General features: G+C 70.1%; 160 protein-coding genes and 1 pseudogene. 79 read left to right on the forward strand and 82 right to left on the reverse strand.

Annotation, left to right across the window (positions count from 1 at the left end; genetic code table 11):
- Positions 1–790 (reverse strand): hypothetical protein (locus tag ABGB18_RS33090; RefSeq protein WP_347699581.1); only part of this gene is annotated, 790 nt, incomplete at its 3' end.
- A 140-nt stretch (positions 791–930) separates the two neighbouring features.
- On the reverse strand, positions 931–1,866 hold the full coding sequence (locus ABGB18_RS33095; protein WP_347699582.1) for a hypothetical protein: 936 nt from the start codon (positions 1,864–1,866) through the stop codon (positions 931–933).
- Positions 1,867–1,938: 72 nt separating this feature from the next.
- Here ABGB18_RS33095 and ABGB18_RS33100 point away from each other — a divergent pair, with 72 nt between their 5' ends.
- Complete coding sequence (locus tag ABGB18_RS33100; protein ID WP_347699583.1) at positions 1,939–2,247, forward strand: helix-turn-helix transcriptional regulator; 309 nt, start codon at positions 1,939–1,941, stop codon at positions 2,245–2,247.
- 265 nt (positions 2,248–2,512) lie between these two features.
- Here the strand turns inward: ABGB18_RS33100 and ABGB18_RS33105 are convergent, their stop codons facing one another.
- On the reverse strand, positions 2,513–3,037 hold the full coding sequence (locus ABGB18_RS33105) for a hypothetical protein (RefSeq protein ID WP_347699584.1): 525 nt from the start codon (positions 3,035–3,037) through the stop codon (positions 2,513–2,515).
- Between the two features lie 222 nt (positions 3,038–3,259).
- Here ABGB18_RS33105 and ABGB18_RS33110 point away from each other — a divergent pair, with 222 nt between their 5' ends.
- Complete coding sequence (locus ABGB18_RS33110) at positions 3,260–3,937, forward strand: DUF6461 domain-containing protein (protein ID WP_347699585.1); 678 nt, start codon at positions 3,260–3,262, stop codon at positions 3,935–3,937.
- A 251-nt stretch (positions 3,938–4,188) separates the two neighbouring features.
- Here the strand turns inward: ABGB18_RS33110 and ABGB18_RS33115 are convergent, their stop codons facing one another.
- Positions 4,189–7,023, reverse strand: a complete 2,835-nt coding sequence (locus tag ABGB18_RS33115) for a BTAD domain-containing putative transcriptional regulator (RefSeq protein WP_347699586.1) — start codon at positions 7,021–7,023, stop codon at positions 4,189–4,191.
- A gap of 280 nt (positions 7,024–7,303) precedes the next feature.
- Positions 7,304–8,353: a LysR family transcriptional regulator gene (locus ABGB18_RS33120; RefSeq protein WP_347699587.1), complete on the reverse strand. Its 1,050-nt coding sequence runs from the start codon at positions 8,351–8,353 to the stop codon at positions 7,304–7,306.
- A gap of 110 nt (positions 8,354–8,463) precedes the next feature.
- Here ABGB18_RS33120 and ABGB18_RS33125 point away from each other — a divergent pair, with 110 nt between their 5' ends.
- Entirely contained in the window at positions 8,464–9,087 is a 624-nt protein-coding gene (locus tag ABGB18_RS33125) for a LysE family translocator (protein ID WP_347699588.1), read from the forward strand.
- A 275-nt stretch (positions 9,088–9,362) separates the two neighbouring features.
- Here the strand turns inward: ABGB18_RS33125 and ABGB18_RS33130 are convergent, their stop codons facing one another.
- The gene (locus ABGB18_RS33130; RefSeq protein ID WP_347699589.1) at positions 9,363–9,947 is read right to left on the reverse strand and encodes a hemerythrin domain-containing protein; all 585 of its coding nucleotides are present in this window, start codon (positions 9,945–9,947) and stop codon (positions 9,363–9,365) included.
- A 256-nt stretch (positions 9,948–10,203) separates the two neighbouring features.
- On the opposite strand from ABGB18_RS33130, the gene ABGB18_RS33135 reads away from it, so the two are divergent.
- From ABGB18_RS33135 to hemE, 7 genes are all read left to right on the forward strand, one after another.
- The gene (locus tag ABGB18_RS33135) at positions 10,204–11,061 is read left to right on the forward strand and encodes a hypothetical protein (protein WP_347699590.1); all 858 of its coding nucleotides are present in this window, start codon (positions 10,204–10,206) and stop codon (positions 11,059–11,061) included.
- A gap of 19 nt (positions 11,062–11,080) precedes the next feature.
- Positions 11,081–11,314 carry a LuxR C-terminal-related transcriptional regulator gene (locus tag ABGB18_RS33140; protein ID WP_347699591.1) on the forward strand — a complete coding sequence of 78 codons (234 nt, stop codon included), beginning with the start codon at positions 11,081–11,083 and terminating at the stop codon, positions 11,312–11,314.
- Between the two features lie 206 nt (positions 11,315–11,520).
- Positions 11,521–11,670 (forward strand): hypothetical protein, encoded by a 150-nt coding sequence (locus tag ABGB18_RS33145; protein ID WP_347699592.1) that lies wholly within the window; start codon positions 11,521–11,523, stop codon positions 11,668–11,670.
- 69 nt (positions 11,671–11,739) lie between these two features.
- Positions 11,740–14,286, forward strand: coding sequence for a class IV lanthionine synthetase LanL (gene lanL / locus ABGB18_RS33150; RefSeq protein ID WP_347699735.1), 2,547 nt, complete (start codon positions 11,740–11,742; stop codon positions 14,284–14,286).
- Positions 14,287–14,777: 491 nt separating this feature from the next.
- Positions 14,778–16,124 (forward strand): molybdopterin-dependent oxidoreductase, encoded by a 1,347-nt coding sequence (locus tag ABGB18_RS33155; RefSeq protein WP_347699593.1) that lies wholly within the window; start codon positions 14,778–14,780, stop codon positions 16,122–16,124.
- Positions 16,121–16,633, forward strand: coding sequence for a hypothetical protein (locus tag ABGB18_RS33160; protein ID WP_347699594.1), 513 nt, complete (start codon positions 16,121–16,123; stop codon positions 16,631–16,633). The genes ABGB18_RS33155 and ABGB18_RS33160 overlap by 4 nt, the downstream gene beginning before the upstream one ends.
- Before the next feature lie 384 nt (positions 16,634–17,017).
- Positions 17,018–18,121 carry a uroporphyrinogen decarboxylase gene (gene hemE, locus ABGB18_RS33165; RefSeq protein WP_347699736.1) on the forward strand — a complete coding sequence of 368 codons (1,104 nt, stop codon included), beginning with the start codon at positions 17,018–17,020 and terminating at the stop codon, positions 18,119–18,121.
- An 87-nt stretch (positions 18,122–18,208) separates the two neighbouring features.
- On the opposite strand, the gene ABGB18_RS33170 is transcribed toward hemE, so the two are convergent.
- The 3 genes from ABGB18_RS33170 to ABGB18_RS33180 form a co-directional block, all read right to left on the reverse strand.
- Positions 18,209–19,315, reverse strand: coding sequence for an acyltransferase (locus tag ABGB18_RS33170; RefSeq protein WP_347699595.1), 1,107 nt, complete (start codon positions 19,313–19,315; stop codon positions 18,209–18,211).
- A 65-nt stretch (positions 19,316–19,380) separates the two neighbouring features.
- Complete coding sequence (locus ABGB18_RS33175) at positions 19,381–19,617, reverse strand: hypothetical protein (RefSeq protein WP_347699596.1); 237 nt, start codon at positions 19,615–19,617, stop codon at positions 19,381–19,383.
- A gap of 544 nt (positions 19,618–20,161) precedes the next feature.
- Positions 20,162–21,031 carry an alpha/beta hydrolase gene (locus tag ABGB18_RS33180; RefSeq protein WP_347699597.1) on the reverse strand — a complete coding sequence of 290 codons (870 nt, stop codon included), beginning with the start codon at positions 21,029–21,031 and terminating at the stop codon, positions 20,162–20,164.
- Between the two features lie 40 nt (positions 21,032–21,071).
- Between ABGB18_RS33180 and ABGB18_RS33185 the strand changes: the two genes are divergently transcribed.
- The 9 genes from ABGB18_RS33185 to ABGB18_RS33225 all read left to right on the forward strand — a co-directional run bounded on the left by ABGB18_RS33185 (position 21,072) and on the right by ABGB18_RS33225 (position 29,869).
- Complete coding sequence (locus tag ABGB18_RS33185; protein WP_347699598.1) at positions 21,072–21,713, forward strand: TetR/AcrR family transcriptional regulator; 642 nt, start codon at positions 21,072–21,074, stop codon at positions 21,711–21,713.
- A 254-nt stretch (positions 21,714–21,967) separates the two neighbouring features.
- Complete coding sequence (mdcA, locus tag ABGB18_RS33190; protein ID WP_347699599.1) at positions 21,968–23,620, forward strand: malonate decarboxylase subunit alpha; 1,653 nt, start codon at positions 21,968–21,970, stop codon at positions 23,618–23,620.
- Positions 23,589–24,485: a triphosphoribosyl-dephospho-CoA synthase gene (locus ABGB18_RS33195; protein WP_347699600.1), complete on the forward strand. Its 897-nt coding sequence runs from the start codon at positions 23,589–23,591 to the stop codon at positions 24,483–24,485. Before mdcA ends, ABGB18_RS33195 begins: the two co-directional genes overlap by 32 nt.
- The gene (locus ABGB18_RS33200) at positions 24,473–24,763 is read left to right on the forward strand and encodes a malonate decarboxylase subunit delta (protein ID WP_347699601.1); all 291 of its coding nucleotides are present in this window, start codon (positions 24,473–24,475) and stop codon (positions 24,761–24,763) included. Before ABGB18_RS33195 ends, ABGB18_RS33200 begins: the two co-directional genes overlap by 13 nt.
- The gene (locus tag ABGB18_RS33205; protein WP_347699602.1) at positions 24,760–26,409 is read left to right on the forward strand and encodes a biotin-independent malonate decarboxylase subunit beta; all 1,650 of its coding nucleotides are present in this window, start codon (positions 24,760–24,762) and stop codon (positions 26,407–26,409) included. Before ABGB18_RS33200 ends, ABGB18_RS33205 begins: the two co-directional genes overlap by 4 nt.
- Positions 26,406–26,999: a malonate decarboxylase holo-ACP synthase gene (locus ABGB18_RS33210; protein WP_347699603.1), complete on the forward strand. Its 594-nt coding sequence runs from the start codon at positions 26,406–26,408 to the stop codon at positions 26,997–26,999. The genes ABGB18_RS33205 and ABGB18_RS33210 overlap by 4 nt, the downstream gene beginning before the upstream one ends.
- Positions 26,996–27,958: a malonate decarboxylase subunit epsilon gene (locus tag ABGB18_RS33215; protein WP_347699604.1), complete on the forward strand. Its 963-nt coding sequence runs from the start codon at positions 26,996–26,998 to the stop codon at positions 27,956–27,958. The genes ABGB18_RS33210 and ABGB18_RS33215 overlap by 4 nt, the downstream gene beginning before the upstream one ends.
- Positions 27,955–28,797, forward strand: a complete 843-nt coding sequence (locus ABGB18_RS33220; RefSeq protein ID WP_347699605.1) for an alpha/beta hydrolase — start codon at positions 27,955–27,957, stop codon at positions 28,795–28,797. Before ABGB18_RS33215 ends, ABGB18_RS33220 begins: the two co-directional genes overlap by 4 nt.
- Positions 28,798–28,960: 163 nt before the next feature.
- Positions 28,961–29,869, forward strand: coding sequence for a hypothetical protein (locus ABGB18_RS33225; RefSeq protein ID WP_347699606.1), 909 nt, complete (start codon positions 28,961–28,963; stop codon positions 29,867–29,869).
- A gap of 139 nt (positions 29,870–30,008) precedes the next feature.
- On the opposite strand, the gene ABGB18_RS33230 is transcribed toward ABGB18_RS33225, so the two are convergent.
- The 7 genes from ABGB18_RS33230 to rph form a co-directional block, all read right to left on the reverse strand.
- Entirely contained in the window at positions 30,009–33,215 is a 3,207-nt protein-coding gene (locus tag ABGB18_RS33230; protein ID WP_347699607.1) for a hypothetical protein, read from the reverse strand.
- 171 nt (positions 33,216–33,386) lie between these two features.
- Entirely contained in the window at positions 33,387–35,141 is a 1,755-nt protein-coding gene (locus tag ABGB18_RS33235; RefSeq protein ID WP_347699608.1) for a CocE/NonD family hydrolase, read from the reverse strand.
- A 159-nt stretch (positions 35,142–35,300) separates the two neighbouring features.
- Positions 35,301–36,263: a chlorophyllase gene (locus ABGB18_RS33240; protein WP_347699737.1), complete on the reverse strand. Its 963-nt coding sequence runs from the start codon at positions 36,261–36,263 to the stop codon at positions 35,301–35,303.
- A gap of 295 nt (positions 36,264–36,558) precedes the next feature.
- A complete protein-coding gene (locus tag ABGB18_RS33245; protein ID WP_347699609.1) occupies positions 36,559–37,251 on the reverse strand; it encodes an aspartate/glutamate racemase family protein in 693 nt (230 codons plus the stop codon).
- A 156-nt stretch (positions 37,252–37,407) separates the two neighbouring features.
- Positions 37,408–38,787, reverse strand: a complete 1,380-nt coding sequence (gene murF / locus ABGB18_RS33250) for a UDP-N-acetylmuramoyl-tripeptide--D-alanyl-D-alanine ligase (protein ID WP_347699610.1) — start codon at positions 38,785–38,787, stop codon at positions 37,408–37,410.
- Positions 38,784–39,740, reverse strand: a complete 957-nt coding sequence (locus ABGB18_RS33255) for a D-alanine--D-alanine ligase family protein (RefSeq protein WP_347699738.1) — start codon at positions 39,738–39,740, stop codon at positions 38,784–38,786. The genes murF and ABGB18_RS33255 overlap by 4 nt, the downstream gene beginning before the upstream one ends.
- Before the next feature lie 170 nt (positions 39,741–39,910).
- Positions 39,911–42,556, reverse strand: a complete 2,646-nt coding sequence (gene rph / locus ABGB18_RS33260) for a rifamycin-inactivating phosphotransferase (RefSeq protein ID WP_347699611.1) — start codon at positions 42,554–42,556, stop codon at positions 39,911–39,913.
- A gap of 89 nt (positions 42,557–42,645) precedes the next feature.
- Between rph and ABGB18_RS33265 the strand changes: the two genes are divergently transcribed.
- From ABGB18_RS33265 to ABGB18_RS33285, 5 genes are all read left to right on the forward strand, one after another.
- Positions 42,646–42,942 (forward strand): hypothetical protein, encoded by a 297-nt coding sequence (locus ABGB18_RS33265; protein WP_347699612.1) that lies wholly within the window; start codon positions 42,646–42,648, stop codon positions 42,940–42,942.
- Between the two features lie 119 nt (positions 42,943–43,061).
- Positions 43,062–43,214 (forward strand): hypothetical protein, encoded by a 153-nt coding sequence (locus ABGB18_RS33270; protein ID WP_347699613.1) that lies wholly within the window; start codon positions 43,062–43,064, stop codon positions 43,212–43,214.
- Between the two features lie 389 nt (positions 43,215–43,603).
- Entirely contained in the window at positions 43,604–44,329 is a 726-nt protein-coding gene (locus ABGB18_RS33275) for a peptidoglycan-binding protein (RefSeq protein WP_347699614.1), read from the forward strand.
- 65 nt (positions 44,330–44,394) lie between these two features.
- Complete coding sequence (locus ABGB18_RS33280; protein ID WP_347699615.1) at positions 44,395–45,288, forward strand: peptidoglycan DD-metalloendopeptidase family protein; 894 nt, start codon at positions 44,395–44,397, stop codon at positions 45,286–45,288.
- Between the two features lie 35 nt (positions 45,289–45,323).
- Positions 45,324–46,271, forward strand: a complete 948-nt coding sequence (locus tag ABGB18_RS33285; protein ID WP_347699616.1) for a SpoIID/LytB domain-containing protein — start codon at positions 45,324–45,326, stop codon at positions 46,269–46,271.
- Positions 46,272–46,322: 51 nt separating this feature from the next.
- On the opposite strand, the gene ABGB18_RS33290 is transcribed toward ABGB18_RS33285, so the two are convergent.
- The 7 genes from ABGB18_RS33290 to ABGB18_RS33320 form a co-directional block, all read right to left on the reverse strand.
- A complete protein-coding gene (locus tag ABGB18_RS33290) occupies positions 46,323–47,348 on the reverse strand; it encodes an NBR1-Ig-like domain-containing protein (RefSeq protein ID WP_347699617.1) in 1,026 nt (341 codons plus the stop codon).
- A 389-nt stretch (positions 47,349–47,737) separates the two neighbouring features.
- Complete coding sequence (locus ABGB18_RS33295) at positions 47,738–48,277, reverse strand: hypothetical protein (protein WP_347699618.1); 540 nt, start codon at positions 48,275–48,277, stop codon at positions 47,738–47,740.
- Between the two features lie 469 nt (positions 48,278–48,746).
- Complete coding sequence (locus tag ABGB18_RS33300) at positions 48,747–49,187, reverse strand: STAS domain-containing protein (RefSeq protein WP_347699619.1); 441 nt, start codon at positions 49,185–49,187, stop codon at positions 48,747–48,749.
- A 432-nt stretch (positions 49,188–49,619) separates the two neighbouring features.
- Positions 49,620–50,000: an STAS domain-containing protein gene (locus tag ABGB18_RS33305; protein WP_347699620.1), complete on the reverse strand. Its 381-nt coding sequence runs from the start codon at positions 49,998–50,000 to the stop codon at positions 49,620–49,622.
- A 149-nt stretch (positions 50,001–50,149) separates the two neighbouring features.
- Positions 50,150–50,551 (reverse strand): ATP-binding protein, encoded by a 402-nt coding sequence (locus tag ABGB18_RS33310; protein WP_347699621.1) that lies wholly within the window; start codon positions 50,549–50,551, stop codon positions 50,150–50,152.
- Positions 50,552–50,941: 390 nt separating this feature from the next.
- Positions 50,942–51,223, reverse strand: coding sequence for a hypothetical protein (locus ABGB18_RS33315; protein ID WP_347699622.1), 282 nt, complete (start codon positions 51,221–51,223; stop codon positions 50,942–50,944).
- Between the two features lie 343 nt (positions 51,224–51,566).
- Positions 51,567–52,583, reverse strand: coding sequence for an aldo/keto reductase (locus ABGB18_RS33320; protein WP_347699623.1), 1,017 nt, complete (start codon positions 52,581–52,583; stop codon positions 51,567–51,569).
- Between the two features lie 140 nt (positions 52,584–52,723).
- Between ABGB18_RS33320 and ABGB18_RS33325 the strand changes: the two genes are divergently transcribed.
- Positions 52,724–53,605 (forward strand): helix-turn-helix transcriptional regulator, encoded by an 882-nt coding sequence (locus ABGB18_RS33325; RefSeq protein ID WP_347699624.1) that lies wholly within the window; start codon positions 52,724–52,726, stop codon positions 53,603–53,605.
- Positions 53,606–53,720: 115 nt separating this feature from the next.
- Here the strand turns inward: ABGB18_RS33325 and ABGB18_RS33330 are convergent, their stop codons facing one another.
- Positions 53,721–56,285, reverse strand: coding sequence for a caspase family protein (locus tag ABGB18_RS33330; RefSeq protein ID WP_347699625.1), 2,565 nt, complete (start codon positions 56,283–56,285; stop codon positions 53,721–53,723).
- 409 nt (positions 56,286–56,694) lie between these two features.
- Between ABGB18_RS33330 and ABGB18_RS33335 the strand changes: the two genes are divergently transcribed.
- Together ABGB18_RS33335 and ABGB18_RS33340 are read left to right on the forward strand one after the other, a co-directional pair.
- A complete protein-coding gene (locus ABGB18_RS33335; protein ID WP_347699626.1) occupies positions 56,695–58,158 on the forward strand; it encodes an alpha/beta hydrolase in 1,464 nt (487 codons plus the stop codon).
- Between the two features lie 90 nt (positions 58,159–58,248).
- On the forward strand, positions 58,249–58,410 hold the full coding sequence (locus tag ABGB18_RS33340) for a hypothetical protein (RefSeq protein WP_347699627.1): 162 nt from the start codon (positions 58,249–58,251) through the stop codon (positions 58,408–58,410).
- A gap of 65 nt (positions 58,411–58,475) precedes the next feature.
- On the opposite strand, the gene ABGB18_RS33345 is transcribed toward ABGB18_RS33340, so the two are convergent.
- Positions 58,476–59,447: an endo alpha-1,4 polygalactosaminidase gene (locus ABGB18_RS33345; RefSeq protein ID WP_347699628.1), complete on the reverse strand. Its 972-nt coding sequence runs from the start codon at positions 59,445–59,447 to the stop codon at positions 58,476–58,478.
- Positions 59,448–59,578: 131 nt separating this feature from the next.
- Between ABGB18_RS33345 and ABGB18_RS33350 the strand changes: the two genes are divergently transcribed.
- Positions 59,579–59,722: a hypothetical protein gene (locus ABGB18_RS33350; protein ID WP_347699629.1), complete on the forward strand. Its 144-nt coding sequence runs from the start codon at positions 59,579–59,581 to the stop codon at positions 59,720–59,722.
- Between the two features lie 241 nt (positions 59,723–59,963).
- The gene (locus ABGB18_RS33355; RefSeq protein ID WP_347699630.1) at positions 59,964–60,326 is read left to right on the forward strand and encodes a hypothetical protein; all 363 of its coding nucleotides are present in this window, start codon (positions 59,964–59,966) and stop codon (positions 60,324–60,326) included.
- 335 nt (positions 60,327–60,661) lie between these two features.
- Here ABGB18_RS33355 and ABGB18_RS33360 read toward each other — a convergent pair whose 3' ends face one another.
- From ABGB18_RS33360 to ABGB18_RS33370, 3 genes are read right to left on the reverse strand one after another with little or no spacing between them, the layout of a single operon-like run.
- Positions 60,662–60,973 carry an SMR family transporter gene (locus tag ABGB18_RS33360; protein WP_347699631.1) on the reverse strand — a complete coding sequence of 104 codons (312 nt, stop codon included), beginning with the start codon at positions 60,971–60,973 and terminating at the stop codon, positions 60,662–60,664.
- A 12-nt stretch (positions 60,974–60,985) separates the two neighbouring features.
- Positions 60,986–61,930, reverse strand: coding sequence for an alpha/beta hydrolase (locus ABGB18_RS33365; RefSeq protein ID WP_347699632.1), 945 nt, complete (start codon positions 61,928–61,930; stop codon positions 60,986–60,988).
- 45 nt (positions 61,931–61,975) lie between these two features.
- Positions 61,976–62,581, reverse strand: a complete 606-nt coding sequence (locus ABGB18_RS33370; protein ID WP_347699633.1) for a GNAT family N-acetyltransferase — start codon at positions 62,579–62,581, stop codon at positions 61,976–61,978.
- A gap of 117 nt (positions 62,582–62,698) precedes the next feature.
- Between ABGB18_RS33370 and ABGB18_RS33375 the strand changes: the two genes are divergently transcribed.
- Complete coding sequence (locus ABGB18_RS33375) at positions 62,699–63,646, forward strand: GntR family transcriptional regulator (RefSeq protein ID WP_347699634.1); 948 nt, start codon at positions 62,699–62,701, stop codon at positions 63,644–63,646.
- A gap of 74 nt (positions 63,647–63,720) precedes the next feature.
- Here the strand turns inward: ABGB18_RS33375 and ABGB18_RS33380 are convergent, their stop codons facing one another.
- Both ABGB18_RS33380 and ABGB18_RS33385 read right to left on the reverse strand, forming a co-directional pair.
- Positions 63,721–64,095 (reverse strand): cupin domain-containing protein, encoded by a 375-nt coding sequence (locus ABGB18_RS33380; protein WP_347699635.1) that lies wholly within the window; start codon positions 64,093–64,095, stop codon positions 63,721–63,723.
- Positions 64,096–64,699: 604 nt separating this feature from the next.
- Positions 64,700–65,203, reverse strand: coding sequence for a hypothetical protein (locus ABGB18_RS33385; RefSeq protein WP_347699636.1), 504 nt, complete (start codon positions 65,201–65,203; stop codon positions 64,700–64,702).
- 260 nt (positions 65,204–65,463) lie between these two features.
- On the opposite strand from ABGB18_RS33385, the gene ABGB18_RS33390 reads away from it, so the two are divergent.
- The 3 genes from ABGB18_RS33390 to ABGB18_RS33400 all read left to right on the forward strand — a co-directional run bounded on the left by ABGB18_RS33390 (position 65,464) and on the right by ABGB18_RS33400 (position 68,585).
- Positions 65,464–65,946: a hypothetical protein gene (locus ABGB18_RS33390; protein ID WP_347699637.1), complete on the forward strand. Its 483-nt coding sequence runs from the start codon at positions 65,464–65,466 to the stop codon at positions 65,944–65,946.
- A 386-nt stretch (positions 65,947–66,332) separates the two neighbouring features.
- The gene (locus ABGB18_RS33395; protein ID WP_347699638.1) at positions 66,333–67,466 is read left to right on the forward strand and encodes a hypothetical protein; all 1,134 of its coding nucleotides are present in this window, start codon (positions 66,333–66,335) and stop codon (positions 67,464–67,466) included.
- Between the two features lie 396 nt (positions 67,467–67,862).
- Positions 67,863–68,585 carry a hypothetical protein gene (locus ABGB18_RS33400; RefSeq protein WP_347699639.1) on the forward strand — a complete coding sequence of 241 codons (723 nt, stop codon included), beginning with the start codon at positions 67,863–67,865 and terminating at the stop codon, positions 68,583–68,585.
- 3 nt (positions 68,586–68,588) lie between these two features.
- Here ABGB18_RS33400 and ABGB18_RS33405 read toward each other — a convergent pair whose 3' ends face one another.
- Complete coding sequence (locus ABGB18_RS33405) at positions 68,589–69,752, reverse strand: serine hydrolase domain-containing protein (protein ID WP_347699640.1); 1,164 nt, start codon at positions 69,750–69,752, stop codon at positions 68,589–68,591.
- A 264-nt stretch (positions 69,753–70,016) separates the two neighbouring features.
- Between ABGB18_RS33405 and ABGB18_RS33410 the strand changes: the two genes are divergently transcribed.
- The 5 genes from ABGB18_RS33410 to ABGB18_RS33430 all read left to right on the forward strand — a co-directional run bounded on the left by ABGB18_RS33410 (position 70,017) and on the right by ABGB18_RS33430 (position 74,420).
- Complete coding sequence (locus tag ABGB18_RS33410; RefSeq protein WP_347699641.1) at positions 70,017–70,529, forward strand: SigE family RNA polymerase sigma factor; 513 nt, start codon at positions 70,017–70,019, stop codon at positions 70,527–70,529.
- Positions 70,526–71,476: an endolytic transglycosylase MltG gene (mltG, locus tag ABGB18_RS33415; RefSeq protein ID WP_347699642.1), complete on the forward strand. Its 951-nt coding sequence runs from the start codon at positions 70,526–70,528 to the stop codon at positions 71,474–71,476. The genes ABGB18_RS33410 and mltG overlap by 4 nt, the downstream gene beginning before the upstream one ends.
- A 510-nt stretch (positions 71,477–71,986) precedes the next feature.
- Positions 71,987–73,150, forward strand: a complete 1,164-nt coding sequence (locus ABGB18_RS33420; RefSeq protein WP_347699643.1) for an NAD-dependent epimerase/dehydratase family protein — start codon at positions 71,987–71,989, stop codon at positions 73,148–73,150.
- Positions 73,147–73,893: a class I SAM-dependent methyltransferase gene (locus ABGB18_RS33425; RefSeq protein ID WP_347699644.1), complete on the forward strand. Its 747-nt coding sequence runs from the start codon at positions 73,147–73,149 to the stop codon at positions 73,891–73,893. Before ABGB18_RS33420 ends, ABGB18_RS33425 begins: the two co-directional genes overlap by 4 nt.
- Positions 73,890–74,420: a GtrA family protein gene (locus tag ABGB18_RS33430; RefSeq protein ID WP_347699645.1), complete on the forward strand. Its 531-nt coding sequence runs from the start codon at positions 73,890–73,892 to the stop codon at positions 74,418–74,420. Before ABGB18_RS33425 ends, ABGB18_RS33430 begins: the two co-directional genes overlap by 4 nt.
- On the opposite strand, the gene ABGB18_RS33435 is transcribed toward ABGB18_RS33430, so the two are convergent.
- Together ABGB18_RS33435 and ABGB18_RS33440 are read right to left on the reverse strand one after the other, a co-directional pair.
- Entirely contained in the window at positions 74,306–75,142 is an 837-nt protein-coding gene (locus tag ABGB18_RS33435) for a glycosyltransferase family 2 protein (protein ID WP_347699646.1), read from the reverse strand. The genes ABGB18_RS33430 and ABGB18_RS33435 overlap by 115 nt on opposite strands.
- The gene (locus tag ABGB18_RS33440; protein ID WP_347699647.1) at positions 75,139–76,095 is read right to left on the reverse strand and encodes an NAD-dependent epimerase/dehydratase family protein; all 957 of its coding nucleotides are present in this window, start codon (positions 76,093–76,095) and stop codon (positions 75,139–75,141) included. The genes ABGB18_RS33435 and ABGB18_RS33440 overlap by 4 nt, the downstream gene beginning before the upstream one ends.
- A 185-nt stretch (positions 76,096–76,280) precedes the next feature.
- Here ABGB18_RS33440 and ABGB18_RS33445 point away from each other — a divergent pair, with 185 nt between their 5' ends.
- Positions 76,281–77,528, forward strand: a complete 1,248-nt coding sequence (locus ABGB18_RS33445; protein ID WP_347699648.1) for a hypothetical protein — start codon at positions 76,281–76,283, stop codon at positions 77,526–77,528.
- Here ABGB18_RS33445 and ABGB18_RS33450 read toward each other — a convergent pair.
- From ABGB18_RS33450 to ABGB18_RS33475, 6 genes are all read right to left on the reverse strand, one after another.
- The gene (locus ABGB18_RS33450; protein WP_347699649.1) at positions 77,525–80,710 is read right to left on the reverse strand and encodes an amidohydrolase family protein; all 3,186 of its coding nucleotides are present in this window, start codon (positions 80,708–80,710) and stop codon (positions 77,525–77,527) included. The two genes, ABGB18_RS33445 and ABGB18_RS33450, sit on opposite strands and share 4 nt — an antisense overlap.
- Positions 80,711–80,888: 178 nt before the next feature.
- Complete coding sequence (locus ABGB18_RS33455; RefSeq protein WP_347699650.1) at positions 80,889–82,163, reverse strand: cytochrome P450; 1,275 nt, start codon at positions 82,161–82,163, stop codon at positions 80,889–80,891.
- Positions 82,160–82,771: an ATP/GTP-binding protein gene (locus ABGB18_RS33460; RefSeq protein WP_347699651.1), complete on the reverse strand. Its 612-nt coding sequence runs from the start codon at positions 82,769–82,771 to the stop codon at positions 82,160–82,162. Before ABGB18_RS33460 ends, ABGB18_RS33455 begins: the two co-directional genes overlap by 4 nt.
- On the reverse strand, positions 82,752–83,108 hold the full coding sequence (locus tag ABGB18_RS33465; protein WP_347699652.1) for a DUF742 domain-containing protein: 357 nt from the start codon (positions 83,106–83,108) through the stop codon (positions 82,752–82,754). The genes ABGB18_RS33460 and ABGB18_RS33465 overlap by 20 nt, the downstream gene beginning before the upstream one ends.
- The gene (locus ABGB18_RS33470; RefSeq protein WP_347699653.1) at positions 83,108–83,524 is read right to left on the reverse strand and encodes a roadblock/LC7 domain-containing protein; all 417 of its coding nucleotides are present in this window, start codon (positions 83,522–83,524) and stop codon (positions 83,108–83,110) included. Before ABGB18_RS33470 ends, ABGB18_RS33465 begins: the two co-directional genes overlap by 1 nt.
- Positions 83,521–84,888 carry an ATP-binding protein gene (locus ABGB18_RS33475; protein WP_347699654.1) on the reverse strand — a complete coding sequence of 456 codons (1,368 nt, stop codon included), beginning with the start codon at positions 84,886–84,888 and terminating at the stop codon, positions 83,521–83,523. The genes ABGB18_RS33470 and ABGB18_RS33475 overlap by 4 nt, the downstream gene beginning before the upstream one ends.
- A gap of 277 nt (positions 84,889–85,165) precedes the next feature.
- Between ABGB18_RS33475 and ABGB18_RS33480 the strand changes: the two genes are divergently transcribed.
- Positions 85,166–85,939 (forward strand): glucose 1-dehydrogenase, encoded by a 774-nt coding sequence (locus tag ABGB18_RS33480; protein WP_347699655.1) that lies wholly within the window; start codon positions 85,166–85,168, stop codon positions 85,937–85,939.
- Positions 85,940–85,967: 28 nt separating this feature from the next.
- On the opposite strand, the gene ABGB18_RS33485 is transcribed toward ABGB18_RS33480, so the two are convergent.
- The 3 genes from ABGB18_RS33485 to ABGB18_RS33495 all read right to left on the reverse strand — a co-directional run bounded on the left by ABGB18_RS33485 (position 85,968) and on the right by ABGB18_RS33495 (position 87,190).
- On the reverse strand, positions 85,968–86,441 hold the full coding sequence (locus ABGB18_RS33485; RefSeq protein ID WP_347699656.1) for a hemerythrin domain-containing protein: 474 nt from the start codon (positions 86,439–86,441) through the stop codon (positions 85,968–85,970).
- A gap of 104 nt (positions 86,442–86,545) precedes the next feature.
- Complete coding sequence (locus tag ABGB18_RS33490; RefSeq protein ID WP_347699657.1) at positions 86,546–86,695, reverse strand: hypothetical protein; 150 nt, start codon at positions 86,693–86,695, stop codon at positions 86,546–86,548.
- A 285-nt stretch (positions 86,696–86,980) separates the two neighbouring features.
- On the reverse strand, positions 86,981–87,190 hold the full coding sequence (locus tag ABGB18_RS33495) for an exonuclease domain-containing protein (RefSeq protein ID WP_347699658.1): 210 nt from the start codon (positions 87,188–87,190) through the stop codon (positions 86,981–86,983).
- A gap of 448 nt (positions 87,191–87,638) precedes the next feature.
- Between ABGB18_RS33495 and ABGB18_RS33500 the strand changes: the two genes are divergently transcribed.
- Entirely contained in the window at positions 87,639–89,195 is a 1,557-nt protein-coding gene (locus ABGB18_RS33500; protein WP_347699659.1) for a PQQ-dependent sugar dehydrogenase, read from the forward strand.
- 77 nt (positions 89,196–89,272) lie between these two features.
- On the opposite strand, the gene ABGB18_RS33505 is transcribed toward ABGB18_RS33500, so the two are convergent.
- Positions 89,273–90,526: a serine hydrolase domain-containing protein gene (locus ABGB18_RS33505; protein ID WP_347699660.1), complete on the reverse strand. Its 1,254-nt coding sequence runs from the start codon at positions 90,524–90,526 to the stop codon at positions 89,273–89,275.
- 184 nt (positions 90,527–90,710) lie between these two features.
- On the opposite strand from ABGB18_RS33505, the gene ABGB18_RS33510 reads away from it, so the two are divergent.
- A complete protein-coding gene (locus tag ABGB18_RS33510) occupies positions 90,711–91,043 on the forward strand; it encodes a class I SAM-dependent methyltransferase (RefSeq protein WP_347699661.1) in 333 nt (110 codons plus the stop codon).
- 163 nt (positions 91,044–91,206) lie between these two features.
- On the opposite strand, the gene ABGB18_RS33515 is transcribed toward ABGB18_RS33510, so the two are convergent.
- Complete coding sequence (locus ABGB18_RS33515; RefSeq protein WP_347699662.1) at positions 91,207–92,682, reverse strand: sulfatase; 1,476 nt, start codon at positions 92,680–92,682, stop codon at positions 91,207–91,209.
- A gap of 217 nt (positions 92,683–92,899) precedes the next feature.
- Here ABGB18_RS33515 and ABGB18_RS33520 point away from each other — a divergent pair, with 217 nt between their 5' ends.
- The 4 genes and pseudogenes from ABGB18_RS33520 to ABGB18_RS33535 all read left to right on the forward strand — a co-directional run bounded on the left by ABGB18_RS33520 (position 92,900) and on the right by ABGB18_RS33535 (position 96,159).
- Entirely contained in the window at positions 92,900–94,111 is a 1,212-nt protein-coding gene (locus ABGB18_RS33520) for a histidine kinase (RefSeq protein ID WP_347699663.1), read from the forward strand.
- A 26-nt stretch (positions 94,112–94,137) separates the two neighbouring features.
- Positions 94,138–94,521 (forward strand): annotated as a pseudogene (locus ABGB18_RS33525) (response regulator transcription factor); the annotation flags it as partial.
- Between the two features lie 115 nt (positions 94,522–94,636).
- Positions 94,637–95,914, forward strand: a complete 1,278-nt coding sequence (locus ABGB18_RS33530; protein WP_347699664.1) for an acyltransferase — start codon at positions 94,637–94,639, stop codon at positions 95,912–95,914.
- A gap of 26 nt (positions 95,915–95,940) precedes the next feature.
- Positions 95,941–96,159 carry a hypothetical protein gene (locus ABGB18_RS33535; protein ID WP_347699665.1) on the forward strand — a complete coding sequence of 73 codons (219 nt, stop codon included), beginning with the start codon at positions 95,941–95,943 and terminating at the stop codon, positions 96,157–96,159.
- Between the two features lie 195 nt (positions 96,160–96,354).
- Here ABGB18_RS33535 and ABGB18_RS33540 read toward each other — a convergent pair whose 3' ends face one another.
- From ABGB18_RS33540 to ABGB18_RS33550, 3 genes are read right to left on the reverse strand one after another with little or no spacing between them, the layout of a single operon-like run.
- A complete protein-coding gene (locus ABGB18_RS33540) occupies positions 96,355–97,008 on the reverse strand; it encodes a DivIVA domain-containing protein (RefSeq protein ID WP_347699666.1) in 654 nt (217 codons plus the stop codon).
- The gene (locus ABGB18_RS33545) at positions 97,005–98,126 is read right to left on the reverse strand and encodes a globin domain-containing protein (protein WP_347699667.1); all 1,122 of its coding nucleotides are present in this window, start codon (positions 98,124–98,126) and stop codon (positions 97,005–97,007) included. The genes ABGB18_RS33540 and ABGB18_RS33545 overlap by 4 nt, the downstream gene beginning before the upstream one ends.
- Positions 98,127–98,498, reverse strand: a complete 372-nt coding sequence (locus ABGB18_RS33550) for a group 1 truncated hemoglobin (protein WP_347699668.1) — start codon at positions 98,496–98,498, stop codon at positions 98,127–98,129.
- An 841-nt stretch (positions 98,499–99,339) separates the two neighbouring features.
- Here ABGB18_RS33550 and ABGB18_RS33555 point away from each other — a divergent pair.
- From ABGB18_RS33555 to ABGB18_RS33575, 5 genes are all read left to right on the forward strand, one after another.
- Positions 99,340–100,734 (forward strand): histidine kinase, encoded by a 1,395-nt coding sequence (locus ABGB18_RS33555; protein ID WP_347699669.1) that lies wholly within the window; start codon positions 99,340–99,342, stop codon positions 100,732–100,734.
- Positions 100,731–101,402, forward strand: coding sequence for a response regulator transcription factor (locus ABGB18_RS33560; protein ID WP_347699670.1), 672 nt, complete (start codon positions 100,731–100,733; stop codon positions 101,400–101,402). Before ABGB18_RS33555 ends, ABGB18_RS33560 begins: the two co-directional genes overlap by 4 nt.
- A gap of 136 nt (positions 101,403–101,538) precedes the next feature.
- Positions 101,539–101,727 (forward strand): hypothetical protein, encoded by a 189-nt coding sequence (locus ABGB18_RS33565; RefSeq protein ID WP_347699671.1) that lies wholly within the window; start codon positions 101,539–101,541, stop codon positions 101,725–101,727.
- Between the two features lie 596 nt (positions 101,728–102,323).
- A complete protein-coding gene (locus ABGB18_RS33570) occupies positions 102,324–102,800 on the forward strand; it encodes a hypothetical protein (RefSeq protein WP_347699672.1) in 477 nt (158 codons plus the stop codon).
- 257 nt (positions 102,801–103,057) lie between these two features.
- Positions 103,058–104,092, forward strand: coding sequence for an alpha/beta hydrolase (locus ABGB18_RS33575; protein WP_347699673.1), 1,035 nt, complete (start codon positions 103,058–103,060; stop codon positions 104,090–104,092).
- 41 nt (positions 104,093–104,133) lie between these two features.
- On the opposite strand, the gene ABGB18_RS33580 is transcribed toward ABGB18_RS33575, so the two are convergent.
- Genes ABGB18_RS33580 through ABGB18_RS33590 form a run of 3 tightly spaced genes read right to left on the reverse strand, consistent with a single transcriptional unit; the run spans position 104,134 to position 106,411 of the window.
- Complete coding sequence (locus tag ABGB18_RS33580) at positions 104,134–105,165, reverse strand: ABC transporter ATP-binding protein (protein ID WP_347699674.1); 1,032 nt, start codon at positions 105,163–105,165, stop codon at positions 104,134–104,136.
- A complete protein-coding gene (gene modB / locus ABGB18_RS33585; RefSeq protein ID WP_347699675.1) occupies positions 105,162–105,965 on the reverse strand; it encodes a molybdate ABC transporter permease subunit in 804 nt (267 codons plus the stop codon). Before modB ends, ABGB18_RS33580 begins: the two co-directional genes overlap by 4 nt.
- A 32-nt stretch (positions 105,966–105,997) precedes the next feature.
- Positions 105,998–106,411: a TOBE domain-containing protein gene (locus ABGB18_RS33590; protein WP_347699676.1), complete on the reverse strand. Its 414-nt coding sequence runs from the start codon at positions 106,409–106,411 to the stop codon at positions 105,998–106,000.
- Between the two features lie 451 nt (positions 106,412–106,862).
- On the opposite strand from ABGB18_RS33590, the gene ABGB18_RS33595 reads away from it, so the two are divergent.
- Positions 106,863–108,044, forward strand: coding sequence for a helix-turn-helix domain-containing protein (locus ABGB18_RS33595; RefSeq protein WP_347699677.1), 1,182 nt, complete (start codon positions 106,863–106,865; stop codon positions 108,042–108,044).
- Between the two features lie 46 nt (positions 108,045–108,090).
- On the opposite strand, the gene ABGB18_RS33600 is transcribed toward ABGB18_RS33595, so the two are convergent.
- Both ABGB18_RS33600 and ABGB18_RS33605 read right to left on the reverse strand, forming a co-directional pair.
- Positions 108,091–109,893: a S8 family serine peptidase gene (locus tag ABGB18_RS33600; protein ID WP_347699678.1), complete on the reverse strand. Its 1,803-nt coding sequence runs from the start codon at positions 109,891–109,893 to the stop codon at positions 108,091–108,093.
- A 345-nt stretch (positions 109,894–110,238) separates the two neighbouring features.
- A complete protein-coding gene (locus tag ABGB18_RS33605; protein ID WP_347699679.1) occupies positions 110,239–110,589 on the reverse strand; it encodes a helix-turn-helix domain-containing protein in 351 nt (116 codons plus the stop codon).
- A gap of 50 nt (positions 110,590–110,639) precedes the next feature.
- Here ABGB18_RS33605 and ABGB18_RS33610 point away from each other — a divergent pair, with 50 nt between their 5' ends.
- A complete protein-coding gene (locus ABGB18_RS33610; RefSeq protein WP_347699680.1) occupies positions 110,640–111,530 on the forward strand; it encodes an NAD(P)-binding domain-containing protein in 891 nt (296 codons plus the stop codon).
- Positions 111,531–111,664: 134 nt separating this feature from the next.
- Positions 111,665–112,888 carry a cytochrome P450 gene (locus tag ABGB18_RS33615; protein WP_347699681.1) on the forward strand — a complete coding sequence of 408 codons (1,224 nt, stop codon included), beginning with the start codon at positions 111,665–111,667 and terminating at the stop codon, positions 112,886–112,888.
- A 149-nt stretch (positions 112,889–113,037) separates the two neighbouring features.
- Here ABGB18_RS33615 and ABGB18_RS33620 read toward each other — a convergent pair whose 3' ends face one another.
- The gene (locus ABGB18_RS33620; protein ID WP_347699682.1) at positions 113,038–113,772 is read right to left on the reverse strand and encodes a haloacid dehalogenase type II; all 735 of its coding nucleotides are present in this window, start codon (positions 113,770–113,772) and stop codon (positions 113,038–113,040) included.
- Positions 113,773–114,162: 390 nt separating this feature from the next.
- On the opposite strand from ABGB18_RS33620, the gene ABGB18_RS33625 reads away from it, so the two are divergent.
- A complete protein-coding gene (locus ABGB18_RS33625) occupies positions 114,163–115,170 on the forward strand; it encodes a LacI family DNA-binding transcriptional regulator (protein ID WP_347699683.1) in 1,008 nt (335 codons plus the stop codon).
- Between the two features lie 34 nt (positions 115,171–115,204).
- Here the strand turns inward: ABGB18_RS33625 and ABGB18_RS33630 are convergent, their stop codons facing one another.
- Positions 115,205–115,837: a LysE family translocator gene (locus tag ABGB18_RS33630; protein ID WP_347699684.1), complete on the reverse strand. Its 633-nt coding sequence runs from the start codon at positions 115,835–115,837 to the stop codon at positions 115,205–115,207.
- Positions 115,838–116,139: 302 nt separating this feature from the next.
- On the opposite strand from ABGB18_RS33630, the gene ABGB18_RS33635 reads away from it, so the two are divergent.
- Positions 116,140–116,679, forward strand: coding sequence for a hypothetical protein (locus ABGB18_RS33635; protein ID WP_347699685.1), 540 nt, complete (start codon positions 116,140–116,142; stop codon positions 116,677–116,679).
- 339 nt (positions 116,680–117,018) lie between these two features.
- On the forward strand, positions 117,019–117,159 hold the full coding sequence (locus tag ABGB18_RS33640; RefSeq protein ID WP_347699686.1) for a hypothetical protein: 141 nt from the start codon (positions 117,019–117,021) through the stop codon (positions 117,157–117,159).
- Here the strand turns inward: ABGB18_RS33640 and ABGB18_RS33645 are convergent.
- A complete protein-coding gene (locus tag ABGB18_RS33645) occupies positions 117,128–119,218 on the reverse strand; it encodes a SpoIIE family protein phosphatase (RefSeq protein WP_347699687.1) in 2,091 nt (696 codons plus the stop codon). The genes ABGB18_RS33640 and ABGB18_RS33645 overlap by 32 nt on opposite strands.
- Positions 119,219–119,548: 330 nt before the next feature.
- Between ABGB18_RS33645 and ABGB18_RS33650 the strand changes: the two genes are divergently transcribed.
- Positions 119,549–120,364 carry a nucleotidyltransferase domain-containing protein gene (locus tag ABGB18_RS33650; RefSeq protein WP_347699688.1) on the forward strand — a complete coding sequence of 272 codons (816 nt, stop codon included), beginning with the start codon at positions 119,549–119,551 and terminating at the stop codon, positions 120,362–120,364.
- Here ABGB18_RS33650 and ABGB18_RS33655 read toward each other — a convergent pair.
- On the reverse strand, positions 120,361–120,891 hold the full coding sequence (locus tag ABGB18_RS33655) for a hypothetical protein (protein WP_347699689.1): 531 nt from the start codon (positions 120,889–120,891) through the stop codon (positions 120,361–120,363). The two genes, ABGB18_RS33650 and ABGB18_RS33655, sit on opposite strands and share 4 nt — an antisense overlap.
- Before the next feature lie 166 nt (positions 120,892–121,057).
- Here ABGB18_RS33655 and ABGB18_RS33660 point away from each other — a divergent pair, with 166 nt between their 5' ends.
- Positions 121,058–121,522, forward strand: a complete 465-nt coding sequence (locus tag ABGB18_RS33660) for an anthrone oxygenase family protein (RefSeq protein ID WP_347699690.1) — start codon at positions 121,058–121,060, stop codon at positions 121,520–121,522.
- A 44-nt stretch (positions 121,523–121,566) separates the two neighbouring features.
- Positions 121,567–121,728 carry a hypothetical protein gene (locus tag ABGB18_RS33665; protein ID WP_347699691.1) on the forward strand — a complete coding sequence of 54 codons (162 nt, stop codon included), beginning with the start codon at positions 121,567–121,569 and terminating at the stop codon, positions 121,726–121,728.
- A gap of 111 nt (positions 121,729–121,839) precedes the next feature.
- Here ABGB18_RS33665 and lpdA read toward each other — a convergent pair whose 3' ends face one another.
- Positions 121,840–123,219, reverse strand: coding sequence for a dihydrolipoyl dehydrogenase (lpdA, locus tag ABGB18_RS33670; RefSeq protein ID WP_347699692.1), 1,380 nt, complete (start codon positions 123,217–123,219; stop codon positions 121,840–121,842).
- A 64-nt stretch (positions 123,220–123,283) separates the two neighbouring features.
- Here lpdA and ABGB18_RS33675 point away from each other — a divergent pair, with 64 nt between their 5' ends.
- The 3 genes from ABGB18_RS33675 to ABGB18_RS33685 are packed head-to-tail and all read left to right on the forward strand — an operon-like array spanning position 123,284 to position 125,566.
- Positions 123,284–123,934 carry a response regulator transcription factor gene (locus ABGB18_RS33675; protein WP_347699693.1) on the forward strand — a complete coding sequence of 217 codons (651 nt, stop codon included), beginning with the start codon at positions 123,284–123,286 and terminating at the stop codon, positions 123,932–123,934.
- Positions 123,935–123,940: 6 nt separating this feature from the next.
- The gene (locus ABGB18_RS33680; protein WP_347699694.1) at positions 123,941–124,993 is read left to right on the forward strand and encodes a quinone-dependent dihydroorotate dehydrogenase; all 1,053 of its coding nucleotides are present in this window, start codon (positions 123,941–123,943) and stop codon (positions 124,991–124,993) included.
- Between the two features lie 18 nt (positions 124,994–125,011).
- On the forward strand, positions 125,012–125,566 hold the full coding sequence (locus ABGB18_RS33685) for a GNAT family N-acetyltransferase (RefSeq protein WP_347699695.1): 555 nt from the start codon (positions 125,012–125,014) through the stop codon (positions 125,564–125,566).
- Positions 125,567–125,611: 45 nt separating this feature from the next.
- Here the strand turns inward: ABGB18_RS33685 and ABGB18_RS33690 are convergent, their stop codons facing one another.
- The 4 genes from ABGB18_RS33690 to ABGB18_RS33705 form a co-directional block, all read right to left on the reverse strand.
- Complete coding sequence (locus tag ABGB18_RS33690) at positions 125,612–127,204, reverse strand: beta-N-acetylhexosaminidase (protein WP_347699696.1); 1,593 nt, start codon at positions 127,202–127,204, stop codon at positions 125,612–125,614.
- A complete protein-coding gene (locus tag ABGB18_RS33695; RefSeq protein WP_347699697.1) occupies positions 127,201–128,040 on the reverse strand; it encodes an N-acetylmuramoyl-L-alanine amidase in 840 nt (279 codons plus the stop codon). Before ABGB18_RS33695 ends, ABGB18_RS33690 begins: the two co-directional genes overlap by 4 nt.
- 109 nt (positions 128,041–128,149) lie before the next feature.
- Positions 128,150–128,398, reverse strand: a complete 249-nt coding sequence (locus ABGB18_RS33700) for a hypothetical protein (protein WP_347699698.1) — start codon at positions 128,396–128,398, stop codon at positions 128,150–128,152.
- A gap of 142 nt (positions 128,399–128,540) precedes the next feature.
- Positions 128,541–129,596 carry a LacI family DNA-binding transcriptional regulator gene (locus tag ABGB18_RS33705; RefSeq protein WP_347699699.1) on the reverse strand — a complete coding sequence of 352 codons (1,056 nt, stop codon included), beginning with the start codon at positions 129,594–129,596 and terminating at the stop codon, positions 128,541–128,543.
- Between the two features lie 155 nt (positions 129,597–129,751).
- Here ABGB18_RS33705 and ABGB18_RS33710 point away from each other — a divergent pair, with 155 nt between their 5' ends.
- A complete protein-coding gene (locus ABGB18_RS33710; protein ID WP_347699700.1) occupies positions 129,752–130,402 on the forward strand; it encodes a TetR/AcrR family transcriptional regulator in 651 nt (216 codons plus the stop codon).
- 151 nt (positions 130,403–130,553) lie between these two features.
- On the opposite strand, the gene bldC is transcribed toward ABGB18_RS33710, so the two are convergent.
- Both bldC and ABGB18_RS33720 read right to left on the reverse strand, forming a co-directional pair.
- Positions 130,554–130,757 carry a developmental transcriptional regulator BldC gene (gene bldC / locus ABGB18_RS33715; protein ID WP_013133571.1) on the reverse strand — a complete coding sequence of 68 codons (204 nt, stop codon included), beginning with the start codon at positions 130,755–130,757 and terminating at the stop codon, positions 130,554–130,556.
- Between the two features lie 322 nt (positions 130,758–131,079).
- Positions 131,080–131,943, reverse strand: a complete 864-nt coding sequence (locus tag ABGB18_RS33720) for a hypothetical protein (RefSeq protein WP_347699701.1) — start codon at positions 131,941–131,943, stop codon at positions 131,080–131,082.
- A 107-nt stretch (positions 131,944–132,050) separates the two neighbouring features.
- Between ABGB18_RS33720 and ABGB18_RS33725 the strand changes: the two genes are divergently transcribed.
- Together ABGB18_RS33725 and ABGB18_RS33730 are read left to right on the forward strand one after the other, a co-directional pair.
- The gene (locus ABGB18_RS33725) at positions 132,051–133,130 is read left to right on the forward strand and encodes a Glu/Leu/Phe/Val dehydrogenase dimerization domain-containing protein (RefSeq protein ID WP_347699702.1); all 1,080 of its coding nucleotides are present in this window, start codon (positions 132,051–132,053) and stop codon (positions 133,128–133,130) included.
- Positions 133,131–133,281: 151 nt separating this feature from the next.
- Entirely contained in the window at positions 133,282–133,512 is a 231-nt protein-coding gene (locus tag ABGB18_RS33730) for a DUF3073 domain-containing protein (RefSeq protein ID WP_347699703.1), read from the forward strand.
- Positions 133,513–133,666: 154 nt separating this feature from the next.
- Here the strand turns inward: ABGB18_RS33730 and purM are convergent, their stop codons facing one another.
- The 3 genes from purM to ABGB18_RS33745 form a co-directional block, all read right to left on the reverse strand.
- A complete protein-coding gene (purM, locus tag ABGB18_RS33735; RefSeq protein WP_347699704.1) occupies positions 133,667–134,692 on the reverse strand; it encodes a phosphoribosylformylglycinamidine cyclo-ligase in 1,026 nt (341 codons plus the stop codon).
- Positions 134,693–134,726: 34 nt separating this feature from the next.
- Positions 134,727–136,163, reverse strand: coding sequence for an amidophosphoribosyltransferase (gene purF, locus ABGB18_RS33740; protein ID WP_347699705.1), 1,437 nt, complete (start codon positions 136,161–136,163; stop codon positions 134,727–134,729).
- Positions 136,164–136,351: 188 nt separating this feature from the next.
- Positions 136,352–136,759: a MarR family transcriptional regulator gene (locus ABGB18_RS33745; RefSeq protein WP_347699706.1), complete on the reverse strand. Its 408-nt coding sequence runs from the start codon at positions 136,757–136,759 to the stop codon at positions 136,352–136,354.
- Between the two features lie 142 nt (positions 136,760–136,901).
- On the opposite strand from ABGB18_RS33745, the gene ABGB18_RS33750 reads away from it, so the two are divergent.
- A complete protein-coding gene (locus tag ABGB18_RS33750) occupies positions 136,902–138,044 on the forward strand; it encodes a hypothetical protein (protein WP_347699707.1) in 1,143 nt (380 codons plus the stop codon).
- Here the strand turns inward: ABGB18_RS33750 and ABGB18_RS33755 are convergent.
- Entirely contained in the window at positions 138,041–138,478 is a 438-nt protein-coding gene (locus ABGB18_RS33755; RefSeq protein WP_347699708.1) for a sterol carrier family protein, read from the reverse strand. The two genes, ABGB18_RS33750 and ABGB18_RS33755, sit on opposite strands and share 4 nt — an antisense overlap.
- A gap of 114 nt (positions 138,479–138,592) precedes the next feature.
- On the opposite strand from ABGB18_RS33755, the gene ABGB18_RS33760 reads away from it, so the two are divergent.
- Together ABGB18_RS33760 and ABGB18_RS33765 are read left to right on the forward strand one after the other, a co-directional pair.
- Positions 138,593–140,641, forward strand: a complete 2,049-nt coding sequence (locus ABGB18_RS33760; RefSeq protein WP_347699709.1) for a PhoX family phosphatase — start codon at positions 138,593–138,595, stop codon at positions 140,639–140,641.
- Positions 140,642–140,675: 34 nt separating this feature from the next.
- Positions 140,676–142,604, forward strand: a complete 1,929-nt coding sequence (locus tag ABGB18_RS33765; protein WP_347699710.1) for an ABC transporter ATP-binding protein — start codon at positions 140,676–140,678, stop codon at positions 142,602–142,604.
- Here the strand turns inward: ABGB18_RS33765 and ABGB18_RS33770 are convergent.
- Positions 142,517–143,974 carry a DHA2 family efflux MFS transporter permease subunit gene (locus ABGB18_RS33770; protein WP_347699711.1) on the reverse strand — a complete coding sequence of 486 codons (1,458 nt, stop codon included), beginning with the start codon at positions 143,972–143,974 and terminating at the stop codon, positions 142,517–142,519. The genes ABGB18_RS33765 and ABGB18_RS33770 overlap by 88 nt on opposite strands.
- Positions 143,975–144,047: 73 nt before the next feature.
- Between ABGB18_RS33770 and ABGB18_RS33775 the strand changes: the two genes are divergently transcribed.
- Positions 144,048–144,686, forward strand: coding sequence for a TetR family transcriptional regulator (locus ABGB18_RS33775; RefSeq protein ID WP_347699739.1), 639 nt, complete (start codon positions 144,048–144,050; stop codon positions 144,684–144,686).
- A 10-nt stretch (positions 144,687–144,696) separates the two neighbouring features.
- Positions 144,697–145,446, forward strand: a complete 750-nt coding sequence (locus ABGB18_RS33780; protein WP_347699712.1) for a methylenetetrahydrofolate reductase — start codon at positions 144,697–144,699, stop codon at positions 145,444–145,446.
- Here ABGB18_RS33780 and ABGB18_RS33785 read toward each other — a convergent pair.
- The 7 genes from ABGB18_RS33785 to purS all read right to left on the reverse strand — a co-directional run bounded on the left by ABGB18_RS33785 (position 145,439) and on the right by purS (position 153,899).
- The gene (locus ABGB18_RS33785; protein WP_347699713.1) at positions 145,439–146,887 is read right to left on the reverse strand and encodes an MFS transporter; all 1,449 of its coding nucleotides are present in this window, start codon (positions 146,885–146,887) and stop codon (positions 145,439–145,441) included. The genes ABGB18_RS33780 and ABGB18_RS33785 overlap by 8 nt on opposite strands.
- A gap of 55 nt (positions 146,888–146,942) precedes the next feature.
- On the reverse strand, positions 146,943–147,605 hold the full coding sequence (locus ABGB18_RS33790) for a Crp/Fnr family transcriptional regulator (protein ID WP_347699714.1): 663 nt from the start codon (positions 147,603–147,605) through the stop codon (positions 146,943–146,945).
- A 33-nt stretch (positions 147,606–147,638) separates the two neighbouring features.
- Complete coding sequence (locus tag ABGB18_RS33795; protein ID WP_347699715.1) at positions 147,639–149,615, reverse strand: adenylate/guanylate cyclase domain-containing protein; 1,977 nt, start codon at positions 149,613–149,615, stop codon at positions 147,639–147,641.
- Between the two features lie 227 nt (positions 149,616–149,842).
- Positions 149,843–152,197, reverse strand: a complete 2,355-nt coding sequence (gene purL / locus ABGB18_RS33800; RefSeq protein ID WP_347699716.1) for a phosphoribosylformylglycinamidine synthase subunit PurL — start codon at positions 152,195–152,197, stop codon at positions 149,843–149,845.
- Positions 152,194–152,874: a phosphoribosylformylglycinamidine synthase subunit PurQ gene (gene purQ, locus ABGB18_RS33805; protein WP_347699717.1), complete on the reverse strand. Its 681-nt coding sequence runs from the start codon at positions 152,872–152,874 to the stop codon at positions 152,194–152,196. Before purQ ends, purL begins: the two co-directional genes overlap by 4 nt.
- A 168-nt stretch (positions 152,875–153,042) precedes the next feature.
- Complete coding sequence (locus ABGB18_RS33810; protein ID WP_347699718.1) at positions 153,043–153,483, reverse strand: ATP-binding protein; 441 nt, start codon at positions 153,481–153,483, stop codon at positions 153,043–153,045.
- A 170-nt stretch (positions 153,484–153,653) separates the two neighbouring features.
- A complete protein-coding gene (gene purS / locus ABGB18_RS33815) occupies positions 153,654–153,899 on the reverse strand; it encodes a phosphoribosylformylglycinamidine synthase subunit PurS (protein WP_347699719.1) in 246 nt (81 codons plus the stop codon).
- Between the two features lie 298 nt (positions 153,900–154,197).
- Here purS and pdhA point away from each other — a divergent pair, with 298 nt between their 5' ends.
- From pdhA to ABGB18_RS33835, 4 genes are all read left to right on the forward strand, one after another.
- Positions 154,198–155,289 carry a pyruvate dehydrogenase (acetyl-transferring) E1 component subunit alpha gene (pdhA, locus tag ABGB18_RS33820; protein ID WP_347699720.1) on the forward strand — a complete coding sequence of 364 codons (1,092 nt, stop codon included), beginning with the start codon at positions 154,198–154,200 and terminating at the stop codon, positions 155,287–155,289.
- On the forward strand, positions 155,286–156,266 hold the full coding sequence (locus tag ABGB18_RS33825; protein ID WP_347699721.1) for an alpha-ketoacid dehydrogenase subunit beta: 981 nt from the start codon (positions 155,286–155,288) through the stop codon (positions 156,264–156,266). The genes pdhA and ABGB18_RS33825 overlap by 4 nt, the downstream gene beginning before the upstream one ends.
- A 9-nt stretch (positions 156,267–156,275) precedes the next feature.
- Positions 156,276–157,706, forward strand: a complete 1,431-nt coding sequence (locus ABGB18_RS33830; RefSeq protein WP_347699722.1) for a dihydrolipoamide acetyltransferase family protein — start codon at positions 156,276–156,278, stop codon at positions 157,704–157,706.
- 139 nt (positions 157,707–157,845) lie between these two features.
- Positions 157,846–158,139 (forward strand): Dabb family protein, encoded by a 294-nt coding sequence (locus tag ABGB18_RS33835; RefSeq protein ID WP_347699723.1) that lies wholly within the window; start codon positions 157,846–157,848, stop codon positions 158,137–158,139.
- Here ABGB18_RS33835 and ABGB18_RS33840 read toward each other — a convergent pair.
- The 3 genes from ABGB18_RS33840 to ABGB18_RS33850 all read right to left on the reverse strand — a co-directional run bounded on the left by ABGB18_RS33840 (position 158,136) and on the right by ABGB18_RS33850 (position 161,296).
- Complete coding sequence (locus ABGB18_RS33840; RefSeq protein WP_347699724.1) at positions 158,136–158,360, reverse strand: hypothetical protein; 225 nt, start codon at positions 158,358–158,360, stop codon at positions 158,136–158,138. The genes ABGB18_RS33835 and ABGB18_RS33840 overlap by 4 nt on opposite strands.
- Positions 158,361–158,433: 73 nt before the next feature.
- On the reverse strand, positions 158,434–159,372 hold the full coding sequence (locus ABGB18_RS33845) for an MBL fold metallo-hydrolase (RefSeq protein ID WP_347699725.1): 939 nt from the start codon (positions 159,370–159,372) through the stop codon (positions 158,434–158,436).
- Positions 159,373–159,490: 118 nt separating this feature from the next.
- Positions 159,491–161,296, reverse strand: a complete 1,806-nt coding sequence (locus tag ABGB18_RS33850; protein ID WP_347699726.1) for an acyl-CoA dehydrogenase — start codon at positions 161,294–161,296, stop codon at positions 159,491–159,493.
- A 102-nt stretch (positions 161,297–161,398) separates the two neighbouring features.
- Here ABGB18_RS33850 and ABGB18_RS33855 point away from each other — a divergent pair, with 102 nt between their 5' ends.
- Both ABGB18_RS33855 and ABGB18_RS33860 read left to right on the forward strand, forming a co-directional pair.
- Complete coding sequence (locus tag ABGB18_RS33855; protein WP_347699727.1) at positions 161,399–162,196, forward strand: class I SAM-dependent methyltransferase; 798 nt, start codon at positions 161,399–161,401, stop codon at positions 162,194–162,196.
- 56 nt (positions 162,197–162,252) lie between these two features.
- Positions 162,253–162,630, forward strand: coding sequence for a VOC family protein (locus ABGB18_RS33860; protein ID WP_347699728.1), 378 nt, complete (start codon positions 162,253–162,255; stop codon positions 162,628–162,630).
- Between the two features lie 8 nt (positions 162,631–162,638).
- On the opposite strand, the gene ABGB18_RS33865 is transcribed toward ABGB18_RS33860, so the two are convergent.
- Positions 162,639–163,088: a hypothetical protein gene (locus ABGB18_RS33865; RefSeq protein WP_347699729.1), complete on the reverse strand. Its 450-nt coding sequence runs from the start codon at positions 163,086–163,088 to the stop codon at positions 162,639–162,641.
- A 76-nt stretch (positions 163,089–163,164) separates the two neighbouring features.
- Here ABGB18_RS33865 and ABGB18_RS33870 point away from each other — a divergent pair, with 76 nt between their 5' ends.
- On the forward strand, positions 163,165–164,085 hold the full coding sequence (locus ABGB18_RS33870; RefSeq protein WP_347699730.1) for a GNAT family N-acetyltransferase: 921 nt from the start codon (positions 163,165–163,167) through the stop codon (positions 164,083–164,085).
- Here ABGB18_RS33870 and ABGB18_RS33875 read toward each other — a convergent pair.
- Complete coding sequence (locus tag ABGB18_RS33875; protein WP_347699731.1) at positions 164,080–166,089, reverse strand: molybdopterin oxidoreductase family protein; 2,010 nt, start codon at positions 166,087–166,089, stop codon at positions 164,080–164,082. The two genes, ABGB18_RS33870 and ABGB18_RS33875, sit on opposite strands and share 6 nt — an antisense overlap.
- 161 nt (positions 166,090–166,250) lie before the next feature.
- Here ABGB18_RS33875 and ABGB18_RS33880 point away from each other — a divergent pair, with 161 nt between their 5' ends.
- Positions 166,251–168,683, forward strand: a complete 2,433-nt coding sequence (locus tag ABGB18_RS33880; RefSeq protein WP_347699732.1) for a lysylphosphatidylglycerol synthase transmembrane domain-containing protein — start codon at positions 166,251–166,253, stop codon at positions 168,681–168,683.
- 12 nt (positions 168,684–168,695) lie between these two features.
- Here the strand turns inward: ABGB18_RS33880 and mgrA are convergent, their stop codons facing one another.
- On the reverse strand, positions 168,696–169,691 hold the full coding sequence (gene mgrA, locus ABGB18_RS33885; protein WP_347699733.1) for an L-glyceraldehyde 3-phosphate reductase: 996 nt from the start codon (positions 169,689–169,691) through the stop codon (positions 168,696–168,698).
- Positions 169,688–171,778 carry a S9 family peptidase gene (locus tag ABGB18_RS33890; RefSeq protein WP_347699734.1) on the reverse strand — a complete coding sequence of 697 codons (2,091 nt, stop codon included), beginning with the start codon at positions 171,776–171,778 and terminating at the stop codon, positions 169,688–169,690. Before ABGB18_RS33890 ends, mgrA begins: the two co-directional genes overlap by 4 nt.
- Between the last annotated feature and the right edge of the window lie 527 nt (positions 171,779–172,305).

Genomic DNA, 172,305 nt, shown 5'->3' on the forward strand with positions numbered 1-172,305 from the left:
TGAACAGTCTGTACAAGAAAGAGCTCATCGACTTTCGCGGCGGCTGGCAGGGTGTCACCGACGTGATGCTTGAAACCATGGAATGGGTTGCCTGGTACAACGAGACGAGGCTCCACTCGTTCTGTGGCAATATTCCGCCGAAGGAGTACGAAGGCGCCTTCTTTAAGGCGCAGGAATCTGCTATGTCATTCGCAAGTTCGCAGGAATCGTAGCCTCCAAGATTCCCGGGGCGGTCCATGATCTCGGTGGAGGCGAACAGTTCTCCGGTGGAGCGGCGCGCTCGGGGTGGGCGGGCGAAGACCGGGGCGGCGGTGGTGTCGATGCCGACGTCACCGCGGAATTCTGCCAGGTAGCCGCGGCCTTTGCCCCAGCGGACCGGGGTGAGCACGAGGGCGGTGACGACCTCTTGCAGCAGGTTGCGCTTGCGGGTGTGGTCGGGATCGTCGTCTTCCCAGGCGGTGGCGAGCAGGTCGGCCTCGTGCTGGGGCAGGCGGGTGCGGCGGTCGTGCCGGGCTGGATCGAGCAGGGTGGTGAGCCGGTCGAAGGCGCGGTAGAAACGCCGGTTGTCGGCCAGGCAGGCGTGCGGATCGCCCGCAGGTGGCCGGTCGGCGTCCAGGCCCAGCTGCTCACGAGCGGTCGGGGACAGGCAGAAGGCGGCCAGCCGCCAGGCTTCGGCCAGGGTGGCTTTGCCGTTGTGGTGGATCGAGATCATCAGGCAGACGAGTACCGCCCGGATGGGCACTCCCGCCGGTCCGGGGCGTGGGCCGAGCTCGTCGTCGATCAGGGCCATGATGCCGGAGTCGTCCAGCAGCCGAGCGTAGTGGCTGGTGACGGCGTCGGGGATCTGTGCGGTCTGCTTGGCAGGTGGCCGGGGTCGGGTGGCTCGGGCTCGAGGGGTGCGTGGCGGCCAGGCGCGTGGCTTCGCCGTACTCAACGGGCCTGTTCGTCGGTCCGGCCGCGCAGCAGCGCGACCGCGGTGGACTCGTCCAGGGCGGGGACGAAGTGTTGGTAGCGGGCCAGCGCGGAGGTGCTCATCCCGGCCGCGGCGGCCACCACGCCCAGGTCGATGCGGGCGCTCAGCAGTTCGACGATCCAGGTGGAGCGCAGCCGGCGCACCGACAGGGCGGGCAGGCCGCCGGTGGGCTGGTGGCGGGCCGTCCAGGAGCTGAACAGGTTCTTGGCGTGCCGGGCGGCGCGCCTGGGCCGGAACACGAACCGGTCGCCCGGCTGGTCGGCGGCGCGGGCCAGGACGTCCTCCCAGGCGGCGCGGCAGACGATCAACCGCTCGGCGTCGGGGACGGCGACCACGACCGCGCCGCAGTCCAAGCGGCGCAGATGCCCGGTCCGGACGGCGGCCACCTCCCCAGAGGTCAGACCGCAGCCGAAGGCGAGCGCCATCAACGCCAGCGCGTCGCCTCTTGCCTGGCCGGGCAGGCGTTCGGCCCAGCCGCGCAGGCGGCCGAGCTGGGCCGGCGCGTAGGGCGGGCTGACCGTCTTGGGGGCCTTCATCGGCGGCGGCGCCTGCTCTCCGCGTTCCAGCCAGGCCAGCGTGGCGCGCATGTGCCGCAGCCAGCTGCGGTAGGTCTGCGCCGAACTCGGGGCCAGGTCGGTGCAGCCGGTCAGGACGAACGCGTCGATCGTCTCGTGCCGCAGCCACACTTCCGGGTCATCCGGCAGGCCGGAGCGGTGACACCACAGGGCCAGGCGGGTGGTCGCGGTGAGCAGCCGCTCGACGCGGTAGGGGGAGCGGTCGGCGCTGGCGGCGACCATCATGCGGACATGCCCGCAGATGTGGTCCCACTCCGGCGGTGCGTCCTGCGGTCGGTAGCTGGTGATCTTCGCCGAGGTCGCGGGGTCGAGGGTCACACCCCATCCATAGCGGCAGGACAAGCAGCCGTTACGCAGGGCGACGACATCCACCGAAAGGAGCGATTTGTCATGGTCGGAGGACGCGCGCGCTCGGCCGCCCCCCGGGAGTTGGCCGAGGACCCGCAGGCCTGGCCCCACGCGGACCTCGCCGCTTATCCCGCCGCGGCCGTCGTCCAGCAGATCGCCGCCGCCCTGGCCGGCGTCCTGGACGAACGTCGCCTGAGCCTGCGCGGCCTGGCCGCCGCCTCCGGCGTCAACCGCCAATCCATCGCCGACCTGCTGGCCGGGAGATCGTGGCCGGACGTGGCCACCATCGCGCTGCTGGAGACCGCGCTCGGCCTCCGGCTGTGGCCGCAGGGCGCCCCGGCGCCCCGATGACGACGCCGAGCCCGGAGCAGGACGTCGTGATGACTTCGACGGCATGGTCGAGCCTTCTCTCCGCCGCCCCGACAATCCGGACATCCGGGCAGGAGCAGCCGTCATTTGGCTCGACAGCCTCCAAGCGATCACCTATCGCGTTACGCTCAGAAGGCGCGAGCCTTCAAAGAGTTAGGTCTGTTGGGCGCTCAAGCAACCCGGTGCCGTCGAGCTGGAACTCGGCGGCACCACTTTTTCGATCCGGCCGGCAGGCCGGTCATCGTGCTCAGCTCGTGGCGGAGCTCCCCTCGCCGGCGAACCCGTTCACCCCGGCCGCGATCGTGAACAGGCCCTGCTCCCGCTCGGCCAGCCAGCCATCGTCCACCAGCCGCTTGAGCCGCGCGCGCATCCCCTCCACCTGGCCGCGGACATCCTGCTGACCCAGCGCCCGCACCACATCCCGCGCCCGCAACGGCTGGTCGGAGCCGGCCAGCAACACCACCGCGTCCTTGCGCAACCCCCGCAGCACCGGACGCTCCGGGGGAACCTCCCCATGTCCGGCAACCCCCGGATCGCTGTGGCCCGCGCCAGGACGATCGTCATGGGCGGCTTCGCCGCGCCCCGCCTCCGCCGGCTCGTCGTCCGCCTCCAGCGCGGTCAGTTCCTCACGCGCGATCGACAGCCGCTCCAGGCGACGCTCCGCCACGGCCAGCCGCTCCTGCAGCTCTTCCATCTGCCCGGACAGCTCAGCCCATTGCTGCCGTGCGGACTCCTCGGCCCGCTCCAGCTTCGTCAGCAGCGACGTCACCATCGCCTCCCTCGCGGCAGTCCCAGGCCATCGCCATCACTCAGCGCATGGCTGCAACTCCACACTGTAGGCGGCAATGGCATTGCTGACCCCCAAGATTGCAAGATCCCCTTGCTGAACCCGCCGAGTCAGCAGAAAGCTCCAGGCGCAGAGCGTCTGGCCGTTTCCGTCGCACTTCTGGGATGATCTCCACCATCCGTTCCCGCCGAGCAAAGGGGCCCCCGCTTGAACACCGGACGCCCGCCGGCCGCCGACCTGCGCGAGCACTATCGGAAACTGATGAACAGCACGCGGTGGCTCGGCATAGGCATGTGCTGGACGGCGGTGGTGCCCGACGATGGGCGAGCCCTCACGTTGGACCAGGTCGCCGCCCGGCTCGCCGGGAACACGCCCTATCGGCTGCACGAGCCGGCGACACTCGACGCCATCGGGCCGCCCGAACACGACGCCTACCCCCTGTTCGTCGGCGGGTTCGGCTCGACCACCGTTCTGTTCGAGTGGGACTACATCGGGGCAAGCCCCAACGTACTCCGGCGGCTCAGCGAGGGCGCGCGCGTCTACAGCACCTGGTGGAACGTCAACTCCAACAATCTGCTGAGCTTCGCAGCCGGAGGCGAGCCCGTCCTGGCGATCGACGCGCTCTTCCCCGGCCGACAGGAACACCACGCCGGCCTGGCTCAATGGCCCGAACTGCAGGCGATAACGGACTTCTTCGCCGCGCCCGCATCCGATGACCCCGACGAGGAAGAGGACGAGGACGACCTCGATGACCGCGCCGACTACGACTGGAGGGCCACCTGCCTGGCAGTCATCGACCGCACCACTGGAGCGCGGCTGACCAGAGAGTGGCTGGAGCAGTCACATCCTTACGTGACAGTCCGCATACCTGACGTGACCCGCTGACCCCTGCACGGTCAACGCCCGGCGTCCGTACGCGGGAAGCGATCATCCTCTTCTCGGGAAGCGATCTTCTCAACCCCTCTTGCGCCCCAGGCTAGCCCTATTCGTGAACACCCCACCGCGACGATCACTCCGCGAAACGGGCACTCAGCCCGCTATCGACCTCGCCGAGGGTCCTGCCGAGCCAGGGCTGTCATGAGCCAGGGACTCCCGGTAGAACCCTGGATGGCGGCGTGCACGAACGGGCGCCTCGGTTAGAGCTGTCGTTGGATCACTTTCGGTGTGTCGGGTTCCGCGGAGGTTTCCATGGCGTGCTTTTCCTCGCCGGTGACCAGTCCGAGGCGGTGCAGGATGGCGGCCGATCGTCGCCGGAATCGCCGTGCCTCGTCCAACTCGCCGAGGTCGTGGAGCGCGAGGCCGAGCCCCCAGGAGATCTCCGCCTCCCGATAGTCGGCCAGATGGCCGTCGGCCTGGTAGAGACCCAGCGCCTGCCGGTAGTGCGACACGGCCTCCTCCGGCTTCCCCGCCAGCCGGTACGCCTCGCCGAGGTGTATCCGAACGCACACGCCGTCGATGGTCACCCCGAATTCCTGGAAGATCGTCATCGCCCGCGTGTGCAGATCGATGGCCTCGTCGAAGCGCCCCGCGCGCTGGTATGCCAGACCGAGGTGCGTGAGAATCACCGCTTCACGCCAGGGGCCGTCGTCTCCCGCCCCGCGTTCGGTGCGCAGAGCCCGCAGGTGATATTCGATGGCCTTGTCGAAGTGGCCCGAGGCGCGATAGGCGATGCCTATCTGATCCAGCAGGGCCGCCTCGCGGAGCGGGTGGCCGCACTCTTGATACGCGGTGAGCGATCGGTGGAGATGGACGATTCCCTCGGCCGTCCAACCTGTGCAGATCTGTGTCCATCCGAGGTCACCGTACATGTGGGCCTGGAGAAGGATGTCCCCGCTGTGCTCGGCGGCCCGCAAAGCGAGCTCGCAGAGCGCGAGTTGCTTGAGCCAGTGGCCCCGCTCGTACAGGGAGACGGCGAAGCTCATGGCGAGCGCGACCGCGAGGTCGGCGGCGGGGGTGTGCGCGGCCTGGCCGACGACGGCCAGCACATTGTCCTCTTCGGCGTCGATCCACGCATGCAGGTCCTCGCTCGTCTCCAGCGTCACCCCCGGGTGAGTGAGCGTGCGCGGGCCGACGGCGGTGCGCCAGGAGCCGCTGCCCTTCACCATGCCGACTGCCAAACGCGCGGTCGCGAGATAGCAGTGCAGGACCCGCTCCACGGCTTGCTGCTGCGCCGTTGTGGTCTCCTCCTCGTGCGCCTGCTCGCGGGCGAACAGCCGGAGCAGGTCGTGCAGGCGGTACCTGTCCGGCGAGTGGTTGTCCACCAGTTGCGCGTCGACCAGGTGGTCGAGCAGATCCCGGGCCTGTACGTCGGGGAGGTCTGCCAGCGCGGCGGCCACGGGAAGGCCGAGGTCCTGGCCGTCGATCAGGCCCAGTAACCGGAACATCCGTGCCGCCGCCACACCCTGTGGGCGGGTCAGCAGATCGTGGTAGCTGCCCCGGAAGCTCGCGCGTACCGCGCGGTCGTCGGTTCGCAACTCGTCGAGGCGTCGCCGCGCGGTGGTCAGCCGGCGCGCCAACGTCGACACCGGCCAGCTCGGCCGGGCGCTCAGCCGGGCCCCGGCCAGGCACAGCGCCAGTGGCAGGCTCCCGCAAAGCCGGACCACCTCGGCGGCCGCGGCGGGTTCGGCGGCGATCCGGCCGGCGCCGGCCACGCCACTCAGCAGCGCCAGTCCTTCCTCGTCGGTGAGCACATCGAGCGGGACCCGGACCGCGTCCTCGAACGAGGTGAGCATCCTGCGGCTGGTAACCAGCACCGCGCAGGTGGGGCTGCCCGGCAGCAGCGGCCGCACCTGCGCCGCGTCCCGGGCGTTGTCCAGCACGATGAGCAGCCTTTTGCCGTCGGTCAGGGAACGGAAGCGGCCCGCGGCCTCCTCCACGTTCGCGGGCACGGCCGAGTCAGCCATGCCGAGCGAGCGCAGGAACCGGCCGAGCGCCGCCAGCGGCGTGACCGGGTCGACCTCGGGCGTGGCGCCCTGCAGGTTCACGTACAGGTGCCCGTCGGGGAAACGATCGGCGACGGCGTGGGCCACGTGGATGGCCAGGGCGGACTTGCCGATCCCGCCGGTCCCGCTGATTTGGCAGATCCCCACCCGGGCCCGCCCATCCGCGCCGAGCAGGCCGGTCAGGCGGGCCACCTCGGCCGAACGTCCGGTGAAGGTCGCCACGTCGGCCGGCAACTCGGCGGGAACCGCCGGACTCCCGTACGCCCACTGCGCCCCGGCGGAGTCCGCGTCGAGGATCTGCAGGTGAAGATTCTGCAGCTCGACATCCGGTTCGATGCCGAGCTCCTCGACCAGCCTGGCCCGGGCGTCGCGGAAGACCTCAAGTGCGGCGGCGCGCCTGCCGTTCTGGTAGAGCGCCGTCATCGTCAGATACACCAGCCGTTCCCGCAGCGGATGCTCGTTCAGCAACTGCGGCAGCTCAGCCAACGGTTCGCGGTGACGGCCGCAGCGCAGGTCGGCCGCGATGCGCTGCTCCAGCGCGGTAAGCCGCTCGTCCCGCAACCCCGCTTCGAACATGCCCTGCAGCCAATCGCCCGCCACATCCGCCAGCGGCGTCCCGCGCCACAGACCCAGTGCCTGCCGGAGCAGCCCACGGGCCTCTTCCGGACCGCTCGATCCGGCTCGACGGACCAGGTCACGGAACCGGTATAGATCCACCCGCATCGGATCGAGGTCCAGGCGGTAGCCCGGGGATGACGTGGCCAGCTCAGTGTCCGGTATGACGGCGAGGACGCGCCGCACCCTCGACACGTAGCCTTGAACGGCGTTGCGCGCCGACGCCGGCGGCTGCTGCTGCCCCCACACCGCCTCGGCCAGCCGGTCCAGCGAGACCACACCGCCGAGATTCAACAGCAACGTCGCCAGCACCGAACGCTGCTGAGCCGTGGACGGTCCGATCAGTTCGTCTCCCGCCCACACCCCGACAGACCCAAGCAGTCGGAACTCCGCTCTGCCCAGTGCCTCGGTCACGATCGTCCCTTAACGCTCGCGATGGTGCGGAGGCAGCGGTGGGCGAGGAGAACGCTGACGACGACGCGTGGTGTCGCGTCACCCGAATCGAGGCGTCGGCTTCCCAAAGCGGCTGTGCTCCCCGAGAAAACAATGATGGCACGGACCGGCCGCCACTCCCTCAAACCCGCCAATGAGAAACGCACGAGGTCGGCAGTCGACGCGGCCGGTCGCGTGACAGCCTGCCTCCGACCTCTGGGCGACGTCAATGACGGGGAGACCACACCTCTTGACTCAGAGTCTATGCCTGGGGAAGGTCGGCCGGAGCCGGGGCCGGCCGCTCTGGACCAGGCGGTGTCGATTCAGAACCGGGGGCTTCAGGCTCCGTGCGGTGAGTCGATGAGCGTTGGTTTTCATGCGGGGGAGCCTCCCAGGTGGCGGTGATGTCGCGGGCGACATCACGTAGGAGGTCGATGAGCATGTCTGCGAGTGGTGTGAGGCCGGCGTCGGCTTTGGTCACTGCGTAGAGCCGGCGGTAGGGCCTGGGGTGGGCCAGTTCGCGATGGGTGGTGCCAGGCGCATGGGTCAGGGCCAGGCGCGAGACCAGGGCCACAGCGATGCCTGTGCCGACGAGGGCCTGGGCGACGTCGTAGGACTCGGTCTCGAACCGCGCGGTGGGAGTGAAGCCGGCCTCGCGGGCGGCGTCGTTGAACTGTTCGCGGGCGGCATGGCCGGCCAGGATGGAAACCCACGATTCGTCGCGCAGTTGTTCCAGGTGGAGTTCGGTGTCCGCGGGCTGCCCGGTGGCCAGTGGATGGTCATCGGGGAGAACCACGACCATCGGGTCCAACAGGAGCGAGTGGGCCCGTAGGTGTGGGGGCAGCGCGAGCGGTGTGCCCCAGGACGCGACGATGGCGAGGTCCAGGCGCCCCGCGCTGATCTCGTCCGCTCCGCGTCCGGACACCACGTCTATGACGGAGACGTCGGCGTCCGGATGGCGGTGGCGCAGCGCCGTCAGGGCCGGTGGCAGCAGGTGCAGGGCGGCCGCCTGGAACGTCCCGATCCGCAGACGGAGCGAGAGGTGGCCGAGCAGTGCGGCCAGTTCCGCCTCGGCCCTGTCCGATGCCTCCTCCACAGTTCGACCGTGGGAGGCGAGCAGCGCACCGGCCGCGGTGAGCGTTGCTCCGCGAGGACCACGGATGACCAGGGGCACCTGCCAGTCGCGCTCGGCCTTGGCCACCTGCTGGGTGACCGCCGCGGGCGTGAGTTGGAGTGCGTGAGCCGCCGCCGTCAGGGAGCCGTGCCGCTCGATCAACGCGAGAAGCCGTAGCTGCCCCGGATCCACCAGCATTCACTAATCCTAACGCTGCACCCTGCTTTTTTAACTTTTTTTAGGGGCGCGAGACAGGAAGCCTGGTGGGACACCCATCGGCCGCGATCCCCGGAAGGGGTTCTTTTCTCATGCCCACGCATGTGCCCGTTTTCATCGCCACCACCTTGCTGCTGGCGATGCTGCCAGGCGCGAGTCAAGCCCTGATGATCCGGCAGGTTCTGGAAGGCGGCCAACGTACGCTCCGGGGCACGCTCGCGGGCAACGCCACCGGCTTCCTCCTGTGGTCCACGGCCGCCGCGGCCGGGTTGTCCGCCGCCCTGCTGGCCAGCCCCACCGCGTACACGGTGCTCCGGGTCGCGGGCGGCATCGTGCTGATGATCCTCGGGGTGAACACGCTGCGGACCGCGCTCACCACCGTCTCCACCCGCCCGACCCACGAGGGCGGGCGCCGCACCGGCTTCGCGGGCGGATATCTCACCGGCCTGATCACCAACCTCGGCAACCCCAAGGCAGGCGTGTTCGCCGTCTCGGTGCTGCCCCAGTTCGTGACCGCGGAAGGCCCGGTGTTCCTGTCGACCGTCGCCCTGGGAGCCCTGTGGGCGCTCGTCAGCGCCTCCTGGTACATGTTGCTCACCTGGGCCGTCGGCCGAGGGCGCGTCCTGGTGTCGCGGCCGACCGTCCTGCGGGGACTCCGCGTGACCACCGGCGTCGTCCTGCTGGGGCTGGGCGCCGCGGTGGCAGCAGGTGTCTGAGGGCCGGCTTGCCGCTCGGCGGGGTGGCGTGCTGATCAGCGCCATTCAGGGCCTCCTGGGGCAACCCTTACTGACACGTCATGAACGGCAAGCCGGCAACGAGCCGCGGACCGAAGCGCTCGCCGCAAAACCCGTGCCTGTTCCACCCCAGTGACAGCAGACGTACTGCGGGTGACCGTGACGGGAAACAGCACGGGGCATCGGCACCTTGTCCCACCTCTGACGCATCCGTCACCTGAACGCCGTTGGGTGACGAGGCCGCGGAGCGCGAACTGTCAGGGCTTCTTGCCCATCACCTGGCGGATGACGTCACGAACCCGCTCCATCATCGCGACCGGCGTGCCCACCAGGACGTTCTTCATGGCCGACTCCGTGCCCGGGTGTGGATGCGTGGGGGCCAGAGCCTCGGCGGCCTTGATGCCCACGGCCAGGGTCCGGCGTTCCGCCTCGCTGGTGTGAGCGCGCAATTGGGCGAACTCGTACCGCTCCTCGTTGCGAGCGTGGGCCTCCACCGCGGCACGCAGGACGGCGAGTTTCTCGAAGAAGTCGGCCGCGTTCGGGCCCGCCTGGTCCATCTCCGACAGTAGCCGCTTGGCCTGATTCTCCTCCGCCAGCCGGTCATCGATGACGGCGTCCCCACCGTCGATCTTCCGGCGCGCGTAGGGGTGCACGATCTCTTCCTCGGCGGTCTCGTGCACCGCCAGTAGCCGCACCAACCGAGTGAATGCCTCTCCGCATCGGTCGGCCGGCGCTTGCTCGACCTCGTCGAACAGATCCCGGATCATCCCGTGCTGGGCTATCAGCAGGTCGATGACGTCCGTCTCCTCCATCGTCTCCGGCCTCGTGCCCTTGTCAGCCATGGCGGTCCTCCTTCTCGTTCGGCCCGCCGCTACCCGGCGGAAGAGGTGGCACGCCCGGCAGCCCGAAGGCTGCCACGGTCATTACCGAATGCTGGTTATCGAGTGGGGGGCCGCAGGGATCTGCCCGGGGAAGCCCCTGAGAGGACAGGCCGAGCGGCACGTACGAGATCAGCGCGAAGGAGCGCCGGCACATGACCTTCAACCCACTGCGGGAACGCGGCATCCCGCTGGACAGGCAACTGCGTAACTGGCGCGCATGGAGCCGGACCCCTACCTGCAGCAGGCCTACCAGTTCGGGGTGCTGGAGGACTTCGACCACCTCTACCGGTACGCCAACCTGTACGAGATGATCGAGCGTCGTAAGGCCGAGAAGATCGTCGACGCGCTGACCGAGGTGATGCCGGGGCGGGCGACGTACCTGCATCACCGCAACCCGATCGACAACGTGCGCGAGCCCTATGACAGGAGCTCCGCCGCCCCGATCTCGAAGCTGCACGCGTTGACCATCATGGCCGCCGAGCAGCAGACCATGAACTTCTATATGAACGTCGGCCCCATGTACATGGAGCCGATCGCGCGTCAGCTCTACCAGGAGATCGGCCTGGTGGAGGAAGAGCACGTCACCCACTACGAGTCCCTGGTGGATCCCGGTGAGAGCTGGTGGGAGATGCTGCTCAACCACGAGTACAACGAGTGCTACCTGTACCACTCGTTCATGGAGACCGAGTCCGACCCCAAGGTGAAGAGCGTCTGGGAGCTGCACCTGAACATGGAGCTGGAGCACCTGCGGCTGGCCGCGGAGCTGTTCAAGCGGCACGACGGCCGTGACCCCGAGCAGGTGTGCGCCCCGGAGCTGCCCGCCCCGGTGACCTTCGAGCCGAACAAGGCCTACGTGCGCGAACTGATCGCCACCCAGATCGACTACACCACCCTGGGCACGGGCTACGTGCAGGAGGCCCACGAGCGGTTCGAGAAGATGCAAGAGGCGATCATGGGTGGCGAGAAGGCCCCGTCCGAGCGGGTCATCGCCGACAACCGGGCCAAGTCCGGGCAGGAGTACCGGCTGCAGACCGAGGGTGAGCACCCTGTCCGCAGCCTGGCCTACAACCGCTGACCCTCCACCGAGGCAGCCAATGGAACGTTCAGGCAAGTCCAGCCCCGAGATCGGCGCCGAGCTGTTCATCTCGGTCGGCACCGCCGAGATCCACGTGGCCAACGTCCAGCGCAAGCTCGGTGTGCGCGCAACCGCGTGGGCATCGCCGCCTGGGGTCGCAGCCGCCGCCCCGATCGCGCAGCGAAATACCAGCTCACAGGACGAAACCGGTTTTCGAGCGGGACAGGTCGTACTCGTACACACGGCGAGATGAATCACGCTGCGCGACCGTTGGAATCGAAATGTGTCGGAAATGAGTGTTTACGCTTAGGCATCAAGGCTGTCCGAGCCTTGCCGCCGGGAGCTTCGGCCCTGACCGCCGCACCACTTGGCGGGGATCGGACAACATTCTTGACAATTCTTCAAGGGGGATTGTATTTCTTTAATATCGGTCATCCGATATTAAAGAAGGGATGCGACATGTCCGCACTTCTGGAGATGGAACCGAGAGTGGCCGGGACCGGCGTGGTGGAGCCGGTCGTCGAGTTCGAGCAGCGGTGGGAGAGCCAGGTCGATCGGGCCGAGTGCCCGTATTCGAACCCCGGAGTTTCAGGCGGCTGCCCCTCCTGATGATCGCTGAGGTCGGCGCGGCGTAGACGTACTCGAACTCACCCGGACGGGGGGCACGACATGGATGAGATGGGTTCCCCGGACTGGGTGGAACAAGCCGTCAGGCAATGCGTCAGAGCCGACCACACGGTAGCGGGCGGCTCCGTCTGGCTGCTCGTCAGGCCAGACGGAGCCGTGCTGCCGGACCACGGATGGAAGCTGCACATATCCTCTCGCACATCGAGCTTTCCCGAGCTGGTGGAAAGACTGCTGCCACTCCTGGTAGCCGAAGGCTGCATGTTCAAACTCGCCCGCTCACAGCAGGTTCTCCGCGAGCTGAACGACGGCCATACCGCCCCGACCAGCGTCGGCAAGGCGTTCACCGTCTATCCGGACCAGCAACGTGTCCGTGAGATCGGACTGCGGCTCGCCGAGACGCTCCGCGGCCACGAAGGCCCGCGAGTCCTCAGCGACCGCAGAGTGCTGGAGACGGCTCCGGTGTACTACCGGTACGGACCGCTCGCGATCAGGCGGAGTGATGACGCACGGGGACGCATGCTGACACGGTTGGACGGGCCCGCCGGCGAGGAGTTCGACACTCTCGCCGGGCTCAGCTACCGGCAACCGTCATGGGTCGAGGACCCCTTCGTCGATGTACGGCCGCAACCCGATGCCGGCCCGGAACCTGATCACGGCCATGGCGACATCGTGCTCGGCGGACGCTACCGAGTCGTGGTCGGCCTCCGCGAGGCCGCCCAGGGCAACGTCTACCGCGCGATCGACGAGCGGACCGGCCGCCACGTGGTCGTCAAGCAGGCGCGCGCCTTCGTCGCCGAGTATGGCGAGGGGAACGACAGCCGGCTGCGGCTGCGCAACGAGCGTCGCGTCCTGCAGGCCCTGGACGGAGTGGCCGGTGTGCCACGGTTCATCGACCACTTCAGGTACGGCGACGACGAGTTTCTGGTCACCAGCGACTGCGGCCCCCTGACCCTGGCCAACGACGTGCGGCAGAACGGTCCCTACTGCACCGGCCCCGGCACCGGGGCTCGCGACCTCGACCGGTTGGCGGCCGAGCTGGCACGCATCCTCCTCGCGGTACACGAACGCGGTGTCGTCATGCGGGATCTGACCCCCGCGAACGTCGTGATCAGTGACGGCGTCAGTGTCATCGACTTCGGTCTCGCCGCCCACGACGGGTTACACCTGCCTGGGATGACTCCTGGCTACGCACCCGCGCGGCAGGTACGCGACGAGCCGCCGCAGGACACCGACGACATGCACACGCTCGGCATGACTTTGCTGTTCGCGGCCACCGGCCTGCACCCGGTCGCCCTGGGCGACGATCCGGAGCTGCCGCTGACGCGCGCACTGCAGATGGTTTCCCGGTACTTCGGTGGGTCACCATCGGGAACCATGGCCGCCATCGTGGACCTGCTCGGTGACGACCAGCAGGCCCGCACCGCCTTACAGGGGCTCGCCGCGGGGAACGACCGCCGGCCGGCGCGCCTTTCATCGACGCCGCTACCCGCGGTCACCGCGGAGCTGGCCGCCGAGGTGACGGACAACCTGCTGGGCGATCTGCTCGAGTCGGTCGGCCGCGTACTGGAGACCGCGGGTGACACGCAGGCCGGCCACGACGCCAGCATCTACAGCGGCAGCGCGGGCATCGGCCTGGAACTGCTGCGTCATCCGCACCGGACCGGCGCCGAGCAGAGGGTACGCGAGCTGGCGGCCTTCACAATGCGCACCACGGCAAAGGTCAGGCCTCAACCTGGCCTGTTCACCGGTGTGACAGGGACCGACATGTTCCTCCAAGAAGCGGTCGCACGCGGCATCAGCCTGACGAACTGGTCAGGCCGGAGCCTGCCACCGCCGCAGGGCGAGCTTGAGAAGCCTGACCTGCTCGACGGCAACGCCGGCATCGGCCTGGGCCACCTGTACTTCTATCGCCTCAGCGGTGACCCCGCCGACCTCGAGGTGGCGCGACGCTGCGCACGGGCGGTCTCAGCGGAACAACCACTCGGTTCCCACACCACACCGGGTCAAGCCGATCAGAGCGCGGGCCGCGCGCACGGCCTGGCCGGCGTGGCCGAACTACTGCTCGGCCTCGCCGAGGAAACCGGCGAGGAATGGGCGCGCCAAGCCGCGGCGGACCACGTACACCGCCTCGCGGAACGCTTCCGAACCCTCATATTCGAAGCGCAGGACCCTGCGGCGGAACCGATGACCGTGTCATGGTGCCGCGGCCTGCCCGGGATCGGGAAGACACTGCTCCACGCCGGCACAGTGCTGGGCGACCCGTCCCTGACCGACCTCGCCCGCCAGGCAGCCGACGTCTGCGTCGCCCGGATCCCGCGACTGAGCAAGCTCGGCCGATGCTGCGGCGCGGCCGGCCTCGGCGACTATCTGCTGGACCTGGCGGCGCTGGAAGGGTCCGAGCGTTTTCTGCAGTCGGCATCAGACCTGGCCGCCCACCTTCTGCTGCGCAGCGCCGGCCCACCCTCGCACCCCCGCTTCTTCGACCCCGGCGATCCTCTCCACCGCTCGCTGTCATGGGCACAGGGACTGACCGGCATATTGGCGTTCTTCCGCCGGCTGGCCTACGGCGGTGCCTCCTGCCTTCCGGCCGTCGGCTGAGGACGGCGTCGGCATCCGCGCCCAGCGAGGGCCTGTGCGGAGTTGAGATCAGCGGATTCGCCTGCGCCTGATCCGGCCCGCGTCGAAGGCTGCGGACTCATGCCGTACAGGCGCGCCACGTCTCCGGTGGTCGCCTTGACCTCGGGCCCCCATCCTCGCCGCCGGATCCCGCATCGTCCGGCGTCCGGTCAGCCGCACCACGAGCCGCCTTTTGCCTGCATTGCCTTTTTACCCGCCCCGGCCCGGTCGAGGTTGCCGGGGAAAGCAAGGTCGCGTGACCGGCTCCAGGCACTTGTTGCGCGTCAAACTCGCGCGTGAGATCTGGGTTTCACCGGCGGACCGCTCCCAAACGGACCTGCGGAAAGCCGTCTCTCCAAAGTTCGCGCAGGGCGAGCAGCCGGACATTGCCGAATAGGTGCCCGGGCGTTGCTTTGGAAAGAGCGTTTCCGGTAAGGACACCGAATAGCCGACATTGGATTACGGGGGGATCGGTGCCGGATGCGTCGCGTGGGCGCGATCGTGCGGTCGAGCCCGGCAAGAAGGGTCGCCTGGCCGCGAGCCTCAGGGGGTGGAGCGGGCCGCCCGGGCCGTTCCGGCCGGAGTTCTGGCGCAGCCCGCTCCGCGGCCCCTGGCTGACCTCGGTGCTCGGGCTGATCCTGCTGGTCGGGATCACCGTTGTCGCGATCACCGGGCTGGTGTCGTACGCGGCCTACGAGCCTCGGCTGCCGGGCAACGACACGACCCCCGGCAGGGGCCTGCTGGGCTTCTACCTGTTCGACTGGCCCACGGATCCGGTCTGGTTGTACCGGGTCACCCAGGGCGCGCACGTCATCGGCGGGCTGACACTGGTGCCGATACTGCTGGCCAAGCTGTGGTCGGTCATCCCCAAGCTGTTCTCGTGGCCGCCCGTCCGCTCCGTGGCAATGGCCGTCGAGCGGGCCAGCCTGCTGCTCCTGGTCGGCGGCGCGGTATTCCAGTTCGTGACCGGGATCCTCAACGTCCAGCTCTTCTACGTCTTCCCGTTCTCCTTCTACCCGGCGCACTTTTATGGCGCATGGATCTTCCTGGCCGCCTTCGTCGTACATGTCGTCATCAAGCTCCCCCGCGTCATCGACACCCTGCGGACGTACGGCCTGCGCGACTACCTGCGTATCTCCGTGGCGGACACCCGCCCGGAGCCGCCGGACCGCGATGGCCTGGTCGCCATCGACCCGGCGCCCCCCACGATGTCCAGGCGCGGCCTGCTGGCCTTCGCCGGTGGCGGTTCGCTGATCATGTTCGGCCTGTCCGTCGGCCAGTGCATCGACGGGCCGTTGCGGCGTACCGCACTACTCGCTCCCCATGGGCGCCACTACGGCTCGGGGCCGAACGATTTCCAGGTCAACAAGACGGCGGCGAGCCTCGGCGTCACACCGGCCATGACCGGCGAGTCCTGGCGGCTGGCACTCACCGGACCGCACCGGATCGAACTCTCCCGCGAGGACCTGCTGGCGATGCCGCTGCACACCTACGCCCTGCCGATCGCGTGCGTGGAAGGCTGGTCGACCGTCCAGACCTGGACCGGCGTACGGCTGGCCGACCTCGCCCGCCTCGCCGGAATCCGGGTCGGCTCGACAGGCGTCACCGCCAGGTCTCTGCAACGCGGGGGCTATTTCGGGCAGGCCTCGCTCAGCGCCGCGCAGGTCGCCGACCCGCGCTCGCTGCTGGCGCTACAGGTCAACGGCGCCGACCTGTCCCTCGACCACGGATACCCGGCGCGGGTCATCGTCCCCAACGCTCCCGGGGTGCACAACACGAAGTGGGTGCGCGAGCTCGACTTCACCCAGGAGCGGTCTTGAACGGCAGCAGCCGGTGGGTAAGGATCTACGGCGCCCCCGTGTGGCACCTGCTCGCCCTCGCTCTCTGTTTTCTGGTCGCCGGTTACGCCGCCACCCGGGTGGTCGAAGTGGGGATCTGGCCGGGCTTCCTGGTGTGGTTCGTGGGGGCCGTCATCCTCCACGATTTGGTGCTGTTCCCTCTTTACTCCGCCGCCGACTTCGCCGCCCGGTCTTCCACCGCCCGTGCCCGTCGCCGTGGTCGTACGGCGGCTCGGCGTCGACCCCGGCCGCCGAGGCGGCGGCCGGCTCCGATCAACTACCTGCGCGTGCCGACCGCGTTCTCCGGCCTGCTGCTGCTGGTGTGGTCTCCACTCATCCTGCGCGGCGCCGAGCCCAACTACAGGGCGGCGGTCGGCTTGAGCACCATTCCCTATTTCACTCGATGGATTCTGGTCACCCTGGTGCTCTTCGCCGCCTCGGCATTGCTCTACGTGCTGCGTAGCCTGGCTGCGGGGCGGGTGGGCCGTTGAGCGCCGCGCCATCAGGGACACCAGCGCCGGCATGAAAGCCCGGCGACCTCAAAGGGCCTTGACTGCAGCCGTGGTGGAGGGCCGGCCGGGACGGCGACGGTTGTCCGCCAGGCCCAGCCGGACCCGAACGACCTCGCCCGTCTTCGGTTTTCACTGCCTTTCGGCGAATCGTTCGATCTCCGATACAGACAGGTCACGGTGGGCCGGCCTCGGCGCGTCCGGACGGCGCGAGCGAGGCCGTCGAAGTTGTCGATCGTCTCGCTGACCGTTCTGGGTGCGGGCGTAGGTAGACTGCGAACGCACCTTAACTTGTCGGGTGCGTGTGCTGATCGGGCTGGCTGGGGCTCGCGTATCTGGGCAGGACGGAAGAGCGTGGGCGTGAATATGCGGGACGAGTCGGACGTCGATCGCGTGGCGGGTGAGCCGCGACCGAAGAAGCTGCTGTTGCGTGCGCTTGCGGGCGAGCGCACCGAGCGACCACCGATCTGGCTCATGCGGCAGGCCGGACGCTATCTGCCGGAATACCACGACGTCCGCGAGGCTGCGGGCGGGATGGTGGGGCTGTGCAATTCGCCCGAGCATGCGGTCGAGGTCACCTTGCAACCGCTCCGCCGCTTCACGCTCGACGCCGCGATCCTGTTCGCGGATCTTCCCCAGATCGCGGCGGCGTTGGGGCAGACCCTGGAGTACCGAGTCGGTGACGGCCCCGTCCTCACGCCCCCGATCCGTTCGACTTCGGACATCACCGAGTTCGTGAGCGCGTCCCGCTTGCACGAGGCACTGGCCCCGATCTATGAGACCGTCAGACAACTCACTCGCGCATTGCCTGACGACGTCACGTTGATCGGCTATGCCGGTGCGCCGTGGACGGTCGCGACTTACATGGTCGAAGGGCGCGGCGGCGGCTCAGAGCACTCCATCGTCAAGCAGTGGGCGCTGAGCGATCCGGAGGGGTTCCAACCCCTGATCGACCTGCTCACAGCGGCCATCATCGAGTTCCTGGACCGTCAGATTCAGGCGGGTGCCGAAGCGATCCAACTCTTCGAGAGCTGGGCCGGAATACTCCCCGACCCGCTGTTCCAGCGTTGGTGCGTCACGCCGGTCGCCGCCATCGTCGCGGCGCTGAAGGCGAAGCATCCGAGTGTTCCCATCATCGCCTTTCCGCGCGGCGCGGGGCTTGCCTACAACGGCTTCGCCGAGGCGACCGGCGTGGACTGCGTCGGGCTCGACTCGACAGTGCCTCTGGAGTGGGCCGCGCAGAAGGTGCAGCACGAGCTCGGCCGGTGCGTGCAGGGCAACCTCGACCCCCAGCTCCTGGTCGCGGGCGGGCCCGCACTTCACGCGGAAACAGACCGCATCCTGAACGCGCTTGGTGGCGGCCCGTTCGTGTTCAATCTCGGACACGGAATCGTCAAGACCACACCCCCCGAGCATGTGGCCGCTCTCGCTCAGCAGGTACGGTCCTGGCCCGCGGCTTTGACGCAGTAGAGAGCCTGAACGCGCTACGGTGCGCGTCGAAGGGCACGAGGGCCGGTGATCTCTGTCCGGCTCGCGGTCTTTTGTTGGGTGCCGAGCTCAGCGACCTGCCCGGGGTCGGCGGGCGGCCAGCTCGACTCGGGCGAACGGGACGGCCAGCACGGCCAGCACGGCCGATGGGGCCAGGAGCCATAGCCAGCGCTGGGACCACCAGCCGGCGGTCGGCTCCGCCGGCAGGGTGCCCCCCAGCCCTTCGTAGGCCCACAGCACCACCAGGTACGCGGTCATGTGCCAGAGAAAGACGGTCAACGCGCCCACGTTGAGGGCCACCACCGGCTTCCAGGCAGTCGGCCGGCGCAGCAGGCGCTCGGCGGCCGGCGTGACCAGGACCAGCAGGCCGAGTTGAAAGACGGCCAGGGCGGCGATGGCGGCGTTGGTCGGGAAGATGTTGGATTCGGCGCCGATGGTGCCCACCATCGAGAGGGGGTAGCCCGCTCCCACCGTCAGCCCGGCCAGCCCGGCCAGTCCGGCCCCGGCAATCGCCAGCCGCTGCGCCAGTGGCCGCCGCCCCAGCTCCCAGCCGCGCCAGGCGTAGCCGAGCTGGTGGCAGAACAGCCACACCAGGCCGGCGGTCGCCCAGCCCGCCCAGGCCAGGCCGGCGCCGCGGTGCGCCACGCTGCCGAGGGTGATCAGCAGCACGAGCGCCACCAGGACCCTGGCTCCGTAGCGGGCGTTCAGGCTCGCGGTGATCGGCACTGCGATGATCAGCAGGCCGTACACGCCGAGGAACCACAGCGGCGTCAGGTAGCCGGGGAACCACTCCCACATCCATCGGTGCGGGCCGGGTAGGGCGGCCGCGATCAGCTCGCCGGCGAGCCAGACCAGGGCCCAGACGGCAGACGGCCAGAGCAGCCGGCGCAGCCGATCCTGGACGAACTGGCCGGCGGTCGTCCCGCGCGCCTGAGCCCGCTGCCAGCCGACCAGGTTGGCGTACCCACCGACCAGAAAGAACACCGGCATGATCTGCAGCACCCAGGTGGCCAGCCATCCACCGGGCACGACATGGATCGGGTTGGGCATGCTCAGGCTGCCGTCGGCGGTGCGGTGGGTGACCGACAATGTCCAGTGCCAGAGGGTGACGACCACGATGCACAGCGCTCGGGCGGCGTCGACCACCCGGTCGCGGGACGCCGGCGTGGCCGCCACCAGCCGGTCCAGCGTCGATCGCTCGCCCGCGACGCGGCGGGCCTGCCGGTCTTGGCGTCTGGTGCTCAGCGGTACAGCTCCTCGATGTCGGCAGCGAAGTCCTTGTGGACCAAGGCACGCCTCACCTTCCGGGTCGGGGTCAGATATCCGTTCTGGTCGGTCAGGTCGACCGGAAGGATCCGGAACCTGCGGATCGACTCAGCCCGGCTCACCGCCGTGTTGGCCTCGTCCACGGCCGTCCGCAGCGTGGCCGGCAGATCCGGATCGTCGCGAAGCTCGGCCGGGCCGGCGTCCTCCAGCACTGGATCCCGGCGGCGAGGAAACCGGCCGCCAGGCTGCGAACGTCGGCCGCGAACCGCCCGGCCGTCACCGGACGCCGGCCGCCCGCCGACCGGCGCTGGAACAGGATCATGTCGCCCTTCACCCGGTCGTCGGCGAACACCACGTCGGCGAGCTGGGCGTCGGGGGCAACAGTTATCGGAGGCCGGGACCGCATAGGCACGCATCGTCCACCTCCCTGTCAGGAAAAGGCCAACCAGGCGGGCGTCGGCGAGCTGCGGCACCGGGCGCCGCATGTTCCGTGGCGGCGAAAGGCAGCCAACCAGTCTGCTTCCCCAGGCCACCAGGCGCACACTTCGACAGGTGAAGGCCGTACGGCGGCGCAGCCCGGCGTGCGGGTTTGCGGGTCCGGCGACGAGGGCCCCGCGTAGGAACGTCAGGCGCGCGGGAACGCCCCCTGGAGCGCGTCCTCGGCCTCGTGGACCGAGCCCACGAACAGCGCCTGGGAGATTCCGGTGTTGGACATGCCGTGGGCGATCAGCACGAGGATGTCGCGTTCGCGGTCGGTCAGCCCGGGGGCGCCGGTCGGGTGCGGGCCGGCTCGGCCCCGGTCTGGATCAGGAAGTCGGTGAGTGCTTCGGCGAGTCGTTCGGGCTGGTCCTCAGGGACGAGGGTGGAGGAGTCGGCGATCTCGACCAGCCGGCCCTGTGGGTACAGTTCGGCCAGTCGGGGGCCGTGCTCACGCGGCATCAATCTGTCCTTGGCCGCCCAGACGACCAGTACCGGGCGGTCGAAGTCTCGCAGTCGCTCGCTCCAGGCCAGCAAGGTCTCACGTTTGGGCGTCGAAGTGGCGAACTTGGCGAAGTCCCTGCGAATGGCTCTGCTCCGGGTTGCGGGAGCGAACCAGTCGTCCATGATCTCGTCCGGGATCCCACGCAGGCTCATCCCGCCGTACCCGTTGCGGCTTTTGCGGAACGAGGGGATGCGCATGAGCCGCGTCAGGAGCCAGACGCCCCCGGGGATTCCGCACACTGCGGCCAGGGCCTTGGCCGGTCCTGGGGGAAAGTTGTCGAACGCCTCGCAGGCCACCAGCACCATGCGCGCGATCCGCTGGGCTCGTCCTTCCGACACCAGGAACTGGCCACCGCCCCAGTCGTTGAGGACGAGGGTCACTTCGTCCATGGCGAGCCGTTCGATGAACTCGCCCAAGAGCAGTGCGACACCACGCTGCGACAGGTCCGCGCCGGGGTCCATCGGCTGGCGATGACCGCCGAGGGGCAGCGTGGGCAGCACGCAGCGATATCCCTTCAGCAGCGGCACCACCTTGCGCCACTGTGTCTCGTTCATCGGCAGGCCATGGCCGAACACCAGCACCGGCCCTTCACCGCCGGTGTCCTGGTAGTCGATCGGTCCGCACGACAGTTCGATCCTCGGCATGACACCCCATTTGATAGATCGTTCTAATGTAATCTAGCTAATGCGGACGGATTACCCCAAATCCCTCTCGGCGCGGAAGGGGCGAAAAGCTATGGGACAGTCGGACACGCGGGCCAGGATTCAGGATGCGGCCACGGTGTTGTTCCGTCGCAACGGCTACTCGGGCACCGGCCTGAAGCGGATCGCGACGGAGGCGGACGCGCCCTTCGGCTCGATCTACCATTTCTTCCCCGGTGGCAAGCAGCAACTGGCCGAAGAGGCGATCCGCACGTCAGGAGCCGAGTACGGCCGGATGGTGCTGGCCTTGCTGGACAGCGTCCCGGACCCGCTGGAGTCGGTCCTGCACGCTTTCGACGCAGCCGCCGACGACCTTGCTGCCACCGACTACGCGGACGCGTGCCCGATCGCGACCGTGGCGTTGGATGTGGCCGGCAGCAACGAGGTGCTACGGGTTGCGACGGCACAGGTATTCGACGAGTGGGTCGGCGCCGCCGCACGGTGGTTCGGCCGTTGGGTGGCCGACGAGAAGACGGCGCGGTCACTCGCCTACTCGATGATCATGCTTCTGGAGGGGGCGTTCGTTCTCTGCCGGGCTGCCCGCGACCCGGAGCCGCTGCGGGTCGCCGGCGGATCGATGGCCGTGTTGCTCCGCGCGGCCCTTGAGCGGGCAGGTGAGGGCTGATTCGTTCGGGCGCCGGAATCAGTGCCAGCACTCGAGTGCACCGAACCCGGCCAGACGGATGCCCCGGCACTGGCCACTCTCCGTGTGAACGAGCCTGTCGGCATGCTCCTTGATTCGCCGATCTTGCGGCGGTGCCGGTCGGCCCATCCCAAGGGCATCGGACGCGCCGGCGGTAGAAGGTGCGACGGGCTCCGAGTTAGGAGAGTGCGTCTGAGGTAAGAGAATACCTGGTCAGCGCGCGACGGGGGTGAGCGATGGCATCCATGGCGAGGGGCGCCCGGGACTGGACCCGGCGCAGGACCGCGAAGCTGGAGCGGCTGGAGGCGGTCCGGCCGTACGTTTCGGGACGGGTGCTGGATGCCGGGCGCACCGGCGACGCGCTCCAGGCGCTGCTGCGTCCCGGCGACCGGGTGGCCATGGAGGGCGACAACCAGAAACAGGCCGACTTTCTGGCCGAGATGCTGGCCGGCTGCGATCCGGGCGTGGTGCACGACCTGCACCTGCTGATCTCCTCGATCAGCCTGCGGGAGCACCTGGACGTGTTCGAGCGCGGCGTGGCTCGCCGTCTCGACTTCGCCTACGCCGGCCCGCAGAGCGTGCGCATGGCGCAGTTGCTGGCCGACGGCAAGATCGAGGTCGGTGCGATTCACACCTACGTCGAGCTGTACGCGCGCATGTTCGTGGACCTCACGCCGAACGTCGCGCTGCTCTGCGCCGAGCAGGCCGACCACGACGGGAACCTGTTCACCGGGCCCAGCACCGAGGACACACCGACGATCGCCGAGGCGGTGGCGTTCTCCGGCGGAGTGAGCGTAGTCCAGGTGAACGAGCTGGTGGACAGGGTCCCCAGGGTGGACATCCCAGGCGACTGGGTGGATCTGATCGTCGAGAGCCCACGGCCGTTCGCGCTTGAGCCCCTGTTCACCCGCGATCCCCGCCATATCGGTCAGGTGGAGATCCTGATGGCCATGATGGCCCTGCGCGGGATCTACGAGCGGTACGGCGTGGTCACGCTGAACCACGGGATCGGCTATGACACCGCGGCGATCGAGCTTCTCCTGCCCACCTACGGCGAGGAGCTGGGACTGCGCGGGAAGATCTGCCGGCATTGGACGCTCAACCCGCATCCGACGCTCATCCCCGCCATCGAGAGCGGCTGGGTGGAATCGGTGCACTGCTTCGGCGGGGAGCCCGGCATGGAGCGGTACGTCGCCGCCCGGCCGGACGTGTTCTTCACCGGCCACGACGGGTCACTCCGGTCGAACCGGGTCTTGTGCCAGCTCGCGGGGCAGTACGCGGTGGACATGTTCATCGGGTCGTCACTGCAGGTCGATGCGTACGCGAACTCCTCGACGGTCACCGAGGGCCGGCTGACCGGGTTCGGTGGAGCGCCCAACATGGGGCACGACCCGGGAGGACGCAGGCACCCCTCCGCCACGTGGCTGAAACTACTGACCGGCGAGGCCCCCGCGGTGCGCGGGCGCAAGCTCGTCGTGCAGATCACGCAGACCTTCCGCTCGGGCGGCACTCCGGCGTTCGTGGAGTCGCTGGACGCGGTCCAGGTGGGCAAGGACGCCGGCATGCCCATCCCGCCGATCATGATCTACGGAGACGACGTCACCCACGTGGTGACCGAGGAGGGGGTGGCCTACCTCTACAAGGCCGAAGGGCCGGCCGAACGGCGTGAGATGGTGGCCGCGATCGCGGGCGCCACCCCGATCGGCCGCCGCGCCGAGGAGCGGCGCGTGGCGGCACTGCGCCGTGAGGGCCTGGTGGCGCTGCCCGAGGACCTCAAGGTGGACGTGTGCAAGGCGCGGCGTTCCCTGCTGGCCGCCCGCAGCATCGAGGATCTCGTGGCCTGGTCCGGAGGACTCTATGACCCGCCCGCCCGGTTCCGGACCTGGTGACCCGGCGATGCGGGCGGACGTGCTGGCCGGCACGGCGGTACGGGCTCTGTGCGCGGAGGCCCTGCTGAGCCCGAAACCCGGCCTGGTGGACGCGCGGGGCAGCGGCGCGCACGACGACATGGACCTGCCGCTCCTGCTGGCCTCCGCCGAGGCGCTGCGGCCCACGTTCCGCGCCGTCGCGTACACGGCGAGACGCCTGGTCTCCGGCACCGGGCTGCGGGAGGAGCTGGGCCGGCTCGGCCGTGCGGGAGACCGGGCGATGTCGCGGGCCACCGGCGAGGTCAACACCCATCGCGGGGCATTGTGGGCGCTCGGCCTGCTGGTCGCCGCCGTCGCGGGCGGCGCCGGCGACGAACGCGGGGCGGCCGCCGGCGCGGCCCGGCTGGCCGCCCTTCCCGACCGATGGATACCGGCGGGACCGGCCTCTCATGGCGAGCTGGTCCGGCGGCGGTATGGGACGGGCGGTGCGCGCGGCGAGGCCGAGGCCGCCTTCCCCCACGTCATCGAGGTCGCGCTGCCGCGGCTGCGCCGGGCGAGGGCGGACGGCCGTACCGAAAAGGTAGCCAGGCTGGACGCGTTGCTGGCGGTGATGAGCCTCCTGGACGACACCTGCGTCCTGCACCGGGGCGGTCGTGAGGGTCTGCGCGTCGTACAGCTCGGGGCCTCGCGTGTCCTGGCCGGGGGAGGCGCGGGCACGGATCGCGGCCGAGCCGCGCTCCTTGAGCTGGACGACCGGCTCCGCGGACTCCGGCTGTCGCCCGGCGGCAGCGGCGACCTGCTGGCCGCCGCACTTTTCCTCGACATGCTGCCATGGCCGGGGCAACGTTCCCGCGCCGCACGAGAGGTGATGACATGCAGACGCTGACCTACGAGTTCCCGGCGGACCGGCCGCCCGCCCGGCGTACGCATGTGGGGGTGGTCGGCTCGGGCGATCTGGAGGTCCTGATGACCCCGGCGAACGGTGCCGCGCACGTGCGGGTGCGTACGAGCGTGGACGGTTTCGACACGGTGTGGCGGACGGTGCTGGAGCGGTTCTTCGCCCGGCATCCCGTCGCCGCGAGCTTCGAGCTCAACGACTTCGGGGCCACACCGGGCGTGGTCACCCTGCGCCTGCGGCAGGCCATCGAGGAGGGCAGGGCATGACATCCGCCACGGACTGGGCCGCGCGATTGGACCGTACCAGCTTCATCGAACTGGACGCCCGGGCGCGGGCCGCGGCGCTGCTCGACGACGGCGCGGCCGACGAGCTGTGCGGTCCGTTCGACCGCATCGAGTCTCCTTGGCTGGAGCCACAGGGCGTGGTCCCGCAGTCCGACGACGGGGTCGTGGTGGTCAGGGGACGGCTCGGCGGACGCCCCGCGGTCGTGATCGCCATAGAGCAGGCGTTCCAGGGTGGGGGCATCGGCGAGGTGTCCGGCGTGAAGATCGCGACCGCCCTGTCCCTGGCCGCCCGCGACAGCCGCGGTGGCACCACGACCGCCGCCGTGCTGCTGCTGGAGACCGGGGGCGTGCGCCTTCAGGAGGCCAACCTGGGCCTGGCCACGGTCGCCGAGGTGTGCTCCGCACTGTTGGAGCTACGCGCCCTCGCGCCGGTCGTCGGCGTCATCGCCGGAGCGCTGGGCTGTTTCGGCGGTATGGGCATCGCCGCCGGGCTGTGCACCGAGCTGATCATGACCGAGGAGGGCAGGCTCGGGCTCGATGGCCCGGCGGTGATCGAGTCGGAGGCGGGGGTGGCCGAGTTGGATGCCTCCGACCATCCGCTCATCTGGTCGATCACCGGCGGCAGGAAGCGTACCCGGACCGGCCTGGCGGACGAACTGATCGTCGACGACGTCGCCGCTCTGCGATCCGCGGTGATCGGCGCGGTGGCGCGGGGGGTGCCCGCCGAGCACCGCTCCCAGCGCATCGGCGAGTTGCGGGCGCGCATCGAGGCCGCCCACCCGTCCGAGCCACACGACCTCGCGGCCGCGGCAGGCCCCCCGATGAGCCGCGGGCGGGCCTGGACTCAAGCGCTTGCCGACGGAGTCGTGAACGGCAGCGTCCCGTCCGTGATCCGCGCTGACGTCACGCTGGGCGAGGACATCGCCCGCATCCTCACCGTGGTGCCCGACCCGCACAGCCCGTACCATCGTGCCCGCCGAGGCGAGGTCGGCCTCCGCGAGGGGCTCGCCCTCGCCCTCGAGGTGACCGGGACGATCGCGGAGAACGCGCACCTGCCTGACGAGCGCCGCCGCCCGATCATCGCGCTCGTCGACCTGCCCAGCCAGGCGTACGGGCGCGTCGAGGAGACGCTCGGCATCCACCAGGCGCTGGCCGCCGCCGTGGACGCCTACGCCACCGCCCGCACGGCCGGGCATCCGGTGATCGTCCTCATCGTCGGCACGGCGCTGTCCGGCGGACTGCTCGCGCACGGCTTCCAGGCGAACCAGGTTCTGGCGCTCGACGACCCCGGCGTACTGATCCACGCCATGCACAAGAGGGCGGCGGCGGAGGTGACCTTGCGTACCGTGGCCGAGCTCGACGAGCTGGCCAGGCGTATCCCGCCCCTGTCCTACGACGTCACCGACTGGGCGAAGCTCGGCCTGTGCGACGAGCTCCTGACGGTGGAGGACGCCGACGTCCCGACCGAGAGGGATGTGCGGAAGGCGAAGGACGCGCTCACCGCGGCGGTCGCGCGGGCGCGGCGGGGCCCGCGGGACCTGAGCAACCGGCTCGACTCGCCCGGAGCGCGCCGAACCCGCGCGGCCTCCCGCCACATCCGAGAGGCGTTGACGGCCCAATGGGGTTGATCGCCCGTCCTCACGACCTGCTGCTCCTGGCCGGCGGCGGGCCGTGGGAGGCCACGCTCCCCGACTGGGCCCGCGCGTCACTCGCCGCCTGCCCCTGGGCTGTCGTACGCCGGGGGCCACGCCCGCCCGGCCTGATCCCGATCGGCGTACGCGGTCCGAGCCGAGCGCAGCGCCACGCCGCCCTCGTCCCCTCCCTCGCGGTGATCCGCCGCGTACCGCCGGAGGCCCTGCGTCCCCATCCGCGCCTGACTCATCGGGCGGCCACCCTGTCCGCCGTCGCCCGGGTGCTCGACGGCGTCGCCGTCTGGGGCCCGACCGGCGGCGTCGGCTTCGAACTCGCCACCGGCCACCCGGCCACGCACGCCGGAAGCGACCTCGACGTGCTCATAAGGACGCCGTACAGGTGGGATCAGGCCGAGGCCACCCGCCTCGCGGAGGCTTTCGCCACGTTGCCCGGCCGGGTCGACTGCCAGCTGGAAACCCCGCGAGGCGGCGTCAACCTCGTCGAATGGTCCCGTACCAGCGGTCTCGTCATGGTTCGCACCCCCCACGGTCCGCAACTCGTGACCGACCCGTGGGACCCGGCATGAAGGTCGCCTTCCTCTACCCCGGCCAGGGCACCCAGCGTCCCGGGATGCTGCACGACCTGCCGAGCCACCCGGCCGTCGCCGAGACCCTCGCCGAAGCCGAGCAGATCATGCCCGGCTCGTCCCGCCAGGACGGCGCGGAGGCGCTGAGATCGCCCGTCACCGCGCAGGTCGCGCTCTGCATCGCCGGGGTGGCCGCGACCCGCGCCCTCGACCGCGAAGGCGCCACCCCAGACGCCGTGGCCGGCCACTCCGCAGGGGCGTTCCCCGCCGCCGTCGCCTCTGGGACCCTGACCTTCGCCGAAGCCCTCACGGCCGTGCGCAGACGCGGTGAGCTGATGCGTGACGCGTATCCCTCCGGATACGGCATGGCCGCCGTCCTCGGCCTGAGCGTGGCCCAGGTGCGCCGTGTGGTGGAAAAGGTGGCGACCGAGGCCGACCCGGCGTACGTCGCCGTCATCGACTCCGACGAGCAGGTCGTGGTCGCGGGCGGTGCGCACGCGCTGGAACGCCTCGACGTGACGGCCGCCGAGGCCGGCGCGCGGCACGTACACCGCCTGGACATCGCCGTCCCGTCGCACTGCCCGCTCCTCATCAGCGTCGCCGACGCCATGACGGACCACCTCGCCGCGGTACCGCGGCGGTGCCTCACCGTTCCGTACCTCAGCGACTCCACGGGCAGGCTGCTCCACGACGCCGGCGCCGTCCTGGACGACCTCGCCCACGGCGTCGCGACCACGGTGCGATGGCGCGACGTCACCGCCCTGCTCGGCGAACTCGGCACCACCCTGTTCGTCCAGACACCGCCAGGACACGTCCTGGCCCGGCTCGCCCGCGCGGCTCACCCCGACGCGCGCGTCGTGGCCCTGACCGGCACCAGCATCGCCGACGTGGTGTTCCTCGCTCGCCGCGCTCGGCGACCAACTCAGCAGCACGATCTGGTCAAGGGGGGAAAACGATGAGCCGTACAGGTATCCGAACGACGATCATGTTGCTGACGGCGCTGACCGCGGCTGTCGCCGCGCAGCCGGCCACGGCCCAGGCGAGCGGTCCGCCGCACTGCCCGTCATCGGGCACGACCAAACCGACGGTCGTCCTGGTCCACGGGGCATGGGCCGACACCTCCAGCTGGAACGGAGAGGTGGACGCGCTGCGCCGGGCGGGCTACACCGCGCGCGCCATCGGCAACCCGCTGCGCAACCTCGACGACGACGCCGCGACCGTCGCGGACTTCCTGAAAACAGTCTCGGGCCCGGTCGTCCTGGTGGGGCACTCCTACGGCGGCTCGGTCATCACGAACGCCGCCGCCAACGCCCCGAACGTCAAAGCGCTGGTGTACGTCGACGCGGCGGTACCGGACCTAGGGGAGACCACCTCCCAGCTCAGCGGATCCGGCTCCGCCCTCAACGGCGCCCCGGACTCCCTGTACGACAAGGTGTCCTACTCCAAAGCGCCCCAGGGAGCGAGTGACCTGTACCTCAAACGGGACGTCTTCATCGGCTCGTTCGCCTCGGACCTGCCGCGCGACACTGCCGTACGCCTGTGGGCCTCGCAGCGAGCCGCCTCGACCAGCGCGTTCGAGACCCCGTCACGGGCCGCGGCGTGGAAAAGGATCCCGTCGTGGTACTTCGTCAGCACCGGCGATCGGATCATCACGCCGACGTCACAGTTGTCCATGGCGCAGCGAGCCCACTCGAAGGTCACCAAGTTCGAGGGCGGGTCTCACCTGACCCTGGTCTCGCACCCGGACGCGGTCACGTCCGTGATCGCATCGGCAGTCTGCTCCGTGAAGAGAGATTAAGCGATCCCGGGCACCTGGCCCGGACCTGCTGACCAGCGATGACGACCATCGGGCAGGGCGGCCGCCGTCGTGGTTCCAGCGTGGCCGGCTGAGGTGGATCGCTTTCAGTGTGTATACCGTCTCTTAACGGTATGTAGGTATAGGAGTGCTAGTCTCCTCCGTCATGTCCAGTCAGACACTGTCGGCGGAACGAGCCGATCTTGATATGCCCTCGCAGGACGTCACCGCGGAAGATGACGGCGGAGGCGGCATCCTCGCGCTGCTCGAGCGCATAGGTTCGGTCATCGTCCCGGTCGGCGTGGCCCTCTACGCGGTCCTCTACATCGGCGTCGAGCAGATGTACGCGGTGTTCGGCATCAGTCCGCAGCAGGCGGGCATCGACCAGTCGGTGCTGTTGGGCCGGCTGATGGGCACGCTGGTGCTTCTCCTGATCACCGGCATCCCGCTCCTTGGCGTGCTGGTCGGGCTCGCCTGGGTCGTCGACAAGGTGACCTTCGGCGCGGTGGGCAAGCTGGTCGGGGGCATCCGGCGGCGGCCGTGGATCGCCGCCGCGATCGCGGCGTTGTGGTGCGGCGCCACGTACTGGGGGATCTTCGTGCTCTTCGGCGATCTCGACATCGCCGTCATGGTGATCGTCGCCGTGGGACTGGGCGTGCTGGCGTTCCTGATCCCGTTCCGGCTGCTGCGTCGCAAGCCGGTCGGGAGGGCCGGGACGAAGCTCCTCGTGGGTGGCATGACCGGGGTCGGCCTGGGGTTCCTGCTGATCCTGGCGATGATCCAGGGCGCGGAGGAGGTCCAGGAGACCGGCGAGGCCAACGACCTGCTGAGCCTGGTCGGATTCCAGGACCAGTGGACGATTTTGAAGGACGCGGGGAGCGACAAGCCGCTCTACGACGGCCGCTGGATGATGTTGCTCGGTGAGAGCGACGGCACGTATCTCCTCTACGACTGCGACAAGTACGAGACGTTCCGCCGGCCCATGGAGACCACCAACCTCGGCGACATCCAGCTCGATCCGGAGCGGGAGAAGGGCTTCACCTGCGGCGGCCTCGCCGAAGGCGTGAACCAGTGATCGCACCTGTGAAGGTCGAGAACGCGAATTGCTTGCGGCGCGGAGGCATTCGCCTCGGGCGGCAGGGCTGAGCGTGGCGGTCGGCCTGTACTGGTTCGACCGCATTCCGCTCCGGCCCTGACGCGACAGTTGGCCTGGTCTAGGCGGAAGGCTGGGTCTGATCGCGTTCGGCGTCGTCCCCGGAGCCGTCGTGGCCGGCCAGGGCGGGATGCAGGTGCCACAGCAGGACGCCACCGTCGAGTGAGGCGGTCGCCATGAGGCGGCCGTCGGGGCTGAACACGAGGTCCGTCACGGCCTTGCCGTGGGCGGACGGGGCCTGCGCGAACCGCTGGGGCTGCGCGGGATCGCCGAGATTCCAGAAGGACACGCTCCCCGTCAGGTCGCCGACGGCCAGGACGTGTGGCTGTCCGGGATGGAAGGCGAGGGCACGCCGCCTGCCGGGGGCGACGGCGAGCGAGGAAACAGGCTGGGTGCCGTCCTCGGTTTCCGAACGCAGGTCCCACACGGCGACGCCGCCGGCGCCCATGGCGGCGAGGAGCCGTCCGTCGAAGCTGAAGCAGATCGCCCGGATGTGGCCCGTTCGACCGGACAGCACGGTCGTCGTCACGGGCGCGGTGGGATCGCGCACGTCCCAGAGGGAAACGCTCCCGTCCGGTGAGCCGGTGGCGAGCAGCGGGGCTGCCCGGCTCGCGGCGATGGTGTCCACCACCAGCTGGGCAAGCGTGGTGGTGGACAGCAGGACGGGGTCGCGGCGGTCGGAGACATCCCACAGGCGCAGGATCCCACCCGCCTGGCCGGTGGCGAGAACGTCGGTGCCCGGCAGGAAGCACAGCGCGAACGCGGACTTCTCGGTCGGTTCGTCGCCTTTCTCACCGTTCTGGCTGTCGGTCAGCTTGTCGTCGCGAGATCGGGTCCCGTCCCAGGCGAGGTCTGGCACCGGGCTGAACCCGTCGGGGCCGGTCAGGTCCCACAGGTGCGCGAGCCTGTCCCGGCCGCCGTCGGTCGCCAGCAGCTCTCCCCCCGGATGGTGGTCCGCCGTGGTCACCGACCACGGTCCCCGGCCCGGCTGGATCTTTCCCTGACGGGAGGCCGGCCTCCCGTCCTCGATCCGCCACCGGGTGGTCGCGCGGTCCGCGCAGACGGTCAAGCTGCCCCCGTCCGGGTGGAACAGCACGCGGCTCACCCTGCCGTGGTTCTCCGGGATTGCGTGGGCCGGCCGTGCCCAGGTGACCTGGCCGTACGTGCCGGCCAGCCAGCGCCGCAGATCGCCGTGGCGGAACTCGTACGCGGCCCCCGACGTACGCATGATGCCCACCTCCACCGCCCAGTCCAGGAACCGAGCGGGTCTCGGGGCGAAGCGGCCGGTCAGCCAGCCCGAGACGGCACCGATGAACTGGCGTACGGCGACGTTCATGAAGACGACGGCGACCAGCGCCGTCGCCGCCGCCGTGCTCCAGATGCCGGCCCACGGGCCGTACTGGAGGGCGGTGGCGAGGCCCAGTAGCGGGCCGGTCACGAAGCCGAACCAGAGTCCTCTGAAGGCGTCGGCGCGTACCGGCTGGTGGGGGTCCGACACCTCGGCGACGTCGATGTTGACGCTCACGATGTAGAGCGGCGCGGCGACCAGGCTCATGGTGGCCCCGACGGACACGCACGCGAGGAAGTAGACCGAGGTCGGGAAGCCACCCGTCCCCTCCCCGAGCGGGCCGTTGAAGATCGCGACGACGAGCCCCACGACCGCTCCGACGCCGAGCATGACGGCGACCATGGCGAGCGTCTCGAACGGCGAGATCGCGCTGATCCGCCGGAACCCGCTGGGCGTGACCGGCGCGCCGCCCAGCCAGGCCGCGCGGATGGCCCCGGCGATCCACAGGCTCAGCACGGGCAACGAGACGTGCAGCGCCGCCTGGAGGAACGCCGGCGCGGTGGTCGCGAAGCTGCCCGGGACCGGCGGTGGGAGAGAGGAGCTGATGAAGGCCGCCCACAGGACGCACAGAGTCCAGATCGGGTGCACGACGAGCCCGTAGAGCAGCCTGCCCAGCCAGCCGCCGCTCACCAGGGCGACCTCATGCAGCAGGATCTCCGAACGCGGCCCCGAGCTCTCCATCCAGGAGGCCAGTCGGCTCAGCCACTTCCTGACCCGTTCGGCCTCTGCGGAGGAGTCGGCCTCCGGCCCCAGCTTCGCCTCTTTCGCCCGCGTCACGCTGATGCCCACGAACTGCTCAAGCAGGTGGGCCTTCGCCCGCTGCGTGTCGCCGAACTCCAGCAGCCCGGACGGGTCGCTCTGGCGGTAGGCGGTGGCCGCCAGGGTGAGCAGCCATGGAGTGGACAGCACCTCCTCCAGCACTGGAGCACTTCCGCCGTGGATCGCGGAGACCACCGCGTGCCAGCCGTCACGCACCATCGGGGCGCGATCGGCGGCCACGTCAGTGAGGAACGCGCAGATCTTCGTGCGGGTCAGCGGCTGGATCTCGACGTCGGTCGCGCCGACCAGCACCACGTGGTCGTGGTCGCGCAGCCGTTCGTAGGTCTCCGTACGGGCGGCGACCACGAGCGGGTTCCGCGGCTCGCCGTAACGGCCGAGCTGCGCGACCGCCGCCCGCGCCCTGGTGGTATCGCCGCCGAGGTCCATCTCGTCGAGCCCGTCGAGCAGCGGGACGATGAGGTGTTCGTCGACGAGTTCCTGCGCGACCCGCTGCGTGATGCGGAAGTCGCGGGCGATCCTGGTGGCCAGCCATTCGGTGAACGACTGTGCGGCCGGATCCCAGCCCGCGAGCTGGAAGTGGAGCGGGACGGGGCGCCGGTGACCGCCGTCGCCCTCCTTCCGCCGGTCGAGCAGGCTCAGGGTGAGCTGGGTGAGGAGCACGGACTTGCCCACGCCGGCCGGACCCGTGACCATGACGCGCGGGCTGCTCAGCCGCGGCAGGTAGTCGAGCACGTCGCCGAGGCTGAGGTCACGCGGGGTCTGCGCGGGCGAAAGGAGCCGGACCCGCGTCGGGTGGAGGGTGAGGGCCGCGACGGCTCCGCCGTCCAGGCCCAGCATCTGGTCGCGGCGCCGCCGTTCCGCCCGCTCGACCGCTCTGGCCAGGTCGTCGGCGATCTGCGCGAGCCGGTCGCCGGGGGCGGCGCCCGCGCCCGCCTGCAGGGCCACCAGCACCGCGACCACCGCGAGAACCAGCGCGCCGAGGCCGACGACGAGCGCCCAAAGCGCCGACTGGTCCGAAGCTCGTTCGAGCTGGTTTCCGGTCAGGGTGGAAGCCCGCCACGCCCAGACGAACGCGCCGGCCATGACGACCGTCAGCAGAACGACGACACCCCAGAGGGCGGCTTTCCAGCGTTTCCTCACGAGCTCATGGTCATACCCGGGCCGGGCGGTGGCGAGGCGGATCGTGGCTTCGTTTGCGTAACAACTGATTACGGACGGTCAGCGGCCCGGCACGGTCATCGCGTGGCTTCATCTGGCCCCTCGCGGCCGGCAGGCGCGAGGGGCTTCAGGCTGGTGGTCGTCCGTGGAGGGCTACGGCTTGACGAGGGGCAGGGTCAGGCTGCTGTGGGTCAGGTCCACTGTGACCGATCCGGCGGCCGGGTCGGTGGTGATGTAGTCCCGGTCGTTGGCGACGATCACGAGCCCGATGCGGTGGCCTGCCGGGAAGACGTGGTCGGTGGGGTGCAGGCGCCAGTCCACCGTGTACGAGCGGCCGGGGGTGACGGGGCTCGGGCGGGTGAGGGAATGACGGTTCTTGACGTCGATGGCGCCGCGGGTGACCACCGGCAGCTTGCTCGGAAGCTTGCCCGTGAGGGCGGCGGGAGCCAGGTCGGCGGTTTCCGCATGAGGGGCGGCGGAGGGCTGTGACGACGCGGGTCCGTAGTCGACCAGGAGAGCCGTGAGCGGGGTGCTGGTCGTCGTGCTCGTCATGCGCACCCGGACGCGCGTCGTCCCCGACAGCCGTGTGGCCTCGGTCAGGGGCGGGCCGAGGTAGGCGAGCCGGTGCGCGGCGCTGGTCTGCGGATCGGCGACCATGGTCGTCTCAGCCTGGGCCGGGTCGTCGGTGAAGGAATGGGTGCCGCCGTGAGCGGACGGCGACGGCCTCAGCGTGCCCGCGGCGGTGGGGGTGGCCGGGCCGAACCACATCCGTACGTCCCGCGTTCCGGGCTGTGGCCAGTCGGCGAACGTCTGCCAGGAGCCGTCGGGGCGCTGTACGGTGACGCGGGGCTCGTTCATGATGCCGTTGTCCAGGCCGTACAGCCAGTGGTCCATCCACCGGTGCAGGGTCTCGCGCCAGGCGTCCCCGCCCGTCAGCACGGGATCTTCGTGTCCGCCGTCGTGCAGCCACAGCTTGCGCGGCACGTCGTGCTCGGCCAGCGCCTGCCACCAGGTGGCGAACTGGCGGCCGCGTACCTTCTGGTCGTTCAGCCCCTGGGCGAGCAGCACGGAGGCCCGGACGCGGGAGGCGTGCCGCCGGTAGTCCCGCTCGGCCCAGAAGGCGGTGTAGTCGGCCGCGTCGTCGGCCGCGTCGTCTCCCAGCGCCTTGAGCGCCTCGCCGCACCTGGCCCTGGCGGCGTCGCTGATGACCCGGTCCGCCTGGTACTCGGGATAGCGGTCGCCGAGTGCTCCGGTGTAGGCCACGCCCTGGTCGCGCGCGTAGTCGTACCAGCTGGAGATCGCTCCTTCGGGCACGATCGTCTTCAGGCCCGGCACGCCTTCGGCGGCAGCGGCCTCGGCGAGCGTGCCGTCATAGGAAAGGCCCACCATGCCGACCGCGCCCGCGCTCCAGTCCGCCACGGCGGCGCGGCCGTCAGGGTAGGTGGCGCGGGCGCGGCGGGTGAGCCAGTTGACGACGGCCGTGGTGGCGAGCACGTCAGGGCGTCCGCCGGTGGCCGGGCATCCCTCGGACTCGCCCGTCCCCTGAACGGCCGCCTCCACCACCGCGTAGCCCCTCGGGACGAAGTATTCGTCGTACCAGTCGGAGAACACGCCGTTCTTGCCGATGTACGGGGTGGCCTTGAGCACGGAGGCGACCTTCAGCCCCGGCTCGGCCGGCCGCACGATGTCCACGGCGACGCGGTCGCGGCGACCGTCGTGGTCGCTGTCCATCGGCGCCTCCACGAACACCCTCTCGCGTACCGCGCCGGCGTAGGAGAACACCGGTTGCGTGTGCCCGTTCCGCACGGTCAGAGCCGGCGCGGCCGAGGCTTGAGCCGCGGGGAGTGGGCCGAGCAGGACAGCCGCCACTCCGGTGGCGAGGGCCTTGATCCAACAACGATCTGTCATGGAGCGAGAAGCTAGGCCGATTACCTTGGCGTCACCTGGGTGTTGCCTCAATGCGCACTTGAGCTTCGCTTGCGGTGCGCCACGAGTCCCGCTCTGCCGATCGACCTCGTCGCCGGCCGGCGCGATGTCACCAGCAGGCCCGGTCCAGGTCGACCTGTTTCACTTCGATTCGACCTTGCCCAACGGGTTGGACGTGCTGTTCAGCGCGGTGATCGCATCGGCCCAGGCGGAGTCGCCGGGGTAGAGCGCGGTGCGGAGATAGGCCCAGGTGAGAGCCCGCAGCGCGGCGACCCGCTCGGGGTTCTCGTCGGTGGTCTCCGCCGCGTCGTACGTGGACACCCCGCCAAGGCCGTGCTCCGCCCCGAACAACGTCAGCAGGCTCTTGGGGCCGGGGCTCTCGAAGTACGCGTCGGCGCGCCAGTCCTCGCGATCGGAAAAGGCGGGGTTCTGGTCCTTGTCACCGACGATGACCAGGGCCGGCGTGGTCATCTTGGCAAAGTCGGTGGACCCCAGGATCGGGTAGTGCTCGGCGGCGAACGCGGCGAGGCCCTCACCGTTGCCGGGCGGGGCCATGAGCACACCCGCCTTGACCCGGGCGTCGGACAGATCCACTTCCGTCCCGTCGGCCGGATCGGTGACGCTCTGGCCGCACAGCATGCCGACCGTATGTCCGCCCAGGGAATGCCCGACTGCCGCGATCCGGCTCCGGTCCAGGCGTCCGCCGAGCCCCGGCACGGCAGCCTCGATCTGGTCGAGGTGATCGATGATGTAGCGCATGTCCTCGGCTCGGGACCGCCAGTACAGCGGCGCGTCCGGGTCGTCCGATTCACGCAGGCCCAGCATCTTCGCATCCAGGTGGGTGGGCTGGATCACGACGAACCCGTGGGCTGCCCAGAAATTCGCGACGGGCCCGTAGCCGTGCAGGGATGACACGAAGTTCGAAGGCCCGTGGCCGTGTGACAGGAGAATGATCGGCAGTTCGCTCCCCGTCGCGGGCGCGGAGACCTTGACCTGCAGATCCACGAGCCGGCCCGGGACCGGCAGCACCACGGGGCTGAAGGTCATGACCGGGGCGGAATCGCTGACGGGAACACCGGCGGCTTCAGTGAACGGCGTGTTCATACTGCTTCTCCTCGCATAAGGATCGACCTGGCTCCTGGCGCCCACGCGTCCGCCTCCTGACGGTGGGGCGGGCGTGAACCAGAAGCGGAACGCTATTCCGGAACTATACGGAATGACGTTCCGTTTTGGCAAGCGGGGGAGCGACATGACACCCGAGAACCACACCCGCCCGGAACAAGGCCGCGCCGGAGCCCCGTTCCGGATCTGACCCAACTGTCCTTCCGCGCGGCCGGGTCATCCTCGATCGACAACACTCGCGACCCGCCGCCACCCTCGTGCCGCGACCGAGGGTGTGTCAGCCGGCCAGCGTGAAGCCGGCCGCTGCCTCCGCGTGCAGCCGGGCGCTCGGCAGCACCGGGATGGCGGTGTCCTTCTCGCTGATCAGGAGCTCGATCTCCGTGCAGCCGAGGATGACGCCTTCGGCGCCGTCGTCCGCGAGCTCGGCGACGATCCGGGCGTACGCGTCCCTGGACGATTCCCGGATCACCCCGCGCACCAGCTCGTCGAAGATCACGCTATGGACCAGTTCCCGCTGCTCGCGCCGCGGGACGACCACGTCGAAGCCGTGGGCGGCCAGCCGATCCCGGTAGAACGGCTGCTCCATGGTGAAGCGGGTGCCCAGCAGGCCGACCTTGCGCATCCCCCTGGCGCGGACCTCCGCGCCCACGGCGTCGGCGATGTGCAGCACGGGCACGCTCGTGGCCCGCGCCACGTCGTCGCTCACCCGGCTGAAGGTGTTGCTGCAGATGAGCAGGACCTCGGCGCCCAGATTCTCCAGTTTCCTGCCCGCACCGGTCAGCAACGTACTCACCTCGTCCCAGCGGTCGGCGAAGATGAGGTCCTCGACGGTCGTGTAGTCGACCGACCAGATGAGACTGTTGGCGGAATGGCTGCCGCCGAGTCGCTCGCGTACCCGCTGGTTGATGATCTGGTAGTAGATCACCGTCGATTCCCAGCTCAACCCGCCGATAAGACCGATAGTGCGCATGGAACTCCGTTCCGCCGGCTCGCGCCGGCAGGCTAGACAAAGTGCTTGCTCATGCAGAAGCGCAAAAGCTGCTCAACCGTCCGTGCTCTGGACCGGCTCGATGCGGTACTCAGACACGCCGCGCCCGCACGGCGCGAGTCGGCGACGCGCCGACGGTCAGGCGTCGGCCAGCGCACGGGCGCAGGCACCGAGCCCGATCTCGCTGGAGGCCTTGACGAACACCACGTCTCCCGGTTCGAGCAGCGCGGTGGCCAGCCTGAGCGCCCCGGCCACGTCCTCGGCGGTGTGGACGGCCACGCCCTGGTTCGAGGACTCCGCCGCCTCCGCCATCGCGAGCGGATCCCCTGCTCCGACCGTGATCAGCACGTCGAAGCGGAGGTGGGCGACGAGCCGGCCCAGGTCCGCGTGCCGGGCCCGCGAGGCGTCCGCCTGCTGCCCCATCGCGCCGAGCACGGCGACGGTACGACGGCTGCCGGCCAGCGCCTTCACCGCCCGCAGCCCGGCCCGCATGGATTCGGGGCTGGCGTTGTAGGCGTCGTTGACGACGGTGATGCCGTCAGGTCGTTCGACGATCTCCAGCCGGCCCGCGGAGCGCCGCCGTGCGGCGTTCAGGCCATCGGCGATCTCGGTTACGCCCAGGCCGAGTGCGGTGGCGACGGCGGCGGCGGCCAGGGCGTTGCTCACCTGGTGCTCGCCTATGAGGTCCAGCTCGACCGGAGCGCGGCCGGAGGGTGTCACCAGCTCGAACGCGGCTCGCGCGCGGTCGGCCAGCCGTACGTCCTCGGCTCGCACCTGCGCCTCCGCCGACTCGCCGTACAACAGGATCCGGGCCCTGGTGCGGCCGGCCATGCCCACGACGTACGGGTCGTCGGCGTTGAGCAGTGCGAACCCGTCCACCGGGAGCGCCTCGACCAGCTCGCCCTTGGCCGCGGCCACGTCGGCTGGCCCGACCCCCATCCGCTCCACATGTGCGGTGCCGACGTTGAGCACCAGCCCGACCTGGGGCGGTGCGAGCCCGGCCAGGTATGTCAGGTCCCCCTTCCGCCCCGCGCCCATTTCCAGCACCAGGTATCGGGTGGTGGCGTCGGCACGCAGCACGGTGAGCGGCAGCCCGAGCTCGTTGTTGAACGACCTGTCGGTGGCGACCGTCTCGGCGTGCCGTTCGAGCACCTGGGCCAGCAGGTCCTTAGTCGTGGTCTTGCCCACGGAGCCGGTCAGGCCGATCACGGTCGGGCTGATGTGTTCGAGCAGGTGCCTGGCCAGCAGGCCGATCGCGAGCTGGACGTCCTCGACCACGAGGGCGGGCATGCCGACGGGCCTTGAGGCCAGCACGGCGACGGCGCCGCCCGCGATGGCACCGGCCGCGTATTCGTGACCGTCGACCCGGGCGCCGACCGTCGCGACGAACAGGCCACCAGGCACCACCTCGCGGGAGTCGACCGCCGAGGCCGCCGTCACCAGCGCCTGCGGGTCGCGCACGTCATGCAGGCTTGCGCCGACGACCCGCGCGATCCTGTCCAGCCTCATGGGGATCATGAGCCGCTCCTGGCGAACGCGAGGTCGATGAGGCGGCGCAGCAGGTCCGGGTACGGGACACCGCTCGCCGCCCAGGCCCTGGCGTAGACGGAACGGGAGGTGAAGCCGGGCATGGTGTTGATCTCCAGCACGTAGAGGCGGCCCGTGCCCTCCTCATAGAGGAAGTCGACGCGGGACAGGCCGTAGCCGCCGATCGCCCGGAAGGCGCGCAGGGACAGCTCACGCATGTCCTCGGCCACCCGTTCCGGTAGCACTGCGGGGATGGTGGCGATCTCGGCCTGGCTGAGGTACTTGGCCTCATAGTCGAGCCAGTCGCCGGGCACGATGAGCTCGCCGGGCACCGAAGCCTCCGGCGTGTCGTAGCCGCCGAGCACGCCGCAGATGAACTCGCGCGCGGTCACGCCCTGCTCGACGACGACCAGCCGGTCGTGGGTGAGCGCCAGATCCACGCCCGCGCGCAGTTCCTCCATGGAGGTGACACGTGAGATGCCGATGGAGGAGCCCATGTTGGCCGGTTTGACGTACATCGGCCAGTCGAGCGACTTCACCGGCTCCGAGGGGTCGGAGGTGGTACGCCATTCGTGCTCGGTGAACCACACCTGTGGGATGACCGGAATGTTCTCCGCCACGAGCATGCGCCGTATCGCGATCTTGTTCATGGCCACGGCCGAGGCCAAGACGCCGCAGCCCACGTACGGCATGCCCAGCGTCTCCAGGTGACCCTGCACGACGCCGTCCTCGCCGAACGGCCCGTGCAGCACGGGGAAGACCACGTCCGCCAGATCGCGGCGCAGCTCCACCGGCCACCTGCCCTGCCGGTCGATGATGATGGGGACGGGCTCGTACAGATCCTTCGGCAGGGCGTCGAGCACGGCCTGCGCCGACTGCAGCGACACCTCATGCTCGGCGGACGGCCCACCCGCCAGCACGGCCACGCGTACGCGTTCAGACACGATCAATCAGCCTTCCTCAGTGGCATGGAGACGGCCGGACCCCCGCCGGTCAACCCCACCCACTGTCGGCCGACCGTGTCCCCGCCTCGTCAGCGCCGTGTCATGGTTGTGTCACGGTCGCCTCGACCGCCGCCATCCCAACTCGCCGCGGTGCGCGCCGGGCCTCTGCGTCAGGGGTGCGGCAGTATCTCCACGTATCCCTCGCTGCCGTTCACCCGGATGAGCCGGCCGTCCGTGATGCGCTCAGTGGCTCTCTCCACTCCGACGACGGCGGGAAGGCCGTATTCGCGGGCCACCACGGCGCCGTGCGTCATCACGCCTCCGACCTCCATGACGACGCCCTTGACCGAGACGAACAGCGGGGACCAACTCGGGTCGGTGAAGACCGTCACGAGGATGTCTCCCTCTTCCACTTCGGCCTCGGCCATGCTGCGGATGACCCGGGCGCGGCCCTCCACGATGCCCGCCGACACCGCGATGCCGGGTATGGCTCCCTCCGGCAGAGTTCCGGCGTCGTATTCGCCGGAAATGACCTCGCCCTCGGAGGTGATCACCCGTGGCGGGGTGAGTTTCCGGTACGTCTCATGCGCCTCCCTGCGCATGGTGATGATCGAGTAGTCGAGCTCGCCGGTGTTGACCACCTTCCTGAACTCCTCGATGGACAGGAAGTACACGTCCTCGGGCTCCTTGATGACTCCACGCCGGACCAGTTCGGCGGCCTCCTTCATGAGCGCCTGCTTGTAGAGCTCGTACCGTAGGAGCAGGGAGTGCTTGGAGTATTCGCGGTAGCCGATGAAGTGACGGATCAGGCTCATCTTCTTGGCCGCCTTCTTGGCCTTGCCCGCACCGCCGGGAAGTTTTCTGAGGCGGTCGAGGAGGTCGTTCATCGTGCGTTCGGCCTCGGCGCGACCCTGCTCCGCCCTGCGGTGGCGCTCTCCGGGCGGGAAGTTCCTGATGTTGCCGAGGATGAGCGGGACGAGCAGCGTCGGGTCCTCGCTCCACCGGGTCCGGGTGATGTCGATGTCGCCGGCGCAGTGCATGCCGTACTCGCGCAGGTAGTCCTGGATGACCTCCCGTACGGCACCGCCGCCGGCGAACCTGGCGAGGCCGGTGAAGAAGGTGGCGCGGTCGGCGGTCTCCAGGTAGCGCATGACATCCGGGTGCTCGCGGATGACATCGGCGACGTCCAGCAGGTCGAGCCCCATGGCGGCGACGACGTTGTGGTCGGCGGACTGGGCGATGGCGTCGGCGGCGTTCTTCTCGCCCAGCCATGCCTCCATGTGCTTGTTGACCCAGTTCACCGCCTGGATGCCGAGGAAGGCCGCTGCCACGCTGCGGGGATCGAAGGTGAGCTCGGCCAGCACGGCGTGGTCGTCGATGATGTACTGGAACAGCTCGTCGCCGGACCTGCCCGCGAGGCCCCGCCCGCACCGCTCCACCGTCTCCTCGGTGTGCGCGATGAGGTCGGGCACGACGCGGGGATCGTCCTCGCGGGAGAGCTTGAGGTACTGGCGGACGATCGGCAGGGGGCCGCCCTCGCCGAAGTCCAGCATCGAGGTCCTGCCGCGTGCCAGCGAGGCCACGAAGTCCTCGCGCTTCAGCACGGTACGCAGGGCGTTGGCCATCAGGACGTCGACCTGGCCGAGGCTCTTGAGCGTGGCCGGTCTGGCCCAGGACGAGGTGAGCTCGGCCGAGACGTCCTTGTAGAAGCGGTTGCCCGCCACGACGCCCGCCGTGCGACCCAGCTTGTCGTGCAGCAGGGCGAAGAACGACAGGCCCAGGGGAGCGAAGGCGTCGGTCATCATCTGCCGGTGCCCGTAGGAGACGTACACGTGGTTCTTGCCGTCGTGCGAGGGCGGCACGGGGTAGAGCGTGGTGATGGGGCGGCTCTGCAGCACGTGGAAGGTGCCGTCGTACAGGGCCCACTCGATGTCCTGGGGTTTGCCGAAATGCGCCTCGATTCGCCGTCCCAGGCTTTCGAGCCGCAGGATCTGGCTGTCGCTGAGCGTCTGGGCGTTCTGCCGGGCGGGCTCGATCGGCAGCTCCTGGATGCCGCCGGAGGGGGAGGCGCGCAGTTCCTTCGTCTGTGTGGCGATCTTCTTGTCGATGATCTGTCCCGACCGGACCCGGTAGTTGTCGGCGTTGACGAGCCCGGAGACGAACGCCTCTCCCAGGCCGAACCCGGCGTCGATCGAGACCACCGTGCGGTTGGCGGAGACCGGGTCGGCGGTGAACATGATGCCGGCCGCTTCCGGGAAGACCATCTGCTGGACGACCACCGACAGCCGTACGGCGCGGTGGTCGAAGCCGTTCTGGATGCGGTAGGCCACCGCGCGGTCGGTGAACAGCGACGCCCAGCACCGCCGCACGCTGTCGATCACCGCCGTGGCGCCCCGGACGTTGAGGTAGGTGTCCTGCTGCCCGGCGAAGGAGCTGGACGGCAGGTCCTCGGCGGTGGCGCTGGAGCGCACCGCGCAGGGCACGCTCTCGCCGCCCGCCTCCTGGAGGTGCCGGACGATGTCGCGCCGGATCTCCTCGGGCACGGTCAGGTCCTCGATGGTGGCCCGCAGGCGGGCGCAGGCGGCGGCGATCCCCGCCCGGTCATCCGCCCGCAGCCCGGTCAGCCCGTCGATCAGGGCGCTGACCTCCGCATCCTGTTCCACGACCTCCCGGTAGGCGTCGGTGGTGACGCAGAATCCGCACGGCACGCGGACGTCCCCAATCGCGGACAGTTCGCCGAGGTTGGCACCTTTTCCCCCGACCAGGGCAAGCCGCGTCTTGTCGATGTCATGGAACCCGAGCACGTAGGCACTCATGGCTGATTCCCGTCTCTCATGGGTGGACTGATAGTTAGAATACGATTCAGCCCTGTATTGTAATAGGCAAGCCGTTCGGCATCGACGTGGTGCTCATTCAGCCAGGGATCATCAGGACCGAGTTCGAGGAGGACACGTCGCGGGAACTTCGCGCCGTTTCTGGCAGAGGACCGTACGGAAGGCTCGCCGAGGCGATGGCGAAGCGGGCCGAGAACGCGACCAGGGCCTCCGAACCCGCCGTGGTCGCCAAGACGATCACGAGACTGCTCGAATCCCCGAGGCCGAAACCGCGCTACCCCGTCGGCTACCTGGCCAGAACGATCCTGGCAATGAACAGGCTCCTGCCCGACCGGAGGTTCGACGCCATGGTCACCAAGATCGACTGACGCTCGCCCGATGAGAGGATCATCCATGGACGATGCCGATGACCTGCGCCGGCACGGCACATCGCCGTCATCGGGCCGGCGGACGGCGAGCGTGGAGCACGCGTCGTGAGTCACAGGGCATGACCGGCACCGCGCATACTCCCCGCCTGCCGGGACGGCCCCGCAGCCAGGAGGTCGACGCGGCCATTCTCGGCGCCGCGCTCGACGTCGACGACCGCACCGCCGCCGTGACCGTGGCGGCCACGCGGGGGATCATCCGCCTTGGCGGCTAGGGCAGGTTGCGCGTCGCCCTGAGCTGACCGGCCGACGCTCGTGTGAAGCCCGGTCGTCGGACACCGGCCCCGGCGATGAACATGCGGATCTCCGTGGCGTGCGCCCGGCGGCCGGCATCCGGTTACGCCTGTCAAACGCGCGTAAGCCCGTACGGGGGAGCGTGTCGAACAGGCTGACAACACCGATCTCCTTGCGGACATGTGAGCGACCCGAAACCTTGGATCCCGCCGCCCAGGAATCGCCCCCACCCCCTGAACCAGGAGCAAGAATGAAGCTGCCCTCATGCGCCGCCGCCCTCATACCGACTGTTCTGTTCGCTTCGCTGGCTGGGGTGTTCGCGGCGCCGGCGGCACGGGCAGCCGAGGCCGGGGCCCTTCCGAGCGTGAACATGGAAGCCGCTGTCAAGGCGGCCCAGATCGATCCGCGGCGGCCCGACAACACGCTGACCCCAGGTGCCAAGGCCGGTGTGCTCCTCATTGAGCAGGCGCTGCGTGACCGACGCCTCCTCGACGCGAAGTGGGTGGACGGTTACTTCGGCACCACAACGGTCGCCGCCTACGCGAACTACCAGAAGTCGCTCGGCCTCACCGGTCTCGACGCCAACGGCCTGCCAGGCAGGACGTCGCTCACCAAGCTCGGTGCCGGCCGCTTCAAGGTCACCGGCGCCATCAGCCCGGGCACCCGGGTGTCCACCGGCGGGTTCGTCATCAACACCCGTACGCGAAGCATGCTGACGGAGGCCAAGCGGCTGCTCGGCCGCGACCTCAAGCTGGATCAGGGTTCGTACAACCCTGGCGGCGACCCCACGTCCGCGGGCACCCACGACGGCGGTGGCGTCATCGACATCTCGGTCAAGGGGATGAACTCCGCCACCCGCACCGCGGTCGTCCGCGCGTTGCGCCAGGTCGGCTTCGCCGCATGGCTGCGTAACCCCCAGCAGGACGACTGGCCGTGGCACATCCACGCCACTGCCATCAGCGACACGGACCTCTCCAGCCAGGCCCAGCACCAGATCGGTGACTACTACCTCGGCCTGAACGGGCTCGCCGGCCGTGGCCCGGACGACGGCCCGAAGGTGACCATCCGCACCTGGGAGGAGTACCAGCGCCGCTGACTCATCCGAACCCAGGCTCCGCAGACCACCCCGAATCCAGGCTACGCAGACAGAAGGAGAACAGCATGAGAACACTCACCAGGGTCCTCACCGCGACGACCGCCGCGCTGGCGCTCGGTGGGGCGGTCCTCGCCACCGCCTCGCCCGCCACGGCCGCGAGCCGCGACGGTATCTGCCAGGCCGGCGAGTTCTGCTACTACTTCAACAGTAACAACCAGGGGTCGGTCTCGGACTTCACGGGATCGGTCGCCGACTATGCCACCACGCAGCCCTCCTGCTACGACTTCAAGGGACCCGGTGCCGGCAAGGGCAAGTGCATCAAGAACGCCGCAGCCTCCGTCTGGAACCGGAGCAGCAAGACCGTCCGCGTCTACTTCAACACCGGTTATGCCGGCAGCTACCAGGACTTCGCCGCGGGCGCCAAGGGCAACCTGAACGCCACCCTCAAGAACCAGAACGCCTCACACCAGTTCAGCCCGTCATCATCGGCGCGCAGCAACATGTCGTACGCGCTGTACCAGGCCAGCGGCGGCAGGATCACCTGCGGCTTCGACGGTTACACCTCCACCTCCGGCCGGCACGAAGGCATCGACATCGCCCGCAGCGTGGGCTCGAATGTTCGCTCCCTGGTGGCGGGCCAGGTCATCAACGTCGCACGCGGAGCCACCGGCAGGGCGGGACTCTCCACGATCGCCATCTACCTCGCCTCATCGAACAAGACGGTGATCTATTTGCACTCCGCTCCGGTGTCCTCCTTGCGCGTGGGTCAGCAGGTCAGCCGCGGTCAGGTCATCGCCACCGAATCGTGGCGTGGAGTGTCGAGCAGTTCGTCCGCGCACACCCACATCGAGGTGCGCTCGGGACGGCAGACGCGCGCGTCCAAGAGCGTCGGCGACTCGCACCTGGACAATCCGAACCCGGCCTCGTTCTGGACCTCCCAGGGCTACAACATCCGATAACGCTTCGCGGCCCCTGACAAGAACGGGAGACGACTGTGCCTTTACGAACTGCCCGGCTGATCCCGCGGCTCGCCGCGACGACCGCCGCGCTGGCGCTCGGTGGGGCGGTCCTCGCCACCGCCTCGCCCGCCACGGCCGCGAGCCGCGACGGTATCTGCCAGGCCGGCGAGTTCTGCTACTACTTCAACAGTAACAACCAGGGGTCGGTCTCGGACTTCACGGGATCGGTCGCCGACTATGCCACCACGCAGCCCTCCTGCTACGACTTCAAGGGACCCGGTGCCGGCAAGGGCAAGTGCATCAAGAACGCCGCAGCCTCCGTCTGGAACCGGAGCAGCAAGACCGTCCGCGTCTACTTCAACACCGGTTATGCCGGCAGCTACCAGGACTTCGCCGCGGGCGCCAAGGGCAACCTGAACGCCACCCTCAAGAACCAGAACGCCTCACACCAGTTCCTGAGCTCCGCGGGGCCGGCCGGGTGCAAGACGGACGGCACGGACACCAGGCTGCCCACGACGATCCTCGTGTACCGGAAGTCCCTCGATCGCGTGGAGCGGGTGGACTTCAAGACCTACGTCAAGAACGTCCTGCCCAACGAGTGGGTCTCGAGCTGGCCGAGCGAGTCCCTCAAGGCCGGGGCGCTGGCCGTGAAGAACTTCGGCTGGTACTGGGCGCTGCACTCCAACCGCAAGACCCCGAGCGGCCAGTGCTTCGACGTCTACGACCACACGTCGAGCCAGGTGTACAACCCCGGCTCCGCGAGGGCTGTGACGAGCGCCGCGGTGGACGCGACCTGGGGCACCCGGCTGACCCGCAGCGGGAAGATCTTCCGAGCCCAGTACTGTGCCACGACGACGGCGTGCGGCAATTGGGTCGACGGCGACTGGATGTCGCAGAACGGCTCTCGCGACAAGGCCAGAGAGGGCTGGAGCCACTCCAGGATCCTCCAGTACTACTACACGGGGATCGTCCTCGGCTCCTGATCGCCTGAGACCGTCCGACTCCGGTCCCCGCCGTGTCCCGCACGGTGGGGACTAGAGTCCGTCGACGATGATCTGGAAGTTGATCGGCCGGCTTCCTGGGAACACGACCGCTCCCGAAGCGTCCACCATCTTGAATCGTACGTAGCACAGGCCCGGTTTCCTGGGCGTGGTGACGGCGGTCTGGATGTCGACCATCTCGCCGGGTTTCGTGTCCTTGATCGGCACATCGGCGATGGTCTGGCATTGATCGGCTTGCTGCGTGACGTCGAGGCGGCGCAGCGAATATCCCTCCCACGGCACGGCCCCGGCGTTCTTGAGCCGCCATATCTTGGTCATGGTCTTGCCGGCGCCGACGTGCGTGCAGTCGGAGAGCGTGACATCGTCGATGAACTTGGCCGCATCACCCTTGTACAACGGCGGGGCCCAAGGCGGGTTGGTCGGACGTACCGGGCAGTCGGCCGGGGACAGCGCGGCGATCGACGGGCTGACGGCCGGGTTGGGGACGTGTTCGTCGGGCTTGGAGCCGCGATTGACGGCGACCACGACGATGACCGCCGCCCCCACGATGACCGCCGCTGTCGCTAACGCGGCCGGGCGGGTCAGCCGGGCTCGCCCTCTGCTCCGCGGCATGGGGACCGGAGGCTGGACGTCGCCCGCGAGCTCGTCGGCCGATGTCTGCGTGGGCAAGGATGCCTCGCCGGCCGGACGGGGCGCTTCTGAGCCGATGGCGACGGTATGAACTCCCGTGGTGCCTGTGGTGGAGGCCGCGAGTCCACCAGACGTGTCCGCGCGGATCGAGGGATCCTTGGCGCTCGCCGATCTGACCGTCCGATTCGCGTTCTCCCAGCGTTCACGGTATGCGGCAGGGTCCGCGTCACACGCCTTGACGAACTCGACGGTGGTCTCCCAGCTCGGGAGCCGGTTACCCTTCGTGGCCTCGTGCAACGTCGTGTGGGAAATCGCCCCCGACCGGCCGGACATCTCCCGAAAAGGCGGGTTGCCGACCGCGTTGCGCAGTTCTCGCAGGGTCGCCGCGAAGTCCTCGATCGCCTTCGCCCGTGCACGCCTGTCGTCCACCGTGCGAAGGTAACAGCACCCACGGTCCTCCCTCAACCCGAACCGTTATCGGCGCGAAGCCAGGCGAGATGCGGCCCTATCCTGGATTCACCCGCTTCTTAACGATCAACACAGATCCATTGGGACCGCATCAAATCGCTCACGGAGCGAACCATTCGGGACGTCGGCTTGCCAACTCGTCGGTATCTGACACGGCACAACACCGAGCGACATTCTTGGGCATTTCAAGTGCGGGCAACGTATGACACCGCGACGCCATTCGATAGCGGGCGGCATTACTTTCGGGTTCAAGCCCCGGGTGCCCAGCCGTCAACGGCCTGGGTCGCACACGTACTTCCGGCCGGGGAGGATCGGATCCGTCCGAGGACGGATCCGATCACAGCCTTGGATCAGCCCAGGTAGCCGACCGGGCCGTCGAGGCTCCAGCCCGGCTCACCCGCAAGGATCTTGTCCTTGTGCGAGGTGATGGCGATGCGCCACCTCGGCTGGCCGTCGAGGTGCAGACGGAAGATCTGCTTGTCGGCGACGCCGCTCTTGCCGACGTAGCCGACGACGCCCTCGTTGATGAAGCCGGTCGAGGTGAGCTTGTCCCGCTCGCCCGGGCTGGTGGTGAGGATGTACGACGAGATCTTCCCGTCGCGGAGGCGGTACATCGGGGTGCCGCCCGCGAACGGCTTGGTGGCGACCTGGCCGAGCGGAGTGGTCGTCCTCTTGAACTTGTTGTTGGTCACCGCCCACCTCTGCTCCGCCGGCTTCGCGGAGTAGAACATGCCACCCTGCGGGGTGGTGAACTCGACGAGTTGCTGCGTGGGAATACCAGCGGAGTGCAGCAGCGCGATCGGGTCGGGGATGGCGTTCGCCGGACCTGCGGTCAGCACGACCCCCGTGGTGGCGACGGCTGCTGCAAGGGCGAGTGCGCGCTTCTTCACGTTATTCCTTTCGAGATTTCACGATGACATAGCGCCTTACTTGGTGCGGAACAGTAACATTCTGTCAAATGGGTAGGTGCACGTTTCCAATTTTTTCGAACCATGGAGCTCCGCCGAGTCCGCGCTCGCTTCAAAATCAACCGAATAATGCTCCGGTTACGGAGCGACAGCTTGCCGGCCCCGGCGCTTGCGGACCCATCACATATCCTTGACGCCGGCCGCGAGACGCCCAGGACCAGACCGGGGGAGTGCCCAGCGCGACTCCCGCCGGACCAGGAGGCCACGGCCGGCATGCGAGACCGGTCACCGTGCGTTCACCGCGCCGCACCTGTTGGATCCCCGCCTGGCCGTACTCCGGCAATCCTGGCGCAGGGTCTGCTTCGGGAATCGGTCATAGGCGCGGCGGCGGGCAACGGCAAACCGGCCGGGCCGGGCATCTGTGCGTGCTGCTGCGCAGGTGAGGTGGTTCTCAGCCATAGCCAGTTCGCCGGTCCGGCTCGCATGTGCCACGCCCTGACGGCTGGTGATCCTGCGATGCGGAAACGGCGGCGATGGCCTGTTCCACGTCCGGGTGGATGTCGAAGGCCCAGTGAAGGCCGGTGAGTTCCAGCAACCGTAACGGCATGCTGTGGACAGCGGCCAGGTGCACCTGGGCACCGTGGCGGCGAGTGAAGGTGTGCGTGTGCAGCAGCACGAGCAGGCCATGGCTGTCCATGAAGGTCGTCGCGCTGAGATCGAGCACCACGTGCTCACCCGGTCGACATTTGTCGCTGATGTAGCTTTCCAACTGCTCGGCGTTGGTCGCGTCCACCTCGCCGTTCACGACGATCAGCACGCCACCCGGCACAGACCGGTTGCCCAGAATCAGCCCCGTCATGCAGACCTCCACCAACGTTCGGCGGCCGATCACGCTGACAGCCTAGGCCGAACTCCGGTCATCAGCGCTCGGCTGCCTTGAATAGTGAGGCTCGCCATCGCTGTTGTCAGCAGCCGGAACGGTTACAGCGTCGATACCCTTCGCTATCTTGTGTCGGCAGACCGGTACAGGCGCAGCCGGACCGAGCCCCGCCCGGGGCCGACCGTCGATACTGAGGTCGAGACCCCTGGTGCTGGGCACGTGAGCTGGGCTTTCACCACGCCTCGGCGCCAGAGCAGCACATCCTGCCGCGAGCGGCCCGCGGACGCGTGTTCCGCCGGAAGCCGAAGCGCGGCCTGGTGCCGGGCGGACCAGGCCGATGAAGGCCCCGAACGACAACCGCGGCAGACCGGCAGTGCCACCTGGATCCGCGACCATGGCCGGCCAACCGGTGATTCAGCCGGCGCGGAGATTGGCGATCCGGGCTCACACCTGCCCACGCCCCGACGGCCAGTGGTCCTGTACTGCCGAAACGGCGTCGATGGCCTGTTCGACGTTCGGGTGGATGTTCAGGGCACAGTGCACGCTGGTCAACTCCATCACCCGCAACGGAACCTCCTGAACCGCGGCCAGGTGCAGTTGGGCACCGTGGCGCCGGGTGAAGGCATCCATGCGGAGCAGCACGGCCAGGCCGCGGCAGTCCATGAAGGTCATCGCGCCGAGATCGAGCACCACATGCACACCCGGCCGGCACCTGGCCTGGAGAAAGGCCTCCAACTGCTCGGCATTGGTCGCATCCACCTCCCCCTCCACGGCGACGAGCACCCCACCCAGCAGGTACCAGGCATCCAGGACCAGCCTCACCATGTGCAGACCTCCACCAACATTCGGCGGGCCGACGAGCCGATGGCCTATGCCCGGACTCACGGGCCTGGAGGGCTCGGGCTGCCTTGAATGGTGAGCCGCGCCGCCGCTGTTGTCAGCAGCCTGAACGGTTACTGTACAGATACAGCTCGCTACCTTGTGTCGGTGGAAAGGTACATGCGCAGCCGAACCACGCCGCGCCCCGGCCGGCTGTCGATGATCAATTCATCGCAGGTCTCTCGCATCAACCACAGGCCATTACCTGGAGAGCCAGACCAGGTCGGCTGGTCAGGGAGGTGCTCGGCCGACAATTGACCGCCGATGTCGATGACGTGGACGGTGATCGAGTCCCGATCGTGCCGGAAGCACACATAGCCTTCGCCGCCACCGTGCTCCAGGACGTTGAGGACCGCCTCATGGACCGCGATCACGAGGTCGTTGGCCCGGCGCTGCGGCAGCCCCACCCTGTGAGCAGCAAGCCGCACCCGGGCGCGTAGAGCACTCAGTTCCCAGTCGATCGGCCAGCACCGCTCTTGCAGCAGATCCTCGTTCACTTCACCGTGCCCGTTCGCCCAACGCCACGGAAAGCACCTCGCCTGTATCCGTGGCTCGGCTTCGCCAAGGTCCACCTTTTCCCATCCGACGCACTGCCGCAAACATGCCGAAGAAATCGTGAGCCTCAACGCGAGCGCCCGTCGCGCACAGGCATGTCCCCGGCATGAGCCCGGGCGAGCCGCTCACCATCGCGCAAGACGTGCGACACCACATCGCGCACCACACGAAGAGGCGCACCGCGAATGACTCGGAGCCACTCGGCGAGGTGGCAGAACCGCAGCGTGTGGGACTGGGATCGGTGCACCCGCAGCTACCGGACCCACGTGTGACGCTGCCACCTGGCAGACAGTGAACAGCTGCCACCTGGCAGATAGTGAACAACGGTCAGGCTATGCCAGTGTGGCTGCGACGGCCGCCGCCAAGGCGCAGGCCGCCAGGAGCGGCGCAGCCGCCGGGTGAAGCTCTCCGAACTTCCGCATGAACGCGAAACACAAGAAGGCCGACACAACTGCCAGGGCGACGATGAGCCACGCCGGCCAATCGCCTGTCACGGCGGCCATGGACGGCTGCCGCCATGCGACCATCGCGGCCGCCCACATCGCGCAGGCCACGAAGAGCAGGCGCATCCGACGTATCCGAGAGAGCTCGCGTTCAAACTCGGCGTCTGCCACACATCCACCTCGTACCGCCTCGATGATCGGACAGGGCGTGTCTGTTGTGCCAGGCGGCCCCGCCCGCCTCCAGGTGGACGGGACCCCATCTGACAGAACCATGGGTGAGGGCTGCCGGATAGTACCCGTTCCGACTGATGACGCAGGCGACGGTAGATCATGAAGGCCAGATAGAAGATCGACTTCTGGATCAGGGCCACCGGGCACTGCGCCTGACGGAAGGTCCATCCATGCAGCTCAAGCGGCATGGAGGGATTCGTGGCGAGCCGGCCTGGCCAGGCCGGCCGAATCGGTGATCGGATCCTGGAGCGCGCGTGGTGGAGCCGCCTGAGCCGGAGCGCTGTCAGCGGCGGCGCAGCCGCTTGTCGGTGATGGGAGGGGTGGGGTCGATGTAGAGGTCCTCCGAGTTGACGTCGACGCCAGGGGGCACGATGTCGTCGATCCGGTCGAGGAGGTCGTCACCGAGTTCCACGTCGGCGCCGGCGAGGAGATCGTCGAGGTGTTCGGGGCGGCGGGGGCCGATCAGCACCGCGGTGACCGCGGGGTGGGCGCGGACGAAGGCGGTCGCCAGGTGGGCGAGCGGCAGACCGGCCTCGGCAGCCAGGGCGTCGAGTTTCCGCACGGCGTCGGCCTTGGCTCGCACACCGGGCCGCGAGAGGTCGAACATCTTCGCGCCCCGCCCGGCGTTGCGGTGCCCCGTGGTGGGGTCGGCGCGGCCGGACAGCCAGCCCGCGTTGAGCGGGCTGAAGGTCAGCACGCCCATGCCGTACCGCTGGGCGGTGGGCAGCACGCGGTTCTCCACCCCGCGGGTGAGGAGTGAGTACGGCGGCTGCTCGCTGCGGAAGCGGTGGTGTCCGCGGCGCTCGGCCGTCCACTGGGCCTCCACGATCTCCTCGGGCGCGAAGAAGGAGCCGCCGATGGCGCGAACCTTCCCGGCGCGGACCAGGTCGGACAGGGCGCCGAGCGTCTCGTCGACGTCGGCGCGCGGGTCCGGCCGGTGCATCTGGTACAGGTCGATGTGGTCGGTGTCCAGGCGGCGGAGGCTGTCCTCGATCGCCCGGCGGATCCAGCGCGCCGAGCCGCCGCGGCGGTTGGGATCCTCGCCCATCGGCAGCCCGAACTTGGTGGCCAGTACGACCTCGTCCCGGCGGCCCTTGAGGGCCTTGCCCACGATCACCTCTGACTCGCCGCCGGAGTACACGTCGGCGGTGTCGATGAGGTTGACACCGGCGTCCAGTGCCGCGTGGATCACGCGGATCGACTCATCATGATCGGTGTTGCCCATCGCGCCGAACATCATCGCGCCGAGCCCGTATTCGCTCACCGACAGGCCGGTTCCACCGAGAATTCTGTGCTTCATCCGTTGCCTCCTGATACGTGGTGGTTCTCCAAACAGTCGAGCACGGCTCGTGGCCGGGGTGAGAGGCCCAGCGGGACCGGGGGTCCAGCAGGCCCCCTCTGGCGGTCCGTGCCACTGACGTGCCGGTCTACCGTGGTGGCATGGGCCAGGAATCGAACACGGAGCTGCGGGACTTCCTACGCTCCCGCCGCGCGAAGATCACCCCGGAGGAGGCGGGTCTGACGCCGCAGCCGGGGGCCCGGCGCGTTCCGGGCCTGCGGCGTGAGGAGGTCGCCCAGCTCGCCGGCGTCAGCGTCGACTACTACGTCCGGCTGGAGCGCGGCCGCCACGTGAACGTCTCCGAATCGGTCCTGTACGCGATCGCGCGTGCCCTGCGGCTCAATGAGCTGGAGCGGGCGCACCTGTTCCGGGTCGCCCGGCCGACCCGTAGCCGGCCGCGTGCGCTGCCGCCACAACGCGTCCGCCCGGGCCTGCGACTCCTGCTGGACAGCCTGACCGAGGTCCCGGCCATCGTGCTGGGCCGGCGCATGGACGTACTGGCCACCAACCGGCTGGGTCAGGCCCTCTACACGGACTTCGAGGCCCTGCCCGCCCGCGACCGCAACATCGCCCGCCTGATCTTCCTCGATGACCGCTTCCGGTCGCTCTACGCCGACTGGGAGGACGCTGCCCGCGGCATCGTCTCCTCTCTGCGCCTGTACGCCGGACGCCACCCACACGACCCCGCCCTGGCCGAACTGGTCGGCGAACTTTCCATCCGCGACGCCGACTTCCGTAGCTGGTGGGCCGACCACGACGTCTTCCAGCGCACGCACGGCACCAAGCGCTACCACCACCCCCTCGTCGGGGAGCTGGTCCTGGGTTACGAGGCGTTCACCCCGGCCGACGACCCGGAGCAGACCCTGGGTGTCTCCACGGTCGAACCCGGCTCACCCTCCGCGGAACGCCTGAAACTGCTCGCCAGCTGGACCGGACCCGCGGAGCGGGAGCCGGCACCCGAAACCGGCGCACCACGAGCCTGAACTCCTGGCTCGGGTTGCGGACGCGGGTGCGGGCGGCCGTCCACGCCCACCGGTACGGCCTCGTCACCTGGGCCGACCCGCCCGTGACGGTGCCCTCCGGCTTCCACCGGAAGCGTCACATCGATGACGGTCGTGCGGGCTCCCGTTCGGTCAAGCCGGTCAGGTACGCGGCGGCGCCCGCGCAACCCGCCGCGACGAACAGCACGCCGAGGAACACCGGCCCGGTGGAGACCATGGCGAAGTTGCGCACCAGTCCGACGATCAGCGCCAGCTGCAGCGCGGTCAGCAGCCAGGTCCTGTCCGGGGTCGCCTGGGCCGCCACGAGCAGCAGGATCAGCAGGGCGGGCAGATAGGCGGGGGCCTCCTCCCGTGGGTATCCGCCGTCGATGTAGATGGCGAGGATGTCACCGACGACGAGGATCGTGGCCGCCGTACTCAACGCGATGGCCGGCCGCGGCCCGCCTGCCCGCCAGCCCTGGACCGCGCGGAGCAGGAGTGCGGCGGTGGGGATCAGCGCCGAGGTGAAGAGCACCGCCTGCCCCGTGTCCTGGGCCACCATGAGCGGGTCGGCCAGGTCGATGATCATCAGAGTGGCCGCGAGCAGGCCGGCGACGCCCGCCACGATCCTGCGCACGCCCGCCTGGGCCAGAGCCGTCTCCAGGAGTGCCACCAGCGCGAACAGGAGGGCGCCCGTCATGGTCATCAGGGTCTCGGGCCTGGTGTCGACGCCGCCCAGTAGGCCGAGCCGCGCGAACAGGCCCAGGTGCAGCGCCGCCAGACCGGCCGCGGCGCCCAGCGTGGCCGCGCGCCCGCGGCCGTCCGGCAGGAACGCGGCCGCGATCGCGGCCGTCACCAGCAGTGGGAACCACGCCGGGATGGCATCCGGGTAAAGCCCACCGAAGCGGGGCAGGCCGGGGGACGCCTCCATGGGCCCGGCCACGAGCAACAGCGCCGAAACCAGGGCGAGCCCGCGCAGGGCGATCGATGGCCGGCGCGGGCGGCCGGGGACCGGCTCGCGGGAATCCGATCCCCGATCGATGCCGGTCGCCGGCGCGCCCGCCGTCCGGCCCTCATCCGCGGTCGGCTGTCTCACCTCCGTGGTCGCGCCTCGCACTTCGGCGCCCTCCTGGAGAGTGCGCGCGGTGGCCGGCGGCCCGGTGGTCGCGGCCTCCGCCTCAGCGCTCGGGCCCGTCGCCGGGGTCGCCTCGGATGTGGGAGCGGCGGTTGTGCCGGTCGGAGTGGCGACCGCGCCCACACCGGAAGAGGCGGACGGTGGGATCACCGGCAGCGAGGCGGCCGGCAACGCCACAGGCGGCTGCGGATCGGAGCCGAGCGCGCGAGCGGCGGCGGCCGAGACCGAGCGGCTGTCGTCGTGGGCGAGTGCCTCCAGCGCGAGGCGGGCGGCCAGGGCCAGGCCCGCGTGCCTGCTGCGCCGCAGCCGTGCCAGCTCGTCGACCGTGCCGGCCCTGATCGTGGCGATCGGATGGTCGATCGCCTCCTGCAACTCGGTCGGCAGTGGCGCGGGGCGGTCGACCGGCCGGCTGCGGCGCGCGATTACCAGGTCTCCCTGTACGTCATACGTCCATTTGCCCGGCGTCTGGTTGGGCGTGATGGTGCGCACCCGGTCGTAGACGTAGTCGTACAGCTCGTGAATGCCCACGTAGCCGTCCTGGTCGCGGTCGGCCTCGCCGGTCTCCAGCCCTTCCACCAGGGCGCTGGTGAACACCGAAGGCGACGGCGTCTCCTGGCTGTCGGCCAGCTCGGTCCCCTCGAAGGCGTACTCCAGGGCGTTGGAGGCGGTGATGACCACCCGCCCGCGCCCGCCGAACTGGTCCTCGACGTGGAGGTCCCCGCCCGCCCGCGGCAGCGCGCCACGCGCGAACGCGCCGGCGTAACAGCAGTCGAGCAACAGCACGATGCGCCGGCAGCGGCTACGGCTCATCCGCCGGTTGACGAACTCGGCCGCCACGGCGGTGGCTCCGAGACGGTTGAGCTTGGTGCTGGGCGTGGCGAAGTACAGCTCGCCGCTGTCGTCCTTGACCCCGTGGCCGGAGAAGTGCAGCAGGAGCAGATCGTCCGGGTGCCGGTCGGCGAAGAAGTCCTCCACGGCCTCGTTGACGACGGAGGTGGGCTCGTTGAGCATCATACGGACGTCGAAGCCGCCGATGGCCTCGTGGCCGAGCACCCTGGCCAGCGCCTCGGCGTCGAGCGCCGGCGCGCGCAGCCGGCGCAGCCCGGGGTCCTGGTATTCGTCGCCGGCCACGATCAGCGCCATGCGGCGGCCGCCCGGCTGGACGACGGTCTCGGGCTGCCGCCGGCGGCGTAACCAGACCTCGACCAGCTCGCGCTGCTCCTTGGCGCGGATGCCGGTCAGCTCCAGCACGTCACCCTCGATGTCCAGCTTGACCGACCGGTGCTGGTTGCGGCTGAGCCAGGAGGTGACGGCGTTCACGATCGCGGCGAGCAGCTCGGTCCCGGCCAGCGCGATCACCAGGCCGCCGATCGTGAACGACAGGACCGCCCTGGCGCCTTCGGGAGCCTCGCCGGCCTCCGCCGTTTCCACCACCACGTCCAGGTCGAGGAGCTCGTCGCGGAGCCTGGCGGTGGCCGTGTCCAGCTCATGAGCGTCCGCTCCGTCGGTGCGGACCGACAGCAGCAGCCGGATCGTCTCACCAGCCATGTGCCACCCCCAGGGGAGAGCAGAGCCACCTCAAGGACGGCGTCGCCCGCATTCTAAGCACTGGACCGGGCGCTAGCCAGCGGGATATCGCGCCGATGCGCCGCCAGCGGCGGCGGTGGACCTGGCGAATTCGCCGAAGGTCCGTGGCGGGCGGCCACGGGCACGCTGCACGCCGTCGGAGACGTACGCGTCCGTGCCCTCCCTGAGCGGCTCGATGACGTCCGCGAAGGCTTCGGCGTCCGCGGGCGGCAGTCGGCCGGGGTCGGCCGGGCGGGCCGGCTGAAACCCGCCACGCTGGTCGTGCCGCTACTTCCGGCGCGTTGAGGTGTGTCCGTTTCGTGAGGAGGTCATGGTCGGATGATGATCGCGTCCCTGGGCGGCCGTACCCCTGAACAGCAGACTTACCTGCATGAATCCTCTTGTGACCGCCCTTACCGCGATGTCCCTCGCCGCCCTTCCTGTCGTGCTTCCCGCCGGGACGGCGCAAGCCTCGGCCGCGCCGCGGTGGCAGGCGTGCGGGGGAGGCGCCGACCCACGCCAGGAGTGCTCGGCCCTGAAGTTGCCGATCGACTACGGCGCGCCCGCCAAGGGCACGTTCTCCCTGGCGGTGTCCCGTATCCGCACGGCGAAGCCCGGCACGCGCAGGGGAGTGCTGGTGCTGGTGCCAGGAGGCCCGGGCAGTCCGGGGCTCGACCGGCCGAGCGCACTGGTGGGCAAGCTGCCGAAGAGCGTGCTCGACCGGTATGACCTGATCGGCTTCGACCCGCGGGGCGTCGGCAGGAGCAGCCCGGTGAGCTGTGGGCTGGCCCACGAGGATCTGGCGATGGTACGTCTGAAGCCGTACCCCGCGGCCGACGGTGGCGTCGCGGAGAACGCGAGTTGGTCACGCCGGATCGCCGAGGCCTGCGCCCGCAACGGCGGTCCCCTGTTTCAGGCGATCACCACCCGCAACGAGGCCAGGGACATGGACGCCATCCGCCTCGCGCTCGGCGAGGACCGCCTGTCCTACTGGGGCGTCTCGTACGGCACCTATGCCGGGGCGGTCTATGCCACGATGTTCCCCGGGCACACCGACCGGGTGGTGCTGGACAGCAACGACGATCCCGACCCCACGAAGGTGGAGCGCGGCTGGCTGGCCAACTACGCGATCGGCGCCGAGGACCGTTTCCCCGACTTCGGTGCCTGGGCCGCCGCCCGCGACGGCGAGTACGGCCTGGGCGAGAACGCCGCGGCCGTCCGCGCGACCTTCCTGAAACTGACCGCCGCCCTCGACCGCGATCCGATCCCGTGGCCCGGTGCGAACCCCGGGGAGCTGAACGGCAACGTGCTGAGGGAGACCATGCTCAACGCGCTCTACTCCGACGCGGGCTTTCCCACGCTGGCCGGGCTGATGAGGGCCGCGTCGGCCCGGGGCCCGCTGCCCGCGCCGAACACCCCGCCGGACGAGGCGCTGCAGAACACCGCGGCCACCGCCGCCGCCACCCTGTGCAACGACGTGACCTGGCCGGGGTCGGAAGCGCGGATCGAGCGGCAGGTGAAGCGGAACCGCGCCCGCTATCCCCTCACAGGGGGGATGCCGGTCAACATGGGACCGTGCGCGTACTGGCCGTACCGGGTCGCCGAGGCGCCGGTCAGGGTCACCTCCGAGGGGCCGTCCAACGTGCTCCTCGTGCAGAACCTCCGTGACCCCGCCACGCCCTACAGCGGGGCGCTGAAGCTGCTCCGGGCGTTCGGCGACCGGGCCCGCATGGTCCGTGTCGACTCCGGCGGCCACGGCTCCTACCTGGCCAACGGCAACTCCTGCGGCGATCGGGCGGTCACCACGTTCCTGGTGACCGGCCGTCGTCCCGCCACCGGCGCCGTCTGCCGCTGACCCGGGATCCCGCATCATCGGTAGGCGGCGAGGTAGCTCGCGCGCTGGGCCACGGAACCCGGCCCGCTGGAGTGGCTGTCGGAAGCGCGGTTGAACGCCAAGATCGGCCTGCCCCCGGCCGATCCCGCCGACTTCGCCGCCCAGTTGTCCGCCGCGCTCCACCTCCAGAACACGCGCCTGGAAGAACCGCTGGCCGACGAGCAGGCGAAGATTCCGGCCGGTGCCGACCGTGCACCCGTCACACCTGCGTAACGGAGGGCGGCCGATGCACGGTCTGATCATGGTAGGTCAACCCCGAGAGGTCATCCGACCGTCGGTCACCGGCACGGCTTGTACGGCTGGTCCTTCAGCGAATAGTCGGCCGGCTTCTTGATCGAGTTGAAGCCCAACGTGCCGGCCCGCGCGCAGAAGCTGCCGGGGGAGGTCTCGTACTCGACCTGGAAGACCGGCTTGCCGGCCTTGGTGAAGACGCCCAGCTCCGAGCACTCGTCGTACTGGAAGCACTCCTCGTTGACCGCGTAGTCGAAGTTGGAGGCCAGCTCGGCGGCCTGGCTGAGGTCGTTCTTGAGTGCGACGGACAGGCCCTTGGCGTGCGCCATCGCGGCAAGGGCGCGGTTGTAGGTGAGCTGGGTCGCGGCGCTGACGGTCCAGCCGGTGACCTTCTTGCCCTCCTCGTGGGCGTTGACGACGTCGAACTCGACCCCGTCGAAGCCCGCCTGCGCGCACTTGTCGACGCGGGCCTTCATCATCTTCAGCAGGAAGTCCCGCTGGCCCTTGTCGTTGTTGATGTTGGCCCAGCGCTCGTTCGGGAAGTCCTCGCTGAACGGCTTGCCGAGCAGGGAGTTGCCGTGGGCCTTGTGCCAGTCGGCGAACTGCTTGTAGTCGGGCCGGAAGTCCTCGATCGAGCCGGCGTCCACGTAGCAGATGGCCTTGGCACCGCGGGCGTGGATGGCCTTGACGGCGGCGGTGTTGAGCGTGGAGTTGTCGCCTGCCACGTCGCCGTCCACGTACAGGTCGATGTCGAAGACGGTCGGCTTGACGCAGGCGCCGCCGGTCTGCGGGACCGTGCAGATGCCGACGTTGATGCCGCCGGTGGCGGCGTACTGCGGGTTGCCCTCAAGCTGGTACTGCCAGCGGCTTTCGAGCGGCGGGCGCCAGACCGCGGCGCTCGCCGACGTGTCCGTCGAGGTGGCGGCACTCGCGGCCAGTTGGTACGGCCCGGCGACCAGCGCCGTCGCAGCCAGCGTCGTTGCCGCGGCGACGATCGGAAGCCTTCGGGTATAGCCCACATCATCCCCTTAAATGCGGAAATTTGCCGATCGGTTGATCGATGAGCTTGATCTTGCCAGCCTCGCCACGTCTCTGTCTCGACTGGCGCTGGCCGCGGGGGCGTACGGCGTCCTGGCCGCGCTGCGGCCGCATGCCGAGGAGGTCTCCGGGCGAGCGGAGCCGTTGCTGGCCCGCCCCGGTCGGGCGGGTCCGGTGGCTGGGCGGCCACCTGCTCGTCGCGGCCGCCCTCTCGGCGACCCCCCTCGTGGTGCTGGCGCTCATGCCCCCGCGCTGACGGCGGTCGGACTGTCCGGCTTCAGGGGACGCAGGATCGCCTGAGAACCCCGGAACATGTCGGCGGCGACTGCGGAGGCCACTCGAACACACTTGTGTATGGACACTTAGAGTAACGTCTCGGATACTCATTGTGTCATTCCTTGTTCCCCTGATCACTTCACCGCTTCAGCACCGGACTCGCCGGCATGCCGCGTGCTGCCCGGAGTCGTGATCCGTCGGGGCAGAACCGAAGGAGAACGATGCAGTCGAAGAGGTTTCTGGCCATCCCCCTCGCCGTGCTCGCGGCGGCGGGCCTGACGGCTACCACCGCCGCGGCCAGCCAAGCGTCAACTCCCGTCACCGCGGCCGCCCGCCAGACAGCGCTTCCCCCCGGCTACCAGCTCGTCACGCTGCCCAACGCCAACGTGCCCAACTTCCAGCGCCGTACCCTGTACTGCCCCGGGAACAAGAGAGTCCTCGGCGGCGGTGCCGAGGCCCGCGGTAACAGGGCGATCCTGGTCGGGTCGTTCCCCACCAACGACGCACGCGGCTGGATCGGCATCGGCCGCCAGGACGGTTACAACGACGTCGGCATCAGCGTCTTCGCCATCTGCGCGGACTGACATCCGCCCCCGCCCCGCCCCGGTCGCTCGCCGGCCGGGGCGGGCGCCCGTATCTCGTCCCCTTCGCTCATCGGTGGCGACCGCGGACCCTCAGACGCATCGAACCGGGGCGCAGTTGATTAACGCGCACGCCGGCCGGCCCGCATTGGATCAGTCGGACTGATCTATTTGCCCGCGCGCCAGGCGACCTACGCTCGCGACGTCCGACAAGGGCGAAAGCCGGCCTCTTCGACAACCCCCGATGCATGGACGTCCCCGGGGCGACCACCGGCCGCGCGGTCATGCAGATCTGGTCCTGCAACAACGAGACCGGGGCGAAGAAATTCACGCTCGTCTCATAGTCGGGAGCCGGTGGCGACCCGTGGCGGGTCGCTGCTCGACTCTGCTGTTCTCCCATCCCGAGAGGGAGCGGTGAGGGTCCTGGTGTGAGGAGCCGGGCCGCCCGCGCGGCCCGGCTCCTGGTCGCGATCTCGCCTCTGAATGGTCAGGGGCAAGATGAAGGATGTGTCCTCGCCCAGGAGGGCCATGCCCAGGATGGCGGTGCCGACGGCGCCGATGCCGGTCCAGACGGCGTAGGCCGTACCGAGGTCGAGGCTGGAAAGTGCGAGGAGACCGGAGCTGAGGACGGCGAAGACGCCGAAGCCCATCGTCGGCAGGGGTCAGCGACCGGCGAGTTCGGTGAGGATCTCCACGAGTTCGGGCCGGTCGAACGGGCCGCAATGAGGTGCCGCGACGCTGCGTACGTCGGTCGGGTTGTCCGGAGTGAGACGATTGGCCTCGTTGATGAACCGGTCCTGCAGCGCCAGCGGGATGAGCCTGTCGGCGGTGAAGCGTACATATGTGCGGGGGATCCGGCCCCAGGTGTGCGCCTGACCCCGGGCCTCGGCCATGGGAATGGCGGCGGTCTCGTCCGGCTCGAACATGTTGAGCAGCCGGCTCACCGCCTCGTCGGTGAAGTCGCCGGCGAGGCACCGCTTGACGCCGTCGAACACCGACGGGTCGGCCGAGCGCCAGTTGAGCCTGGTCACCCCCAGGGCCGCCGGATCGCCGACCTGGGCCTGGGTCACCAGGTGGACCAGGCTTTCGCTGTTTTCGGGCGTCGCGAAATAGGCGGCCATGTTGGGCAGGTCCACGCAACAGTAGGCCGAGACGTAGACGACGCGATCCAGCAGGTCGGGGACGGCGTTGCCGACCCTGCTCACGGTGACGCCGCCCTGGCTGGCACCGACGAGGATCACCGGGCCGTGACGGCGGGCGCGGCGCACCACGTCCACGACGCGCTCGACGTAGTCGTCGATGGTGATCTTGGCGAGCGGCGACGGTTGGGTCGCCAGTGCTTCAAGGTCCTGCGGAGCCTGGTACGCCCGGGGGAAGAACGCCTCGTCGCCGTGCCCTGGAAGGTCGACGGCCACCGTCCGGTGCCCGCGCAGGGCGAGCTCGCTGATCAGTCCCGCGCACCAGAGCGACGAGGAGTTGGTGCCGTGCACGAACACCAGGGTCGGTGATCGCCGATCACGATCGGCGGTGGTGGTCGCGGTGTCGTGCGACGGCGTCCCGCCGAGCTCAAGGGCACCGCCGGTCTCGGCTTCATGGTTCGTTGTCATCGACATTCTCCTTGGGTTGTCGGTTGGGCGGGGGTCTTGTCGTCGTCAGGGACGCGGTTCGCGCCACATCGGCCACAGGAGGAGGCCGTCCGCGACGTGAACCGGTTCGCCGCGGTCCTCGAATCCGTGCCGTAGGTAGAGGGCCCGGCCCCGGGACGAGCTCGCCTCCAGGTACGCGGGCAGCCCGTCGGCGTCCGCTCGAGCCAGCCGGTGCCGCAGCATCGCCGAGCCCAGCCCGGCGCCCCGCCGCCCGCCGATCACTCCCATGCACGGGAGGTAGAGGTGCGGTTGCCCGTTGGGATGCCGCTCGGCCAACGCCCTGCCCAGGGTGAGCAACCGGGCTCCGCTCTCACCCCAGAGCGAGCCCCTGCCCGTCGTGCCCGGCGGCTCCTCGTGGGGCGCCTGGCCGGGTGCCAACGTCAGCCACACCGACGCGCCTTCGCGGCGGCCGGTCAGGTAGGCCTCGGCGGCGGGCCGGGTGAGCAGGGGACGGTAGAAGTGCCGCTGGAGGAGTCCGCGTTCGCCGGCCTTGGGGAAGAGCCAGCGGACGAGGGGATCGCTCATGAACGCTTCGGTGAGAACGTCCAGCACCGTCTGCAGGTCCGCATCGTCCGCCTGCCACACGGGTGCGTACGCCGTATCGCTTCTCATGCGTACAGCGTATTCGATTTTCCGAAAAATCTGCTTCAACAGCGATATTTGTCGAAAGAAGTGCACCATGTGCGGGATGATTGACCTAGTACACTTAAGGCGATCTAGGAGGTCCCTATGTCAGCGCAGCGGGAAGATCCGCCATACCGGCGGATTGTCGCGGAGATCCGTGCCCGGATCCTGGCCGGTGAGCTGCGGCCCGGCGATCGCATGCCGTCCATCCGGCAGGTCGCGCAGCGATGGGGCGTCGCGGTCGCGACCGCGACCCGGGTGATGGCGGCCCTGCGCGAGGAAGGTCTGGTCGAGGCGAAGGTCGGGTCCGGGACGCTGGTCAGCGTACGCGCGGTCCGGCCACGGGCCACGTCACCCAGGGCGCGGCGGCCGGGCGGCCCCAGGGAGGCCCTGAACCGGAAGGACGTTCTCCGCGCCGCCGTCGCGATCGCCGACGTCGAGGGGCTCGATGCGGTGTCCATGCGGCGGCTCGCGGCCGAGCTCGGCGTGGGCCCGATGTCGCTGTATCGGCACGTGGCGAACAAGGACGAGTTGGTGACGCAGATGGCCGACGAGGTCTTCGGCGAACCGGAGCTGCCCCTCCCGGGGCCAGAGGGGTGGCGGGCCAAGCTCGAACTGATCTCCCGCGCTCAGTGGGAGCTGTGCCGGCGACACCTCTGGCTGCCCAGGGCCGTCTCGTTCACTCGCCCGGCGCTCGCGCCCAACATGATGGCGCACACCGAGTGGACCCTGCGCGCGCTCGACGGGCTCGGGCTGCCCATGACGATCCGGAGCAGGGAGGCCCTCACGCTGCACGCACTGGTCATCACCGTCGCCCTGTCCATGGCGGACGAGGTCGAGGCGGAGCAGGAGACCGGAGTGACGCTCGCCGGGTGGTGGCTGGCACGGCGGAAACGGGCCGACGAACTCCTCGACGACGGACGCTTCCCCCTGCTGTCCACGATTCCCGAGGAAGCGGTGTCGGACCTTGACGAGCTGTTCGAGTACGGGCTGGCCCGCCATCTCGACGGTTTCGCCGTCCTGGTGGAGGGCCACGCCCGTACGCGGTCATGAGGCGGCAGTGCTCGCCGGGGCGCTCCAAGGCAGGTGGTTGGGGGCGCCCCGGGCGCACATGACAACGGGGGACGTCACTCGGGCAACGGGCCGAGCCTCTCCAGCCCGTACCTCTCACTGAGCTCCCGTGCCCGCTCGGCGGTCAGCTCTCCCACCTCGCGGGCGTCGTGCACATCCCGGAAGAACTTCTCGGTCCCGCCCGGTACGAAGATCGTCAACTTGCGGCCGCCCTCCGTACCGGCGCGCAGTCCGTGCGGCACGCCGCCGGGCACGTACACCACCGCCCCGGCGCCCGCTTCCAGCCGGCGGTCACCGGCGTAGTAGGTGTAGTGGCCCTCGATGATGTACCAGAGCTCGGCAACCTGATGCCGATGCAGGACGGTGGCGAAACCGGGCGGATCCACGCCCTCCATGAGTCCAATGCCGCCCGCCGTACTTTCGGCCGGCACCTTGATCGTGATGTGCGATCCCTCAGGAGACGCGGCGGCCAGTCCATCCCCTGCGTGAACGACGAAGGGTTCAGGCGCGGGCCGGTCAGCGTGGTGAGCCATCAAGGTCCTTTCCGAGAAGAATGGGCGAGTTGACCATTCTCACGGACTCGACCCCTGGGCGCGCTCCAGGGCTTCACCCTCCTGCGGGGGCGCCGAACGGCAAGGCTGCGGGACGACCGGGGCCCAGGCCGATGCCGTCGATCGGCCGATCCTGGAGAAACGCGCTCCCACGGCCGGCATCCCAGGCGCCGTGGCCCTGACCATGCGCCGCCATGAGGTGGCACATAAGCACGGGAACGATGACAGTGCGAGCGGGGTTGTACTGCCGCCTCCGCAGCAAGGAGGCCGGATTCCCACTGGTGGGAGTCCGGCCTTCGGGCTTGTTGGAGGTCACGGGCCAGGTTGGCCGGCGCAAGCATCCCGCCTGCCCCGAGCTCACCGTGGTCGCTACCCGGAATGCCGGAGGGGTGACGCGGCTCGGATGGCTGGTCCTGCTGCCGGGCCTGGGCCTCGACCGGCAGGAGCCTCAGGATGTGGCGGCCGACGTCTCATGGCCGGCCTGTCAGCACATGGTCCACTTTTTGGACTTGGACAACTTCTGCGGTGACGTGAGCTGGAAGGTGACCTTGTGCGTAGTGCCGTCCAGGGGCAGGGGGAGTTCCTTCTTGTTGAAGAAGAAATCACTCCGGGTGTACGACGGAATGCTTCTGGAGCCGGTCTCGATGACCTTGCCGTCCACGAGCCACCGATAGGAGAACGGAGCTCCCATCTCGGTGGCGTCCACGCCCATGGCGAAGTTCATCGGGCCCGCATAGCAGACGCCCTCATCCTTGGTCACGCCCTTGCCGGAGAGCCAGATGTAGCCCAGGGTGAACGAGGCCGCCTTGGCGCTCGCCTTGCTGGAGTTGGCGGCCAAGGCGTGAGGGGCGAGGTGCGTCGCCAGGGGGGCGTTCCCCACGACGGCGCCGGCTGCCAGGCACGCGGCCACCACGGTGGAGATGAGCGGGAAGCGCGGGCGCGGGCGGGGCTGGGGAGTTGCCGGGCGCGCGGGTACGACATTCGGCATGAGAGGAGTGACTCCTTTGTCTGTCGGCCGGAACGGACCTCCCGCACATTAACGTGATCTTGCAAGGTTTGTGGGCGTGTTGTGTATTTGGCGCTTTGGTGGAGCGCCACGTCGCCATCGCGGTCACAGACGGCTCGCGGTCACGTGGGCGGCGTTCACCATGGGGGTGAGGTGCTCCCTGCCGGCATGTGGCGGGAGGGGTCCCGACGCCGTGGTACGACACTGGCGCCTGAGGTCATCGAACGAGCGAGGGAGATGGGATGTCAGGCGGATCGACCAAGCGGATGGCGCTGATGGGCGTGGTGGCCGTTTTCGGCTTGCTCACCGGCTGTGGGTCCGCGGCGGAGCAAGCGGCGTCGCCCGCCGCCGCCCCAGAGACGCCATCCTCGCCGGCACCGTCCTCTTCGGTGGTGAGCTCTCCGCCGGCTACTCCCTCGCCGCAGGCGACGTCGCTGCCGAAGGCCAAGGACGGCAAGAAGCTCCGGGCGTGCCGGGATGCGGGTTGTGAGGTGCTCGTATCGGATGGGCAGACCATCACGCTGGACGACAGATGGGGGCTGCAGCCGGTCGACGTCAGCGTTGAGGAAGACTCGGTGACCTTCCACGTGGTCACGGGGTCCGGCATGCAGGCGACCATGTCCGAGCAGAGGCCGGATCAAGGGGGGCCCAGCACCATCAACGACGTCAGCTTCGAGGTGCTTGCGGTTCAGGGGAAGAAGGCCGTCATCAAGATCACTCACTAGGGGCGTACGGGAGTCCGTGACCGGCCGGGGCGAGGAGCTTCGCTCCGAGCCGCTTCGTTGGTCTGATTCGGGCGACCGCGGAGCAGGCCGGCGAGTGTCGCGGCTCACGCCGTGAAAGCTGAGACCACCAAGCTGAACACGTCCTTCGGGACTTCCGGGAAGGCCGCCGCTGCGGCCGGGGGTCCGACGGTTTCATGTCACACGGCGCGCACGGCCGGTGAGGGAGAGGAATTACGCCGCATCTCCGAGCAAAAGCGCTGATCAGGGGCCTGCAACAAACGTCAAAAAGGCTTCACGCGAACGACGGATCCAGCATTCTGGGCATGGCCAACACTTCCCCGAGCATGGCCTCCCTTTTCTGGTTTCCCTTTCTTGAAGAGGTTCTCGTGACTCGGTATGCCATCGACCGTGCCCGCAACGTGCTCATCGCCCAGTGGAGCACCGGCATCGGAGACACCGCCACCATCGTGGCCGAACTCCATCGCGAGCAGCCCCGCCGCAACGTCCTGCGGCTCGCCGCCGACCTGACCGAGCTATCCCGTATCTGCTGGCGCTCCTACACCCACCCCGCCAGCACCGCCGATCAGCACGGTCCCCACAGCCTCGGCTGGCACCGGCAACAAGAGCGCGACGCCTTCGCCACCGTCCTCCCCACCTTGATCGCTGCCAAGCGACCCGCCCCCGAACCGATCAGCACCAAGGTCGGGCAGGCCGCCCACGCCGTCGCCCGTACTCTGCACACGCTCAACACGCCGCAGCTCACCACGCACGTCACCACCGACGTCGCCGCCGAACTGGCCGCCATCGAACAGGCCGAACTGGGTGACCTGTCCGAACGCGCGGAGCAGGCCGCCGCGCTCAGCCGCGAAGACGCCTCGCCCCTGCAGATATCCCAGGCCGACACCCTCCTGCACGCGCATCCCTTCGGCTGCGAAGCGCTCCTCACCCAGGTTGATCCCACCGCGGCCGCCATCGCCGCCGCGCACTGGTTCTACGCCGCGGTCACCATCACCGCCCAGCACACCGGCCTGCACCAGATCCAGGTCGTGGCCACCGCCGAACAGCAAGGCAAACCCCTCGCCATCGAGAGCCTCACCGAGATCACGGCGGTCCTCAGCGCCGGCGACCGGCCCCGGCACGTGGTCATGCCGCTGATCCGCAACGCCCTGCACATCGCCGAGGGCCGCCTGCGCGGCATCACCGAAACCCAGCACCGCATCACCGCAGCCGAGGAACTCATCGAGAAGGCCCGCTCCGACCATCCCGAACTCCGCCTCGGCCCCGACACCATCTACCTGCCGCTCACGCCGCTCAATCCCACCCGGCCCGCCCCCGACCTTCTCGACAACCTTCTCCACGGCATCAAGACCTGCTGGCAGCTCTACCAGCAGCACGCCGATCTCCCACGCCCCAACCCCCGGAACGAGGCCGTGGAAGACTCATGGCAGGAACGGCTCCGCCACGCGTTCCTCACCGCAATCCGGGAAGAAACGGCGCTCCGAAGCGGGCGGCTGCTCTGACACCCTGGCATCCCCTGCCCGCAAGTGCCGAGATGTGTGCTGATGCTCTTCTGAGGGGCCGTTCATAGGGATCCGACCCAGATCGGAAGGGAGGCCGGCGGCATGGGAGGTGTTCCTCGGGCGCTCGCCCCGGCGGCCTCCCCGTGGCCGTCAAGGTGGTGCATTCGCGGCCGGCCGAGGATCCCGAGCTCAGGTCCTCAGGCCCAGGCTCCGCGTGTGCCGGCACCAGCGGATCGTTGCCGACGTAGACGATCCGCGACTCCGGGGCCGCCACCATGCCCACCAGCGGCTACGACAGGAAAGGGATCATCGCCGCCGTCGAGAGGCTCCGCTGATCTGCCGCGATATGGCGGCGAAGATAGACGATGGGGTTGAGACCGGGGCAGACTGATCCGCATGCACGATCACCAACCACAAGGGCATGCCGCTCGGCAGGGCGGGGAGCAACCGGCTTGGGCGTTGATCGGCCCGGGGATCGCCGCGCTCACCGGTCTGTACCTGCTGACGATGCCCTTCGGCGCCGCGGCGCGGATATCCCTGCAGATGGATCTCCAAATGTCCGACCAGACCGTCCTGCTGTCGACTCTCATCGCGTACCTGGTCAGCGCGGCAGTGGGCGGGGCGCTTGGTTTCAGCCTCGGCGGGCGTTTACTGACGACAGTGAGCCTGTCGGCCGTCGCCTTGATGATCATCGGCGTGCTGCTGGACACGCTCGCCGCCGACGCCGGAATGTATCTGGCCGGCCGGGTGGTGAGCGGGCTCGGCGCTGGTGGCGTGGTGGGGGTGACCGTGGCGGTCGCGCGGCGCCAGGGCCGCCAGCGGGGCGCGGTGGTCGCGGTACTGGCCGGTCTTGGTGCCCTCTCCCTGATTCTTGGCCCGTTCGTCAATGATTGGCTGACGAGATCCCTGGCGTGGCGGTTGGGATACGTCATCACGCTGCTTCCGCTGATCGCGGGGATGATTGCCGCTGCCGTCTGCGGATTCCTGCTTCTCCTGACCCGGCGGCCCGCGCAACCGCTCGCCCCGGCCGGCATGCCGTACCCGCCGGCCGGGCCTCCGCCGGCCGGGCCTCCGCCGGCCGGACAACAGCCCCCGGGCGCCCCTCCGGGAGGAGGGTGACGGTCAGTCGGCCGGCAGCAGGCGGGCGAGCTGTGCGGCGTTGACCTGGGCGTGGTCGCGGTAGCAGTTGTTCATGAGTACGTGGTCCGACGGGGCGGGCATGGTGGCGCCGGCGAGCTCGGCGAGCAGCTCGCGGAACAGGTCCGCGTACAGCAGGCGGGCGCTGCCGCCGTTGGTCATCAGGGCCAGGGCGAGGTTGGCGTGCGGGACGACCCTCAGGTAGGCGTACTGGCCGATGGCGGCGCCGTCGTGGCCGTAGCCGGGGACGCCGTTCCAGTCGTACAGGGTCCAGCCGAGGCCCCAGCCGTCGGCGTAGACAGTCCACTTGTCGGGGACGTCCGTCTCGCGCTGCTGCATGGCCGCGACCGACCGCGCGGACAGCACCCGGGTGCCGTCGGGCGCGAGGCCGCCGGCCAGGTGCATCCCGGCGAGGCGGGCCATGTCGCCGGCTGAGACGATGACCCGGCCGGCCGGGCCCGCCGAGCGCGGCATCAGGTCCCAGGACGGGGCCGGGTCGGGGTCGGCGCCGGACTCGCCCAGGTGGCTCATCGCCACCCGGAAGCGGAGCGCCTCCTCCGGCAGCGTCATCGACCGCTCCAGGCCCAGCGGGGTGAACAGCAGCTCCTCCAGCGCCTTGTCCCAGGTCCGGCTGGTGAGCACCTCGATCACGCGGCCCAGCACGACGTAGCCGAGCCCACCGTAGGAGATCGCGGTGCCGGGCGGGCAGTCCAGCGGCACGTCCCTGGCGGCCGCGACGTACTTGGCCAGGCAGTCGTCGCCGCGGCCGCCGTCGTAATTGAAGTCGTTGGTCACGCCGCCGGTGTGGGACAGCAACTGCCGGATGGTGATCGTCCTGGTGGCCTCGGGGTCGGGGGTGGCGAATTCCGGCAGTACGTCGACCAGCCGCGTGTCCAGGCCCAGCCGGCCCTCGTCGATCAGCCGCATGACGAGCGTGGCCGTGTAGACCTTGGCGATCGAACCGGACAGGAACACCGAGTCCGTCGTCACTTCCATGCCGGTGCCGCGATGCAGCAGCCCGCTGGCCAGCTCGTGGACCTGGCCGTCGATCAGCACGGCCAACTGGGCGCCGGGGACGTGGTGTGCGGCGCGGAGCTCGTCCAGGCGGGCCTGCCAGCGGGCGTGCTCGAAGCGGTGGTTCGTGGTCATCGCTGTACTCCTATGCGTACGTTGTGCTCATAATGCGAACACTGTACGCACGGGCGGAGGAGATGCGCAAGCGCGTTTCGCGTGGGACCGCTCCAAGTCGTGGAACGGGATGGAACGCCCCAGCTTGTGGACCGGCCACCGGCGGTGGGTGCCTGGTGAGGGCCCTTCGCCTGCCGTCGGATCCCGGGCCGGTCAGATGTGCTCGGCGAGGCATAGATCGGCGACCTCGGTGCGTCCTTGCTGGTGACATCGCGAGGAGGACGGGTGGATCCAGGTTTCGAGGCGGACTTCGAGGAGTTCGTCGCCGACCGGTCAGCGGCGTTGTTCCGTACCGCGTACCTGCTGACCGGCGACCGGCACGCCGCCGAGGATCTGGTGCAGTCGGCTCTGACCAAGACAGCCGCGCGGTGGCGGGGGCTGCGAGATCGCGGAGCGATCGAGGGCTATGTGCGGCGCGCCATGTACCACGAACAGGTGAGCTGGTGGCGGCGCCGTTCCCGGGTCGCGGAGGTGCCCACCGAGTGGCCGCCCGACCGGGTCGGCGGCGAGCACGCCGAGGCCGCCGACCTGCGCCTGGTGATGCGTGCGGCGCTGGCCCGGCTCACGCCTCGCCAGCGGACCATGCTGGTCCTGCGCTATTTCGAGGATCTGTCCGAGACGGAGATCGCGCGGCTGCTCGGTATCAGGGTCGGGTCGGTACGCAGCCAGATCTACCGGTCGCTGGAGCGCCTGAAGCAGGCCGCGCCTGAGCTGAATGCCGTGAGGGAGTTCGGATGAACATCGAGGACGTGCTGCGCGACACGCTGGCCGACATGGCGTACGAGGAGCCGCCGCCCCCGCCGGCCCGCTTCCTCCGGGGGACCGGCAGGCGGCCGTGGCCGCACAGGGCGGCGCTGGCGGCCGCGGCGGGCGTCGCGGTGCTGGTGGTGGGCTCGACGGTCACGCTGCAGGGGATGGCCGGCCGGCAGGCGGTGCCCGGCGGCCCCGGTGAGGCCGTCGCGAGTACCGAGCCCCACCGGGCAGGCGACCGCGTGACCATGAAGGAAGGGCTCTGGCTCTCCGACACCGTGCAACTGCTGGCGAAGCACACCGGCAGGCCGGTGGCCGAGTTCGCGCGGGCGGCACGGAACGGCGCGGCGCTGGGCCTGCCGGCGTACGCGAAGGGCGGGCCGGAGGGGTTCCTCTTCCCGGGGACGTACGACCTTTCCCCGTCGTCGAGTGCCGAGGAGATCCTCGCCGCGATGGTGACGCGCTTCAAGCGCACCGCCGACGACATCCACTTGGAGGACGCCGCCCGCCGCCTCGGCCGTACCCCGCAGGAGATCGTGATCATCGCCAGCATCATCCAGGCCGAGTCGATGGACAAGCAGACCATGCCGAAGGTCGCACGGGTGATCTACAACCGCCTGAAGCGCAAGCCCCCGATGCGGTTGCAAATGGACAGCACGGTCCTGTACGGCCTGGGCAAGCACGGGATCGAGGCCAAGCTCCAAGATCTCAAGAGCCGCTCGAAGTACAACACCTACGCCTTCCCGGGCCTGCCACCCGGTCCCATCGGCAACCCGGGCCGGGACGCCCTCATGGCGGCACTGCACCCGGCCACCGGCCCGTGGCTGCAGTATGTGCTGGTCGATCCGAAGACAGGCGAAACGGAGTTCATCGGCAGCTCTCCTGCCGAGATGAGAAAACTCCACGACCTCATGGAGAGCCTGCGCGGGTCCTAGACGGCCACGACTAGCCGCGGCCCGCTTCACGCGGGTACACGGAGCCACGTCGCACGCTCGGTGAGGCTTTCGCCGACGGTGTCGGCGCGCCGGCCTCTGCCGCGCTGGCGCGCTCACGCCCGCGCGACAGCTGTGGCACCAACATCCAGCTCCCCGGCTGGGATCCCGCTCCGGTGCACGTCGAAGGTCAGAACAGGGCGGGTGGGCCGGTGAGGTCGGCAAGAGCTCGTCAAGTGGATCTCGTATCAAACCAGGGTCGGGGAGAAACAGGTGCCCGATGGCCGGTACCTTGTCGGGGTGCAAGTCGGTCGAAAGGCCACCAAGCCGTAGCCTTCATCACAACCTGCTGTGAAGTCGTACGAGACGAAGGGATGCAAACCTTCCATATGGTACGAGTGAGGGTTGCATGCAGCGGGCGGTAGTCGCTCTCAATCTGGGCGTGAGGGCATCCGTACATGCACGAAGATTTGTCCGGAAGCGTTCTCGTAGAGCAGTCAGGAAATCAGGTAAATGCGGATCTTGGTCCTCGGCGGTGATGGGTATCTCGGTTGGCCCACCGCACTGCACCTCTCCCAGTGCGGTCACGATGTCGCCGTCGCCGACAACTTCGTCCGACGGCAGTACGACTTCGAGCTCGGCGTGGAAAGCCTCGTACCGATCGAGTCCCTGCAAACCAGAATCTCGACGTGGCAGGAACTGACGGGCAAGACCATCAAGGCCTATGTGGGCGATCTGACGGAAGCGGACTTCACCTACGAGATGATCCGCGACTTCGCCCCCGAGGCAGTGGTGCACTTCGCCGAGCAGCGAGCCGCGCCGTACTCCATGATCGACCGGAAGCACGCGGTGTACACACAGGTCAACAACGTGGTAGGCACGTTGAACCTGCTGTACGCCATCGCTGAGATCGACCCGGACATCCACCTGGTCAAGCTCGGCACCATGGGCGAGTACGGCACGCCCAACATCGACATCGAAGAGGGCTGGCTGGAGGTCGAGCACAAGGGCCGCAAGGACCGCATGCTCTACCCCAAGCGGCCCGGCTCCTTCTACCACCTGTCGAAGGTCCACGACAGCCACAACATGGAGTTCGCCTGCCGGATCTGGGGGCTGCGCTCGACCGACCTCAACCAGGGCGTCGTCTACGGCCAGCAGACTCCCGAGACCATGCTGGACGACCGCCTGGCCACCAGGTTCGACTACGACGCGGTGTTCGGCACGGTGCTCAACCGGTTCGTCGTCCAGGCGGTCCTCGGCCACCCCCTCACCGTCTACGGCACGGGCGGCCAGACCCGGGGCGTCATCGACATCCGCGACACCGTCCGGTGCATCCAGCTCGCCTGCGAGAACCCCGCCGAGCGCGGGGAGTTCCGGGTGTTCAACCAGATGACCGAGTCCATGTCGGTCGCGGGCATCGCCGAGACGGTCGCGAAGAGCTACCCCGGCGAGGCGGTCATCGACAACCTCGACAACCCCCGGGTCGAGAAGGAGGAGCACTACTACAAGGTGGTCCACAGCGGCCTGGTCGAGCTCGGGCTCGTGCCGCACCTGCTCTCCGACACGCTGATCACGTCGCTGTTCGACGTGGCCAAGCGCTACGCCGACCGGGTCGACCTGGGCGCCATGCAGCCCAGGGTGAACTGGCGAGGGGCTCTGTCAGGAGAGGCGCGGTGAGCGCCCCGGAGGGCGCGTTCGCCCGGGCCACGGGCCGTGCCGCGGAGCGGGAGGACGGCGGCCCCGACAAGCCCCGCTACCGCCGCTACCAGTACGACCTGATCGCCCCGCACTGCGGGCGCAGCGTGCTGGAGGTGGGGGCCGGGCTGGGCGAGTTCGCGAGCCAGTTCACCGGCCTGGACCGGCTCGTGGTCACGGACGTCGACCCGGACGCCGTCGAGGTGATGCGCGCCCGCTTCGCGGGTCGTCCCGAGGTCGAGGCGGCGCAGTTCGATCTCGCCAGTGGCTCCTGCCTGGAGCGTCCGGTCGAGACCGCGATCGCCATCAACGTGCTCGAACACTTCGAGGACGACGCGGCCGTCCTCACCCTCCTTGCCCGCTCGGTCACCCCCGGGGGCACTATCGTCCTGTGGGTGCCCGCTTACCAGAGCCTGTACGGCGAGTTCGACCGCAAGGTCGGACATTTCCGCCGCTACACGCCCGCCACGCTCAGGGACGCCGCCGTGCGCGCCGGGCTCGGCGTCGAGCTGGCCCGCCCGGTCAACCTGCTGGGCGGGCTCGCCTGGTGGGCCGCGGTCCGCATGGGCAAGGCGGGCTCGCCCAAGGCGGGGGCGGTCGGCCTGTACGACCGGGTGATCGTCCCGGTCACCCGGGTGCTCGACCGCGTCCTCCCGATCCCCTTCGGACAGTCGGTCCTGGGAGTCATCCGGGTGCCGGGTCACGCGGAGCGATCGCAACCGTGAATCTCCGGCGTTTCCTGAAGGGCGCGGTGGCGCGCATCTTCACGCGCTACGCGATCGGCTCGGTCGCGGCGGCCGTGGTGAGCGAGCTCACGTTGCTGGCGTCCTACGGGCTGAAGCTTCTCGGCCCGCAGGCCGCCAGCGTCGCCGCCTGGGCGCTCGGTTCCATCGTGAACTACACGCTCAGCCGGTGGTGGGCCTGGCAGCGCCGCGGGCGGCCCAAGGCCCTGCGCGAGCTGCTGCCGTTCTGGCTGACCTCGGTGGCCGGGCTGGTCCTGTCCTCCTGGGCCACCGGGGTGGCGGACCGGATGGGGCACGAGCTCTTCACGACGGACGGCCCCCGCGTGTTGTTCGTGGGGGCCGTCTTCCTCGGGACCTATGGTCTGCTGTTCTTCGCGAAGTTCGCCTTCTTCCACTACTTCGTCTTCGCCGACACCGGCTCCGACGTGGTGGTGGAGGGCGCCGGGGCGGGCGAGGACGAGGCGGCGCGGCGCTCGCGCAGCCAGGTCCCGACCACGACCCGCGAGTAGCGGTAGCCGTAGACGAGGTTTCCGCCCTTCTTGGTGGTGCCGGCGGCGCGCAACCGCATCGTCGCGGGCACCTCCACGACCTTGTAGCCGTGCGAGATCACGCCGATCAGCAGCTCGGAGGACTGGTACTGGGGCTGGGCGAGGGTCACCGCCCCGGTGACCTCCGCGCGCATCGCCCGCAGGCCGAACGAGGTGTCGGTGATCCGCTGCCCGGTCATCCGGCTGATCATCCACGCGAACACGTGTACGCCGAGGCGGCGGACCCGGTCGTAGGTCTCCTGCCGTCCCAGCACGCGCGAGCCGGTCGCGAAATCGGCCTCGCCCCGCAGGACCGGGGCGAGCACGCGCTTGATGTCGGCCGGGTCGTACTGGCCGTCGGCATCCGTCGTCACGATGTAGCGCGCGCCGCCCTCGCGGGCGAGGCGGTAGCCCAGCCGCAGCGCGGCGCCCTGCCCGCGGTTCGTCGGTACGTCGCAGACCATCGCGCCGGCCTTGCGTGCCTCGTCCGCCGTCCGGTCGGTGGAGCCGTCCACGACCACGATGGTCGCCGTCTCCATCCCGTCGATCACCGCGGGGATCCCGCCGAGGGCCTCGCCGATCCCGTTCTCTTCGTTGTAGGCGGCGATGACGATCGCGATGGGCGGAAGGTCCAAGCCGTACTGGCTGGTGAACTCCGCTATGGCGGCGTCGTCAGGATCCACCAGCCTCTCCGGGCCTGTCATGCGGCATCCTCCGTTTCGTCGGTTTTTTCCGCAGCCGATTCTGCTGGAGACGGTGCGAAGTCCGGCCACACTGTGGCCATTCCCGAGGCCAAATCGTGGCGTGGCTGATATCCGAGCGCCCGCGCCGCCGAGATGTCGAGCACGACCGCCGGCATCTCACCCTGCTTGGCGGGGACCTGCTCGACCGGGATGGGCGCCCCGGTGGCCTTCCTGGCCGCCTCGATCAGCTCGTTCACGCTCACGGACGTGCCCGAGCCGACGATCAGAGGCCCGTCGTGGCCCTCGGTCCAGGCGAGCAGCATGGCCTGGACCACATCGTCAACGTGGACATAATCACGCAACTGGCTTCCGTCGCCGTACACCTGGACCCCCTGCCCAGCAGCGGCGGCTCTCATCAGCCTGGGCACGAAGCTGTCCTTGTGCAGCATTCCCGGGCCGTACACGTTGGCGAAGCGGAGCGCGCTGGTCCGCATGCCGTACACCCCTGAGTAGGCGCTGAGCAGCATCTCCGTCGCCGCCTTGGTCGCGCCGTACGGCGTGAGCGGGCGCAGCGGCAGGCTCTCGCTGATCCGGGCGCTGCCCACGTCGCCGGTCACGGCGTTGGTCGAGGCCAGCAGGAAGCGCGGCACCTCATTCTTCCTGGCGAGCTCCAGCAGCCCCGCGGTGGCCTCCACGTTGACCTCGTAGGTTCCCGCGGGGTCCTCGACCGAGCGGAGCACCGAGGTGACCGCGGCGAGATGCACCACCCCGTCGAGCCCCGCGGTCACGGCACTTTCGCGCACCTTCGGGTCGCGCAGGTCGCCAACGATGGACCGCACCGCCGGATCCGGGTGATCGTTTAAGTCGACGACCGTCACCTCGGCCTTCTCGGCGAGCAGCGTCGCAACCAGCCGTCTCCCGATGAAGCCTGCACCACCCGTGACGAGCACGCGTGCCCCGGCGAATTCCGGCATGCCCGGTCTCCCTTCACTAACGTCTCAGTGACCCTATCGCCACCGGGCGAATGCCCATTTATCCACTCAGGAGACCCACAGCTCATTTCCAGGCAACGTTGCGCACTTCATGCGTAAGCTACGGTCTTGTTGTCCAGTCAAAGAGCGTACGAGCGCAGGCCACACACCCGGTCGGAGGAGAGCAGGTGAGCCCAGTCCTGGTGATAGGCCTGCTGCTGGTGGCCGGGCTCGTGCTGGCACTGGCCGCCCAGCGCAAGGGATGGGCACCGCCACTGTGGGTGGCGCTGTGCGCCGGAGCCGCGCTGCGGATCGCGGTCATGGTGGCGGTGACGAAGGACCCGAGCCAGCCGTACGACTTCGGCGTCGACTTCCCCGACGCGGCCGACAACGTGCTCGCCGGCCTCAACCCGACCACGCACATGCGCGAAGGCGGCTGGCACTTCCTGCCGTTCCTCGCCTACGTGCTGGCGGCCCAGCGGGAGCTGGGCGACCTGCTGGGGCTCTCATGGGGCGTGGTGGGCCGGATCGTGCCCATCCTGGCCGACCTGGCGCTGATCCCGCTGGTGGCCAGGCTCGCCGCCGACCGCAAGGGGCTGCGCGCGTTCCAGTACGCGTGCGTGCCGCTCGGCGTCATGGTGAGCGCCATCCACGGCCAGTTCCCGCCGATCACGCTGGCCTTCGGGGTGGCGGCCCTGGTCGCCGCCCGCGCCGGCCGCGCCCACTGGGCCGGGCTGCTCATCGGCCTCTCGGTGACCTGCGCCAACTGGTCGGTGCTGCTCGTTCCCGGCGTGGTGCTCGCCGTCGCCGGGCGGCGCCACCGCCTGGCGGTGCTCGGCTGGACCGTGGCCGTCCCCGGGGTGTTCCTGCTCAGCAGCGCGGTGTTCCTGGACACCCCGTTCACCGGGCTCGTCGATCTGGGCAAGGCCGTCATGTCCACGCGGCCCGTGGTGGGCGACTGGGGCTGGACCGCCCTGGCGACGGGTGGCGCCCCGGCGGTCTCGCCGACCCTCGGCCACCTCGGCATGCCGATCCTGCTCGGCGGGCTGCTCGCGGCCGGGTGGTGGTGGCGGAAGGCCGATCCGATCAGCCTGACCGTGGTGCTGGTCGTCGTCTTCCTCGTCGTGACCTACCGGCTGGGCGCCCAATACCTGATGTGGCCGGTGCCGTACCTCATCGCCCGCCCGCCCCGCTTCCTGTGGCCGGCGATCATCACGGCGAGCCTGTGGGCGGCGGTCGGCTACCTGCACGCCGAAGTGCTCTTCGGGATGACGTGGTGGCAGTTCCACACCGTCTGGTCCCTGTCCTCCTTCCTGGTCATCCCCTGCCTGATCGCCACGCTGCCGCCCCGGACGGGCTCCGGCGCCGACGGCGGCACCGGCCGTCCCCGCCGGGGCGTCTCAGCCGTGCCCGCTGTCAACACAGCGGGTCCCTAGTGGTGGGTTCGGCAGCAGGAGTCCCGGGCCACCGCCAGCTCGTCGGGGTCGTTCCACCAGTAGGCCGCGGTGGTCGGGTGGGCGGGGACGGGGTCCTTGACCTGGCCGGTCGAGGTGGCGGGAGCAGGCTGGTCGGTGGTGGTGGCGGACGGGTACGGCGCGAGGAGTTGCTCGACGGTGCGGTGTCTGCCGCCGACGACGACGGCGGTGACGTTCGCGGCGTCCTCGATGCGGGCCAGCGGATCGCCGTCCACGATGGCCAGGTCGGCGTACATGCCCTTGCCGATCCTGCCCAGCGGGAGGCCGAGGTAGGTCCCTGACGTGCTGGTCGCGGCGGTGAGCGTCTCCAGCGGGGTCAGGCCGTATTTGACCATGGCGCGCAGGTTCATGTGCAGGCTGACCCCGAGGTGGTCGATCGGCGCGTCGGTGCCGACGGTGACCACGCCGCCGCCGCGGATCATCGCCGCGAGCTGCGCGACCTGGTTGGCCAGGTTCGTCTGGATCACCCGGACCGCCGTCGGGTCGGCCGTCTGCGCCGCGGTGACCGTCGCCTGGAGCTGGGCCATCCGCCAGTTCGGGTAGAGGCGGCGGACCCGTTCGTCGGTGGCCAGCGAGGTGTCGTCCCGGTAGAGGGCGCTGGAGTTGAACAGGGTGGGGGTTCTGGCCATCTTCGAGGCGTTGAACATGGCGATGACGTCGGAGTAGGCGGAGCCGACGTTCGTGACGGTGCGCGAGTAGCCGAACCGGTTGGTGGCGCCGACGTGCTCGGTCTGGTCACCGCCCATGGCGATCGCCGGGTAGTGGTAGTGCGAGGAGACCGGCTTGCCGTGGCGGTGGGCCCAGTCGATGACCTCCCAGTGCCAGTCGACCGGCAGCCGCACGTAGCACTTCATCAGGTCGTAGTCGAGGTCGGCGGCCCGCTCCAGTTCGAGCCGCAACTGGTCGTGGGTGAACGTCGGGCGCATGAAGTTGTAGTAGACGCGCGCCCCGTCGATGGCCTCCCCCGTGCCCAGGTAGCGCGGTGCGAGCCGGGCGCCGGACTGCACCGACTCGCGCTCCTCGACCATGTGGTACGCGGGCGAGCCGGGCGAACGCGTCGTGGTGATGCCCAGGGCGAGCCAGAGCGGCCCCTGCCGCGATCCGTAGGCGTAACCCTGCATTTCCCGGTGATGGTGGATGTCGATCAGGCCCGGCATGACGAACCTGTCACGGGCGTCGATCCGGGTGCCGGACCTGCCCTCCCGGTGCGGCTCGATCGCGGTGATGCGCTGGCCGCGTACGACGATGTCGACGTCGCGGGCGACGGTCGCCGAGACGCCGTCCCACATGCGCCCGGCGTGGATGACGACCTGGTCGGGGCCGGTGTCATTGCGCCAGCTCAGCCGGAGCGGGATGGACCGGGCGGACCTGCCGTCGACGCGCACGCTCTTCAGGCGTCCGCCGTTCAGATACAGGAGGGTGGCCGAGTCACCCGCCCAGGAAGGGGCGTCGGACACCTCCCGGGTGACCTGGCGGGCGCGGCCGGTGGGCCGTCCGCTCCGGTTCACCGGCAGGACCCACAGCACCGACTCCATGGCGAAGGCCAGCATGGTGCCATCCGGCGACCAGACCGGGCCGTCGTCACCGCGGGTCTGCAGGGACCGGTGTGGCGCGGGGTCGACGTACGTGCCCGCACCGGTGGCCCGGTCGACGAGAAGTATCTTGGACAGTCCCTCCCGGTAGCGTCGCGAGTACGGCACCACCGCGGCCAGCGCGATCGTCCCGCCGTCGGGCGACCACGTGGGCCGGCCCGGCTCGAAGGTGGCGTTGAAGACCTTCTGGAGGTCACCGGTGGCGACGTCCAGCACCCACAGGGCGCCGTCCTGGTCCAGGTAGGCGATCTCCGTCCCGTCAGGTGACCACCGGACGGACAGGGCGGCGGAGTCGGTCAGCCGGGTCAGCTGCCGGTCGGTGCCCGTGCCCAGGTCGCGGACCCAGATGTTGAGCGTGCCGGTGCGGTCGGTGACGTACGCCAGCCGCCGCCCGTCCGGGGAGAAATCCGGGTCGGCCTTCCACCACCGGTCGCGGAAGAGCGGCTCCGGGGTGCCGCCGATCCGCATCAGGTAGATGTCGTTGAGCGCGCGGAAGGCGACGGTGGACCCGTCGGGGGACACGGTCGGGCTGCCGATTCCGACGACGGGGAACGACCCCGGCGCGTCGAACACGCGGACCCGCTTCTTGTACTTCGGGGTCGTGGTGGTCAGCGCGGCCGTGAAGCCGACCGTGCCGGCGGCGGCGGAGCCCAGGCGGCGGGTCCGGATGGTGCCGCCGGAGGTGTAGAAGTAGCGGCCGTCCGGGGCGAACCGGGCTCGGAACGGGAAGACCTCCTCGCCCGTGACGAGGGTGCCCGCGGTGCAGGCCAGGTCGTTCGCGCCCTCGTGGAAGAGGTGGTAGGCGAGGTCGGTCCCGTTCGGCAGCCAGGACGGCTGGTGGATGACCTGGCCGGCGGGGACGGTGACCGCGGTGCTACGCGCGCCGGTGGCCACGTCGATGACGTCGATCCTGGTGTCGGCGACGACGAACGCGACCTTGGTCCCGTCGGGTGACCAGGCCGGCTCGTACTCCTCGGCGGAGGTGTCGGCCAGGACGCGGGTCGTGCCGGTGGCGAGGTCGAGCAGATGGATCCCGTAGCTGCCGCCGACGTCGGAGGAGTAGGCGACGGTGCGCCCGTCCGGGCTGTGGCGGGGCTCGCGGTGATCGTACGGGCCGGTGGTCAACTGCTTGATCGCGGACCCGTCGGGCCGGATCGTCCACAGGTTGAAGACACCGTCGCGGTACGACTGGAACACGATGGTGGACCCGTCCGGGGACCAGTCGGGCTGGGCGATGTCGTACAGGTCGCTGGTGAGCCGGCGGGCGGTACCGCCGGAGGCGGAGCAGACCCAGAGGACGCCGAGCAGGTCGAGGGCGAGCAGGCGGCCGTCGGGTGAGGGCGCGACGGCGAAGTCGGTGCCGGACGCGACGGATGTCCTGCCGGCGTGCCCCGCCGCGACGCCGGCGTTCGCCCGTGAGGCCGTGACGGGGGTGAGGGCGGCGGCGAGGGCGGCACCGCCGCCGGCCGCCAGGACGGCCCGGCGGGACGGGCGGGACCTGGACTCGGAGGCGGGGTCGAATGCGTCGGGAGAAACCGGGGGGTGAGACATGGGGGGTTTTCACTCCGCTGTTCACGCATGGTCAGATCGCTGTCGTGATCATCGCATCTCGCTCCCGAGGATCCGTCAAGAGCGATCTCCCGTGACAGACCCCGGACAGGGATCGGCCCCGGGAGGCTGAGTGCGCTCCCGGGGCCGATCGGCGGTCACCGCTTCGGTGCGGGTCGTGTCAGCTCGGATAGCCGGGCGTGAACTCGACCGGCAGCGCCTCCAGGCTCCGCATCTGGATCGACATGCGCCACTCCAGCGTCTCGGGCGGCACCGCGAGCACCACGTCCGGCAGCCGGTCCAGCAGCGTCTCCACCGCGATGTGCGCGATGACCTCCGCGAGCTCCGGCGCGGGATGCGGGCAGCCGTGGGCGCCGTACCCGAACGACATGTGCGCGTGGTTGCCCACCGAACCGCCGTAGAAGTCGGGCCGTACCTGCGGGTCGAGGTTGGCCGCGGCCAGGCCGCAGACGAGCAGGTCGCCGGCGTTGATGCGGCGGCCGCCGAGCTGGGTGTCGATGACCGGCCAGCGCCCGATGCTGATCTGCCCGGGCGCCTCCTTCCACAGCACCTCGTTCAGCGCCTGGCCGATGCTGCGCCGCCCGCCTGACAGTGTCATGGCGAACCGGTCGTCGGTCAGCATGAGCTGCAGCGTGTTGCCGATCCAGGTGGCCGTCGGGTCGTGGCCCGCGGTCATGGTCAGCAGCAGGTCCTGGGTGAGCTCCTCGTCGGTGAGCCGGGCGGGGTGGGCGAGCAGCCGGGAGGGCAGGTCGGGCCCCGGGTGGCGCCGCTTCAGCTCCAGCAGCCCGGACATGATGCTCACCACCCGGCCGTAGGCCTCCATCGCGGCCGGCCCGCCGTTCAGCGTCGTGGCCACCTCGCCGACCAGGGCGCGGGTGTCGGCGTCCGGCATGCCCAGCATCGAGCCGAGCACGAGCAGCGGGATCGGGTTGGCGAACTGCGCCATCAGGTCAGCCCGGCCGGAGCCGATGAAGGCGTTGATCAGCCCTTCGGAGACCCGCTCGCAGGTGGAGCGCAGCTCGAACTGGTCGGCCTGGGACAGCGCGTCGCTGACCGCGCCCGCCCGGCGCTCGTGTGCCTCGCCCACCTCGAACAGCATCGACGGCTGGTAGCCGACGTAGGCCATCAGGGGCCAGTCGGGCGGGATGTGGTCCCACTGGTTCCAGTGGCGCGAGTCGCGGACGAACAGCTTGGGATTGCTGAGCACGTACCGCAGCTCACGGTAGCCGAGCACCAGCCAGCCAGGGACGTCGCCTTCGAGGACGATCGGCACCACCGGGCCGTGCCGCCGCATCTCGTCGAAGGCCCGGGCGGGATCCTGGTGGTAGGCCCTGCCGTACATCGGGAAGGCTCCCTCGAACGCGTTGCGCTCGGGCTCCCCGGGCCGGACGGCGAACCAGGAGGTGGCATCGGTGGGCTGCGTGTAGTCGGTCATGAGGTCACCTGCCGGGCGGCGGTGGACAGGGCATGGAGATGGTTGACGAGCTTGATCAGCACAGCCTTGCTGGACTCCCTCTGCCGCGCGTCGCATGCGATCAGCGGTACGTCTCCGCTGAGGTCGAGCGCGTCGCGTATCTGGTCGAGCGAATGGGACGGCCCGCCGAACTGGTTGTGGGCCACGACGAACGGCATGCCGTGGTGTTCGAGCCGGTCGATGGCATACCACGATTCGGCCAGGCGGCGCGTGTCCACCAGGACGACGGCACCGAGCGTCCCCGTGAACAGGCGGTCCCACAGGAACCAGAACCGTTCCTGGCCGGGCGCGCCGAACAGGTAGAGCACCAGTTCGTCGCTCAGACTGATCCGGCCGAAGTCGAAGGCCACCGTGGTGGTCGACTTCGCCTCCACACCGCGCGAGTCGTCGATCCCGACACTCGCCCGGGTGAGGGTCTCCTCGGTGCTCAGCGGGCGGATCTCGCTGACCGACCGGACCATGGTGGTCTTCCCGACGCCGAACCCGCCGACGATGACGATCTTCAGGCCGGTGTTCGCGGAACTCGGCAGCGGGGTACGGGCGGCCGGTTCAGAGATTCTCGAGTCCAACGAGCACCTGCTTCAGCATTTCGGGGTCGGGCAGAGGCGACTCGGCAGGCGCCGGCCGCGGGTTCCTGGCGGTGATTCGTCCCATGTCGAGCAGATCGCAGAGCAGTATGCGTACGACGCTGACCGGCAGTCGTAACTCCGCCGCGACCTCCACGACCGCCATCGGACTTCGGCACAATCGCAGAATCCGGGCATGCTCGGACTGCATGCCCGGGGTGGGTTCGCCTTCACTCACGATCAGTGTGACCACGTCGAGACCGTCGTCAGCCACGTTGCTGCGCCCGCCGGTCACCATGTACAGGCGATCCGGGTTCTCGTCCTCCAGGCGCGGCGACATCAGAGTTGGCTGCTCTGCTGGGCTGTACGGGGTGGCGCGGTCAGATATTCACCGATCTGCTCTACCAGTTCGTTCATGTTGTGGCCGATGACGCCGGGGTCCGCCTCGTCGCTGGCCACCACGGCGAGATGCGCGCCCTCGCCAGCCTCCACGATGAACAGCAGCCCGCCGTGGAACTCGGTCATCGACTGGCGCAGACCGCCCGAACCGTCGCCGAACTCGATGGAGGCCCCGTACGACAGGCTCTGGATCCCGGAGGCGATCGCGGCGAGCTGGTCGGCGCGGTCCACGGACAGCGCGGCCGTGTGGGACAGCCGCAGGCCGTCCCTGGACAGCACCACCGCGTGCCTGGTCTGTGGGGTCCTCTCCAGAAGGCTCTCGAGCAACCAGGCGAGTTCGTGATCTGAAGTTCTCATCGAGGTTCGTCCTCACCAATCTGTCGTGCCCTGCTCGCCTGATGGAAGGCGGAGAACTTGGCTCCGGGGTCGGAAAGGGGCCGCGTGGGCCTGGGTTCCTGGCCGGCCGCCGGTCGCGGTGGCGTCTGCGTGGACGAGGCGGCGGCGAGCGTCTGACCCCTCCGCCGCCGCGGCAGCCCGTGCAGCTCCCTGTCCGGCTCGGGGACCGCCTGCGGCGGCACGGGTTGCCGGGTGCGCTGCATCGGCGGTGCGGCCGGCGCGGTCTTCGGCGGATGGACGTTCTGACTGATGATCTGTTGCGGGATCATGACCACCACACCGGTGCCGCCGCGCGAGGACGGCCGGAAGGAGACGGTCAGCCCGTGCTTGCGGGCCAGACAACCGACGACCGCCAGGCCGAGGCGGGACCCGGAGAGCGTGGTGAAGTCCAGCGGCTCGGCGGAGACGGAGCGCTCGGCCCGGGCCAGCGCGGCGGGGCTCATCACCAGGCCGCAGTCCTCGATCGTGACCACGATCCCCGCCGTGACCTCCTCCACGTACACGTGCACTTCTTCGGTGGGCGGGGAGAAACTGGTGGCGTTGTCCATCAGCTCGGCGAGGGCGTGCATGACGCCCTCGGCGGCGTGCCCCGCGATCGCGAAGGTGCTCGTCGAGTGCACCCGGACCCGCTGGTAGGCGCTGATCCTGCCGATGGCGCCGCGCAGGATGCTCTCCATGACGATCGGCTTGGTCCAGCGCCGCCCCGACCGCGCCCCGGTCAGCACGGCGATGCTGTCGGCGAGCCGGCCGGCCTGCGCGGTCGTGTGGTCCAGCGTCAGCAGGTCGCCGAGGCTGACCCGCTCGTGCCGGTCCTCCATCTCGCGCAGGTCCGCCAGCATGCTGGTGGCCAGCGCCTGGACCCGGCCGGCGGCACTGGCGCACGCGGCGGTGGTGGCCACACGCATCCGCTCTCCCTTGCTCACCTCGTTGACGAAGGCCTGAAGGATCCGCCGCTGGGCCTGGCTCGCGGGCCGTGGCGCCGCCATGAGCACGGACTCCGCCGACGCGCCCGTGCGGATCCGGTTCACCGTCTCCGGCATGATCTCGCCGGCCAGCCGGGACAACTCCGCGTCCCCGGCGGCGAGCTGGTTGCGCAGCCACTGGGTCTCCCGCCTGCCATAGGCGGCGAACGTGACAGCGCAGCAGACGACGAACGCCGCCACGCCGAGAGACCAGGCCAAGATCGTCCGGATCGAAGAGGGGGAGCTGAAAACGATCGTGAGCGCCGCGATCGCCGTCAGAGCGGCCGTGGTCGCCAGGACGACCATGGTTTCGCCCAGTTGCGGGCGGGCCGAACGGTGTCGGTTGCGTACTTGGACTGACATCTATGGGCTCCTCGTCGGCGAGTGGAGCACGGTCACCGCAAACACGACAGAGCCGAACGCGACGCGACGGACCGAACGCGCAGCGAACGGACCTGTTGTGGCCGATCTACATGATCGCGGGGCGAGCAACACGGGATCTTACGTCATTTATCTCCGTATGGTCAGCAAGCCGCGAAAGTCACCCAGTAATCTCGACATGTGATCATCGCTCCAGTACGGTGCGACACCTCACCACCCTCATCATTCGCACGACGCAGGACTTGGGAGTCGGCTCCAGATGGCAGGTTCACTTCTTGACGGCAAAGTCGCGCTGATCACGGGCGCCGCGTCGGGGATCGGAGCCGCGACGGCACTGGTGCTCGCCGGGCACGGGGCCAAGGTCGTGGTCGCCGACATCGACGCGGACGGTGGCAGGCGCACCACCGCCGACGTGGCCGCGGCGGGCGGGGAGGCCGCCTTCGTGTGGGTGGACGTACGGCGCGGCGACGCCGTCAAGGAGATGGTCGACTTCACGGTCGAGCGGTTCGGGCGGCTGGACTGCGCGGTCAACAACGCCGGCGTGGACACCGCGGGCGACGGCCGGCTCCACGAGGGGGGCGAAGAGGCCTTCGACGCCTCGGTGGGGGTCAACCTCAAGGGCGTCTGGTGGTGCATGAAGTACGAGCTCATCCAGATGCTGGCGCAGGGCTCGGGCTCGATCGTCAACGTGGCGTCGGTGGCCGGCCTGGTCGGCATCGAGGCGCCCTTCGTCTCGCCGTACGTCGCCGCGAAGCACGGGGTGGTGGGACTGACCAAGGCGGCCGCGCTGGAGTACGCGACCTTGGGGATCCGGGTGAACGCCGTCTGCCCCGGCGCGGTGCGTACCAAGATGGTGGACGATCTCATCGAGCAGGGGATCATGACGCTGGAGCAGACGGCGGGCTACCACCCCGTCGGGCGGTACGCCAACCCGGCGGAGATCGCCGAGGCGATCGCCTGGCTGAGCTCGGACGCCGCGTCCTTCGTGACCGGCCAGCCGATGGCCGTGGACGGTGCGATGACAGCCCGGTAAGGGCCGCTGACAGCCGCCCGGCCCGGCGTCACGAGCCGGCGCTCTTCACCGCGAGGGGCTCGGCGGGCGCATCGGCCTTGGCCGCGGTCATGCGCTCGCCGAGCTCCTGCGACTCCTTGCGCCCCATCGCGGCGCGGACCTGCGGGAACCAGTCCTGCTCCTCCTCCTGGACGTGGTGCCGGACGTTCTCCATCAGCACCGTCACCTTCGCGGTGAAGCGCTCGTCGGCCGGGTCGAGCTCCTTGAGCTCCGCCAGCATCCACACCACGACATGGTGCTCTTCCACGCTTTCCAGCACGTGGTCGGTCGTCTCGGGGACCTTGGCGCGCGCCGCCGGGTAGAAGATCTCCTCTTCGATGTAGGCGTGCGTGACGAGCTCCTTGGTGATCGTGTCCACGAGCTTGCGCTTCTCGGCGTGGGCCCGCTCACCCGCCTTCTCGAAGCGCTTGAAGAGGGCCTCCACGGTCTTGTGGTCTTCCTTGAGCAGCACGATGGCGTCCATGTCTTCCTCTTTCACTGTTCGGGGGCGAACCTGAGGCGTCCGTTGGGGCCATGGCCGCCTGCCCCGCCGCGCCGGGACAAAACGGCAGAGCCGCCCCGGGGGTCTCAGCCGGTGGGCTCGGCGTCGGCGTGGGCGTCCTCGCCTTCGGCCTCCTCGGCTGTCTCACGCCGCTCCTGCTCGGCCTTCTGCTCCGGGTCGGGCGGCGGATCGACGGGCTCGGCCGGGATCGGGCGGGGCGTCTGCCTGACTTCCACTCCGGCGCGTCCGGCCGCGGGGTGCGGAAGAAGACGAACGACTTCCCGCCCACCTGGTAGATCGGATTGTCGCGGGGCCCGTACTCGACGGTGACGTGCGGCATGGCCAGGGCCACCTCGTGCACGTCCTCGATGCGGGCGGGCCGGCTTCCGTTGTCGTCGGACACGGCTCCAGCGTAGGCGGCCCTGCGCTCCGCCGGCGCCGGCCGTCCAGCGGCACCTCCGCCAGGGCGCAGCACCCGGCCAGGTTGCGCGGCGCCTCCGGGAGGAAGTGCGGCGCCCACCTCATCGTGCACACCCCGGCCTCCGGCGCGAGCGGCACGTCCACGCCCACAGGTCCCGTCCCGGGTTGACGAGGGTCACCCACTCGCGCGTGATCTCCCCGTACGCGTCCAGGTGCACGACGCCCATCTCGATGATCCGGTCGTGCCAGGCGGGTCGCAGGCCGGTCGTCTCGGTGTCGATGACCGCGTAGCCGTGCGGAGCTGTCGCCATCCGGCCCCTCCATCCCTCACCTTCTCCCTCCCCGGCCACCCGTCCTGGCGGCCCAACCCCCGGGGAAAGGTCTGTGAACTCATGGTGATGCGCCGGGCAGATCGCGGCGGGGCGACCCCGCGGCAATGTACGTTTCATGAACCATTGGCGGGCCCTGCCCGAGGCGCTCCCGTATCGTCCCCGGTCAGAGGGGACGAAAGTGGCCACAACGGTCTGGTGTCGCGTCTCGGGACGGCAAGTCATGGTGGCGGGCCTGGTTGTCACGGCAGGAGAGCGGATACCGTCCGTTCGGGCACGTCAGCGCACGGAACCTGCCCGGCCGGCATTCGTACTCCACCTGCTGCGGGGCGGAACGCGACCGGCCGGGCCTGTTGCGAGCCCGGACGCGCCCCGGTCCGGGAACCTCCGCACTCCGGACCCCGACGAAGCCCCGCGTCTGGAGTCTGACATGCCAGGAAAACGCTGGGCAGCCCCCGCGCTGCTCGCCTTGTCCCTGCCACTCATGAGCGCTCACCCACCGGCCGCCGCGGCGACCTCCCTCCCGGCCGTGTCGTCCGTCGCGGACAGCGGCGTGCGAGGACCGGCCGCCGCCACGGTGCCGCTGGAGGAGATCAACACGGTCACCACCCAGGTCGCCTTCGGGTTACGCCGCCCCACCGCCATCGCCGCGCCCGACGACGGGACGAACCGGCTGTTCATCACCGAGAAGAGCGGAACCGTCCGGGTCTACCACCCGGACACCGGCCTCGCAGAGACCCCGATCATCGACATCACGGCGTCGGTGGACGAGACCGGCAACGAGCGTGGACTACTCGGCATCGCCCTCGCGCCCGACTTCGCCACGAGCCAGGACCTGTACCTGGCCTACACCGCGCTGCCGGACGGCGCCGTGACCCTGGCCCGATACCGGCTGGACGACGCGCGCCTGGAACCCCTGCTCTCCCAGGAGCACGCCGAGTTCAGCAACCACAACGGCGGCCAGCTCACCTTCGGCACCGACGGCAACCTTTACATGAGCATCGGTGACGGCGGCGGCGCCGGGGACCCCTTCGACAGCGGGCAACGGGTGGACACCCTGCTGGGCAAGATCCTGCGCGTCGACGTGAGCCGGAGCTGCGGCGCCCTGCCCTACTGCGTTCCCAGGGACAACCCCTTCGTGGGCGTCGCGGGCGCCGACGAACGCGTATGGATGTACGGCGGCCGCAACCCCTGGCGCTTCTCCATCGACCCCGCGGACGGCTCGATGTGGATCGCCGACGTCGGCCAGGGCAGGTGGGAGGAGATCAACCACATCCGGACCGGGCGGCAGGCCGGCGCGAACCTCGGCTGGTCCTGCTACGAAGGGCTGGAGGTGTTCGACGAGACCCAGTGCCGCTCCGACGCCGCCTACACCAAGCCGATCTTCACCTACTCCCCGCACACCGGCGGCTGCGCGGTCATCGGCGGCATGGTCTACCACGGCAGGCAGTACGCCGACCTGGTCGGGGACACCTACATCGCCACCGACTACTGCTCCTCCACCGTGTGGGCGGTACGCAAGACCGCCGCGGGCGGTTACACCGTGGCCGAGATCGGCCAGACGCCCACCCAGGTCACCGCGTTCGGCGTCACACCGGCGGGCGAGTTCTACGTGGTCAACGACCTTCCCGGCGGCCTGCACCGCGTCTCGTTCGAACGCGCGAAGCCGACGTGCCACATCGCGTACAAGGCGCAGACCTGGGGTGGCGGCATGACCGTCGACCTCACCATCACCAACACCGGCACCACCCCGATCAACGGCTGGACGCTGAGGTTCCCCCTCGCGCCCGGCCAGACCATCATCGGCGACTGGAACACCGACCTCACCCAGAGCGGTGACATCGTCAACGCGGTCAACACCACCCACAACGGCTCCATCGCCCCCGGCCGCAGCGTCACCATGGGCTACGTCGCCGACCACACGGGCGACTCGTCCCCGCCGAGCCGGTTCTCCCTCAACAGGGACACCTGCTCCGTCACCCGCTGAGAGACCGTTCGGACGGTGGCCCGATCCCCGGGCCACCGCCGCTCCCTGTGCGAGCCGAGATGCCCGGCGGGCCAGTCTCAGAAGTAGTCGGGCGTGAGGTCGGTCGTCGGCCAGCTCGTCACGGCGGTGGCGGCGTCGTAGAGCACGGGATCGATCGAGTCGAACTCGGGGGTGCCCTCCTCGGCCCTGCGGTTGAAGATCGCGCAGTAGCTGATGCCGTCCAGCACCCGTGCCATGTAGCTCCACGTGCCGGCCAGCGAGCCGTTGTGCCAGGTGTTGTAGCCGCCGACGGCGTTCTTGCGCACCCACCAGCCCAGGCCGTACCACGAGCCGCTGGACGTCACCCCGGTCTCGGGCACGGCGACCACACGGGACAGCGAGGTGGAGTTGAGCACCGGCCCCGCGGCGTCCAGTACGAACCCCCATTTGACCAGGTCGACGGCCGAGGCCAGCCAGCGGCCGTTGGACAACTGGTTCTCCATGTTGAAGCCGCCGTAGGGCCTGGGCACGATGGTGCCGTCGTCGCTGAGCACCGTCTTGCGGGTGTCCTTCGAGTCGTAGGTCACCTCGGTGGGCTGGGCCTGGGAGGCCAGGCTGCGGCCGAGCTGGAACCGGGTGATCCCCAGCGGCGAGAGCAGCGTCTGCTTGACGTACGACTCGTAGCTCTGCCCGGTCACCTCCTCGATGACCCGGCCGAGCAGCAGGTAGCCGTAGTTGCTGTAGGCGACGCGCGAGCCCGGTGCGAAGTCGAGCGTGCGTGACGTGGCGTATTCGATGATGTCGTCGGGGCCGACCGGCAGCGGCTTGTCGAGCGCGGCCGAGATCGGGGCGTCGACGAAGAGCTGGTCGATCGAGACGTTCCGGTCCCAGCCGCCGCTGTGCTGGAGCAGGCGCCACAGGGTCACGTTCGCCAGCCGCGGGTCGGCCTTGGTGGTCAGCCCGAGCAGCTCGGTGACGGGCGTGCCGAGGTTGACCCTGCCGTCCTGGGCCAGCCGGGCGACGGCCGCCGCGGTGATGTTCTTGCTCAGGCTGGCGATCCTGAACAGGGAGGTCGGCTGCACCTTGGTGGTCACCCCGTCGCGGGTGTACGTCCCGTAGCCGCGGGCCAGCAGGATCTTGCCCTTCCTGGCCACCGCGAGCTGCGCGCACGTGATCCCGCGCTCCGCGATCCACTTCTGCAGGGCCTTGTCGAACCCGGCGAGCTGCGACGGGACGACCCCGGTGGTGACGGGCGAGCTCGACGCGGCCTCCGCTGGCCGGGCGCCGAGCGCGACGGCGGGCACCACACCCGCACTCGCCTGAAGCAGCCGGCGCCGGCTGATGGACGCCACATTTACCTCCCAAGTCTCGAAAACCTCAGGAAGCATTAACTACCACAGTCACCACATTTTCGGACCGAAAGTTAACTTTCGGACTTGCCCGAGAGGGGCTTTCGAGATCAGCTCGGCGGCCCAACCGGAGCCGCGCCGTCGCTCGATCCGCCGGTCGTCCCATGACGCGCACGCCACCCCGACCGTGCTCGGCGACACGGTCGCCGCGCGGGCCCTGGAGAAGGTCGACTACGACTTCGCGCGGCTGAAGCTCTCACCGAAGCTCACCGCGCTGGCCGTCACCACCCGCGCCAAGCACTTCGACGACTGGACCTCCCGGTTCCTGGCCGAGCATGACCGGGCCACCGTGCTCAACCTGGGCGCCGGCCTGGACTCGCGCGTCTGGCGGGTCGCCCCCGGGCCGGGCGTGACCTGGTACGACGTCGACTACCCCGGGGTCGCCGCCGCACCGACGTGGTCAGCGGCCTCGCCCTGCAGGGCCACGCGCCGGGACTGCCCGTCGCCTACAAGATCTTGATCAAGCTGGCCCAGTCCATCCCCGTCATCCGGGACGCGGGCCTGTACCTGCGCTACGAGTTCGGCCGCTGACGGGCCCACTTCAGGCACGCGAGCGGCTCCCCCCGGGAGGACTGCCCGCTCTTCCCCGATGGGCGGCGGCCCTGCGTGCCGCGGGTGGGGTGTCAGGGTTTGACGGCCTGCTGGTACTGGTCGTGGATCGGGTCGCCGGTGGCGCGCATCCAGGCGTCCATCGCGCGGCGTCTCGCCTTCAGCTCGGCGACGACCTCGGGCCGGGTGTCCTGGGCGAGGTTGTGCAGCGCGTCCGGGTCGTGGTCGAGGTCGTACAGTTCCTCGGGCACCCGGTGCAGGTAGAAGTCCACCCGGGCGGCGACGGCGGGGTCGGTCGCCGCGGCGGCCAGCATGGCGGGCCAGGTCAGGTCGATCATGTTCTCGGCCCGGTATTCCAGCACGCCGTCGGACCAGGCGTTCCAGATGTAGCTCCAGCGGTCGTCGTGCAGGCCGCGCATCTCGTAGCGGGTCTCGCCCTCGGACTTGTGGAAGACGGTGTTGATCTGGTTGCGGCCGGACTGGCTGCCACCCTCCAGCAGCGGTGTGAGGTCACGCCCGTCCAGCCCGTCCGGGACGGACGCGCCCACGGCGCGGCACAGGGTGGGGAAGAGGTCCATCGTGGAGACGAAATGGGTGTCGTCGTCGGTGCCGGGGTCGGTCAGTTCCGGGCACCGGATGATCAGCGGCGTGCGGGTGCTGTGCTCGTAGCAGTTGGCCTTGGCGTACGGCACCGGGATGCCGTTGTCCGACATGAAGATCACGATCGTGTTCGAGGCCGACTCGGCCGCCTCCAGGGCCTCCAGCACCGCGGCCAGCGTGTCGTCGGCGCGGCGGGCGCTGCTGAGGTACTGCGACATCTCCTTGCGGATGTCGGGCAGGTCGGGCAGGTAACCGGGCACCTCGGCCTCGTCCGGGGTGTACACCCGCGACGGCGTCGCGATGGTGTCCAGGTGGCCCTCGAATGCTTCCTGCTCGGCGGCACTGCCGCTGAAGGGCCGGTGCGGGTCTTCGGCGTTGGCCATCAGGAAGAAGGGACGCCCGGCCGCCTTGGCCTGTTCGAAGAAGTCGCCGGCGAACTGGGCGTACTTCTCCGGATTCCGCCCCATCCCGAGCTGTGACGGGATGACGCTCAGGTCCCAGGCGAACCGTTCGACGGGGGTGAGGTGGCGGACCTTGCCGAGGATGCCGGTCAGGTAGTTGAGCGGGCGCAGCAGGTCGTTGAGGATCGGTACGTCGTCGTCGATGGGCTCGAAGCCCTCGGCGCCATTGCGGTGCGGGTAGCGGCCGGTCAGCATGGCGGACCGGCTGGGCTGGCAGATCGCGACCGGCACGTGGGCGCGGCGGAAGGTCATGCCCTCGCCGGCGAGCCGGTCGATCGTCGGGGTGAGACCGGCGGGGCCGCCGAAGCAACTGGGGATCTCGCCGCCCATGTCGTCGACGGTGAACAGCAGGATGTTCGGCGGCCTCTGCTGCGACCGCCGGACGCCGGCACGAGCCGGTGCCAGGCCGAGGGCGGCCGTGGCGGCTGTGGCGGCTGTGGCGGCGACCGCGCCGGACAGCAGGGTGCGCCTGGACAGAGGGGCGTTCATGGGACTGACCTGACCTCTCGATACGGTGACAAGTGCCGCCGGACGCCGCCGCCGTCGCCCGTCGGATGGGGGACAGCCCGGGATCATGGCGCGTCGGTGTCCGGCACCTCTGTTGTCCACCAGCGCCGGTTTCCGTGGCGTTTCCGTGCGGCGGAGGTCTCGCCGATCCCTCCTACGGGGGAGGTCATCCCGGGGCGCGGGCCGGATACTGGGGCGCATGCAGACGAGTCCGCTCTTCAGTCTCGTGGCGTGCATCAGGGCCCGGCCGCTGGTCGCCGACGCGCTGCTGGGGGCGCTGCTCGCGGTGGTCTCGCTCATCGCGCTCATCTTCCAGTCGCGCGACGAGCACCTGCCCGCCCCGGGGCCGCTCGCGGTGGCGTTCGTCCTGCTGATCAACCTGCCGCTGGCCTGGCGGCGGGCGCACCCACTCGGGGTCAACCTCGCGATCGGCGCGACGGCCGCCGCCTACGGGGCCACGACGCTGCCGGACCTCGTGACGCCGGTGCCGCTCGGTGGGGTGGTCGCCCTCTACAGCATCGCCGCGTGGTGCGGGCGGCGGGCCTCGACGGTCGTGGGGGCGTTGACCGCGTTGAGCATCGTGGTCATCGCGGTGGTCCCCGCGACCAACAGCGACCTGCTCGACTTCTCGTTCACCGCGCTCCTGCTGGGCAGCGGGTGGGTGCTCGGCGACAGCGCGCGCGTCCGCCGGTCGCGCACCGCCGACCTGGAGGCGAGGGCGGCCCTGCTGGCTCGGGAGCGGGACTTCGAGGCCAGGCGCGCGGTGGCCGCCGAGCGTGCCCGCATCGCCCGGGAGCTGCACGACGTGGTCGCCCACCACGTCAGCATGATGGTGGTCCAGGCCGAGGCGGGGCCGGTGGCGGTGGAGCATGACGTGCCGGGGGCGGTGCGGGCGTTCGACACGATCGCGGAGACGGGCCGGCAGGCCCTGGTCGAGATGCGCCGCCTGCTCAGCGTGCTGCGCGAGGAGATGAACGGGCCCGAGCCGAGCTTCGCGCCGCAGCCCGGAGTGAGGCAGCTTCCGGGCCTCGTCGAGCGGGTACGGAAGGCCGGCCTGGAGGCGACGCTCGACGTCGAGGGCGACGCCGTCCCGTTACCCGCCGGGGTCGACCTTTCGGCCTACCGGATCGTCCAGGAGTCGCTCACCAACGCGGTCAAGCACGGGGGCAGGGTACGGGTCCGCGTACTGGTCCGCTACGACCGGCGGGACCTGCGCGTCGAGGTGCACGACGACGGGCCCGCGGCACCGGGCTCGGAGCACTCGGGCGGCGGCCCGTCCGGCGGGCACGGGCACGGGCTGATCGGGATGCGGGAGAGGGCGCACCTGTTCGGTGGCGAGCTGACCGCGGGGCCGGATGCCGAGGGGGGCTTCACCGTCAGGGCCCGGTTGCCGATCGGAGACACCGGATGATCTCTGTCCCTACCATGGCGGGAAGCGCGCTGCGGGCGGGCGCCAGCGGCTTCCTGCTCAAGGACGTACGGCGGGACGCCCTGGTGGGCGCCGTGCGGGTCGTCGCCTCCGGGGAGGCCCTGCTCGCCCCCTCGATCACCAAGCGGCTGATCGCGGAGTTCGCCGCCCGCCCGCGCCCGCCGGAGCAGGCCCCGGCGGCCGTCGGCACCCTCACCGGGAGGGAGCGCGAGGTGCTCGAACTGATGGCGAGAGGCTGCTCCAACGCCGAGATCGCCGCCCGCCTGGTGATCGCCGAGCAGACCGTGAAGACCCACGTCAGCAATGTCCTGGCCAAGCTGCACCTGCGTGACCGGGTGCACGCGGTGATCCTGGCCTACGAGGTCGGCCTCGTCACACCGGGCTCGGGATGAGAGGGCCGTATTGACCGGCCGACTTGACTTCCGGGGCCGGATGGCGGGCCCCTCCCCGTACTTCACCTGGGCTTACTCCAAGCGTTCACTCAGGTTGACCGCATAACGTGACCGGGTGTCTATCAACCTGGCCGCCCGTGAAGGCGGCGGCGCGCCGAGGGCCGAGGCCCGGGCGCCCGCGCCGACCCGTCGACAGACCTGGTTGGACGCCCTGCGCGGGGTCGCCGTGCTCGCCGTGCTCTTCGAGCACCTGCTGGACCCCCTCTTCCCTGAGGTCCGCACGACCGTCAGCCCGTGGTTCGACTTCGGGCAGTTCGGTGTGATGGTGTTCTTCCTGATCAGCGGTTACGTGGTGCCGGCCTCGCTCGAACGGCGTGGCAGCGTCGCCGGGTTCTGGATCAACCGCCTGTTCCGCCTCTACCCGTTGTGGATTCTGGCGGCGGTCGTCGGCACCGTGTTCGGCGTCGTCCAGGTGTACCTGGCCCTGCCCGGTCAGCTGAGCGACCACCCGGTCACCTCCAGCATCGCTCACCTGACGATGCTCCAGGATCTGCTCGGGGTGGTCAGCGTCCTCAACGTGTTCTGGACGCTGTCCTACGAGATGGCGTTCTACCTGCTGGTGACCGCGCTCTTCGTCGCCGGGCGGCACCGCGGCGGAACGGCCGGGACGCTCGTCCTCGCGATGGCGGCCGTGCTCGTGGGCGGTGTGCTCCCGGCCGGCGCCCTGTCCCGCGGCCTCGGCGGCGACGCCGCCGTCCTGATCGCGACCGCTGTGCTGGTGCTGGGGCTCGCCGCGATCCTCGGCGGTGACCATCGCGTACGGCTCTGCGGCGCGGCCGCCGTGGCCGTCCTGGCCGTCGTCCTGCTCGGGACGAACAGCCGGGTCGGAGCGTGGGAGAGCCTGGCCATCGTGGCCACCATGTTCGCCGGGACGGCGCTCTACCGGCTGGACCAGGGACAGCTCGGCCGGGGGGTGGCCAGATGGGTGATCGGGCTGGTGCCCGTGGTGTGCGTCGTCGCCGCGTTCTGGTTCGGTCCCGGCTGGGCCATGACCGAGGAGAAGGCGATGGCGTTCAGGTGGAGCTGGTCCGCGGCCGTGGTGGCGGCCTGGCTGACCTTCGTGGCCGGTCGCCTGCTGCGGTCGTACGCGCTGCCCCGGTTTCTCGTGTGGCTCGGGCTGATCAGCTACTCCGTCTACCTGCTGCACCCGCTCGCGGTGCAGACCCTGCGGCGGCTGGTCGGGGATCCGGCGCCGGTTCCCCTCGCCTGGCGGCTCGCCTGGTTCGTGGCGCTGGTGGTCGTGGTCGTCGCCTGCTCCGCCCTGACCTTCCGGTTGGTCGAGCGACCGGCTCAGCGGTTCGGCCGCCGCCTGGCTCGCTCGGCCACCCGCTGAACGGGGGATGTCGGTACGATCCGGCCATGCCTTATCGCCTCACCGCCGTGATCAGCGACTTCAACCAGCTCAGACGCGACCTGGACGGCACGGCCGTGATGGAAGTGCTCGGGCTCTCTCCGGGGCCGATGGTGGGGGCCGCCATCCGTCACCTGCAGGACGTGCGTGCCGAGCGGGGGATGACGTCCCGGGAGGAGGCCGTACTGGAGCTGCGGGCCTGGGCCGAGCGCTTATCCGAAAAGTGAGACTCGATTCTCAGCTTTCGGACGGGCCCGAGAGGTTCGGTCCGAGCGATCGAGAGGGAGCCGGCCATGGTGGAGGCGCGGGCGCTGGGCCGCTGGAGTTCGAGCCGTCACCTGGATGACGAGACCGTGCGCACGCGCCAGGGGCAAGCCCGGCACCGGGCGTGGTGTGGACGCCCGGTTACCTGTCCAGCGGGTTCAGGCGGAGTCCTGCCCGGAAGAGGAGTATGCGACGCTTCGGGCCGAGTCCGGCACCGTGCCCAGCTTGTTGACCTCGTGTGTCAGCCCTTCCAGCACCGCCCGCAACTGGACCTGCGTGACCTCCGCGAAGGTACGCAGGTAGGCGATGCGGCGTTCCAGCTCCTCGGCCTCGGCCGACTGGACCTCGCCACTGGAGCGATAGGTCTTGACCGCCTGGCTGGCGGCCTCCTCCGCCTGTTGCTGCGCCTCCACCAGCATCTGCTCGTACTGCTGGCGTGCCTGGGCCACCAGGCGGCGGGCGTAGTCCTCCGCCTCGGCGATCTGGGCGTCAGCCGTCTGCTGGGCACGCGAGAGCAGGTTGACCGCGTCGACGTTGAGCCTGGACCGCTGCGCGCCCGGGCTGGTGACGTCGGTGCCGCGCTCCTTGTACCAGTTCCTCAGGCGCTCGACCTCCGCGCGCAGGTCGGCCTTCTCCGAGTCGCCGTTCGCCATGTCGTCGGCGATGCGATAGAGGAAGGCGCGCACCTCCTCCTCGCTGTAGCCGCGCCGCCCGAGCGCGGTACGTGAGAAGTCCTTGTTCCGAACCCGATCCGGCGTAAGTCGCTGGTGGTCGTTCGATGTGCCATGTGCCCATGGCGTCTCTCCCGTCACTGCCCGCTACCTCCAGCACTGGTGAACTCGTCGAAACGGATTTGCCCGGGCGGCACGCCGGCGTCCAGGAGCCGGGAGACCGAGTGGTGGACCATCTCTTCGGACCCGCACACGTAGACGTCCTGGCCGCGGTACGCCCGCAACGCGACGTCCACCGCGTTGCCGTGCTCGCCGCTGTAGAAGGCGTCGCGGGACACCACGGGCACCACGTTCAGCCAGGGGTTCTCGACGTTCAGCTTGGACAGGGCCTCGATGTCGTACAGCTCCCGCGAGGTGCGGGCCCCCACGAAGAGGCGCACGTCGCGGCGTGGTCCCTCGTAGGCCATCTGCTCCACGAGCGACTTGAGGGGTGCCAGCCCCGTGCCGCCGGCGATCAGGATCAGATCCCTCAGCGGGTTGGAGTCGAGCGTCAGCCGGTCGCCGACGGGCGCGCCGATCTTCAGTATGTCGCCCCGTTGCGCGCCGTGCACCAGAGCCGTGCTCACCGTGCCGCCATCGACCACGCGTACGTGCAGGTCGATGGTGTTGTCGCGGCGCGGCGCGTTGGCGAAGGAGTAGAACCGCCACAGTTTCGGCCGCAGCGCGACCGAGATCGACGCGGACTGTCCGGCGCGGAAGGGATAGGGGTAGTTCAGCCGGGCCCTGATCACCGCGATGCCCGGGGCGCGCACCTCGTGCATGATGATCTCGCCCTCCCACCAGGGTGGCGACGTCGCGGCCGACTCCTCGGCGGCCTCGGTCATCACCTTGGCGATCAGGCCGTACGCCTGCGCCCAGTCGCGCGCCAGGGCCGGCGTCCACCGATCGCCGAGAAAGTGCTCCAGGGTGGCGAGCAGCGCCTGCCCGACCGCGGGATAGTGCTGCGCGACCACGGAGAACTTGCGATGGTCACGACCGAGTTGCTGGAGGAACGGAACCAGGTCGTCCACTCGGTCGACGTTGCTGACGATGTGCCCCAGGGCACCGACGAGCCGGTCCCGCTGGGTGGCCATGGACACCGGGAACAGGCCACGGGCCTCGGGATACATCAGGAACAGGGCCGAGTAGAAGAACAGCGGCACCTGATCGCCCGATTGGGTGACCAGGTGCCAACTGCCCTTTAAAGCTTGCGTGTCCACTTACCCGGCTGCTCCTGCGGGCTGCGCCACGATGGACCCGCGCACCTGGCCCAGGACCGTGACGACGTGCTGCACGAGCTCCTCGTCGGCGCCCTTTTCCCGGAGCGCCGCGACGAGCATGCCGCCGACCTTCTCGTAGTGTTCGCTGGTGATGCCCATGTCCCGGTGCGCGTCCGCCAGGTCGGCGCCCTCGTACACTTCCGGACCGCCGAGGACCGAGCACAGCAGCATCACCATGTGCCGCTTGAGTCTCGGCAGGTCGACGTCCGTGAAGTACGGTGCGAGGTCGGGGTCGGCCAGCACGACCGCGTAGAACTGGTCGACCACTTCGCGGACGGTCGCGGCGCCGACTTGCTCATAGTACGAAGCCATAGAGACTGCAAAACCTCCCAAATCGGGCAAAATCCATGCGTTTTTGCGGAGAGTACCTATGCTGATTCGCGCTGTCGCGGCGCCTTTCCGGGTGGGTGACCGTCGGCGGCCCGCCGGGCGTCCTCCTGTGGGAGGTCGCGTCGTCGAGGTCTTTCTTCGCGGCGCGGGCCCCTGCCCGGGTTCGCGTGCGTTATGCATGGCGTATCGGCCGAAGTGGGGTTGGCGAGCACAGTCCACGGTGGCGGGGTGATACCGCCTCCGGTTGCCGTGTCACCGTCACAGCCAGCGCTGTGTACGGCCTGAGCGCCATTCATGCCCCCATAGAGCGGATCCTGCAGGTCGTATACCTTGACCGGACCTAACCCTGAAGGTTTTCGGTGCACGTGAACATTTCTCAGGAACACTAGGGGCTGATCAGGTCCCTCGCAACCCGTATCACTATGACAACGAGGCATTTCACATGCCTCATTAGCCTTCTGCGGCATCTTCAGGTACGTGTACCGATATGTCCGGCTTGCCCCTTACCTTCCTCGACCAGCCCGAAGGCGTGATCGGCAGCCTCTCGTAGATCGTCAACGTCTCGCCCTGTGATGGTCCCCACACAACCGGGATCGCTCGCCCCCCGCCGGCCGGGTGGCTGTCGTCTGCACGGAATCCGCCGCGGCAGGCACTGTCCCGTACGTCGTGACACGCGACAGGGCTGCGACGTCCCTCGGGGGAGTGTTGGACTTTCGGCTGAGGCGGCGGCCGGTGGATCGACGTATCGTGCCCGTCTGTGGGAAATGGGTCAGCGATGCCGGGGGGCGTCACGGGATGGCGGCCTTCCGGACCGACCGCGTTGATGATCGGAACGGCCGCGTCGTGCGCCGGATTGAGCATGGTCGACCTGTGGTGGGCGGTGGCGACCGCGGTGGCGGCCTTCCTGGCGGGGATCCGGCCGGGACCGGCCCGGCCGGCGGTGCTCGTGCTGGTCGGCGTGCTCGGGGCCGGGATGGTGGTGGTCGCCGTCGTTCCGGCCTGGGCGGCGCTGGGCGACCGGTTCCTGGCCGTGGTGGTGGGGGCGGCGATGGTGCCCTGGTTCGCGGGCCGGTTCTGGCGCCAGTACCGCGAGCTCGTCCTGGCCGGCTGGGAGCGGGCCGAGCATCTGGAGCGCGAGCAGGGGCTGGTCGCCGAGCAGGTACGGCTGCGCGAGCGGACGCTCATCGCCCAGGACATGCACGACGTCCTGGGGCACGAACTCAGCCTGATCGCCCTGACAGCCGGGGCGCTGAAGCTCTCCCCCGGCCTGGCGCCGGAGCATCGGGCGGCCGCCCAGGACATCAGGGCGCGGGCGGCGACGGCCGTGGAGCGGCTCGGTGAGATCGTCGGCATCCTGCGCGAGGACGGCTCGCCCGGCCGATCCGCCGGTGGGACCATCGCCGACCTGGTCGAGCGGGCAGCGGCGGCGGGGCTGCCCGTCACGCTGCACGTCGAGGGCGAGGCGGACGGTGTGCCGCCGGTGGCCGAGCGGGCCGCGTACCGGGTCGTACAGGAGGCGCTGACCAACGCGGCCAAGCACGCACCGGGCGCGAGCGTGACCGTGCGCGTACGGCACACGGTCACGGAGACGCAGGTCGAGGTGGACAGCGGCTCTCCGACGGCGACCGGCTCTCCGACGGCGACCGGCTCTCCGACGGCGACCGGTCCTGGTCGTGCGGGGGTGGGTGGGGGTGGGTGGGGGCTCATCGGTTTGGATGAGCGGGTTCGGTTGGCTGGAGGGGTTCTCGTTCACGGCCGTACCGACCGGGGGTTCGCCGTGTCGGCGCGGCTTCCGCGGGAGCGGGTGGCTCGCGTCGGGCTTCCCGCGGAGGGTCCCGTGGTGCCGCGAGAGCGGCGGCGGGTGCGCCGGAACGTGCGCCGCACCGTGGCCGTCGCGCTCATGCTGCCCGTCGCGACGGCTGTGCTGGCCGGTGGCCTGCTGCGGGGGTGGGAGGTGCTGGGCGTGCGGCATTCGGTGCTGACCCCGGAGGTCCACGCCGGTCTCCGAACCGGGCAGCCGCGCTCGGACGTGGCCCGGCTGCTGCCGGAACGGCAGGCCGCCCGCCGCCCGCCCGCCGCCGAACCCGCGGCACGGGGCACGACGTGCGAGTATTACGCGATGACGGCCGACCTCTTCAGCAACCGGTACGGGGACGCCTATCGGCTGTGCTTCCGCGCCGGCCGGCTGGTGTCCGTGGACGCCCTGGTCGCCAGATGATCCGCGTACTGGTGGCCGACGACGACCCGATGGTCAGGGCGGGCGTGCGGGCCATCCTGGCCACCGATCCCGGCATCTCCGTCGTGGCCGAGGCCGCCTCCGGCCACGAGGCCGTGGAACAGGTCCAGCGCCACCACCCCGACGTGGCCATGCTCGACATCCGCATGCCCGGCGTGGACGGCATCGAGGCGGCGGCCGAGATCCGCAGGACGGTCCCGGACACCGGGGTGGTCATCCTGACGACGTTCGGCGAGGACGACTACATCCTGCAGGCACTCGGCCGCGGGGCCGCCGGATTCCTGATCAAGTCCGGTGACCCCGAGGAGCTGATCGCGGGGGTCCGGGCGGTGGCCGGGGGCGCGGCGTACCTGTCACCCACGGTCGCGGCGCGGGTGGTCGCCCACCTCGCCGCCGGTGACACCGCGATGCTGGCCGGACGGCGCCGCGCCGCCCGCGGCCTGGTCGAGGCGCTGACCGCCAGGGAACGCGAGGTGCTGGCCCACCTCGGGAGCGGGCTGTCCAACGGGCAGATCGCGCGCCGGCTGCACGTCGCCGAGGGGACGGTCAAGGCGCACGTCAGCTCCATCCTGATGCGGCTGGACGTGACCAACCGGGCGGCGGCGGCCGTCGTGGCGCACGAGGCGGGCATCGTTCCCGAGCAGGGATGACACCAGGCGGGCGGCGGGCGGGGTGAGCGCCGCCGACGCCGCCACGGCGACGCACGCGCCGAGGATCGCGCCCGCGAGCACGTCATGCGGGTAGTGAACACCCGCCAGCACGCGCAGCAGCGCCGCCGCGACGGCGATGGACACGGCCGGTGCGGCCAGCCGAGGGCGGAGCACCGCCAGCCCGGCCGCGAGCCCGGCCGCCAGGGCGGCGTGGTTGCTCGGGAACGACCAGTCCCCGGGCGGCGGGCAGCCGTCGACCGGCACCACCACCCGGCACGGCCGCTCCTCGTCCACCACCAGCTTCAGCGCCTCGCTCAGCACGTAGGCGTCCACGGTGCCGGCGCCGCTCACGGCCGCCCCCGCGAGGACGTGGGCGTCTCGCCGGCGCAGGGCGCTCCAGCACACGAGGACGAACATCAGCCCGAGCAGCACCAGGGACCCATCGGACACCGGGTCCAGCCACGACGGCACGCTGCCCAGGCTCTCCTGCACCCACCGGTACGCCTCCGCCGACACGCCGCTCACCACCCGGACCGGGTCAGGCCGCCCAAGACCGCCAGGAGACAGCCAGGCGATGGCCGCCGCCCCCACGGCCGGCAGGACGGCCGCCAGCGTCAGCCGTGCGGCAATGCCGGTTCGCGGGCCGCCGAGGTCGCTCCGCAGGCCGGCAGGGCTGCTTCCCAGGTCACCGGGGCTGATTCGCGGGCTGCCGGGGCGGTTGCGTGCGTTCTCGGGGTGGTCGCGCAGGCTGCCGGGGCGGTTACGTGGGTCGCCGGGGTGGTTGGGTGGGTCGCTTTTCATGGGACACGACCGTAGGAACCAGCGGTGTCCCGGCACCTCACCCGAGCGTCGGGGCCGTACCTAAACGAACGTCGGGGTTGACCGGCCCTCACCAGCGATCGTCAGGATACCCTGACGATTATGACGTTCAAGTCCATTGACCTCCCCGACCACGAGGGGTACGCCGCTCCGGTGCTCCCCAACGGCGAACTTGCCCCCTCCGCCGGCGTCTTCACCAGGACGTTCGTCGGCTATCAGGCCGCGTGCTCCTGCGGCTGGGCCGATCGGCGCCGATACCCGGCGACCCCGGGCGGGGCCAAGGAGGTGGAATACCGGTGGTGGAGCAGGCACGCCACATCGCTGCTCGCCGCCGCGCCCCCCGGCGAGCTGGTGACCAGGTCCGATCTCCTGTGCGAGCAGATCAGGAAGCTCGTCGCCGAACGTCCGATGGCCGCTCTCACCCTGCTGTCCCAAGTGGAGAACTGGCAGCGGGTCCTGCTCGAACAGGCCGTCGCCGGGGCCAGGGAAACCGGTGCGTCGTGGTCGGAGGTGGGGGAGGTCATGGGGATCTCCAAGCAGTCCGCCCACGAGCGGTTCCGGGCACACGTGAGCCAGTGAGCCGGCCGGCGGGCGGATGTCGCGAACCGCCGATCCCCGCCATCTCCGGCGGTTCGCGACATCACTGGTGCTCAGGTCAGCCGGTCAGCTTCGGGGACCAGAGCGGCCTGTTGTCCCTGGAGTAGGGAACGAGCCGAAACAGGCTCCGCCACTACTCCCGGGGTAGTAGCTCGGGCCCTCCTTCATCCCGGGTGGTAGCGGCGGAAGCCTCCGCCCGTGGGACGACCGGCACCGGGCCGCCCGGCGACGATGGCCGGGTGCGAAGGGTACCGAGGCGAAGAGTCGTCAAGATCATCAGAATCGTGCTCGCCGTGCTGGTGGGGGTGCCGACCGCGGTAGTAGCGGGGCTTCTCCTGTGGAACGGCGGCATCGACGACAATCCGCGCCGGGAGCTCCTCCCCGGCGTTCAGCTAGATCTGCGGACCGCCACGACGCGGCTCGGCCCGATCGAGTACGACCTGTACGGGGCGAAGGGCCCGGTGCTGCTGTCCGTGCACGCCGGACTGGGCGGAGCCGACCAGGGGCGCCTGTTCGCGGGCTGGCTGCAGCAGGACGGATATCGCATCCTGAGCCCCTCGCGGCCCGGTTACCTCGGCACCCCGCTGGAGAGCGGCCGGACCAACGAGGAGCAGGCCGACCTGCTGGCCGCGCTGCTGGACGAGCTCGGCATCGACCGGGTCGGCGTCCTCGCGGTCTCGGCCGGGAGCCCGGTGGGCTACACCTTCGCCGCCCGCCATCCGGACCGGGTCTGGGGGCTGGTCTCCATCGGCGGGCTGAGCAAGCAGAAGCCTCCCGGGAAGCCGAGCTCGTCGCTGCGGCGAACGTTCCTGAACACCGTCGGGCAGAAGCTCGCCCTGCTGACGGCGGGGCTCTCGTTCGAGAGCGTCGTCTCCTCGACGTTGGACGAAACCAGCGTCTTCACCGGGGAGCAGCGATCGGAGCGTCGTTCGTACATCATGAACACGCCACGCGTGCGGGCGCTCTTCGAGGCGATGTTCGAGACGACGTTCCCCTACGAGCGGCGCTGGCCGGGTACCGACAACGACGCGGAGCAGGCCCGGCGGGGCGACCTGCCGCTGGGGCGGATCACGGCGCCGACCCTGGTGTTCCACGGGGAGCTGGACGGTGACGTGTCGTTCGACCACGGGGAGTACGCGGCCGAGCGCATACCCGGCGCGGAGCACTACTGGATGGACGACGAGGACCACCTCGGCTTCTGGCTCAGCCCCAAGGCCGAGCAGCCGCAGGCCGTGGCGAGAGCGTTCCTCCGGCGACACGCGCCGCGCGGGTGAGCCCGCACGCACCCCGGGGCAGTGGCCGTCCCGTTCGGTGCTCATGCCGGGTACGCGTGGGTCTCGGTGGCCTTGACCGAGGCCCAGACCTGCTGGCCGGGGGCCAGGTCGAGGTCGGCCAGGGCGGCCGGGGTGATGTCGGCGAAGGCGGCGATCGGGCCGTCGAGGTGTACGCGGACGTTGTCGCCGTGGCGTTCGATGCCGTCGATCGTGGCCTGCCACAGGTTGCGCGGGCTGCCGTCCGGGCGGGCGCGGTAGAGGGCCACGGCGGCGGGCGAGAACGCCACGAACGCCGGCCCGTCCAGCCGGTCGGACGTGCTGACCAGCAGCTCGCCCACCTTGACCCGCGCCCCGTCGGCCACCCCCCGATACAGGTTGAGCCCGACCAGGCGGGCGACGTAGTCGGTGCGAGGGCGGCGGGCCACCTCGGCGGGCGCGCCGGCCTGGACGATGGCGCCGTGCTCGATGACGATCAGCCGGTCGGCCAGCACCATGGCGTCCAGCGGGTCGTGGGTGACCAGGACGGTGGCGCCGTCGAAGCCGGTCAGATGGCGGCGGAGCTGGGAGCGGATCTCCAGCCGGGTGTGGGCGTCCAGCGCGGCCAGCGGCTCGTCCAGCAGCAGCAGCTTGGGCCGCACGGCCAGGGCCCGGGCCAGGGCGACCCGCTGGGCCTGCCCGCCGGACAGTTGCCGGGGCCGGGCCGTCGCGTGGCCGGCGAGGCCGACGCGTTCCAGCAGGGCGGCGGCGGTGCGCCGGGCCTCGGCCTTGGACGCGCCGCGGCAGCGCGGCCCGAACGCGACGTTGTCCAGCGCCGACAGGTGTGGGAAGAGCAGGTAGTCCTGGAAGACCATGCCGATCGGGCGCTGCTCCGCCGCCAGGGTGTGCAGCCGGTGGCCGTCGAGCACGATCTCGCCGCCGGTCACCGCGGTGAGCCCGGCCAGCGCGCGCAGGGCGGTGGTCTTGCCGGCGCCGTTGGGCCCGAGCAGCGCGACGACCTCGCCGGGAGCGACGTCCAGCGAGATGTCGAGGGTGAAGGCGGGCCGGTTGACGACCAGGTGCGCGTGCATGGTCATGGGCTGGTCACCCACCGGTCGCGCAGGCTGGCCAGGATGACCACCGAGACGGCGAGCAGGACGAGGCTGAGCACGATGGCCGCCTCCGGCTCGGTCTCCAGGGCCAGGTAGACGGCCAGCGGCATGGTACGGGTGGTGCCGGGGAAGTTGCCGGCGAAGGTGATCGTGGCCCCGAACTCGCCCAGCGCCCGGGCCCAGCACAGCACCGCCCCGGCCACCACGCCCGGCATGATCAGCGGCAGCGTGACCCGGTGGAAGACCGTCCAGCGGGAGGCCCCCAGCGTGGCGGCGGCCTCCTCGAAGCGCTGGTCGGCGCCGCGCAGCGCGCCCTCGACGCTGATGACCAGGAACGGCATCGCCACGAACGCCTCCGCGACGATCACGCCCGCGGTGGTGAACGGCAGCGTCACGCCGAACGTGTCGGCCAGCCACTGCCCGACCAGCCCGCGCCGGCCCAGCACCAGCAGCAACGCCACGCCGCCCACCACCGGCGGCAGCACGAGCGGTACGGTGACCAGCGCGCGCACCACCCGCCTGCCGGGGAAGTCCACCCGGGCCAGCAGCCAGGCCAGCGGCACCCCGAGCAGCAGGCACACGACCGTGGCCACGCTGGCGCACACCAGCGACAGCCGCAGCGCCTCCAGCACGTGCGGCTCGGCCAGCCGCTGCGGCAACGTGGTCCACGGGGCCCGGACCAGCAGCCCGGCCAGCGGCAGCACGAGGAAGGCCAGCCCGAGCAGCGCGGGCAGCACCAGCACCCAGGGCGGCTGGCCGGACCTTTGCCGGGCGGGCCCTCTCACAGGCTGCCGGGTCCCTTGCCGGGCGGGCCCTCTCACCGGCTGCCGGCCACGCGTTCATGGCCGGGGATCTCGACGACGACATTGGTCGACTTGATCACCGCGACCGCCACGACCCCCACCGCCAGGCCCAGCTCGTCGGCGGCCTGCCGGCTCATCAGCGACACCACCCGGAACGGCCCGGCCGCGATCTCCACCTGCGCCATCACCGAATCCCGGAGCACCTCGGTGACGATCCCGCGGAAGCGGTTGCGCGCCGACGAGCGGCCCATGTCGTCCACCGCCTCGACCTGGGCCCGGGCGAAGGCGGCCAGATCCTGGCCATTGACCTGCCGATGCCCGTACTCGTCCCGCTCGGCCGTCAGCCGTCCGGCGTCCACCCAGCGGCGCACCGTGTCGGCGCTGACCCCGAGCAACGCCGCGGCCTCGCTGATCCGAAACGTCGTCACAAGCCCTCACCATAACCTTTCGCGCTTTCCATGACATGTCGTGGATGCCATGGCAGGACGGCCATTCATGCCGCGATTGCCTGGAATGCCGGGTGTTCAGGACTACCCGGCCCCGTACCCCCCGCCGTCGGCGGGCCGACCGGAACTTCCGGACTTGACCGGCCTGCCCCCGGGTGGGCCGGGCTCTCCGGACCTTGCCCACCGGGGGCGGGCAAGGGGACGGCCGCACCAGTCAGCCGAGGTCAGACCGATGTCACTCGCGTTCGGCCGATCGTCAACGCGTGACTGTGCAGATGTGGGAAGCGCTCCGACGGCTGTTTCGACGCCTGTCGGGATTCCATGCTCACACTGTTTGGAAATAGGCGCAGTTCGGCAAATAACGGGAGAAAGTTATCCGACTCCCGTCGAAAGCGGAGCAATGCTCTCGGAGCTGCAAGCGATCGTGGACTCTGTGGCGAGCCGCGTCGGCCGCCCCGCGTTGATCGAGGACCATCGTCAGCGGGTGGTCGTGTACAGCGAGCAACTCGAGCCGATGGACGAGGTACGCCGGCTGTCCATCCTGCGCAGGCAGACCACGCCGGAGGTGATCGCGTTCTTCCGTGAGGTCGGCATCATGCAGGCCAGGGAGCCGATCCGCACCCCGGCCTGCCCCGCGCTGCGGATGCTGCCCCGGGTCTGCGTGCCGATCCGCCACGGCGACCTGCTGCTCGGCTTCGTCTGGCTCATCGACGCCGGCCAGCCCATGACCGACGAGGAGATCGCGGCGGCGTCCAGGACGACCACCGACCTGGCGCTCGCCCTCTACCGCGAGAACCTCGCCGGGGAGCTCGCCTCGCAACGGGAGACCGAGGCCATCCGCCTGCTGCTGGCCGACGAACGGGCCGCCCAGCGGCACGGCGCCGCCACGCTGCTCGAAGGCGGCCTGCTCTCCGACGGCGTCCCCACGACGGCGGTCGTCGCCCGGCTGATCCTGCGGCCGGAAGTACGCCTCGACGACCTGGCCCGCATCGCCCTGGAGCAGGCGCTGGTCGCGACCCGCCGGTGGACCGGCTCCCGGGAGGCCGTGCACCTGGTGCGCTTCGACCACGGCGTGCTGCTGGTGCACGACCGGCAGGGCGCCGCCACCTCGCGCGCGGTCACCCAGCACCTGAACGACGTGCTGCAGTCGGCCATCCGCGGGGTCCCCTCGGTGGCCGGCGCCGTGGTCGGCGTGGGCCGGCCACGCGCGGAGTTATCCGAGGTACGCATGTCCTACGACGAAGCGGCGCTGGCCGCCCGGGTCGCCGTACAGGTCCCGGCGGTCGGGCCGGTGGCGAACTGGTCCCAACTCGGGATCTACCGCGTGCTGTCGCAACTGCCCAGCGAGGTGCTGAGCAACGCCGGCGTCCACCCCGGCCTGGAGAAGCTGATCGAGGACCCGAGCAGCCGGCCACTGCTGGAGACCCTGGAGACCTACCTCGAACTGGCCGGCAACGCGCATGCCACCGCGGTCCAGATGAACCTGCACCGCACCTCGGTGTACTACCGGATACAGCGGGTCGAGCAGCTTCTCGGCACCGACCTCAGGGACGGCAACGAGCGGCTCTCCCTGCACCTGGCGTTGAAACTCGCCCGCCTGACGGGGCCGATGTAACGCCTCTGCCTTCACGCCGGCCCCGCCGTCGTCCTTCAGGCGGCCGTCATCGGCGGTTCTGGAAGGTGAGGGAGCGGGTCTCCTCCTGGTTCCCGTTGGCGTCGGTGGACCGGAAGTCGAGCCGGTGCCGGCCCTTGTCCAGGACCCGGAACGTCTTGCTGAAGGTCCTCCACTTCCCGCCGTCGAGCCGGTACTCGGTCTTGCTCACGCCCGCTCCCCAGCCGTCGCCGGCCGTGAGCGTCACGAAGGGGTTGGTGTACCGGTCGCCCTGGCGCGGCGCGTGCTGGGCCAGCTTCACCTCGGTGGTGGGCGCGTCGACCTCGATCGCCCGCAGGGCCGCCGAGAGGTTGGGCAGCGGGCCGATGTGCTGTCCGGTGGTGGTGGGGCCCTGCGGGGTGCCCGTGCGCTTGAGCAGGTCGGCGATCTGCGCGGCGGTCCGGGGGGCCTGGCCGGTGGCCTTCAGGTAGGACTGGACGGCCACGACCGCGCCGGTGACGATCGGCCCGGCGCCGGACGTGCCGCCGAACGTCCTGGTGTAGCGGATGTCGCGGTTCGCCGGGTCGGTCCCGCCCTGCAGGTTGCCGTTGCCGCCGGTGGTGACGATGTTCCGTCCCCAACCCTGGAGGTCGAACCGGGCGCCGTAGTTGGAGAAGTTCAGGCGTTCGCGGTCGGTGTCGCTGCCGGCGCCGACCAGGATCGCGCCGGAGTCCTGGACGCTCCGGTCGAACCACTTGATCCCGTCCCGTACGTACAGGTCGGAATCGACGTTCTGGTTGCCGTTGCCGCCGGTCTCGACCACCGTGACGCCGAGCCCGTCGAGCAGTTGGATCGCCTCGAAGACCGACGGGATCCACTCCAGTGGCGCGTAGTTGCTGCCGCCGAGCGGGCCCGACGTCTGCTGTTCCAGCAGCACGGCGTCGCCGGGGGCCAGCACGCCGAGGCCGGCGAGGTAGGCCAGCGCCGCGCCCGGGCTCCAGCGGGTGTCGCCGGTGGCCGTCGCCTGGCTGGGGGAGATGCCGTACATGGTGGCCTCCGGCACGCTGCCGGTGACGCCGTAGCCGTTGTCGCGGGCGACCAGCTCGCCGAAGACCGCGGTCCCGTGCTCGTCGGCGAAGCCCGTGTACCGCGGGAACACCGTGCCGCCGAGGTCGCTCGACTCGTCGAGCTGGAGGTCCTCGTGGGCCCAGTTCCAGTCGTACTCCAGGTCGACGATCTTGATCCCGGCGCCGCGGGCGCGCGGGTCCTGCCGGGAGAAGTCGGCGTCGATGCCCTGCGGCGCGGGCCGCAGGTAGCCCTGCGACCCGGTGAAGTCCGGGGTCGCCGTCGAGGGCGGCGGTACGGGGGCGGGCGCCGGATACGCGAAGGCCACCTCGGGGAGTGCCCGGAGGTCCTGGACCACCTGCTCCGCGTCCACGTCCGCGGGCAGCACGACGCTGTACCAGGAGGCCAGGTCGGGGACCGCCGCGCCGGCGCGCGCCTTCGCCCTGGCGCTCAGGTCGTCCAGCTCGGCCACCGAGGCGCTCGGCACCAGCGGGGTGACCGATCGGGCGCGATGGCGGGTGAGGACCGCCTGGACCGAGTCCAGGCTGTCGCCCCGGGTGCCGCGCAGGTTCTGGTTCGTCCCGCGGACCCGGAGCGGCTCCTGGAACTTGACCTCTAAGGCGACCTCGGGTGCGACCGCGACCGAGGTCTCGAAGCTCCGGCCGTCGCGTAAGGACCCGGTCAGGGCCAGCGCCTTGGTGGTCGGGAGTGGGGAGGGTGCCGCGGCTTGTGCGGGGAGAGTTCCGATCGCACTGACGGTGGCGACCACTGTGCCGAGGGCGGCCAGAAGTGCCGGACGCTTGGCCATGACGAATCCGTTCCATGCGTGAGGGGGCTGTGGCAGGTCTGGTGGCGATGGAATGGGTCGGCAGCATCTAATACCGAGCCGGCACATCGCGTAATGGCGCATCTGACGGAACAATTGACGCCACCGGCCTACCGATGTCGAAGCGCCCCCAGCCCGTTGCCCGGGCTGCGCGTTCACCGGTCGAGCGGGTTCATCCCCGGCCGTCCCGCCCGGGCGGATGACTCCGGTGCGGCGGCGTACCCACTTTTTTGTGGGTACTTGTCGGCCCCGCAGGGGCGGCGGGAAGCTTGTCCGTGGGCGGCCGGAAGGCCGCCGAACGCAGGTGAGAGGGGGAGGTTCGCCGTGTCAGGAAGCCGTCCTGGCCTCTGTCAGCCTCTCCAGGCGGCGATGACCCCAATCGGACAGTGGCGCCAGCGCGACGGAGAGGTCGTGGCCGAACGGGGTCAGGGAGTATTCGGTCTTCAGCGGCCGGACGTCGTGCACCTCCCGGTGGACCAGCCCGTCGGCCTCCATCTCCCGGAGGGTGTGCGTCAGCACCTTCTCGGTGAGCCCCGGCAGTCGTCGGAGTAGCTCGCCGGGACGGCGCGGACCGGACTCCAGAAGCCAGAGCAGGACCGTCTTCCACTTGCCGTCGATCACGGCGATCGCCGCGGTCGCCCCGCAGACGTTCGGGTCCTGGGCACGGCTGCGCGTCATCTGCATCCCCATTCGTGAGCGATTGTCAATATTGAGGCAGGAGTTAAAGCATGACCTCCCACAACGACCACACCGGACAGTCTGCCGTCACCGTGCTCGGTCTGGGGCCGATGGGCCGGGCCCTGGCCGGTGCCTTCCTGGACGCCGGGGTGCGGCCCACGGTCTGGAACCGCACCCCGGGCAAGGACCACGAGCTGGCCGGACGGGGCGCGATCAGCGCCCCGTCGCCCGAGGCGGCGGTGGCCGCGAGCGCGCTGACCGTGGTCTGCGTGGTGAACTACGAGGCGGTGGACGCCATCGTGCGGCGCGACCCGGTCACCGACGCGCTCAAGGGACGTACGCTCGTCAACCTGACCGCGGACACCCCCGACCGCGCCCGGAGCACCGCGGCCTGGGCGGCCGAGCACGGCATCGGATACCTCGACGGTGCGATCATGACCCCGACCCCGACCATCGGCACGCCGGCCGGGGTGTTCCTGCACAGCGGGCCGGAGGAGCTCTACCGGGAGCACCGCCCGGTGCTGGACGCCCTCGGCGGCACGCACACCCATCTCGGCGAGGACATCGGCAGGGCGGCCGCGTACGACATCGCGCTGCTCGACATCTTCTGGACCGCGATGGCGGGCTACGCGCACGCGCTGGCCGTGGCGCGGGCCGAAGGGATCACCGCGCGCGAGCTGGCGCCGTTCGCCAAGGGCATCGGGACGATCATGCCGCCGCTCTTCGAGCAGGTCGCGGAAGAGGTGGACAGCGGCCGGTACTCCGGCGAGGGCAACCCGATCACCTCGGCGGTGTCGTCCATGGCCCACATCGTGCACGCCTCCGAGTCCCACGGCATCGACGCGAGCGTGATGCGCGCGGCCGAGGGCCAGGCCCGCCGGGTCATCGCACGCGGCCACGGCTCGGACGGGTTCATCCGGATCACCGATCTCCTGTACTGACGGTGATGGGCGCTTCCGCCAGGGTCTGGCCCAGGTCCTGACTGACCTCCGGGAGCGGCCGGACTCCTTCTGACGGTCGGGCGGGCGGGTTATAGTCGGGGCAATTTTCCAACCTTCCGGTGAAGGGGATGGGCATGTCCCTGGGCAACCTTTATGACCCACTCCGTACGCACCTGACCGATCCTTATCCCTTCTACGAGCGGGCCCGGCGCGAGGAACCGCTGTTCTACTCCCCGGTGATCGGCGCCTGGGTCGTGACGAAGATGGCCGACGTGCGCAGGGTCCTGCGTGACGGGCAGACCTTCTCCTCGGCCAACACCCTGCGGCCGTACGTGCCGTTCCCGCCGGCGGTGCTCGACGAGCTGGCCAAGGGGCTCCCGCACCGGGAGACCTACATCACCATGGACGGCGAGGCGCACCGGCGGTTGCGGGCGCCCGCGGCGGCGGCCCTCGCCCCGGAGCGCGTCGCCGCGGCCGAGGCGTACATCACCGAGCGGGCGTCGTCCCTCATCGACGGTTTCGCCAAGGACGGCCACGTCGACTTCATGGCCGAGTACGCCAACCGGCTCCCGGTCGACGTGATCGCCCGGCTGGTCGGTTTCGCGGAGGAGGACACGAAGGCGTTCGGGGACGACAGCCGGGCCGCGGCGGCCATGGGGATGGGACATCAGTTCAGGTCCGAGGAGGAGCAGCTTGAGTGTGCCCGGTCCTGGGTCCGCTTCCAGCACCTCATCATGCGGTACGTCGCCGAGCGCCGGGCCGCCCCCCGGGACGACGTGATCAGCGACTACATCGCCGCGTACGCACCGGGTGACGCGCCCCTCACCCCCGACGAGCAGGCGGGACTCGTCGGCCTGGTCCTCGGGATCGCCCTGCCGGGCCACATCACCACCTCGGCGCTGCTCGGCAACGGCCTGCTCCGGCTGCTGTCCACCGGCCAGTGGCGGCTGCTCTGCGAGCGGCCCGACCTCGCGGCGAACGCCACCGAGGAGATCGCCCGCTACGACACCCCGACGCACGTGTTCCTGCGGGTGACGACCGCCGACACGAGCCTCGGCGGGCGGGACTTCCCCGCCGGCACCGAACTCGCCCTCTGCCTCGCCGCCGCCAACCGTGACGAGGAGGCCTTCGAGCGGGCCGAGGAGTTCGACATCACCCGGCCCGTACAGGCCAACGTGGTCTTCGGCCAGGGCGCCCACTACTGCCCGGGGGCCGGCCTCGCCCGCCGCGAGATCGAGATCTCCCTGCGCCTGCTCGCCGAGCGCCTGCCCGGCCTCCGCCTCGTACCGGACCAGCGGGTCGAGTACCGCGCCACGCTGGACCACCGGGGCCCGCTGGCGCTCCAGCTTGAATGGTGAGCACCTGTCAGTCGACGGTGGCGCGGTCGGGCGGGTGCCGGCGTCGCCCCTGCCCAGGCTGGACTCCACCCGCCTGCCGGCGAGCGCCGCCTACGAGGTCGCGACGGGCGCCATGCCCACCTGGCGCGGCGGCCCCCTGCCGGAGTGATCTAGGACGTTTCGCGGCGCCGGACGAGCTCGACGGCCAGGGCGGTCAGGTCCGGTGCCACGATGTCGGGCTGCGGCAGCGAGGCGACGGGCAGCGGAGCGTTGCCCGGCCGGGTGATCAGGCCCGCGGTGTAGCCGGCACTCTGCGCTCCGATCGTGTCCCAGACGTGCGCGGACACCATGAAACACCGCGACGGCGGCACCCCCAGGTCCCGCGCCACCATGTGGTAGTTCTGCGGCGCGGGCTTGAAGGCGCGCACGCTCTCGACGCTGAACTGCCGCTCGAAGAAGCGCGCCAGCCCGGCGTTCTCCAGCGGGCTCCGGCCGCCGGGGTTGGGCGGCGAGTTCGTCAGGGTGACCAGGCGGAAGCCCGCCTCCCGCAGCCGGGTCAGGCTCGCCTCCACGTCGGGATGCGCCGGCATCGTCAGCATCGCCCGCCTGACCTCCTCGACGTCGGCGTCGGTGACCCGTACGCCGTGGATGTCGCCGAGCATCCTGAGCAGCCCCTGACCCAGGGTGAAGAACCCCTCGTAGAGCCCGGACAGGGTGATCGTCATCGAATACGTGATCAGGTGGCCGAACCACTCGCGCCTGACCCACCGGTCGCCGAAGATCCGTTCGAAGAGGGGGTCCATCGAGGCCAGCTCGATCAGCGTCTCGTTGACGTCGAACACGATCACCGACGGCTCGTCTCCGGCCCACTCGCCGGACGACTGCGGGGCGTGGGCGTGGTTCATCGGATTCGTCCCTCTTTCTCGATCACCGGTCGGGAGGCGGCGTATCTTCACCTCGCAGGATCGCCCCGCAACTGCCCAGATTTCCGGTGCCCCGCCTTGGACGTGCGGAAACTTGGACCTCTCTGGACATGGCCCGGGAAAGCCCTCCTCACGCCGCCGCCTCCAAGGTGAGCAGGGCACGTTTGGCGTCGGCGACCGCGACCAGGCCGCCCACCGGCGACTCGATGACGGTGTGAGTCCGTGCCATGGTTCTTGCCCTCCTGGTGTGTTCTTTCACCAGGTAGACGCCGCCGCGCCGGAAAACGTGAGATCCGGCGGGCACCCGGTTAATACCAGGCGCGGCACGGGACTCGCCACTTACAGTGGAGAACAGGCGTTAGAGAGGAATCGATGGCGACCAGTTTCGGGCGCGCCACGCTGGCCACCGTCGCCGCCTCGGCGGGTGTCTCGGTGGCGACCGTGTCCAAGGTGCTCAACGGCCGCAGTGACGTGGCCCCGGCCACCCGATCGATGGTGCAGGCCCTGCTGCTGGAGCACGGCTACGTCCCCCGCTCGCCGCACCGTCGTCAGACCGCGCTGACCACGGTCGAGCTGCAGGTGGACGGGGAGCTGTGCGCCTACTCCAGCGCGATCGTCCAGGGCGCGGTCGAGGCGGCGGCCGGGGTGGGCGCGGCGGTCGTCGTGTCCATCGCCCAGGGCGTGGTCGGCAGCCACCCCTCCTGGGCCGCTGACCTGCTCGCCGCCGGGCGGCACGCGCTCATCTCCGTCACCAACGAGCCGGCCCAGCTCGCCGCGCTGTCCAGGGCCCGCCTGCCGGTGGTGGTCATCGACCCGCTGAACATGCCGAGCGACTCCGTCATCAGCGTCGGCGCCACCAACTTCGCTGGCGGCATGTCCGCCACCCAGCATCTGCTGGGCCTCGGCCACCGCCGCATCGCCTACATCGGCGGCCCCGCCACCGCGACCTCCAACCAGGCGCGCATGCACGGTTACCGAGCCGCCATGGACGCCGCGGGCGTGCCCGTGCCCCCGCAGTACGTCCGGACTCCGGGCTACTGCCATCCCGACGGGCTGGAGGCGGGAGCCGCCCTGCTCGACTTGCGGCCCGCGCCGACGGCCATCTTCGCCGCCAGCGACGAGTGCGCCCTCGGCGCCATCCAGGCGGCCAAGGCTCGCGGCCTGTACGTTCCCGACGACCTCAGCATCGTCGGCTTCGACGACACCCAGATAGCCACCATGACCTCGCCGCAGCTCACCACCGTGCGCCAGCCGCTGCGCCAGATGGGCGGCGTCGCCCTGCGCACGGCGCTGCGCCTGGCCGCCGGCGAGAGGATCGAGTTCCGCCACCTGGAGCTCGCCACTGAGCTGGTCGTACGCGGGTCCAGCCTGGCCGCCTGACGAGAGACCTGGGCGCCGAGCCGGTTCGGGGCTCCTATGCGACGTGTTCGGCCGCGAGCAGCCCGGCCAGGCCCAGGAAGCAGACGCCGCTGCCCGCGTCGATCTTGCGATGGGTCCTGGCCGAGATGCCGGTCGCGCCGAGCGCGATGCCCACGCCGATGTACCCGAGGCCGACGATCAGCTCGATGGGCAGGTAGGCGGCGCCGAGCAGGGCGAGCTGCGGGGCCGCGGCGGCGTCCGGCCCGCCGGTGAACTGGGGGAGCAGCGCGGCGAACAGCAGCAGCGCCTTGGGGTTGCTCATCGCGACGACGAACTCGTTGGCGACGATCGGCCACGGCGTCCGCCCGGTGCCGGACGGCGAACCCGCCGGGGCGGTGGGCCGGGGCCGCCACGCCTGCCGCAGGCTGGCGAACCCGATCCACAGGAGGTAGGCGACGCCGACCCATTTGATCACCGTGAGCACGGCGGGCACGGTGACCAGCAGCACGTCGAGCCCGGCCACGACGAGCCCGATGAGGACGACGAAGGCGGCCAGCCGGCCGCCGATCCCGGCCAGGGCGTAGGCGCTGCCGTGACGCACGGCGTTCCGCAGGCCGAGGAGCTGGTTCGCGCCCGGGACCAGGGAGGCCAGCACGGCAGCGGTGACGAACCCCGCCCAGTTGATCATCAGAGCCCGCCCTCCGGAGTCGCGTGCCGAGGTCCCGGGCGATCACCGGTTCGAGCGTGCGCGTTTTACGTCCTACATGCCGATATATGACGTTTTTAGTGTATTGGCACGGCGGAGGCGCTCAGAGTCAGAAGATCACGTATGCCGAGAGGGCGGCGGCCGGCACTGGTGAGGATCATCACATCATGGGATGAATGGGACTAACTGGGACATCGGCTTGGTTGGCACCCCACGTAACACACCAAGGACGCGAGCCAACTGGAGATCCCAGGGCAGCGCGCGTCCGAAGGAGATAGACGACCATGAGCAAGATCACTTTGCGTCTCGCGACCGCGGCCGCGACTCTTGCAGTGACGGGCGGCATCATCTTCACCACGAGTGGAGCCGCCTCCGCGGCCACGAGCCGGCTCGCGAGCCCGGGTGCCCCCATCGCCACCAGCGCCGAGGCGGCCCGTCACAACGGTTACCTGCAGCGTTGGGATGGCCGCCGCTGGTGGTTCCGCTACGCCTCGCACGGCGACTGGTACAGCGCCGGCCACGGTGAGCGCTACCGCTTCGACGGCCACCGCTTCTACCGGTGGGAGGACGGCAGGTGGAAGCCGGTGTCGGCCTCCTACGCCCGGCACCACTCGCTCGACCGTGACGACCTCTACGGGCGTTCGCGCGTCCACCACGTCGACCACAACAACCGTGGCCACGAAGGTCATGCCCACCACGGCGACAAGGGCCGTCACGACGAGCGCGGCGACAAGGGCCACGACAACGACCACGGCGATCACCACAGCGATCACCGCGACAACGACCACTCCGACAACCACCACTCCGAGTACGACCACCGCTGAGGCCGAGGATCGGCCGTCGCATCGAGCAGGCGCGAGCCGCAGCCGTCTTGAGCGAACATGAGCCGCGGACGCCCTGAGCAGGGATGAGCCTCCAGCGCCCCTTCTGCGGCTCGCCCCGCAGGTGCCGCACGGCGCCGATCATCGAGCAACACGCGGCAGAGCCCGTTCCGGTTCACGGAACGGGCTCTGCCGCGTGTGCGACAGGAACGAGGCGGCGGCTCTCTAGCGGTTCTGGGCGGCGCGGCGGAACTGGGCCGGGGTGGAGCCCGTGGCCAGCCGTAAGGCCCGGCTGAAGGCCGACTCGAGACGGACGAGATCCTCGGGGCGGCGCTGCTGAGCGTGGACGCCCAGGAGCTGATCAACACGGTCGCGCTCGCCATGCGGCACGGCATCAGCGCCACCGAACTACGCGATGCCGTCTACACCCACCCCAGCTCGACGGAGGCGTTCAACGAGGTGCTCGGCAAGATCGTGCGCTGAGCGGCCCGTCACCACCGGCCCGCCCGATCTCGGGCAGCCGGACGGCGATCATGGCGATGTCGTCCTTCCTGGCGATGGGCATCCGGGCGAGCACCTGATCGGAGAAGTCGTCGAGGGACGCGCGGGCCAGGGACTCCGCGTGCCGGCGGAGCCGTTGCAGCCCGTCGTCCAGGTTCTCGCCGGGCCGTTCCACCAGGCCGTCGGTGTAGAAGAGCAGGGTGGCGCGCGGCGGCAGCATGGCGAAGGCGCTGGAACGCGGCTGGTCATCGCCGTAGCCGAGCAGGGGGTTGAGCGCGCCCTCCAGAAAACGTCCCTCGCCCTCGTACGTCACCAGCAACGGCGGCGGATGCCCGGCCACCGAGTAGTGCAGCCGCCATTCCCCGTTCTCCGGGCCCTCCAGCCGGGCCAGGATGCAGGTCGCCGTGCCGTCGCCGTACAGGGCCTCGGTGGCGACGTTGAGACGGCGCAGGATGTCGCCGGGAGGTTCGCGGCGGTCCATGGTCAGGCCCCTGAGCATGTTGCGCAACTGGCTCATGGTCACCGCGGCCGTCAGGTCGTGCCCGCCGACGTCGCCGATGGTGAGGATGGTCGCCCCGTCGGGCAGGATGAAGGAGTCGTACCAGTCGCCGCCGATCTCGACGGCGGTGGCGCTCGGGCGGTATCGGGCGGTGATCTCCATGCCCGGGGCGTCGGGCGGGTCGGGAAGCAGGCAGTTCTGCAGGGCGAGTGCCACCCGCTGGGTGCGCTGGAAGCGCATGGCGTTGCTCAGGTGGGCGTGCGCGTGGTCGAGCATCCGCCCCAGCAGGTCGACGTCGGCCGGTCCGATCGGCTCCCGCGATCCGCAGACCACCGCGTCCAGCACCGCGGCCACGGCGCCGTCGACGATCACCGGCACGAGCGCGACGCTGTTGGCCCCGGCGCTCCTGAACCACCCATCCGCACCCGGCGGCGCCAGGTTCGGCGGGATCTTGCCGGGCGGGAAGACCCGGTGAACCGGTCGGCGGGTCCTGACCGCCTGGAAGAAGGCGGTGTCGGAGCCGAAACGTACCGTGCCCGGCTGTGGCTCCGGCCCGAGCCCCTCCCGCACGATGCTCACGAACCTCTCGGCGACCAGGGGCTCGGGTGGCTGGCCGTCGAAGTCGGGAATCAGGTAGATCCCGATCCCGTCCAGCACGCTGGGCATGATCACGTGGGCGAGCATGCCCAGCACCTCGTCCAGGCCGCCTATGTCAGCCGTCGCCGCGGCGGCCTGGTCGAGCAGTTTCCTGCGCTGCGCCTCCTGCCATTCGTGCTCGATGTCGGCGCACGTACCGACCCACTCGACCACCTCGCCGTTCTCGATCACCGGGACGGCGCGCGTGCGGACGTGCCGGTAGCCGTCGCCCGCCAGTTTCAGCCGGAAGGTGTGGTCCCACCGGCCCTGCCGCCGGGCCTCGGGCCAGGTCTCGCGGACCCCCGCCCGGTCGTCGGGATGGACGGCCCGCAACCAGCCCTCGCCGCGGTAGTCCGCCCAGAACTGGCCGGTCATCTGCTCCCAGCCCGGGCTCGGCTCGGCCACCAGGCCGAGGGGCGCCATCACCCACACGACCTGCGTCTCGACCCGCATGAGGCTCTGGTAGCGCAGGACGAACCTGCGCCGCTCCTCGGCGATGGAGTCGATCTCGCCGCCGCCCTCGGCCCGGCCGCCGCTCTTCGCGGCCACCAGCAGCACGCCGGCCTCTTCGGCGCCGAGCCACAGTTTCGACATGCTGATCGAATAGCGTTGTTCGGCGTCGGCTCCCCGATGGCCGCCGAAGTCGAAGGGCAGCTCCCGCAGGCTGACCGGCTCGCCCGTCTCCAGTACCCAGTCGAGCAGCCCGAAGTGGTCAGACTGGCGCAGGTCGGCGAAGGCCTCGCGGATCGGCAGCCCGAGCACGCGCTCGCCGGCGATCCGCTGGAAGGCGGCGTTCGCATAGATCAGCCGGTGGTCGAGGCCACTGGTCGCCACCACTCCCACCGGCGCGGAGTCGAAGACGTCGAAGGGCAGGCCGCTGAGCGTCCGTTTGCCGGCCTCGCTCATCGGTGCTTCCCCCCTTCCACGTCACGACCGCCCCCCGGAACGGTGTCCAGATTTGAGGCGGTATGTCACTATCAAGCCCCTGAGTGTGCTCCGACTAATCCGTTTTCGGCGTTTGTTGACCCGCTGATTGCCCAAATATGGAACGGGGCCGAGGCTTCCGCTGCCAGGGCAAAGCGCCAGATGAGAGTCAGTCGACGGCCGGTGGTGGCACGTGACGGGCGGCCGGGCGCCGCCCGCCGGTACACTGAGGCGGCCCTCGGGACGTCCGGCGATCCGCGGGTGCGCGACATCGACGTACGGGCCCTGACGAGAAGCTCCAGGAGGCCATGCGTGCACGATGAGAAGCTGCGGGAGATCGCCGCCCGCCTGGCCGAGATCCCCGGTGTGGTCGCGGTCGCGCTGGGCGGCAGCCGGGCCCGCGGCACCCACCGGCCCGACTCCGACATCGACCTCGGCCTCTACTACCGGGGCCCGCTCGCCGTGGCCGACCTGCGCGCGCTCGCCCGCGACGTCACCGGCACCCCCACCGAGGTGACCGAGCCGGGCGGCTGGGGGCCGTGGGTGGACGGCGGCGGCTGGCTGACCGTGGACGGATGGCGGGTCGACTGGATCTACCGCGACCTCGACCGGGTGCACCGGATCTGGGCGGACTGCCGGGCCGGCCGCTACGAGCTCGGCGTCCAGGCGGGACATCCGCTGGGTTTCTACTCGCACGCCTACGCGGGCGAGGTCGCGTTGTGCCGGATCCTGGCCGACCCCACCGGGGAGCTGGCGGCGTTGCGCGCGGAGGCCGCCGTCTACCCGCCGGCCCTGCGCGCCGCCCTGATCAGCGGGCTGTGGGAGGCCGACTTCGCGCTGCAAATAGCCGGGTACGGCGCGGCCGGGCACGACCCGGCGTACGCGGCCGGGTGCCTGTTCCGCGCGCTCGGCGTCGCCTGCCAGGCCCTGCACGCCGCCGACGGCGCCTGGCTGATCAATGAGAAGGGCATGATCGCGGCCGCGGGCCGGCTGCCCTCGGCGCCGCCGGAGTTCGCGGAGCGCGCCCAGGGGCTGCTGGCCGCCGTCGGGCGCACCCGCGAGGAGATCGAGGCCACCGTCGCCGCCGCCCAACGGCTGGTCGCCGAGGTCCGGGCGGCCTGCTCCTAGCCGCGTCGGCGAAGAGGTGCCGAGCGCCTCCGGCGAAGGGGGATCACCTGCTCCCGGCGCTGCTTCCCGGCGAGCGTGGTCAGGAGGAGGAGCAGCGCGCTCTGGGCCAGCATCCCGGGGGCGAGCGGCGGGGCGGTGCCCACCGACTTGGTGAGCGCGTACCACCACTGGGTGAGCGGCGAGAGGCCCTCCCACGAGGGGTCGAACGCGCCCGCGGTGTGGTTGACGGTCACGTGCATGAAGACCCCGTACGCCGAGGCGGCCAGCACGGTCACCGCGAGCCAGCGGGCCACGGTGATGGTTCGTGGGGAGCCGTCCAGGGCGACCAGCACCAGGGCGATGACCAGCAGTGCCAGGGCCGCCCACGGGATCAGCTGGGTAGGGGTCTGCCAGTGGCGTTCGAAGGCGAGCTCGGCCACCGCGCCCATGATGCCGATCGCGGTCAGTGCCAGGAGTCCGAGGCGTACCGTCAGAGGGCCGGTCCGGCGAGCCGGCCGCTCGGCGATGCCAGTGGGCGTTGAGGTCATGCGGGACCACCGTCCGATACGAAAGTTCTTCGGTCGCCTCCAACCTCCCCGGCCCGCATCAGAGCTTTCTCAGCGAATTCTGAAGATCTGGTGAGAAACCGGTACCCAGCCGGGCCGCCCGGGCGATTCGGTGCGTTCCTCCGCGTCAGGGGTGGATCATTGGGGCATGGACGTGTTGGCGGCCGTCGCCGCGATCGTCGCGCTTGTGCTGAACGGCCTGATGGCGGGCCTCTACTTCGCCTTCTCCGTGTCGGTGATGCCCGCGCTGGACGCCATCGACCAGGACCAGGCCACCGCTGCCATGCGCAGCGTCAACCAGAAGATCCTCAACCCGGTGTTCCTGCTGGCGTTCACGCTGTCGCCGGTTCTCTCGCTGCTCGCCGGCGTGCTCCTGCTGGTGTCCGGGGCGAGCGTGCCGGGAATCGTGGCCCTCGCGGCCGCTGTGGTGTGTTTCGCCGGCTCGATCCTGGTGACCAGCGTCGTCAACGTGCCACTGAACAACGCCCTCAACGAGGGCAACGTGGACTGGCCGGGCTATTCATCCCGCTGGACCCGCTGGAACCACCTGCGCGGCTGGGCCTGCGTGCTCTCCGTGGTGCTGCTGGGCGCCGCGCTCTACCTCTGGGCGTGATCGGTGCGTGGGCGGCAGCGCATGGGCGCGAGGTTCGACGGGTCGTGATTGTCGCCGGGGTCGATGTGGTCAACTCCTCCATGCGACCGGCACAGGGCATCCCCATCACGGACGTGTCCCGATGGCTCGGACACCAGGACATCGGGATCACGTTCCGTAATTACGGCCACCTCGTGGACGAGGCGTGGGACGAGCGCTCGACGTGATGCGGGCGGCCTATCAGACAGGCACCGCCGAAGCCGTCGCCGCGTGCCGACATCGTGCTGACGGCAGAGACCCGGAAATGCCTGTCCACCTTGGGCTTTCGCCCACCACGGTCACATGTTGATCATGTGACCGGCGAGGCCGTGGATCGCCTCCTTGACCGCCTCGCCGAGCGTCGGGTGCGCGTGCACGTTGCGCGCGACCTCGTGCACCGTCAGGTCCCACTGCTGGGCCAGGGTCAGCTCCGGCAGCAGCTCGGTGACCTCGGGCCCGATCAGGTGGGCACCCAGCAGCTCGCCGTGCGTGTTGTCGCTGACGATCTTGACGAAGCCGGCCGTGTCGCCCAGCCCGTGCGCCTTGCCGTTCGCCGTGAACGGGAACTTCACCACCTTCACGTCGAACCCGAGCTCGCGCGCCTGCGCCTCGGTGTGGCCGAAGCTGGCCACCTGCGGCTGGCAGTAGGTCGCCCGCGGGATCATCACGTAGTCCAGCTCCATGGTCTCCGCGTCGCCGATGGTCTCGGCGGCGATGATCCCCATGGACTCCGCGGCGTGCGCCAGCATCAGCTTGGCGGTGACGTCGCCGATGGCGAAGATGTTCGGCACGTTCGTCCGGCAGCGCCCGTCCACCGCGATGGCGCCCCGCTCGGTCAGCGCCACGCCCGTCTTCTCCAGCCCGTAGCCCTCGACGCGCGGCTGGAACCCGATGGCCTGCAGCACCTTGTCCGCCTCGAGCACCTGGGTCTGGTCGCCCTTGGTCACCGTGACCTTGACGGAGGCGCCGGTGTCCTCGATGCCGTCCACGCGGGTGGAGGTCATCACCTCGATGCCGAGCCGCTTGTAGCGCTTGGCCAGCTCGGCCGACACCTCCTCGTCCTCCAGCGGCACGATCCGGTCGAGGAACTCCACGATCGTCACCTTGACGCCGTAGTTGTGCAGCACGTACGCGAACTCGACGCCGATCGCGCCGGCGCCCGCGATGATGATGCTCGACGGCAGCTCCTCGGTCAGGATCTGCTCCTCGTACGTCACCACGCGCTCCGACAACTGCGTGCCCGGGATCAGCCTGGTGGTGGCCCCCGCCGCGATGATGCAGTGGGAGAAGGTGATGGTCTCCCCGTTCACCTGGAGCGTGTTGGCGTCCAGGAACGTGCCGCGCCCGTCGTACTCCGTGATGGCGTTCTTCTTCATCAGGTAGTGAACGCCCTTGACCCGGCCGTCGGCCACCTTGCGGCTGCGCTGGAAGGCCGCGCCGTAGTCGAAGCTGACCTCGCCGCTGATGCCGAAGGTCTTGGCCTCGTTGTGGAAGATGTGGGCGAGCTCCGCGTTGCGGAGCAGTGCCTTGGAGGGGATGCAGCCCACGTTGAGGCAGACGCCACCCCAGTACTTCTCCTCGACGACCGCGGTGCGCAGCCCGAGCTGGGCGGCGCGGACCGCCGCCGTGTACCCTCCCGGACCCGCGCCGAGAACGACGACGTCATAGTGAGTGCTCATGTGTCGGACCATACCGGTCGCCCGCCGCTGCCCCGACCCCGTGCCCGTCGGCCAGGATAGGGGTGTGATCCGGATACTCCTGGCCGACGACGAGACCATGATCCGGGCGGGGGTCGGGGCCATCCTCCAGTCCGACCCGTCGCTGCAGGTGGTGGCCGAGGCGGCCGACGGCAGGCAGGCCGTCGAGCTGGCCCTGCGGCATCGGCCCGACGTGGCGCTGCTCGACATCCGCATGCCCAGGCTGGACGGCCTGGCCGCGGCGGCCGAGCTGCGCAAGGTGGTGCCGGACACGGCCGTGGTGATGCTGACGACGTTCGGCGAGGACGACTACATCGCCAGGGCACTTGAGGTGGGGGCGAGCGGGTTCCTGCTCAAGTCCGGCGACCCGCGCGAGCTGATCGCCGGGATCCACGCGGTGGCCGAGGGGGCGGCATACCTGTCGCCCAAGGTCGCCCAGCGGGTGATCACCCATCTCGCGGGGGACAGGATGGCCAAGGGGGCGCGGGCGCGCGACCGGGTCGAGGCCCTCACCGAGCGCGAGCGCCAGGTGCTCGCCCTGCTCGGTGCCGGGCTGTCCAACGCCGAGATCGCGGAGCGGATGCACATCGTCGAGGGAACGGTGAAGGCGTACGTGAGTGCCATACTCACCAGGCTCGACGTACGCAACCGCGTACAGGCCGCGATCATCGCCTACGAGGCCGGATTGGTAGCCTGACTCCTGATGTATCACCTCCTGTTCTCGCAGGTCTTGCGGCGGTTCGACGCCGAGGCCGTGCACCGTCTCACCGTCGGGGGCCTGGCGCTGCTCGCGCGCCTGCCCCTGCTCAAGCGGCTGCTCCATCGGGCGCTCGCACCACACGACCCGGCGTTGCGGGTGACCGCGTTCGGCGTGCACTTCCCCGGGCCGCTCGGGCTGGCCGCCGGGTTCGACAAGGACGCCGCCTGCGCCGAGGCCGCCGCCGCGCTCGGTTTCGGCCACGTCGAGGTCGGCACCATCACCGCGCACGGCCAGCCGGGCAACCCGCGGCCGCGGCTGTTCCGGCTGGTCCGGGAGCGGGCGGTGATCAACAGGATGGGCTTCAACAACGCCGGCGCGCACGCCGCCGCCCGCCGGCTGCGCCGCCCCCGCGGCGTGCCCGTCGTGGTCGGAGTGAACATCGGCAAGACCAAGGTGGTGCCCGAGTCCGAGGCCGTGGCCGACTATGTCGCCAGCGCCCGGCGGCTCGCCCCGCTGGCCGACTACCTGGTGGTCAACGTCAGCTCGCCCAACACCCCCGGCCTGCGCAACCTCCAGGCGGTCGAGCTGCTGCGCCCGCTGCTCACCGCGGTCAAGGAGGTGGCCGACGCCACGCCCCGCCGTACCCCGCTGCTGGTCAAGATCGCGCCGGACCTGGCCGACGAGGACGTGGACGACATCGCGGAGCTGGCCGTGGAGCTGGGCCTGGACGGGATCATCGCCACCAACACCACGATCAGGCACGCGGGGGAGGCCGGCGGACTGTCCGGCCGCCCGCTCAAGGCCCGCTCCCTGGAGGTCCTGCGCCGCCTGCGCGTCAAGGTCGGCGACCGCCTCACGCTGGTGTCCGTGGGCGGCGTCGAGGACGTGGACGACGTCTGGGAGCGCCTGCTGGCGGGCGCGACCCTCGTCCAGGGCTACACGGGCTGGATCTACGGCGGTCCGCTGTGGGCCGCCCGCATCCACCGGCAGCTCGCTCGCCGGATACGCCGCCACGGACTGAAATCCGTCACCGAGGCCGTGGGCCGCGTCACCTGAAGCCCCTAAAGTGGGACGATGATCGACGAAATACCACTTTCCGGCGGCGTCATGCTGCGCCTGATCAGCGAGCAGGACGCCCAGGCGCTCGCCGACGCCTACGTCCGCAACCGCGACCACCTGCGGCGCTGGGAGCCGCGCAGGCCCGACGACTTCTTCACCGCGGAGGGCCAGGCCCAGCGGGTGAATGCGCTGCTGGACAAGCACGCGGTCGGCCAGACCGTGCCCTGGGTGCTGGCCGACGGCGACCTGATCGTGGGCTGTGCCACGCTCAACGACATCGTGCGCGGGCCGTTCCTCAACGCCCACCTCGGCTACTGGATCGACGCCGGCTACACCGGCCGCGGCCTGGCCACCGAGACGACGCTGACGGTGTGCCGGATCGCCGACGAGGTGCTCGGCCTGCACCGGATCGCGGCGGCCACCCTCCTCGACAACGCGGCCTCGCAGAGCGTGCTCCGCAAGGCCGGTTTCGAGCTCGTGGGCACCGCGCCGCGCTACCTGGAGATCGACGGGAAGTGGCAGGACCACCGGCAGTTCCAGCTCATCCTCAACGACCGGCCCGCCTTCTGAGCCACCCGGGACCTGGTCCCGGGCAGGTCACCAGGACCGCTCGGGTCACATGCTGGGCCGGGTGGACTCCGCGTCGTGTGTCATGGCGTCGATGTGGTCCATCACGTCCTCGACCCGCACCACGCCGGGCCGGTGCGGCCGCCGCCGCTGCCACGGATGCGGCCCGGCGAGCGGCCGGTATTCCACCCCGATCGCGTCCAGCCGCCCCAGATGCCGCTCCAGCCGTCCGGTGAACCCGTCATCGGGCGCGCCCGACCAGGCCACCTCCGCGAGCGCGCAGGCCCGGGGCCACAGGCGGTAGTCCACCGTACGCGCGTCCGGCACCCGTTCCGTCCACAACTGCGCCTGCACCCCCACGACGTGGGCGCGCTCCTCGTCCGTCCACTCCTCGGGCGCGGGCCGGAACGCGGCCACGTCCGCGACGGTGATCGCCTCGCCGATGGCCATCGGCTCGTCGGCCGAGGCCGCCTCGGCGTAGTCGAAGTACAGCGGGAACACGGGGGTCGCCACCACGTCGTGCCCGGCCGCGGCCGCCCGCCGTCCCACACCCATGCCGCGCCACGGCATGACCAGCGTGTCCTGCCGCAGCCCGCCGCTGACGAACGCCTCGTCCCACACCACCGCCCGCGCCCCCCGCTCGGCCAGCGCGTCGGCCAGCCGCCGCAGGAACCACGCCTGCAGGTCGTTGGCCGTGGCCAGCCCGAGAGAGTCGCGGTACGCCATGATCTCCGCCGAGGCGGCCCAGTGGTCGAGCACGACCTCGTCTCCGCCGATGTGCACGTAAGGAGTCTCGCCCAGCGCCCCGATCAGCTCGTCGAAGATCGTCGTGAGGAACTCGACGGTCGGCGGCAGCGGCGACAGGATCGCGGGGGAGATGCCCCACCGGTCGAGCACGTCGTGCCGCTCCCCGGTGGCCCCCAGCACCGGGTAGGCGGCCAGGATCGCCGAGGCGTGCCCCGGCACGTCGATCTCGGGCACGATCGTGACGTTCCTGGCGCGGGCGTAGGCGCCGATCTCGGCCAGGTCGTCGAGCGTGTAGTAGCCGCCGTGCGGGATCTCCTCGTACGCCACCGCCTCCCGGTGGTGCCCGACCGACGTCCGCGGCCGGTGCGAGGACACCTCGTGCAGCAGCGGGTACGCCTTCGACTCCACCCGCCACCCCTGGTCGTCCACCAGATGGAGGTGGAGCCGGTTGAGCTTGTGCATCGCCATCAGGTCGACCAGCCGCAGGACCTCCCGCTTGGGGAAGAAGTGCCGCGCCACGTCCAGGTGCAGCCCGCGCCACCCGAACCGGGGCGAATCCTCGACCCGCACCCCCGGCACGGGCCACGACCCCCCGCCCGCGAGCCGGTAGGAGGCGTCGGGCAGCAACTGGTGCAACGACTGCGCCGCGTAGAACGCCCCGGGGCGCCCGCCGGCCACGATCTCGATACCCCGGGATCCGGTCGTCAGCCGGTAGGCCTCCTCGCCCAGCGCGGGATCCCGCCGTACGTCGATCTCGCCCGAGTCCCCGGGCCGCAGGTCGAGCAGGGGCAGGGCGAGACGCACGGCGTCGAGCAGGTCGCCGGACACCGTCGCGCCGGAGCTCAGCTCGTACGAAACGGAAAGCTCACTGAGGTGCGCTGGAAGAGGAATCATGCTTCGAGATAGTGGTGCAATCCGTTCGCCAGCGCCACCGCGATCTTCTGCCGGAACTTCGAGTCGGTGAACTTGGCCGCCTCCGTGGCGTTGCGCATGTTGCCGCACTCGACGAAGATCTTCGGCACCGTGGACAGGTTGAGCCCGCCGAGATCGCTGCGGAAGTCGAGCGCCGCCCGGCCGAGATAGGTGGAGTAGGCCAGGCCCGTGCCCTTGGCGAACGCGTCCCGTACGGAGAGCCCCAGCTTGCGCGACGCGGCGACGACCTTGTCCACCGGGCCGCCGATCTTCTTGGGCATGATGACGTGGAAGCCGTGCGCGCCCGGTCCCGCGCCGTCGGCGTGCACCGAGATCGCGGCGTCGGCCTTGGCCCGGTTGCCGATCGCGGCCCGCTCGGTGACGCAGGGGCCGACGCCGTCGTTGCCGTTTCTGGTCAGCTTGACCGTGGCGCCCCTGGCGCGCAGGACCTTGGCCAGCCGCTTGGAGACGTCCCAGGTGAAGGCGGCCTCGCTGTAGCCGCCGTTGGTGGCCGTGCCGGTGGTGTCGCAGTCCTTCCACTGGGTCAGCACGTTGACCTGGCGGCTGATGGCCGTCGGGGCACGGTAGTTGCCGCCGTTGTGGCCCGGGTCGATGACGACGACCTTCCCGTCGAGCGGCTTGCTCTCCTGCACCGGGGCGGCCGGCGCCTGCTGCGTCGCCTTGTGCGCGGGGGAGGGGGTCCGCGCCTCGGCGTGCGCGAGAGCGGTCCTGCCTCCGGCGTCACCGGAGCCGGTGCCGCCGCAGGCGGCGGCGATCAGGCCGCAGAGGGCGAGGGTCGAGGCCGGGAGAGCACGCATGGCCTCCAACCTACGGCACACCGCGCGATCGAGCCCGCCTTATGCCGGGCACGGCACGGCGACCGCACCGCACGGTCAGCGCCGGACGCGCTCGGCCGTGCGGTCCCGCTCACCAGACGTGCTCGCCGACCTCCTGCCGCTCCAGCAGGGCGGCCAGTTCCCGCGCGTCCTCGGCGTCGAGGCCGAGGACGACGCGGGGACGGCCCCACGGATGGTCCAGCGAGTGGGCGACGTAGCTGGCGACCGATTCCGCGCCGCCGTCGGCGGCCCGGCCCCGGCCGGCGCGCCACAGCCCCCAGGCGCGTTCGAGCTCGGCGGCGGCGCGCTGGGCGCATGACACCAGTTCCGGATCACGCATGACTGTTCCCCCGGATCAGATCGTGACCGGCGGAAAACCGGCCACAATTAGCATGACCCGACCGAGTAAACCGCCGTGCGGCACCGTCGCCGCACGGCTTGACGTAGGTTTGGCGCTCTCTTGGACGGGTCCCGTGTCCCGCCTAGGAGAGCACCGGTCCGGTGCTCCGCCGTACGATCAGCTCCGGCCGGATCTCCCGCAGGCGCGAGACCTTGGCGGGATCGCCGATCCGGTCGCTCAGTAACGCGGCCGCCGACCTGCCCATGGCGCGTCTGGGCTGGTCGACCGAGGTGAGCGAGATGTGGCGGGAGGCCGACAGGTGCGTGTTGTCGTATCCCACCACCGAAAGATCGTCCGGCACGCTCAGGCCCAGCTCGCTCGCGGCCGAGAGCACGCCGAGCGCGACCACGTCGTTGGCGGCGAAGATCGCCGTTGGCCTGGGGTCGCGGGTCAGCAGCGCGAGCGCCGCCTCCCGGCCACCTTCCTCGGTTGACTCCGCGGCCTCGACCATGATGTACGGCGCCAGCGAGTGCCGGCGCATCGCCACGAGGTAACCCTCGCAGCGTGACGACCGCTGGCCCTCGATGTGCGCGACGCGCTTGTGTCCCAGCTCGACCAGGTGGTCGATGGCCAGGCGGGCACCGAGCTGGTCGTCGTCGACCACGATGTCGACGCCGTCGAGCTCGATGTCACGTTCCCCGACCACCACGGTCGGGGTGTAGGCGGTGGCCTCGATCAGAGTCTCGCTGGTCGGCGCGATGCCCAGCAAGATCAACCCGTCGACCCTGAGTTCGAGGAAGGACTCGACGGCCTCGTCCTCGAACGCCGGGTCCCACTGGCTGTTCCCGATCAGCATGCGCAGGCCGTCGCTGTGCAGGCTCTCCTGCAGGCCGTCGAGAAATTCGGCGTAGAAGGGGGTGTGCAGGTTGGCGACGAGCGCACCCACCAGATGGGTACGGCCCTCGACCAGGCTGCGGGCGACCGCGTTCGGCCGGTAGCCGAGCTCGCGGGCGGCCTGCAGCACGGCCTGCCGCCGGTGTTCACTCACGTGCGGGGAACCACGCAGCACGAGAGAGACCAGGGATTTCGAGACGCCGGCTCGCTCGGCGACGTTGCGGATGGTGGGTCTGGGCCGAGGCAGCGTATCTACCTCTCTTAGCTCCGTAATAGTTGAAGTGTTGACGGGCGGTCCTGACATGTGTCTCCCCCGCGATGCGGAAATGGGCACCTGTCTGACCAAACGATCGAGTTAGCCGCAGGGTACGGCTTCCGTTACGGATTGCCTAGGAGATCCGGATATTGACTGGATAGCCACACGTCAGCCGCGCACACACGGTCGGATACTGTGCTGGAGTGACATCCGGGAAGTCAGCCGAGACGGCGCGTCCGGCGCGGCGCAGGCTCAGCGTCGACCGCCGTCGCGAGGAGCTCATGGCGGCCGCGCTGGAGCTGTTCAGCACGCGCGACGCGGAGGATGTCTCGATCGACGACGTGGCTTCGGCCGCGGGTGCCTCGCGGGCCCTGGTCTACCACTACTTCGGCGGCAAGCAGGAGCTCTACGTGGCCGCGCTGAGGAGCGCGGCCGACCAACTGGAGTCCCGGTTGCGGCCGCACGAGGGCGGCCGGCCTCTCGACGAGCTGGCCTCCGGGCTCAGGCGCTATTTCGACTTCGTCGAGGAGCACGCGGCCGGCTTCGCGGCGCTGCTGCGGGGCGGGCCCGCCAACCGGGCGGGCGAGGTGGGCGAGATCGTCGACGGGGTGCGCCGGCGGCTGTTCCGCCTGATCCTGCGCCAGATGCGGGTCGAGGAGCCGAGCCCGGTGCTGCGCACGACGCTGCGGTCGTGGATCGCCTCGGTGGAGACGGCCGGCCTCGACTGGCTGGAGCATCACGACGTCGAGCGGCCGACGCTCGAGAAGATGCTCGTCGATCACATGGTGGCGCTGCTCGGCGTCGCCGCCACCTACGACCCGGACGTCGCCGGCCTGCTCCAACGCCTGGCGTGAGCCCTGCCGGCCGACGGCATGACGACGGGAAGGATGGCGCCGGGCGGGCGGCGCCAACTTCCCATACGACGTCACATCGTCACTGCGGTGGACCGGGCCCCTGCCTGGTCCACCCCTTCAACCCCCCTGAGGTCGGTGACGACCCTCCGAACTACTCCGAGCGCTGCTGCGGGATGCCCGCGAGCAGTGCGCGTACCTCGGTCTCCCGGTAACGCCGATGACCGCCGAGGGTGCGGATCGACGTCAACTTGCCCGCCTTGGCCCACCGCGTAACGGTCTTGGGGTCGACCCTGAACATGGTCGCGACCTCAGCGGGCGTGAGCAGTGGCTCGGCCTCGGGTGTACGAGCTGACATTTGTGCGGCCTCTCCTCCGTGTGGACCGGCATAGCGATCCTGTGACTGCCTTTGCGCGTGTCACGGATGTCCCCCTATGGCACAGAGCGTGCGGCTTTTCTGAGCCATATGCGGCATCACCCGATGTGACCATACCGCCACGCAGAGCGATTGGCGAGCCCTTCTTTGACCCAACTGCCCGCCCCCATGGCGATGTCACGCTCGGTGATTCTAGCGACACGGTTCGTGGTATCGCAGTGAAAACGGCAAACTACTCAGTTCGCAGAAGAGAGCAGCCGCGAGACGTGACCTACTCATGCAGGTCAGACGGCCGTATTGGGGCTCAGTTGGCAGATTCCAGTTGTTGCATTGACTTCCACCGGAGGATGACCCTCTGGTACATGGCGTAGGCAAGTTCTTCTTGACCCGTGTCCAGGCCCGTCAGGGCCGCCGCCAGCTCCGCGACCGACTGGTCCGCCTGCAGCGCGTCGTCGTCCATCAGGTGCACCAGCCCGCCGTAGTCGAGCTCCACCAGCGAATGCGGGTGGAACTCCTCCAGCCACCTGGCGATGTCCTCCACGTCGAAGTTGGACGACACCTCGCCCAGATGCCGGCGCAGCACGTTGAGCGCCCGCGCGGCCCGCCTTCTGGCCTGTGCCATGGATGTGACGTAGATGAGGTTACGTCCGGTGGTCGTGGTCACGTCCTGCCCGGGGTTGGCGGAGCCGAGCACCAGCCAGCGCTCGTTCCCATCAAACGGCACGAACCACGAGGGCGGCACATGCCACGCCGTGGTGCGAATGTTCGTACGCAACGCGGACGAATCAGCCTGCCGCTTGAACCGGTCGAAGTCGTCGGCGGTCTGCTCGGCGATCGCCTTGGGCACGAGGCGGTCCATCAGCTTCGTGGGAGTGCTGCCGCGCAGCCTTGAGAAGGCCAGCCACGAGCGCAAACGGGTCTGCCAGGGGCACACGTACAGACGGTCCTCAACGCGCCGCAGATAGGCGTTGGGGCTCTCCTGGGCGGGAACGGGTTGAGGGGGCACGCCGAGCAGACGCATGACGGACTCGCCGTGTTCCGCATTGAGCGCGTTCGCGCGGCGCGGGCGGTCCCGTGAGTCGGCGTAGTCGGCCCACAGCTTGCGCTCGGGCTCGGCGAACGCGGTCAGTGGCTCATAGACGCGGAGGTAGGCGGCATAGGGCAGCACGGAGGCATCGTGTCACGAAGCGAACCTGCATGCACCGTTGTGGCTTACTACGCTGTGAGGTGATCTCCGCCGCAAAGGAGCGGCGGACCGGACAGGGAGTCACCACCGTGACCGACGTCTTCGGTTCGTCCCACAAGGACGTTCATGAGCAGGTCGTGTTCTGCGCCGACGAGCAGAGCGGCCTGCGTGCCATCATCGCCATCCACAACACGTCGCTGGGCCCCGCCCTGGGCGGCACCCGTTTCTATCCCTACGAGAGCGAGCAGGCGGCCCTGTCCGACGTGCTCGATCTCGCCCGGGGCATGTCCTACAAGAACGCGCTGGCGGGCCTCGACCTGGGCGGCGGCAAGGCCGTCATCATCGGTGACCCGGCCAGGGACAAGAGCGAGGCGCTGCTGCGCGCGTACGGCAGGTTCGTGCAGTCGCTCGGCGGGCGCTACATCACGGCCTGCGACGTCGGCACCTACAGCGAGGACATGGACGTGGTGGCCCGCGAGTGCCGCTTCGTGACCGGCCGCACCCTGGCCCACGGCGGAGCCGGTGACTCGTCGGTCCTGACGGCGTTCGGGGTGTTCCAGGGCATGCGCGCCTCGGCCGAGCGCGTCTACGGCACGCCGTCGCTGCACGGCAGGCGGGTGGGCGTCGAGGGGGTCGGCAAGGTCGGCCACCGCCTGGTCGAGCTGCTGCGCGAGGACGGCGCCGACGTCGTGATCTGCGACGTCGATCCCCGGGCCGTCGAGCGGACGCGCCTGCGCCACCCCGAGGTCGACGTGGTGGCCGACGCGGCGGAGATGACCGCGAGCGACATCGACGTGTTCGCCCCCTGCGCGCTGGGCGGCGCCCTGGACGACGACACCGTCGCCAGGCTGCGCGCGAAGATCGTCTGTGGCGCGGCCAACAACCAGCTCGCCCACACCGGCGTCGAGAAGCAGCTCGCCGAACGCGGCATCCTGTACGCGCCCGACTATGTGGTCAATTCGGGAGGTGTGATCCAGGTCGCAGATGAGATCGGCGGCTTCGACATGGATCGCGCCAGGTCCAGGGCGGCCCAGATCTATGACACGACTCTGAAGATCTTCGCGATCGCCGCTGACGAGGGCGTTCCCCCGGCGGTCGCAGCAGATAGGCTAGCGGAGCGCAGAATGTCGGAAGTCGGGCGTATTCGGGCCATTTGGCTGGGCCACTGACGCCCCGCGCCCATACGACGTACCGAGCTGGGCACAAAACAGGTACGGTAATAGGCGAACGATAGGCTGACGCCCAAAGTCAGGCGGCGTCAGTGTGTGGTGCGTTAGCGACGAGGGGTCGGGGACGACCCCACACGAGGGGGTCGAGCCAATGGGGCGCGGCCGAGCAAAGGCCAAGCAGGTCAAGGTTGCTCGCCAGCTGAAGTACAACAGCGGTGGCACGGATCTTGACCGTCTTCGCGACGAACTCGGGGTCGGAGACTCCAGCAGTAGTGACGACGCCGACGACCTCAACGATGAGCTGGCGGATCGCTATGCCGATTACGCCGATGACTATGGCGCCGGAGACGACGACGATGGCCGTTCGTCCGGCCGCCGGTAGCCGTCCTCCTGGTTGATGTGGCCGGGGTCCCGGCGTCCGCGCCGGATTCCCGCCCACGATCGTCGGGCCCCACGGGCAACCGTGGGGCTTTCGTCACGCGTACGGGCTTCTCGGCACCGTTGTGTTCGGGACGGGCCAGGCCCGTCCCGAACGGTCACCGGTAGCGGGCGCGGCCCTCACCGGGGACGATCTCACCCAGCACCCAGGCCGTCAGCCCGCGGGCTGCCAGCACCCGGACCGCCTCGTCGGCCGACTCCTGGGCCACCACGGCGGCCATCCCCACCCCGAGGTTGAACGTGCGGTCCATGTCGGCCTGCGCGATCGTGCCGTGTCCCGCCAGCGTGCCGAAGACGGCGGGCGGGGTCCACGACGACCGGTCCAGCAGGGCGTCCAGGTGGTCGGGCAGCGACCGGGACAGGTTGCTCTCGACGCCCCCGCCGGTGATGTGCGCGTAGGCGTGCACGTCCACCGCCCGCGCCAGCTCCAGGCAGTCCAGCGAGTAGATCCGGGTGGGCTCCAGCAACTCCTCGCCCAGCGGCCGCCCGAGCTCCGGCAGCACCGTGTCCAGGGACAGCCCGGCCTCCCGCACCACGTGGCGCACCAGCGAGTAGCCGTTGGAGTGCAGCCCCGAGGACGCCAGCCCCAGCACCACGTCCCCGGCCGTCACCCGCGCGGGCCCGAGCAGCTCCGCGGCCTCCACGACGCCGGTTCCGGCGCCCGCGAGGTCGTATTCGTCCGGCCCCATCGCCCCGGGGTGCTCGGCCGTCTCGCCGCCCACCAGCGCGGCCCCGGCCAGGCGGCAGCCCTCGGCCACTCCGCCGACGATCTCGGCGATGCGCTCGGGCACGACCTTTCCGCAGGCGATGTAGTCGGTCATGAACAGCGGCTCGGCCCCGCACACCACCAGGTCGTCGAGAACCATGGCGACCAGGTCGATGCCGATCGTGTCGTGCTTGCCGTACCGCTGGGCGATCATGACCTTGGTGCCCACGCCGTCCGTGGCGGAGGCGAGCAGCGGCCTCCGGTAGCGCAGCAGGGCCGAGGCGTCGAACAGGCCCGCGAACCCGCTGGCGTCGTCGACCACCTCGGGCCGCCGGGAGCGCGCCACCTTGTCCTTCATCAGGGCGACGGCCCGCTCGCCCGCCTCGATGTCGACGCCCGCGGCCTCGTAAGTCGTCACGCTGTCTCCTCCGCCGGCGGCCGGTCGAGCACGATCACGCCTTGCTCTCCAGCACGAACTTGCCGACGTTGTCCTGGTCGATGGGGATGGGATAGGAGCCGTCGAAGCAGGCCCTGCACAGGCGCTCGGCGGGGATGGTGGTGGCCTTGGTCAGGCCCTCCAGGGAGATGTAGCCGAGCGAGTCGGCGCCGAGCGAGGCGCGGATCTCCTCGACGGTCAGTGAGCCCGCGATCAGCTCGGCCCTGGTGGCGAAGTCGATGCCGTAGAAGCACGGCCAGGCCACGGGCGGCGAGGAGATGCGCACGTGCACCTCGCGCGCCCCCGCCTCGCGCAGCATCCGGACGATGGCGCGCTGGGTGTTGCCGCGCACGATCGAGTCGTCCACCACCACCAGGCGCTTGCCCTCGACGATCTCGCGCAGCGGGTTGAGCTTCAGCCGGATGCCGAGCTGGCGGATGGTCTGCGAGGGCTGGATGAACGTGCGGCCCACGTAGGAGTTCTTCACCAGGCCCTGGCCGTAGGGGATCCCGCTCTCCTCGGCGTAGCCGACGGCGGCCGGGGTGCCGGACTCCGGCGTCGGGATGACCAGGTCGGCCTCCACGGGGTGCTCGCGGGCCAGCACGCGGCCCACCTCGACCCTGGTGACCTGCACGCCACGCCCGGCGATCACGGTGTCGGGGCGGGCGAGGTAGACGTATTCGAACAGGCAGCCCTTGGGGTCGGCCAGCGCGAAGCGGCGCGACCTGACGCCGCGCTCGTCGATGGTGAGCAGCTCGCCGGGCTCGATCTCGCGGACGAACGTGGCGCCCACGATGTCGAGCGCCGCCGTCTCCGAGGCCACCACCCAGCCGCGCTCCAGCCGGCCCAGCACCATCGGGCGGATGCCCTGCGGGTCGCGGGCGGCGTAGAGGGTCGTCTCGTCCATGAACACCAGCGAGTAGGCGCCCTTGACCTGCGGCAGCAGCTCCGCGGCCGCGTCCTCGACGGAACGGGTGGGGTCCTGGGCGAGCAGCGCGGTGAGGACCTCGGTGTCGGTGGTCGCCCGGATGGACCCCGGGGCCAGGCGCTCGGCCAGCTCCGGGGTGTTGATCAGGTTGCCGTTGTGGGCGAGCGCGAGCCCGCCGACCTCGGTGGAGTTGAGGGTCGGCTGGGCGTTCTCCCAGACGCTCGACCCGGTGGTGGAGTAGCGGCAGTGGCCGATGGCCAGGTGGCCACGCAGGGTGCCGAGCACCGACTCGTCGAAGACCTGGGAGACCAGCCCCATGTCCTTGTAGACGAGGATGCGGGTGCCCTCACTGACCGCGATGCCCGCGGACTCCTGGCCGCGGTGCTGCAACGCGTACAGCCCGTAGTAGGTGAGTTTGGAAACTTCCTCGCCCGGAGCCCAGACGCCGAAGACGCCACAGGCGTCTTTGGGTGCGCGGTCGTGGGGGTCCAGGTCATGGCCGAGCCGGCCGTTGCCCTTCAGCACATCCTCAGTCTAGGTTGACCTCTTACGTGCTCGCACATCCGGGGGTGATATCGGGGCACGTGAGTTGACCTGGCCGCATTCGATCCGTCACGGATGATCTCTCCGGTCAGGTTGGGGTTCGCGTCGGAGCCCAGGAACACGATGAGCGCGGCCATGTCGTCGGCCGTCGGGGGCGGCGGCTGGTGAAATCAGCGGGGAATGGCACGGACGAGGCGGGCGAACAGGTCGCGTTCCTCGGGGTTGAAGGCCCGCAGCAGTTCCTCGTCCGTACGGCTCCAGATCTCCTCCACCGGCTCGCGCAGCGCCTTGCCCGCGTCGGTGAGGTACACCCGGCCCACCCGCGGGCGGTCCGGATCTGGGGCCCGGTAGACGATGCCGGCCCGTTCCAGGCGTTGCAGGGTCTTGGTGACGGTCGGCGGCTCGACGCCCAGCCTGGCGATCAGCTCGCCCTGGGTCAGGCCGTCCTCCCGCCACAGCTGGTTGAGCAGCAGTTCCTGCCCGACGTGCAGCCCCAGCGGTACCAGCGCGGCCGCGAGGTGGTTGCGGTGCGCCTTGATGACCTTGATCAGCGCGTACGTCAGGGTCTCTTCCAGCATGCACCCATCTTGCCCGCCGCCTGCCGCTTTGGCGCACTGTGACCCAATGATGAGGGGCCTTTTACCGTGTCGCGCGGTTTAACGGATGCCCTCCGCGAAAGGGTGAAGTATCCGGTATTCAGACCCCTCGGGAGACGCTGACGTGACGACATCTGGGGGCCCGGACGAGCCCCGCCCGGAGGACCCGCGCCACCGCCGTCCCGAGGAGGACGAGCCCGGCGGCGGGCCATCCCAGCGCGAGCCCGACCGCTGGAACGAGGACGCGCAGGAGAAGGACCGGCCGGGCGACGAGGAGCGGCCGGGTGGTGAGGGGCCTCCGTCCGAGGAGCCTGCGGGGCGGCGGCCTGGTGAGAGGGTGCCCGGTGAGGAGGCGCCCGGTGAGGAGCCGATCGCGCCGGTGCCGCCCGTGGTTCCGCCGCCCGACGTGCCGCCGACGCACGAGCCGCGGCCGGCCGGCGAGCCCACCCATCCCGACCTGCCCACCTCGCCCGAGACCCCGGAGCCGACGGGAGACGACGCCGAGGAGACCCGGGCGTTCCCGATCCCCGGCGCCATCCCGCCGTACCCGGGCTGGGAACGCACCCCGTCCGAGGGCGGCCCGGCCAAGCCGGCTCCGTCACGTTACGAGCAGGAGGGCCAGCCGCCCTTCACCCCGCCCGGCGGCCCGCAGCGGGAGCGGATCCCGCCCGGGGAGCCACCGCGCGACCAGGGGAAGGCCGGAGGGCCGCCACATGACCAGGGCCCGCCCGGGGAGCCACCGCGCGACCAGGGCCCGCCTGGAGAGCCGCCACGTGATCAGGGTCCGCCTGGAGGGCCGCCGCGCGACCAGTGGGTGGCCGGGGGAACGCCACGTGACCAGGAGCCGACCATCCCGGGCACCGTCCCCTCCAGCCCGTACGGCGGCCCGCCCGGTTACGGCCCGCCACCGGGGCCCCAAGGCCCCTACGGTCCCTACGGCCCCGCGTACCGGCCGGCCGCCCCCGGGAACGGGCTGGCCACGGCCTCGCTCGTGCTGGGCGTGGCCAGCCCCTTCCTGGTGTTCGTCTGCTTCACCGGGCTGATCACCGCCATCCTGTCGATCGTCTTCGGCTGCGTGGCGCTCGCCAAGCACGTCGGCAAGAGCCGCGCCATCGCCGGAATCGTGATCAGCGTGCTCTCGCTCATCCTCTTCGCGATCGTGGCCATCTGGTTCTGGAACGTGGTCCAGGAGTGCGGCCACCTGCCCGGCCGGCTCGCCGACCGCTGCTTCGAGGACAAGTTTCCGTGGATGGCGAGCGCCGGCTAGAGCGGCAGATGCTCTGACAGGTCGGCCCGGGAGCCGCTCGCCGACACCCGGCCGTCGGCCATGGCCTGCGCCCAGGTCAGGCGGCCGGTGGCGAGCTCGATCCAGGTGCGGCCGTCCATCTCGATGACATTGGGCGGGGTGCCGCGGGTGTGCCGGGGCCCGGCCACTGCCTGGACGGCGGCGTACGGAGGCACGCGCACCTCGACGGTCCGGCCAGGCGCGGCGGCGGCCAGCCGGTCGAGGAGATGGCGCACGGCCCGCCTGGCGGCCTCCCGCTCGGGCTGCAGCCCGCGGTCGTAGGCGGCCAGCACGGCGGCCGCGAGCGCGTCGGGCACCGCGGTGGCGGGCCCGTCGTAGGAAGGCTCGTCGAGAGCGACAAGCTGGTCGTCGAGAGCGGTTCTCAGCTTTTCCAGGTCTATCTTGCGACGCGACACGTCACTATTGTCTCGCGGACAGCGTTCATCGAAACGGAGGTCACCGTTCACCCGTGGTTTCGGCGGTGGCCGTAATCTCCCCCGCGGTACAACCTGTTCATCTATGGAGGACCCGTGGCGAACCCCCCTGGGATCAGAAAGCCGCTGCCGCTGCTTTCCACCCCGCACAAAGCCGGTCGATCGGCGTTGACCTGCCAGTTCCGTTGCGGCAACGCGTGCGCGCACGAGGTGGGCAACACCTCCGGCAACGCCTACTTCGGCGACGTGGTGAAGGACGCGCTGTCCCGGCGCGGCATGCTGCGCGCGGGTGCGCTCGGTGCTCTCGTTGCCACGACGGGCGTGGCGGGGGCGGTTCCGGCCCTGGCCGAGGGGTCCGCCTCCACCGTGGCCCAGAACGGTTCCGGCGATGTTGAGCTGTCCTTCAGCCCCGTGCGGCCGAACACGGACGACAAGTTGACGATCCCGGACGGCTACAAGTCCTCAGTGGTGGTCCGCTGGGGCGACCCCGTGCTGCCCGGCGCGCCGAAGTTCGACTTCGACCACCAGTCGGCCGCCGCTCAGGCCCAGCAGTTCGGCTACAACTGCGACTACGTCACGATGCTGCCGATGGGCAAGGACCGCGCGCTGCTCTGGGTGAACCACGAGTACACCGACGAGAGCCTGATGTTCCGCGGTTACACCGGGGGCGCCAAGGCGACCAAGGAGCAGATCAGGATCGCGCTGGCCGCGCACGGCGGCTCGGTCGTGGAGGTCGAGCGCGTCCGCGGCACCGGCCAGTGGAAGCTGGTCACCTCGGGCCGCCGCCGCTACAACCGGCGCATCACCGCCCAGACGAAGATGCGGTTCAGCGGGCCCGCGGCGGGCAGCGACCTGCTCAAGACGGCCGCCGACCCCAAGGGCGTCGCGCCCGTCGGCATGCTCAACAACTGCTCGGGCGGCACCACCCCGTGGGGCACGGTGCTGACCGCCGAGGAGAACATCGACCAGTACTTCGTCAACGGCGACAAGGTGCCCAAGGCGCAGCGGCCGTACATCACCCGCTACACGATCACCGAGGGCACCCCGGAGGAGAGCCGCCGGTTCGACCGCGTGGAGGAGCGCTTCGACCTGGCCAAGCACCCCCACGAGGCCAACCGGTTCGGCTGGATCGTGGAGATCGACCCGTTCGACCCCGACTCGACGCCGGTGAAGCGCACCGCGCTCGGCCGGTTCAAGCACGAGGCCGCAAACACGACGCTGGCCAAGGACGGCCGCCTGGTCGTGTACATGGGTGACGACTCGCGGTTCGAGTACATCTACAAGTTCGTCTCGAAAGAGCGCTACATCCGGGGGAACGAGCGGCACAACCGGGAGCTGCTCGACGAGGGCACCCTGTACGTGGCCAAGTTCACCGGCGACAGCCCGAAGGGCGAGATCGAGGCGCCCTCCGACGGCGAGTTCGACGGCTCCGGCCAGTGGATCCCGCTGGTCTCGGGCAAGAAGTCGTACGTCAAGGGCATGACCGCCGAGGAGGTCCTGGTCTACACCCGGGTGGCGGCCGACAAGGTGGGCGCGACGAAGATGGACCGCCCCGAGGACATGGAGCGCAACCCGGTCACCGGCGGCGTCTACGTGGCCCTGACCAACAACACCGACCGCACCGCGGCCCAGATCGACGAGGCCAACCCGCGCGCCGGCAACAAGCACGGCCACGTGCTGGAACTGGTCGAGAAGCGCAACGACGCGGGCGAGCGCTCGTTCACCTGGTCGCTGCCGCTGATCTGCGGTGACCCGGAGGACTCCTCCACCTACTTCGCCGGCTACGACAAGTCCCAGGTCTCGCCGATCTCGTGCCCGGACAACGTGACCTTCGACCGTGACGGCAACCTGTGGATCTCCACCGACGGCAACGAGCTCGGCAGTCACGACGGCCTGTTCGTGATGCCGGTGCGCGGCAAGGAGCGCGGTCACCTGCGGCAGTTCCTCACGGTCCCGGTCGGGGCCGAGACCTGCGGCCCGATGGTCACCGAGGATCAGCGCAGCGTGTTCGTGGCGGTGCAGCACCCGGGCGAGGTCGACGGCGCGAGCCCGGAGAAGCCGGCCAGCCGCTGGCCCGACGGCGACCAGCCGCGCCCGGCGGTGGCGGTCGTCTGGCACGGTGAAGGCAGCAAGATCGGGTCTTGACCTCAGCTTAGGTTGAGCCAATAGCCTCCGTGTCATGAGCATGGAGATGACGGCCTGGCACCAGCTTTATTCGATGAACGACCGGCGCGAGCGTCGTCCTGTCTCCAGGGCGACGCTCCGCCGTATCGGCGGGTTCGCCCGGCCCCACCGGGCCAGGCTGACGCTGTTCCTGCTGCTCAGCGTGGTGATGGCCGGCCTGGCGGTGGGCTCCCCGCTGCTGGCCGGCCGGGTGGTGGACGCGATCTTCAACGCCGAGCCGCTGAGCGTGGTCGTCACGGTCGCGGTGCTGATCGCGGTGCTGGCCCTGGCCGAGGCGGGGCTCGGGCTGCTCAACCGGTGGCTGTCGGCGGGACTCGGCGAGAGCCTCATCCTCGATCTGCGTACGGCCGTCTTCGACCACGTACAGAAGATGCCGGTCGCCTTCTTCACCAGGACCCGCACCGGCGCGCTGGTCAGCCGGCTGAACAACGACGTGATCGGGGCGCAGCGGGCCTTCACCGACACCCTGTCCGGCGTCGCGGGCAACCTCGTCACGCTCGTGCTCACGCTCATCGCGATGATCGGCATCTCCTGGCAGATCACGCTGCTCGCGCTGCTGCTCCTGCCGGTGTTCGTGCTGCCGGCCCGCCGGATGGGCACCAGGATCGCCCGGTTGCGGCGCGAGGCGGCCGACCTCAACGCGGCCATGGGCACGCAGATGACCGAGCGGTTCTCGGCGCCCGGCGCCACGCTGGTCAAGCTGTTCGGCCGGCCCGCGCGCGAGTCGGCCGAGTTCGAGCTGCGGGCCCGGCGGGTGCGCGACATCGGGGTGCGTACCGCAATGACCCAGTCGGTCTTCGTGACCGCGCTGACGCTGGTGTCGGCGCTGGCCCTGGCCCTCGTGTACGGCCTCGGCGGCTTCTACGCCCTGCGCGAGGAGCTCGCCCCCGGCGCGGTGGTGGCGATGGCCATGCTGCTCACCCGCCTGTACGCGCCCCTGACCGCGCTGGCCAGCGCCCGCGTGGACGTGATGAGCGCGGTCGTCAGCTTCGAGCGCGTCTTCGAGGTGCTCGACCTCGAACCGCTCATCCAGCAGAAGCCGGACGCCCGGGAGGTCCCGGACGGGCCGGTCGCCGTCGAGTTCGACGACGTGCGCTTCGCCTACCCAGCGGCCGACAAGGTCTCCCTCGCCTCGCTGGAGGAGGTCGCCACCCTCGACTCCCGCGGCGGCGTCGAGGTGCTGCACGGCATCTCGTTCCGGGCGGAGCCGGGCCAGATGGTGGCCCTGGTCGGCTCCTCGGGCGCGGGCAAGTCCACGATCGCGCAACTCCTGCCCCGGCTCTACGACGTCGACGCGGGCGCGATCCGGCTCGGCGGCGTCGACGTGCGGGACCTGACCGCCGACTCGATCCGCGACACGCTCGGCATGGTCACCCAGGACGGCCACCTGTTCCACGACACGATCCGGGCGAACCTGCTGCTGGCCAGGCCCGAGGCGGCCGAGGAGGAGCTGTGGGACGCGCTCACCAGGGCCCGGCTGGCCGGCCTGATCGAGTCGTTGCCCGACGGGCTCGACACGGTCGTGGGCGAGCGCGGCTACCGGCTGTCAGGCGGCGAGCGCCAGCGGCTGACGATCGCCCGGCTGCTGCTGGCCAGGCCCAGGGTGGTGATCCTGGACGAGGCCACGGCGGCGCTCGACTCCACCTCCGAGGCGGCCGTGCAGGCGGCGCTCGGCGAGGCGCTCGCCGGCCGGACCGCCGTGGTGATCGCGCACCGGCTCTCCACGGTCCGCGCCGCCGATCTCATCCTGGTGATCGAGGACGGGCGGGTGGCCGAGCGCGGCACCCATGCCGAGCTGCTCGCCGCCGGCGGCCGCTACGAGGAGCTGTACCGCACTCAGTTCGAGGACCCCACGCTCGCCGGCCCGGAGGACATCCCGCTCTCGGAGGAGGAGCCCCCGGCAGCCGCCGAGGCGGTCGCCTGAGGTGCCGCCGTCCTGGGGCTCCGCAGCGTGTAGAGCGCGACCGGGATCGCCGCCAGCACCACGGCGGCCGCGATCACGAGCGTGAACTGGTAGGCATCGAGGAAGGCGGCCAGCGGCGGCCCGTCGGCGCCCCGCCGGCCGGCGCTCAGGATCGCGCCCAGCACGGTGATGCCGAGCAGCCCGAACACCTCGCGTGACACGTTCAGGACGCCCGAGGCCACCCCGGCCCTCTCCGCGGGCATGCCGCCGACGGTCGCGGCGGTGAGCGGGACGAGCAGGCCGCCGCCCAGGCCGTAGAGCAGGAACCAGGGCGCCACGTCCGCGTAGCCGCCGTCGGCGCCGATGCCGGAGATCAGGTAGATCGCCGTGCCCATGAGCGCCATCCCGAGCGCCACCGTACGGCCGATGCCGAGCATCGCGCTGATCCGCTGCGACAGGACCGCGACGACGCCCATCAACAGTGCCATCGGCACGAACGCGGCGCCCGCCTCGGTGGGGGAGAAGCCCAGCACGTTCTGCAGCCACAGGGCGCTGAAGAAGTAGATCCCGAACACGCCGAACGACCAGATCCCCGCCGTGACCAGCCCGCCGCTGAACATCCGGGACCCGAACAGCGACATTACGATCATCGGCTCGGCGGCCCGCGTCTCCACCAGCACGAACGCCGCGGCCGCAGCCGCGAACACGCCGAGCGCGGCCAGGATCTCCGGCGAGGTCCAGCCCGCGGCCTCACCCTCGATGAGCGCGTAGGTCAGGGCGAACAGGGCCAGCGCCGAGGTGGCCAGGCCGGGCAGGTCGAGGCTGTGCCGTACCCGGGTGAAGGCGGGCCTGACCACCCGGAAGGCGATCCCGAACGTCACCAGCCCGAGCGGGACGTTGATCAGGTAGATCCAGCCCCAGTGCAGGTTCTGGCTGATGAAGCCGCCCGCGAACGGGCCCAGCGCCATGGAGAGCGCCCCCGCCATGCTCCAGACGCCGATGGCCCGGCCGCGCTCGCCGGGGTCGGGGAAGAGCTGCCTGATCAGGGTGAGCGCGGTGGGCGTGAGCAGCGCCGCGCCGACCCCCTGCACGGCCCGCGCGGCGATCAGCACGGCACCGGAGGTGGCCAGCCCCGCCGCGAGGGAGGAGACGGTGAAGACGGTCAGCCCGGCGAGGAACACCCGGCGGGTCCCGAAGACGTCCGCGAGCCGGCCGCCGACCAGCATGAGGCCCGCGAAGACCAGGATGTACGAGCTCACGATCCATTCAAGCCCGGAGATGGTCAGCCCGAGCTCCCGCTGGATCGTCGGCAGCGCGACGTTCCCCACGTTGTTGTCCAGGTAAGTCATGAAGGTGCCCAGAGTCACCGCGCCCAGCGCCCACCATCGCATGATCCCACTCCCCTATACGTCGTACTTGTACGCCGTATAGTTCAACTTGTACGTCGTATAGTTGTCAACCGTGATGGGAAAACTGACAGCGCGGGCCATCGCGGAGCGTGCCCTGGAGATCGGCGACACCGAGGGCCTGGACGCCGTGACCATCCGCCGTCTGGCCACGGACCTGGGCGTCACCCCGATGGCCCTCTACTGGCACTACAAGAACAAGGACCAGTTGCTCGTCGGCATGGCCGACCACCTGATCAGCGGCTTCGCGCCCAAGCCGGCCGGCGAGCGCCCCTGGCAGGCGCAACTGCGCGACCTCGTCGAGGGCCTGGTCAGGACACTGCGCATCCATCCCTGCGCGAAGCACGTGTTCGAACAGATCGACGCGGTGGAGGTGCCGAGCTTCCTGGCGGTCTGGGAGCAGGCGCTCAGCCTGGCCCGCAGCGCCGGGTTCAGCGTGGACGAGAGCTGCCTGCTCAGCAAATACCTGCTGCAGAGCTCCATCGCCATCGCCGACGCCTCCGCCCACGTCCCCGCCCACGACCCGGCCGAGATCCGGGCCAAGAAGGTCGGCCTGCAGGCGCTGGCCCCGGAGACGTACCCGAACCTGGTGGCGATGGCCGGCCCGCTGATCTGCGGGACGCCGCCGGGGCTGTACGACACGTTCGGCGTCGACCTCGTGCTCAGCGGTATCGAGGCGCTCGCGGCCAGGCGTTAGGCTGCGAGCCATGTCCTTCGAGCTGATCTGCGAGATCGAGCCGCCCACGAAGCCGGACCTGAAGCACGTCAGGCACCAGATCGGCACCCTGAGCAAGATCGCTCACTCGTTCCTCATCCCCGACAACCACATCGGCCGCGCGACCGTGTCCAGCGTGGCCGTGGCGCACGAGGTGGAGTCGATGGGCGGGCGCGGCATCGCCTGTCTCAACTCGCGCGACCGCAACCTGCTCGGCTTCCGCCGCGACCTGCTGACGGCGGCGGCGTACGGGGTGGACCAGTTCCTGTTCGTCTATGGTGACAAGCCGACGAGCGGCAACCGCACGAGTGATCTGACCGTGCGCTCGATGATCGCGGAGGCGCGGCGGTTCTCGCCGGACTTCCGCCTGGGGGCCGCCGCGGGGCTGCGCCCGCTGCCCGCGTGGAAACGCGCGGCCGACTTCCTGTTCGCGCAGGTCAGCTTCTCGGCGGAGGCGCAGCTCCGGTGGCGCGAGGCCAATCCGGTGGACGTGCCCGTCTATGCCGGTGTCATGGTCCTGGCCAGCGAGCGCCACGCCCGCCTGCTGGCCGCCGCGATCCCGGACATCGACCTGCCCGAGACGCTGATCGAGCAGGTGGCCGCGGACCGGATGGCGGGCGTGGAGGCGGCCTGCGAGCAGGTCCTCGCCCTGCGCGACTCGGGCGCCTTCGCCGGCGTCCACCTCATCCCGGTCTCCCGCTACCGCGACGTCGAGTCGAGGCTGGCCACCGCCCTCAGGTGAGCCCCGGCCGCCGGCGGGCCAGTGCCGCCAGTACGGTCCCGGCGAGGGCCACCGCGAACAGCACCGCGTACGTCCGCTGGAAGCCGTCCATGAGCTGCCCCACCGCCACCGGCGACAGCGTGGACAGGGTGCCGGCGTACACCTGGGCCCGCAGCGCGGGGCCGACGGAGGCGGACAGCACGCTGAGAGACAGGCCGACGCTGATCACGATGCCGACGTTCATGATCATGACCCGGAACCCGTTGACCACCCCCAGGCTCCCGCTCGGCAGTGCCCGCATGACCTGCGTGGTGTTGCCCGTCAGGAACGTTCCGCTGCCGCAGCCCGCCACGAACAGCGCGATCCCGGCCACCCAGTACGGCGTCGCCGGATCGGCCGTCAGCATGAGCGCGCCCAGCCCGGTCGCGCTCATCGCCGCACCCCCGATGGACAGCGCGTACGGCGACACCCGCTGCCCCAGCAGACCCGTGATCGGCGAGGCCAGCCCGATCCCGACCGGCACCGGCAGCACGCTCAGCCCCGCCTCGAACGGCCCGAGCCCCCTGGCCGCCTGGAAATAGAGCGCCACCACCAGGATCAGCGCGGAACGTGCGAGTGCGTTACAGAACGAGGCCAGGTTCGCGTACGCGAGCAGCCGCCCCCCGAACAGCCGCAGGTCCAGCACCGGATTGGGCGAGCGCCGCGCGGCCAGCACGATCAGCGGCACCAGCACCACGAACACGGCCGCCCCCGCCAGGACCACCGGGCTGGACAGGCCGCTGGAGCCCGCCTCCGACAGTGCCAGCAGCGCCGCCGACAGGGCGGCGAACAGCAGCACGTTCCCGAGCGCGTCCACCGGCTGCCGGTCCCGCCTGGGCATCTTGCGTAAGATCGCCGCCCCCACGCCGAACGCGATCAGCCCGGCGGGCACGTTCACCCAGAAGATCCATTGCCAGCCGGCGGCCTCCGCGATCAGCCCGCCGAGCGTGGGCCCGGCCAGTTGCGCCACCGACAGCGTGCCGATGTAGACGCCCATGCCCTGGCTGAGCCGGTCCGGCGGGAACGCGTCCGTGATGATCACCGTGCCGTTCGCCAGGATCATCGCCGCGCCGACCGCCTGCAGCACCCGCATCGCGATCAGGAACCACACCGACGGCGACAGCCCGGCCAGCAGCGAGGCCAGGGTGAACAGCGCGAATCCCGCCAGGTAGACCTCACGCCTGCCCAGCAGGTCGGCGACCCGGCCGAAGAACACCAGGCTCGCCGTGTTGACCAGCAGGAACGACAGCAGGATCCACCCCGCCTCCATCGGGCCCGCGTGGAACTGCCGCACCACGGTGGGCAGGGCGACGTTGAGCGTGCTGCCGGCGATGCCGATGAGGACGAGCCCCAGACTGGTGACCCAGCAAACGCGCCAGGCGTAACGCAGGCGGCTGTCGTCCTGGGGGGTGACCGCGACCATGCCCTCCACTATGACGTACGACGTACGTCCGATTTCTCCCCGGGGGCCCCAGCAGTCACCTGGCGCGCTTGCGCAACCCCTCGATGTCGTGGATCACCACGCGCCGCCGGCCGGTCTCGATCAGCCCGCGGTCCCGCAACGTGCGCAACGCCTTGCTGACGGCCTCGCGGGAGGCGCCCGTCCAGCCCGCCAGCTCGTCCTGCGACAGCGGCAGCGCCACGCGTACCCCGCTGGTGGTCTGCTCCCCGTAGCGGTCGGCCAGTTCCAGCAGCCGCGTCGCCACGCGGCCCGTGGTGTCGAAGGCGCCGTACTCGATCCGCTTGCGGTCGGCGTCCCGGATCTTCCCGGTGATCAGCTGCATCAGCAGGACGGCGACGCGACCGTGTTGCTCCAAGAAGGCGGGGAAGTCCCGCACCACGATGCCCGAGATGGGTTCGAGGGCGGTCACCGTGGCCGAGCGGGGTGAGCCGTCGATGGCGGAGAACTCGCCGAGCAGCCCGCCGGGCCCGCGCACGGCCAGCACCACCTCGGTGCCGCTGCTCGTGTGCGAGGAGACCTTGACCCTGCCCCCCGTCAGGACGAGCACCCAGTCGGACGTGTCGCCCTCGGTCATCACGGCCGTGCCCCGATCCCACCGCCGGGGTCGCCCGGCCGTGCGCAGGGCTTCCACCTCCTCCTTTGTGAGCAAGGACAGGAACTCTCCAGGCTCAGCATCCATGCGCCTGATTATGTCGGCACATGCACCGACGTTCTATGCCAGGTCGGTCAAAACATAGGCTGCGACAAGCTCTTCTTTGCCTTTGAGCCTCAGCGGCCCCAGCGGCTCGACCGTCGCGCCGGGGCCGAGCTGCCGGTATGTCGTCTCGCCGATGACCACCGTGCCCGGCACGGCGATGCCCTCCAGCCTGGCGGCCACGTTCACGCAGTCGCCCATCGCGTTGAAGCCGCGCAACTCCGGGCTGCCGATGTTGCCGACCAGCGCCGGGCCGGTGTTGATGCCCACCCGGAACGTCGGCCACTGGACCTCGTCCACCCGCTTCCACGCCATCTCCTCGGCCACCTCGGCGGCGGCCCGCTGCATGGCGAGCGCGGCCTTGCAGGCGGCCCGCGCGTGCCCGTCCTGCGTGGCCGGGGCGTTGAACAGGGCCAGCAGCGCGTCGCCGACGAACTGCACGATCGTGCCGCCGTTCTCCAGGATGCGGGGGACGGCGGCCGTGTGGTAGCGGTTGAGCATCTCGACGATCTCGCCGGGCGTGACCTTCTCCGAGAAGCTGGTGAAGCCCTTGAGGTCGGCGAAGAGCGCGGTCAGCTCCTTGAGCCGGCCGCCCAGCGCCGCCTGCGCCGGGTCGGCCAGCAGGGCATGCGCCACGTCGGGCGACATGTACTGGTGGAACAGCGTGTGCAGCTCCTGGTAGAGCCGGGCGTTCTCCAGCGAGATGGAAAGCTGCCCGGCCAGTGTGGCGGCCAGCGCCTCGTCCTGCCGGGTGTGGCCGATGGGCACCTCCAGCACGCCCGCGAGCTTGCCCTTGACGGTCAGCGGGAAGGCGAGCAGGTTGTCGCGCTTGACCGGGTTGGTGTCGGCGAACTGGTAGTCGCGCGAGCCGATCTGCGTCTTGCCCTCGGAGACCAGGGCGATCTTGACGTCGCCGTAGGCCTGCCGGACCCGTTCGAGCGAGCTGGTCAGCAGCTCGTCCTCGGGCAGCCCGATCCGCGTCTGCGCGCTCACCGCCACCAGGGCGGACAGCCGCTGCGACAGCTCCCGCTCGTTGGCCAGCGCCTCCCCCGCCCGGTCGAGCACCGCGGCCTGGCCCTCGTTGAGCCGGAACTTGCCCGACAGCCGGGTGGCGGCCAGCGGCTCGCCCCGGCGTACGTGCTCGACGACCTCCTCCAGCGCCCGGTCGTAGTCCTGCTGGATCCTGGCCACGGTCGCCGACAGCGCCACCGAGTCGAACAGCCCCGCGCTCGACCCCTCCCGCCGGAACTGCAGGTAGGCGCTGTAGGCCACGAACACGAAGGCCAGGGTGAGCAGCAGGTGCCACTCCCACCAGGACAGATGCCAGTTGAGCTGGGAGATCCCGGCGATCATGGCCTCGGCCAGCAGCGCGTAGGCCGTGATCAGGCTGATCAGCATGGCCGAGGGCCGGCGCCGGTGCAGCAGGAACATCATCACGCTGCCGGCCCCGTACAGCAGCAGGCCGGGGATGGAGGCGATGATCAACCAGTCGACCGGCGAGACCATCGGCGGCTCGCTGAGCGGCGTCAGGCCGGGGATCAGCGACGCGATGCCCCAGACCAGCATGAAGCCGATGAGTGTCGAGCGGATGAAGTACTGAGAGTTCAGTACGGTCGTGGCCGCCCGCTCGCCCAGCGGCAGCGCGGAGGCGAACGCGAACACGCTCGCGATCGTCAACCCCACCTGCTGGCCCAGGTCGAAGCCGAGCGACCCGGTCGGCAGGATGATCTGCGGGGTGGACAGGCCGTGCAGGAAGAAGAATCCCGCGCTGCTCAGGAACACCATGGACACCAGGAACAACCGCGCGTCCTGGCGGCGCCGCGACGCCTCGCTGATCAGCAGGCCGAGCACGACGTTGACCCCGGCCACCGTGATGATCATCCCGAAGTGGCCGGCGTTGTGCTGCCAGATCAGGTTGATGTCCGGCTGGGCCAGCAGCAACCAGAGCCCGAGCAGCGGCAGGACCAGGTGAATACCCCAGACCACGCCACGCACGGGCTGAGTCGCCGGAGGAAGGTAAGGGACAGGGGTTGACACAGACCGATTATCCACTCGAGATCGCCCCTACCAATGCGTCGTTTTACTCATCCAGATCACCGAATATCCAGCCTGTGGCGGCACGAGTAGGGGCCGGCACGAGAACCCGCGCCGGCCCCTACACGAACCTCGGCCGAACAGCCGAACAGTCAGCCGAACAGTCAGCCGAACAGTCAGCCGAACAGTCAGCCGAACAGGGCGGGCAGGGTCGCCGCGTGGGTCTCACGCAGCTCCGCCACGGGCACCTCGAAAACGTCCTCGACCACCAGCGAGGTCCCGCCGGTGACGCCGAGGCTGTAGCAGGGCACGTCGTGGCGCCCGCACAGCGAGGCGAACTCGGTGTGGGCCTCGGGCCGCACCACGACCAGCGCCCGCGCGGCCGACTCGCTGAACAGGTCGGTGAAGGCGTCACCGTTCAGTGTCACCGTGGCGCCGATGCCGCGCGCCAGGCAGGACTCGGCCAGGGCGATGGCCAGCCCGCCGTCCGACAGGTCGTGCGAGCCCTCCAGCAGCCCCCGCCGGGCCGCCTCCACCAGCACCGTCGCCAGCGCCCGCTCCGCGTCCAGGTTGGCCTGCGGCGGCAGCCCGCCGAGGTGGCGGTGGAACACGTGGGCCCACTCCGAGCCGCCGAACTCGTCGTGCGTGTCACCGAGCAGCACCACCCGCAGCCCCTCGGCCACGAACCCGGTGGGCACCCGCCTGGCCACGTCGTCGATCACGCCGAGCACGCCGACGACCGGCGTGGGGTGGATGGCGGTCGCCCCGGTCTGGTTGTAGAAGGAGACGTTGCCGCCGGTCACCGGCACGCCCAGGACCCGGCACGCGTCCGCGAGCCCGCGCGTGGCCTCGGCGAACTGCCACATCACCTCCGGGTCCTCGGGGGAGCCGAAGTTGAGGCAGTTGGTGACGGCCAGCGGCCTGGCGCCGGTGACGGCCACGTTGCGGTAGGCCTCGGCCAGCGCGAGCTGCGCCCCCGCGTAGGGGTCGAGCTTGGCGTAACGCCCGTTGCCGTCGGTGGCCAGCGCGAGCCCGCGCGTCGTCGGCTCGGCGTGTTCGATGGTCGCGCCCGCTTCGGCACTCGTTGGCGTTGCAGGCTCGCTCTCTCCTGCCGGGCTCCTGCGCTCCGGCTCCATCACCTCGGAGACCCGCAGCATGCCCGCGTCTGCCGGCTGGGCCAGCACGGTGTTGGAGCGCACGTAGCGATCGTACTGGGAGGTCACCCACTCCTTGGAGGCCAGGTTGGGCGAGCCGAGCAGCCGGAGCAGCGTCCCGCGCAGGTCGGCCGGCCGCTCCAGCCGGTCGGTGGTGTCGGCGTTGAGCGCCGCCTGGCCGGCCGGCTCGTGGTACGGGCGCTCGTAGACGGGCCCGTCGTCGGCCGCGGTGCCCGGCGGGATGTCCACGATGACCTCGCCGTCCCACGTCATGACCAGGCGGCCGGTGTCGGTCACCTCGCCGAGGACGGCGGCTGGCACGTCCCACTTTTCGCAGATCGCCATGAACGCGGGGATGTCGTCCGGCCGGACCACGGCCATCATGCGCTCCTGCGACTCGCTCATCAGGATCTCCTCGGGCCTGAGCGAGGGGTCGCGGAGCGGGACGAGGTTGAGGTCGACGCGCATGCCGCCGGTGCCCTTGGCGGCCAGCTCGGTCGTGGCGCAGGACACACCGGCCGCGCCGAGGTCCTGGATGCCCACGACCACGTCGGCGGCGTAGAGCTCCAGGCAGCACTCGATGAGCAGCTTCTCCATGAACGGGTCGCCGACCTGCACGGCGGGCCGCTTGGCCTGGGACTCCTCCTCGAAGGTCGCCGAGGCCAGGACGCTCGCCCCGCCGATGCCGTCGGGCCCGGTGGACGCGCCGAACAGCACGACCTTGTTGCCCGGCCCGGGGGCGGTGGCCAGCTTGATCTGGTCCTTGCGGAGCAGGCCCACGCACAGGGCGTTGACCAGGGGGTTGCCGATGTAGCAGGGGTCGAAGACGACCTCGCCGCCGATGTTGGGCAGGCCCAGGCAGTTTCCGTAGCCGCCGATGCCCTCGACCACGCCCGGCAGCACCCGGCGGGTGTCCACGGCGTCGGCGGCGCCGAAGCGCAGCGCGTCCATGACGGCCACCGGGCGGGCGCCCATCGACATGATGTCGCGCACGATCCCGCCGACGCCGGTGGCGGCGCCCTGGTGCGGCTCGACGTAGGAGGGGTGGTTGTGCGACTCGATCTTGAACGTGGCCGCCCAGCCGTCGCCGATGTCCACCACCCCGGCGTTCTCGCCCATGCCCACGAGCAGCGCGTCGGACTTGGGCGCCTTGGTGGCGAACTGCCGCAGGTGCACCTTGGAGGACTTGTACGAGCAGTGCTCGGACCACATGACGCTGTAGATGGCCAGCTCGGCGCCGGTGGGACGGCGGCCCAGGATCGCCTTGACCCGGTCGTACTCGTCCTGCTTCATGCCGAGCTCGGCGTACGGCATCGGCTCGTCAGGAGTCTCGGCCGCCCGCTGCACGCTGTCTACGGTGTTCGTTGGTCGCTCGCTGCGCTCGCTCATGCGTTCACCAGGTCCTTCAGGATGGAGGTGAAGAAGCCGAGCCCGTCGGTGCCCGGGGCGCCGACCAGTTCCTCGACCGCGTGCTCGGGGTGCGGCATGAGGCCGACCACGTTGCCCGCCTCGTTGCGGATGCCCGCGATGTCGTTGAGCGAGCCGTTGGGGTTGCCGAGATAGCGGACGACCACGTGCCCGCCCGCCTCCAGCGCGGCCAGCGTGTCATCGGAGGCCACGTAGCGGCCCTCCCCGTGCTTGATCGGCAGCACGATCTCCTGGCCCTGGTCGAAGGAGTTGGTCCACGCGGTCGCGGGCTGCTCGATCCTGACCCGCTGGTCCCGGCAGACGTAGTGGAGCGAGCCGTTGCGGATCAGCGCGCCGGGCAGCAGGTGCGCCTCGCACAGGATCTGGAAGCCGTTGCAGGTGCCTAGAACGGGCAGCCCCGCCTTGGCGGCCGGGACGAGCTCCTCCATGAGCGGCGCGAACCGCGAGATGGCGCCGCAGCGCAGGTAGTCTCCGTAAGAGAAGCCGCCGGGCAGGAACACGGCGTCGACTCCCCTGAGGTCGTGATCGGCGTGCCACAGCGGGACCGCCTCCGCGCCCACGAGTCGCACGGCTCTGGCGGCGTCCTGGTCGTCGAGAGTTCCTGGAAACGTGACTACGCCCACACGGGCAGCGCTCATGACAGTCGTCCCCTTCGAGGATGCGCGCGCACGCGCCACCGTCTCTTCGGGGTCGACAGTGGTCCGCGGCGGTGCCTTCAGGTTATCGGGTGCCGCCGGATGCTCCGCAACGGCTCGGCTGTCATGAAAGGGCCAGGTCAAGCAGGCGGGTCAAAGCGGCAGACCGGGTCAAACCGCAGCCAGCGCGCGCGGACGGGCGTTCGCGTCGTCGTCCCAGTCGAGCTGCTTGCTCAGGTGGACGGTGGTGCCGCCACGACCGGGAGTGATGCCGAAACTCAGCTCGTCGACCACGGAGCGCATGATCAGCAGGCCGCGGCCGTTCTCGGTGTCGGGAGGGGGGAAGCGCAGCGGCATCGAGGGCATACCGTCGCCGTTGTCGGCGACGCGTACGTCGCAGCGGCCGTAGCCGATCGCGGCGGTCACTTCGTAGCGGTTGGCGGGTCCCCCGTGCCGTACCGCGTTTGAGCATGCCTCGGACACGGCCAGCAACATATCGGCGATGCACGTCTCGCTCACGTTGAGTGAACGCATGGCATCGCCAAGCACTCGCCTGACCATCGGTATGCCGATCGCATCCCGAGGCAGTGCCAACGAGAACTCAATATCCACCGGACTCCTCCGGGCGCCAGAATGTTACCTGGAGTAGGTTTCCCTGAGAAATCGGGGCTAACCGCAAAATCACGCTGTTGTTATTTAGTGTTGGCACGCCCGTGGCATTGTGGCACGTCAGAACCCCCACTTTAAGCCCCTGAAGGTTAATCAGTGGATCAATTGTGCCTCTACCCCTCAACCCGGACTGCGTAGTCCTCGATCACGGTGTTGGCGAGCAGAGTCTCGGCCATCTTGCGCACTTCTCCGAGTGCCGCCTCGTCGGCCTCGCCCTCGATCTCGATCTCGAAGCGCTTGCCCTGCCGGACGGCCGAGACGCCGGCGAAACCGAGCCTCGGCAGGGCCCTGGCGATCGCCTGGCCCTGCGGGTCGAGGATCTCGGGCTTCAGCATGACGTCTACGATGACGCGCGCCACTGCGTTCCTCCTGGGAGCGGTGGGTGTTCGGGAAGGACAGCCTACCGGCGTGGTGTGGCTGCCGACACAACGGGAACGGGGAGGACATGGGGCTTGCGCGCAGGGTCATGACGTCTGCCACGATGGCCCCAAACGCGTGCGAACCATCACCAAGTGGTTCGTCGCTCGAAAGGCCGGCCCGAGTGGCGACCCCATCGGCACCGGCCCCGGACCGCACAGGAGTGGCAATGACCGAGCTGGTCGAGGTCATCAAGGAGCACAGCACATTCGTCATGGGGCCGGCGACGGAGGAGGCCGCATGACCACCGATGCCTCTCGCGGTGCAGACGCACCCCCGGAGCTCGTCCAACTGCTCACCCCGGAGGGGGAGCGGGTCGAGCACCCCGACTACGACATCGACCTGACCCCGGAGGAGATCCGATCGCTCTATCGCGACCTGGTGCTCGTCCGGCGCATCGACCTGGAGGCCGTGGCCCTGCAGCGGCAGGGCGAGCTCGGCATCTGGGCCTCGCTGCTGGGCCAGGAAGCCGCGCAGATCGGCTCAGGCCGCGCGCTGACCGACGCCGACATGGCCTTCCCCACCTACCGCGAGCACGGCGTGGCCTGGTGCCGCGACGTGGACCCGGTGAAGCTGCTGGGGCTGTTCAGGGGGGTCAACCACGGCGGGTGGGACCCCAAGGAGCACAACTTCCACCTGTACACGATCGTGATCGGCAGCCAGACGCTGCACGCGGTCGGCTACGCCATGGGCATCCAGCGTGACGACGCCAGCGCCGCCACCATCGTCTACTTCGGCGACGGCGCCACCTCCCAGGGCGACGTCAACGAGTCCTTCATCTGGGCGAGCGTGTTCAACGCGCCGATCGTGTTCTTCTGCCAGAACAACCAGTGGGCCATCTCCGAGCCGCTGGAGAAACAGACCCGCATCCCGCTTTACCGCCGGGCCTCCGGCTTCGGCTTCCCCGGGATCAGAGTGGATGGAAATGACGTGTTCGCCTGCCTCGCCGTGACACGCAAGGCACTTGAGGCAGCCCGTACGGGCCAGGGCCCGACCCTCATCGAGGCCTTCACCTACCGGATGGGCGCCCACACCACCACCGACGACCCGACCCGCTACCGGGTCGCCAGCGAGCTGGAGGCGTGGAAACTCAAGGACCCGATCGAGCGGGTGAAGTCCTACCTGTTCAAGAACGAGCAGGCCGACCAGGCGTTCTTCGAGTCCGTGGACGGCGAGGCCGACCAGCTCGGCGCCGACCTGCGGCGGCGTTGCCTGGCCATGCCGGACCCCGAGCCGCTCGACATCTTCGATCACGTCTACAGCGAGCCCCACGCCCTGATAGATCAGGAGCGCGCCCAGTTCGCCGGCTACCTGGAGGGGTTCGAGAAATGACGGTCCTGAGCCTTTCCAAAGCGCTCAACGAGGGCATGCGCAGGGCCATGGAGGACGACCCCAAGGTCCTCATCATGGGCGAGGACGTCGGCAAGCTGGGTGGCGTGTTCCGGGTGACCGACGGGCTGCAGAAGGACTTCGGCGAGGACCGCGTCATCGACACTCCGCTGGCCGAGTCGGGCATCATCGGCACCGCGATCGGCCTGGCGCTGCGCGGTTACCGGCCGGTGTGCGAGATCCAGTTCGACGGGTTCGTCTTCCCGGCCGCCGACCAGATCATCACGCAGCTCGCCAAGATGCCGATGCGCTCGCTGGGCGCGATCAAGCTGCCGGTCGTCGTACGCATCCCCTGCGGCGGCGGCATCGGCGCGGTCGAGCACCACAGCGAGTCGCCGGAGGCGTATTTCACCCACACGGCCGGGCTGCGCGTCGTGTCCTGCTCCAACCCGGCCGACGCCTACACCATGATCCAGCAGGCCATCCGCAGCGAGGACCCGGTGCTGTTCTTCGAGCCCAAGCGCCGCTACTGGGAGAAGGCCGAGATCGACACCACCTCCACCGACTGGTGGACGCCGCTCCACGCGGCCAAGGTGGTGCGCCCGGGCACGGACGTGACGCTGCTGGCCTACGGGCCGATGGTCAAGACCTGCCTGGAGGCGGCCACGGCCGCCGAGGACGACGGGCGCTCCCTTGAGGTGATCGACCTGCGCTCGCTCAACCCGCTGGACGAGCCGCTGGTCATGGAGTCCGTACGCCGTACGGGCCGGGTGGTGGTCGTGCACGAGGCCCCGGTCAACAGCGGATTCGGCGCCGAGCTGGCAGCCCGGATCACCGAGCGGTGCTTCTACCACCTGGAGTCGCCCGTGCTGCGGGTGGGCGGCTTCTCCACCCCCTACCCGCCGTCGAAACTGGAGGAGCACTACCTGCCCGACCTGGACAGGGTGCTCGACGCCGTGGACCGGACGTTCGGGTACTGAGAGGGCTTTATGCGACGCGAGTTCAAACTCCCGGACGTCGGCGAGGGCCTGACGGAGGCGGAGATCGTCCGCTGGCACGTCAAGCCGGGTGACGACGTCAAGGTCAACCAGATCGTCGTGGAGATCGAGACGGCCAAGTCCATCGTCGAGCTGCCGATCCCGTGGGACGGGGTGGTGGCGGGCCTGCTGGCCGAAGAGGGCCAGACGGTGGACGTGGGCGTGCCCATCATCACCGTGGACACGACCGAGCCCGGCGGTGAGGCGGCCCCCGACGACCGTACGCGGGCCCTGGCCGACGACATGGTCCCCAAGCCGCCGGCGGAGGGCGCCGTCGAGCCCGGCGCACACGGCGGCCCGGCCCCGAAGGAGGAGCGCCAGTCCGTCCTGGTCGGTTACGGCGTCAAGACCGGCGCCACCAAGCGCCGCGCCCGCAAGAGGCCACTGGCCGGCACCCCAGCCGTCACCGCCCCCACCGAGCCCGCTCCGCCGGCCGCCGCCGCTGGAGCGCCCGCCGCGGCCGCCGGAACGCCCTCAGCGCCCGCCGGAGCGCCCGCCGCTCCCGGAACGGCTGCCGGGGGGCGTCCGGCCGTCCTGGCCAAGCCTCCGGTCCGCAAGCTGGCCAAGAACCTGGGCGTGGACCTGGCGGCCGTCCAGGGCACCGGCCCGCAGGGTTCGATCACCCGCGAGGACGTGCACGCGGCGGCGGAGACCGCCCCCCAGCCGGCGCCCCGGGCAGCGGGGCGGGAGGAGCGCGTCCCCGTCAAGGGCGTGCGCAAGGTGACCGCCCAGGCGATGGTGGCCAGCGCCTTCACCGCCCCGCACGTCACCGAGTTCCTCCAGGTGGACGTGACCGGGACGATGGAGGCCGTGCGGCGCCTGCGCACCCTCCAGGACTTCGCGGAGGTCAAGGTCTCCCCGCTGCTCCTGGTGGCCAAGGCGGTGCTCACGGCGGCCAGACGCTACCCCATGGTCAACTCCTCGTGGGACGAGGCGGCCCAGGAGATCGTGGTCAAGCACTACGTGAACCTGGGGATAGCCGCCGCCACCCCGCGCGGCCTGGTGGTGCCCAACATCAAGGACGCCCACGCCCTCTCCCTCCCCGCCCTGGCCGGGGAGTTGGCCAAGCTCACGGAGACGGCCCGGTCGGGCCGTACGCAGCCGGCGGAGATGGCGGGCGGCACCATCACGATCACCAACGTGGGCGTGTTCGGCGTGGACGCCGGCACCCCGATCCTCAACCCTGGCGAGGCCGCCATCCTCGCCGTCGGCCAGATCAGGGACATGCCCTGGGTGGTGGACGGCGAGCTGGCCGTGCGCAAGGTCACGACCCTGGCCCTCTCGTTCGACCACCGGATCGTCGACGGCGAGCTGGGCTCGCTGTTCCTGCGTGACGTGGGCGCCATGTTGGAGGACCCCCTCCGCATGCTCGCCTGGAGCTGACGCGCCGATCCGGGGCCGACAGGTACGGCGGCCGCCGGGAGGACCCCTCTCCCGGCGACCGCCGCAGGCGACGGACTCCCGCACCCGCCGCATATGAGTCGGCTCCGCCCGGATCTGATACATCGATATTGTGGACCGCATGATCCGTCACATCGTGATGTTCACCTGGAAAGAGGAAGCCACCGCCGAGCAGAAGGAGGCGGTGGCCAGTGAGCTGGGCAAACTGCAGGGCGTCATCCCGCAGATCCGCGCCCTCACGCTGGGCGGCGACGCCGGGATCAACCAGGGAAACCACGACTTCGCGCTGGTGGCCGACTTCGACGACGTCGAGGGCTACCTGGCCTACCGCGACCACCCGCGGCACCAGGCGGTGATCGCGGAGCGCATCAGGCCCATCCTCGCCGCCCGGGCCGCCGCGCAGCTCAAGGTCTAGATCTCGGGCGGGTTGTTCTCGCGGTGCATCAGCCGGTCGTCGGAAGTGCGCCCCCGCCTGGGGGCCAGCACGATGCTCAGCACGATTCCCACGCCACCCACGATCATGAATATGACGCCGATCACATCCATGTGCACGCTCTGGCCGAACACGTCCGGCTCGATCGCGAATCTCAGGATGGCGCCAAGCGTGAGGAAGAAGATGCTTACTCCGACACCCATGACGACGACCTCCAGGCAAACGGCGGGTACAGCCACGGTCATACCCGAGTTGCCGTGATCACACCCGTGGATATCAGGCGAGGCACGACAGAGGCCGGCCGCCGTTGTAGGTGATCATGTCGAGCACGGCGGTGGCCAGGTCGATCGGGGCGCCGAGAGGCTGACCGTCGAGCTCGGCGTACGCGCGGTGCAGGTTGCCCACGATGCGCTCGGAGTCCAGCAGCCCGCCCCACTCGCCGAGGTCGGTCTCCCTGGCCGCCTCCAGCGGCGACAGGCCGGCCTCCCTGCCCCGCCGGGCGGTCTCCTGCACGAACCGCAGATAGCCCTCCACCGGCTCGTACGCCTCGGGCCCGCAGATCTCCCCGTGACCCGGCACGATCGTCTCCGCCTGAAGCTCCCGTAGCTGCGCGATGGCGTCGATGGCCCCGGCCACGGAGCCCATCAGCACGAACGGCGTGCCGCCGTTGAAGACCAGGTCGCCGGAGAACAGCAGCCGGCGCTCCGGGATCCACACGAACGAGTCGTTGGTCGTGTGCGCGGCGTGCCCGACGTGCCGGACCTCGCACCGCAGGTCGTCGGAGTGCACGGTGACCCGGTCGGTGAAGGTGAGGAACGGCGGCGCCACCTCCATCTTCCCCCACTCCACCTCGGGCGACCACGCGGCCCGGTAGGCGGGCACACCGTCGGCCAGGATCTGCGCCCGCACGCCCTCGTGCCCGACGATCGTCGCCTCGGGGAACAACCAGTTGCCGAACGTGTGGTCCCCGTGGTGGTGGGTGTTGATCAGCGTGGTGATGGGCCGGTCGCTGACCTTGCCCACGGCCTCGCGGAGGGCCCGGGTGCGGCGCTCGGTCGAGCAGGCGTCGACGCAGACCACGCCGCGCCGCCCGGCCAGGAAGCCGGTGTTGTTGATCCACCAGCTCCCGTCCGGCTGGACGTAGGCGTAGACCCCGTCCGACACCTCTTCGACGCGCGGCGGAGGCAGGGGATGGTCGTGAGAGGACGAACTCATGAGGTGAAGGTATCCGTGCGGGCCGGCCCGCACCGTGTCCGGCGTAACAGAACGCCCGTCTCCCGGGGGGACGGGGGCGGGCGTTCCGCCGGTGACCGCCGTGGGTGGCGGAGGAGGCTCAGAAGGCCTCTTCCGGGAGCTCCATGAGCTCCTGGCCGGTGGCGGTGAGTACGCGCCGCTCGGTGCTCAACCGGGGCAGTACGGTCTTGGCGAAGAACGTGGCGGCGGCCACCTTGCCCAGGTAGAAGGAGTCCTCGCCGTCGGCCAGCCGGGCCAGGGCCACCTCGGCCTGGCGCAGCAGCAGCCAGCCGATCACCAGGTCGCCCAGCGCGAGCAGGAACCTGGTGGAGTTCAGGCCGACCTTGTAGACCTCCCGCGGCGTCTCCAGCGAGCCGAGCGCCCAGCCGGCCATGGTCTCGCCCATGGCCTTGACGTCGGCGGCGGCCCCGGCGAGCAGCTTGCGCTCCTCCTTGAGCCGGCCGTTGCCCGCCTCGGAGCCGGCGAACTCGCCGATCTCGCCGAGCAGCGTGCCGAGCGCGGAGCCCTGGTTGCGCAGGATCTTCCGGAAGAACAGGTCCATGCCCTGGATCGCGGTCGTGCCCTCGTACAGGGAGTCGATCTTGGCGTCGCGGATGTACTGCTCGATCGGGTAGTCCTGGAGGTAACCCGAGCCGCCGAGGGTCTGCAGCGAGCGGGAGAGCAGCTCGTACGACCGCTCGGAGCCGACGCCCTTGACCACGGGCAGCAGCAGGTCGTTCAGCTCGTGGGCCTGCCGGTCGGAGGGGTCGATGAGCAGGGTGTCCTGGAACGTGGCCGTGTAGAGCACGAGCGCCCGCATGCCCTCGGCGTAGGCCTTCTGCAGCATCAGCTCGCGCCGCACGTCCGGGTGGTGGATCACGCTCACGCGCGGGGCGGTCTTGTCGGCCATCTTCGTCAGGTCCGCGCCCTGCACCCGGGACCTGGCGTATTCCAGGGCGTTCAGGTAGCCGGTGGAGAGGGTGGCGATGGCCTTGGTGCCGACCATCATCCGGGCGTGCTCGATGATCATGAACATCTGCTTGATGCCCTCGTGCACGTCGCCGACCAGCCAGCCGACCGCCGGGTGCTTGTCGCCGAAGGTGAGCTCGCAGGTCGTGGAGACCTTCAGGCCCATCTTCTTCTCGACGTTGGTGACGTAGACGCCGTTGCGCTCGCCCAGCTCGCCGGTCTCCAGGTTCACGTGGAACTTGGGCACCAGGAACATCGACAGCCCCTTGGTGCCCGGGCCATGGCCCTCGGGGCGGGCCAGCACGAGGTGGAAGATGTTCTCGGCCATGTCGTGCTCGGCGCTGGTGATGAAGCGCTTGACGCCCTCGATGTGCCAGGTCCCGTCGGGCTGGCGCACCGCCTTCGTCCGCCCGGCGCCCACGTCGGAGCCGGCGTCCGGCTCGGTCAGCACCATGGTGGCGCCCCAGTCGCGCTCGATGGCCAGCTCGGCGAAGCGCTTCTGCTCCTCGGTGCCGACCTGCCACAGCGTGTAGGCGAACTTCGGTCCGGCGGCGTACATGTAGAGTGCCGGGTTCGCGCCCAGCACCATCTCGGCCGCGGCCCAGGCCAGGCTCCGCGGGATGCCGGGGCCGCCCAGGCCGGCGGGCAGGTCGAGGTCCGGCCAACTGCCGTCGACCAGCGCCTTGTACGACTTCTTGAAGCCTTCGGGGACGGTCACCGAGCCCGTCGCCGGGTCGAAGACGGGCGGGTGCCGGTCGCCCTCCTCGAAGGAGTCCGCGAGGACGCCGGTGGCCAGCCTGTTCAGCTCTTCGAGGATGCTGCGGGCGACCTCTTCGTCCACTTCCGCAAAGGGCCCTGTGCCGAGGATCTCGTGTCTCCCGAACACCTCGAAGAGGTTGAATTCCAGGTCACGCACGTTGCTCTTGTAGTGGCCCATGGGTGCTGATCTCCTTGAACCGAGTTCTCCTGTACTGGCGAGTAACCTTACTCTGAAATGCTACCCGCGGGTAACCCGGGGTATGCATGGCATGCTCTCTCCATGGACGCCGAAGAACTCGCCGCACGGTGGCGAGAGCGACTGGAATCCTGGGCCATTCCGGACGAAATTCTGGCCCAGGCTCCCGTCGACCCCTGGAGCCACTCGCCGGAGCGATTCGGTACCCGGACCGACAGGGCGCTCTCCGAGCCCGACGAGGGGCCCACCATGACGCGCCTGTCCGAGGCGCTGCCCGAAAAGGGCATCCTGCTGGACGTGGGCTCGGGCACCGGGGCCGCGTCCCTGCCGCTGCACGAGCGCATCGGCCACCTCCACGCGGTGGACGCCTCGTCCTCGATGCTGGAGGGACTGACGGTGCGCGCGGACAAGCTCGGGGTGCCGGTCACGACGATCGTGGGCCGCTGGCCGGACGTGGCGCACCAGGTGCCGGTGGCGGACGTGGCGATCGCCGCCCACGTGGTCTACAACGTGCCAGACCTGGCGGGCTTCCTGCGCGCCCTCGACGGCCACACGCAGGGGCGGGTGGTGCTGGAGTTGCCACACCGCCATCCCATGAGCTGGATGACGCCGCTGTGGCAGCACTTCCACGGGGTGGACCGGCCGGTGCGGCCGATCGCGGAGGACTGCGTGGCGCTGGCCGCGGCCCTCGGCTTCGCCGTGCGGGTGGAGGAGCGGGAGGCGCCCCTGGAACGTTTCACGTCGCTGGCGGACCTGGCCGCGAGCGTGTGCCGGCGGGTCTGCCTCGACCCCGCGCGGGCGGAGGAGGTGGCGGAGACGGTGCTGGAGCTCGGCATGTGGCCGGTGCCGCGGGACCGGTGGGTCACCGTCTGGTGGGATTGACCGGGCTCGGCGGATCAAGCATTGACGGGGCGGGCGGGGTCGGGTTGGGTGGCCTGGTGATCGAGATTCATGCCATCACCTTCGACGCCGCCGACCCGTACGAGATCGCGAGCTGGTGGAGCCGGGCCACCGGGCTGCCCCTGGAAGAGGGTGCCCGCCCGGGTGACGAGATGGTCATGCTGCGGACCAAGCAGGACCCGTTCGTGCTGTTCCTGCGGGTGCCCGAGGGCAAGGCCGTCAAGAACCGGGTCCACCTCGACGTCAACGGGACCGAGGAGCGGAGCCGCGACCAGGAGGTCGAACGGCTGGTCGGGCTGGGCGCGACCATCTATGACGATCTGCGGCAGCCCGACGGCACCGGCTGGGTGGTCATGCTGGACCCCGAGGGCAACGAGTTCTGCGTGTGCAGGAGTCCGGCGGAGCGGGGGCAGTAGGGCCGGGCTCACTGGGCCGGGCGGCCCCGGCCCTGCATGGTGAGGGTCAGGATGCCGGCGATCAGGTAGACCAGCGCGCCGTGCCATAGCGCCTGCACGCCGGAGCCGAACACCCCCTCGCCGTCGAGCACGAGCTGCACGGGATAGTCCAGCACCGCCGTGATCCCCGCGGGCAGCAGCGCGAACTTCCACGGGTGCTTCAGCGACCAGAGCCGGGCCTGGCGGGTCACCCGGTCGCCCTCGTGCGGCTTGGCGACCGCGCCGATCGCGGCGATCAGGGCGAACAGGCTGATGCCGAGGCCCAGCGCCCATGGCAGGTCGCCGCCGCCGGTGAGCAGGCCCATCCCGAAACTGGCCGCGGTAACGGCACCACCGCCGATGGCGGCGGCCTTCCAAGGGGCACCACGCAGTGCGGCGCCCGACAGCGAAACCTCATCGCGTCGACTGATTTCGTTCATGTCATCCATGCTGCCTTTCGGGCCACCCGAGGGGCATCGGGGTTGGACCCTGAGCTCTCCCTGACATGATTCGGGCATGCAGGAAATCGTGATATCGCACCTAGAACCGGATGAAGGGGAGCGGCTGCGGGAGATCCGGCTGCGCGCCCTCCAGGACTCGCCGGACTCGTTCGGGTCCTCGTACGGGCTTGAGGTCGAGTTTGCGTCTGATAAGTGGGCTGAAAGGCTGAAAAATCAGGACTCGCGGTGGTGGGTGGCCGCGAGCGGCGGGTCGGACGTGGGCCTGGTGTGCATGAGGCTGGAGGAGGGCGGGGCCCACCTGCTGTCCATGTGGGTCGCCCCCGAGGCCAGAGGCCGGGGCCTGGGCTCCCGGCTGGTGGCCGAGGCCGTGGCCTGGGCCAGGGACGTGGGCGCCGAGGAGATCGGGCTGTGGGCCGTGGATCGCAACCACGCGGCCCGGGGGCTCTACGCCGCCGCGGGCTTCGTCCCGAGCGGCAAGGTCATGGCCCTGCCGTCCAACCCGGAGCTCATGGAGTCCCACTACGTGCTGCCCCTGAACTTCCGCGAGGCGCGCCGGGAGGACGTGCCCGCGATCGTGGCGCTGCTGGCCGACGACCACCTCGGCGCCGCCCGCGAGGGGGACCCGGGGGACGAGCGCTATCTGGCGGCGTTCGACCGGATCGCGGCCGACCCGTACGACGAGCTGATCGTGGTCGAGCAGGAGGGCAAGGTGGTGGCCACGATGCAGCTCACGTACCTGGCCGGGTTGTCGCGGCTGGGCTCCGAGCGGTGCCAGATCGAGGCCGTCCGGGTCGCCGCCTCCACCCGAGGCCAGGGGCTCGGCGGCAAGATGATCAGGTGGGCGATCGGCCGGGCGCGGGCACGGGGCTGCGCGATGGTGCAGCTCACCTCCGACAAGTCCCGTACGGACGCGCACCGCTTCTACGACAACCTCGGGTTCACGGCCTCTCACGAGGGCTACAAGATGGCCCTATGACCAGGCGCTGACCTCCACCAGGTTGTCGTGGAACCCCGGCCCCTTGCCCAGGTCGCCGTCGCGCTCGGCGACGACCGCGTTCGGGTTGGCGCCGCCGGGGGTGAGCTTCGGCCAGCGGCCCTTCGGCGAGGCCACCACCCCGGCCGCCACCCGGTCGCTGATCTCCACGTCGGCCAGGAACTCGCCGCCGTCGTTGTGCACGCGGACCCGCTGGCCGTCCACCAGCCCGCGGGCCGCCGCGTCGGCCGGGTTGACCAGCACCACCGGATCCTTGGCGCGCCGGCGCAGCTCCGGGTTGTTGGCGAAGGTCGTGTTGAGGAAGTTGTGCGAGGCGGGCGTGATCAGGGCCAGCGGGTACGCCGACCTCCCGCTCATGAGGGTCGTGTGGGAGGGGACGTACGCCTTGCCCCGCGGCGGGAAGCGCAACCGGCCCGAGCGCGTCGGGAAGCCCTCGGCGAACGGCGTGAAGGGCTCGGGGTAGTTCATCCGCACCCAGCCCTCCTTGCGGATCCTGTCCAGGGTGATGCCCTGCAGCGAGGAATGCCCGCTCGACAGCAGTTGCTCGGCCAGTTCAAGGTCCGAGTCGAACAGCGACGGCTCGGTCATCCCCATGTGCGCCGCCAGCCGCCGGAACGTCTCCGTCGTGGACAGGCACTCGCCGGGCGGCTGCTCGGCGGGCTCGTTCCACAGCAGGTAGAGGTGGCCGTAGCCGGCGTGCAGGTCGTAGTGCTCGGTCTGCATGGTGGCGGGCAGCACGATGTCGGCGTAGTCCACGGTGTCGGTCGGGAACTGCTCCATGACCACCGTGAACAGGTCCTCGCGGGAGAGCCGGCGCTTGATGGCGTTCGCGTCGGGGGAGGAACCGGCCGGGTTGGCCGCGTACACCCACAGGCACTTGACGTCGTCGAGCTGGGAGGCCACCTTGCTCATGACCAGCGTGCGGACAGGCTGGGTCAGCAGGTCGTCGCGCATGTCGACGTCGAGGTGGACGTGGCCGCTGGTGGAGAACGCGACGCCGCCGCCTGGATGGCGCCAGTCGCCGGTGACGCCGGGGATCGCGGCGATCGTGCGCAGCGCCGTGCCGCCGCCCTGGTGCCGCTGCAGGCCGTGCGTGGCGCGGATGGCGGTCGGGCGGGTGTGCGCGAGCCGCATCCCCAGGCTGTGGATGGCGGCGGCGGGAATGCCGGTGATCTCGGCCACTTTTTCCAGCGGAAAGTCCATGATCTCCTGGCGGAAGTCCTCCCAGCCCTCAGTGTGCTCGGCCAGGAACTCCTCGTCATGCGCGTTCTCCGACAGCACGACGTTGAGCAGCCCGAGCGCGAGGGCCGCGTCCGTGCCGGGCCTGATCGGCAGGTGCTCGTCGGCCTGGTCGGCCGTCCGGGTGCGGATCGGGTCGATGGCGACGACGTACGCGCCGTTCGCCTTCGCGTCCTGGATGAACTTCCACAGGTGGTGGCCGCTGGTCAGCGTGTTCGTGCCCCAGAGCAGGACGAGGCGGGCCAGCGCGAAGTTCTCGGGGTCCATGCCGGCCGGGGTGCCGAGCGTACGCGTGAGCCCGCTGTTGCCGGCCCCCGAGCAGATGTTGAGCCAGTGTTTGGACGCGCCCAGCATGTTCCAGAACCGCCGCCCCGCCACGCCCTCGCAGCCCTGCAGATAGCCGAGGGTGCCGGTGCCCAGGTAGGGCCAGATGGCCTCGCCGCCGTGCTCTTCGACGATGCCGCGCAGCCGTTCGGAGATCTCGTCGAGCGCCTCCTCCCAGGAGATCCGCTCGAACCGGCCCGAGCCCTTGGGGCCGGTGCGGCGCAGGGGGTACAGGATGCGGTCGTCGGCGCGGGTATGCTCCAGGTATCGGTTGACCTTCACGCAGAGCGCGCCTCTGGTGTAGGGCTGGTCGGGGTTGCCCCGCAGCTTGACGGCCCGGCCGTTCTCGACGGTCACCACCCACGAGCAGGTATCCGGGCAGTCCAGTGGACATGCTCCCAAAACCCTCAATTCACCCGACATGGGACACAGCTTACGTCTCAGGCCCGGTTCGGAGAATTAGCGGTTTAACGGCGGGAACTCCAACGTGTAACCTGCCCCCTGCGACGACTGCGGGGGCGTTTGCGGACACTGGAAACCAAGACATCGCACGGTCCGGCCGGGAAGGTGCAGAATCGCTGTCGGTGGCCGAAATCAGGGAACGAGATGACACGGAGGACCTCGCGGAGGGGGATCCAGCCGTGGTCGAGTCACGCTCGGACGACGACGTCTACGTCGTAGAGCCGCTGCTGCCTCAGCGTCTTCGCCGTCCCTCCGACCTTCTGCGCTTCTTCGCCACGCTCATCGTGCTCGGCGCGGTCACTCTGCTGGCCCTGGTGGCCAAGCAGACGCTCATCGGCCTGGAGGCCGACGTCAAGGAGGGGGCGGAGCTCGTACCCCTGCTGAGCAGGATCGCCGCCTTCCTCGGTGGCGCGGCCGTGCTGATCGTGCCCGCGGCGTTCGCGGTCGAGCGGGTCTTCCACCGCGACGGCCTGCGCGTCGCGGAGGGGCTGATCGCCGCGATCGCCGGCATCGCCGGGTCTTTCCTGCTCGGGCAGTGGCTGACCGGGGGCAGCGTCAACGACCTGCGCGTGCTGCTGACCGGCGATCGGGCGATCGAGCCGCTCAACACGCTGCTCACTTCGGTGATCGCGTACGCCACCGCCGTGCGCGTCTCGCGCCGGCCCACGTGGCGGATGCTGATGTGGGCCACGGTCGCCCTCTACGTGCTGGCCTTCTTCTCCGGCAGACAGATCACGCTGCCCAGTGCCATCATCACGGTGCTGGTCGGCATGGCCATCGGCTACGCCACCCTCTACGGCGTCGGCAGCCCCAACACCAGGCCGCCGGGCAGCGCCGTGGTGGCCGCGCTGCGCAAGCTGTCCTTCCCGGTGGTCTCGGCCCGCCGTATCGAGGACGACCTCCAGGGCGACCGCCGCTACGCCATGGGCCTCCAGGACGGCAGCAGCCTGGACGTCACCGTGCTCGACCGGGACCGGCAGGTGGCCGGGCTGGCCTACCGGCTGTGGCGGCGTATCCGGCTCAACTCCGAGACCCGGCGCAAGGCCATCAGATCGCTCAGGGCCGAGCTCGAACGCGAGGCGCTCATGGCCTACGCCGCCCAGGCGGCCGGCGCCAGCACGCCCCGGCTGCTCGGCACCAGCGAGATCGGCACCGAGGCCGCGCTGCTCGCCTACGAGCACATCGACACCCGCCCGCTGTCCGAGGTGCCGGACGCGGAGATCGACGACGCGCTGCTCGCCCAGATCTGGGAGCAGGTAGAGCTGCTCCAGATCCAGCGCCTGGCGCACCGCAGGCTCACCGGCGACGGCATCCACCTCGACCGCGCGGGCCGCGTCGTGCTGACCGACGCGCGCAGCGGCGAGATCGCCGCCGGAGACCTGCTGCTCCGGCTCGACGTCGCCCAGCTCCTCGCCTACCTGGCGCTGCGCGTCGGCCCCGAGCGCTCGGTCCGGGCCGCGGCGGCCGTCCTCGGGCCGGACGCGCTGGCCGCCGCCATGCCACTGCTCCAGCGCATCGCGCTGACCAGGGAGACCCGCTCGGCGCTGAGCAAGGCCAAGAACGTGCTGCCCGGCATCCGCGACCACATCGTCGCGCTCAAGCCGCAGAGCAAGGTCGAGGAAGTACGCCTCGAACGGTTCCGGCCGCGCACCCTCATCACGATCATCGCCAGCACGCTGGCCGCCTACATCGTGCTGTCCCAGCTCAGCCGGGTGGACGTCTACCGGGTGATCACCACGGCCAACTGGGCCTGGTCGGGGGTGGCGCTGGTCGCCTCCTTCGTCAGCTTCGTGGCCGCCGCCCTGATGCTGCGGGGGTTCGTGCCCGAGCCGCTGCCGCTGTGGCGTACCGTCCTCGTGCAGTTCGCCGCCTCGTTCGTCAAGCTCGTCGCGCCCGCCGCCGTCGGCGGGGTCGCGATCAACACGCGCTACCTGCAGAAACGCGGCATCCCGCCATCGAGCGCGGTGGCCAGCGTGGGCGCCTCGCAGCTCATCATGCTGGTCTTCCACATCGCGCTGCTGCTGCTGTTCGCCTACATCACCGGCTCCACCACGACCACCTCGTTCACCCCGTCGCGCGGGCTCGTCGTGGTGCTGCTCGCGGTCGCGCTGCTGGTCGTGGTGGTGCTCGGGGTGCCGCCGCTGCGCAGGCTGGTGACGTCGCGGATGCGCAAGCTGTTCTCGAACGTGCTGCCCAGGCTGCTCGACGTGCTGCAGTCGCCGCGCAAGATGGTCGAGGCGTGCACCGGCACCCTCATGATCACCATCGCGTTCGTGCTGTGCCTGGACGCCTGCGTCGCCGCGTTCGGCGGCTCCATCAGCTTCACCGCCGTCGCGGTCGTCTATCTCACGGCCAACGCGATCGGCTCGGCCGCACCCACACCGGGCGGTCTGGGTGCGGTCGAGATCGCGCTCGCGGGCGGCCTGACCGTGGCGGGCGTGCCGGCCGAGCTGGCCACCTCGGCCGTGCTGCTGCACCGGCTGCTCACGTTCTGGCTGCCGGTGCTGCCCGGCTGGGCGGCCTTCACCTACCTCCAGCGGCACGAGTCCCTGTGAGGACCACCGTCGTCAGCGGGAGGACAGGGCCGGGCCGGTGACCTTGTCGATGGCCTGGAGCTCGTCCTCGGTGAACGCCGGGCCGTCCACACAGGCCACGTTGTCCTCCAACTGCTTCACGCTGCTCGCGCCGATCAGCACGCTCGTCACCCGCGGGTCCCTGAGCGTCCACGACAGGGCCATCTGGGCCAGCGTCTGCCCCCGGCTCTTGGCGATCGCGTCGAGGTCGCGGGTCAGGCCCACGTCGATCCGGTCGGCGTTGAGGAACCTGCTCGTCGCCGCCCGCGAGTCGGCCGGCACCCCGTTGAGGTAGCGGTCGGTCAGCAGGCCCTGCGCCAGCGGCGAGAACACGATGCAGCCCATGCCCGCGTCCTCCAGCGCGTCGAGCAGCCCGTCCTCGATCCAGCGGTTGATCATCGAGTAGGACGGCTGGTGGATGAGCAGCGGCGTGCCCAGCTCGCGCATGATGCGCGCGGCCTGGGTGGTCTGCTCGGCCGAGTAGTTGGAGATGCCCGCGTAGAGCGCCTTGCCCGAGCGCACCGCCCGGTCGAGCGCCCCCATGGTCTCCTCCAGCGGCGTCCCGGGGTCGGGGCGGTGGCTGTAGAAGATGTCGACGTAGTCCAGGCCCATCCGCTGGAGGGACTGGTCGAGGCTGGCCAGGACATACTTGCGCGATCCCCACTCGCCGTACGGACCCGGCCACATGTCGTACCCGGCCTTGGTGGAGATGACCAGCTCATCCCGATATTTCGTGAAATCTTCGTGGAAGATGCGGCCGAAGTTCGTCTCCGCCGAGCCGTACGGCACGCCGTAGTTGTTGGCCAGGTCGAAATGCGTCACCCCGAGGTCGAACGCCCGCCGCAGGATCGCCCGGGAGTTCTCGATCGGCCGGGTGTCGCCGAAGTTGTGCCACAGGCCCAGGGAGACGACGGGCAGCTTGAGCCCGCTGCGCCCGCTGCGGTTGTACGGCTGGCGCTCGTAGCGCTGCTCGTCGGCCTGATATGTCATGACGTGCCCCTCTCGATGATCCAGGAGAGCGCGAACGCCTCCTCGCGCCAGGCGTCGTAGCGTCCGCTCCGGCCGCCGTGCCCCGCGCCCATCTCCGTCTTGAGCAGGAACGGCCCGCCGCGCGCCGTCGCCCGCAGGCGGGCGATCCACTTCGCCGGCTCGTGGTAGAGCACGCGCGTGTCGTTCAGGCTCGTGATCGCCAGAATCGGCGGGTACGGCCTGCCGTCGATGTTCTCGTACGGCGTGTAGCTCTTCATGTACTCATAAACCTCCGCATTGTGCAGAGGATCGCCCCACTCATCCCATTCGATCACCGTCAGTGGGAGCGACGGATCGAGGATCGTGTTCAGCGCGTCCACGAACGGCACCTCGGCCACCACGCCCGCGAACTCCTCCGGCGCCAGGTTCGTGACCGCGCCCATCAGCAGGCCGCCCGCCGAGCCGCCCCTGGCGATGATCCGCCCGCTCCACCCGGCCGCCTTCAGGTGCCTGGCCACGGCCACGAAGTCGGTGAACGTGTTGCGCTTTTTGGTGAGCTTGCCCTCCTCGTACCAGTGGCGGCCCATCTCGCCGCCGCCCCTGACGTGCGCGACGGCGAAGACGAAGCCGCGGTCGAGCAGCGACAGCCTCGGGACCGAGAAGCTGGGGTCGATGGAGGTCTCGTAGCTTCCGTACCCGTACAGGAGGGTCGGGGCGGGTTTGCCGGTGTCCTTGCGCTTGACGATGGACACCGGGATCCGGGTGCCGTCCTCGGCCGTGGCCCAGTCGCGGAACTGCTCGTAGTCCTCCGGGTCGTAGCCGCCCAGGACCGGGCGCCGCTTGAGCAGGATCAGCTCGTGGGAGTCGAGGTCGTAGTCGTACACGCTGGGCGGGGTGACCATGCTCGTGTAGGCCAGCCGGAGCCTCCTCGTGACGAACTCCGGGTTGCCCGCCGGGCCGACGTCGTAGAGGGGCTCGGGAAAGTCGATCTCGTACGCGTTCCGCTCGGAGGCCTCGATGCGCTCGCGCCAGTCCTCGATGCCGGCGGCGTACGGGAGCACGCGCAGCCCGGTCAGGCCGTCGCGGCGGAAGTGCACCACGGCGTGGTCGGAGAACGCGTCGATCTCCAGCAGCCGCGTGTCCTCCCGGTGGACGATCAGCGGGGTCCACTCGCCGGGGGCGTCGAGGGGAGCGGTGGCCAGCTCGAAGTTCTCGGCGTCCTGGTTGTGGAGGACGTAGAAGAAGTCACCCGCGTGCTCGATGCCGTATTCGACGCCGGTGGCGCGGGGGCGGACGAGCCGAAACTCGCCCGTCGGGTCCGTGGCGTCGAGGATGCGTACCTCGCTGGTGATCTTGCTACCCGCGGCGAGGACCAGGTACCGCTCGCTGCGGGTCAGCCCGATGCCGACCCAGTAGCGCTCGTCGCCCTCCTCGTACACCAGGACGTCCTCCTGGGTGCCGAGGGTGTGACGGTAGACCTGGAACGGACGCCAGGCGTCGTCGACGCGCGTGTAGAAGAACGTCGAGCCGTCGGCGGACCAGGCGCCCCCGTAGAAGATGTCCTCGATCTCGTCGGGGAGCACCTCGCCCGTCTCGAGGTTCTTGAAACGCAGGGTGAAGCGCTCGGAGCCCTTGTAGTCGGTCGAGAAGGCCAGCATCGTGCCGTCGGGGGTGACGGAGCTGGTGCCGACCGAGAAGAACTCGCTGTCGCCGACCAACTCGTTGCCGTCGAGGATCACCTGCTCGCGGTCGAGGCGGACGCCCGGGGTGATCTCGGGGGGCGCGTCGCCGTCCGCGGGGACACGGCAGGAGACCGCGTACTGCTTGCCCTCCTCTGTACGGGTGAAGTACCACCACGCGCCCTTGCGGCTGGCCACCGACAGGTCGGTTTCCTGCGTCCGGCCCTTGATCTCCTGGAACACCTGCTCCTGGAGCTCGGAGAGATGAGCGGTCTCCTGTTTGAGAAATTCGTTCTCAGCCTCCAGATAAGCGGTGGTGTCGGGATCTTCCTTGTTACCCAGCCAGGCGTACTCGTCGATGACGGCGTCACCGTGATGCGTGCGCTCTGTCAGGACCTTCTTAGCCACTGGGGGCGTGTTGCTGCTCACGTGGGGAGTCTATGTTCGGCCGTTGACATGGGGCATGGACGGCTCGGTGGCGGCCGGGCCACCTGCCGTCGCCGTGATCGATCTGTGGCCGGCGAAGGAGTCGAAGGCGTCTCGAGTGGTCGGAGGCGCTGCTAATCTTTAGAAGCCGACGCGGTGCGGCGCAACCCTCCTTCATCACTCCGGTGACAGTGGGTGTGCCGTGTCCGAAGTTCCGCAGGTTGTGCAAGTCGGGTCAATTTGACAGGGACTTGAACGGCTGAAAGAATAAAGGCACAACGAAATGAACGCCACCGGGGACGGAAGCCCGCAAGGGTTGACGAAAACGGTGAACGCGTCCGTTTCTTGAGAACTCAACAGTGTGTTAAAAGCCAGTGCATGTTTTACATGTATAACCCCGTCACGACGCGATCCTTTCCGGGGTTCGTGTCGGACGGATTCCTTTCAAGGTTGGGATTTCGATTCCCTCCAGACATTGTTTGGAGAGTTTGATCCTGGCTCAGGACGAACGCTGGCGGCGTGCTTAACAC

The sequence above is a fragment of the Nonomuraea sp. B12E4 genome, assembly GCF_039871825.1.
In the GTDB taxonomy this organism is placed as follows: Bacteria; Actinomycetota; Actinomycetes; order Streptosporangiales; family Streptosporangiaceae; genus Nonomuraea.

Coding starts and splice junctions, on each gene's coding strand:
- ABGB18_RS33855 (WP_347699727.1), top strand. CDS start 161,399: ATGGACGCCGAAGAACTCGCCGCACGGTGGCGAGAGCGACTGGAATCC.
- ABGB18_RS33495 (WP_347699658.1), bottom strand. CDS start 87,190: ATGGCGACAGCTCCGCACGGCTACGCGGTCATCGACACCGAGACGACC.
- ABGB18_RS33135 (WP_347699590.1), top strand. CDS start 10,204: ATGGAGCCGGACCCCTACCTGCAGCAGGCCTACCAGTTCGGGGTGCTG.
- ABGB18_RS33195 (WP_347699600.1), top strand. CDS start 23,589: ATGACCCGCCCGCCCGGTTCCGGACCTGGTGACCCGGCGATGCGGGCG.
- ABGB18_RS33475 (WP_347699654.1), bottom strand. CDS start 84,888: ATGTCAGTCCAAGTACGCAACCGACACCGTTCGGCCCGCCCGCAACTG.
- ABGB18_RS33825 (WP_347699721.1), top strand. CDS start 155,286: ATGACGGTCCTGAGCCTTTCCAAAGCGCTCAACGAGGGCATGCGCAGG.
- ABGB18_RS33140 (WP_347699591.1), top strand. CDS start 11,081: ATGGAACGTTCAGGCAAGTCCAGCCCCGAGATCGGCGCCGAGCTGTTC.
- ABGB18_RS33125 (WP_347699588.1), top strand. CDS start 8,464: ATGCCCACGCATGTGCCCGTTTTCATCGCCACCACCTTGCTGCTGGCG.
- hemE (WP_347699736.1), top strand. CDS start 17,018: ATGCGGGACGAGTCGGACGTCGATCGCGTGGCGGGTGAGCCGCGACCG.
- murF (WP_347699610.1), bottom strand. CDS start 38,787: ATGATCCCCATGAGGCTGGACAGGATCGCGCGGGTCGTCGGCGCAAGC.
- ABGB18_RS33220 (WP_347699605.1), top strand. CDS start 27,955: ATGAGCCGTACAGGTATCCGAACGACGATCATGTTGCTGACGGCGCTG.
- ABGB18_RS33870 (WP_347699730.1), top strand. CDS start 163,165: ATGCAGGAAATCGTGATATCGCACCTAGAACCGGATGAAGGGGAGCGG.
- ABGB18_RS33120 (WP_347699587.1), bottom strand. CDS start 8,353: ATGCTGGTGGATCCGGGGCAGCTACGGCTTCTCGCGTTGATCGAGCGG.
- ABGB18_RS33280 (WP_347699615.1), top strand. CDS start 44,395: ATGAGAACACTCACCAGGGTCCTCACCGCGACGACCGCCGCGCTGGCG.
- ABGB18_RS33605 (WP_347699679.1), bottom strand. CDS start 110,589: ATGACGCGCAGCCGTGCCCAGGACCCGAACGTCTGCGGGGCGACCGCG.
- ABGB18_RS33625 (WP_347699683.1), top strand. CDS start 114,163: ATGGCGACCAGTTTCGGGCGCGCCACGCTGGCCACCGTCGCCGCCTCG.
- ABGB18_RS33635 (WP_347699685.1), top strand. CDS start 116,140: ATGAGCAAGATCACTTTGCGTCTCGCGACCGCGGCCGCGACTCTTGCA.
- ABGB18_RS33630 (WP_347699684.1), bottom strand. CDS start 115,837: ATGATCAACTGGGCGGGGTTCGTCACCGCTGCCGTGCTGGCCTCCCTG.
- ABGB18_RS33105 (WP_347699584.1), bottom strand. CDS start 3,037: ATGGTGACGTCGCTGCTGACGAAGCTGGAGCGGGCCGAGGAGTCCGCA.
- lpdA (WP_347699692.1), bottom strand. CDS start 123,219: ATGAGCACTCACTATGACGTCGTCGTTCTCGGCGCGGGTCCGGGAGGG.
- ABGB18_RS33215 (WP_347699604.1), top strand. CDS start 26,996: ATGAAGGTCGCCTTCCTCTACCCCGGCCAGGGCACCCAGCGTCCCGGG.
- ABGB18_RS33535 (WP_347699665.1), top strand. CDS start 95,941: ATGCCTTATCGCCTCACCGCCGTGATCAGCGACTTCAACCAGCTCAGA.
- ABGB18_RS33435 (WP_347699646.1), bottom strand. CDS start 75,142: ATGACAGGCCCGGAGAGGCTGGTGGATCCTGACGACGCCGCCATAGCG.
- ABGB18_RS33330 (WP_347699625.1), bottom strand. CDS start 56,285: ATGGCTGGTGAGACGATCCGGCTGCTGCTGTCGGTCCGCACCGACGGA.
- mltG (WP_347699642.1), top strand. CDS start 70,526: ATGAACATCGAGGACGTGCTGCGCGACACGCTGGCCGACATGGCGTAC.
- bldC (WP_013133571.1), bottom strand. CDS start 130,757: ATGTCAGCTCGTACACCCGAGGCCGAGCCACTGCTCACGCCCGCTGAG.
- ABGB18_RS33600 (WP_347699678.1), bottom strand. CDS start 109,893: ATGGCCAAGCGTCCGGCACTTCTGGCCGCCCTCGGCACAGTGGTCGCC.
- ABGB18_RS33335 (WP_347699626.1), top strand. CDS start 56,695: ATGAATCCTCTTGTGACCGCCCTTACCGCGATGTCCCTCGCCGCCCTT.
- ABGB18_RS33350 (WP_347699629.1), top strand. CDS start 59,579: ATGCCGAGGAGGTCTCCGGGCGAGCGGAGCCGTTGCTGGCCCGCCCCG.
- ABGB18_RS33500 (WP_347699659.1), top strand. CDS start 87,639: ATGCCAGGAAAACGCTGGGCAGCCCCCGCGCTGCTCGCCTTGTCCCTG.
- ABGB18_RS33515 (WP_347699662.1), bottom strand. CDS start 92,682: ATGAACGCCCCTCTGTCCAGGCGCACCCTGCTGTCCGGCGCGGTCGCC.
- ABGB18_RS33770 (WP_347699711.1), bottom strand. CDS start 143,974: ATGCGATGGTGGGCGCTGGGCGCGGTGACTCTGGGCACCTTCATGACT.
- ABGB18_RS33320 (WP_347699623.1), bottom strand. CDS start 52,583: ATGAAGCACAGAATTCTCGGTGGAACCGGCCTGTCGGTGAGCGAATAC.
- ABGB18_RS33245 (WP_347699609.1), bottom strand. CDS start 37,251: ATGCGCACTATCGGTCTTATCGGCGGGTTGAGCTGGGAATCGACGGTG.
- ABGB18_RS33835 (WP_347699723.1), top strand. CDS start 157,846: ATGATCCGTCACATCGTGATGTTCACCTGGAAAGAGGAAGCCACCGCC.
- ABGB18_RS33325 (WP_347699624.1), top strand. CDS start 52,724: ATGGGCCAGGAATCGAACACGGAGCTGCGGGACTTCCTACGCTCCCGC.
- ABGB18_RS33365 (WP_347699632.1), bottom strand. CDS start 61,930: ATGACAACGAACCATGAAGCCGAGACCGGCGGTGCCCTTGAGCTCGGC.
- ABGB18_RS33705 (WP_347699699.1), bottom strand. CDS start 129,596: ATGTCAGGACCGCCCGTCAACACTTCAACTATTACGGAGCTAAGAGAG.
- ABGB18_RS33485 (WP_347699656.1), bottom strand. CDS start 86,441: ATGGACGCCATCGTGCTGCTCAAGGAAGACCACAAGACCGTGGAGGCC.
- ABGB18_RS33850 (WP_347699726.1), bottom strand. CDS start 161,296: ATGGGCCACTACAAGAGCAACGTGCGTGACCTGGAATTCAACCTCTTC.
- rph (WP_347699611.1), bottom strand. CDS start 42,556: ATGAGTGCCTACGTGCTCGGGTTCCATGACATCGACAAGACGCGGCTT.
- ABGB18_RS33830 (WP_347699722.1), top strand. CDS start 156,276: ATGCGACGCGAGTTCAAACTCCCGGACGTCGGCGAGGGCCTGACGGAG.
- ABGB18_RS33690 (WP_347699696.1), bottom strand. CDS start 127,204: ATGATTCCTCTTCCAGCGCACCTCAGTGAGCTTTCCGTTTCGTACGAG.
- ABGB18_RS33450 (WP_347699649.1), bottom strand. CDS start 80,710: ATGTCTCACCCCCCGGTTTCTCCCGACGCATTCGACCCCGCCTCCGAG.
- ABGB18_RS33145 (WP_347699592.1), top strand. CDS start 11,521: ATGTCCGCACTTCTGGAGATGGAACCGAGAGTGGCCGGGACCGGCGTG.
- ABGB18_RS33130 (WP_347699589.1), bottom strand. CDS start 9,947: ATGGCTGACAAGGGCACGAGGCCGGAGACGATGGAGGAGACGGACGTC.
- ABGB18_RS33730 (WP_347699703.1), top strand. CDS start 133,282: ATGGGGCGCGGCCGAGCAAAGGCCAAGCAGGTCAAGGTTGCTCGCCAG.
- ABGB18_RS33580 (WP_347699674.1), bottom strand. CDS start 105,165: ATGACCATGCACGCGCACCTGGTCGTCAACCGGCCCGCCTTCACCCTC.
- ABGB18_RS33465 (WP_347699652.1), bottom strand. CDS start 83,108: ATGTCGCCGCGCCTGGAGGACGAGAACCCGGATCGCCTGTACATGGTG.
- ABGB18_RS33555 (WP_347699669.1), top strand. CDS start 99,340: ATGATCGGAACGGCCGCGTCGTGCGCCGGATTGAGCATGGTCGACCTG.
- ABGB18_RS33745 (WP_347699706.1), bottom strand. CDS start 136,759: ATGCTGGAAGAGACCCTGACGTACGCGCTGATCAAGGTCATCAAGGCG.
- ABGB18_RS33180 (WP_347699597.1), bottom strand. CDS start 21,031: ATGCCGAGGATCGAACTGTCGTGCGGACCGATCGACTACCAGGACACC.
- ABGB18_RS33400 (WP_347699639.1), top strand. CDS start 67,863: ATGCACGATCACCAACCACAAGGGCATGCCGCTCGGCAGGGCGGGGAG.
- ABGB18_RS33185 (WP_347699598.1), top strand. CDS start 21,072: ATGCGGACGGATTACCCCAAATCCCTCTCGGCGCGGAAGGGGCGAAAA.
- ABGB18_RS33765 (WP_347699710.1), top strand. CDS start 140,676: ATGAGCATGGAGATGACGGCCTGGCACCAGCTTTATTCGATGAACGAC.
- ABGB18_RS33700 (WP_347699698.1), bottom strand. CDS start 128,398: ATGCGTGATCCGGAACTGGTGTCATGCGCCCAGCGCGCCGCCGCCGAG.
- ABGB18_RS33790 (WP_347699714.1), bottom strand. CDS start 147,605: ATGGATGCTGAGCCTGGAGAGTTCCTGTCCTTGCTCACAAAGGAGGAG.
- ABGB18_RS33205 (WP_347699602.1), top strand. CDS start 24,760: ATGACATCCGCCACGGACTGGGCCGCGCGATTGGACCGTACCAGCTTC.
- ABGB18_RS33620 (WP_347699682.1), bottom strand. CDS start 113,772: ATGAACCACGCCCACGCCCCGCAGTCGTCCGGCGAGTGGGCCGGAGAC.
- ABGB18_RS33780 (WP_347699712.1), top strand. CDS start 144,697: ATGTCCTTCGAGCTGATCTGCGAGATCGAGCCGCCCACGAAGCCGGAC.
- ABGB18_RS33775 (WP_347699739.1), top strand. CDS start 144,048: ATGGGAAAACTGACAGCGCGGGCCATCGCGGAGCGTGCCCTGGAGATC.
- ABGB18_RS33405 (WP_347699640.1), bottom strand. CDS start 69,752: ATGACCACGAACCACCGCTTCGAGCACGCCCGCTGGCAGGCCCGCCTG.
- purQ (WP_347699717.1), bottom strand. CDS start 152,874: ATGAGCGCTGCCCGTGTGGGCGTAGTCACGTTTCCAGGAACTCTCGAC.
- ABGB18_RS33695 (WP_347699697.1), bottom strand. CDS start 128,040: ATGCGTGCTCTCCCGGCCTCGACCCTCGCCCTCTGCGGCCTGATCGCC.
- ABGB18_RS33390 (WP_347699637.1), top strand. CDS start 65,464: ATGTCAGGCGGATCGACCAAGCGGATGGCGCTGATGGGCGTGGTGGCC.
- lanL (WP_347699735.1), top strand. CDS start 11,740: ATGGGTTCCCCGGACTGGGTGGAACAAGCCGTCAGGCAATGCGTCAGA.
- ABGB18_RS33875 (WP_347699731.1), bottom strand. CDS start 166,089: ATGTCGGGTGAATTGAGGGTTTTGGGAGCATGTCCACTGGACTGCCCG.
- ABGB18_RS33865 (WP_347699729.1), bottom strand. CDS start 163,088: ATGAACGAAATCAGTCGACGCGATGAGGTTTCGCTGTCGGGCGCCGCA.
- purL (WP_347699716.1), bottom strand. CDS start 152,197: ATGAGCGAGCGCAGCGAGCGACCAACGAACACCGTAGACAGCGTGCAG.
- ABGB18_RS33270 (WP_347699613.1), top strand. CDS start 43,062: ATGACCGGCACCGCGCATACTCCCCGCCTGCCGGGACGGCCCCGCAGC.
- ABGB18_RS33660 (WP_347699690.1), top strand. CDS start 121,058: ATGGACGTGTTGGCGGCCGTCGCCGCGATCGTCGCGCTTGTGCTGAAC.
- ABGB18_RS33200 (WP_347699601.1), top strand. CDS start 24,473: ATGCAGACGCTGACCTACGAGTTCCCGGCGGACCGGCCGCCCGCCCGG.
- ABGB18_RS33570 (WP_347699672.1), top strand. CDS start 102,324: ATGACGTTCAAGTCCATTGACCTCCCCGACCACGAGGGGTACGCCGCT.
- ABGB18_RS33440 (WP_347699647.1), bottom strand. CDS start 76,095: ATGCCGGAATTCGCCGGGGCACGCGTGCTCGTCACGGGTGGTGCAGGC.
- ABGB18_RS33840 (WP_347699724.1), bottom strand. CDS start 158,360: ATGGGTGTCGGAGTAAGCATCTTCTTCCTCACGCTTGGCGCCATCCTG.
- ABGB18_RS33420 (WP_347699643.1), top strand. CDS start 71,987: ATGCGGATCTTGGTCCTCGGCGGTGATGGGTATCTCGGTTGGCCCACC.
- ABGB18_RS33785 (WP_347699713.1), bottom strand. CDS start 146,887: ATGGTCGCGGTCACCCCCCAGGACGACAGCCGCCTGCGTTACGCCTGG.
- ABGB18_RS33615 (WP_347699681.1), top strand. CDS start 111,665: ATGTCCCTGGGCAACCTTTATGACCCACTCCGTACGCACCTGACCGAT.
- ABGB18_RS33355 (WP_347699630.1), top strand. CDS start 59,964: ATGCAGTCGAAGAGGTTTCTGGCCATCCCCCTCGCCGTGCTCGCGGCG.
- ABGB18_RS33305 (WP_347699620.1), bottom strand. CDS start 50,000: ATGGTGAGGCTGGTCCTGGATGCCTGGTACCTGCTGGGTGGGGTGCTC.
- ABGB18_RS33275 (WP_347699614.1), top strand. CDS start 43,604: ATGGAAGCCGCTGTCAAGGCGGCCCAGATCGATCCGCGGCGGCCCGAC.
- ABGB18_RS33225 (WP_347699606.1), top strand. CDS start 28,961: ATGTCCAGTCAGACACTGTCGGCGGAACGAGCCGATCTTGATATGCCC.
- ABGB18_RS33610 (WP_347699680.1), top strand. CDS start 110,640: ATGACCTCCCACAACGACCACACCGGACAGTCTGCCGTCACCGTGCTC.
- ABGB18_RS33470 (WP_347699653.1), bottom strand. CDS start 83,524: ATGAGAACTTCAGATCACGAACTCGCCTGGTTGCTCGAGAGCCTTCTG.
- ABGB18_RS33360 (WP_347699631.1), bottom strand. CDS start 60,973: ATGGGCTTCGGCGTCTTCGCCGTCCTCAGCTCCGGTCTCCTCGCACTT.
- ABGB18_RS33375 (WP_347699634.1), top strand. CDS start 62,699: ATGTCAGCGCAGCGGGAAGATCCGCCATACCGGCGGATTGTCGCGGAG.
- ABGB18_RS33385 (WP_347699636.1), bottom strand. CDS start 65,203: ATGCCGAATGTCGTACCCGCGCGCCCGGCAACTCCCCAGCCCCGCCCG.
- ABGB18_RS33240 (WP_347699737.1), bottom strand. CDS start 36,263: ATGAACACGCCGTTCACTGAAGCCGCCGGTGTTCCCGTCAGCGATTCC.
- ABGB18_RS33565 (WP_347699671.1), top strand. CDS start 101,539: ATGGACACGGCCGGTGCGGCCAGCCGAGGGCGGAGCACCGCCAGCCCG.
- ABGB18_RS33685 (WP_347699695.1), top strand. CDS start 125,012: ATGATCGACGAAATACCACTTTCCGGCGGCGTCATGCTGCGCCTGATC.
- ABGB18_RS33370 (WP_347699633.1), bottom strand. CDS start 62,581: ATGAGAAGCGATACGGCGTACGCACCCGTGTGGCAGGCGGACGATGCG.
- pdhA (WP_347699720.1), top strand. CDS start 154,198: ATGACCACCGATGCCTCTCGCGGTGCAGACGCACCCCCGGAGCTCGTC.
- mdcA (WP_347699599.1), top strand. CDS start 21,968: ATGGCATCCATGGCGAGGGGCGCCCGGGACTGGACCCGGCGCAGGACC.
- ABGB18_RS33520 (WP_347699663.1), top strand. CDS start 92,900: ATGCAGACGAGTCCGCTCTTCAGTCTCGTGGCGTGCATCAGGGCCCGG.
- ABGB18_RS33845 (WP_347699725.1), bottom strand. CDS start 159,372: ATGAGTTCGTCCTCTCACGACCATCCCCTGCCTCCGCCGCGCGTCGAA.
- ABGB18_RS33560 (WP_347699670.1), top strand. CDS start 100,731: ATGATCCGCGTACTGGTGGCCGACGACGACCCGATGGTCAGGGCGGGC.
- ABGB18_RS33235 (WP_347699608.1), bottom strand. CDS start 35,141: ATGACAGATCGTTGTTGGATCAAGGCCCTCGCCACCGGAGTGGCGGCT.
- ABGB18_RS33680 (WP_347699694.1), top strand. CDS start 123,941: ATGTATCACCTCCTGTTCTCGCAGGTCTTGCGGCGGTTCGACGCCGAG.
- mgrA (WP_347699733.1), bottom strand. CDS start 169,691: ATGACATATCAGGCCGACGAGCAGCGCTACGAGCGCCAGCCGTACAAC.
- ABGB18_RS33455 (WP_347699650.1), bottom strand. CDS start 82,163: ATGACCGACTACACGCAGCCCACCGATGCCACCTCCTGGTTCGCCGTC.
- ABGB18_RS33655 (WP_347699689.1), bottom strand. CDS start 120,891: ATGACCTCAACGCCCACTGGCATCGCCGAGCGGCCGGCTCGCCGGACC.
- ABGB18_RS33480 (WP_347699655.1), top strand. CDS start 85,166: ATGGCAGGTTCACTTCTTGACGGCAAAGTCGCGCTGATCACGGGCGCC.
- ABGB18_RS33550 (WP_347699668.1), bottom strand. CDS start 98,498: ATGGCTTCGTACTATGAGCAAGTCGGCGCCGCGACCGTCCGCGAAGTG.
- ABGB18_RS33645 (WP_347699687.1), bottom strand. CDS start 119,218: ATGAGCGAGGCCGGCAAACGGACGCTCAGCGGCCTGCCCTTCGACGTC.
- ABGB18_RS33100 (WP_347699583.1), top strand. CDS start 1,939: ATGGTCGGAGGACGCGCGCGCTCGGCCGCCCCCCGGGAGTTGGCCGAG.